Annotated in this window: 209 protein-coding genes, 1 other RNA gene and 4 pseudogenes (3 of these 214 running past the window's edge); 102 read left to right on the forward strand and 112 right to left on the reverse strand. The window is 59.9% G+C overall.

Going from position 1 to position 229,507, the window contains the following annotated elements; genetic code table 11:
- Positions 1-7 carry the 5' end (the start) of a chemotaxis protein CheW gene (locus ASE98_RS16440; RefSeq protein ID WP_060542396.1) on the reverse strand. Its footprint begins 452 nt before the window's first position, so only the first 7 of its 459 coding nucleotides appear in the window; the start codon lies at positions 5-7; its stop codon lies beyond the left edge, outside the window.
- Positions 1-5,906 carry the 5' portion of an Hpt domain-containing protein gene (locus ASE98_RS16445; RefSeq protein ID WP_060542397.1) on the reverse strand. It extends 1 nt beyond the left edge of the window, so the window shows 5,906 of its 5,907 coding nt (coding positions 1-5,906); its start codon is at positions 5,904-5,906; only part of the stop codon is in view: it crosses the left edge, with 2 bases visible at positions 1-2. The genes ASE98_RS16440 and ASE98_RS16445 overlap by 8 nt, the downstream gene beginning before the upstream one ends.
- A gap of 18 nt (positions 5,907-5,924) precedes the next feature.
- Positions 5,925-8,003 carry a methyl-accepting chemotaxis protein gene (locus tag ASE98_RS16450; protein ID WP_060542398.1) on the reverse strand — a complete coding sequence of 693 codons (2,079 nt, stop codon included), beginning with the start codon at positions 8,001-8,003 and terminating at the stop codon, positions 5,925-5,927.
- Positions 8,004-8,161: 158 nt separating this feature from the next.
- On the reverse strand, positions 8,162-8,701 hold the full coding sequence (locus tag ASE98_RS16455) for a chemotaxis protein CheW (RefSeq protein WP_060542399.1): 540 nt from the start codon (positions 8,699-8,701) through the stop codon (positions 8,162-8,164).
- A gap of 10 nt (positions 8,702-8,711) precedes the next feature.
- Positions 8,712-9,077 carry a twitching motility response regulator PilH gene (gene pilH, locus ASE98_RS16460; protein WP_060542929.1) on the reverse strand — a complete coding sequence of 122 codons (366 nt, stop codon included), beginning with the start codon at positions 9,075-9,077 and terminating at the stop codon, positions 8,712-8,714.
- Between the two features lie 57 nt (positions 9,078-9,134).
- Entirely contained in the window at positions 9,135-9,539 is a 405-nt protein-coding gene (pilG, locus tag ASE98_RS16465) for a twitching motility response regulator PilG (RefSeq protein ID WP_060542400.1), read from the reverse strand.
- A gap of 359 nt (positions 9,540-9,898) precedes the next feature.
- On the opposite strand from pilG, the gene gshB reads away from it, so the two are divergent.
- The 7 genes from gshB (at position 9,899) to ASE98_RS16500 (ending at position 15,920) form a co-directional block, all read left to right on the forward strand.
- Positions 9,899-10,870 carry a glutathione synthase gene (gshB, locus tag ASE98_RS16470; RefSeq protein WP_060542401.1) on the forward strand — a complete coding sequence of 324 codons (972 nt, stop codon included), beginning with the start codon at positions 9,899-9,901 and terminating at the stop codon, positions 10,868-10,870.
- Between the two features lie 64 nt (positions 10,871-10,934).
- Entirely contained in the window at positions 10,935-11,834 is a 900-nt protein-coding gene (locus ASE98_RS16475) for an energy transducer TonB (RefSeq protein WP_060542402.1), read from the forward strand.
- Between the two features lie 192 nt (positions 11,835-12,026).
- The gene (locus ASE98_RS16480) at positions 12,027-12,599 is read left to right on the forward strand and encodes a YqgE/AlgH family protein (RefSeq protein WP_060542403.1); all 573 of its coding nucleotides are present in this window, start codon (positions 12,027-12,029) and stop codon (positions 12,597-12,599) included.
- Positions 12,599-13,036 carry a Holliday junction resolvase RuvX gene (ruvX, locus tag ASE98_RS16485; protein WP_060542404.1) on the forward strand — a complete coding sequence of 146 codons (438 nt, stop codon included), beginning with the start codon at positions 12,599-12,601 and terminating at the stop codon, positions 13,034-13,036. The genes ASE98_RS16480 and ruvX overlap by 1 nt, the downstream gene beginning before the upstream one ends.
- 80 nt (positions 13,037-13,116) lie before the next feature.
- On the forward strand, positions 13,117-13,620 hold the full coding sequence (pyrR, locus tag ASE98_RS16490; protein WP_060542405.1) for a bifunctional pyr operon transcriptional regulator/uracil phosphoribosyltransferase PyrR: 504 nt from the start codon (positions 13,117-13,119) through the stop codon (positions 13,618-13,620).
- Between the two features lie 27 nt (positions 13,621-13,647).
- Positions 13,648-14,652 (forward strand): aspartate carbamoyltransferase catalytic subunit, encoded by a 1,005-nt coding sequence (locus tag ASE98_RS16495; protein ID WP_017341269.1) that lies wholly within the window; start codon positions 13,648-13,650, stop codon positions 14,650-14,652.
- Positions 14,649-15,920, forward strand: coding sequence for a dihydroorotase (locus ASE98_RS16500; protein ID WP_060542406.1), 1,272 nt, complete (start codon positions 14,649-14,651; stop codon positions 15,918-15,920). The genes ASE98_RS16495 and ASE98_RS16500 overlap by 4 nt, the downstream gene beginning before the upstream one ends.
- Positions 15,921-16,014: 94 nt before the next feature.
- Here the strand turns inward: ASE98_RS16500 and ASE98_RS16505 are convergent, their stop codons facing one another.
- A complete protein-coding gene (locus ASE98_RS16505) occupies positions 16,015-16,446 on the reverse strand; it encodes an NINE protein (RefSeq protein WP_060542407.1) in 432 nt (143 codons plus the stop codon).
- A 250-nt stretch (positions 16,447-16,696) separates the two neighbouring features.
- Here ASE98_RS16505 and ASE98_RS16510 point away from each other — a divergent pair, with 250 nt between their 5' ends.
- Positions 16,697-17,317: a C40 family peptidase gene (locus ASE98_RS16510; protein ID WP_060542408.1), complete on the forward strand. Its 621-nt coding sequence runs from the start codon at positions 16,697-16,699 to the stop codon at positions 17,315-17,317.
- Between the two features lie 144 nt (positions 17,318-17,461).
- Here ASE98_RS16510 and ASE98_RS16515 read toward each other — a convergent pair whose 3' ends face one another.
- The gene (locus ASE98_RS16515; RefSeq protein WP_060542409.1) at positions 17,462-18,496 is read right to left on the reverse strand and encodes a type IV pilus twitching motility protein PilT; all 1,035 of its coding nucleotides are present in this window, start codon (positions 18,494-18,496) and stop codon (positions 17,462-17,464) included.
- A gap of 56 nt (positions 18,497-18,552) precedes the next feature.
- Between ASE98_RS16515 and ASE98_RS16520 the strand changes: the two genes are divergently transcribed.
- The 10 genes from ASE98_RS16520 to ASE98_RS16565 all read left to right on the forward strand — a co-directional run bounded on the left by ASE98_RS16520 (position 18,553) and on the right by ASE98_RS16565 (position 25,625).
- Positions 18,553-19,239 carry a YggS family pyridoxal phosphate-dependent enzyme gene (locus ASE98_RS16520; protein WP_060542410.1) on the forward strand — a complete coding sequence of 229 codons (687 nt, stop codon included), beginning with the start codon at positions 18,553-18,555 and terminating at the stop codon, positions 19,237-19,239.
- A 33-nt stretch (positions 19,240-19,272) separates the two neighbouring features.
- A complete protein-coding gene (proC, locus tag ASE98_RS16525) occupies positions 19,273-20,091 on the forward strand; it encodes a pyrroline-5-carboxylate reductase (RefSeq protein ID WP_060542411.1) in 819 nt (272 codons plus the stop codon).
- A gap of 24 nt (positions 20,092-20,115) precedes the next feature.
- Complete coding sequence (locus ASE98_RS16530) at positions 20,116-20,703, forward strand: YggT family protein (RefSeq protein WP_060542412.1); 588 nt, start codon at positions 20,116-20,118, stop codon at positions 20,701-20,703.
- Positions 20,703-20,999 (forward strand): DUF167 domain-containing protein, encoded by a 297-nt coding sequence (locus ASE98_RS16535; RefSeq protein WP_060542413.1) that lies wholly within the window; start codon positions 20,703-20,705, stop codon positions 20,997-20,999. Before ASE98_RS16530 ends, ASE98_RS16535 begins: the two co-directional genes overlap by 1 nt.
- A 270-nt stretch (positions 21,000-21,269) precedes the next feature.
- Positions 21,270-22,409, forward strand: coding sequence for a homoserine O-succinyltransferase MetX (gene metX / locus ASE98_RS16540; protein ID WP_060542414.1), 1,140 nt, complete (start codon positions 21,270-21,272; stop codon positions 22,407-22,409).
- A 7-nt stretch (positions 22,410-22,416) separates the two neighbouring features.
- A complete protein-coding gene (gene metW, locus ASE98_RS16545; protein ID WP_060542415.1) occupies positions 22,417-23,037 on the forward strand; it encodes a methionine biosynthesis protein MetW in 621 nt (206 codons plus the stop codon).
- A gap of 25 nt (positions 23,038-23,062) precedes the next feature.
- A complete protein-coding gene (locus ASE98_RS16550) occupies positions 23,063-23,497 on the forward strand; it encodes a DUF4426 domain-containing protein (RefSeq protein WP_060542416.1) in 435 nt (144 codons plus the stop codon).
- Entirely contained in the window at positions 23,494-24,090 is a 597-nt protein-coding gene (rdgB, locus tag ASE98_RS16555; RefSeq protein WP_060542417.1) for an RdgB/HAM1 family non-canonical purine NTP pyrophosphatase, read from the forward strand. Before ASE98_RS16550 ends, rdgB begins: the two co-directional genes overlap by 4 nt.
- On the forward strand, positions 24,087-25,292 hold the full coding sequence (gene hemW / locus ASE98_RS16560; RefSeq protein ID WP_060542418.1) for a radical SAM family heme chaperone HemW: 1,206 nt from the start codon (positions 24,087-24,089) through the stop codon (positions 25,290-25,292). The genes rdgB and hemW overlap by 4 nt, the downstream gene beginning before the upstream one ends.
- Positions 25,293-25,301: 9 nt before the next feature.
- Positions 25,302-25,625, forward strand: coding sequence for a DUF3392 domain-containing protein (locus ASE98_RS16565; protein ID WP_060542419.1), 324 nt, complete (start codon positions 25,302-25,304; stop codon positions 25,623-25,625).
- 131 nt (positions 25,626-25,756) lie between these two features.
- Here the strand turns inward: ASE98_RS16565 and trmB are convergent, their stop codons facing one another.
- From trmB to ASE98_RS16585, 4 genes are all read right to left on the reverse strand, one after another.
- Positions 25,757-26,482, reverse strand: a complete 726-nt coding sequence (trmB, locus tag ASE98_RS16570; RefSeq protein WP_060542420.1) for a tRNA (guanosine(46)-N7)-methyltransferase TrmB — start codon at positions 26,480-26,482, stop codon at positions 25,757-25,759.
- Between the two features lie 9 nt (positions 26,483-26,491).
- Complete coding sequence (locus ASE98_RS16575; protein WP_060542421.1) at positions 26,492-27,286, reverse strand: thiazole synthase; 795 nt, start codon at positions 27,284-27,286, stop codon at positions 26,492-26,494.
- 60 nt (positions 27,287-27,346) lie between these two features.
- A complete protein-coding gene (gene thiS, locus ASE98_RS16580) occupies positions 27,347-27,547 on the reverse strand; it encodes a sulfur carrier protein ThiS (RefSeq protein ID WP_162237401.1) in 201 nt (66 codons plus the stop codon).
- Positions 27,548-27,727: 180 nt separating this feature from the next.
- Positions 27,728-28,099, reverse strand: a complete 372-nt coding sequence (locus tag ASE98_RS16585; protein ID WP_060542422.1) for a DUF423 domain-containing protein — start codon at positions 28,097-28,099, stop codon at positions 27,728-27,730.
- A gap of 74 nt (positions 28,100-28,173) precedes the next feature.
- Between ASE98_RS16585 and mtgA the strand changes: the two genes are divergently transcribed.
- A complete protein-coding gene (gene mtgA, locus ASE98_RS16590) occupies positions 28,174-28,896 on the forward strand; it encodes a monofunctional biosynthetic peptidoglycan transglycosylase (RefSeq protein ID WP_060542423.1) in 723 nt (240 codons plus the stop codon).
- 172 nt (positions 28,897-29,068) lie between these two features.
- On the opposite strand, the gene rpoH is transcribed toward mtgA, so the two are convergent.
- The 4 genes from rpoH to ftsY all read right to left on the reverse strand — a co-directional run bounded on the left by rpoH (position 29,069) and on the right by ftsY (position 33,375).
- Complete coding sequence (gene rpoH, locus ASE98_RS16595; protein ID WP_007897890.1) at positions 29,069-29,923, reverse strand: RNA polymerase sigma factor RpoH; 855 nt, start codon at positions 29,921-29,923, stop codon at positions 29,069-29,071.
- A gap of 112 nt (positions 29,924-30,035) precedes the next feature.
- Positions 30,036-31,058 carry a permease-like cell division protein FtsX gene (gene ftsX / locus ASE98_RS16600; protein ID WP_060542424.1) on the reverse strand — a complete coding sequence of 341 codons (1,023 nt, stop codon included), beginning with the start codon at positions 31,056-31,058 and terminating at the stop codon, positions 30,036-30,038.
- Entirely contained in the window at positions 31,055-31,726 is a 672-nt protein-coding gene (gene ftsE, locus ASE98_RS16605) for a cell division ATP-binding protein FtsE (protein ID WP_060542425.1), read from the reverse strand. Before ftsE ends, ftsX begins: the two co-directional genes overlap by 4 nt.
- Positions 31,723-33,375, reverse strand: coding sequence for a signal recognition particle-docking protein FtsY (gene ftsY / locus ASE98_RS16610; RefSeq protein ID WP_060542426.1), 1,653 nt, complete (start codon positions 33,373-33,375; stop codon positions 31,723-31,725). Before ftsY ends, ftsE begins: the two co-directional genes overlap by 4 nt.
- 342 nt (positions 33,376-33,717) lie before the next feature.
- On the opposite strand from ftsY, the gene ASE98_RS16615 reads away from it, so the two are divergent.
- From ASE98_RS16615 to ASE98_RS16630, 4 genes are read left to right on the forward strand one after another with little or no spacing between them, the layout of a single operon-like run.
- A complete protein-coding gene (locus ASE98_RS16615; RefSeq protein ID WP_060542427.1) occupies positions 33,718-35,073 on the forward strand; it encodes a M16 family metallopeptidase in 1,356 nt (451 codons plus the stop codon).
- Positions 35,066-36,556, forward strand: a complete 1,491-nt coding sequence (locus ASE98_RS16620) for a M16 family metallopeptidase (protein ID WP_060542428.1) — start codon at positions 35,066-35,068, stop codon at positions 36,554-36,556. The genes ASE98_RS16615 and ASE98_RS16620 overlap by 8 nt, the downstream gene beginning before the upstream one ends.
- Entirely contained in the window at positions 36,556-37,164 is a 609-nt protein-coding gene (rsmD, locus tag ASE98_RS16625) for a 16S rRNA (guanine(966)-N(2))-methyltransferase RsmD (RefSeq protein ID WP_060542429.1), read from the forward strand. The genes ASE98_RS16620 and rsmD overlap by 1 nt, the downstream gene beginning before the upstream one ends.
- A gap of 50 nt (positions 37,165-37,214) precedes the next feature.
- Positions 37,215-38,222 carry a hydrolase gene (locus ASE98_RS16630; RefSeq protein WP_060542430.1) on the forward strand — a complete coding sequence of 336 codons (1,008 nt, stop codon included), beginning with the start codon at positions 37,215-37,217 and terminating at the stop codon, positions 38,220-38,222.
- Positions 38,223-38,359: 137 nt separating this feature from the next.
- On the opposite strand, the gene ASE98_RS16635 is transcribed toward ASE98_RS16630, so the two are convergent.
- Positions 38,360-39,214, reverse strand: a complete 855-nt coding sequence (locus ASE98_RS16635; RefSeq protein ID WP_060542431.1) for a sulfurtransferase — start codon at positions 39,212-39,214, stop codon at positions 38,360-38,362.
- Between the two features lie 79 nt (positions 39,215-39,293).
- Positions 39,294-39,962: a TetR/AcrR family transcriptional regulator gene (locus ASE98_RS16640; protein WP_060542432.1), complete on the reverse strand. Its 669-nt coding sequence runs from the start codon at positions 39,960-39,962 to the stop codon at positions 39,294-39,296.
- Between the two features lie 145 nt (positions 39,963-40,107).
- On the opposite strand from ASE98_RS16640, the gene ASE98_RS16645 reads away from it, so the two are divergent.
- The 5 genes from ASE98_RS16645 (at position 40,108) to ASE98_RS16665 (ending at position 44,814) form a co-directional block, all read left to right on the forward strand.
- Positions 40,108-41,538: a coniferyl aldehyde dehydrogenase gene (locus ASE98_RS16645; RefSeq protein ID WP_060542433.1), complete on the forward strand. Its 1,431-nt coding sequence runs from the start codon at positions 40,108-40,110 to the stop codon at positions 41,536-41,538.
- 28 nt (positions 41,539-41,566) lie between these two features.
- Positions 41,567-42,112, forward strand: coding sequence for a hypothetical protein (locus ASE98_RS16650; protein WP_060542434.1), 546 nt, complete (start codon positions 41,567-41,569; stop codon positions 42,110-42,112).
- Between the two features lie 77 nt (positions 42,113-42,189).
- Entirely contained in the window at positions 42,190-43,785 is a 1,596-nt protein-coding gene (locus ASE98_RS16655; protein WP_060542435.1) for a GMC family oxidoreductase, read from the forward strand.
- A gap of 115 nt (positions 43,786-43,900) precedes the next feature.
- Positions 43,901-44,380, forward strand: coding sequence for a pantetheine-phosphate adenylyltransferase (gene coaD / locus ASE98_RS16660; RefSeq protein ID WP_060542436.1), 480 nt, complete (start codon positions 43,901-43,903; stop codon positions 44,378-44,380).
- A 182-nt stretch (positions 44,381-44,562) separates the two neighbouring features.
- Positions 44,563-44,814 (forward strand): YfhL family 4Fe-4S dicluster ferredoxin, encoded by a 252-nt coding sequence (locus tag ASE98_RS16665; RefSeq protein ID WP_003195146.1) that lies wholly within the window; start codon positions 44,563-44,565, stop codon positions 44,812-44,814.
- Positions 44,815-44,865: 51 nt separating this feature from the next.
- Here ASE98_RS16665 and mutM read toward each other — a convergent pair whose 3' ends face one another.
- Together mutM and ASE98_RS16675 are read right to left on the reverse strand one after the other, a co-directional pair.
- Positions 44,866-45,678: a bifunctional DNA-formamidopyrimidine glycosylase/DNA-(apurinic or apyrimidinic site) lyase gene (mutM, locus tag ASE98_RS16670; RefSeq protein WP_060542437.1), complete on the reverse strand. Its 813-nt coding sequence runs from the start codon at positions 45,676-45,678 to the stop codon at positions 44,866-44,868.
- A gap of 34 nt (positions 45,679-45,712) precedes the next feature.
- Positions 45,713-46,528 carry an HDOD domain-containing protein gene (locus ASE98_RS16675; RefSeq protein WP_162237405.1) on the reverse strand — a complete coding sequence of 272 codons (816 nt, stop codon included), beginning with the start codon at positions 46,526-46,528 and terminating at the stop codon, positions 45,713-45,715.
- A gap of 293 nt (positions 46,529-46,821) precedes the next feature.
- Between ASE98_RS16675 and ASE98_RS16680 the strand changes: the two genes are divergently transcribed.
- From ASE98_RS16680 to ilvD, 4 genes are all read left to right on the forward strand, one after another.
- A complete protein-coding gene (locus tag ASE98_RS16680) occupies positions 46,822-48,018 on the forward strand; it encodes a class I SAM-dependent rRNA methyltransferase (protein WP_060542439.1) in 1,197 nt (398 codons plus the stop codon).
- Positions 48,019-48,262: 244 nt separating this feature from the next.
- Positions 48,263-49,483 carry a multidrug effflux MFS transporter gene (locus tag ASE98_RS16685; protein WP_060542440.1) on the forward strand — a complete coding sequence of 407 codons (1,221 nt, stop codon included), beginning with the start codon at positions 48,263-48,265 and terminating at the stop codon, positions 49,481-49,483.
- Between the two features lie 160 nt (positions 49,484-49,643).
- Positions 49,644-50,102, forward strand: a complete 459-nt coding sequence (locus ASE98_RS16690; protein WP_060542441.1) for an REP-associated tyrosine transposase — start codon at positions 49,644-49,646, stop codon at positions 50,100-50,102.
- Between the two features lie 361 nt (positions 50,103-50,463).
- Entirely contained in the window at positions 50,464-52,305 is a 1,842-nt protein-coding gene (gene ilvD, locus ASE98_RS16695; RefSeq protein ID WP_060542442.1) for a dihydroxy-acid dehydratase, read from the forward strand.
- A 623-nt stretch (positions 52,306-52,928) separates the two neighbouring features.
- Here the strand turns inward: ilvD and ASE98_RS16700 are convergent.
- From ASE98_RS16700 to ASE98_RS16715, 4 genes are all read right to left on the reverse strand, one after another.
- The gene (locus tag ASE98_RS16700) at positions 52,929-53,303 is read right to left on the reverse strand and encodes a hypothetical protein (RefSeq protein ID WP_156465519.1); all 375 of its coding nucleotides are present in this window, start codon (positions 53,301-53,303) and stop codon (positions 52,929-52,931) included.
- Positions 53,300-54,775, reverse strand: coding sequence for a PAAR domain-containing protein (locus ASE98_RS27285; protein WP_082457570.1), 1,476 nt, complete (start codon positions 54,773-54,775; stop codon positions 53,300-53,302). The genes ASE98_RS16700 and ASE98_RS27285 overlap by 4 nt, the downstream gene beginning before the upstream one ends.
- A gap of 326 nt (positions 54,776-55,101) precedes the next feature.
- Positions 55,102-55,389, reverse strand: coding sequence for a DUF6124 family protein (locus ASE98_RS16710; protein ID WP_060542444.1), 288 nt, complete (start codon positions 55,387-55,389; stop codon positions 55,102-55,104).
- 445 nt (positions 55,390-55,834) lie between these two features.
- Positions 55,835-56,890, reverse strand: a complete 1,056-nt coding sequence (locus ASE98_RS16715; RefSeq protein WP_060542445.1) for a phosphorylcholine phosphatase — start codon at positions 56,888-56,890, stop codon at positions 55,835-55,837.
- A gap of 241 nt (positions 56,891-57,131) precedes the next feature.
- On the opposite strand from ASE98_RS16715, the gene ASE98_RS16720 reads away from it, so the two are divergent.
- Positions 57,132-58,523 (forward strand): L-cystine transporter, encoded by a 1,392-nt coding sequence (locus tag ASE98_RS16720; RefSeq protein WP_060542446.1) that lies wholly within the window; start codon positions 57,132-57,134, stop codon positions 58,521-58,523.
- A 104-nt stretch (positions 58,524-58,627) separates the two neighbouring features.
- On the opposite strand, the gene ASE98_RS16725 is transcribed toward ASE98_RS16720, so the two are convergent.
- Positions 58,628-59,140 (reverse strand): dihydrofolate reductase, encoded by a 513-nt coding sequence (locus tag ASE98_RS16725; RefSeq protein WP_060542447.1) that lies wholly within the window; start codon positions 59,138-59,140, stop codon positions 58,628-58,630.
- An 85-nt stretch (positions 59,141-59,225) separates the two neighbouring features.
- Between ASE98_RS16725 and ASE98_RS16730 the strand changes: the two genes are divergently transcribed.
- On the forward strand, positions 59,226-60,596 hold the full coding sequence (locus ASE98_RS16730) for a DUF2868 domain-containing protein (protein WP_060542448.1): 1,371 nt from the start codon (positions 59,226-59,228) through the stop codon (positions 60,594-60,596).
- Positions 60,589-61,971 (forward strand): GTPase/DUF3482 domain-containing protein, encoded by a 1,383-nt coding sequence (locus ASE98_RS16735; RefSeq protein ID WP_060542449.1) that lies wholly within the window; start codon positions 60,589-60,591, stop codon positions 61,969-61,971. Before ASE98_RS16730 ends, ASE98_RS16735 begins: the two co-directional genes overlap by 8 nt.
- Before the next feature lie 5 nt (positions 61,972-61,976).
- Here ASE98_RS16735 and ASE98_RS16740 read toward each other — a convergent pair whose 3' ends face one another.
- Positions 61,977-62,462 (reverse strand): DUF523 domain-containing protein, encoded by a 486-nt coding sequence (locus ASE98_RS16740; RefSeq protein ID WP_060542450.1) that lies wholly within the window; start codon positions 62,460-62,462, stop codon positions 61,977-61,979.
- Between the two features lies 1 nt (position 62,463).
- Positions 62,464-63,096: a 2OG-Fe(II) oxygenase gene (locus ASE98_RS16745; RefSeq protein WP_060542451.1), complete on the reverse strand. Its 633-nt coding sequence runs from the start codon at positions 63,094-63,096 to the stop codon at positions 62,464-62,466.
- Positions 63,097-63,204: 108 nt separating this feature from the next.
- Between ASE98_RS16745 and ASE98_RS16750 the strand changes: the two genes are divergently transcribed.
- Positions 63,205-63,957 carry a DUF2059 domain-containing protein gene (locus tag ASE98_RS16750; protein ID WP_060542452.1) on the forward strand — a complete coding sequence of 251 codons (753 nt, stop codon included), beginning with the start codon at positions 63,205-63,207 and terminating at the stop codon, positions 63,955-63,957.
- 114 nt (positions 63,958-64,071) lie between these two features.
- On the opposite strand, the gene ASE98_RS16755 is transcribed toward ASE98_RS16750, so the two are convergent.
- Positions 64,072-65,019, reverse strand: a complete 948-nt coding sequence (locus tag ASE98_RS16755; protein ID WP_060542453.1) for an alpha/beta hydrolase — start codon at positions 65,017-65,019, stop codon at positions 64,072-64,074.
- 97 nt (positions 65,020-65,116) lie between these two features.
- Here ASE98_RS16755 and ASE98_RS16760 point away from each other — a divergent pair, with 97 nt between their 5' ends.
- Both ASE98_RS16760 and ASE98_RS16765 read left to right on the forward strand, forming a co-directional pair.
- Positions 65,117-65,698 (forward strand): DUF6436 domain-containing protein, encoded by a 582-nt coding sequence (locus ASE98_RS16760; protein ID WP_060542454.1) that lies wholly within the window; start codon positions 65,117-65,119, stop codon positions 65,696-65,698.
- Positions 65,699-65,801: 103 nt separating this feature from the next.
- Positions 65,802-68,213: a penicillin acylase family protein gene (locus tag ASE98_RS16765; protein ID WP_060542455.1), complete on the forward strand. Its 2,412-nt coding sequence runs from the start codon at positions 65,802-65,804 to the stop codon at positions 68,211-68,213.
- A 301-nt stretch (positions 68,214-68,514) separates the two neighbouring features.
- On the opposite strand, the gene ASE98_RS16770 is transcribed toward ASE98_RS16765, so the two are convergent.
- The 8 genes from ASE98_RS16770 to ASE98_RS27790 all read right to left on the reverse strand — a co-directional run bounded on the left by ASE98_RS16770 (position 68,515) and on the right by ASE98_RS27790 (position 77,347).
- A complete protein-coding gene (locus ASE98_RS16770; RefSeq protein ID WP_060542456.1) occupies positions 68,515-69,405 on the reverse strand; it encodes an ABC transporter permease subunit in 891 nt (296 codons plus the stop codon).
- Positions 69,402-70,283 (reverse strand): ABC transporter permease subunit, encoded by an 882-nt coding sequence (locus ASE98_RS16775; protein ID WP_236707815.1) that lies wholly within the window; start codon positions 70,281-70,283, stop codon positions 69,402-69,404. The genes ASE98_RS16770 and ASE98_RS16775 overlap by 4 nt, the downstream gene beginning before the upstream one ends.
- A 35-nt stretch (positions 70,284-70,318) precedes the next feature.
- Positions 70,319-71,461 carry an ABC transporter ATP-binding protein gene (locus ASE98_RS16780; protein WP_060542458.1) on the reverse strand — a complete coding sequence of 381 codons (1,143 nt, stop codon included), beginning with the start codon at positions 71,459-71,461 and terminating at the stop codon, positions 70,319-70,321.
- Between the two features lie 73 nt (positions 71,462-71,534).
- Positions 71,535-72,632 (reverse strand): polyamine ABC transporter substrate-binding protein, encoded by a 1,098-nt coding sequence (locus tag ASE98_RS16785; RefSeq protein WP_060542459.1) that lies wholly within the window; start codon positions 72,630-72,632, stop codon positions 71,535-71,537.
- A gap of 242 nt (positions 72,633-72,874) precedes the next feature.
- On the reverse strand, positions 72,875-73,987 hold the full coding sequence (locus ASE98_RS16790; RefSeq protein WP_060542460.1) for a polyamine ABC transporter substrate-binding protein: 1,113 nt from the start codon (positions 73,985-73,987) through the stop codon (positions 72,875-72,877).
- A 188-nt stretch (positions 73,988-74,175) separates the two neighbouring features.
- Complete coding sequence (locus tag ASE98_RS16795) at positions 74,176-75,540, reverse strand: aspartate aminotransferase family protein (RefSeq protein ID WP_060542461.1); 1,365 nt, start codon at positions 75,538-75,540, stop codon at positions 74,176-74,178.
- A gap of 59 nt (positions 75,541-75,599) precedes the next feature.
- Entirely contained in the window at positions 75,600-76,958 is a 1,359-nt protein-coding gene (locus tag ASE98_RS16800) for a glutamine synthetase family protein (protein ID WP_060542462.1), read from the reverse strand.
- A gap of 8 nt (positions 76,959-76,966) precedes the next feature.
- A complete protein-coding gene (locus ASE98_RS27790; RefSeq protein ID WP_177336981.1) occupies positions 76,967-77,347 on the reverse strand; it encodes a hypothetical protein in 381 nt (126 codons plus the stop codon).
- Positions 77,348-77,625: 278 nt separating this feature from the next.
- On the opposite strand from ASE98_RS27790, the gene ASE98_RS16805 reads away from it, so the two are divergent.
- Positions 77,626-79,002 carry a glutamine synthetase family protein gene (locus tag ASE98_RS16805; RefSeq protein WP_060542463.1) on the forward strand — a complete coding sequence of 459 codons (1,377 nt, stop codon included), beginning with the start codon at positions 77,626-77,628 and terminating at the stop codon, positions 79,000-79,002.
- A gap of 306 nt (positions 79,003-79,308) precedes the next feature.
- Positions 79,309-79,944, forward strand: a complete 636-nt coding sequence (locus ASE98_RS16810) for a TetR/AcrR family transcriptional regulator (protein WP_060542464.1) — start codon at positions 79,309-79,311, stop codon at positions 79,942-79,944.
- Between the two features lie 190 nt (positions 79,945-80,134).
- Here ASE98_RS16810 and ASE98_RS16815 read toward each other — a convergent pair whose 3' ends face one another.
- The 9 genes from ASE98_RS16815 to ASE98_RS16855 all read right to left on the reverse strand — a co-directional run bounded on the left by ASE98_RS16815 (position 80,135) and on the right by ASE98_RS16855 (position 89,124).
- On the reverse strand, positions 80,135-80,350 hold the full coding sequence (locus ASE98_RS16815) for a TOBE domain-containing protein (RefSeq protein ID WP_007967989.1): 216 nt from the start codon (positions 80,348-80,350) through the stop codon (positions 80,135-80,137).
- Between the two features lie 33 nt (positions 80,351-80,383).
- Positions 80,384-81,190: an aliphatic sulfonates ABC transporter ATP-binding protein gene (gene ssuB / locus ASE98_RS16820; protein WP_060542465.1), complete on the reverse strand. Its 807-nt coding sequence runs from the start codon at positions 81,188-81,190 to the stop codon at positions 80,384-80,386.
- On the reverse strand, positions 81,187-81,969 hold the full coding sequence (ssuC, locus tag ASE98_RS16825; protein ID WP_060542466.1) for an aliphatic sulfonate ABC transporter permease SsuC: 783 nt from the start codon (positions 81,967-81,969) through the stop codon (positions 81,187-81,189). The genes ssuB and ssuC overlap by 4 nt, the downstream gene beginning before the upstream one ends.
- A gap of 8 nt (positions 81,970-81,977) precedes the next feature.
- Positions 81,978-83,126, reverse strand: a complete 1,149-nt coding sequence (gene ssuD / locus ASE98_RS16830) for an FMNH2-dependent alkanesulfonate monooxygenase (RefSeq protein ID WP_060542467.1) — start codon at positions 83,124-83,126, stop codon at positions 81,978-81,980.
- 26 nt (positions 83,127-83,152) lie between these two features.
- Positions 83,153-84,133, reverse strand: coding sequence for a sulfonate ABC transporter substrate-binding protein (locus ASE98_RS16835; protein ID WP_060542468.1), 981 nt, complete (start codon positions 84,131-84,133; stop codon positions 83,153-83,155).
- Between the two features lie 91 nt (positions 84,134-84,224).
- Positions 84,225-84,818, reverse strand: a complete 594-nt coding sequence (gene ssuE / locus ASE98_RS16840; protein ID WP_060542469.1) for an NADPH-dependent FMN reductase — start codon at positions 84,816-84,818, stop codon at positions 84,225-84,227.
- A gap of 276 nt (positions 84,819-85,094) precedes the next feature.
- The gene (locus ASE98_RS16845) at positions 85,095-85,739 is read right to left on the reverse strand and encodes a peroxiredoxin (RefSeq protein ID WP_060542470.1); all 645 of its coding nucleotides are present in this window, start codon (positions 85,737-85,739) and stop codon (positions 85,095-85,097) included.
- 292 nt (positions 85,740-86,031) lie between these two features.
- Positions 86,032-87,378 (reverse strand): OprD family porin, encoded by a 1,347-nt coding sequence (locus ASE98_RS16850; RefSeq protein ID WP_060542471.1) that lies wholly within the window; start codon positions 87,376-87,378, stop codon positions 86,032-86,034.
- Positions 87,379-87,792: 414 nt separating this feature from the next.
- Positions 87,793-89,124: an OprD family porin gene (locus ASE98_RS16855; protein ID WP_060542472.1), complete on the reverse strand. Its 1,332-nt coding sequence runs from the start codon at positions 89,122-89,124 to the stop codon at positions 87,793-87,795.
- Positions 89,125-89,604: 480 nt separating this feature from the next.
- Between ASE98_RS16855 and tauA the strand changes: the two are divergent.
- Positions 89,605-89,765 (forward strand): annotated as a pseudogene (gene tauA / locus ASE98_RS27295) (taurine ABC transporter substrate-binding protein); the annotation flags it as partial.
- Between the two features lie 43 nt (positions 89,766-89,808).
- Here the strand turns inward: tauA and argA are convergent.
- Positions 89,809-91,107, reverse strand: coding sequence for an amino-acid N-acetyltransferase (gene argA, locus ASE98_RS16860; RefSeq protein ID WP_060542473.1), 1,299 nt, complete (start codon positions 91,105-91,107; stop codon positions 89,809-89,811).
- A gap of 165 nt (positions 91,108-91,272) precedes the next feature.
- Positions 91,273-92,433, reverse strand: a complete 1,161-nt coding sequence (gene argE / locus ASE98_RS16865) for an acetylornithine deacetylase (RefSeq protein WP_060542474.1) — start codon at positions 92,431-92,433, stop codon at positions 91,273-91,275.
- Positions 92,434-92,590: 157 nt separating this feature from the next.
- Between argE and ASE98_RS16870 the strand changes: the two genes are divergently transcribed.
- Positions 92,591-93,958, forward strand: coding sequence for a CYTH domain-containing protein (locus tag ASE98_RS16870; protein WP_060542475.1), 1,368 nt, complete (start codon positions 92,591-92,593; stop codon positions 93,956-93,958).
- A 108-nt stretch (positions 93,959-94,066) separates the two neighbouring features.
- Here the strand turns inward: ASE98_RS16870 and ASE98_RS16875 are convergent, their stop codons facing one another.
- A complete protein-coding gene (locus tag ASE98_RS16875; protein ID WP_060542476.1) occupies positions 94,067-94,531 on the reverse strand; it encodes an Lrp/AsnC family transcriptional regulator in 465 nt (154 codons plus the stop codon).
- A 127-nt stretch (positions 94,532-94,658) separates the two neighbouring features.
- Between ASE98_RS16875 and ASE98_RS16880 the strand changes: the two genes are divergently transcribed.
- From ASE98_RS16880 to ASE98_RS16900, 5 genes are all read left to right on the forward strand, one after another.
- Complete coding sequence (locus tag ASE98_RS16880) at positions 94,659-94,997, forward strand: hypothetical protein (protein ID WP_060542477.1); 339 nt, start codon at positions 94,659-94,661, stop codon at positions 94,995-94,997.
- 90 nt (positions 94,998-95,087) lie between these two features.
- On the forward strand, positions 95,088-96,872 hold the full coding sequence (locus ASE98_RS16885; protein ID WP_060542478.1) for a GspE/PulE family protein: 1,785 nt from the start codon (positions 95,088-95,090) through the stop codon (positions 96,870-96,872).
- 92 nt (positions 96,873-96,964) lie between these two features.
- Positions 96,965-97,885, forward strand: coding sequence for an SPFH domain-containing protein (locus tag ASE98_RS16890; protein WP_060542479.1), 921 nt, complete (start codon positions 96,965-96,967; stop codon positions 97,883-97,885).
- An 8-nt stretch (positions 97,886-97,893) separates the two neighbouring features.
- Complete coding sequence (locus tag ASE98_RS16895) at positions 97,894-98,343, forward strand: NfeD family protein (protein ID WP_060542480.1); 450 nt, start codon at positions 97,894-97,896, stop codon at positions 98,341-98,343.
- A 65-nt stretch (positions 98,344-98,408) separates the two neighbouring features.
- Positions 98,409-98,726 carry a DUF2388 domain-containing protein gene (locus tag ASE98_RS16900; protein WP_060542481.1) on the forward strand — a complete coding sequence of 106 codons (318 nt, stop codon included), beginning with the start codon at positions 98,409-98,411 and terminating at the stop codon, positions 98,724-98,726.
- Positions 98,727-98,962: 236 nt separating this feature from the next.
- Here the strand turns inward: ASE98_RS16900 and gcvP are convergent, their stop codons facing one another.
- The 10 genes from gcvP to ASE98_RS16950 form a co-directional block, all read right to left on the reverse strand.
- Positions 98,963-101,836, reverse strand: a complete 2,874-nt coding sequence (gene gcvP / locus ASE98_RS16905; RefSeq protein WP_060542482.1) for an aminomethyl-transferring glycine dehydrogenase — start codon at positions 101,834-101,836, stop codon at positions 98,963-98,965.
- A 243-nt stretch (positions 101,837-102,079) separates the two neighbouring features.
- On the reverse strand, positions 102,080-102,463 hold the full coding sequence (gcvH, locus tag ASE98_RS16910) for a glycine cleavage system protein GcvH (protein ID WP_060542483.1): 384 nt from the start codon (positions 102,461-102,463) through the stop codon (positions 102,080-102,082).
- Between the two features lie 50 nt (positions 102,464-102,513).
- Positions 102,514-103,596, reverse strand: a complete 1,083-nt coding sequence (gcvT, locus tag ASE98_RS16915; RefSeq protein WP_060542484.1) for a glycine cleavage system aminomethyltransferase GcvT — start codon at positions 103,594-103,596, stop codon at positions 102,514-102,516.
- A gap of 156 nt (positions 103,597-103,752) precedes the next feature.
- Complete coding sequence (locus ASE98_RS16920; protein ID WP_060542485.1) at positions 103,753-105,369, reverse strand: ABC transporter permease; 1,617 nt, start codon at positions 105,367-105,369, stop codon at positions 103,753-103,755.
- 243 nt (positions 105,370-105,612) lie between these two features.
- Complete coding sequence (locus ASE98_RS16925) at positions 105,613-106,617, reverse strand: extracellular solute-binding protein (protein ID WP_060542486.1); 1,005 nt, start codon at positions 106,615-106,617, stop codon at positions 105,613-105,615.
- 234 nt (positions 106,618-106,851) lie between these two features.
- Entirely contained in the window at positions 106,852-108,069 is a 1,218-nt protein-coding gene (locus ASE98_RS16930; RefSeq protein WP_177336983.1) for a 2-octaprenyl-3-methyl-6-methoxy-1,4-benzoquinol hydroxylase, read from the reverse strand.
- A 9-nt stretch (positions 108,070-108,078) separates the two neighbouring features.
- Entirely contained in the window at positions 108,079-108,564 is a 486-nt protein-coding gene (locus ASE98_RS16935; protein ID WP_060542488.1) for a DUF4442 domain-containing protein, read from the reverse strand.
- Positions 108,557-109,744 (reverse strand): 2-octaprenyl-6-methoxyphenyl hydroxylase, encoded by a 1,188-nt coding sequence (ubiH, locus tag ASE98_RS16940; RefSeq protein WP_060542489.1) that lies wholly within the window; start codon positions 109,742-109,744, stop codon positions 108,557-108,559. Before ubiH ends, ASE98_RS16935 begins: the two co-directional genes overlap by 8 nt.
- Positions 109,741-111,075 (reverse strand): Xaa-Pro aminopeptidase, encoded by a 1,335-nt coding sequence (gene pepP, locus ASE98_RS16945; RefSeq protein WP_060542490.1) that lies wholly within the window; start codon positions 111,073-111,075, stop codon positions 109,741-109,743. Before pepP ends, ubiH begins: the two co-directional genes overlap by 4 nt.
- Positions 111,076-111,101: 26 nt before the next feature.
- Positions 111,102-111,659 carry a YecA/YgfB family protein gene (locus ASE98_RS16950; protein ID WP_060542491.1) on the reverse strand — a complete coding sequence of 186 codons (558 nt, stop codon included), beginning with the start codon at positions 111,657-111,659 and terminating at the stop codon, positions 111,102-111,104.
- A 195-nt stretch (positions 111,660-111,854) separates the two neighbouring features.
- Here ASE98_RS16950 and ASE98_RS16955 point away from each other — a divergent pair, with 195 nt between their 5' ends.
- The 4 genes from ASE98_RS16955 (at position 111,855) to ASE98_RS16970 (ending at position 113,279) form a co-directional block, all read left to right on the forward strand.
- Entirely contained in the window at positions 111,855-112,064 is a 210-nt protein-coding gene (locus ASE98_RS16955) for a TIGR02449 family protein (RefSeq protein WP_007940359.1), read from the forward strand.
- Entirely contained in the window at positions 112,061-112,378 is a 318-nt protein-coding gene (locus ASE98_RS16960; RefSeq protein ID WP_008055229.1) for a cell division protein ZapA, read from the forward strand. The genes ASE98_RS16955 and ASE98_RS16960 overlap by 4 nt, the downstream gene beginning before the upstream one ends.
- Positions 112,379-112,408: 30 nt before the next feature.
- Positions 112,409-112,587, forward strand: a non-coding RNA gene (gene ssrS, locus ASE98_RS16965) — 6S RNA.
- An 86-nt stretch (positions 112,588-112,673) separates the two neighbouring features.
- A complete protein-coding gene (locus tag ASE98_RS16970; protein ID WP_060542492.1) occupies positions 112,674-113,279 on the forward strand; it encodes a 5-formyltetrahydrofolate cyclo-ligase in 606 nt (201 codons plus the stop codon).
- 35 nt (positions 113,280-113,314) lie between these two features.
- On the opposite strand, the gene ASE98_RS26965 is transcribed toward ASE98_RS16970, so the two are convergent.
- Positions 113,315-113,470 (reverse strand): hypothetical protein, encoded by a 156-nt coding sequence (locus tag ASE98_RS26965; RefSeq protein ID WP_007982896.1) that lies wholly within the window; start codon positions 113,468-113,470, stop codon positions 113,315-113,317.
- A 196-nt stretch (positions 113,471-113,666) separates the two neighbouring features.
- Between ASE98_RS26965 and ASE98_RS16975 the strand changes: the two genes are divergently transcribed.
- Positions 113,667-114,119: an EVE domain-containing protein gene (locus tag ASE98_RS16975; protein WP_060542493.1), complete on the forward strand. Its 453-nt coding sequence runs from the start codon at positions 113,667-113,669 to the stop codon at positions 114,117-114,119.
- A 141-nt stretch (positions 114,120-114,260) separates the two neighbouring features.
- Here the strand turns inward: ASE98_RS16975 and ASE98_RS16980 are convergent, their stop codons facing one another.
- Complete coding sequence (locus tag ASE98_RS16980; RefSeq protein WP_060542494.1) at positions 114,261-114,668, reverse strand: flagellar basal body-associated protein FliL; 408 nt, start codon at positions 114,666-114,668, stop codon at positions 114,261-114,263.
- A 150-nt stretch (positions 114,669-114,818) separates the two neighbouring features.
- On the opposite strand from ASE98_RS16980, the gene ASE98_RS16985 reads away from it, so the two are divergent.
- From ASE98_RS16985 to ASE98_RS26850, 4 genes are all read left to right on the forward strand, one after another.
- Positions 114,819-115,796, forward strand: coding sequence for an NADPH:quinone oxidoreductase family protein (locus ASE98_RS16985; RefSeq protein ID WP_060542495.1), 978 nt, complete (start codon positions 114,819-114,821; stop codon positions 115,794-115,796).
- Positions 115,797-115,994: 198 nt separating this feature from the next.
- The gene (locus ASE98_RS16995) at positions 115,995-118,571 is read left to right on the forward strand and encodes an S-type pyocin domain-containing protein (protein ID WP_082457571.1); all 2,577 of its coding nucleotides are present in this window, start codon (positions 115,995-115,997) and stop codon (positions 118,569-118,571) included.
- Positions 118,571-119,047, forward strand: a complete 477-nt coding sequence (locus tag ASE98_RS17000; RefSeq protein WP_060542498.1) for a DUF6392 family protein — start codon at positions 118,571-118,573, stop codon at positions 119,045-119,047. Before ASE98_RS16995 ends, ASE98_RS17000 begins: the two co-directional genes overlap by 1 nt.
- Before the next feature lie 77 nt (positions 119,048-119,124).
- Positions 119,125-120,123 (forward strand): bacteriocin immunity protein, encoded by a 999-nt coding sequence (locus tag ASE98_RS26850; protein ID WP_162237402.1) that lies wholly within the window; start codon positions 119,125-119,127, stop codon positions 120,121-120,123.
- A 108-nt stretch (positions 120,124-120,231) separates the two neighbouring features.
- Here ASE98_RS26850 and ASE98_RS17010 read toward each other — a convergent pair whose 3' ends face one another.
- The 7 genes from ASE98_RS17010 to trxA form a co-directional block, all read right to left on the reverse strand.
- Complete coding sequence (locus tag ASE98_RS17010; RefSeq protein WP_060542499.1) at positions 120,232-120,846, reverse strand: energy transducer TonB; 615 nt, start codon at positions 120,844-120,846, stop codon at positions 120,232-120,234.
- A gap of 181 nt (positions 120,847-121,027) precedes the next feature.
- Positions 121,028-121,735 carry a gamma-glutamylcyclotransferase gene (locus ASE98_RS17015; RefSeq protein WP_060542500.1) on the reverse strand — a complete coding sequence of 236 codons (708 nt, stop codon included), beginning with the start codon at positions 121,733-121,735 and terminating at the stop codon, positions 121,028-121,030.
- A gap of 336 nt (positions 121,736-122,071) precedes the next feature.
- Complete coding sequence (locus ASE98_RS17020; RefSeq protein ID WP_060542501.1) at positions 122,072-123,040, reverse strand: CDP-6-deoxy-delta-3,4-glucoseen reductase; 969 nt, start codon at positions 123,038-123,040, stop codon at positions 122,072-122,074.
- Complete coding sequence (gene ubiD / locus ASE98_RS17025) at positions 123,040-124,506, reverse strand: 4-hydroxy-3-polyprenylbenzoate decarboxylase (protein WP_060542502.1); 1,467 nt, start codon at positions 124,504-124,506, stop codon at positions 123,040-123,042. Before ubiD ends, ASE98_RS17020 begins: the two co-directional genes overlap by 1 nt.
- A 69-nt stretch (positions 124,507-124,575) precedes the next feature.
- Positions 124,576-126,573, reverse strand: coding sequence for an acyltransferase family protein (locus tag ASE98_RS17030; protein WP_060542503.1), 1,998 nt, complete (start codon positions 126,571-126,573; stop codon positions 124,576-124,578).
- Positions 126,574-126,767: 194 nt separating this feature from the next.
- Positions 126,768-128,027, reverse strand: a complete 1,260-nt coding sequence (gene rho, locus ASE98_RS17035; protein WP_057712815.1) for a transcription termination factor Rho — start codon at positions 128,025-128,027, stop codon at positions 126,768-126,770.
- Positions 128,028-128,272: 245 nt separating this feature from the next.
- The gene (gene trxA / locus ASE98_RS17040; RefSeq protein ID WP_003206727.1) at positions 128,273-128,602 is read right to left on the reverse strand and encodes a thioredoxin TrxA; all 330 of its coding nucleotides are present in this window, start codon (positions 128,600-128,602) and stop codon (positions 128,273-128,275) included.
- A 242-nt stretch (positions 128,603-128,844) separates the two neighbouring features.
- On the opposite strand from trxA, the gene ppx reads away from it, so the two are divergent.
- Positions 128,845-130,347 (forward strand): exopolyphosphatase, encoded by a 1,503-nt coding sequence (gene ppx, locus ASE98_RS17045; protein ID WP_060542504.1) that lies wholly within the window; start codon positions 128,845-128,847, stop codon positions 130,345-130,347.
- Between the two features lie 177 nt (positions 130,348-130,524).
- Here the strand turns inward: ppx and ppk1 are convergent, their stop codons facing one another.
- Both ppk1 and hemB read right to left on the reverse strand, forming a co-directional pair.
- Positions 130,525-132,747, reverse strand: a complete 2,223-nt coding sequence (ppk1, locus tag ASE98_RS17050; RefSeq protein ID WP_060542505.1) for a polyphosphate kinase 1 — start codon at positions 132,745-132,747, stop codon at positions 130,525-130,527.
- Positions 132,748-132,765: 18 nt separating this feature from the next.
- Positions 132,766-133,779, reverse strand: a complete 1,014-nt coding sequence (hemB, locus tag ASE98_RS17055) for a porphobilinogen synthase (protein ID WP_060542506.1) — start codon at positions 133,777-133,779, stop codon at positions 132,766-132,768.
- 208 nt (positions 133,780-133,987) lie between these two features.
- Between hemB and ASE98_RS17060 the strand changes: the two genes are divergently transcribed.
- Positions 133,988-134,620, forward strand: coding sequence for a DedA family protein (locus tag ASE98_RS17060; protein WP_060542507.1), 633 nt, complete (start codon positions 133,988-133,990; stop codon positions 134,618-134,620).
- Here the strand turns inward: ASE98_RS17060 and ASE98_RS17065 are convergent.
- Complete coding sequence (locus ASE98_RS17065; RefSeq protein ID WP_060542508.1) at positions 134,601-135,836, reverse strand: sterol desaturase family protein; 1,236 nt, start codon at positions 135,834-135,836, stop codon at positions 134,601-134,603. The genes ASE98_RS17060 and ASE98_RS17065 overlap by 20 nt on opposite strands.
- A gap of 115 nt (positions 135,837-135,951) precedes the next feature.
- On the opposite strand from ASE98_RS17065, the gene elbB reads away from it, so the two are divergent.
- The gene (gene elbB, locus ASE98_RS17070) at positions 135,952-136,620 is read left to right on the forward strand and encodes an isoprenoid biosynthesis glyoxalase ElbB (protein ID WP_060542509.1); all 669 of its coding nucleotides are present in this window, start codon (positions 135,952-135,954) and stop codon (positions 136,618-136,620) included.
- Between the two features lie 118 nt (positions 136,621-136,738).
- On the opposite strand, the gene ASE98_RS17075 is transcribed toward elbB, so the two are convergent.
- From ASE98_RS17075 to ASE98_RS17095, 5 genes are all read right to left on the reverse strand, one after another.
- A complete protein-coding gene (locus tag ASE98_RS17075) occupies positions 136,739-137,194 on the reverse strand; it encodes a YaiI/YqxD family protein (protein ID WP_060542510.1) in 456 nt (151 codons plus the stop codon).
- A gap of 109 nt (positions 137,195-137,303) precedes the next feature.
- The gene (locus ASE98_RS17080) at positions 137,304-139,202 is read right to left on the reverse strand and encodes an FTR1 family protein (RefSeq protein WP_060542511.1); all 1,899 of its coding nucleotides are present in this window, start codon (positions 139,200-139,202) and stop codon (positions 137,304-137,306) included.
- Between the two features lie 161 nt (positions 139,203-139,363).
- Positions 139,364-139,996 carry a homoserine/homoserine lactone efflux protein gene (gene rhtB, locus ASE98_RS17085; protein ID WP_060542512.1) on the reverse strand — a complete coding sequence of 211 codons (633 nt, stop codon included), beginning with the start codon at positions 139,994-139,996 and terminating at the stop codon, positions 139,364-139,366.
- A 96-nt stretch (positions 139,997-140,092) separates the two neighbouring features.
- The gene (locus ASE98_RS17090) at positions 140,093-140,674 is read right to left on the reverse strand and encodes a mechanosensitive ion channel family protein (RefSeq protein ID WP_060542513.1); all 582 of its coding nucleotides are present in this window, start codon (positions 140,672-140,674) and stop codon (positions 140,093-140,095) included.
- The gene (locus tag ASE98_RS17095) at positions 140,674-142,584 is read right to left on the reverse strand and encodes an ATP-binding cassette domain-containing protein (protein WP_060542514.1); all 1,911 of its coding nucleotides are present in this window, start codon (positions 142,582-142,584) and stop codon (positions 140,674-140,676) included. Before ASE98_RS17095 ends, ASE98_RS17090 begins: the two co-directional genes overlap by 1 nt.
- A 50-nt stretch (positions 142,585-142,634) precedes the next feature.
- Here ASE98_RS17095 and ASE98_RS17100 point away from each other — a divergent pair, with 50 nt between their 5' ends.
- Complete coding sequence (locus ASE98_RS17100) at positions 142,635-143,099, forward strand: TIGR02444 family protein (RefSeq protein ID WP_060542515.1); 465 nt, start codon at positions 142,635-142,637, stop codon at positions 143,097-143,099.
- On the opposite strand, the gene ASE98_RS17105 is transcribed toward ASE98_RS17100, so the two are convergent.
- Entirely contained in the window at positions 143,096-144,199 is a 1,104-nt protein-coding gene (locus tag ASE98_RS17105) for an AlgP family protein (RefSeq protein ID WP_060542516.1), read from the reverse strand. The two genes, ASE98_RS17100 and ASE98_RS17105, sit on opposite strands and share 4 nt — an antisense overlap.
- Positions 144,200-144,391: 192 nt before the next feature.
- Here ASE98_RS17105 and ASE98_RS17110 point away from each other — a divergent pair, with 192 nt between their 5' ends.
- Positions 144,392-145,057 (forward strand): FKBP-type peptidyl-prolyl cis-trans isomerase, encoded by a 666-nt coding sequence (locus ASE98_RS17110; RefSeq protein WP_060542517.1) that lies wholly within the window; start codon positions 144,392-144,394, stop codon positions 145,055-145,057.
- 59 nt (positions 145,058-145,116) lie between these two features.
- On the opposite strand, the gene ASE98_RS17115 is transcribed toward ASE98_RS17110, so the two are convergent.
- The 8 genes and pseudogenes from ASE98_RS17115 to ASE98_RS27795 all read right to left on the reverse strand — a co-directional run.
- Entirely contained in the window at positions 145,117-145,575 is a 459-nt protein-coding gene (locus ASE98_RS17115; protein WP_060542518.1) for an Rsd/AlgQ family anti-sigma factor, read from the reverse strand.
- 177 nt (positions 145,576-145,752) lie between these two features.
- A complete protein-coding gene (locus tag ASE98_RS17120) occupies positions 145,753-146,304 on the reverse strand; it encodes a disulfide bond formation protein B (RefSeq protein WP_060542519.1) in 552 nt (183 codons plus the stop codon).
- 240 nt (positions 146,305-146,544) lie between these two features.
- Positions 146,545-147,783 (reverse strand): heme biosynthesis protein HemY, encoded by a 1,239-nt coding sequence (locus ASE98_RS17125; protein ID WP_060542520.1) that lies wholly within the window; start codon positions 147,781-147,783, stop codon positions 146,545-146,547.
- Positions 147,780-148,925, reverse strand: a complete 1,146-nt coding sequence (locus ASE98_RS17130; RefSeq protein ID WP_060542521.1) for a uroporphyrinogen-III C-methyltransferase — start codon at positions 148,923-148,925, stop codon at positions 147,780-147,782. The genes ASE98_RS17125 and ASE98_RS17130 overlap by 4 nt, the downstream gene beginning before the upstream one ends.
- Positions 148,926-148,941: 16 nt before the next feature.
- On the reverse strand, positions 148,942-149,709 hold the full coding sequence (locus ASE98_RS17135) for a uroporphyrinogen-III synthase (protein WP_060542522.1): 768 nt from the start codon (positions 149,707-149,709) through the stop codon (positions 148,942-148,944).
- Positions 149,706-150,647, reverse strand: coding sequence for a hydroxymethylbilane synthase (gene hemC, locus ASE98_RS17140; protein ID WP_060542523.1), 942 nt, complete (start codon positions 150,645-150,647; stop codon positions 149,706-149,708). Before hemC ends, ASE98_RS17135 begins: the two co-directional genes overlap by 4 nt.
- A gap of 138 nt (positions 150,648-150,785) precedes the next feature.
- Positions 150,786-151,532, reverse strand: coding sequence for a LytR/AlgR family response regulator transcription factor (locus ASE98_RS17145; protein ID WP_060542524.1), 747 nt, complete (start codon positions 151,530-151,532; stop codon positions 150,786-150,788).
- Positions 151,529-151,651 (reverse strand): annotated as a pseudogene (locus tag ASE98_RS27795) (sensor histidine kinase); the annotation flags it as partial. The gene ASE98_RS17145 and the pseudogene ASE98_RS27795, both read right to left, overlap by 4 nt.
- Before the next feature lie 342 nt (positions 151,652-151,993).
- Here ASE98_RS27795 and argH point away from each other — a divergent pair.
- Entirely contained in the window at positions 151,994-153,388 is a 1,395-nt protein-coding gene (gene argH / locus ASE98_RS17150) for an argininosuccinate lyase (RefSeq protein ID WP_060542525.1), read from the forward strand.
- Between the two features lie 103 nt (positions 153,389-153,491).
- Here the strand turns inward: argH and ASE98_RS17155 are convergent, their stop codons facing one another.
- Positions 153,492-154,151: a glutathione S-transferase family protein gene (locus ASE98_RS17155; RefSeq protein ID WP_060542526.1), complete on the reverse strand. Its 660-nt coding sequence runs from the start codon at positions 154,149-154,151 to the stop codon at positions 153,492-153,494.
- A 125-nt stretch (positions 154,152-154,276) separates the two neighbouring features.
- On the opposite strand from ASE98_RS17155, the gene ASE98_RS17160 reads away from it, so the two are divergent.
- From ASE98_RS17160 to ASE98_RS17170, 3 genes are all read left to right on the forward strand, one after another.
- A complete protein-coding gene (locus ASE98_RS17160) occupies positions 154,277-154,561 on the forward strand; it encodes a hypothetical protein (protein WP_046039010.1) in 285 nt (94 codons plus the stop codon).
- Positions 154,562-154,897: 336 nt separating this feature from the next.
- Positions 154,898-155,143, forward strand: coding sequence for a TIGR02647 family protein (locus tag ASE98_RS17165; RefSeq protein ID WP_060542527.1), 246 nt, complete (start codon positions 154,898-154,900; stop codon positions 155,141-155,143).
- A 194-nt stretch (positions 155,144-155,337) separates the two neighbouring features.
- A complete protein-coding gene (locus ASE98_RS17170; protein ID WP_060542528.1) occupies positions 155,338-158,181 on the forward strand; it encodes a class I adenylate cyclase in 2,844 nt (947 codons plus the stop codon).
- Between the two features lie 4 nt (positions 158,182-158,185).
- Here ASE98_RS17170 and rnk read toward each other — a convergent pair whose 3' ends face one another.
- From rnk to cyaY, 3 genes are all read right to left on the reverse strand, one after another.
- On the reverse strand, positions 158,186-158,596 hold the full coding sequence (gene rnk / locus ASE98_RS17175; RefSeq protein ID WP_060542529.1) for a nucleoside diphosphate kinase regulator: 411 nt from the start codon (positions 158,594-158,596) through the stop codon (positions 158,186-158,188).
- Between the two features lie 205 nt (positions 158,597-158,801).
- The gene (locus ASE98_RS26065; protein WP_082457583.1) at positions 158,802-159,074 is read right to left on the reverse strand and encodes a DUF1289 domain-containing protein; all 273 of its coding nucleotides are present in this window, start codon (positions 159,072-159,074) and stop codon (positions 158,802-158,804) included.
- A gap of 4 nt (positions 159,075-159,078) precedes the next feature.
- Complete coding sequence (gene cyaY / locus ASE98_RS17180) at positions 159,079-159,411, reverse strand: iron donor protein CyaY (RefSeq protein WP_060542530.1); 333 nt, start codon at positions 159,409-159,411, stop codon at positions 159,079-159,081.
- A gap of 329 nt (positions 159,412-159,740) precedes the next feature.
- Here cyaY and lptM point away from each other — a divergent pair, with 329 nt between their 5' ends.
- Genes lptM through ASE98_RS17205 form a run of 6 tightly spaced genes read left to right on the forward strand, consistent with a single transcriptional unit; the run spans position 159,741 to position 164,357 of the window.
- The gene (lptM, locus tag ASE98_RS26075) at positions 159,741-159,914 is read left to right on the forward strand and encodes an LPS translocon maturation chaperone LptM (RefSeq protein ID WP_034147687.1); all 174 of its coding nucleotides are present in this window, start codon (positions 159,741-159,743) and stop codon (positions 159,912-159,914) included.
- 12 nt (positions 159,915-159,926) lie between these two features.
- Positions 159,927-161,174, forward strand: coding sequence for a diaminopimelate decarboxylase (gene lysA, locus ASE98_RS17185; protein WP_060542531.1), 1,248 nt, complete (start codon positions 159,927-159,929; stop codon positions 161,172-161,174).
- Positions 161,175-161,178: 4 nt separating this feature from the next.
- Positions 161,179-162,009: a diaminopimelate epimerase gene (gene dapF / locus ASE98_RS17190; protein ID WP_060542532.1), complete on the forward strand. Its 831-nt coding sequence runs from the start codon at positions 161,179-161,181 to the stop codon at positions 162,007-162,009.
- A gap of 13 nt (positions 162,010-162,022) precedes the next feature.
- Entirely contained in the window at positions 162,023-162,748 is a 726-nt protein-coding gene (locus ASE98_RS17195; protein WP_060542533.1) for a DUF484 family protein, read from the forward strand.
- 2 nt (positions 162,749-162,750) lie between these two features.
- Positions 162,751-163,650, forward strand: a complete 900-nt coding sequence (xerC, locus tag ASE98_RS17200; protein WP_060542534.1) for a tyrosine recombinase XerC — start codon at positions 162,751-162,753, stop codon at positions 163,648-163,650.
- Positions 163,647-164,357: an HAD family hydrolase gene (locus ASE98_RS17205; protein WP_060542535.1), complete on the forward strand. Its 711-nt coding sequence runs from the start codon at positions 163,647-163,649 to the stop codon at positions 164,355-164,357. Before xerC ends, ASE98_RS17205 begins: the two co-directional genes overlap by 4 nt.
- A 188-nt stretch (positions 164,358-164,545) precedes the next feature.
- On the opposite strand, the gene sutA is transcribed toward ASE98_RS17205, so the two are convergent.
- The 4 genes from sutA to glnK form a co-directional block, all read right to left on the reverse strand.
- Entirely contained in the window at positions 164,546-164,866 is a 321-nt protein-coding gene (gene sutA / locus ASE98_RS17210) for a transcriptional regulator SutA (protein WP_060542536.1), read from the reverse strand.
- Between the two features lie 101 nt (positions 164,867-164,967).
- Positions 164,968-165,393 (reverse strand): secondary thiamine-phosphate synthase enzyme YjbQ, encoded by a 426-nt coding sequence (locus ASE98_RS17215; RefSeq protein WP_060542537.1) that lies wholly within the window; start codon positions 165,391-165,393, stop codon positions 164,968-164,970.
- Positions 165,394-165,606: 213 nt separating this feature from the next.
- A complete protein-coding gene (locus ASE98_RS17220; RefSeq protein WP_060542538.1) occupies positions 165,607-166,944 on the reverse strand; it encodes an ammonium transporter in 1,338 nt (445 codons plus the stop codon).
- A 35-nt stretch (positions 166,945-166,979) separates the two neighbouring features.
- A complete protein-coding gene (gene glnK / locus ASE98_RS17225; RefSeq protein WP_002555808.1) occupies positions 166,980-167,318 on the reverse strand; it encodes a P-II family nitrogen regulator in 339 nt (112 codons plus the stop codon).
- A 410-nt stretch (positions 167,319-167,728) separates the two neighbouring features.
- Between glnK and ASE98_RS17230 the strand changes: the two genes are divergently transcribed.
- Both ASE98_RS17230 and ASE98_RS17235 read left to right on the forward strand, forming a co-directional pair.
- The gene (locus tag ASE98_RS17230; RefSeq protein ID WP_060542539.1) at positions 167,729-167,989 is read left to right on the forward strand and encodes an accessory factor UbiK family protein; all 261 of its coding nucleotides are present in this window, start codon (positions 167,729-167,731) and stop codon (positions 167,987-167,989) included.
- Between the two features lie 215 nt (positions 167,990-168,204).
- Entirely contained in the window at positions 168,205-169,698 is a 1,494-nt protein-coding gene (locus ASE98_RS17235) for a YifB family Mg chelatase-like AAA ATPase (RefSeq protein WP_060542540.1), read from the forward strand.
- Between the two features lie 22 nt (positions 169,699-169,720).
- On the opposite strand, the pseudogene ASE98_RS17240 reads toward ASE98_RS17235, so the two are convergent.
- Positions 169,721-169,903: pseudogene (locus tag ASE98_RS17240) on the reverse strand (DUF4432 domain-containing protein); the annotation flags it as partial.
- A 133-nt stretch (positions 169,904-170,036) separates the two neighbouring features.
- On the opposite strand from ASE98_RS17240, the gene ASE98_RS17245 reads away from it, so the two are divergent.
- Genes ASE98_RS17245 through ASE98_RS17295 form a run of 11 tightly spaced genes read left to right on the forward strand, consistent with a single transcriptional unit; the run spans position 170,037 to position 186,492 of the window.
- Complete coding sequence (locus tag ASE98_RS17245; protein ID WP_060542542.1) at positions 170,037-171,425, forward strand: SrfA family protein; 1,389 nt, start codon at positions 170,037-170,039, stop codon at positions 171,423-171,425.
- 6 nt (positions 171,426-171,431) lie between these two features.
- On the forward strand, positions 171,432-174,497 hold the full coding sequence (locus tag ASE98_RS17250; RefSeq protein ID WP_060542543.1) for a virulence factor SrfB: 3,066 nt from the start codon (positions 171,432-171,434) through the stop codon (positions 174,495-174,497).
- Positions 174,494-177,205, forward strand: a complete 2,712-nt coding sequence (locus ASE98_RS17255) for a putative virulence factor (RefSeq protein ID WP_060542544.1) — start codon at positions 174,494-174,496, stop codon at positions 177,203-177,205. The genes ASE98_RS17250 and ASE98_RS17255 overlap by 4 nt, the downstream gene beginning before the upstream one ends.
- Before the next feature lie 3 nt (positions 177,206-177,208).
- Positions 177,209-178,231, forward strand: coding sequence for a hypothetical protein (locus ASE98_RS17260; protein ID WP_060542545.1), 1,023 nt, complete (start codon positions 177,209-177,211; stop codon positions 178,229-178,231).
- Complete coding sequence (locus ASE98_RS17265; RefSeq protein WP_060542546.1) at positions 178,231-180,222, forward strand: vWA domain-containing protein; 1,992 nt, start codon at positions 178,231-178,233, stop codon at positions 180,220-180,222. The genes ASE98_RS17260 and ASE98_RS17265 overlap by 1 nt, the downstream gene beginning before the upstream one ends.
- 10 nt (positions 180,223-180,232) lie before the next feature.
- Positions 180,233-180,934: an ABC transporter ATP-binding protein gene (locus ASE98_RS17270; protein ID WP_060542547.1), complete on the forward strand. Its 702-nt coding sequence runs from the start codon at positions 180,233-180,235 to the stop codon at positions 180,932-180,934.
- The gene (locus ASE98_RS17275; RefSeq protein WP_060542548.1) at positions 180,918-182,141 is read left to right on the forward strand and encodes an ABC transporter permease; all 1,224 of its coding nucleotides are present in this window, start codon (positions 180,918-180,920) and stop codon (positions 182,139-182,141) included. Before ASE98_RS17270 ends, ASE98_RS17275 begins: the two co-directional genes overlap by 17 nt.
- Positions 182,131-183,675, forward strand: a complete 1,545-nt coding sequence (locus tag ASE98_RS17280; RefSeq protein WP_060542549.1) for an SUMF1/EgtB/PvdO family nonheme iron enzyme — start codon at positions 182,131-182,133, stop codon at positions 183,673-183,675. Before ASE98_RS17275 ends, ASE98_RS17280 begins: the two co-directional genes overlap by 11 nt.
- Positions 183,676-183,710: 35 nt before the next feature.
- A complete protein-coding gene (locus tag ASE98_RS17285) occupies positions 183,711-184,442 on the forward strand; it encodes a hypothetical protein (protein WP_060542550.1) in 732 nt (243 codons plus the stop codon).
- A gap of 4 nt (positions 184,443-184,446) precedes the next feature.
- Positions 184,447-184,953 (forward strand): hypothetical protein, encoded by a 507-nt coding sequence (locus ASE98_RS17290; RefSeq protein WP_060542551.1) that lies wholly within the window; start codon positions 184,447-184,449, stop codon positions 184,951-184,953.
- A gap of 57 nt (positions 184,954-185,010) precedes the next feature.
- Positions 185,011-186,492, forward strand: coding sequence for a vWA domain-containing protein (locus ASE98_RS17295; protein ID WP_060542552.1), 1,482 nt, complete (start codon positions 185,011-185,013; stop codon positions 186,490-186,492).
- Positions 186,493-186,619: 127 nt separating this feature from the next.
- On the opposite strand, the gene ASE98_RS17300 is transcribed toward ASE98_RS17295, so the two are convergent.
- Positions 186,620-187,540 (reverse strand): LysR substrate-binding domain-containing protein, encoded by a 921-nt coding sequence (locus ASE98_RS17300; RefSeq protein WP_060542553.1) that lies wholly within the window; start codon positions 187,538-187,540, stop codon positions 186,620-186,622.
- Between the two features lie 158 nt (positions 187,541-187,698).
- Here ASE98_RS17300 and ASE98_RS17305 point away from each other — a divergent pair, with 158 nt between their 5' ends.
- On the forward strand, positions 187,699-189,093 hold the full coding sequence (locus tag ASE98_RS17305; RefSeq protein WP_060542931.1) for a NorM family multidrug efflux MATE transporter: 1,395 nt from the start codon (positions 187,699-187,701) through the stop codon (positions 189,091-189,093).
- Positions 189,094-189,219: 126 nt separating this feature from the next.
- On the opposite strand, the gene ASE98_RS17310 is transcribed toward ASE98_RS17305, so the two are convergent.
- Positions 189,220-190,893, reverse strand: coding sequence for a putative bifunctional diguanylate cyclase/phosphodiesterase (locus tag ASE98_RS17310; RefSeq protein ID WP_060542554.1), 1,674 nt, complete (start codon positions 190,891-190,893; stop codon positions 189,220-189,222).
- A 267-nt stretch (positions 190,894-191,160) separates the two neighbouring features.
- Between ASE98_RS17310 and rep the strand changes: the two genes are divergently transcribed.
- Both rep and ASE98_RS17320 read left to right on the forward strand, forming a co-directional pair.
- Positions 191,161-193,170, forward strand: a complete 2,010-nt coding sequence (rep, locus tag ASE98_RS17315) for a DNA helicase Rep (RefSeq protein ID WP_060542555.1) — start codon at positions 191,161-191,163, stop codon at positions 193,168-193,170.
- Positions 193,171-193,228: 58 nt separating this feature from the next.
- Positions 193,229-193,801: a xanthine phosphoribosyltransferase gene (locus ASE98_RS17320; protein ID WP_060542556.1), complete on the forward strand. Its 573-nt coding sequence runs from the start codon at positions 193,229-193,231 to the stop codon at positions 193,799-193,801.
- Between the two features lie 126 nt (positions 193,802-193,927).
- On the opposite strand, the gene ASE98_RS17325 is transcribed toward ASE98_RS17320, so the two are convergent.
- The 6 genes from ASE98_RS17325 to dadA form a co-directional block, all read right to left on the reverse strand.
- Positions 193,928-195,850 carry an acetyl-CoA hydrolase/transferase C-terminal domain-containing protein gene (locus ASE98_RS17325; protein ID WP_060542557.1) on the reverse strand — a complete coding sequence of 641 codons (1,923 nt, stop codon included), beginning with the start codon at positions 195,848-195,850 and terminating at the stop codon, positions 193,928-193,930.
- A gap of 711 nt (positions 195,851-196,561) precedes the next feature.
- On the reverse strand, positions 196,562-196,975 hold the full coding sequence (locus tag ASE98_RS17330) for a c-type cytochrome (protein ID WP_060542558.1): 414 nt from the start codon (positions 196,973-196,975) through the stop codon (positions 196,562-196,564).
- Positions 196,976-197,158: 183 nt separating this feature from the next.
- Positions 197,159-197,707, reverse strand: coding sequence for a cupin domain-containing protein (locus tag ASE98_RS17335; RefSeq protein WP_008023455.1), 549 nt, complete (start codon positions 197,705-197,707; stop codon positions 197,159-197,161).
- A 127-nt stretch (positions 197,708-197,834) separates the two neighbouring features.
- Entirely contained in the window at positions 197,835-198,908 is a 1,074-nt protein-coding gene (alr, locus tag ASE98_RS17340; protein ID WP_060542559.1) for an alanine racemase, read from the reverse strand.
- A 96-nt stretch (positions 198,909-199,004) separates the two neighbouring features.
- Entirely contained in the window at positions 199,005-199,358 is a 354-nt protein-coding gene (locus ASE98_RS17345) for a RidA family protein (RefSeq protein WP_060542560.1), read from the reverse strand.
- Positions 199,330-200,634, reverse strand: a complete 1,305-nt coding sequence (gene dadA, locus ASE98_RS17350) for a D-amino acid dehydrogenase (protein ID WP_060542932.1) — start codon at positions 200,632-200,634, stop codon at positions 199,330-199,332. Before dadA ends, ASE98_RS17345 begins: the two co-directional genes overlap by 29 nt.
- Positions 200,635-200,791: 157 nt before the next feature.
- Here dadA and ASE98_RS17355 point away from each other — a divergent pair, with 157 nt between their 5' ends.
- A complete protein-coding gene (locus ASE98_RS17355; protein ID WP_003177284.1) occupies positions 200,792-201,280 on the forward strand; it encodes an Lrp/AsnC ligand binding domain-containing protein in 489 nt (162 codons plus the stop codon).
- Positions 201,281-201,405: 125 nt separating this feature from the next.
- On the opposite strand, the gene ASE98_RS17360 is transcribed toward ASE98_RS17355, so the two are convergent.
- Positions 201,406-201,759: a YkgJ family cysteine cluster protein gene (locus ASE98_RS17360; RefSeq protein ID WP_060542561.1), complete on the reverse strand. Its 354-nt coding sequence runs from the start codon at positions 201,757-201,759 to the stop codon at positions 201,406-201,408.
- 147 nt (positions 201,760-201,906) lie between these two features.
- Here ASE98_RS17360 and ASE98_RS17365 point away from each other — a divergent pair, with 147 nt between their 5' ends.
- The gene (locus ASE98_RS17365; protein ID WP_060542562.1) at positions 201,907-203,220 is read left to right on the forward strand and encodes an NAD(P)/FAD-dependent oxidoreductase; all 1,314 of its coding nucleotides are present in this window, start codon (positions 201,907-201,909) and stop codon (positions 203,218-203,220) included.
- 127 nt (positions 203,221-203,347) lie between these two features.
- Here ASE98_RS17365 and ASE98_RS17370 read toward each other — a convergent pair whose 3' ends face one another.
- Positions 203,348-203,590 carry a DUF1127 domain-containing protein gene (locus ASE98_RS17370; protein ID WP_060542563.1) on the reverse strand — a complete coding sequence of 81 codons (243 nt, stop codon included), beginning with the start codon at positions 203,588-203,590 and terminating at the stop codon, positions 203,348-203,350.
- Positions 203,591-203,769: 179 nt separating this feature from the next.
- Between ASE98_RS17370 and ASE98_RS17375 the strand changes: the two genes are divergently transcribed.
- Both ASE98_RS17375 and ASE98_RS17380 read left to right on the forward strand, forming a co-directional pair.
- Positions 203,770-205,203, forward strand: a complete 1,434-nt coding sequence (locus ASE98_RS17375; RefSeq protein ID WP_060542564.1) for an aminotransferase-like domain-containing protein — start codon at positions 203,770-203,772, stop codon at positions 205,201-205,203.
- 60 nt (positions 205,204-205,263) lie between these two features.
- Entirely contained in the window at positions 205,264-206,838 is a 1,575-nt protein-coding gene (locus ASE98_RS17380; RefSeq protein ID WP_060542565.1) for a phospholipase D family protein, read from the forward strand.
- Positions 206,839-206,852: 14 nt separating this feature from the next.
- Here the strand turns inward: ASE98_RS17380 and ASE98_RS17385 are convergent, their stop codons facing one another.
- Positions 206,853-207,995, reverse strand: coding sequence for an MFS transporter (locus ASE98_RS17385; RefSeq protein WP_060542566.1), 1,143 nt, complete (start codon positions 207,993-207,995; stop codon positions 206,853-206,855).
- A 190-nt stretch (positions 207,996-208,185) separates the two neighbouring features.
- Positions 208,186-209,679, reverse strand: coding sequence for an aldehyde dehydrogenase (locus ASE98_RS17390; protein WP_060542567.1), 1,494 nt, complete (start codon positions 209,677-209,679; stop codon positions 208,186-208,188).
- A gap of 226 nt (positions 209,680-209,905) precedes the next feature.
- Here ASE98_RS17390 and ASE98_RS17395 point away from each other — a divergent pair, with 226 nt between their 5' ends.
- Positions 209,906-210,268 carry a cupin domain-containing protein gene (locus ASE98_RS17395; RefSeq protein ID WP_060542568.1) on the forward strand — a complete coding sequence of 121 codons (363 nt, stop codon included), beginning with the start codon at positions 209,906-209,908 and terminating at the stop codon, positions 210,266-210,268.
- A 192-nt stretch (positions 210,269-210,460) separates the two neighbouring features.
- A complete protein-coding gene (locus ASE98_RS17400) occupies positions 210,461-210,673 on the forward strand; it encodes a hypothetical protein (protein WP_060542569.1) in 213 nt (70 codons plus the stop codon).
- A gap of 280 nt (positions 210,674-210,953) precedes the next feature.
- On the opposite strand, the gene ASE98_RS17405 is transcribed toward ASE98_RS17400, so the two are convergent.
- Positions 210,954-212,176 (reverse strand): IS3 family transposase gene (locus ASE98_RS17405; protein ID WP_177336982.1). Its coding sequence is split into 2 segments (ribosomal slippage): positions 210,954-211,825 and positions 211,825-212,176, totalling 1,224 coding nucleotides; the frame shifts between segments, so codons are not numbered across the junction.
- 322 nt (positions 212,177-212,498) lie between these two features.
- Positions 212,499-213,905, reverse strand: a complete 1,407-nt coding sequence (glnA, locus tag ASE98_RS17415; protein ID WP_060542571.1) for a type I glutamate--ammonia ligase — start codon at positions 213,903-213,905, stop codon at positions 212,499-212,501.
- A 328-nt stretch (positions 213,906-214,233) separates the two neighbouring features.
- Between glnA and thiI the strand changes: the two genes are divergently transcribed.
- Positions 214,234-215,688 (forward strand): tRNA uracil 4-sulfurtransferase ThiI, encoded by a 1,455-nt coding sequence (gene thiI, locus ASE98_RS17425; RefSeq protein ID WP_060542573.1) that lies wholly within the window; start codon positions 214,234-214,236, stop codon positions 215,686-215,688.
- A 139-nt stretch (positions 215,689-215,827) separates the two neighbouring features.
- Positions 215,828-217,648: a translational GTPase TypA gene (typA, locus tag ASE98_RS17430; RefSeq protein WP_060542574.1), complete on the forward strand. Its 1,821-nt coding sequence runs from the start codon at positions 215,828-215,830 to the stop codon at positions 217,646-217,648.
- A gap of 618 nt (positions 217,649-218,266) precedes the next feature.
- On the opposite strand, the gene ASE98_RS17435 is transcribed toward typA, so the two are convergent.
- Positions 218,267-218,704, reverse strand: coding sequence for a YkgJ family cysteine cluster protein (locus tag ASE98_RS17435; protein ID WP_060542575.1), 438 nt, complete (start codon positions 218,702-218,704; stop codon positions 218,267-218,269).
- Between the two features lie 249 nt (positions 218,705-218,953).
- On the opposite strand from ASE98_RS17435, the gene ASE98_RS17440 reads away from it, so the two are divergent.
- The 3 genes from ASE98_RS17440 (at position 218,954) to ASE98_RS17450 (ending at position 223,346) form a co-directional block, all read left to right on the forward strand.
- The gene (locus tag ASE98_RS17440) at positions 218,954-221,404 is read left to right on the forward strand and encodes a glycogen/starch/alpha-glucan phosphorylase (RefSeq protein WP_060542576.1); all 2,451 of its coding nucleotides are present in this window, start codon (positions 218,954-218,956) and stop codon (positions 221,402-221,404) included.
- A 325-nt stretch (positions 221,405-221,729) separates the two neighbouring features.
- A complete protein-coding gene (locus ASE98_RS17445; RefSeq protein ID WP_060542577.1) occupies positions 221,730-222,740 on the forward strand; it encodes a class 1 fructose-bisphosphatase in 1,011 nt (336 codons plus the stop codon).
- A gap of 3 nt (positions 222,741-222,743) precedes the next feature.
- Complete coding sequence (locus ASE98_RS17450) at positions 222,744-223,346, forward strand: DUF924 family protein (protein ID WP_060542578.1); 603 nt, start codon at positions 222,744-222,746, stop codon at positions 223,344-223,346.
- A 759-nt stretch (positions 223,347-224,105) separates the two neighbouring features.
- Here ASE98_RS17450 and ASE98_RS27800 read toward each other — a convergent pair.
- The 3 genes and pseudogenes from ASE98_RS27800 to ASE98_RS26660 form a co-directional block, all read right to left on the reverse strand.
- Positions 224,106-224,870 carry a methyl-accepting chemotaxis protein gene (locus tag ASE98_RS27800; protein WP_412071740.1) on the reverse strand — a complete coding sequence of 255 codons (765 nt, stop codon included), beginning with the start codon at positions 224,868-224,870 and terminating at the stop codon, positions 224,106-224,108.
- Positions 224,871-224,960: 90 nt separating this feature from the next.
- Positions 224,961-225,998 (reverse strand): annotated as a pseudogene (locus tag ASE98_RS27805) (HAMP domain-containing protein); the annotation flags it as partial.
- A 100-nt stretch (positions 225,999-226,098) separates the two neighbouring features.
- Positions 226,099-226,251, reverse strand: a complete 153-nt coding sequence (locus ASE98_RS26660) for a hypothetical protein (RefSeq protein ID WP_156465520.1) — start codon at positions 226,249-226,251, stop codon at positions 226,099-226,101.
- A gap of 29 nt (positions 226,252-226,280) precedes the next feature.
- Here ASE98_RS26660 and ASE98_RS17460 point away from each other — a divergent pair, with 29 nt between their 5' ends.
- Both ASE98_RS17460 and ASE98_RS17465 read left to right on the forward strand, forming a co-directional pair.
- On the forward strand, positions 226,281-226,535 hold the full coding sequence (locus ASE98_RS17460; RefSeq protein ID WP_060542580.1) for a hypothetical protein: 255 nt from the start codon (positions 226,281-226,283) through the stop codon (positions 226,533-226,535).
- Between the two features lie 31 nt (positions 226,536-226,566).
- A complete protein-coding gene (locus ASE98_RS17465; RefSeq protein ID WP_060542581.1) occupies positions 226,567-227,136 on the forward strand; it encodes a lipocalin family protein in 570 nt (189 codons plus the stop codon).
- A 123-nt stretch (positions 227,137-227,259) separates the two neighbouring features.
- Here the strand turns inward: ASE98_RS17465 and ASE98_RS17470 are convergent, their stop codons facing one another.
- A complete protein-coding gene (locus ASE98_RS17470) occupies positions 227,260-228,624 on the reverse strand; it encodes a formimidoylglutamate deiminase (protein WP_060542582.1) in 1,365 nt (454 codons plus the stop codon).
- Positions 228,625-228,770: 146 nt separating this feature from the next.
- Between ASE98_RS17470 and hutC the strand changes: the two genes are divergently transcribed.
- Positions 228,771-229,481 (forward strand): histidine utilization repressor, encoded by a 711-nt coding sequence (gene hutC / locus ASE98_RS17475; protein WP_177336984.1) that lies wholly within the window; start codon positions 228,771-228,773, stop codon positions 229,479-229,481.
- Positions 229,478-229,507: the beginning of a HutD/Ves family protein gene (locus ASE98_RS17480; RefSeq protein WP_060542584.1), read on the forward strand. 540 nt of this gene lie beyond the right edge of the window; only the first 30 of its 570 coding nucleotides appear in the window; it begins with the start codon at positions 229,478-229,480; its stop codon lies beyond the right edge, outside the window. The genes hutC and ASE98_RS17480 overlap by 4 nt, the downstream gene beginning before the upstream one ends.

Here is a 229,507-nt window from a genome sequence, read left to right on the forward strand (position 1 = left end):
CAAGCATTGGATCTGCTCCACAAGGCGATGCTTTCGAGCAACACCGATTCCTGGTATGGCTTGCCAAGGTAGTCGTTGACACCGATGGCCATGGCGCGGTCGCGATGTTTCTGCCCGGTACGTGAAGTGATCATGATGATCGGCAGGTGTTGCAGGCGTTCATCATTGCGCACCTGAGTCGCCACTTCGAAGCCGTCCATGCGCGGCATCTCTATATCCAGCAGCATCAGGTCGGGCGTGTGTTCTTCGAGCAGCAGCATGGCGTCGACGCCGTCCTTGGCGGTCAGCACGCTCATGCCATGGCGTTCGAGCAAACGGCTGGTGACCTTGCGCACGGTGACCGAATCGTCGACCACCATGACCAGCAACGGCCGCTGCGGCTCGGCCTCGACTTCATGCCCAACCGGTCGTTGCCGCACCCGGGCTTGCAGGGCGCGGATCGGCGCCAGCAGATCCAGAATCAGCACCACTCGGCCGTCTCCGAGAATCGTCGCACCGGACACTCCTTGCACGGCCGCAAACTGCGGCCCCAGGCTCTTGACCACGATCTCGCGGGTGCCCGCCATGGCATCCACCTGCACGGCGATGTGCCGCTCGTTGCACTGCACCAGCAGCACCGGTAACGGCAAGACCTGACCCAACAGTTTCGGTCGCACACCGGTTTTCAGCAGCTCGCCCAGATAGCACAGTTCATAGCACTGCCCCGCGTACTCGTACGTCGGTGGATCGAGCCGGTAATGCCCTTCCAGCTCATTGGGCAAGACGCGAACGATGCCATCAATGGTGTTGAGTGGAATCGCGTATTGATCCTCAGCGCACTGCACCATCAGCGCCCGGTTGACCGACACGGTAAACGGCAGCCGAATGCGGAAATGCACACCTTGGCCAGGCACAGAGTCGATGCTCATGGTGCCACCCAGCTGCCGTACCTCTTCGTGCACCACGTCCATGCCGACCCCACGCCCGGAAATCTGGGTAATTTTCTCGGCGGTGGAAAAACCGGGCTGGAGAATGAATTGCAGCACCTCGTGGTCGCTGATGCTGCTGTCCGGTTCGAGCAAGCCACGCTTGATCGCCTTGCGCCGCACCGCTTCGAGCGGCACACCGGCGCCGTCGTCGCGAAGATCGAAGATGATGTCGCCGCCCTCGCGCAGCAGATCGAGGGTGATCCTGCCCTTGGCCGGCTTGCCCGCCGCCAGACGCGTCTCGGCGGACTCCAGGCCATGGTCGACGGCGTTACGCAGCATATGTTCCAGCGGCGCAGCCATGCGTTCGAGGACGCTGCGATCCATCTCGCCTTCGGCGTTGTCGACGATGAAGTCCACGTCCTTGCCCAGTTCACTGGCCACTTGCCGGACGATGCGTTGCAAACGCGGCAACATCCGCTCGAACGGCACCATGCGCGTACGCATCAGACCTTCCTGCAACTCGGTGTTGATGCGCCCCTGCTGTTGCAACAGGTTTTGCGCGTCATGGTTGCGTCGGTCGAGGGTTTCCTTGAGGTCGAGCAAGTCGGAGGCGGATTCGAACAACGCCCGGGACAGTTGCTGCAATTGCGAATGACGGTCCATTTCCAGCGGGTCGAATTCCTCATAGCCGAGACGCTCGGCATCGACCTGCTGGCGGCTGAGCATTCGCCCCTGGGTTTCGGTATCGAGGCGGCGCAATTGGTCACGCATCCGCTCGATGGTGGTTTCCATTTCGTGCAGAGCGATCTGCGCGTCGCTGACCTGTTGCTCGATGCGACCACGGAAGATCGACGTTTCCCCGGCGAGGTTGACCAGATCGTCAAGCAGCTCCGCTGAAACCTTGACCATGTCCACGCCGGCCTCAGGTTGCGCCAGCAATGGCTCGGCCTTCGACACCGCAAGGGTTGCAGCCGGTACCTGGACATCCGCCGGGCTCGAGTGGGTGAAATTCCTGATTGCGTCGAGCAAGCGATCCGTCGGCGGCATCGACTCACCGGCGCGGGCCGCATCCAGCATTTGCGCCAGGCGATCCTGGCTGCGCTGCAACAAGGCGAACAACGGCGACGCGGGTTGCAGCACGCCAGTGGACAAGCCCTCGTAGAGGAACTCCAGCTCATGGGCCAGGTCGCCGATCGCGGCGATTTCCACCATGCGCGCACCACCCTTGAGGGTGTGCAGATCGCGCAGCAGGGTTTCCACTTCCTGGCGACTCGAAGGTTGGGCCTGCCAGCGCAACAGTGCCGCGCCGGAGCTTTCGATGATGTCGTAACCTTCCTCGAGGAAGATCTCCAACAGCTCGGGGTCGTGGGCAGCCGAGTTGTTAGTGGCTGCCGGCTCGCTCACATCGGCATTGCCCGTATGGCCCTGACGGTAGGCGCGAATGGCCTCGATCAACTCAGCGCAATTGTCCAGCGGCTGGCGGGCCTGCAAGTGTTCAAGGTATTGCGCCAGACGGTCGTGGCTACGCTGCAACAGCTGCGCCAATGCATCGCTGTGCAAATATCGGCGATCCATCAGGCCTTCATAAAGGCTTTCCAGCTCATGAGCCAGATCACCCACCTGAACGATCTCGGCCATCCGCGCGCCGCCCTTGAGCGTGTGCAAGTCACGTTGCAGGGACGACAGCGGTGCCGCATTGTCCGGATCGCGTAGCCATCGCTGCAACGCCTGGCCGGCGCTTTCGAGTATGTCCAGCGCCTCTTCAAGGAAGATTGCGACGATCTCGTCATCCAGCCCCGCCGCCTTCGTGCTCAGCTCCAGTTCGGCGGTGGCACTGCTCAGCTCGCGAATGCTCAGGGTACGGCTACCGTCGCTGCGAATCAGGCCCATGGCCGACGGGTCGAGGCTCTCGTCGAGCAATCCGCGCAGCGCCGTGATCCGATGCGGTTGCGGACTGACTTCCTGGCCGGCGGCCAACTCGTCGAGCATATTGATCAGCGCTTCGTGAGCACTCTGCGCCTCATGGAAAAACCGCTCGCTGACCGCCAGGCTGCTTTCTTCCACAGCGCCGTAGAGATCAAGCAAGGCTTCGCAAAGCTCATCCACAGGATGCAAATCGGCCAGGTGTGCGCCTTCGCCGAGGGTGGTCAGTTCGTCCAGCAGTGCGCTGAGCTCCTGACGCTCGCCAGGGTGCTGTTGCCAACGCTGCAACAGGCTTTCGGCGTCCAGCAGGATGTCCATGCCTTGGGCGAGGAAGTTGTTGATCAACTGCGAATCGCGCTTGACCCGGGTTGCGCTACTCGGCGCGCTCAGTAACGCCTCCAGGCGTTCGGCCAGCAACGCCCTGGCGCGCTCGATCAAGCGTTGGGCCCCGGGAATCTCGGCCAGGGGATCAACCTTGAGTTGACGCAATCCAAGGCGAAACAAGCCTTCGGCTTCCAGCAGCAGTTCGACTTCGTCCAGGTCGAGGGCAATCAGGTGTGCCTTGTACTCCCGGGCCAACCGATCCAGCGGCGCCGCCAGCTCGGCTATCGGCAGGACGCCGGCCATCGAAGCACTACCCTTGAGGGTGTGCAAGGCGCGCTGCAACTCGTCAGTGGCCTGCAAAGGGACGTGTTCGGCGGCCTGATCGAGGAAGCGGTTGAGACTGGCGAGATGGGTTTCGGCCTCTTTGCGAAAGATCTCCAGCAACAGTGGATCGAGCGCCGTGACGTCCTGCGTGTCCTCGTCGGACACCGACTCATCGCCCTTGGCCAAGGCATGAGCACGGGCGGCCAACTGGTCAACATCGTTGCGCTGGCGCTGGGCATTGGCGGCATATTCAGCTACCACTTCCGGCAGCAGATGCAGCACTTCGCCGACCAGTTTTTGCACAGTGACACCCGGTTCCACGCTGTTTTCCAGTACGCGGTTGAGCAGGTTTTCCACAGCCCAGGCCAGTTCGCCAAGAACCAGGGCGCGGACCATCCGGCCACTGCCCTTGAGGGTATGGAACGCCCGACGCAGCTCACTCAGGGCCGACCGGTCCTCGAGGTTGATCGACCAGCGTGGCAAGTACTCACGAAGGATATCCAGGACTTCGTCGGTTTCCTCGAGGAACACTTCTCGCAGCTCGTCATCCACAGGCGTTTCGCCAGCGGGCGGCGGCAACAGGCTGCCCGGAGTGCTCCGGGCCGGCGGATTGAGGGCCGATACCGGACTGGCCAGCACATCGGCCAGGGACTGGACGACGTCCGGATCGGCCAGTTCCTGCATCATCTGCATGACCTGCGCTTCACTGGGGCTCAGAACATCATCGAGCACCGGCACATAGTGTTCGCTGGGGTAAAAACCGAGGGCCGCCAGGCTTTTCTCTGCGACGTCGAGCAACGCTTCGCCCGGCGCTTCGGGGTCATCGCTGAGGCGTTCCAGGTAATACTCGATGCTGGTGATCACGTCGGCCAGGTTGTCCAGTTCCTCCCAGCCCGGCTGATCCGGTTCGAGTAGCAGGTGCTCGCGGATAAAGTGGTTACAGGTTTCGATCAGGCTCGCCGCACGGCCCAGCGCAATCATCGCCAGCGCGCCGCGCACCTGGGTCAGCAAAGCCGGCAATGCCTGCAAATGCTGACGGTCCCAATCGGCGTCGATGTAGTCGACGATCATGTCCTTGGCCTGCTGCAGGCAGATGCGCGCTTCCTTGATCACGATCTGGTGGATCTGCGTCAGGTCGGTGGTCGGCAAGCGACTGTCCTCCTGGCTTTCCGGCTCCACCGTGCCGACCATGCCGGCCAGGGTCGCTTCGACGTACAGCAAGGCCCCGGCGACATCCATGAGGATCGCGTCGTTGGGCTCGCGCTGACCCTGGGCCAGGCTCAGGACCACCGCCAATTGATCGATGATGACCTTGCGCGGCTGGCCGAAGCCCAGTACTGCCAGGGTATCGGCGATTTGCCGCAGGGGCGCCAACAGGCTGTCGAGGTCGGACGTGTGCTGCCGGTCGCTGCGCACGAACAGGTCCAGGCGTTCCTTGACCCGCACCAGTTCTTCGCACAGCGCCGCGAGCACCGAGCGCATCGCATCGCGGTCTGGCCCGGCCAGTCGTGCGCGTTCTTCGTCGACCATCGCACTGTCAGGCAGCGCGTCGTCCAGGGAGTAGCGATCTTTCATGGTCAGCATCTGCCCGGTGGGATGATCGGCCTTGGCAATGTAAAACAATAAACTTTTCAGCAATTGCGGCGGCGCCGGCTGATTGATGCCGGGCATGCCCACTTCGAGCAGGCGCTTGAGTTCTTTGTCGGCGTCCTTGAACAGGCTGCGCAACGCTGGACTGTTGGCAATCGCGCCGCCCTGCATGCCTTCGACCAGCGCCGAAGCGACTTGCCATAACGGGCTCAGCGGCGCATTGGCAGACAACCCTTCGAGACGGGCGAAGACCTTGGCCAGATAATCGAGATTGGTCTCGCTGTCCTGTTCACGCAGAAAACCCACCAGGGCCATCTGCAGCATTTGCCGCAACTTGCGCAGAACGCTGGGGAGCTCAACTGGCTCGAGCAACGCCAGCGCCTCTTCATCCAGGGGCGGCAGTTCGGGCAGTTGCGGGCTGAACAGGCTGGTTTCCGACAACAGGTTTTCACCACGGGCGCTGCGCAGATCGTTGATCAGCGGCAGCACCACCAGTGGCAAATCGCGGCGCGCGCCCTGCACCCGATCCAGATAGATCGGCAGTTGTCCGAGCGCTTGCATCAACAGGTGCAACGCCTCGTCGCGATGGCTGACGCGATTGTGCTGCAGGGCGATGGTCAATTGTTCCATCTCTTCGGCGAGCAGCGCCGCGCCGTAGAACTCGACCATCTGCAAACTGCCATGGACCTGATGGATGCACGCCAGGCAGTTGTCCAGCGCGTGCAGAGCCTGCGGATCATCAAGCAGGGTTTCGATCGCCTGGTGAGCGACCCTCAACGTTTCGGCAATCTCGCCCTTGACCCACTCCAGGGCCACATAGTCGTGCCGATCAGCCATAACCACTCCAGTTACCATTCATACACCAATGGGCGGTTCAGCTTTGTCCACAACCTGCGCCTTGGCCGCCGGCAAGGTGAAACCGGAAACCGAACGGCGCAACTGGCTGGCCATTTTTGCCAGGTTGCCGATGCTCTCGGCCGTGGCGGTGGAGCCTGACGAGGTCTGCGTGGTGATCTGCTGGATCACGTTCATCGTCAGGGAAATCTGACCGGCCGACGACGTCTGCTGCTGCGCGGCATTGGAAATACTCTGGATCAGGGCCGCCAGGGTCTTGGAGACGCCTTCGATTTCTTCCAGGGCCACCCCGGCATCGTGCGCCAGACGCGCACCGCGTACCACCTCTGTGGTGGTCTGCTCCATGGAGATGACCGCTTCATTGGTGTCGGTCTGGATCGCCCGCACCAGGGTTTCGATCTGCCGCGTGGCCGCGGAAGAGCGCTCGGCCAGGCGCTGGACTTCATCGGCGACCACGGCAAAACCGCGTCCGGCATCACCGGCCATGGAAGCCTGGATCGCCGCGTTGAGGGCCAGGATGTTGGTCTGATCGGCAATGTCATCGATCAGGCTGACAATGTCGCCGATTTCCTGGGAAGACTCACCCAAGCGCTTGATGCGCTTGGCGGTGTCCTGAATCTGCTCGCGAATATTGTCCATGCCGTGGATGGTGTTGTGCACCACCTCGTTGCCCTTGTTAGCGATCTCCACCGAGCGCTCGGCCACGGCCGAGGATTCTGCGGCGTTGGCAGACACCTGGTCGATGGACTCGGCCATGTCGTTGATCGCCGCGGAGGCTTCGCAAATTTGCTGGGCCTGATGCTCCGAAGCCTGAGCCAGGTGCATCGCCGTGGCCTGGGTTTCCTGCACGGCGGCAGCGACCTGGCCGGCGGTGAGGTTGATGGTCGCCACCAGGTCGCGCAGTTGGTCCACGGAATAATTGATCGAGTCGGCGATGGTCCCGGTGAAGTCTTCGGTTACCGATGCAGTCACTGTCAGGTCGCCATCGGCGAGGTCTTCGATTTCGTCGAGCAGACGCATGATCGCGTTCTGGTTACGCTCGTTTTTCTCGGCGGTTTCGCGCAACTGGCGATTGGTTTCGCGCACCATCACCAGGCCGATGAGAATGATCGAGGCCAATGCCAGCAGCCCCAGCACATAACCGCCAATGGTATCGGTGCTGCGCCCGCCGGCGAGGTTTTCGAAGCCGCTGGCCAGGTGCGAGGCTTCGTCGAGCAGGGTTTGCGACAAACTGAAAATATTGCTCGCCGACTCACGGACCTTGAACAGCTCCGGCGAGGTTTCGAGGATTTCATCCACCGAGCCCGAGACGAACTCGAACAGTTCGGATATTTCCGCAAGACGGACGCGGGCATCGCGGTCTTCGACCTGGCTGACCTTGAGCGCCGTGTCACCCTGCAACATGCCGTTGAGCACCTTGCCGAATTGTGTCGCGTCACGCCCGAAGGCGTCCGCGGCCTGCTGGGAGTTTTCGTCACCGGCCAACACCGTGTTCACCGCACCGAGAATCCGCTCGGCCAGCAATGACTGACGCTGAGCCATCGCGACCTGAGCGGCCGGGGCGCCGCGCTGCAGGAGGGTTTCGACAACCTTCTCGTACTCGATCTGCAACTGCGGCACGGTTTCGGCCAACGTCGCGGCGACCTGATGCAGCGACAGCACAGTCTGCTCGCTGGACAGAATCGCGTCGGTGTTTTTCAGCAGACGCTCCCAATCCTGCTGCACAGCGCGCATCTGCGGACGCATGCTGCTGGGTGCCGGTGGCAAGCCGGTGACCGGATCGCCTTTCTTCAGGTAACCCCAGCGCCGGGCAAAGTCATTGCGAGCATCACTGAGCAACTTGAACGCGGCAGCCTTGCCGGCGGCGGCTTCAGTGGCATTCTTGGCGATGCGTTGGGACAACACGCGCAGTTCACCGGCGTGGCCAATGTACTGTTTGTCGTAGGTGGCCTGGGTGTTGAGGTAGGCGAAGTTGGCGAACAGCAGCATGATGAAGACGATCAGCGCGATAAACAGCGCGATGATCTGCGACCGACTGCGCGACCCTTCCATTGGCATGCCTTCTTTTGCTTTTATCATCGGTCCTCGCCTGTTAACCAACACCTTCCAAGACTTACCGAGGGCCCCTGTGGGAGCGGGCTTGCTCGCGAATTCGGTCACTCCTTCAACAGTGAAGCTGACTGACGCACCGCTTTCGCGAGCAAGCCCGCCCCCACATTGGATCTGTGTTGCTGCTGTCACACCGCGACATTCATGAACCCCTGGGACCGCACCAACGCAAACGGGCTGAACACCCGCCAGCACTTCTCACGGGCAAACCGCCCCTGGATAAACGCCGCCATCGCTCCCCGCAACTCGTGGGCCGGCACTGGCTCCAGAGTGTCCCGGGCAAAGTGCTGCAGGCCGAAAACTTCATCGACTATCAAGCCGGCAAATACGTCTTCATGCTCAACCACCAACACCCGCCGCTGCCGACGCACCGCTGACAGCTCATAGCCCAAGAAACCGGACAGATCCATGATCGGCAGCAGCCGCCCGCGCAAGTTGGCCACACCTTTGACCCATGGTTTCACTCCCGGCAGCTGCGTGAAGCGTGGCTCGTGCAACACTTCACCGACTTCGCCCATGGGCGCCACGTACCAGTGTTCACCCAGGCGAAATCCAATGCCGCTCCAGCTGTCCCGGCGAGTCGGCTGGGACGGCAGGTCCGCCGCCAGCAGACGACAGCGCCGGTCGATTTGCAGCAACAGTTCGAAAGCCGTCAGCGACTCGCTCATGGGCAGTCGATCAACCGGCCAGCACGTTGTTCAGGGTTTTGATCAGGGTCTCTTCATCGACCGGTTTGGTCAGGTAGTCCCTGGCCCCCTGGCGCGTGCCCCAGACCTTGTCGGTTTCCTGATCCTTGGTGGTGATGATGATCACCGGGATGTGCCCGGTATCCGGGTCTTTGGTCAACTGACGAGTCGCCTGGAAGCCGTTGAGGCCTGGCATGACGATGTCCATCAGGACCGCATCGGGCTTTTCCTGGCGGGCCAGGGCCACGCCGTCGGCACCGTTTTCGGCTTTCAGGACTTCATGACCGTGCTTTTCCAGCATGCCGGTCAATTTGTACATTTCAGTCGGCGAATCATCAACGATCAGAATACGTGCCATTTTCTTCCCCATTCTTATAGACGCCAGGCCCGATGGCCGAACGTCACTGTGAGCGTCCTACTGCGGCAAAACGGCGGCGAAGCCAGGAACATGGGCCTGGATCGCATCAAGCAACTCTTCCTTGCTGAACGGCTTGGTCAAAAACTGATCGGAGCCGACGATGCGCCCCTTGGCCTTGTCGAACAGCCCGTCCTTGGACGACAGCATGATCACTGGCGTGGACTTGAATGCACTGTTGTTCTTGATCAGCGCGCAGGTCTGATAGCCATCAAGGCGCGGCATCATGATATCGACGAAGATGATGCCGGGATGATTGTCGGCGATCTTGGCCAGGGCATCGAAGCCGTCGATGGCCGTGATGACCTCGCAACCGACGTTCTTCAACAACGTTTCGGCGGTGCGGCGAATCGTCTTCGAATCGTCGATCACCATGACCTTCAAGGCGTTGGGGTGCTGTTCCATATCCGCTCTTCCGTCGCCTTTACGAATCAATTTGTCCGCTTTTGGGTAATCGGTGGCTCGAAACCCTTGATACTCAAGGGCCAGCACGACATGGCAGTCTTTTTAGCACAGTCTCCAAATCCAATCTATCAGGCGACCGGCGCAGTGGTTTTTCCTTGACCGGGAACAGACTCAGCGCCAATCTGACGCCACTTTTATACGGCCCTGCGCTGTTTTTCCTGTAGGAGCGAGCACGCTCGCGATGGACGTCAACGCTAACGCGCAAAACCTGGTGCCCCGCGGTGTACCTGGGTTCATCGCGAGCATGCTCGCCCCTACAGGAATTCGGTATCTGCCCCCAAATTTTCGAGGAAAACCCAATGAGCGTTCGCGTCGGGATTGTCATGGACCCTATCGCCAGCATCTCCTATAAAAAGGATAGCTCGCTGGCCATGCTGCTGGCCGCGCAGAAGCGCGGCTGGGAACTGTTCTATATGGAACAGCGCGACTTGTACCAGGCCGAAGGCCAGGCCCGGGCGCGGATGCGGCCGCTGCAGGTTTTCGCCAATCCGGAAAAATGGTTCGAACTGGGCGCTGAAAACGACGCGCTGCTGAGCGATCTGGACGTGATCCTGATGCGCAAGGATCCACCGTTCGACATGGAATTCGTCTATTCAACCTATTTGCTGGAACAGGCCGAGGCCGCCGGCGTACTGGTGGTCAACAAGCCGCAAAGCCTGCGCGATTGCAATGAAAAGCTGTTCGCCACGCTGTTCCCGCAGTGCACACCGCCGACCATCGTCAGCCGTCGCCCGGACGTGCTGCGCGAATTCGCCGACCATCATGGCGATGTGATTCTCAAGCCGCTGGACGGCATGGGCGGCTCTTCGATCTTTCGCCACACCGCCGGCCACCCGAACCTCTCGGTGATCCTTGAAACCCTGACCCTGCACGGTCAGCAGCAGATCATGATCCAGGGCTACCTGCCGGCCATCGTCGATGGTGACAAGCGCATCCTGATGATCGACGGCGAACCGGTGGATTACTGCCTGGCGCGGATTCCGGCCGCTGGCGAAACCCGAGGCAACCTGGCCGCCGGTGGCCGTGGCGAAGCCCGCCCGTTGACCGACAAGGATCGCTGGATTGCCGCCCAAGTGGGCCCGACCCTGCGTGAAAAAGGCCTGTTGTTCGTCGGTCTGGACGTCATCGGCGAGCATCTGACCGAAATCAACGTCACCAGCCCGACCTGCATACGCGAAATTGATAATGCGTTCGGCACAGACATTGGCGGCATGCTCATGGATGCCATTGAGAAGAAGCTGCAAGCTGCAAGCTCCAAGTCGCAAGCTTGAAGCTAAAAACCAACATTGCGCTATCATGCCGGGCTTGTAAAAGCGCGATGTTGGTTTTTTTGTCATGACCCTCCCGTCCGATCTGCCCGCAGAACTCGCCCATCATGGCGTGCGCCCGGCCGATCGCCTCGGTTTTACCCTGTTTCTCGCGGCACTGATCCACCTGGCCTTGCTTTTGGGCGTCGGGTTTGCAGTGGTCGAGCCCAAACAGATCAGCAAAACCCTGGAAATCACCCTCGCCACCTTCAAAAGCGAAAAGAAGCCGGAAAAAGCTGACTTTCTCGCCCAGGAGAATCAGCAAGGCAGCGGCACGCTGGATAAAAAGGCGATCCCCAAGACCACTGAGATAGCGCCGTTCCAGGACAACAAGGTGCAGAAGGTCACGCCACCGCCGGCCGCCAAGCCTGAAGTCCAGGACGCCCCGCCCAAGGCAGCGGTGACCACGGTCGCGCCAAAGCCGAAAAAAGCCCCCGCGAAAACCGAAGAACCCAAAGTTCAGGCCAAACCCCAGGTCCAGGCACCGACGTTCGACAGCGAACAGTTGTCCAGCGACATCGCCAGTCTGGAAGCGGAATTGGCCAACGAACAGCAGCTGTACGCCAAACGCCCGCGCATCCATCGCCTGAGCGCCGCCTCGACCATGCGCGACAAGGGTGCCTGGTACAAAGACGAATGGCGCAAGAAAGTCGAGCGCATCGGCAACCTCAACTACCCCGACGAAGCACGGCGCAAGCAGATCTACGGTAATTTGCGCCTGATGGTGTCGATCAACCGCGACGGCTCGCTGTACGAAGTGCTGGTACTGGAGTCTTCTGGGCAACCGCTGCTGGACCAGGCGGCGCAACGCATCGTCAGGCTTGCTGCGCCTTTTGCGCCGTTTACCGGAGATCTGTCGGACATCGACCGCCTGGAAATCATCCGCACCTGGAAGTTTGCCCGCGGCGACCGGCTTTCAAGCAACTGACACCCCACAAATCCCCTGTGGGAGCGGGCTTGCTCGCGAATGCGGAGTGTCATGCAGCATTGACGGCGACTGACACACCGTATTCGCGAGCAAGCCCGCTCCCACATTTGTGATCGATTGATAACTGAATCGGGGCATTTCCTGCGCATCCGCAGCTTGTCAGTTCGCCCCTCCAACGCCACACTAGCGCACATGAAAAACGTCAGCCCCAGCTACCTCAAGCATCAATTCCTGATCGCCATGCCGCACATGGCCGACCCGAACTTTGCGCACACCTTGACCTATATCGTCGAGCACACGGCCAATGGTGCCATGGGGCTGGTGGTCAACCGCCCGCAAGATCTGAATCTGGCCGACATTCTTGAGCAATTGCGCCCGGATATCGAACCGCCTGCGCTCTGCCAGCATGTGCCGATCTTCATCGGCGGCCCGGTGCAGACCGACCGCGGTTTCGTCCTGCACCCCAAGGGGCAGAGCTATCAGGCGACCGTTGATCTGCAAGACGAGTTGTCCCTGTCGACCTCCCAGGACGTGCTGTTTGCCATTGCCGATGGCGTCGGACCAGCGAAAAGCCTGATCGCCCTCGGCTACGCCGGCTGGGAAGCCGGGCAACTGGAAGCCGAACTGGCCCAGAACGCCTGGCTGAACTGCCCGTTCGAAGCCGACATCCTGTTCAACACCAGCAGCGAACTGCGCCTGGAAGCGGCCGCCAGGCACCTGGGCGTCAATCTCAGCCTGCTGACCAGCCAGGCGGGGCACGCCTGATGGCCCTGCGGCTGATTCTGGGATTCGACTACGGCACCAAACAGATCGGCGTTGCGGTCGGCCAGGTGATTACCGGGCAGGCCCGTGAACTGTGCACCTTGAAGGCGCAGAACGGCATTCCCGACTGGAACCAGATCGAGGCCCTCATCAAGGAGTGGAAACCCGATGCCGTGGTGGTCGGACTGCCCTTGAACATGGACGGCACGCCCAGCGACATGTGTGCCCGTGCGGAAAAATTCGCCCGGCGCTTGAACGGTCGCTTCAACCTGCCCTTTTATACCCATGATGAACGCCTGACCACCTACGAGGCCAAGGGCGAACGCCTGGCCCGGGGTGGGCAGAAAGGCAGTTACCGCGACAACCCGGTCGATGCCATTGCCGCCGCCCTGCTGCTGCAAGGCTGGCTCGACGAAAACAGCGAGCTGTTCGAATCCTGAAGAGCCGTCTTGACGCCTCTCTATAGTGACAACCCGAGCCCCCAAGCAACAACCCGGCTCGGGCCCAAGAAGGAGCAACCATGAGCCTGCCCAATCCCGCCGAACTGATCAGCCAGATGGCCACCGATCTCAAGGCACACCTGGAACTGCGCGGCATCAGCGAACCGCGCTTCATCGGTATCCGTAGCGGCGGCGTCTGGGTCGCTCAAGCCTTGCTCAAGGAACTGGGCAGCCATTCGCCCCTCGGCACCCTCGACGTTTCTTTTTATCGCGACGACTTCAGCCAGAACGGCCTGCACCCTCAGGTGCGCCCTTCGGCCCTGCCGTTCGAAATCGAAGGCCAGCATCTGGTGCTAATCGATGACGTGCTGATGAGCGGCCGTACCATCCGCGCCGCCATGAACGAACTCTTCGATTACGGACGCCCGGCCAGCATCACACTGGTGTGCCTGCTGGACCTGGACGCCGCCGAGCTGCCGATTCGCCCGAACGTGGTCGGAGCTACCCTGAGTCTGGCCGCCCACGAGCGGGTGAAGCTGTCCGGCCCCGAGCTTGCGCTCGAGCTGCAAGACCTCGCCCTTTAATTCGCCCTATTGAGAGTCCCCCTTGCGATGACGCCTCTAGAAACCAAGCGCCCGCTGCAGCTCAATGATCAGGGCCAACTGCGCCACTTCCTCTCGCTCGACGGTTTGCGCCGCGAGCTGCTGACGGAAATCCTCGATACCGCCGACTCGTTCCTCGAAGTCGGCGCCCGGGCGGTCAAGAAAGTCCCGTTGTTGCGCGGCAAGACCGTGTGCAACGTGTTCTTCGAGAACTCCACCCGCACCCGCACCACCTTTGAACTGGCGGCCCAGCGGCTGTCGGCGGACGTGATCACCCTGAACGTGTCGACCTCGTCGGCCAGCAAGGGCGAAACCCTGCTCGACACCCTGCGCAACCTGGAAGCCATGGCCGCCGACATGTTTGTCGTGCGTCACGGTGACTCCGGTGCCGCGCACTTCATCGCCGAACATGTGTGCCCGCAAGTGGCGATCATCAACGGTGGCGACGGTCGTCACGCCCACCCGACCCAGGGCATGCTCGACATGCTCACCATCCGTCGACACAAGGGCGGTTTCGAAAACCTCTCGGTAGCCATCGTCGGTGACATCCTGCACTCGCGGGTCGCACGCTCGAACATGCTCGCGCTGAAAACCCTCGGTTGCCCGGACATCCGCGTGATCGCGCCGAAAACCCTGCTGCCGATCGGCATCGAGCAATACGGCGTGAAGGTCTATACCGACATGGCCGAAGGCCTGAAAGACGTCGACGTGGTGATCATGTTGCGCCTGCAACGCGAACGCATGGCCGGCGGCCTGCTGCCGAGCGAAGGCGAGTTCTACCGCCTGTTCGGCCTGACCACCGCACGCCTGGCCGGCGCAAAGCCGGATTGCATCGTCATGCACCCGGGGCCGATCAACCGTGGAGTGGAGATTGAGTCGGCGGTAGCCGACGGCCCGCATTCGGTGATCCTCAACCAGGTCACCTACGGTATTGCCATTCGTATGGCCGTTTTGTCCATGGCCATGAGCGGACAGACTGCGCAGCGCCAATTCGAACAGGAGAACGCCCAGTGAAGCTCAGCATTCTCGGCGCACGCGTAATCGACCCGGCCAGCGGCCTGGATCAAGTCACCGATATCCACATCGAAGCCTGCAAGATCGTCGCCATTGGCGCGGCGCCGGCCGGTTTTGTCGCCATCGACACGCTCGACGCCAACGGCCTGGTCGCCGCCCCTGGCCTGGTCGACCTCAATGTCGCCCTGCGCGAGCCGGGCTACAGCCGCAAAGGTTCGATCATCAGCGAAACCCGTGCCGCGGCAACCGGCGGTGTCACCAGCCTGTGCTGCCCGCCAAAAACCAAACCGGTACTGGACACCTCGGCCGTGGCCGAACTGATCCTCGACCGCGCGCGCGAGGCCGGCAACACCAAAGTCTTCCCGATCGGCGCCCTGAGCAAAGGCCTGGACGGCGAACAGCTTGCAGAGCTCGTGGCACTGCGCGATGCCGGCTGCGTGGCCTTCGGCAACGGCCTGGAGAGCTTCCGCAACACCCGCACCCTGTGTCGGGCACTGGAATACGCGGCGACTTTCGACCTGACGGTGATTTTCAACTCTCAGGACCATGACCTGGCCGAAGGTGGCCTGGCCCATGAAGGCCCGACCGCAAGCTTCCTCGGCTTGCCGGGCATTCCGGAAACCGCCGAGACCGTGGCTCTTGCCCGGGACCTGCTGCTGGTCGAGCAAAGCGGTGTGCGCGCACACTTCAGCCAACTCACCAGCGCTCGCGGCGTAGCCCTGATTGCCCAGGCCCAGGCCCGCGGGCTGCCAGTGACTGCCGATGTGGCGTTGTATCAGCTGATCCTGACCGATGAAGCCCTGATCGACTTCAGCAGCCTCTATCACGTGCAACCACCGCTTCGCACCCGTGCCGACCGCGACGGACTGCGTGCCGCCGTGAAGTCCGGGGTGATCTCGGCCATCTCCAGCCATCACCAGCCCCACGAGCGCGACGCCAAGCTGGCCCCCTTCGGTGCTACCGAGCCGGGCATCAGCAGTGTCGAGTTGCTGCTGCCGCTGGCGATGACCCTGGTGGAAGACGGCTTGCTGGACTTGCCGACACTGCTGGCACGCTTGAGTGCCGGTCCTGCCGAGGCCTTGCGCCTGCCGGCGGGCAAATTGGCGGTGGGGGGCGCTGCAGACATCGTGTTGTTCGACCCTGCGGCTTCGACCGTTGCCGGTGAAACCTGGCTGTCCAAGGGCGAAAACTGCCCGTTCATTGGTCACAGCCTGCCGGGCGTAGTGCGCTACACCCTGGTGGATGGCCGGATCAGCCACCAGGCGTAAGACCGCGTCGCCTCAATCGCCAGCAGGGCTGGCTCCCACACAGGATCTGTGAACGACACAAATCCCCTGTGGGAGCTAGTCTGCTAGCGATGACTTACTGGAAGGCGCGTCTATTCTGCGCGTTGCGCAGCGACACTTGATCATTCAGCGTCCAGAAGTCATACAGGATCCCGATAAAGAACAAGCCGCCCGTCAGCAGGTACAGCAAGCCGCTGATCCACTTGCCCTGATACATACGATGCACCCCGAACACCCCGAGAAACGTCAGCAGAATCCACGCCACGTTGTATTCGATCGGCCCGGCGGTAAACCGCAGGTCTGCCTCACGGTCCATGGCGGGGATCAGAAACAGGTCGATCAGCCAGCCGATACCCAGCAAACCGAAGGTGAAGAACCAGATCGTCCCGGTCACCGGCTTGCCGTAATAAAAACGGTGAGCGCCGGTAAAACCCAAAATCCACAGCAGATAGCCAATGACTTTGCTGTGGGTATCTTGCTGAGCGACAGACTGTTGATAGGGGTTCATTGATGACCTCGAGGCAGACGATAGATAAATATTGTTTATTTCTTTGTGACTTTTTTACGGGTTGCCGACGTATGGCAATTACCGCTTTCACCACTGTCAAACCCTTGTAACACGCGACTTCTGTCCGACAATTGCGTCAATTTGCCGCTTCTTTGCCGCTGTTGACCCCCAGGTTGAATCGACCAACGGCCTCGGAAGGGACAAAAAAGCTGTTATAAAGTTGCGCGTTCACCTATTCGAGCCCTGCCTAATGCGTCCATTTTTCAAGACATGGCTAACCATTTGCCTTTTGATGCCACTGGCCGCCCACGCCACCAATCGTGAGCAACGTCTTCCAAACGTTAATGGTTACACCCCAAAATCCCATGCTTCTGCTCCTTCGAACAAAAGCACAAAACCGGTCAAGCAAGCGCCTCAGCTGAGCAGCAGCAAGAGCAGCCTTGTCCCGCCAATGGCGAGCAAGGAAAGCAGTAACGTGCTGAGCCGCGCTGTGAACGTCCTCGGTACTCCGTATCGTTGGGGCGGCAGCAGTCCAAGTAAAGGCTTCGATTGCAGCGGTCTGGTCAAATATGCGTTCGACGACGCCAGCTTTGATCTTCCTCGCACCTCCAATGCCATGGCCAGCGGTCATGGGGAGAAGGTAGATCGTGAAGACTTGAAGCCGGGCGACCTGATTTTCTTCAACATCAAGAGCCGCCGGGTCAATCATGTTGCCATCTACCTGGGCAACGACCGCTTTATCCACGCACCACGCCGTGGCAAGTCGGTATCCATCGACACCCTGAAGAAACCGTACTGGGAAAAACACTACGTGGTTGCCAAGCGGGTTCTGCCGAAAGAACAGAACCAGATGCGGGTTGTTCAGCGTTGATCTGACTGTCCGGGGTAACCCTTGGAATCGCTTTGAGCATGCCGGCCCATTCGCGAGCAAGCCCGCGCCCACAAGGATTGGTATAGTCCATGTGGGAGCGGGCTTGCTCGCGAAGGCGTCCTTGAAAAGCCCTGCAACTCCCCCTCAGAAGCTATCCGGCGAGCGCGCCTTCTCCCGCGCATGCTCACGACTGACCAGCCCCTTGGTCACCAAATCCTTCAAGCTCATATCCAGCGTCTGCATCCCCAGCGAGCCTCCCGCCTGAATCGCTGAGTACATCTGCGCCACTTTGTCCTCCCGGATGAGGTTACGGATCGCCGATGTCCCCAGCATGATCTCCCGGGCCGCAATGCGCCCGCCCCCGACTTTCTTGACGAGTGTCTGGGACACCACCGCCAGCAACGATTCAGAGAGCATCGAGCGCACCATCGACTTCTCGTCCCCCGCAAATACATCCACCACCCGGTCGATGGTCTTGGCCGCCGAAGTGGTGTGCAGCGTGCCGAATACCAGATGCCCGGTTTCCGCGGCAGTCAACGCCAGGCGAATGGTTTCCAGGTCACGCAATTCCCCCACCAGGATCACGTCCGGGTCTTCGCGCAACGCCGAGCGCAGGGCTGTGGCGAAACTGCGGGTATCGCGGTGGACCTCACGCTGATTGATCAGACATTTGCGCGGTTCATGAACGAATTCAATCGGATCTTCAATGGTAAGGATGTGGTGATGACGATGGCTGTTGAGGTAATCGATCATCGCCGCCAACGTGGTGGACTTGCCGGACCCCGTCGGACCGGTCACCAGCACCAGGCCGCGCGGAGCATCGGTCATTTTGCGGAACACTTCCCCCATGCCCAGTTCGTCCATGCTCCGCACTTTCGAGGGGATGGTGCGAAACACTGCGCCCGCGCCACGATTGTGGTTGAACGCATTAACCCGAAAGCGCGCGACACCGGGCACCTCAAAGGAAAAATCGATTTCCAGGCGCTTCTCGAAGTCCACCCGCTGACTCTCGCTCATGACGCCATGGATCAGCGCCTGGACCTGTTCGTGGTCCAAGGCGGGCAAATGGATACGCCGAACATCACCGTCGACCCGAATCATCGGCGGCAGACCCGCAGAAAGGTGCAGGTCGGATGCGCCTTGTTCTGCGCTGAACGCCAGCAGTTCAGTGATATCCATAGCGCTCCTCAATTCCAGTAGAATGCCGCGAACCTTCAGACCGCCGGCGCTTCTTGATGTCCAACATAGCAGACAACATTCTTCAGGTTAGTTCGCGCATACATGCCGCAACACTTGCCGCCCGGCGCGACGAAAACAGCGTCCAGTTGCTGGCCGTGAGCAAGACCAAACCTGCGGTCGCGCTGCGCGAAGCCTATGCGGCCGGTCTGCGCGACTTTGGCGAAAACTATCTGCAGGAAGCCCTTGGCAAGCAGCTCGAACTGGCTGACCTGCCCTTGATCTGGCACTTCATCGGCCCCATTCAGTCGAACAAGACTCGCGCTATCGCCGAGCATTTCGCCTGGGTGCATTCCGTGGACCGCCTGAAAATCGCACAACGCCTGTCCGAACAACGCCCTGCCGACTTGCCCCCCCTGAATATCTGCATCCAGGTCAACGTCAGTGGTGAAGCCAGCAAATCCGGTTGCAACCCGGCCGACCTGCCGGCCCTGGCCAATGCCATCAGCACCCTGCCGCGCCTGAAGTTACGCGGATTAATGGCGATTCCCGAGCCCACGGAAGATCGCGCGGCCCAGGATGCCGCGTTCGCTGCGGTACAAAACCTGCAAGCCAGCCTCGATCTGCCACTCGACACACTTTCCATGGGCATGAGCCACGACCTTGAGTCGGCCATTGCCCAAGGCGCCACCTGGGTTCGCATCGGTACAGCCCTGTTTGGTGCCCGCGATTATGGTCAGCCATGAAATGACGCACTCTTTCTTTTATAAGGACCTGACATGAGCAAGACACGCATTGCCTTTATCGGTGCCGGCAACATGGCCGCCAGCCTGATCGGCGGCCTGCGGGCCAAGGGTCTGGAAGCGGCACAGATCCGCGCCAGCGATCCATTTGAAGAAACCCGCGCCCGGGTAAATGCCGAACTCGGCATTGAAGTGTATGCCGACAACGTTCAAGCCATTGAAGGCGCTGACGTAATCGTCCTGGCGGTCAAACCCCAGGCCATGAAAGCCGTGTGCGAAGCCATTCGGCCAAGCCTTGCTCCCGAACAGTTAGTGGTGTCGATCGCTGCCGGTATCACTTGCGCCAGCATGAACAACTGGCTCGGCAACCAGCCGATCGTGCGCTGCATGCCCAACACCCCGGCGCTGCTGCGTCAGGGCGTGAGCGGCTTGTTTGCCACGGCCCAGGTCACTGCTGAACAACGTCAGCAAGCGCAAGAGCTGCTCTCGGCGGTCGGTATCGCCCTGTGGCTGGACCAGGAACAGCAACTGGACGCCGTCACTGCCGTTTCTGGCTCGGGGCCGGCGTACTTCTTCCTGCTGATCGAGGCCATGACCGCCGCCGGCGTGAAACTCGGCCTGCCAGCGGACATCGCCGCACAACTGACCCTGCAAACTGCCCTGGGTGCCGCTCACATGGCAGTTTCCAGCGACGTCGACGCCGCAGAACTGCGGCGCCGCGTCACCTCGCCTGCGGGGACCACGGAAGCCGCAATCAAATCGTTCCAGGCCAATGGCTTTGAAGCCCTGGTAGAAAAAGCACTGGGTGCCGCTGCGCACCGCTCGGCCGAGATGGCTGAGCAACTCGGTCGCTAATCAGCTCTTACAAAGGAATCAAAGATGCTCGGACTCAATGACGCTGCCATTTTCATCATTAAAACCCTTGGCAGCCTGTACCTGCTGATCGTGCTGATGCGCTTCATCCTGCAACTGGTGAGGGCCAATTTTTACAACCCGCTCTGCCAGTTCATCGTCAAGGCCACTCAACCGCTGCTCAAACCACTGCGTCGAGTCATCCCCAGCATGTTCGGTCTGGACATGTCGTCGCTGGTGCTGGCGCTGATCCTGCAGATGCTGTTGATTGCCGTCATCCTGGCGCTCAAAGGCATCATGGTCGACCTGGTGCTGTTGGTGCCGTGGGCACTGATCGCGCTCTTCTCACTGTTTTTGAACATTCTGTTCTACGCGATGATCATCAGCGTAATTCTGTCCTGGGTAGCCCCGGGGAGCCACAATCCCGGCGCAGAGCTGGTGGCGCAGATTACTGAGCCGGTGCTTGCGCCGTTCCGCCGGATCATCCCGAACCTGGGTGGTCTCGACATTTCGCCGATCTTCGCGTTCATCGTGATCCAGCTGCTGCAAAGCTGGCTGATCCCACGCCTGGCGTTTTTTGCCTACATGCCCCAAGGGATGCTCGGCTTGATCTGATGAGCTACTTTCGCTGGGACGGTGACGACCTGATTCTGGAGTGTCACCTGCAACCGGCCGCCCGCAGCGATGATTTCTGCGGGCGGCATGGCGATCGCCTGAAAATCCGCCTGACCGCTCCGCCGGTCGAGGGCAAGGCCAATGCGTACCTGATGGCGTTTCTGGCCAAGGCGTTCGGGGTTTCCAAGAGTCAGGTCAGCTTGATCAGTGGCGAGTTGAACCGGCAGAAACGGGTACGGATCTGTTCGCCGAAGAAGTTGCCCGATTTGCCGGGGCTTGATGCGCGCACAACTTGAATGCGCGTCGCCGCCGCCCCTCACCCCAGCCCTCTCCCGAGGGAGAGGGGGCCGATTTGTGTCGATTTCAGGACCTGAGTTCGACTCGATTGCCCAGGTCGATGCAGCTCGAATAATCGACTCGGTCAGTCCCCTCTCCCTCCGGGAGAGGGCTAGGGTGAGGGCAGCGCTTGCAAGCCATACACCCATTTACCAAACACCCCCGCCATTGCTTGCCGCTAACCCCACCGGTCTTTAGACTTACGCCTCATTTCAACGAGAGCAGGGTCGATGCCAGCTGCCTTTCCCCCCGATTCTGTTGGTCTGGTGACGCCGCAAGTGGCGCACTTCAGCGAAGCCCTGGCATTGGCCTGTGGTCGATCGCTCCCGGCCTATGACCTGATCTATGAAACCTACGGCACGCTGAACGCCACGGCGAGCAACGCCGTACTGATCTGTCACGCCTTGTCCGGTCACCACCATGCTGCTGGCTACCATAGCCCCGAAGACCGCAAACCGGGTTGGTGGGACAGCTGTATCGGACCCGGCAAGCCGATCGACACCAGCAAATTCTTCGTGGTCAGCCTGAACAACTTAGGCGGCTGCAACGGCTCCACTGGCCCGAGCAGTGTCAACCCCGAGACCGGCAAGCCATTCGGCGCCGACTTCCCGGTGCTGACCGTGGAAGACTGGGTGCACAGCCAGGCGCGCCTGGCCGACTTGCTCGGCATCGACCAATGGGCTGCGGTCATTGGTGGCAGCCTCGGCGGCATGCAAGCCCTGCAATGGACCATCACCTACCCGGACCGGGTACGCCACTGCCTGGCCATTGCCTCGGCACCCAAGCTGTCAGCGCAGAATATCGCCTTCAACGAAGTGGCGCGCCAGGCAATCCTCACCGACCCCGAGTTCCACGGCGGCTCGTTCCAGGAACACAGCGTGATCCCCAAGCGCGGGCTGATGCTGGCGCGGATGGTCGGGCACATCACCTACCTGTCCGACGACTCCATGGGCGAGAAATTCGGCCGCGGCCTCAAGAGTGAGAAGCTCAACTACGACTTCCACAGCGTCGAGTTCCAGGTCGAAAGCTATTTGCGCTATCAAGGTGAAGAGTTCTCCGGACGTTTCGACGCCAACACCTATCTGTTGATGACCAAGGCGCTGGACTATTTCGATCCGGCGGCGAACTTCGACGATAACCTGGCAAAAACCTTCGAAAACGCCAAGGCCAAGTTCTGCGTGATGTCGTTCACCACCGACTGGCGATTCTCCCCTGCCCGTTCCCGGGAACTGGTGGACGCGCTGATGGCGGCGCGCAAAGACGTCTGCTACCTGGAGATCGACGCACCGCAAGGCCACGACGCCTTCCTGATTCCGATTCCGCGCTACTTGCAGGCCTTCGGCAATTACATGAACCGCATTACGTTGTGAGAAAGCCATGAGAGCTGATCTGGAAATCATCCAGGAATGGATCCCCGCCGGCAGTCGCGTGCTCGACCTCGGCTGTGGCGATGGCGAATTGTTGACCTGGCTGCGCGACAATAAGCAGGTCACCGGTTACGGCCTGGAAAACGACGCGGACAACATCGCCGAGTGCGTGGCCAAGGGCATTAACGTCATCGAACAGGACCTGGACAAGGGCCTGGGCAACTTCGCCAGCAACAGTTTCGATATCGTGGTCATGACCCAGGCGCTGCAAGCGGTGCACTACCCGGACAAGATCCTCGATGAAATGCTGCGCGTGGGCCGGCAGTGCATCATCACCTTCCCCAACTTCGGTCACTGGCGCTGCCGCTGGTACCTGGCAAGCAAGGGCCGGATGCCGGTTTCCGAGTTCCTGCCATACACCTGGTATAACACGCCAAACATCCACTTTTGCACCTTCGCGGACTTTGAAGCCTTGTGTCGCGAACGTGAAGCCAAGGTCATTGATCGGCTGGCAGTGGATCAACAGCATCGACACGGGTGGGCCAGCAAGCTTTGGCCTAATCTGTTAGGTGAGATCGGTATCTACCGGGTCAGCAGCCCGGGGCTTGCAGACCACAAGGTAGCGGTCTGAATCACCCTATTTCGAGGAGAAGATCATGGGTCGTCTAGCACTGTTTTTACTCACTGCCTGCCTGAGCGCTACCGCCATGGCAGCTGACGTCATCAAGGGCGAGCGCCAGGAAACCTTCGGCGACGTGACGGTGCACTACAACACCTTCAATTCCACCTACCTGACGCCGGACATCGCCAAAGCGGCGGAGCTGGTGCGCAGCAAGAACCAGGGCGTGATCAACGTCTCGCTGATCAAGGAAGGCAAGCCGGTGATGGCGCAAGTCAGCGGCTCGGTCAAAGACCTGACCAGCCAGACCGTGCCACTGAAGTTCAAGCAGATCACCGAACAAGGCGCGATCTACTACATCGCGCAATTCCCGGTAAACCAGCAGGAAGTCCGCACCTTCGAGATCAAGGTGCAGAACGGTGACAAAATCAACACCATCAATTTCAACCAAGAGCTCTTCCCCGGCGAATGATCAACTTCACGCAACTCGTATTGGCCAGCCATAACGCCGGCAAACTCAAGGAACTCCAGGCCATGCTCGGCGACTCGGTGCAACTGCGCTCGATCGGCGAGTTCAGCAGCGTGGAACCGGAAGAAACCGGTCTGTCGTTCGTCGAGAACGCCATTCTCAAGGCCCGCAATGCCGCGCGCATCTCGGGCTTGCCGGCGCTGGCCGACGATTCCGGGCTGGCTGTGGATTTCCTCGGTGGTGCGCCGGGCATCTACTCGGCGCGTTATGCCGATGGCCAGGGCGATGCGGCGAACAACGCCAAACTGCTTGATGTCCTAAAAGACGTGCCTGAAGCCGAGCGCGGCGCACAGTTCGTCTGCGTGCTGGCGCTGGTGCGTCACGCCGATGACCCCCTGCCGATCCTCTGCGAAGGCTTGTGGCACGGGCGCATCCTGACCCAGGCCAGCGGCGAGCACGGTTTTGGCTACGACCCGCTGTTCTGGGTGCCGGAGCGCGATTGCTCCAGCGCCGAACTGAGCCCGGCCGACAAGAACCAGATCAGCCACCGCGCCCGCGCAATGGATCTGCTGCGCCAGCGTCTGGGCCTGAAATGACCGGCGAATCATCCGCGTCGTCGCTGATCTTCGGCGGCGCCGCGCAATCGCCTCGGGCGGCGCTGCCAGTGCTACCGCCCCTGGCGCTGTACATTCACATTCCGTGGTGTGTGCGCAAATGCCCGTATTGCGACTTCAACTCCCACACCGCAAGCAAGGTGCTGCCGGAAGAGGAGTATGTGGACGCCCTGCTGGCCGACCTCGATCAGGACCTGCATGCCGTTTACGGCCGCGAACTGAGCTCGATCTTCTTCGGCGGCGGTACTCCGAGCCTGTTCAGTGCTGCGGCATTGGGGCGACTGCTTAAAGGCGTGGAGCAGCGCATACCGTTTGCCCACGACATCGAAATCACCCTGGAAGCCAACCCCGGCACGTTCGAGCAGGAAAAGTTCGTCGCCTACCGGGCACTGGGTATCAATCGCCTGTCGATTGGCATCCAGAGCTTTCAGCAAGCGAAACTCGAGGCGCTGGGACGGATCCACAATGGTGACGAAGCCATCCGCGCCGCTGGCATGGCGCGTCAGGCAGGGTTCGATAACTTCAATCTGGACCTGATGCATGGCTTGCCCGATCAATCCCTGGACGATGCCTTGGGCGATCTGCGTCAAGCCATCGCCCTGAAACCGACGCACCTGTCGTGGTATCAGCTGACCCTGGAACCAAACACCGTGTTCTGGAACCAGCCGCCGACGCTGCCCGAAGACGACACGCTGTGGGACATCCAGGAAGCCGGGCAAGCGCTGCTGGCCGAACACGGTTACGCGCAATACGAAGTGTCGGCCTATGCCCTGCCCGGTCGTCCGGCGCGCCACAACCTCAATTACTGGAGTTTTGGCGACTTCATCGGCATTGGCGCGGGTGCCCATGGCAAGCTCAGCCATCCGGACGGGCGCATCATTCGCACCTGGAAGACCCGACTGCCGAAGGATTACCTGAATCCGGCGAAAAGCTTCCAGGCTGGCGAGAAAGCGCTGGGCAACGAAGAAATGCCGTTCGAGTTCCTGATGAACGCGCTGCGTCTGACTGAAGGCGTAGAATCGCGGCTGTACCCGGAACGTACCGGCATGAGCCTGCAAAGCCTTGCTGAAGGCCGCCTTGACGCCGAACAAAGCGGCTTGTTGCAGGTCGAACCGTCACGTCTGGTGGCCACCGAGCGCGGACAACTCTTTCTCAATGACTTGCTGCAGAATTTTCTGACATAAGGAAATCGAATGGACTTGGTACTCGACCTGCTCGCCACGGTATCGCGCTGGAGCCGCAGCAACCTCTCGGAAATCGCCCTGGCCCTGGTGGGCTGCCTGCTGGTGCTGTTTGGCGCGGACTTCAAAGGCTGGGTCGAGCAACGCCTGGGCAGCATCGCCGGCGCCTTGCGCGTCCCGCTGATGTCCCTGCTGTGCATGATCGGCAGCGGTGCGGCGCTGATCTATGCCACGCCGTGGATCGTCAAGGGCTTGAGCCAGTTCAACAACTACAGCCTGGCGCCGGTGTTGTTGGTGGTGTTGGTGTTGATAGGCGTAGTAGCTGACCGCCGCTGATCCTGCGGCACATACAAAACAACTGTGGGAGCGGGCTTGCTCGCGAAAGCGGTGTATCAGACAACATTAATGTCGACTGACACGACGCCTTCGCGAGCAAGCCCGCTCCCACATTGGGTATTGCGACTGGCTTAGGACTGTTTCTCGAACTTCAAATCCCAAACCCCATGCCCAAGCCGTTCGCCGCGGCGTTCGAACTTGGTGATCGGGCGCTCGGCCGGGCGCGGTACGCACTTGCCGTCTTCGGCCAGGTTGCGATAACCCGGCGCGACATTCATCACTTCCAGCATGTACTCGGCATACGGTTCCCAGTCGGTGGCCATGTGCAGAATACCGCCAACCTTCAGCTTGCTGCGCACCAGTTCGGCGAACGAAGCCTGAACGATACGACGCTTGTGGTGACGGCTCTTGTGCCATGGGTCCGGGAAAAACAGCATCAGGCGATCAAGGCTGTTGTCGGCCACACAGCGGTTGAGCACTTCGATCGCATCGCAATCGTAGACCCGCAGGTTGGTCAAACCCTGGGTGAGCACGCCGTTGAGCAGCGCGCCGACACCCGGACGGTGAACCTCGACGCCAATGAAATCCTGCTCCGGCGAGGCCGCTGCCATTTCCAGCAGCGAATGGCCCATGCCGAAACCGATTTCCAGCGAGCGCTTTGCTGCGCGACCGAACACCTGGTCGAAATCCACCGGGGCGTCAGCCAGCGGTAGCACGAACAGCGGCGTGCCCTGCTCCAGACCTTTTTGCTGGCCTTCGGTCATGCGCCCGGCGCGCATCACGAAACTCTTGATGCGGCGGTGTTGGCGCTCGTCGCCCTCTTCCGGCTGGATAGGCGTGTCGTTCGATTCAGTCATCAATGGCTCTTACTTGATCAGACCATCCAGCGGCGAAGAGGCGCTGGCATAGAGTTTTTTCGGCATGCGGCCGGCGAGGTAGGCCAGGCGGCCCGCAACGATGGCGTGTTTCATGGCTTCAGCCATCATGATCGGCTGTCCCGCGTGGGCGATGGCCGAATTCATCAGCACCGCGTCGCAGCCCAGCTCCATGGAGATGGTGGCGTCGGATGCGGTACCGACACCGGCATCCACCAGCACCGGAATTTTCGCTTCTTCGAGGATGATCTGCAGGTTGTACGGGTTGCAGATTCCCAGGCCGGAACCGATCAGACCGGCCAGCGGCATCACGGCGATACAGCCGATTTCCGCCAGTTGCCGGGCGATGATCGGGTCATCACTGGTGTAAACCATCACGTCAAAGCCTTCCTTGACCAGGGTTTCGGCGGCCTTGAGGGTTTCGATCACGTTGGGGAACAGGGTTTTCTGGTCGGCCAGCACTTCCAGCTTCACCAGATTGTGACCATCGAGCAGCTCACGGGCCAGGCGGCAGGTGCGCACGGCTTCGATCGCGTCGTAGCAACCGGCGGTGTTCGGCAGGAAGGTGTAGCGATCCGGCGACAGCACTTCGAGCAGGTTCGGCTCGCCCTCGATCTGACCAAGGTTGGTGCGGCGCACGGCGAAGGTGACGATCTCGGCACCCGAGGCTTCGATGGCCAGGCGGGTTTCTTCCATGTCACGGTACTTGCCGGTACCAACCAGCAAACGCGACTGGTAAGTACGACCGGCCAGAACAAAAGGCTTGTCGCTACGAACGATGCTCATGGGGAATCCTCTTTAAGGGTGAGGGTCTTGCAGAATTCTCGGCCCATGCGGGCCATTCGGCTAACCGCCGCCGATGGCGTGCACGACTTCGACATTGTCGCCGTCGTTGAGCGTGGTCTCGGCATGCTGGCTGCGCGGGACGATATCCAGATTGAGTTCGACCGCCACCCGGCGTCCGGTCAGATCCAGACGGGTCAGCAGGGCCGCAACGGTTTCACCGTCGGGCAGTTCAAGGGATTCGCCGTTCAACTGAATGCGCATGCCGGATGCCGCCATCATTTTTAGGGGCTGGCATTCTAGCCCGATCAGTCAGGCTGACCCAAGCCATTCGTCTTGAAATGGACGGACGCATTGTAGGAGCCGGCTTGCTGGCGATGCAGGCTACTCGGCCTGGCTGTTTCACCGCATCGCCTTCATCGCCTGCAAGCCGGCTCCTGCAGATCAGGACAATCGGTAGGCAGCCAGACCCAGAGATAGCCAGCCTATCAGAAACGCCAGGCCGCCAAAGGGCGTGATGATGCCGAACTTGCTCACTCCGGTCAGCGTCAACACATAGAGGCTACCGGAGAACAGCAGGATGCCGATGGCGAACGATGCGCCGGCCCACGTAACCAGGCGCCCCGGGATCTGCGTGGCCAGCAGCGCCACGCCCAGCAGCGCCAGGGTGTGCACCAACTGATAGGTCACGCCGGTATGGAAAATCGCCAGATACTCGGCACTCAGACGGTTTTTCAGGCCGTGAGCGGCAAAGGCACCCAGGCCGACACCGGTGAAGCCGAAAAAAGCGGCCAACATCAAAAAGCCACGCAGCATGAAGAACTCCAGTCAGTGTCGATCAACAGGGTCTGTATAATGGCCCGCTCAACGGGTTCGGCCAAGCCATCTCTATGCTGCGTATTTATTTCCGTCGTTTCACCAAGGCCGTGCTGTGGTTCATGGGCGGCAGCGTTTTGCTGGTGCTGATTTTTCGCTTCGTTCCGCCACCGGGAACCGCACTGATGGTTGAGCGCAAGATCGAATCCTGGTTCGATGGCGAACCCATTGACCTGCAACGCACCTGGAAGCCGTGGGATGAAATCTCCGACGACCTGAAGCTGGCTGTGATTGCCGGTGAAGATCAGAAATTCCCCGAGCACTGGGGCTTTGACTTCGGCGCCATCCAGAAAGCCCTCGCCCACAACGAGCTCGGCGGCACGATCCGTGGTGCCAGCACCCTGAGCCAGCAAGTCTCGAAGAACCTGTTCCTGTGGTCAGGCCGCAGCTGGCTGCGCAAAGGTCTGGAAGCCTGGTTTACCGCGTTGATCGAGGTGTTGTGGCCCAAGGAACGGATTCTGGAGGTGTACCTCAATAGCGTCGAATGGGATGACGGGGTGTTTGGGGCAGAGGCTGCAGCCAGGCATCACTTCGCCATCAGCGCAAAAAATCTCAGCCGCCAGCAATCGAGTCTGTTGGCCGCCGTACTGCCAAACCCACGCGTTTGGAGCGCAAGTCACCCGACCAACTACGTCGCACGTCGGGCCGGATGGATTCGGCAGCAGATGAGTCAGTTGGGTGGCGATAGTTATCTGGCGGGCTTGAACGCTTCGCGCCGTGCGCCCTGGTCCCAATAGCCGATCACGATTTTCGGACACAACTTGCGGTGTGTCAGCGACGGGTGTAGCGGTTGACATGACGCCTTCGCGGGCAAGCCCGCTCCCACAGGGACCAAGGTGAATCTGTGAATGAGTACAAAAAAAACGCCCCGATCAATGACCGGGGCGTTTTTTATTGCCAGTACGCAGCTTATGCGGCGATCGACAACTTGAGCTTGTTCATCGCGCTCTTCTCAAGCTGACGAATACGCTCGGCCGACACGTTGTACTTCTGTGCCAGGTCGTGCAGCGTGGCTTTTTCTTCTGCCAGCCAGCGCTGGTAGAGGATGTCACGACTGCGGTCGTCCAGCACTTCCAGCGCTTCGTGCAGGTTGTGATTGGAGTTGTCGCTCCAGTCGGCGTCTTCCAGTTGACGGGCCGGGTCGTACCGGTGGTCTTCCAGATAGTTGGCCGGCGACTGGAAAGCACTGTCGTCATCCGCTTCGGCAGCCGGATCGAAGGCCATGTCATGGCCGGTCAGGCGACTTTCCATCTCGCGCACTTCGCGAGGCTCTACACCGAGGCTTTCGGCCACACGATGGACTTCCTCGTTGTTCAACCAGGCGAGACGCTTCTTCTGGCTGCGCAGGTTGAAGAACAGCTTGCGCTGGGCCTTGGTGGTCGCGACCTTCACGATACGCCAGTTGCGCAGGATGAATTCGTGGATTTCCGCCTTGATCCAGTGCACGGCAAAGGACACCAGGCGCACGCCCATTTCCGGGTTGAAGCGCTTCACGGCCTTCATCAGGCCGACGTTACCTTCCTGGATCAGGTCCGCCTGAGCCAGACCATAGCCGGAATAGCTACGGGCGATATGTACGACAAAACGCAGGTGGGCGAGCACCATCTGCCGAGCCGCCCCCAAATCCTGCTCATAATAGAGACTCTCGGCCAGTTCACGCTCCTGCTCCGGCGTCAGCAATGGAATGCTGTTCACCGTGTGCACATAGGCCTCCAGGTTCGCACCCGGGACCAGAGCATATGCAGGTTGCAAAGAATTGGTCATACGAAAAAACCTCCCACTTACAAACTCGTGCAGTTCAGCACTGCGAAAATTGACCGGAAACCGAAAGACAAGTTCCCAAAAACGCTGAAAGGTCAATACGAGCAAAATGATACTACTTAGGCGCAAGCTCCCTCAGGTGGCGTGCGACTGCAATCCATGCACCGATATACCCCAACAGCACCGCGCCAAGCAAGAGAGACAGACCATCGGCAACGGGCACTCCGGCCAGCGCGAAATCACTGCCGTACAAACCGGCCAGCCCAACCACCGCGTCGTTCAGCCAGTCAAGGCCAAATGCCAGCACGCCCCAGGAGAGAATCCCCGCACCGAAGCCATACAGCGCGCCCATGTACAGAAAGGGCCTGCGCACATAGCTGTCAGTGCCTCCGACCAGTTTAATCACTTCTATCTCTGTGCGGCGGTTTTCAATATGAAGACGAATGGTATTGCCTATCACCAAAAGTAATGCAGAAACCAGAAGCACGGTCAGACCGAAGACAAAACGGTCACCCAGCTTGAGGATGGCTGCCAGACGCTCGACCCAGACTAAATCAAGTTGCGCCTGTTGTACCTTCGGCAGCTCGGAAAGTTGTTGTCGTAATGCTTCAAGCGCGGGCTTGTCGACCTCTTTCGGCGTCACCAGCACCACCCCCGGCAGCGGGTTTTCCGGTAGCTCCTTGAGCGCCTCGCCCAGACCGGACTGCTGCTGGAACTCTTCCAGCGCCTGTTCCCGGCCGACGTATTCCGCGTCGGCCACGCCAGGCATGCCCTTGATCTGTTCACGCAGCGATTCGCCCTCAGCGGAGCTCGCGTTAATTTCCAGATACAGGGAAATCTGCGCCGCACGCTGCCAGGACCCGCCCAGGCGCTCGACGTTACTTAGCAAAAGTGACAGCCCCATGGGTAAACTCAGGGCCACCGCCATCACCAGGCAGGTAAAGAAACTGCCGATCGGCTGCTTGCCCAGGCGGCGCAGGCTGTCCAGCAAGCTGGCACGATGGCTTTCGACCCACGCACGAAACAATGTGGAAAAGTCCGGCCCGTCGTCATCGTCGTGTTTTTTCTTCTGCGGCTGCGGATCGGCGGCTTTCGGAGCCACTCGCTCGGAAACCTTGGGGCTACGTGTAGCACTCATACGGCAGCCTCCCCGTCGCCGATCAATCGACCGCGCTGCAGCGTCAGCATGCGGTGGCGCATGCGGGCAATCAGGGCCAGGTCGTGGCTGGCGATCAGCACGCTGGTGCCCAGGCGGTTGATGTCTTCGAATACACCCATGATTTCCGCCGCCAGACGCGGGTCGAGGTTACCCGTTGGCTCGTCCGCCAGCAGCAAGGCCGGACGATGGACGATGGCGCGGGCGATGCCGACGCGCTGCTGCTGACCGGTGGACAGGTCGCCGGGGTACAAATCAGTTTTGTCCGACAGCGCCACGCGCTCCAGCGCCGAGTCCACGCGTTTGACGATCTCGGCCTTGGACAGGCCGAGAATCTGCAACGGCAGCGCAACGTTGTTGAAAACGGTGCGATCGAACAGCAACTGGTGATTCTGGAACACCACGCCGATCTGCCGGCGCAGGAAAGGAATCTGCGCGTTGCTGATGGTGCTCAGGTCTTGCCCGGCGAGCAGCAGTTTGCCGCTGGTCGGGCGTTCCATGGCCAGCAACAGCCGCAACAAGGTGCTTTTACCGGCGCCGGAATGGCCGGTAACAAACAAAAATTCGCCCCGACGGACTCGAAAGCTCAGCTCATGCAAGCCCACGTGACCGTTCGGGTAGCGTTTACCGACCTGTTCGAAACGAATCATGAACGCTCCCGCTCGGCAAACAGTGCCTGGACAAAGGGTTCTGCTTCAAAGGTACGCAAATCGTCGATGCCTTCACCGACGCCGATATAGCGAATCGGCAAGCCGAACTGCTTGGCCAGGGCGAAAATCACCCCACCCTTGGCCGTGCCGTCGAGCTTGGTCAGCGCCAGGCCAGTGAGTGCGACGGTCTGGTTGAATTGTTTGGCCTGGTTGATCGCATTCTGGCCGGTGCCCGCATCGAGGACCAGCAGCACTTCGTGCGGCGCGTCGGCGTCGAGCTTGCCGATGACCCGGCGAACCTTCTTCAGCTCTTCCATCAGGTTGTCTTTGGTGTGCAGGCGACCGGCAGTGTCAGCGATCAGCACATCGATGCCACGGGCCTTGGCCGCCTGTACGGCGTCGAAGATCACCGAGGCCGAATCGGCCCCCGTGTGCTGGGCGATCACCGGAATCTTGTTGCGCTCGCCCCAGACCTGCAACTGCTCAACCGCCGCCGCGCGGAAAGTGTCGCCCGCGGCGAGCATGACTTTCTTGCCTTCGAGCTGCAGCTTCTTCGCCAGTTTGCCGATGGTGGTGGTTTTGCCGGCCCCGTTGACGCCGACCACCAGGATCACGAACGGCTTGTTCTGTGAAGTGATTTTCAGCGGCTGCTCGACCGGCTTGAGCATGGCGGCCAGCTCGGCTTGCAGGGATTTGTACAGGGCATCGGCATCGGCCAGTTCCTTGCGTGCGACCTTCTGGGTCAGACGCTGAATGATCACCGATGTCGCTTCGACGCCAACGTCAGCGGTCAACAGACGGGTTTCGAGGTCCTCGAGCAGTTCGTCATCAATGGCCTTGCGGCCCAGAAACAAGCTGGCCATGCCTTCGCCGATGCTGGCGCTGGTCTTGGACAGACCCTGCTTGAGGCGGGCAAAGAAGCCGGCCTTGGTTTCTTCGCTACGAACAGGTTCGACGGGCGTCTCAGCAGTCGCGTCAGTGACCACTTCGACTGGAGCGATGACCGGCGCAGACGCTGGAGCAGGCACCGGTACAAAGGCTGGAGCGGATGCAACTGGAGCAACCGGCTCTGGCGCTGGCTCTGCGTATGAATTCGCTACAGCCTCGACCACTACCGGTGCGGGTGCAGATGTAGATGTAGATGCAGGCGCAGGCGCAGGCGCAGGCGCAGGCTCAGCCACGGTGGCAGGTGCAACGACCTGCTCAACATCCGGCTCAACGACAGGCTCAACAACTGCCTCAACAACCGCCTCAACGACAGGCTCCTGAACCGGCGCTGGTATGAATGCTGCCGGGGCTGGAATCGGTGGCGTCACGTGCGGCGCCTGATCATTTACAACCAGCGCCACCTGCTCTTCCGCCACCGGCAATGTCAGCCAGGGCTCGGCCGCTGGCGCTTGCGGCGATGGAGCGGCGACTTCAGCGACCGGTTCAGGCCGGGCTTCGAGCGTCGGCTGCAACACAGGTTCGGCAAGTGGCAGGACAACCGGTGCGGGCGCTTCTTCTATTACGGGTGCCGGCGCGGGCTCGGAAATGGGCTGTGGCTGTTCGACGACGGGTTCCTGCGGCTTTTTGCGCAGCCATCCGAACAGGCTTTTTTTCTCGCCAGCCGCAGCTGGGGTCTTCTTGTCGTCGTTGGAACCAAACATGGAGGACGGCTATCTCACGGTAGCGACGCGCCAATGGCGCCTCGGCAAATAAAAATTCGATGCAGAACAGACTGCGATTGATCCAGCTTGTTCACGCTCAACATTTTGTCGAGGTGCAAATGGCACCTTACAAAAAACGATTCACGAAGGACTGAAGCGGCAAAATCGGCGAAAAAGCACAGTTTAGCTGATAAACCATAGCCTTCCGCCGCAAACCCATACAACCTGATCAAGCTTCGAGGCCTGATAGGCGTGGCCGCCAGTAAAACGGATCAGTATCCTAGCACCCTCTCGCCCGCTGACGCTAAGACCAAGCGGGCAGCCCCAAAGGTTTAAAAACGAATGAATGCTCTAGCCCGCCGCGCCGCAGGCCTGCTGCTCAGCACAGTTTGCCTGCCCCTTTCGGCCCTGGCTGCCGACCCGCAACCCACCCACGAATTCACCTTGGACAACGGGCTGAAAGTTGTCGTGCGCGAAGACCATCGCGCACCGGTGGTGGTTTCCCAGGTCTGGTACAAGGTCGGCTCCAGCTACGAAACGCCTGGTAACACAGGCCTGTCCCACGCCCTGGAACACATGATGTTCAAGGGCAGCGACAAGGTAGGCCCGGGTGAGGCTTCGCTGATCCTGCGCGACCTGGGCGCCGAAGAGAACGCGTTCACCAGCGATGACTTCACCGCCTACTACCAGGTGCTGGCCAAGGATCGCCTGGGCGTCGCTTTCGAACTGGAAGCCGACCGCATGGCCAGCCTGCGCCTGCCCGCCGACGAGTTCAGCCGCGAGATCGAGGTCATCAAGGAAGAACGGCGCCTGCGCACCGACGACAAGCCGATGTCCAAGGCCTACGAACGCTTCAAGGCCATGGCCTACCCGGCCAGCGGCTATCACACCCCGACAATCGGCTGGATGGCTGACCTGGAACGGATGAAAGTCGAAGAGCTGCGCCACTGGTACCAGACCTGGTACGTGCCGAACAACGCCACGCTGGTAGTCGTCGGCGACGTCACTGCGGACGAAGTCAAAACCCTGGCCCTGCGTTATTTCGGCCCTATCGCCAAGCGCGATGTGCCGGCAGCGAAAAAACCGCTGGAACTGGCCGAGCCGGGGGAGCGCCAGATCACCCTGCATGTGCAGACCCAACTGCCCAGCCTGATGCTGGCCTTCAACGTGCCCAGCATTGCCACCGCCGAAGACAAGCGCCTGGTCAATGCCCTGCGCCTGATCTCGGCCCTGCTCGACGGCGGCTACAGCGGACGCATTCCGACCCAGCTTGAACGCGGCGAGGAGCTGGTGTCCGGCGGTTCGTCGAGTTACGACGCCTACACCCGTGGCGACAGCCTGTTTACCCTGTCGGCAACGCCAAACACCCAGAAACACAAAACCGTCGCCCAGGTGGAAGCCGGTTTGTGGAAACTGCTCGAACAGCTGAAAACCACGGCGCCATCAGCTGAAGAGCTGGAGCGCGTGCGTGCCCAGGTCATCGCGGGCCTGGTCTACGAGCGTGACTCGATCACCAGCCAGGCCACTGCCATCGGCCAACTGGAAACTGTCGGCCTGTCGTGGCAATTGATGGACACCGAACTGGCCGATCTGGAAAGCGTAACTCCGGAAGATATCCAGAAAGCCGCCAAGCTGTATTTCACCCGCGAACGTCTCAGCGTCGCCCATGTACTGCCACTGGAGACGACTCATGAGTGAGCATAAAAAAACCCGTCTGACCCTGATCGGCCTGATCGCCATCGCCCTGATCGGCTCCGCCGCGTTCTACTTGTTGCGTTCCGGCGACACCAACGCCAGCGAGGCGCTCGACAAGGCCAAGGCCAGCCAGAAACTGCAATCTTTGGCCGAGCTCAACGGCAAGGCGCCGGAGCATCGCAAGCTGGACGTGCAAACCTGGAACACCGCCGAAGGTGCCAAGGTGCTGTTTGTCGAAGCCCGTGAGCTGCCGATGTTCGACATGCGCCTGATCTTCGCCGCCGGCAGCAGCCAGGACGGTGACGCACCGGGTCTGGCGCTGCTGACCAACGCCATGCTCAACGAAGGCGTGGCCGGCAAGGACGTTGGTGCCATCGCACAGGGCTTCGAAGGCCTGGGTGCCGACTTCGGCAACGGCGCTTTCAAGGACATGGCCGTCGCGTCCCTGCGCAGCCTCAGCGCCACGGACAAACGCGAGCCGGCCCTGAAGCTGTTCGCCGAAGTCGTCGGCAAGCCGACCTTCCCCGCCGATTCGTTTGCGCGGATCAAGAACCAGATGCTCGCCGGTTTCGAGTACCAGAAGCAGAACCCCGGAAAACTGGCCAGCCTGGAACTGATGAGCCGCCTGTACGGCGACCACCCGTACGCCCACGCCAGCGATGGCACGGCGAAAACCGTACCGGCGATCACCGTGGCTCAGATGCAGGCATTCCACGCCAAAGCCTATGCCGCGGGCAACGTGGTGATCGCGCTGGTCGGCGACCTGTCCCGCGCAGAAGCCGAAGCGATTGCAGCCCAGGTTTCCACCGCACTGCCCAAAGGCGCGGCCCTGCCGAAGATTGCACAACCGAGCGAACCCAAGGCCAGCATTGGCCACATTGAGTTCCCGTCCAAGCAGACCACCCTGATGCTCTCGCAACTGGGCATCGACCGGGACGACCCGGACTACGCAGCGTTGTCCATGGGCAACCAGATCCTCGGTGGCGGCGGCTTCGGCACCCGCCTGATGAGCGAAGTACGTGAAAAACGTGGCCTCACCTACGGCGTGTACTCGGGTTTCACTCCGATGCAGGCGCGCGGCCCGTTCATGATCAACCTGCAAACCCGCGCCGAAATGAGCGAGGGCACCCTGAAACTGGTGCAGGATGTACTCGCCGAATACCTTAAAACCGGCCCGACCGAAAAAGAGCTCGACGACGCCAAGCGCGAACTGGCCGGCAGCTTCCCGCTGTCCACAGCCAGCAACGCCGATATCGTCGGCCAGCTCGGCGCCATCGGCTTCTACAATCTGCCGTTGAGCCATCTCGAGGACTTCATGCAGCAGTCCCAGAGCCTGACCGTCGAGCAAGTCAAAGCCGCACTGAACAAACACCTGAGCACGGATAAAATGGTCATCGTCAGCGCTGGCCCGACCGTGCCGCAAAAGCCGTTACCGGCCCCTACTGATAAACCTTCCGAGCAGCCGCTCGGGGTTCCGGAGCATTAATGGCCAGTCCAAAAAAACCCGCCAAAAACGTCCATAACGGCGTGAATCAACTGCGCATCATCGGCGGCGAATGGCGCAGCCGCAAACTGAGTTTTCCCGACGCTCCGGGCCTGCGCCCGACGCCGGACCGGGTGCGTGAAACCCTGTTCAACTGGCTCGCGCCTTATGTACCGGGGGCCAAGGTCCTTGACCCGTTTACCGGCAGCGGCGCGCTGTTCCTCGAAGCACTGTCCCGTGGCGCAGCCATGGGCCAGGCGCTGGACGCCAGTAATATCGCGGTATCCAGCCTGAAGGAGCACCTGGGCACCCTGCGCTGCACCAACGGCCAGGTGCAGACCGCCGATGCCCTGCGCTACCTGGAAACCCAGACAGCAACGGCTTACGACCTGGTGTTCCTCGACCCACCGTTCAACCAGAACCTGTTGCCCGCCGTTTGCGCCCTGCTCGAAGAGCGCCAGTGGCTGGCCGAGGAAGCGTGGGTGTACACCGAAAGCGAATCCGCACCGTCGACTCTGGGCCTGCCGGGCAACTGGCGCCTGCATCGCGAGCAGAAATCCGGGCGCGTGTACTACTCGTTGTGGCAACGTATGGCAGAGATCGCCGGTTAATTGACCGGCCTGAAAAAGGTGCGTACGCGTTGCGCACCGCTGCCTCGAGAATGATCGTGCCTCATCTGCCTGTACGCTTCACCCCTGCCCTCGGCCTCGGCAACCCGCACTTGCAAACCCTGTGGGGTCCGCTGTGGCGCAAAACCACGCACATCGAACGCGAGCGTGAACGTTTATGGCTTGAGGATGGCGACTTCCTCGACCTGGACTGGCATGGCCCGCATAGCGCCGACGCCCCCCTGGTGCTGGTGCTGCACGGCCTCACCGGCTCATCGAATTCACCTTATGTGGCGGGGCTGCAAAAAGCGCTGGGCGATCAGGGCTGGGCCAGTGTTGCGCTGAACTGGCGCGGCTGCTCTGGCGAACCCAACCTGTTGCCGCGCAGCTACCACTCCGGCGCCAGTGACGACCTGGGGGAAACCATCAGGCACCTGAAAGCCAAACGCCCCCTAGCGCCGTTGTACGCGGTCGGCTATTCGCTCGGTGGCAACGTCCTGCTCAAGCACCTGGGTGAGACCGGCAGTGACAGTGGCGTGATGGGTGCTGTCGCGGTGTCAGTACCTTTTCGCCTGGACCAGTGCGCCGACCGCATCGGCCAGGGTTTCTCCAGGGTCTACCAGGCGCACTTCATGCGCGAGATGGTCGCTTACATCAAGAACAAGCAGCGACAGTTCCAGCACGACGGACGCGAGGATGGCCTGGCAGCGCTGGCGGCCCTCGGCTCGCTGGAGAACATGCGCACCTTCTGGGATTTCGATGGCCGCGTCACCGCACCGCTGCATGGCTTCATCGATGCCGAGGATTATTATCGCCGCGCGTCTAGCCGCTACTTCCTGGGGGAAATTCGCACACCAACTTTGATCATTCAGGCCGCAGACGACCCCTTCGTCTTCCCCCACAGCCTGCCGCAGGCCGATGAACTGGCCGCCTGCACGCACCTCGAACTGCAGGCCAAGGGCGGGCATGTCGGATTCGTCGACGGTTCGATCAGGCAACCCGGTTACTACCTGGAGCGGCGCATCCCACAGTGGCTGGCCGCCGTCAGGGCAAGTGCCTGATGAAATCCCGCAGACACCCGTCCCCCTGCTCGCGATGGAGTGTCAATCCGCAGCCCAACGGGGGCAAGCCCCCTCGCCACAAGTGTGTGACCCAACTCAAGTGAACAGCATTACGCTCCTACAGGGGATTGTGGCGACTACTCGCCAGTGGCGATGCCGCGAGACGGTTCATTGATCCACTCACTCCACGACCCGGCATACAACGAGGCCAGCGGATAACCTGCCAGGCACAACGCAAACAGGTTATGACAAGCCGTCACGCCCGACCCGCAGTACGCCACCAGTTCGGTCGGCGAGCGATCGCCCAGTTTCGCGGCGAAGCGGTGCTTGAGTTGGTCGGCTGCCAGGAAACGCCCGTCAGTGCCCAGGTTGTCGGTAAACGCCGCACACTGCGCACCGGGTATGTGTCCGGCAATCGGGTCGATCGGTTCCACTTCGCCCTTGAAGCGCGGCAAGGCGCGGGCATCGAGCAAGGTCAGTTGTGGCTTGGCGAGGCGTTTTTGCAGTTGCTCTGCGCTGAGCAGCAACGAAGCATCGGGACTGCCGGTAAAGCTGCCGCGAGTGTGCGACGGCGCATCCAGGCTCAGCGGCAAACCCGCCGCATGCCAAGCCTTGAGCCCGCCATCGAGGATGAACACGCCATCACGCTTGCCCAGCCATGCCAATAACCACCAGGCCCGCGCCGCAAAGGCACCCGGACCGTCATCGTACAAGACCACTTCACTGTCGGCGTCGATCCCAAAGGTTTGCAGACGCTCGATCAATTGCGCCGGTTCAGGCAACGGATGACGCCCGGTCACGCCCTTGACCACTGCACCACTGAGATCGCGCTCAAGATCGGCAAAACTCGCCCCGGCGATGTGTCCTTCGGCATAGCTGCGCTGGCCATAATCCGGGTCTTCAAGGGCAAAACGACAATCCAGAATCACCAACCCCTGCTGGTCCTTTTTCAGGTCCAGTGCCTGCGGGCTGATCAGTTGCGCAATGGGCATGACTTGCTCCTGTGGTGTCTGTGGAATCTCGATCCTACTGCACTTTCCAGCTCAAACCGGTCAATTCACCCCAGCTCACTCACAATTCTTCAAGGGCCTGGGCCAGCGGCACGTAAAACTCTTCGAACAATGCGTTGACGTCAGCGCGCGACTGATCCGTGACAAACCCGGCTTCCAGCACCAGCACCTGATAGACCCCGCGCTTGATCGCCTGCTCACTCAAATGACTGGAGTTCTCCCGGGTCGTGCACAGAAATCGCACCCAGGAGGTGAGGATGATCCAGGCATTGAGCGTCAGGGATTCGATCTGCACACGATCCATCTTGAGAATGCCGGCGGCGACAAACCCTTCGTAGATGGCCGCGCCCTGGATCAGACAGCGCTGGGAGAAACGCCGGTAGCGATCCGCCAGGTCCTGGTCACTGTCGAGCAAGTGTTCGAGGTCGCGATGCAGGAATCGGTAGCGCCACATCGCCGACAGCAATTCCTTGAGATAGAAACGTTTGTCTTCCACCGTGGCGGCACGGCCCTGGGGCGGGCGCAGGAAACTGTCCACGAGGCTTTCGTACTCACTGAACAGTACGGCGATGATCGCCTGCTTGTTAGGGAAGTGGTAGTACAGGTTGCCCGGGGAAATTTCCATGTGGGCAGCAATGTGGTTGGTGCTGATGCTGCGCTCGCCCTGCTGATTGAACAGCTCCAGGCTGTTCTGCACGATGCGCTCGCTGGTTTTGATCCTTGGGGCCATGGCTTGAGCTTTAATTCAGAGTGCGTTGACGGGCATCTTACGACCTAACGGCGAATGGATAAAAGAAAGCTGAACCAGGATGCCATTTGACATTCTAGAGCATAGACTCTAAAAAGGCCTCATTACAATAAATCCGGAGCCGACGATGACCGCTGATATCTCCTACCTGCAAAACCTGCAGCAGCCGCTGATAGAGCTGCAGGCACTGTTCGATGCTCAGCGCGCCGCCTACGCCGCCAATCCGATGCCACCCGCCGCGCAGCGCCAGCAATGGCTCAAGGCGTTGAAGGATTTATTGAACGATGAACGCCAGGCCCTGATCGACGCGATCAGCCAGGACTTCAGCCATCGCAGCGCCGATGAAACCCTGCTCGCCGAACTGATGCCCAGCCTGCACGGCATCCATTACGCCAGCCGGAACCTCAAGGGCTGGATGCGCGCTTCACGGCGCAAGGTCGGTGCTGCCTTCCAGCCGGCGTCGGCGAAAGTGGTTTATCAACCCCTCGGCGTAGTCGGGGTGATCGTGCCATGGAACTACCCGCTGTACCTGGCCGTCGGGCCGTTGGTCGGTGCCCTGTCGGCAGGCAACCGGGTGATGCTCAAGCTCAGCGAATCGACGCCCGCCACTGGCCTGCTGATGAAGCAACTGCTGGCGCGGATCTTTCCGGAAGACCTGGTCTGTGTCGTCCTTGGCGAGGCGGATATGGGTGTGGCGTTCTCGCGACTGCCCTTCGATCACCTGCTATTCACCGGCGCCACCAGCATCGGCAAACACGTGATGCGCGCCGCCGCCGAGAACCTGACACCGGTGACCCTGGAACTCGGGGGCAAATCCCCGGCCATCGTCTCCCGCGATGTGCCACTCAAGGACGCCGCAGAGCGCATCGCCTTCGGCAAAACTCTGAATGCCGGACAGACCTGCGTAGCCCCGGACTACGTGCTGGTGCCGGAAGATCGTGTGGGTGCATTCGTTGAAGCCTATCGCTCGGCCGTTCGCGGGTTTTATCCGACACTGACTGACAACCCGGACTACACCGCGATCATCAATGACCGACAACTGACCCGCCTCAATGGCTATGTCAGCGACGCCACCAGCAAGGGCGCATTGCTGATCCCGCTGTTCGAACAAGGCCAGGGCCGGCGCATGAGCCATAGCGTATTGCTCAACGTCACTGATGACATGACGGTCATGCAGGACGAAATCTTCGGCCCGCTGCTGCCGATCGTGCCGTACAAGGATCTGGATCAGGCATTTGCCTACATCAACCAGCGCCCTCGCCCGCTGGCGCTCTATTACTTCGGCTACGACAAGCGCGAGCAGGATCGCGTGCTGCACGAAACCCATTCCGGCGGCGTATGCCTGAACGACACCCTGCTGCACGTCGCCCAGGACGACATGCCGTTCGGCGGCATCGGAGCCTCCGGCATGGGCCATTACCACGGTCACGAAGGGTTCCTGACGTTCAGCAAGGCCAAGGGTGTACTGATCAAGCAGCGCTTCAATGCGTCGAAGCTGATTTATCCACCGTACGGCAAGTCCATTCAGAAACTGATCCAGAAGCTGTTCATCCGCTAAAGATCACCACCCTCGGGTAATAACAATAATGAGCCCCAGCCTGTCCGATACACCCGCGCTGTCACGGCGCGGCCTGCTCAAATTCAGCCTCGGCGCCAGCGCCTTTCTCGCCACTGCCGGACTGGGCGCCAGCCTCAGCGGCTGCTCGTCCAGCGTCCCGGCCAACGGTTTTGCCTCCCTGCGCACCGGCGATTTAGCTTTCCTGCGCGCCTTGATCCCGGTAATGCTCACCGGCGCCGTAAGCAGCGAACGCATGCCCGACGCCGTCGAAGGCACCCTGAAAAGCCTGGATTACAACCTCGATCACCTGTCACCGGAAATGCTCAAGTTGACCCGGCAGCTCTTCGACGTGCTGGGCATGGCCGTGACCCGCGGTCCGCTGACCGGGATCTGGGGCAGTTGGGAAAACGCCAGTGCCAACGATATCCGCCAGTTTCTGGATCGCTGGGAAAACAGCTCGTTGAGCCTGCTGCGCATGGGCCACAGCTCATTGCTGCAACTGGTGATGATGGCCTGGTATGGGCGCAAGGAGTCATGGGCGCATTGCGGGTATCCCGGGCCTCCCACAGTTTGAAACCGGGTCGCCCCCTTCGCGAAGACGTCGGTCGTATCACCACAGCACTTGAACCATAATAAAAAGAGAACCAGAAGATGCCCGTACCCGATCCGTTCCGCGAAGGCATGGCCCGAGGCTGGAAAACCTACAATGGCTCGCAACTGACCCGGGACCTGACCCTCGAAGCGGATGTGGCGATCATCGGCAGCGGGGCCGGCGGCGGTACCACTGCGGAGATTCTCAGCGCGGCCGGCTACAAGGTGCTGCTGATCGAGGAAGGCCCGCTCAAGACCAGCAGCGACTTCAAGCTGCTCGAAGACCAGGCCTACGCCAGCCTCTATCAGGAAGGCATCGGCCGCATGAGCAAAGACGGCGCGATCACCATCCTGCAAGGCCGTGCGGTGGGCGGCACCACGCTGATCAACTGGACCTCCAGCTTCCGTACTCCAGAGGCAACCCTGGAACACTGGGCCAGGGAGCATAACGTCAAGGGCCACAGCCCGGCGGACATGGCCCCGTGGTTCGAGAAAATGGAGCAGCGCCTGGGCGTCGCCCCGTGGATGGTGCCGCCCAACCCCAACAACGACGTGATCCGCAAAGGTTGCGAGAGCCTGGGTTACAGCTGGCATGTGATCCCGCGCAACGTGCGCGGTTGCTGGAACCTCGGTTACTGCGGCATGGGCTGCCCGACCAATGCCAAGCAGTCGATGATGGTCACCACCATTCCGGCGACCCTGGAAAAAGGCGGCGAACTGCTTTACCTGGCCCGCGCGGAAAAACTCTCTCTCAGCGGCGACAAGGTCACCGGCCTGCAATGCTCGGCGATGGATGAACGTTGTGTCGCGCCAACCGGGCGCACCATTACGGTCAAGGCGCGGCATTACGTGCTGGCCGGCGGCGGCATCAACAGCCCTGCGCTACTGCTGCGCTCCGGCGCACCTGATCCGCATAAGCGCCTGGGCAAGCGCACGTTCCTGCATCCGGTGAACATGTCCGCCGCGCTGTTCGACGAGGTGATCAACCCTTTCTATGGCGCGCCGCAGTCAATCTACTCCGACCACTTCCAGTGGCTGGACGGCACCGCCGGCAAGATGTCCTACAAACTCGAAGTCCCGCCACTGCACCCGGCGCTGGCCACGACCTTGCTCGGAGGCTTCGGCGAGGAAAATTCGCAGCACATGGCGAACCTGCCGCACACCCACGCCATGCTGGCGCTGCTCCGGGACGGTTTTCACCCGGACAGCCCCGGTGGCAGCGTCGAATTGCGCAGCGATGACACCCCGGTGCTCGACTATCAGCTCTCGCCCTATACCTGGGATGGATTGCGCCGGGCGTTCCACAGCATGGCCGAGATCCAGTTCGCCGGTGGCGCCAAGGCGGTAATGCCAATGCACGCCGACGCCCGCTACGTGAAAACCCTGGCCGAAGCGCGCACGCTGATCGATGGCCTGAGCCTGGAGCTGTATCGAACCCGCTTGGGCAGCGCCCATGTGATGGGCGGTTGCGCCATGGGTGAAGACCCGGTCCATGCCGTGACCGACAGCCTCGGCCGCCATCATCAACTGGGCAATCTGTCGATCCACGACGGTTCATTATTCCCCACCAGCATTGGCGCCAACCCGCAGCTTTCGGTCTATGGACTGACGGCGCAACTGGCGACCGCCCTGGCCGAGCGCTTGAAAAATCCGTGAAAAATATGATTATCCCTGTCGTCTATAGTGCTTTCTTATCCCACAGGCGACTTGGCCGACCGGGAAGGCTGCGATACCATCCGACTCCCCAACGGATTCCCGCCAGGACGACGCGATGAACCGAGTGTTGTACCCAGGTACCTTCGACCCTATTACCAAGGGCCATGGCGATCTGGTCGAACGCGCCTCGCGCCTGTTCGACCACGTGATCATTGCCGTCGCCGCCAGCCCGAAGAAAAACCCGCTGTTTCCTCTGGAACAACGAGTGGAACTGGCGCGCGAGGTCACCCAGCATCTGCCCAACGTTGAAGTGGTCGGCTTCTCGACGCTGCTGGCGCATTTCGCCAAAGAGCAGAATGCCAACGTGTTCCTGCGTGGTTTGCGCGCGGTGTCGGACTTCGAATACGAGTTCCAGCTGGCCAACATGAACCGTCAGCTGGCGCCGGATGTGGAAAGCCTGTTTCTTACCCCATCCGAACGCTACTCGTTCATCTCCTCGACGCTGGTCCGTGAAATCGCAGCCCTGGGCGGCGACATCACCAAGTTCGTACACCCTGCGGTGGCGGATGCTCTTACACTTCGATTCAAGAAGTAATACACGACTGTAGGAGCCGGCTTGCTGGCGATGAATACAACGCGGTGCACCTGATACACCGCCATCGCCAGCAAGCCGGCTCCTACAGAACGTCGCGTGCGCGTGCATAGCGCCCACCAATACGGCACAATTACGCGCATTGATTTATTGCGCCCGGGCCTGCCGCCCCGGCTGGAGTTAGCATGTCCCTGATCATCACCGACGATTGCATCAACTGCGACGTCTGCGAACCCGAGTGCCCGAACGCCGCCATTTCCCAAGGCGAAGAGATCTACGTGATCGACCCGAACCTGTGCACCCAGTGCGTCGGCCACTACGACGAACCGCAGTGCCAGCAGGTCTGCCCGGTGGATTGCATTCCGCTGGACGAAGCCCATCCGGAAACTGAAGAACAGTTGATGGAGAAGTATCGGAAGATTACCGGCAAGGCTTGAGTCATCTGGCGCCTGTCAGGGCGCCAAATTCTTAAAGGTTTACCGCGCGTATCAACTCTGACAACGCGGACAAAAAACGCTCGCACGCTGCCCAAGCTTCACTTCGCGCAGCCCCGTGCCGCAAACCTTGCAGTGTTCGCCGCCACGGCCGTACACAAACAATTCCTGCTGGAAATAACCCGGCTGGCCATCCCCGCCGATGAAATCGCGCAAGGTAGTACCGCCGCGCTCGATGGCGGCGGCCAGGATGCGTTTGATCTCGATCGCCAGCTTCAGGTAACGCGCCCGGGAGATGCTCCCGGCTTCGCGACGCGGGTCAATGCCCGCGGCGAACAGCGCTTCGGTCGCGTAAATATTGCCGACGCCCACCACCACCGCGTTGTCCATGATGAACGGCTTGACCGCCATTGAGCGCCCACGGGACTGCTGGAACAACCGCTCGCCGTCGAACAGATCGGTCAACGGCTCCGGCCCCAGGCGAATCAGCAACTCGTGGTTGAGCGGGTCGAGGCTCCAGAGCATCGCACCAAAACGCCTTGGGTCGGTGTAGCGCAGGGCCAGGCCCGACTCCAGCTCGATGTCCACATGCTCATGCTTGAGTGCCGGCAACCCGGCCTCCACCAGGCGCAAATTGCCCGACATGCCCAAGTGACTGATCAAGGTGCCGACTTCGGCGTTGATCAACAGGTATTTGGCGCGCCGTTCCACCAGCACGATGCGCTGGCCCGACAAGCGCACATCGAGGTCCTCGGGAATCGGCCAGCGCAGACGCCGATCGCGCACGATCACCCGCGTGACACGCTGGCCTTCCAGGTGCGGCGCTATGCCGCGACGGGTGGTTTCGACTTCTGGCAGTTCAGGCATGGCGCTCTCGATCAGGCTCTCGAATTGAAAAGTCTCAGCGATGAGTACCGAGGTCGCGAATCGTTTGCTTCAGGGTCTCGAAGTCGTAGTCCGAGAGACCCACGTAATCGAGCACCAGAGGCGCAATGCTGTTCCACTCGTGATCTTCGGTCTGATTACCCAGGACCCGATAGGACGCACAGATGTGCTCGGCCATCTTCAGGATCGCCAGCAGGTTCTTCAACGAGCTGTTGCGTGACGACTCATCGCTGAAAATCGCCAGGGCGTTATGGTGATTGGCGATCGCCGTGCTCACATGCTCCGGCAGGCGCCAGGACTTGGCCGTGTAGTAACCGACCACCGCATGGTTGGTGTTGAATTCACGGTTCTCGGTATCCACCACCCGGCATTCGGCACTGGCGTTGGCATAGGCCTGCTCCAGAACACCCATGTAGCTGGGGAAGCGCTGCAGCATCAGCGGCACGCCGCAGTCGTGGAACAAGCCCAATGCGTAGGCTTCGTCACCGTTCTGAATGCCGATGCGCTTGGCCAATGTGAGGCAGGTCATCGCCACGTCCTGGGCGGTGTCCCAGAAACGGTTCAGGGTAACGATGGTCTCGTCGTTCATCTCGCCCTTGATCGACTGCGCGTTGATCAGGTTGATGATCGACCGGCTGCCCAGCAGATTCACGGCGCGCTGGATCGACGCAATCTTGTTGCTCAGGCCGTAATACGGCGAGTTGACGATTTTCAGCAAGGAACCGGAAAGGCCCGGGTCCTGGGAAATGAGCTTGGCGATGACTTCCAGATCCGGATCGGGCATGTACTGCTCCATCTGCAAATCCACCATGATTTGCGGCTGGGCCGGCACGCTGATGCCCTGCAGGGCTTGTTGGATCTGTTCGGAAGTCAGCTCTTGGGACATAAGTGCACACTCTGGGTCAGGAGGCGATTCTAACCTTTATGAAGTTGGATCCGACACACCAGAGGGCATTTCGGCTGAACTTTCATTGAAGCCCAGTTTGCGGGCTTGTAAACGCCAATTGCCGGGGCTGCAATCTTTTCGGCCTCCCCGCAAGCCCGAAACTCCCGCGTTCATCGCACACCAGACCCGCCGCCACCTTCAACACGCTATACTCCCGCTCTTTTTTCCGGAGCGACGTCATGTCCCTGCCTAGCCTGCGCCTCAAAGCCAACGCCGACCGTCGCCTGCGCAACGGCCACTTGTGGGTCTACAGCAACGAAATCGACGTGGCCGCCACCCCGTTGCACGGCTTCAAGGCCGGCGATCAGGCGATTCTCGAATCTGCCGGCGGCAAGTCGCTGGGCATCGTTGCCATGAGCCCGAACAACCTGATCTGCGCGCGCCTGCTGTCGCGTGACATCAAGCTGCCGCTGGACAAGTCGCTGCTGGTGCACCGCCTGAACGTCGCCTTGTCCCTGCGCGACCGCCTGTTCGACAAGCCTTTCTATCGCCTGGTGTACGGTGACTCCGACCTGCTGCCGGGTCTGGTGGTCGACCGTTTCGGCGACATCCTCGTGGTGCAGATCGCTTCGGCGACCATGGAAGCCCATAAAGACGACGTGATCGCAGCACTGACCCAAGTGCTCAAGCCAAGCGGCATCCTGTTCAAGAACGATTCCGCCGCTCGCGACGCCGAAGGCCTCAATCGCTACGTCGAAACCGTGTTCGGCCTGGTGCCGGAGTGGGTCGCGCTGGAAGAGAACGGCGTGAAATTCGAAGCCCCGGTCATCCAGGGCCAGAAAACCGGCTGGTTCTACGACCACCGCATGAACCGCGCCCGTCTGGCTCCGTATGCCAAGGGCAAACGCGTTCTGGACCTGTACAGCTACATCGGCGGCTGGGGCGTGCAGGCTGCCGCGTTCGGCGCCAGCGAAGTGTTCTGCGTCGACGCCTCCTCCTTCGCCCTTGATGGCGTGGAGCGCAACGCCGCGCTGAACGGCTTCGCCGAAAAAATGACTTGCATCGAAGGCGACGTCTTCGAAGCCCTGAAAGAGCTGAAAGCCAGCGAAGAGCGTTTCGACGTGATCGTCGCCGACCCGCCAGCCTTCATCAAACGCAAGAAAGACATGAAAAACGGCGAAGGCGCCTACCGCCGCCTGAACGAGCAAGCCATGCGCCTGCTCAGCAAGGACGGCATCCTGGTCAGCGCATCCTGCTCGATGCACCTGCCCGAAGACGACCTGCAAAACATCCTGCTGACCAGCGCCCGCCACCTGGACCGCAACATCCAGATGCTCGAACGCGGCGGCCAGGGCCCGGATCATCCGGTGCATCCGGCGATTGCTGAAACCCGTTACATCAAGAGCATTACTTGCCGGTTGCTGCCTAACAGCTAAGGCGCACGCCGCTCCCACATTGGAATGCAAATTTCCTGTGGGAGCGGCGGTGCAGCGATCCGACCTGGTCGCAAAAACGCCAGCCAACATGGATGTCGGCTGGATTGATGACTTCGCGAGTTTGTTCGCCACCAAAAGATCAGTCCCACAATGAATAGGGAATGATCCTACCCTCCCCGCATTGACTTCCCCCTCTCAACAAATCAATCCTCGGCCACCTCTCACGGAATGAGCAGACCGACTGATGGAGTACAGCAATAAATCCACGCAAAAGGTTTCAGCCATCCTGCTGCTGATGGCCATGACGTTGCTAAGCGTTTTCCCCCTTGATGTTTTGCTGCCCTCCTTCCCCGCACTGGCGGAACACTTCCGGACCTCTCCTGCCGACATTGCGTTATCCATCAGTTTTTTCGCTGTCGGTATCTCGCTTTCCCAACTGGTGATCGGCCCACTTTCGGACTCATTTGGACGTAAAAACCTGCTGCTGACGGGCATGATGGTTTCGATCATCGGCGCGCTGGGCTGTGTCCTGTCGACGGAATACACCTGGTTCCTGGTATTTCGGATGGTGCAGGCCATCGGCTGCGGTTGCTTCGTGCTTTCGCAGGCACTGATCCAGGATCTGTTCGAGGGCAAGGAGCGGGACCGACTGCGGATTCTGATGATCACTGCCAGCGGGGTTTTCATTTCCATCTCGCCACTGGTCGGTAGCGTGCTGCAACAAATTCTGGATTGGCCCGGCAGCTTTTTGCTGTTCATCGCCGTGGCCGCCGCCGTATTTGTGAAGGTTTGCTTTTTTCTGGATAACCCGCGCGCAATCAAAACCTCACGTCAGAGCATCCTCAGCTCTTACCGTCTGGTATGCGGCGATATAGGTTTCATCGGCTATTGGCTGATCGCGGCGATTGCATTCACCTGCCACTTTTCCTTCATCGTGGTCTCGCCGCTGATTTTCATGGAGCAGTTGCAGCTATCGACCTATGAGTTTTCGCTGACCCTGCTGCTCTACGGAGCGGCTTACATCCTCGGAGGGGTTCTCGCCCGGTTTCTCGCCGGCCGGATCGCCCCCAAGACGCAAATCATCGTGGGTCTCGGTCTGATCTTCTGTGGGGGACTGGTGATGCTGGTACTCTCAAGCTTGCTGGAGCTTTCGATCCTGACTGTGCTCGCGCCGATGATCATCTGCACTGCCGGCACCATCATCGCCCGCCCGATCGCAACTTCCAAAGCCATGGAGGTATTCCCGGAAAACGCCGGCACGTCGGCATCGGCCGGAAACACACTGGTTTTCATCTGCGGTGGTCTGACCAGCGCATTGATCAACCTGAGTGGAACAGATTTGCAAGTCACCCTGGCACTGTCTTTCCTGCTGCTCAGCTCGGCGGCACTTGCTCTCAATGCATTAATCAATCGTCAGACCAACACCTGTAGGAGCGAGCACGCTCGCGATGGACGTCAACGATAACGCGGGAAACCTGGTGCCCCGCGGTGCACTTGGGTTCATCGCGAGCATGCTCGCTCCTACAGATAAAGCGACTGGCGACACATTTTGACTCTCTGTCATTACGACAGCCTCACCTGTGGCGTCTAAGGTTTCTCTTCCAACCACAGAAGAGGACAACGGAATGTCCAGCACGCCACACGGCCACCGTTTGCGCTCCGGCCGGCACTCAGAGCAGGGCCGGGTCTATCTGCTCACTGCTGTTACCCACGAGCGAACCCCTGTCTTCAAGGACTGGCGCATGGGGCGCCTGCTCGTGCATGAATTCAGAAAGGCTCATGACTCGGGAAAGGCCACTTCTATTGCCTGGGTCGTCATGCCGGATCACTTTCACTGGCTGCTCGAGTTGCACAACGGCGATTTGCCGAAACTGATGCAAACCACCAAAGCCCGAAGTGCTCGCGCCATCAACCTCCAGCGAGGCCAGCCAGAGAGGCTGTGGCAGAAAGGTTATTTCGACCGGGCGCTGCGCCGGGAGGAAGACCTGAAGGCTGCTGCTCGGTACATCATCGCCAACCCGTTACGCGCAGGGCTTGTCGACCATATCGGCGATTACCCACTGTGGGACGCCACCTGGCTCTGACATCACCGCACCCCGTCTCCTGTAGGAGCGAGCACGCTCGCGATGGTCGTCAACGATAACGCGGGAAACCTGACAACCCACGGCGGCCTTGAGTCCATCGCGAGCATGCTCGCTCCTACAGGGTTGCGTTTGCCCACACGTCTCGTGAATGCTTGCAGCCATTCCCTCCCGCCGCCAGCCGTGTAGAATCGCCACATTCATCGCCAGTCATCCCCGGCGGGTTTATGAGCTCAAGCTGAAGCGCGCGGCGATCCCGCAAAGTTATCGGCAACTTCCGGACACACGGCCATTTCTGGGTGTTCCAGACGTCAATAGAAGCTCACTTCCCTTTTGATACCTGATTAGCCGCCCGGAGTGCTTCATGCCTGATTACCGCTCGAAAACATCCACCCACGGCCGCAACATGGCCGGCGCCCGCGCATTGTGGCGCGCCACGGGGATGAAAGATGACGACTTCAAAAAGCCGATCATCGCCATTGCCAACTCCTTCACCCAGTTCGTGCCTGGCCATGTCCACCTCAAGGACCTGGGCCAACTGGTCGCCCGCGAAATCGAACGCGCTGGCGGTGTGGCAAAGGAATTCAACACCATCGCTGTCGATGACGGCATCGCCATGGGCCACGACGGCATGCTCTATTCGCTGCCGAGCCGCGAGATCATCGCCGACTCCGTCGAGTACATGGTCAACGCCCACTGCGCCGACGCCATCGTTTGCATTTCCAACTGCGACAAGATCACCCCTGGCATGCTGATGGCGTCCCTGCGCCTGAACATCCCGGTGATCTTCGTTTCCGGCGGCCCGATGGAAGCCGGCAAGACCAAACTCGCCTCCCACGGCCTCGACCTGGTCGACGCCATGGTGATCGCCGCCGACTCCAGCGCTTCTGACGAGAAAGTCGCCGAGTACGAGCGCAGCGCCTGCCCGACCTGCGGTTCGTGCTCCGGCATGTTCACCGCCAACTCGATGAACTGCCTGGTAGAAGCCCTGGGCCTGGCCTTGCCGGGCAACGGTTCGACCCTGGCCACCCACAGCGACCGCGAGCAGCTGTTCCTGCAGGCCGGTCGCACCATCGTCGAGCTGTGCAAGCGTTACTACGGCGAGAACGACGAGTCGGTGTTGCCGCGCAACATCGCCAACTTCCAGGCGTTCGAAAACGCCATGACCCTGGACATCGCCATGGGCGGTTCCACCAACACCATCCTGCACCTGCTGGCCGCCGCCCAGGAAGCCGAGATCGATTTCGACCTGCGCGACATCGACCGCCTGTCCCGTCACGTGCCGCAACTGTGCAAGGTCGCGCCGAACATCCAGAAGTACCACATGGAAGACGTGCACCGTGCCGGCGGGATCTTCAGCATCCTCGGCTCGCTGGCCCGTGGCGGCCTGCTGCACACCCAGCTGCCGACCGTGCACAGCCGCAGCATGGAAGAAGCGATCGCCAAGTGGGACATCACCCAGACCAACGACGAAGCGGTGCATCACTTCTTCAAGGCCGGTCCTGCTGGCATCCCGACGCAAACCGCATTCAGCCAGTCGACCCGTTGGGACACCCTGGACGACGACCGTGAAAACGGCTGCATCCGCAGCGTCGAGCACGCCTACTCGCAAGAAGGCGGCCTGGCCGTGCTGTACGGCAACATCGCCCTGGACGGCTGCGTGGTGAAAACCGCCGGCGTCGACGAGTCGATCCACGTGTTCGAAGGCAACGCGAAAATTTTCGAAAGCCAGGACAGCGCCGTACGCGGCATCCTCGCTGACGAAGTGAAGGAAGGCGACATCGTCATCATCCGCTACGAAGGCCCGAAAGGCGGCCCGGGCATGCAGGAAATGCTCTACCCGACTTCGTACCTGAAATCCAAAGGCCTGGGCAAAGCCTGCGCCCTGCTCACCGACGGCCGTTTCTCCGGCGGCACCTCGGGCCTGTCCATCGGCCACGCTTCGCCAGAAGCGGCTGCCGGTGGCGCGATTGGCCTGGTGCAGGACGGCGACAAGGTACTGATCGACATCCCGAACCGCTCGATCAACCTGTTGGTCAGCGACGAAGAACTGGCTGTGCGCCGCGTTGAGCAAGACAAGAAAGGCTGGAAACCGGTGGAAGTGCGTCCGCGCAAAGTGACCACAGCGTTGAAAGCCTACGCTTTACTGGCGACCAGTGCTGACAAGGGTGCTGTGCGTAATAAGGCGATGCTTGATGGGCTGTAACGTTTAACGCGTTAAGTAAAGATGCCCCGCCAAGTGCGGGGTATTTTTTGCAGCGCCTATTGAGTACATCTTACTTGCCAGCGTATTCCGAAGGCATATTCAGAACCAGTCACAAGCCAAATTCGTCATTCGCAAGAACTAGATGTCCGCAACATCTCTCCCAGATAGAAAAGCGCCAGTAATGTTGGACTAATCATTGCCACGCTAAACCAAATTTTATTGCTGGGATGGGTTAGTGAGCCTACTAACGGAGGGGTGATAGCTACCAGCCCCATTATTAACATTAACGATATAAAGCGCCTACTGTAATATCCTGTAACACTAGGTCTATTCAGTGCCGCAAGAGCAAGCCCTACAGTCCCAGACCATGCGAATAGGCCGATCAAAATACCGAAGGCTTCACCAAACATCATAAAGACCGAGCTTAGCAGGGCCAATCCAAAAGCAGGTAAGACACCTCCGATTAGATACATAACTGGCCAAAATATGCGTAGCACCATGTATATCCACTCCATTAAAAAAGCTCGAGCCGCATAAATTCTCAGACTGATATGGGCTCCCGCCGCCCTCAGACTTTCGATGAGCGAGTCAAGGATTTACCCATGGTCTGGCAACTTGTAGTTTTATGAGATAGCGCTCCTCTGTGGAACGTCGAGTAACAGCGGCTCGATTTGCGGGGACATTCGCAGACTTCTGACTAACCCATTACGATCGAAACTAACCGTAAAAAAACGAGCCAGCGGGGTCAAAAATCCGAGTTGGTCGTCGATAAAATGTAGGCGTGCGTCGGACTTGGGAGTACTGAACCAGGAGTACCCAGGAAAATCCGGATCGATGGCCGCGCTGGAGCGCAGGCGCATGGCTTCCCATGGTTCGTCGATCACCAGCGCAATTTCCGGCTTATCCGATAGCGCTCGCATCACCGCCATTATCAGCAGAGCCGCGACTGCAATGGCTAAAACCTTCCGTCGCCACTTCATGCGTCGCAGCGGATTCATCGCACGCCCCGGCCTGCGGCTATATCGAGAATCCCCTGTTCGATCAGTGGGCGATCAGAGCGCCGTAGGAGCTCATCGAATTGCGTCGCCGCCTTGAGCACAAAGGTCATGCGTTGATGGATATCAGCCAGATTGGCAGAGTAATCGCTGCTGAAGTCAACGGTGCGACCATCTTCGCTGGGGTGGCACTGACTGGCCAGTGTCAGCTCGACCGCTGCCGCAGCACCGGAGGGGAAGTTCGTGACGTAGGAGAGATGGTTGCCACGTAGCAAGCGTACCAATTGCACATCGCTGTACATCGATGGCTGCAGGATGTTCTTCTGTTCGTGCCAAGCCAGATGCACAACACTTTCGGCAATGTTGCCGGCCTCGACGGCTTCGAAAGCTTGCAGGATTTCCTTGTGGTCATAGCCAAATTCCAATCTTTCCTGCTCAATCGGCCACAGGACCGGATATTGATCATGCCCATAAATTTTATGACGTGACTCCAGACATGTCTTGAACGCCCACAACCCACGTTCTTTATAAAAAGCATGTAGCGGAAACACATCCAGAAACAGCGTGGTATTGCCCAGCGCCAGCATGTCGTGCACGTACTTGAGTTGCTCCTGCACGAGCGACAACGGCTGGTTCGGGCTTCGCACGTCGAGCCACCACGTCGGATTGTTGTTGCGGGCCTGCTCGTAATCTCGTTCAGCCTGCTCAAGCTCGCGTGCTGTGGTCTGCCTTTCGCTCTTGCTGAACCAACCGAACAAGCCAGCGGGCTTTCTCCTATGCGCCTCCACCCGCCGTTGTTTTGCCTCCTTTTCTGCCTCTATCTTTTCGATCGAATCCGCCGCATGCAACAACCCGCAACCCACCTGCTTGGAAGCGAACGCCGCGAGACCCGCCCATTGGAAGCGCTGATCCTCCAGCCACAATCGGGCGTATGCCGCATTGATCGCACGATTACGCGCCTTTGGGTCGGAGATCAGGACGCCGCCCGGCGCCACGATGGCTTCGGCTCTTTGCTGGTAGCTGCGCCAAAGATTCTGGCAGACCTGCCCCGGCTGCTCGCTGTAGCTCGTTACAGGAGGGCTCGGCGGCGGTGCGTAGCCGGATGTGCGCGGTTCAACGGTTGGTTGAGGTACTTCGACCGGCTTGACGGATTGCGCGGCGACTCGGGCAGGCGGCGCAACGGTGCCGGCTTCAATCTGTTGGCATCTGATGGTCTGGTTGGCAATCAGCTTGGGCGATGGATCGCACTTGCACTTGCACAGGTCGCCATCCAGCGCGGGCTTGCGTCCTTCCCAATCTTCCGACAGGCGTGGGCCGACACAGATAATTGTCCCGGTGCTGTCGCATTCCGGGCATTTGACTTCATCGCCTTCACGCGCCATGGCCTGGCCATTGATGTCGCCGCGATGCCACCCGCTGAGGACCGTGCCGCCGACGGTGGTTTTAGCCCCGACTGTGATGTTGTAGCGCTTCATGCGAAATGTGCCCTTGTCGGATCGAAAGGACACACGCTAGAAGAGGCGATTCGGAGGAAAAATCAGATCATTCTTTGATTGATGTAGGTTGATTCTGAAATGGAGTGTGGAAGTCGGTGCGCTCGCGATACGCCGGGATTCGCCGCAATAAAAGTGCCCCGGCGAGTGCGGGACACATTTGTTTACGCCAATCCCCCTGTAGGAGCGAGCATGCTCGCGAAAAACCTGAGGGTGCCCCGTCGAATCAGGCTTCCAGCGTTATCGTTGACGTCCTTCGCGAGCATGCTCGCTCCTACAGGAAAGCATTCGTCCGGGCGATGCTTGCGCTAACCCTGCGGGTCGAGGTTATCCAGCGCCTGATTTACCGCCAGTTCGCCCAGCATGATGACCTGGGCAATGCCCAGCATCGTGCTGCGTTGCGTGCCTTCGAGCAGTGCGGCGAAATCGCTGGCCATGACATTGGCCGAGGCGAGGGATTCGCAGGCGTGGGCCAGGAGGGTTTCGGTGTCGAGGCCGGGGGCGATGATGAATGTTCGGCTGGGTTTGCGCGGGGTGGTGTTGATGTGGGCGGACAGGTTGTCGGTATTTGGGGGATCGGGGGTAATTTTGAGCATTGATGATTCTCCTGGAAACAGGGAGCTATCACCTTCGCTACCAAACGAAAGGTGGCAGCCATACGCAGGTTGGTAGACCGGTCCAGGGAGCCGGCGCGCTCGAGAGCGCCCTACGCATGACCACCATAAAAGCAGAGTCGAAAAACCTGCTGACGGTGTAGTCATGCGCCTGGAAAATCCGGGCTACCAAACCCGATCACTGATGGGCAGCGACGCGGAGAAGATAGAACCCGCCAAACAGGCGCACAAGTCGGCGGATTCTGAAGTAGTCGTAGTCCGTTACGCAAGAACGTGCAGGTTGTGACTGTAGGAAGAAGCCGATCAAACAGAGGCTTTCATTGCCCGGACGGGCCTCTTCGCGAGCAAGCCCGCTCCCACACTGGATTTGCGTCGTTCACAGATACAGTGTGGGAGCGGGCTTGCTCGCGAAGGCAGCGCCGCGGTCTTACTGAATCTCTTCCGGCTTGACGATCACCCAGTTCTTGTCAGCCGTCACCGGCAGCCCTTCTTTGGCCTGTGCCGCGGCGTGCTTGGCCATCATGCCGTTAATCTGGGTCATGTATTTGTCTTTGCGGTTGACCCACAGGTGGATGCCACCCTTGGCTACGTCCACATCGTGGAACAGCATGTAGCCGTCGCTGGTTGGGGTGTCTCCGCCGACCAGGACCGGTTTTTTCCACTCATCGATGTAGGTCAGGATCGCCGCATGCTTGCCGGCCATCCAGGTCGCCGGGGTCCACAGGTACGGGGTCAGTTCAAGGCCCAGGTTGGCCTTCTCGTCATATTTGCCGGCGGTGATTTGCTTGCGTGCGGTGGTCAGTTCGCCGGTCTTGGGGTCCTTGAGCAGCAACGTCACACCAATCACGTTCTGCGGTTTGACGTTGTAGCCGTACTTCGGATCGGACGCGACCATGCGCACCAATTCTTCGGAAGCGGCGGTCATTACGTAGACCTCGATGCCGTTCTCCATCAGCTTTTTGTACAGCTCTTGCTGGCCGGTGAAGATTTTCGGCGGGTTGACGTCGAGTTTCTTGACCACGTCGCCTTCGTAATAAGTGGCCGGTACCGGTTTGCCGGACGCCATCATTTCATCGACGTAGCCCTTGAGCTCCTGCAGGGTGAAGCCGGAAAACACCTGGGCGACCCATGGATAGCAAACCATGTCGTCGAGTTCGCAGAGGCGGTAGTAGTAGCTGAACAGGCTTTCCTTGTGGTCGGCGGTGTCCTTGAACGGAATCAGTTTCAGGGAGGGGTCGAGCTTGTCGCGGGTGATCAGGCCCTTGTTCTCCATGAACGGCAGCAACGACTCTTCAAGGTCGTAGCGGTAACTGGTGTTGTCCATGTCGAACACCGCGTAGTTACCTTTGTTGGCGTTGGCGGCAATCATTGCGTCCAGCGCCTTGGCCTGATCGGCAGGCCAGTGTTTCAGATCGGTCGCGAATGCCTGGCCGCCGAGGCCGATGCAAAGCGCCAAGGCTAAAAACTTCGGTGCGAACTTCATTGGAAAATCTCCCTGATTTAAAGACATCGACGCTAACAAATAAGTGTGACAGCTCCCGTCTGTCAGCGACCGCCTGCGTCCCTATCGCGCCAGTTGCTGTCCCGACAGCGACATCGGCTTATTCCAAAAACGACGGACACCCTACGCTTTTGATATTAAATCTTTAGTTTTCAAGCTGTTAGGCTTACCGGTTCGCAGCTGCCCCCCAAGGCAGCCAGCACAAGTCTCACTCGGAGTTTTCATGAATCTGCCGCTGATCCTAAATCTGCTGGTGTTCCTGGCCCTGCTCGTTGGCCTGGCGCAAACCCGCCACACTACATTCAGCCTGGCGAAAAAAGTCTTGCTCGCCCTCGTGCTGGGCGTGGTATTCGGTGTGGCCCTGCACACTGTCTACGGTGCCGGCAATCCGGTACTCAAAGCCTCGATCGGCTGGTTCGATCTGGTCGGCAACGGTTATGTGCAGTTGCTGCAAATGATCGTGATCCCGCTGGTCTTCGCCTCGATCCTCAGCGCCGTGGCCCGCCTGCATAACGCCTCGTCCCTGGGCAAGATCAGTTTCCTGACCATCGGCACCCTGCTGTTTACCACCGCCATCGCGGCGCTGATCGGTATCGGCTTGACCAATTTGTTCGGCCTGACCGCCGAGGGCCTGGTAGCCGGCACCCAGGAAATGGCTCGCCTGCAAACCATTCAGAGCGACTATGCGGGCAAGGTCGCTGACCTGAATGTGCCGCAGTTACTGCTGTCGTTCATTCCGCAGAATCCATTCGCCGACCTGGCGCGGGCCAAGCCGACGTCGATCATCAGTGTGGTGATTTTCGCCGCGTTCCTCGGCGTCGCGGCCCTGCAGTTGCTCAAGGATGACGTGGAAAAAGGTCAGAAAGTGATCAATGCCATCGACACCCTGCAAGCCTGGGTGATGCGTCTGGTGCGCCTGGTGATGAAGCTGACCCCGTATGGCGTGCTGGCGCTGATGACCAAAGTGGTCGCCGGTTCCAACCTGCAAGACATCATCAAGCTCGGCAGTTTCGTGGTGGTGTCCTACATTGGCCTGGGCCTGATGTTTGTCGTGCACGGGCTGTTGGTGTCAGCCGCCGGGATCAACCCGCTGCGTTTCTTCCGCAAGATCTGGCCGGTGCTGACGTTTGCTTTCACCAGCCGGTCAAGCGCGGCAACGATCCCGTTGAGCATCGAAGCGCAGACCAGTCGCCTGGGCATTCCACAGTCCGTCGCCAGTTTTTCTGCCTCATTCGGCGCGACCATCGGCCAGAATGGCTGCGCCGGCCTGTACCCGGCCATGTTGGCAGTGATGGTGGCGCCAGCCGTGGGCATCAACCCGCTGGACCCGCTGTGGATCGCGACGCTGGTGGCGATTGTGACCTTGAGCTCGGCTGGCGTGGCCGGTGTCGGTGGTGGCGCGACCTTCGCGGCATTGATCGTGCTGCCGGCGATGGGTTTGCCGGTGTCACTGGTGGCGTTGCTGATTTCGGTCGAGCCGTTGATTGATATGGGGCGTACGGCGTTGAACGTGAGTGGTTCGATCACGGCCGGGGCGATTACCAGCCAGGTGATGCAGCAGACGGACAAAGAACTACTGGATGCGGATGAGCATTCGGAGTTGGTTCACGCTTAAGCTTTGCAGCGACTGAGCAGGCCCCTTCGCGAGCAAGCCCGCTCCCACCTTGGATCTGTGAACGACACACATCCCCTGTGGGAGCGGGCTTGCTCGCGAAGCTCTTAAGCTTTTTCCCAGACTTCGAAGTTGTACGCCGGCTTGTCGCCCTCAGCCGGGTTCGGCACATTCGACACCAGTTTCCACTGGCCCAAATCAAACTCCGGAAACCACGCATCCCCTTCCGGACTCAGCGCCACGCGGGTCAAATACAGGCGATCGGCCTGAGCCAACCCTTGCGCATACAACTGCGCGCCGCCAATCAGCATCAGCTCATCGACGCCCTGTTCCTTCGCCCATTCTTCTGCGCGAATCACTGCCGCTTCCAGCGACGGATAAACCTCTGCGCCTTCCAGCACCAGATCCGCCTGGCGGCTGACCACGATGTTCAACCGGCCCGGTAGCGGCCGACCGAGGGAATCCCAGGTCTTGCGACCCATGATGATCGGCTTGCCCAGGGTGGTGGCCTTGAAGTATCTGAAGTCCCCCGGCAAGTGCCAGGGCATGCTGTTGTCGACGCCGATCACGCGGTTTTCACCGAGGGCTGCGATCAGGCTGAGGGGGAGTGATTTAGTCATGTCGGCGAGGATACCAGAGCCTTGCTTTCGCCGATAAGCGCCACAGCGGTTATGCTCACAGCTCGATTAAGCGACGGAATGCCGCGTGACTGAACTGAATAACCTCTGGCTGACAGAAACCATTCGCCTGCGCGAAGAGCACGCCGGCCCCCTGGAGGACCTTGAAGCCAACCGACTGGCCCGTAGCGCCGGCGGCGATTTGCCGTCGCGCATTTTGCGCCGGGCCCTATGGCTGGCCGAGCGCGATGGTCTGGCCGACGCCCTGAAACACTGGCTGCAAGGTGCGCGGCTGGCATTGTTGGTCTTGGCGGCGCTGGCCGTGATCAGCGGCGCCGGCCTGGCGTTTGCCGCACTGGGCGACGGCCAGACTCCGGTGAACGTGTTCTGGGCCTTGGGCAGCCTGCTCGGGCTGAACTTGATTCTGCTGCTGAGCTGGGCGCTCGGCCTGGTGTTTGCCGGCGAGCACGGTGCAACGCTGGGACGCTTGTGGCTGTGGCTCAGCGAAAAATTCGCTCGCGATGCCAAAGCCGCCCAATTGGCTCCGGCGTTGCTGCTGTTGCTGCAACGACAGAAACTCAATCGCTGGGCGATCGGCGTGCTGGTCAACAGTCTGTGGTTACTGGCGATGCTCAGCGCCTTGGTGATCCTGCTGACTCTGATGGCGACCCGGCGTTATGGCTTTGTCTGGGAAACGACCATCCTCGGTGCTGATACCTTTATTGCCGTGACCCAGGCCCTCGGCGCGCTGCCGGCCCTGCTCGGTTTCAGTGTGCCCACCGTAGAGATGATCCGCGCCAGTGGCGACGCTGCCCTGAATATCGAAAGCGCCCGCCAGGCCTGGGCCGCATGGCTGGTCGGCGTGCTGCTGGTCTACGGCGTTGTGCCGCGTCTTGTGCTCGCCGGGTTTTGCCTGTGGCGCTGGAGAGCCGGGCAGGCCGCCTTGCATCTGGACTTGAACCTGCCCGGTTACGCCCAATTGCGTGAACGGCTGATGCCCACCAGTGAGCGTCTGGGTGTCAGCGATGCGGCACCGACTCAACTGCACCGAGTGGAGAGCGGTGTCAGTGACCAGCAAAGCGATGGTGCGCTGCTCGTCGCCATCGAGCTGGACGATCAACGCCCATGGCCACCGCAACTGCCGAAAAACGTCAGCAATGCCGGCATCCTCGACAGCCGCGAATCGCGCAACCGACTCCTTGAACAATTAAGCCGCTTTCCCCCTGCCCGCCTGGCCATCGCTTGCGATCCGCGGCGCTCGCCGGATCGCGGCAGCCTGGCACTGATCGCCGAATTGGCGCGCAACGCCAGCGCTACCCGGGTCTGGTTGCTGCAGGCACCCCCTGGCGAAGCACTGGACGCCGAGCGTCTGGGCGACTGGCACGTGGCGCTGCAACAACTGCAATTGCCGTTCGCCGACAGTGCCCCTATGAACTGGCTGGAGACCGGTCATGACTAATGCCTGGAAACAGCCCCTGAAGCTCGCGGTGGTCGGCCACACCAATGTCGGCAAAACCTCGTTGCTGCGTACCCTGACCCGGGACGTCGGCTTCGGTGAAGTCTCTCACCGCCCCAGCACCACACGGCATGTCGAAGGCGCGCGCCTGTCGGTGGATGGCGAGCCGTTGCTCGACCTTTATGACACCCCCGGCCTGGAAGATGCCATCGCCCTGCTCGACTACCTTGAACGCCTGGAACGTCCCGGCGAACGCCTCGACGGTCCGGCGCGGCTGGCGCGCTTCCTCGATGGCAGCGAAGCCCGGCAACGTTTCGAACAGGAAGCCAAGGTGCTGCGGCAACTGCTGGCCTCTGACGCCGGTCTCTATGTGATCGACGCCCGGGAACCAGTGCTGGCCAAGTACCGCGATGAGCTGGAGGTGCTGGCCGGCTGTGGCAAACCGCTGCTGCCGGTGCTGAATTTCGTCAGCAGCGCCAACCACCGCGAGCCTGCGTGGCGTGAAGCCCTGGCACGACTGGGCTTGCATGCCCTGGTGCGCTTCGACAGCGTCGCCCCGCCGGAGGATGGTGAGCGCCGATTGTATGAAAGCCTCGCCCTGCTGCTGGAAAGCGCCCGGCCGCAACTGGAACGCCTGATCGCCGATCAACAGGCTCAACGCCTGGCTCGTCAGCAAAGCGCGGCGCGGTTGATTGCCGAATTGCTGATCGATTGTGCCGCCTGCCGGCGCAGCGTGGTCAGCGACGTCGAGCAGGAGCAGCAAGCCATCGGCGAACTGCGCAAAGCCGTGCGCCAACGGGAACAGCGCTGCGTCGAGGCCTTGCTCAAGCTCTACGCCTTCCGCCCGCAGGACGCCGCAGCCAGCGACTTGCCGCTGCTCGATGGCCGTTGGGGCGATGACCTGTTCAACCCGGAAACCCTCAAGCTACTGGGCGTGCGGGTCGGTGGCGGCATCGCTGCAGGGGCGGCTGCGGGAGCCGGAGTCGACCTGCTGGTCGGCGGCCTGACCCTCGGCGCCGCTGCACTGGCCGGGGCTATCGCCGGCGGCGCCCTGCAAACCGCGCGAAGCTACGGCAGCCGCTTGATGGGCAAGATCAAGGGCCAGCGCGAACTCACGGTCGATGACAACGTGCTGCGCCTGTTGGCGCTGCGCCAGCGACAACTGCTGCAGGCGTTGAATGTCCGAGGACACGCGGCGCTGGACAGCATCCAGGTGGCCACGCCTCAGGACAAGACCTGGCGCGAAGGCAAGCTGCCCGAAGCCCTGAACAAGGCCCGGGCGCACCCACAGTGGTCATCGCTCAATCCGCACGCGAAGCTCAATCAGGCCGAGCGACAGGAACAGGTTGAGGCGCTGGCCGCAAAGATCCTTGAGTAGCCAGGTCAGCCCAGGACAGCCAGTGCCCGGGCAGCCTCGGCCAGTTCCAGCTCGCTGAACACCTGCACGCCATGGCGCTTGAGCAACGCCGCCGTCACCCCTTCGCCGCTGACCTTGACCCCGCTGAACGTGCCGTCATAGGTCAGCAGATTGCCACAGGAGGGGCTGTTGGCCTTGAGTACGGCGATGCGGATGCCGTGCTGTTGCACCAGTTCCAGCGCCTGATGTGCTCCGGACAGAAACTGCGCACTGACATCCTCGCCCTCAGTGGTGATCACCAGCGCCTGGCCGTCGAGCACTTGCGCGCCCTGCCCACCCGGAATTTCCGCCGCCGCCCGTGGCGTTGGCAGCCCACCGGCCACCTCCGGGCACAACGGCACTACCCGGCCTTCGTCGAGCCACAGTTGCAGCAGATCGAACGGCCCGCTCGCCCCGCCGTCATAACGCACGCGGTGGCCCAACAGGCAGCGACTGACCAGAATCTTTTCCATCTCAGAACGGCTCGTTGCCACGGCGACGGAACCAGCCGGTCAACGACAGGCGATCACGGGTCGCGGGCAGGACTTCGTGGGGCACCTCACCCGACAGAAACACCACCAGACAACCACCTATAGGCTGCACGTCGTAGGCTCGGTCATTGTCCAGGTACATGCGCAACTGACCGCCGTGCTCCGGCAACCAGGCGTCATTGAGGTAAACCACCGCCGAGACCATGCGCCGGTCGTCATCGCGGAAGCGGTCGACATGCTTGAGGTAGAAGGCACCAGGTGGATACATCGCAAAATGGCTTTCGAAATCCTCCAGCCCCAGAAACAAGCCACGATTGATCGCCTCGCGCAGGCTGTCCATCAGGCTCAGGTAGCTGTCGCAGGCTTCGGCCTGACCGGGATCGATCCACTGGATATGATCACCACGGATTCCTTCGCGGATCTCCGACGTCGGCCCGCGGCCCACGGCGGCCGGGGCCAGTTCACCCTCGGCGGCACGTTTACGGCACTCGGCCGCCAGTGCCCGGGTCAGATCCAGGGGCAGGAAAATATTCTGCTGCGACCAGCCGTGCTCGGCCAGGTCGTCGACGATTCGTAACAGCAGCGGGTGATCAGAGGATATTTGCATGGCGCGCATAGTATTCCTGTGCCCGGAAATCCGACAGAGCCACGCAGCGGGTTGATACGAATTCTCGACAAGTAGGGATGCCACACGGAGAATAGTCGCCTGCTGACAGGAGTCCCTATGCGCCGTTTGCTTTTATCACTGTTGATGCTCTGCGTTTTGCCCGCCTGGGCAGACGGCCATGACCAGTTGTACAAGGTCGCCGGCTGGCCGGAACAACGCGCGCATTTCACCGACGCCCTTTCAGCCGCTCAGCAACGCTACCAGAGCAGCCTGCCACCGGCGGTATTTCAGGCGCTACTTACCAACAGCAATCAACGCTTTGCTGCCAATGCGGTGGACCAGCGTGCCGAAGCGCAGTTGCGCAAGAACCTCGCCAACCCGAAACCGGCGCTGACCTTCTTTCAGTCGCCCCTGGGCAAGAAGGTCGTCGCCGCCGAGTTGCTGGCGACCCGTCGCGACCAACTGGCAAAAAATGCCAAGGGTTTGCCGAAGATGCAGGCCAGCGACAGCCGTATGCTGATCATCGGTCACCTGGCCCAGGCCCTGCCTGCTCGTGAGGCCGGCGCAGAAGTCAGCCTGGCGATTGCCGGCGTGGCAGCGGACAGCTTGAGTTCGATGATCCCCGGTTTGCTTGGCACCGGTCAGGCCCAAAGCATGTTGAATGGCCAGCGCCAGCGCCTGATGGACCAGATCGGCAGCGATCTGAACAACACGCTGCTGTATGTGTATCGCGACCTGTCGGACAACGAACTGGAAGAATTCGCCACCTTTGCCGAGTCGGCTGAAGGCCAGGCGTATTACCAGGCGGCCCTGGCGGCGATTCGGGCGGGGTTGGCGGTGGGGCAGAGTTCGTCGAATCTCACCCAATGATCTTCGGCGCCTTGTAAATAGCTTTCGCGAGCAAGCCCGCTCCCACAGGGGATCTGAGTCGATCACAAATCCAATGCAGGAGCGGGCTTGCTCGCGAAGAGGCCCTGGCTGTCGCTAGGAATTGCGGCCCTTGATCCGCTTGCTCAAGAACCCGAAATACTCCTGGCGCATCACCAGCGTCTCATTCGCCAGATGATGCCGCCCCTCTGGCAACATCAACACCTGCGGCCGATCGAATTTGCCGCGCAGCACTTGCAGATTGTGCTGCCAGTCCACCGTCATATCCGCCTGCCCCTGCACAATCAGCGGGCGCCGAGTGCTCAGGGGCGCGGCTTCGATGCGTTTGATCCAGCGCGACAGCGCGCCCACCCAGGCTGTGGGCAGCCGCAGCGGCTGCAATGGATCGGCCTGCAGGAACGGTAAAAACGCCGGATCGTTGGAGTTCTCGCTGAAGCGCCGGGCAATGGCTTTGACGAAAGGCTTGAGCAGGTAATAACTCAGCTGCGACCAACCCCAGGCCCGTGGCCGCACCAGCGGTGACAACAGAATCACCTGGCCCTGGGCCGGGCTGCTCGCACCGGCATTGAGCACGTGATCGACCACAATCGCCCCGCCCGTGCTTTGCCCGCACAGGTGCCATGGCTGCGGCAGATCAAGGGACTGCGCCTCGCGAAACAGCCCTTGCAGCGTGTCCTGATACTCGGCGAAATCCTTGATGCTGGCGCGCTCGCCGCTGGATAGACCATGCCCCGGCAGGTCGCAGGCAATCACCGCAAAGTCCTGGTCCAGCGCCCACTCGATCACATGCCGGTAAAGCCCGGTGTGGTCGTAGAAACCGTGGAAGACAAACAGCGTCGCCTTCGCCCGTTCCGGCCACCAGAACTGGCTGACCAGTTCATAACCATCGACCTCGAAGCGCCCCAGGCCACTGCGAACCTGACGCTGCGGAAAATCCAGCCCGTAGAACCGCTGATAGGCCTGCGCCTGCGCCGATAACGGCTGCATGGCCGCCAGTGGCCGCAGGCTGGCACGCAAATCATCAGGGTCAAAAGTGGCAGACATGAACAATTCCAGAGCATGAAACGGACTTTATAGACCTGCGATATTCATCTGTAGCGGCAAGCATGGCAAGCTGGGCGGCCTTCGAGGATTGATACCCATGCGCTCGCCCTACCGCACCACTTTGTTTGCCAGCCTGCTCGCCCTGGTGTGCGCCGGGGTGCTGTGGGCGGCTTACGACTGGTTTCAAGGGCGTTACCTGCGTACCTTCAGCGAGCATACCGCAGTGTTTTCCGGCGACCCGTTGCGCCTTCCGGACAACCTCGCCGGCCCCGGCGCCATCCGTCTGGTGCATTTCTGGGACCCGGCCTGCCCGTGCAACGTCGGCAACCAACAACACCTGAGCGAACTGGTCGAGCGCTATGAGCCCCATGGCGTGGAGTTCTATGCGGTACAAAAGCCCGGCAGCCATGGCCAGTTACCCAACACCTTGAGCGACCTCAAATCCATCACCGTCCTGCCCGGCTCCGAACAGATTCCCGCCAGCCCGGCCGTGGCCATCTGGGATCGCAGCGGCAAACTGGCGTACTTCGGCCCCTACAGCGAAGGCCTGACCTGCAATTCGAGCAACAGCTTCATCGAACCGATCCTGCAAGCGCTGGATGAAGGCCGTGCGGTGAGTGCCACGCATACGCTGGCTGTGGGCTGTTACTGCCCGTGGCCGGTCGATCCGGCGAAATAGGGACAAGCACGGCAAAACGAATCCCTCCTATGGGCGATGCGCCAAAGAGTCGGGCCGTGATAAACAATGGCACCAGGGAACACAATAACAACAAGGAGTTTTCATGAAACGTAGCCTGATCGCGCTTGTTCTTCTGATCGTTGTCCTCGCCGCCGGTGCCGGCGGGTACCTCTACAGCAAGCAGCCGTCACGCCAGGGCACGATGCAGTTGCAACACCTGCAAGGCCCGGTCACCGTTCGCTACGACGAACGCGGCGTCCCGCATATTCGCGCCGAGAACGAAACCGACCTGTACCGCGCCCTCGGCTACGTGCATGCCCAGGACCGCTTGTTCCAGATGGAAGTCCTGCGTCGCCTTGCCCGCGGCGAGCTGGCCGAAGTGCTCGGGCCGAAACTGCTCGATACCGACAAATTGATGCGCAGCCTGCGCATTCGCGAGCGCGCCGAAACCTACCTGGCGAACCTGGACAAATCGACCCCGGCCTTTATCGCCATGCAGGCCTACCTGGACGGCATCAACCAGTATCAGGACAGCCACGCCCGCCCCGTCGAATTCGATGTGCTGGGCATTCCCAAGCGCCCATTCACTACCCAGGACACCATCAGCATCGCCGGCTACATGGCCTACAGCTTTGCCGCGGCGTTTCGCACCGAGCCATTGCTGACCTATGTTCGCGATCAGTTGGGGGCGAACTATCTGGATGTGTTCGATCTCGGCTGGCAGTCCAAGGGCGTGCTGGCGAACCATCACAACACCAGCGTGCCGCCACTGGCCAATGCCGACTGGAAAGACCTCAATGCCCTCGCCCGACTGAGCGAGCAGGCACTGGCCGACAATGGCCTGCCACAGTTCGAGGGCAGCAACGCCTGGGTCGTCGCAGGCGGCCGCACCAAAAGCGGCAAGCCGCTGCTGGCCGGTGATCCGCATATCCGCTTTTCCGCGCCGTCGGTGTGGTACGAAGCGCAGCTCTCGGCGCCGGGCTTCGACCTTTACGGCCACTATCAGGCCCTGATGCCGTTCGCTTCGCTGGGCATGAACCGCGACTTCGGCTGGAGCATCACCATGTTCCAGAACGATGACCTCGATCTGATCGCCGAGAAGGTCAACCCGAACAACTCCAACCAGGTCTGGTATCGCGGCGACTGGGTGGACATGACCACCAGCGAGCAGCAGATCGCGGTCAAGGGCCAGGCGCCGGTGACGCTGGTACTGCGCCAGTCGCCGCACGGCCCGATCGTGAACGACGCCCTGGGTGCCAGCGTCGGCAAAACGCCGATCGCCATGTGGTGGGGCTTCCTGGAAAGCCAGAACCCGATTCTTGAAGGCTTCTATCAGCTCAACCGCGCCGAGACCCTGAGCAAAGCCCGCAGCGCCGCCGCCAAGATCCATGCACCAGGCCTGAATGTGGTGTGGGCAAACGCCAAAGGCGACATCGCCTGGTGGGCAGCTGCGCAATTACCCAAGCGTCCCGCCGGCGTGCGCCCGGAGTTCATCCTGGACGGCAGCACGGCCGAGGCGGACAAGGACGGCTTCTACCCGTTCAGCGCCAACCCGCAGGAAGAGAACCCGGCTCGGGGCTACATTGTCTCGGCCAACTTCCAGCCGCTATCACCAACAGGCATGGAGATTCCCGGCTATTACAACCTTGCCGATCGTGGCCAGCAGCTCGATCGCCAACTGGGCGACAACGCCGTCAAGTGGGACCTGGAAAACAGTCAGAAGCTGCAACTGGGTACCACCACCGCCTACGGCCCTCGCCTAATGGCGCCGCTGCTGCCGGTATTGCGTGAAGTGGTGAGCGACGCCGCCGAACTCAAACTGGTGGAACAACTGGCCCTGTGGCAAGGCGACTACCCGCTCGATTCGACCAGCGCCACGCTGTTCAATCAGCTCCTGTTCAACCTGGCTGACGCCGCCATGCACGATGAACTGGGCAACGACTTCTTCGAAACCCTGCTTTCGACCCGGGTGATTGACGCCGCGCTGCCGCGCCTGGCCGCCACCGCAGATTCGCCATGGTGGGACAACCGCGACACTCCCGGCAAGGAAACCCGCGCCGACACCGTGAAGGCTGCGTGGCAGGCGAGCATCGCCCACCTCAAGACCACTCTGGGTGCGGACTTTGCCCAATGGCAATGGGGCAACGCCCACACACTGACCCACGGCCATCCCCTGGGGCAGCAAAAACCGCTGGACCGGTTCTTCAATGTCGGTCCATTCGCCGCCCCTGGCAGTCATGAAGTGCCGAACAACCTTTCGGCGAAGATCGGCCCGGCTCCGTGGCCCGTCACCTACGGCCCCTCGACCCGGCGCCTGATCGACTTCGCCGACCCGGCCCACAGCCTGACCATCAACCCGGTTGGTCAGAGTGGTGTGCTGTTCGACAGCCACTATGACGATCAGGCCGAAGCCTATGTCGACGGGATGTATTTCCAGGCGCATCTGAGTGATGAAGAGGTCACGGCCAATACACGCAGTACGTTGAAGCTGGTGCCGGCGCGGGCTGCGCAGTAGGTCTTTGCTGGCCGGGCTGACGCCATCGCGGGCAAGCCCGCTCCCACAGGGGTCTGCTGTGTAGCGCAGGCAGCAACCACACCAGAGATTCGCTTAGGGATCAGGAGTCGGGGTTCTGGCCGATGAGCTTCGTTAAGGCCGTCCGGACAACCCACTGGATGGCATGGAAACCTGTAGGCGCCGGCTTGCTGGCGATGGTGTGTCAGTCGACATCAATGCTGCTGAACCACCATCGCCAGCAAGCCGGCTCCTACAAAGTATCTGGGGTGGCCACAGGATAGCGGTCAACCCGACTTCAGGCTCATGCCGCTTGCGGAGCCTGAGCGCGACGCACGTCCGGTTGTTTCCAGGAGTCGGCTGCCGCTTCTTCGATCGCCAGCTGGATCGCCCGCTTGCGGTTCTCTTCCGCGCGACGGCTGAAGAACCAGACGAGGAAGGTCACCAGCGAAACCGCCAACAGAATCAGGCTGGCCACGGCGTTGATCTCAGGCTTCACGCCCAGGCGCACTGCCGAGAACACTTCCATCGGCAGGGTCGTGGAACCCGGGCCCGACACGAAGCTGGCCAGCACCAGGTCGTCCAGCGACAGGGCGAAGGACATCATGCCACCGGCCGCCAGCGACGGCGCGATCATCGGGATGGTGATCAGGAAGAATACCTTCCACGGCCGCGCGCCGAGGTCCATGGCCGCCTCTTCGATGGACAGGTCCAGTTCACGCAGGCGCGCCGACACCACCACCGCCACATACGCCGCACAGAAAGTCGTGTGCGCGATCCAGATGGTGACGATGCCCCGCTCCTGCGGCCAGCCGATCATCTGTGCCATGGCCACGAACAGCAGCAACAGCGACAGACCGGTGATCACTTCGGGCATCACCAGCGGCGCGGTGACCAGGCCGCCGAACAGCGTGCGGCCCTTGAAGTGGGTGATGCGGGTCAGGACGAACGCAGCCAATGTACCCAGTGCCACCGCAGCAATCGCCGTGTAGCAGGCGATTTCCAGCGAGCGCAGCACCGAGCCCATCAGTTGGGTGTTGTCGAGCAGGCCGACGTACCACTTGATCGACCAGCCACCCCATACCGTCACCAGTTTCGAGGCGTTGAACGAGTAGATCACCAGGATCAGCATCGGTGCGTAGATGAACAGCAAACCCACTACCAGCATCAGGCTGGAGAAACTGAAGCGCTTCATTCTTTGCCCTCCATTTCCTTGGCCTGACTACGGTTGAACAGGATGATCGGCACAATCAGGATCGCCAGCATCACCACCGCCAGGGCAGACGCCACCGGCCAGTCGCGGTTGTTGAAGAACTCTTGCCAGAGCACTTTACCGATCATCAGGGTTTCCGGACCGCCGAGCAGTTCCGGGATCACGAACTCACCCACGACCGGGATGAACACCAGCATGCAGCCGGCAATGATGCCGTTCTTCGACAGCGGCACGGTGATCTTCCAGAAGCTGTTGAAGGTGCTCGAACCCAGGTCGGAGGCGGCTTCCAGCAGGCTGTTGTCGTGTTTCACCAGGTTGGCGTAGAGCGGCAGGATCATGAACGGCAGGTACGAGTACACAACCCCGATGTAGACCGCCAGGTTGGTGTTGAGGATCTGCAGTGGCTCGTTGATCCAGCCCATGCTCATCAGGAAACCGTTAAGCAGACCGTTATTGCTGAGGATGCCCATCCACGCATACACACGGATCAGGATCGCGGTCCAGGTCGGCATCATGATCAGCAGCACCAGCACCGTTTGCATTTCCTTGCGGGCGGTGGCGATACCGTAGGCCATCGGGTAGCCGATCAGCAGGCAGAGGATGGTGCTGATCAGCGCCATCTTCAACGAGCCGAGGTAGGCGGCGATGTACAACTCGTCGTCGCCCAGCATCGCGTAGTTGCCCAGGTTCAGCAGCAACTGCAGTTTCTGTTCGGCGTAGCTGTAGATTTCGGTGTAGGGCGGAATGGCTACGTCGGCTTCGGCGAAGCTGATCTTCAGGACAATGAAGAACGGCAACATGAAGAACAGGAACAGCCAGATGAAGGGCACCCCGATGACCAACTGGCGGCCACCGGGAATTATTCGATTGAGGCGCCGTTTGAACTTGCGCATGTTCATGAGCGAAGTACCACGCCGCTGTCGTCTTCCCACCACACGTAAACCTGATCGCCCCAGGTCGGACGCGCGCCACGACGTTCGGCGTTGGCCACGAACGACTGGACGATCTTGCCGCTTGGCAGCTCGACGTAGAACACCGAGTGGCCGCCCAGGTAGGCAATGTCATGCACCTTGCCGCTGGACCAGTTGTACTCGCAGGTCGGCATATCGGCGGTAACCAGCAGTTTTTCCGGACGGATCGCGTAAGTGACCGACTTGTCCTGCACCGAAGTGCTGATGCCGTGGCCGACGTAGATGTTGCGGTCCACGTCCTTGCAGGTAATCAGGGCGTGGCCCTCGGCGTCGTCCACCACTTCGCCTTCGAAGATGTTGACGTTGCCGATGAATTCGCAGACCAGTCGACTGGTCGGGGTTTCGTAGATGTCGATCGGGCTGCCGATCTGGGCGATCCAGCCCAGGTGCATGATCGCGATGCGCTCGGCCATGGTCATGGCTTCTTCCTGGTCGTGGGTCACCATGACGCAGGTTACGCCGACGCGCTCGATGATCTCGACCAGCTCAAGCTGCATTTGCGAGCGCAGTTTTTTGTCCAGTGCGCCCATCGGTTCGTCGAGCAGCAACAGCTTCGGCCGCTTGGCCAGCGAACGGGCCAGTGCCACACGCTGGCGTTGACCACCGGACAACTGGTGCGGCTTGCGCTTGGCGTACTGGCTCATCTGCACCAGCTTGAGCATTTCGGCCACGCGAGCGTCGACTTCCGCCGCCGGGATCTTGTCCTGCTTGAGGCCGAAGGCGATGTTCTGCGCCACGGTCATGTGCGGGAACAAAGCGTAGGACTGGAACATCATGTTGATCGGCCGCTCGTACGGCGGCATGTCGGTGATGTCTACGCCGTCGAGGAAAATGCGACCCTCCGTGGGCCGTTCGAACCCTGCCAGCATGCGCAGCAAGGTGGATTTGCCCGATCCAGAACCGCCGAGCAGGGCGAAAATCTCGCCTTTCTTGATTTCCAGGGACACATCGTCCACCGCAATCGTCTCGTCGAACTTCTTCGTTACCCGGTCGATTTTGACCAGGACCTGTTTAGGTGTCTGGTCGCCCTCGAGGGCTTTCTTATAGGCGCCGGAGGCAACTGCCATTTACGAAACTCCCAGAAAAAAAGAGTGCAGTTCGCTCAAGGTGAGCCAACCTTGGATAGTTTGAGCCTTGTCGCTATTTACCCGACTTGACCTTGGTCCAGCTGCGGGTCATCAAACGTTGAATGTTTGGTGGTAATTCGACCGACACGTAGGTCTTGTCGAGCACCTCTTGCGGTGGATAAACCGCTTCGTCGGTGCGAATGGACTGTTCCATCAGTTTGTCCGACCCCGGGTTCGGGTTGGCGTAGCCGACGTAATCACTGACCTGGGCGATAACTTCAGGCTTGAGCAAATAGTTGATGAAGGCATGGGCCTCTTTGGCGTTGGCCGAGTCCTTCGGAATCGCCAGCATGTCGAACCAGAGCGCACCGCCCTCTTTCGGAATCGAGTAGGCGATGTTCACGCCCTTCTTGGCCTCTTCGGCGCGGTTTTTCGCCTGGAAGATATCGCCAGAGAAACCGATGGCTACGCAGATGTCGCCGTTGGCCAGATCCGCGATGTATTTGGAAGAGTGGAAGTAGGTCACGTAAGGCCGCACCGCGAGCAACTTGGCCTCGGCCTTTTTGTAGTCTTCTGCGTTGGTGCTGTTGGCGTTCAGGCCCATGTAATTGAGCACTGTCGGCATCATTTCATCGGCGGAATCGAGGAACGCGACGCCACAGCTTTGCAGCTTCTTGATGTTCTCCGGCTCGAACAGCACGCCCCACGAATCAATGGTATCGACGCCCAGCACAGCCTTGACCTTGTCGACGTTGTAACCGATGCCGTTGGTGCCCCACAGGTATGGCACGGCGTACAGGTTGCCCGGGTCGTTCTGCTCCAGGCGCTTGAGCAACACCGGGTCGAGGTTCGAATAGTTCGGCAGCTGCGACTTGTCGAGCTTCTGGAACGCCCCCGCCTTGATCTGCTTGCCGAGGAAGTGGTTCGACGGCACGACCACGTCGTAGCCGGTACGCCCGGCCAGCAGCTTGCCTTCCAGGGTTTCGTTGGAATCGAACACGTCATAGACCGGTTTGATCCCGGTCTCTTTCTGGAAGTCGGCCAGGGTGCTCTCACCGATGTAATCCGACCAGTTATAAATATGCACAGTACCGGCAGCCTGGGCACCGACAGCGATGGACAGGCCGGCGACGGCCAGCATGGTGTTGCGCAACAAAGAAAAAATAGGCAAGTGGAGGTCCTCTAAAATTAGTTGGGCCCAAGTTGCCCCGCGTTACATGACAACCGTGGTTGCCTGGCAACAAAACCGGCGCGCAACTTAACCTCGAAAAACCGTTCCAGCAAAACTTTTATGCACAGACACCTGTAGGAGCGAGCACGCTCGCGATGGTCTTCAACGATGACGCTGGGTGCCTGGCACCCCGCAGTGCTCTCTGGTTCATCGCGAGCGGGCTCGCTCCTACAGGTGTTTTTTTATTTACCGGATTTGATCTTGGTCCAGCTGCGGGTCAGGATCCGCTGGGTCGCGGCCGGCAAATCGGCAATCGCGTACAGCTTGGCCAGCACGTCCGCCGGCGGGTAGATGCCTGGATCTTCGGTGATTTCTTTTTCGACCAATGGGGTGGCGGCCGCGTTACCGTTCGGGAAACGCACGGCGTTGGTGATTTCAGCCATGATTTCCGGCTTCTGCAAGAAGGTCATGAACTTGTAGGCGCCTTCCACGTTTTCGGCATCTTTAGGGATGGCGACCATGTCGTAGAAGCTGCCTGCACCTTCTTTCGGAATGTTGTAGCTGACTTTTACCTTGTCACCAGCTTCAGCCGCACGGGACTTGGCCTGGTAGATGTCACCCGAATAACCAACGGCTACGCAGATGTTGCCGTTCGCCAGGTCGGAGATGTACTTGGACGAGTGGAAGTAGCCCACCGAAGGACGAATCTTCAGGAACAGTGCTTCGGCTTCGGCCAGTTGTTTTTTGTCCTGGCTGTCGGTTGGATAGCCCAGGTAATGCAATGCCACCGGAATCATCTCGGTTGGCGAATCCAGGAAACTGATACCGCACGATTTCAACTTCGCTGCGTTCTCAGGTTTGAAGAGCAGGTCCCAGGAATTGGTTGGCGCATCGGCACCCAGTGCAGCCTTGACCTTCTCGGCGTTGAAACCGATACCGATCGAGCCCCACATGTACGGGAAGGCATGTTCGTTGCCCGGGTCACTGACCGATACCGCCTTGAGCAGGTCGGTGTTCAGGTTTTTCCAGTTGGGCAGCTTGGACTTGTCCAGCTTCTGGTAGACACCGGCCTTGATCTGCTTGGCCAGGAAGTTGTTCGACGGTACAACGATGTCGTAACCGGACTTGCCTGCCAGCAACTTGGCTTCCAGGGTTTCGTTACTGTCGAAAACGTCGTAGACGACCTTGATGCCCGACTCGTCTTCAAACTTCTTGACGGTGTCCGGGGCAATGTAATCGGACCAGTTGTACACGTGCAGAACCTTGTCGTCGGCCTGAGCCGCACCTGCCATCACGCCCATCAGGGACATGGCGAGGAGTGTCTTGCCTGCGAGCTTTTTACCTAGTGCCTTCATGCGTGATGCTCCAAATTTTTCTTTTTTTGAACCACTTGTTCAGCAGCCGAACCAGGGCAACTGGAACTGCGGCTAGTCTGGCAAGATCCACATCGGTCTTTCAAGGAACTGCAATGTTTTATGACAGCTCTGAGCGAAAATTCCTGTTTCCGTAGAAGCACCCGGGATTCCCGCTCAAAGCCTAGCACTTAGGCCTGCAATGCACTCAGGGTCAGGTCAAGGCACTTGCGGGCCTTCGCCACCAGCTCATCGATCTCCGCCGGTGTAATCACCAGCGGCGGAGCGATGATCATGGTGTCGCCGACCGCGCGCATGATCAGGCCGTTGTCGAAGCAGAACTGCCGGCAGATCATGCCGACGCCTTTGCCTTCGTAGCGCTTGCGCGTGGCTTTGTCCTGCACCAGTTCGATGGCGCCCAACAGGCCAACCCCACGAACTTCACCCACCAGAGGATGATCGTTCAGTTCCCGCAGGCGTTTCTGCAAATACGGTGCCGTTTCTGCATGGACACGCTCGATGATTTTCTCTTCGCGCAGGATACGAATGTTTTCCAGGGCCACCGCAGCGGCCACCGGGTGCCCGGAGTAGGTGAAGCCGTGGTTGAAGTCGCCGCCCTCATTGAGCACTTCCACGACTTCATCACGCACGATCAGGCCACCCATTGGGATGTAGCCGGACGTCAGGCCTTTGGCAATGGTCATCATGTCGGGCTTGAGGCCGTAGAAATCGGTACCGAACCACTCACCGGTGCGCCCGAAACCACAGATTACTTCGTCCGCCACGAACAGGATGTCGTACTTGGCGAGGATTTCCTTGACCCGCGGCCAGTAGGTGTCTGGCGGAATGATCACGCCACCGGCGCCCTGGATCGGCTCGGCAATAAAGGCACCGACGTTGTCGACGCCGACTTCCAGAATCTTCTCTTCCAGCTGGTTGGCTGCCCAGATGCCGAACTCTTCAGGGGTCATGTCGCCGCCTTCGGCGAACCAGTACGGCTGGGCAATGTGGACGATGCCCGGAATCGGCAAGTCGCCCTGTTCGTGCATGTAGGTCATGCCACCCAGGCTCGCGCCGGCCACGGTGGAACCGTGATAACCGTTCTTGCGGCTGATGATGACTTTCTTGTTCGGTTGGCCCTTGATCGCCCAGTAGTGGCGAACCATGCGCAGCATGGTGTCGTTGCCTTCGGAGCCGGAACCGGTGAAGAACACATGGTTCATGCCTTCAGGTGCGATGTCGGCGATGGCCTTGGCCAGCTCCAGCACCGGTGGGTGAGCGGTCTGGAAGAACAGGTTGTAGTAAGGCAGTTCGCGCATCTGCTTGCTGGCGGCATCGGCCAGTTCATCGCGACCGTAACCGATCGCAACGCACCACAGGCCGGCCATGCCGTCGAGGATCTGATTACCCTCGCTGTCCCAGAGGTAAACACCCTTGGCGTTGGTGATGATCCGCGGGCCTTTCTCTTTCAGCTGCTTGAAGTCACTGAACGGGGCCAGGTGGTGATCGTTGCTCAGGGTTTGCCATTCACGGGTTTGCGGGTTGTTGCTGGTCATGTGAATCTCCTAAAAAAAATCAGTGAAAGCGCCACCCGACAACGGCGGCGCCCGGCGTGTCAGACGGCAAACAGCAGGAATTCCCGTTCCCACGAGCTGATCACGCGCTTGAAGTTTTCATGCTCGGCCCGCTTGACCGCGACGTAGCCAGTGATGAAATTTTTACCCAGGTATTTCTCGATCGTCGCGCTGTTTTCCATGCGCTCCAGCGCATCTTCAATCGTCAGCGGCAGGCGCAGATTGCGGCGCTCATAGCCACGACCCACCACCGGCGCGCTCGGGTTCAAGCCCTCGACCATGCCGATGTAACCGCACAACAGGCTCGCGGCAATCGCCAGGTACGGGTTGGCATCGGCACCCGGCAGGCGGTTTTCCACCCGACGGTTCTGCGGCCCGGCATCCGGAACCCGCAGGCCCACGGTGCGGTTTTCTTCGCCCCATTCCACGTTCACCGGTGCCGAGGTGTCCGGCAGGAAGCGGCGGAACGAGTTGACGTTGGGTGCAAACAACGGCAACAGCTCGGGAATCAGTTTCTGCAGGCCACCGATGTGGTGCAGGAACAACTGGCTCATGGTCCCGTCTTCATTGGAGAAGATGTTCTTGCCGGTCTCGATGTCGATGATGCTCTGGTGCAAGTGCATGGCACTGCCAGGCTCACCGGTCATCGGCTTGGCCATGAACGTCGCGGCCACGTCGTGCTTGAGTGCGGCCTCGCGCATGGTGCGCTTGAACACCAGAATCTGGTCAGCCAGGGACAAGGCATTACCGTGACGGAAGTTGATTTCCATCTGCGCCGTGCCGTCTTCGTGAATCAACGTGTCCAGATCCAGTTCCTGCAGCTCGCACCAGTCGTAAACGTCTTCGAACAGTGGATCGAATTCGTTCGCCGCTTCGATGGAGAACGACTGACGACCGGTTTCCGGGCGACCGGAGCGGCCGATGGGTGGCTGCAGCGGGTAATCCGGGTCATCACTGCGTTTGGTCAGGTAGAACTCCATTTCCGGCGCCACGATGGGCTGCCAGCCTTTGTCGGTATAGAGTTTCAGTACCTTTTTGAGCACGTTGCGCGGCGACAACTCGATCGGGTTGCCTTGCTTGTCGTAGGTGTCGTGGATCACCTGCGCGGTGGGTTCGATGGCCCACGGCACGAGAAATACCGCGTTCTGGTCGGGCCGGCAGATCATGTCGATGTCGGCCGGGTCAAGCAGCTCGTAATAGATGTCGTCTTCGACATAGTCGCCGGTTACGGTTTGCAACAGAACGCTTTCCGGCAGGCGCATGCCTTTTTCGGCGATGAACTTGTTGGTCGGCGAGATCTTGCCCCGGGTGATTCCGGTCAGGTCGCCAATCATGCATTCGACTTCTGTGATCTTGTGGTCTTTCAACCAATCGGTGAGCTGGTCGAGGTTGTTACTCATAAATGCCTCTAGGCTTGAGTTGTCTGACCCTTGAAAGTCAGGCGTTGTTTGACGCATCGGCGTCGCGTTGAAAGGCGTGTCTGCAGCAGGCTATCGTGTTGCCCGGCGGGGCTACAGAAATCAGGCGTGCACAATCGCAAGCGGCGCCTTTGCACGATGGCCAGGCCGCTATGGTGAATCGGTTCTATATTGAATGGAGTAACGGTAATGGGGGTGCCATTTCGGCCGTCCAGAATATCGGACGGGAATTGTCGAAACGCCAGCGACGGGATAATCAACACCGCCGCTTCAGCCACAGCGTTGGTATCGTTGTCGCCGCTGATGTGACAAGCATGCTGACCGAGCTGGCTTGAGCAGTCGGTGACGCCGATTAACGGCAGGCGAGACATGAAGCACCCCGGTATTATTGCTGTTATGGGTTTGATTCGAGCTTAGCCTTGTTCATTTTTTTACACAACACCCCCGTAAAAAATACAACACGGCCCGCTCAACCCTGCGGCCGCCATCGCGTCCAAGGTTATAAAAACGCCCCAAAGTGCCCCAATAAAGCCATACGAGCGCTTTTTTAGGGCAAAAGAGGCCTCGCTTGACTTCGGCAGGCCGTTCGGGTTGACTGAAACCAGAAAAGATCAATGATTGATATTTTTAACAACAAAGGTGTTGCATCATGTCGGTACCCCCGCGTGCCGTTCAGCTTAACGAAGCGAACGCGTTCCTTAAGGAACATCCTGAGGTTCTGTACGTTGACCTTCTGATTGCGGATATGAATGGTGTGGTGCGCGGCAAGCGCATTGAACGCACCAGCCTCCACAAGGTTTACGAGAAAGGCATCAACCTGCCGGCCTCTCTATTTGCCCTGGATATCAACGGCTCTACGGTGGAAAGCACCGGCCTGGGCCTGGACATCGGCGACGCCGATCGAATCTGCTATCCAATCCCCGACACCCTGTGCAACGAGCCATGGCAGAAGCGCCCGACCGCGCAACTGTTGATGACCATGCACGAACTCGAAGGCGATCCTTTCTTCGCCGACCCGCGGGAAGTTTTGCGACAAGTCGTGACCAAGTTCGATGAGCTGGGCCTGACTATCTGCGCCGCGTTTGAACTGGAGTTCTACCTGATCGACCAGGAGAACGTGAACGGCCGGCCACAACCACCGCGCTCGCCGATCTCCGGCAAACGCCCGCATTCGACTCAGGTCTACCTGATCGACGACCTCGATGAATACGTCGATTGCCTCCAGGACATTCTGGAAGGTGCCAAAGAGCAAGGCATCCCGGCCGACGCCATCGTCAAGGAAAGTGCCCCGGCGCAGTTCGAAGTGAACCTGCACCACGTGGCCGACCCTATAAAGGCCTGCGACTACGCGGTCCTGCTCAAGCGCCTGATCAAGAACATCGCATACGACCATGAAATGGACACCACCTTCATGGCCAAGCCGTACCCGGGCCAGGCAGGTAATGGTCTGCACGTACACATTTCGATTCTCGACAACGACGGCAAGAATATTTTTGCCAGTGAGGATCCCGAGCAGAACGCCGCACTGCGTCACGCGATCGGCGGTGTGCTCGAGACCCTACCAGCGCAGATGGCTTTCCTCTGCCCGAACGTCAACTCGTACCGTCGTTTCGGCGCCCAGTTCTACGTGCCGAACTCCCCGTGCTGGGGCCTGGATAACCGCACTGTGGCGATCCGCGTACCAACCGGCTCCTCGGATGCCGTGCGCATCGAACACCGGGTGGCTGGTGCCGATGCCAACCCGTACCTGCTGATGGCTTCGGTCCTGGCTGGCGTTCACCACGGTCTGGTCAACAAGATCGAGCCGGGTGCACCGGTGGAAGGCAACAGCTACGAGCAGAACGAGCAGAGCCTGCCGAACAACTTGCGCGATGCCCTGCGTGAGCTGGACGACAGCGAAGTCATGGCCAAGTACATCGATCCGAAATACATCGATATCTTTGTCGCCTGTAAAGAGAGTGAGCTGGAGGAGTTCGAACACTCCATCTCCGACCTCGAGTACAACTGGTACCTGCATACCGTGTAAGCGGTTGCAGTAAAAAAACAACGCCACGAGCCTCACAGCCCGCGGCGTTTTTTTATGGCCGCCTTCGGCGGATCGCCAGCAGGCTGGCTCCACAGGGATCGGCTGACATCAAACTTTGTGGCGAGGGGGCGTGCCCCCGTTGGGCCGCGAAGCAGACCTGAAACATGCGATTTCGTTGCATCAGAAACGCGGCAAGTGTCGGACTCGGGAGTGCTTCGCCCTCCAACGGGGGCAAGCCCCCTCGCCACAGGTATGGATCAATCCTGCGCTCTGCGTACAATGCCCGCTGCCCCGCAGGAGACTCCAATGACACGCGTAGCCACCGCCCGCAAACCCCGCGCACGCAGCCAGGCGCGGATCGACTCGATCCTCGATGCCGCCCGCACGCTGCTGGCCGCCGAGGGCGTGGCCAGTTTGTCGATCTATAGTGTTGCCGAGCGCGCGCAGATCCCGCCCTCCTCCGTCTACCATTTCTTCGCCAGCGTCCCCGCCCTGCTCGAAGCCCTGACGGCCGACGTCCACGCCGCCTTCCGCGCCTGCCTGCAAGCACCTATCGACCATGATTCATTGAGTGGTTGGCGTGACCTGTCGCGACTGGTCGAGCAACGCATGCTGGACATCTACGAAGAGGACGCCGCCGCCCGCCAGCTCATCCTTGCCCAGCACGGCCTGACCGAAGTCACCCAGGCCGACCGCCAGCACGACATCGAACTGGGCGACCTGATGCACAAGCTCTTCGACCAGCACTTCGAGTTGCCGAAGCTGCCGGGTGATGTCGACGTGTTTGCCCTGGCCATGGAGCTGGGTGATCGGGTTTACGCGCGCTCGGTGCAGCAGCACGGGCAGATTACGCCGCGCATGGCCGAGGAAGGGATGCGGGTGTTTGATGCGTACCTGGGGTTGTATTTGCCGCTCTATCTTCCCAAGCGAGATTTCCAGTAGCCTGACCGGCCTCATCGCGGGCAAGCCCGCCCCCACAGGTTTATTGGTCGAAAACAAAATCTGTGTCCGCTGGAGATCCTTGTGGGAGCGGGCTTGCCCGCGATGGCCGCACCACTTATCCCAAGACAAGCACACATGGAAAAACCCCGAAGGGCTCAAACCCTTCGGGGTTGTTGTTTACGCATGTGGCTCACAACTTGGCGATCGATACCTCGGTGGATTTAACAAACGCGATCACTTCGCTGCCGACCGCCAGTTCCAGCTCTTTCACCGAACGTGTAGTGATCACCGAAGTGACGATGCCGGACGCGGTCTGCACGTCGATTTCCGACAGCACATCACCGAGGACGATTTCCTTGATGGAGCCTTTGAACTGGTTGCGAACGTTGATGGCTTTGATAGTCATGGTGTTGATTCCTGTCGTTGGGGAAAACTTGAGTTATTGAGCCCAGCGCAACTGCGTGGGCAAGGGTGAAACAGGTTCCGGTTCCGGCGGCTGGCCCGGGAGCGCCAGCACGCGATTGAGCACTTCGGTTTCCAGCGCCGCCAGCCGATGAGAGCCTCGAACCCGAGGGCGCGGCAGTTCCACGTGCAGGTCCAGGCCGACTTCGCCGTCTTCGATCAGGATCACCCGATCGGCAATCGCCACCGCTTCGCTGACGTCATGGGTCACCAGCAATACGGTGAAGCCGTGTTGCTGCCACAGCCGTTCGATCAGTTGCTGCATTTCGATTCGGGTCAATGCATCCAGGGCACCCAAAGGCTCGTCGAGCAACAACAGGCGCGGCTGATGGATCAGCGCACGGGCCAGGGCCACGCGTTGCTTCTGCCCGCCGGACAACGCTGCCGGCCACTCGTTGGCACGATCGGCCAGGCCTACCGCGTCCAGTGCCGCCAGCGCTTGTGGCCGCCAGTTGCCCTTGAGGCCCAGCCCGACGTTGTCGATGATTTTTTTCCACGGCAGCAGACGGGCCTCCTGGAACATCAGTCGAGTGTCTTCCCGTGCATCGCTCAGTGGCGCGGCACCGGCGAGCAAATCACCGCCCGTGGGCTGGTCGAGACCGGCAAGCAAGCGCAGCAAGGTACTTTTGCCGCAGCCGCTGCGACCGACCACGGCGACGAATTGCCCCGCCGGAATATGCAGGTCAATATCGCGCAGCACCTGCCGCGCGCCGAAAGTCTTTTGCAGGTTGCGCACTGCCAGCGGAATCCCGCGCAGCAAGCGTGGAGGTTGTTGAGCCGTCATGCCGCACCTCCTTTGGCTACTTGATACGCCGGATGCCAGCGCAGCCATACGCGCTCAAGCCCTCGGGCCGCGAGGTCGGCGAGTTTGCCGAGCACCGCGTAGAGCAGAATCGCCAGCACCACCACGTCGGTCTGCAAAAACTCCCGGGCGTTCATCGCCAGATAGCCGATGCCGGAACTGGCCGAGATGGTTTCAGCAACGATCAGCGTCAGCCACATAAAGCCCAGGGCAAAGCGCACGCCGACCAGAATCGAAGGCAACGCGCCCGGTAGAATCACCTGCCAGAACAGGCTGAAACCGGACAGGCCATAACTGCGCGCCATCTCTACCAGCGCCGGATCGACGTTGCGGATGCCGTGGTAAGTGTTGAGATAGATCGGGAACAACGTGCCCAATGCCACCAGGAAAATCTTCGCCGACTCGTCGATGCCGAACCACAGGATCACCAGCGGAATCAGCGCCAGGTGCGGTACGTTGCGGATCATCTGCACCGAGCTGTCGAGCAGGCTTTCGCCCCACTTCGACAGACCGGTGATGAAGCCCAATACCAGACCGATGCTGCCACCGATGGTGAAACCCAGCGCCGCGCGCCAGCCACTGATCGCCAGGTGCGTCCAGATCTCGCCGCTGCGCACCAGACTGACCCCCGCCTCAATCACCGCGATTGGCGCCGGCAGAATTCGTGTCGACAACCAGCCAGCCGACACCGACAACTGCCACACCGCCAGCAACAACACCGGCAACGCCCAGGGCGCAAGGCTGTGGATGATTTTCTTCATGGCGCGCCTCAGCTCTGGGACGCAGCTTTAGGAAGAATATCGTTGGCGACCATCTCGCCAAACGGGCTGACGTAGCCAGCACTTTTCGGCAATTCAGGGCGTTCGATATCGAGGTGCGGGAACAGCAGTTCAGCCACTCGGTACGACTCTTCCAGGTGTGGATAACCGGAGAAGATAAAGGTGTCGATGCCCAGGTCCGCGTATTCCTTCACCCGTGCGGCCACGGTCGGTCCATCGCCCACCAGTGCCGTGCCAGCACCACCACGCACCAGGCCGACACCGGCCCACAAATTGGGGCTGACTTCCAGATTGTCGCGGTTGCCACCGTGCAGCGCAGCCATGCGTTGTTGGCCGACCGAGTCGAACCGCGCCAGCGAAGCCTGGGCACGCGAGATGGTTTCGTCGTCCAGGTGGGAGATCAGGCGATCCGCCGCTTTCCAGGCTTCATCGTTGGTTTCACGCACAATGACATGCAGGCGAATGCCGAAGCGCACGGTACGGCCAAGCTTGGCGGCCTTGGCGCGGACCTGTTCGATTTTTTCCGCCACGGCGGCCGGCGGCTCGCCCCAGGTCAGGACCATTTCCACCTGCTCGGCGGCCAGGTCCTGCGCGGCTTCCGACGACCCGCCAAAGTACAACGGCGGACGCGGCTGCTGGATCGGCGGGTAAAGCAATTTCGCGCCTTTGACGCTGATGTGCTGGCCATCGTAGTCGACGGTTTCGCCTTCGAGCACACGGCGCCAGATGCGGGTGAATTCTACCGAAGCCTGATAACGCTCTTCATGGCTGAGAAACAGTCCATCACCCGCCAGCTCTTCCGGATCACCGCCCGTGACCAGGTTGAACAGCGCACGGCCACCGGACAGACGATCCAGGGTCGCCGCCTGACGCGCGGCCACCGTCGGGGAAATGATCCCGGGGCGCAGGGCGACAAGAAATTTCAAACGCTGGGTTACCGGAATCAGCGACGCCGCCACCAGCCACGAGTCTTCGCAAGAACGTCCGGTGGGAATCAGCACGCCGCCAAAACCCAGACGATCCGCCGCTTGCGCGACTTGTTGCAGGTAGCCGTGGTCGACGGCGCGTGCGCCTTCAGCGGTGCCAAGGTAATGGCCGTCGCCGTGGGTAGGCAGGAACCAGAAGATATTGAGGCTCATTGGAGTGGTCTCCTTGGGGAATCGGTTTACTGGGCTTTGGTTGCAGAGTTTTGGGCAACGGCTGCAGGTGGCGTCCAGATCACATCCTTGATGCTCAAAGGCTTGGGAATCAGCTTGAGCTGGAAGAAGGTGTCGGCGATTTTCTGCTGGGCAGCGACCACTTCCGGAGTCAGGAACAGCGCACCGTAGCCCTGGCGTTTAACCGAGGTCAGGGTGATGTCGGCCGGCAGGCCGAGCAGCGGCGAAACCTGTTGGGTCACGTCTTCAGGATTGGCTTTGGACCATTCGCCGACGGCGCGCACTTCTTCGACGAGGGTCTTGATCACCTCGGGATTTTTCTGCGCGTAGGGTTTGGTCGCCAGATAGAACTGGTGGTTGTCGACGATGCCTTTGCCGTCGCGCAGGGTGTGCGCTTGCAGCTGTTTCTCGGCGGCCGCCTGATACGGATCCCAGATCACCCACGCATCGACACTGCCTCGTTCGAAGGCAGCGCGGGCATCGGCTGGCGGCAGGAATACGGTTTGAATGTCGGTGTATTTGAGGCCGGCGTCTTCCAGTGCACGCACCAGCAGGTAGTGAACGTTGGAGCCTTTGTTCAAGGCAACTTTCTTGCCCTTGAGGTCCGCGACCGATTTGATCGGTGAGTCTTTCGGTACGAGGATCGCTTCGCTGTTCGGCGCAGGTGGTTCATAGGCAACATAGAGCAGATCGGCACCGGCGGCTTGAGCGAATACCGGAGGAGTCTCGCCAGTGACGCCGAAGTCGATGGAGCCGACGTTCAGGCCTTCGAGCAGTTGAGGGCCGCCGGGGAATTCAGTCCATTGCACGTCCACGCCTTGGGCGGCGAGGCGTTTTTCCAGAGTGCCCTTGGCTTTGAGCAGCACCAGGGTGCCGTACTTTTGATAGCCGATTCGCAGAGTCTCGGCCTGAGCTTGTGTAATGGCGCCGAAGGTTACAGCCGCAGCAAACAGAGCGACCAGACCACGACGCAAAATGACAGTGCGCATAGCGCTCTCCTTTTTGCAGTTGGGTTTTGGCTGCACCTGCTTGCCCGTTAGCGGGCGAGTAAGGCCAGTACATCAATGGTTTTGGTAAGGCTTAAATGCTCCAGCGAGCACTCAATAAACGTTCATTCAACAGGTTCGGATCGAGCGGCTTGGGCCGTCGTGCCATGGCGCCTAAAAACAGTTCCAGCGACTCTTCCAGGCGTTGCTCAAGCTCCGGGGCCAACTGCGCCAGGGCACTGCCTTCGCCGTAAGCGATCTGACTGTCCACCGCGAAAATACCGTGGAGCATTTCCTGCGCTTTCAGCGCCGAGAGCACCGGTTTGAGCGCGTAATCCACCGCGAGCATGTGAGCGATGCTGCCCCCGGTCGCCATCGGCAACACCACCTTGTGGCTCAAGGCCCGTTCAGGCAGTAAATCCAGCACGGTCTTCAATGCACCGGAAAACGAAGCCTTGTACACAGGCGTGGCGATCAGCAGGCCATCGGCATTTTCAATCTGTTGCAGCAGGTCGATCACCTTGGGGCTGTCGAAGCGTGCGTGCAGTAAATCTTCAGCGGGGAAGTCCCGTACCTGATAACTCACCACTTCCACGCCCTGCTCTTGTAACCAACGCCGGGAGCGATCCAGCAGCATCCCGGAACGGGAGCGTTGACTGGGACTGCCACCAAGTGAGACGACCAACATTCAGACGATTCCTTGAATGGTGCTGGCGATTCGCGGTTTGCGATCTCGCTTCGATGGAGTGACATTAACAGTTGATTTATATATCCATAAATCATATTTATTCATTTGGTTATTCCTTTAAGAGATATAAGGGCCGATTTTCTCCAGGCAAAAAAAAGGCCGTCGAAACGGCCTGAAAGTCGCCTACCTTCTTGAATAAATCGCAGCCTGCGCCAGCTCCTGCAGGACGATGCGCCTCTGTAAAGATCGCCAGCAAGCCGGCTCCTACAGCAGCCGTTAGCGATTCGGCTGCGGCGTCAGACGCAAGTATGGCTTCACCGCCCGATAGCCCTTGGGAAACCGCTGTTTGATTTCATCCTCATCCTCATCCTTGAGCGATGGCACGATCACCACTTCGTCACCGTCTTGCCAGTTGGCCGGGGTGGCCACCTTGTAGTTGTCGGTGAGTTGCAGCGAGTCGATCACCCGCAGGATTTCGTTGAAATTACGACCAGTGCTCGCCGGGTAGGTGATGGTCAGCCGAACCTTCTTGTTCGGATCGATCACAAACAGCGAGCGCACGGTCAGGGTGTCATTGGCGTTGGGATGGATCAGGTCGTAGAGATCCGAGACCTTGCGGTCCGCGTCATCGAGGATCGGGAAGTTGACCTGGGTGTTCTGGGTCTCGTTAATGTCCTCGATCCATCTGTGATGGGATTCCACCGGGTCCACTGACAAGGCGATGGCCTTGACTCCACGCTGGGCAAATTCATCCTTGAGCCTGGCCGTGAAGCCGAGTTCGGTGGTGCACACTGGCGTGAAGTCCGCCGGATGGGAAAACAGCACGCCCCAGCTATCGCCCAGCCATTGATGGAAGCGGATGATACCGGCGCTGGAATTCTGTTCGAAGTCGGGGGCGATATCGCCAAGTCTGAGGCTCATGGTGCGGCTCCTTGTGAGTGCTTGATGAACTCAACTGTGCCTGTGTTTGTTATCTATTAAAAAGAATAAATATCGATTTATTTAGATCGTAATTGAATATTAAATATCTGTTCACTGGACGCACGCACGCATCACGACGAACATCGCCCCCAAGGTTCGAGAAGGCCTTGAGTTGCTGTAAAGAAGGGAATTTCAAGGCGGATTTACGGGGGTGAACCCGCTTTGGAGACGCAAAAGCCCCGCCCGGCGTGATGCCGGGCGGGGCTTTTTTTATCGCTGTTACCGAACGCTATTACAGCAGCGGGAGCGAGTAACTGAGGATCACGCGGTTTTCGTCCTGGGAGCGTGTGTTCGGCAGGTCGGTGCGCCAGGTGGCATTTTTCCAGGCCACGCCAAGGTTCTTCAACGGGCCTTCCTGTACGACGTAAGCAACGCTCAGGTCGCGTTCCCACTCGGAAGCTCCGCTGGCCGCCTCACCACCGCGAGCGTTGACCGTATCGATGTCGTCACCGTGCAGGTAAATCAGACCCGCCGTCAGGCCTGGCACCCCGACTTTGGCAAAGTCGTAGGAGTAGCGTGCTTGCCAGGTACGTTCGCCGGCACGGCCGAACTTCTGGATTTGCATGTCGGTGATGGTGTAGTTCGACGAACCGTCACCCTGGTTCAACCACGGGAAGTCGCTGCTACCGTTGCTGACCTGGTAACCACCACCGAAGGTGTGACCGGCAACCGTGTACAGGAACAGGCCGCTGTACAGGTTGTTGTCGACCTTGCCTTTGCCGTTGGCTGCGCCTTTGTAGTTACCCGTGGTGTAGTACAACGGGTTGCTGCCGTTGGCACCGTCGTCGGAGCTGTTGAAGTAGCGCAAGTCAGACTTCAGGATGCCCGGACCGATAGCCCAGTTGTGCACCAGACCGAGGAAGTGCTGCTTGTAGAAGTCTTCCAGATTGCCATAGTAGTACTGGGCGGTCAGGTCTTTGGTGATTTTGTAGTCACCGCCGCCATAGATGAATTTGTTGCTGTCGCGAGCCGCTGCGCTACGGCCGTTGGCGCCGGAAATGGATAACTGTTGGTTGTTGCTCGAGTTACGCCCTTTGACCTGCTCGATCTGGCCACCGATCAGCGTCAGATCCTTGAACACGTCGTTGGAGGTGAGTTGACCACCCTGCCAGGTTTGCGGCAGCAGTCGACCGTCGTTGGTCACGATAACCGGCAGTTTTGGCTGCAGGGTGCCCAGTTTCAGCTCAGTCTGGGAAATCTTGGCTTTGGCAGTCAGGCCCAGGCTGGAGAAGTCATCAACCGCTTCGCCGTTGGACTTGCTCGGGAACACGGTGCCGCCGTACGAGTTACCGCTGGCGCCGTTGGTGCCGCCACCCGAATCCAGCTTGACGCCCAACAGGCCGATCGCATCGACACCGAAGCCGACGGTACCTTGGGTGTAGCCGGAGATGAAACGCAGGTCGAAGCCCTGGCCCCACTCTTCGTTTTTGTTCGGACCGGTACCGTCACGGTAATCGGTGTTGATGTAGAAGTTGCGCAACCCCAATGTTGCCTTGCTGTCTTCGATAAAACCCGCGGCGCCTGCCTGTTGGGCCACAACCCCAACGGCCACAGCCATGGCCAAGGTGGATTTGTTCATGTTTCGCTCCTCTGATTTCTAATTCTGTGTTTCTGGTCCTGGATCTGTCGCCCGGGATCCTCAAACGCATATTTCGCGGCAACCGTCTAAACCGGTCTTTTGGCCGCGGCAGGATACAGCTTCATAATTCCAAAAAGAATTGATTGAACAATCCTTCATACCAGTTAGGAATATGCCCATTCAGGGCAAGTTCGAGTATCGGCCGTCTGGCCAATGCCTGAACCGATCAATGTGTTGGGAGATGTAAAGTAGACACAATCCAGGACTCATCCGTGACTCCGGGACGGCGTTACTTTAGGCCGAAAGATAAAAAAGCTAAAAAGAATAAAAAACAACAATGATATTCTTTTTGGAAATATAAGAAAAACCGCGTAAAAAAGCCCCGCCAGCAGGCGAGGCTCTTTTACGCAGTGATTACAGGAAGCTGTAGGTGTAGTTGAAGATCAAACGAGTCTGATCTATATCGGGGCTGTTGGTGACTTCACTGCCACGGTAAACGGCATTACGCAGCGTTACGCCCAAACCTTTGAGGGCACCCTGCTGGATGGTGTAATCGATGCGCATATCGCGTTCCCACTCGGATGAATCAGGGCCACGGCCGTTCGTTGCCTTGATGTTGTCACCGTGCAGATAAGCAATCGCGGTTTTAAGGCCCGGTACACCCAGTGCCGCAAAGTCGTAGGAGTACTGACCGAACGTCGTGTTTTCACCGGCACGGATAAAGCTGTTAACCATGGCGTCGGTGAACGAGTAGAAGCTGGCGCCACCGTTGCCTTCCGGGCGACCTCTACCATCGACTACGCTGCCCTGGTTCAGGAAGACGAAACCACCGTCATCGCTTACACGCTGGTGGCCCAACAGGAACGCGTTGCCACCCAGGGTGTAGGTGAACATGGCGCTCCAGGTCTTGTTGTCGACCTCACCCAGGTTCTTGGCGTAACCGCCGTTGTTGTTGAAGCGGTAGCCTGGATCGCCGTTCTTGCCGTCAGAGCCGCTGTCGAAATAGCGGATATCCGTCTTGAAGGATTGTTTGGCATCGATCGTGAACACATGGACCAGACCAAGGAAGTCCTGCTTGTAGTAGTCCTTCAGATTCGAATGGTAGTACTGCAGGGTCAGGTCTTTGGTGACCTTCCAGTCGGCACCGGCGTAGCGGAACTGGTTGCTGTCCTGGGTACCACCATTGACGGCCAGGCCGGTGGAGTTGGACGAGGCACGACCCGCCGAGTGTTCCAGCTGACCTGCGTTGAAGGTTACGTTGTCGATTTCCTTCGACGTGATGGTGCCACCGTCAAAGGTCTGTGGCAGCAGGCGACTGTCGTTCGCTACCAGAATCGGCAGGCTTGGCTGCAGAGCGCCACCCAGGTGAGCTTCGGTTTTCGAGAAGCGAGCCTTGACGTTAGCGGCCGCACGGCTCCACTCGTCTACGGCCGAACCATCGGTATCGCTTGGGAAAAACGTATTGGCGTCCGGATGATGGCCCTTGCCACCGTCCAGATGGATCCCCACCAGCGCCTGGGCGTCGATACCGAAACCAACAGAACCCTGAGTGAAGCCCGACAGATAATCAAACTTCAGGCCTTCGGCAGACTCTTTCTGATCCGCACCGCCTTCGCGGTTATCGTTGTTGAAATACATCGTGCGGGAACTGACGGAAGCCTTGCTGTCTTCGATGAAACCTGCGGCGCCTGCCTGCTGCGCCAAAACCCCTACGGCTACGGCAAGAGCCAAGGTGGACTTGTTCATTGTGAAGCTCCTCTGGATTCTAATTGTTGTGTTCCTGGTTTCGAGTCGACGCCCGAAAATCCTAAGATGAGCGATTAGCGCCAGACCGTGACTCACAAGTCAATCGTAACCATGTGTGTCTACGACCATCGTCTAATGCCCGGCTTTTGGGTCACTGCAAGGTGTTGCGTATGTCATAAACCTGAAAAGAATTAGCTGGCTCTTTTCTAAGACCATTTAGGCATTTAGCTCTGCGCCGCAACCGCTGCGGCCTAGAGCCAGAGCCGCTCGCAAGCTAATTACTAAATGGTATTTATTGGTGGTTTTTTAGTTCGTTTAGCGCTCACGCAATTCGGAAACAATGCTTTTACCGAAAGGCGGCCCATGCCAATCAGACGCGCACTATCCGGATCAATTGTTACAGTTTGTGTATCGACGGCGGTTTCTTCGGCGCCCAAACGGGGAGTCTCACGGTTGGTTATCAAATCAGCATCGACCCTAGCGTTTCCGGATGCCAAGGCACAGCAAAGCACTGCGCTGCTGGACGGCGGCATGGCCAAGGCGATTGGTAGACGGCGAAGTTCCTGAAGGAACAAGGGAAGGTTGAAACGGTGCTGGCGGACTATTCGCCCTATGTCAGTGCGAAGTTTGTGGCTGAGTAGTGATCGTTCCCACGCGCGGGAACGATCAGGTGGGGCAACTCGGTTACAGGGCTTTTTCGAAGATCTTCGAATTACGCTGGTAGTTGTACAGCGATGCCCTCGCCGACGGCAGGCGCTCGACGCTGCTCGGCACGAAACCACGTTCGCGGAACCAGTGCGCAGTACGGGTGGTGAGGACGAACAGGGTTTTCAAACCCTGAGCCCGGGCACGGGTCTCGATGCGCTCCAGCAACTCATCACCACGACCGCCATGGCGATACTCCGGGTTCACCGCCAGGCACGCCAGCTCCCCGGCATCCGAATCGGCAATCTGATACAACGCCGCACAGGCGATGATCATGCCCTCTCGCTCAACCACGCTGAACTGCTCGATTTCGCGCTCCAGTACTTCACGGGAGCGACGCACCAGGATGCCCTGCTCTTCCAGCGGGCTGATCAGATCCAGCAAACCGCCGACGTCCTCGATGGCCGCTTCGCGCACCACCTCGAATTGCTCCTGGGCCACCAGCGTACCGCCACCGTCGCGGGTGAACAGTTCGGTCAGCAGCGCGCCGTCTTCGGCGTAGCTGACAATATGGCTGCGAGCCACACCACCGCGGCAAGCCTCGGCCGCCGCATCCAGCAGTTCCGCCTGATAGTTGCTGCCCAGACGCTGCAGATGCGCCGGCACTTGCTGCGGACGCAACTCGCGAACCAGACGCCCGTTCTCATCGATCAGGCCCGGCTCGGAGCCGAACAGCAGCAGCTTGTCCGCGCCCAATTCGATAGCCGCGCGGGTCGCGACGTCTTCACAGGCGAGGTTGAAGATCTCGCCGGTCGGCGAATAACCCAAGGGCGACAGCAGCACGATGGAGCGTTCGTCGAGCAGGCGGTTGATACCCTTGCGGTCGACCCGGCGCACTTCGCCGGTGTGGTGATAATCGACGCCTTCAAGCACGCCGATCGGTCGGGCCGTGACCAGGTTGCCGCTGGTCACCCGCAGGCGCGAGCCCTGCATCGGCGATGAAGCCATGTCCATGGACAGCCGCGCTTCGATGGCAATGCGCAACTGGCCGACGGCATCGATTACGCATTCCAGGGTCGCGGCGTCGGTGATGCGCATGCCGTGGTGGTAGTGCGGGGTCAGGCCGCGAGCAGCCAGGCGCGCTTCAATTTGCGGACGCGAGCCGTGAACCAGTACCAGCCGCACGCCCAGGCTGTGCAGCAGCACCAGGTCGTGGACGATATTGCCGAAATTCGGATGCTCGACACCGTCGCCGGGCAGCATGACGATAAAGGTGCAATCGCGGTGGGCGTTGATGTAAGGCGAAGCGTGACGAAGCCAATTAACGTATTCGGGCATGAACCTGGGCCTGTAACAAATAGCAGCCAAAAAATGGGCGAAGCGGAAAACGCACAGCGGGCTGATGGTTATCGTCGGAACAGGCTTGGCGACACGCGCGGTCTCCTCATGAATACGGGTAGAAACATTGGCAATTTATACCTGCTGGAGCCGGCTTGCCGGCTCCTACAGCTTATGTGGGGCCGCTGTCAGGCAGTAATGTTCAATCAACTGACGTAATAGATGCACCGTAGGCTGCAAACGTGACATTTCCAGGTATTCCCCCGGCTGGTGGGCGCAAGCGATATCACCCGGACCAAGCACCAGCGTTTCGCAGCCAAGGCGCTGAAGATAAGGTGCTTCGGTGCCGAATGCCACTGCTTCGGCAGCATGGCCAGTGAGCTTTTCAGCAATTCGCACCACTTGCGCATCCTCGGCCTGCTCGAAGGGCGGCACTTCGGGGAATAAGGGTGCGTAATCGATCTTCACCTGATGGCGCTCGGCAATCGGGTTGAGCTTGTGCAAGATCTCGGCGCGCAGGGCTTGCGGGTCCATGCCCGGCAACGGCCGCAAATCGAACTCCAGCGAACATTGGCCGCAGATGCGGTTGGGGTTGTCGCCGCCATGGATGCAACCGAAGTTCATTGTCGGGGTCGGCACACTGAACTGCGGATTGCGGAATTCGCGCTGCCACAACAGGCGCAGACCACGCAGTTCACCGATGGCATCGTGCATGGCTTCCAGAGCGCTGTGGCCCAGACGCGGATCGGAGGAGTGACCGCTCTGCCCGAGAATGTCGATGCGCTCCATCATGATGCCTTTGTGCATGCGAATCGGCTTGAGCCCGGTCGGCTCGCCGATCACCGCCGCGCGCCCCAGGGGACGACCCGCGGCTGCCAGCGCCCGGGCGCCAGACATTGAGCTTTCCTCGTCGCAGGTGACGAGAATCAGCAACGGCTGCTTGAACGGTTGGTCGAGCAACGGTATGACCGCTTCGATAGCCAAGGCAAAAAAACCCTTCATGTCGCAACTGCCCAAGCCCACCCAACGGCCGTCGACTTCGGTCAGTTTCAACGGATCGGTCTGCCATAGCGCGCCATCGAACGGCACGGTGTCGCTATGCCCGGCCAGCACCAGGCCCCCAGGACCGCTGCCGAAAGTGGCGAGCAGGTTGAATTTGCCGGGATTGACCTGCTGGATGTCGCAGGCAAAACCCAGCTCACCCAACCATGTCGCCAACAGATCGATAACCGGGCGGTTGGATTGATCGAGCCCGGGCTGGGTACAACTGACTGACGGTGCAGCGATCAGCGCAGCGAACTGATCTTTCATGGACGGCAATGGCATCGCTGACTCCCGGCTCCCGAATTGAGGTCCATCATAGAACCATCCGATGGCAGGAATAAACCGTTGCGGCGCGCAGGTTTTGCCAGTGCTGTACACTGCATGACCTTGGCAGCCACACATTCCCCCGGCTGCGCTCCCGATCCTGGATTTTCCGGCCATGCAGAAAGAAACCGAAATCAAACTCCGCGTCAGCCGCGAAACCCTCGCCGCCTTGCGCGAGCACCCACTCCTGAAAAAACGCAACAAAAGTGGCTGGGAACGCCGTGAGTTGATGAATCAGTACTTCGACACGCCTGAACGCGACCTGGCCCGCGCCAAGGTTGCCCTGCGCCTGCGCCGCGATGGCGAAGAAGTGATTCAGACGCTCAAGACCCGTGGCCAGAGCATCGCCGGTCTGTCCGAGCGTAACGAGTACGACTGGAACCTGCCCAAAGCCAAGCTCGACGTTAAGAAACTCGACGGCGAATGCTGGCCCGAAGCGTTGGCCGACCTGGACAAGAAAACCCTCAAGCCGATCTTCACCACTGATTTCGTCCGCGAGCGCGCCGAAATCGCCTGGGGTCGTGGCAAGGCCAAAGTGGTGATCGAAGCCGCGCTGGACCTGGGGCATGTAGTCGTCGGCAAGCAGAAGGAAGAAATCTGCGAGCTCGAGCTGGAACTGCGCGAAGGCGAACCGGCGGCCCTGCTGGAACTGGCCGCCGAACTGGCCGAGACCCTGGCCTTGATGCCGTGCGACATCAGCAAGGCCGAGCGCGGTTATCGTTTGTACGACGCCCACAGCTATTCCCTGAGCCTCCCGGCGCCGCAGATCACTGCCGAAACTCCGCTGGACGACGCCTTCGCCGCGCTGAGCTGGCACTTTCTGGGCAGCAGCCAGCGCCTGGCCGAACAGTATCGTTTCAACGGTCACTGGCGTTTGTTGCAGGATTGGGTCGAAAGCCTCGCGGAAATGCGCGCCCTGATCAGCAGCCTCGGCCAAGCCGCTCCACGTCAGTCGACCCACGACCTGCGTGTCGCGCTCGATGCCCTGCTCGAAGACTGGCGCCCGCTGGTACAAGCCGGTGTCGACGACGAAGACGTGCGCAAAGCCGCGCCGGAGCAGTTCCTCGAAGAGCTGCAAGACCCGCGCTGGGGCCTGTTCTCCCTGACCACTTCGCGCTGGCTGCTGGCCCGCACCTGGACCGCCGAGCGCAACACCCGTGGCAATCGCCAAGGCGCTGCGCAACTGGGCAGCTGGCTGCCGCGCCTGCTGGGCGAAGAAGCCAACTCGCTGCAATTGCAGCGTTATCAGCAACAACCGGAAGACCTCGCCGAGCAACTGCCGCGCATCGAACGCATTCAGGTTTGGCTGCACCATGCGCGCACCGTGCTGGAAATCCCGGAGATGGACCGCTTGTTTGGCGAGCTGAAACAGTTGGCGCAACTGGCTAACGAGCCGATCACCGATGAATCGCTGGATGCACGCAAGCAGCAGGCGATTGCTGTTTATCAAAATCGCGCCTGGAAAATGCTGCTGCGCCTGTAATACCGCCATCGCCAGCAGGCTGGCTCCCACAGGGGATTTGTGGCGTACACAAAACCAATGTGGGAGCCAGCCTGCTGGCGATGGGGCCCACACAATTGCCGCAGAGTCTCAGACCGGCAAACTGGTGGTCGACTTGATCTCCGATAACGCCACGATCGAATTCACCTCCTGAATCCCCGGTACCAGCGACAGCTTCTCGAAAAAGAACCGCTCGTACGCCTCGATGTCAGCCGCAACGATGCGCAGCATGAAATCCACTGCCCCCATCAGCACGTAACATTCCAGCACTTCGGGAAAACCGCGAATCGCCTCGGTAAACTCGGTGAAGTTCGAACGCCCGTGGGCGTTGAGTTTGACTTGCGCGAAAATCTGCGTGTTCAGGCCGATTTTCTTGCGGTCGAGCAAGGTTACCTGGCCACGGATTATGCCCTCCTCTTTCATCCGCTGAATCCGCCGCCAGCACGGCGACTGCGAGAGCCCCACCTGCTCGGCGATCTGTGCGCTGGAAAGTGATGCGTCTTCCTGCAGCAACGCGAGGATCTTGCGGTCGTAGCTGTCCAACTCGCTCTGCATAAAAAAACCCTGAATTGATTAACAAGCGAATTCAACAATTCTTGAAATGCGCCTTTTAGACCATCATAGAGAAGAAATACCCGGCGGCGGATGTAAAAATTTCTCCATGGAATCTGGAGCCCTGAACATGCCGCATCTCGAAGCCGTGAACACCCCACACACCCGCGCCGATGTCTGGAATGCCGGCAATGCCCATTGCCGGGCCCACTATCAATTGCTGGCCGAAGCCGAGCCGGACCTGCTGTGTCGCGCCCTTAACCTGTTCGCCTTGCAGTTGCTCACACCGCAACAAGTGAATGTGCAGCGTCAGGGCGATTTGCTGAACATCGGGATCGTCGTCGACGGTTTGAGCTGGCACCGGGCCCAAGTCATTGCGGAAAAACTTCGTAACCTGATCAGCGTCTGCTCGGTCGATCTGCAAGAGGCTGATTGCACATGGGTTGAAATGGCTCAGGCTGCGGGCTGAAAAACCCCGAAACGGCTTCATCGGGTAGTGGCCCAACGGTCTGCCGGGCCACGGCTATCCTTGGCGAACTGTTGTTCAAAAGGAGCCCGCATGTCCGTTCAACTCGTCTCTCAGGACCGCTGGCTGGATCTCAATGATGTACTGCGCGAGCTGGTCGCCCAGGGTTTTATCAGCCAGGATTCAGCCGAACACGCGCTCAACGCCCGGCGCCGCCATGCCGCCAATGGCCAGATGCATCCGCTGGAATTCATCGCCAATCAACATCTGGCCGATCTCAGTCGACCCGACAAATACCTGGACCTCGAAAGCCTGACCCAGTGGTTATCCCGGCAAGCCGGCCAGCCGTATTTGCGCATCGACCCGCTGAAAATCAATGTCGCGGCCGTCACCCCGTTGATGTCCTACGCCTTCGCCCAGCGCCACAAGATCCTCGCGGTCTCCATCGACCGTGACGCGGTAACGGTAGCCAGCGCCCAACCCTATGTCAGCGAATGGGAGGCCGACCTGACCCACGTGCTCAAGTTGCCGATCAAGCGCGTGGTGGCCAACCCGGTAGACATCCAGCGCTTCAGTGTGGAGTTCTTTCGCCTGGCCAAATCGGTCACCGGGGCGAACAATACCGATCAGCAGTTGAACAGCCTGGGCAATTTCGAACAGTTGCTCAACCTCGGCGCCAGCGACCAGGAGCCGGATGCCAACGACGCGCACATCGTCAACATCGTCGACTGGCTGTTCCAGTACGCCTTCCAGCAACGCGCCAGCGATATCCACATCGAGCCCCGACGTGAACAGGGCACGGTACGCTTTCGCATCGACGGCGTGCTGCACAATGTCTACCAGTTCCCGCCGCAGGTGACAGTGGCCATTGTCAGCCGCCTGAAAAGCCTTGGGCGCATGAACGTCGCGGAAAAACGCAAACCCCAGGATGGCCGCGTAAAGACCAGGACGCCCCACGGCGGCGAAGTCGAGTTGCGCCTGTCGACGCTGCCTACGGCCTTCGGCGAAAAAATGGTCATGCGGATCTTCGATCCTGAAGTGCTGCTCAAGGATTTCGACCAGTTGGGTTTTTCTGCTGATGACCTGCGTCGCTGGCAGGACATGACCCGGCAGCCCCACGGGATTATTCTGGTTACCGGGCCTACCGGCTCGGGCAAGACGACTACCCTCTACACCACGCTGAAAAAACTGGCGACGCCAGAGGTCAACCTCTGCACCATCGAAGACCCGATCGAAATGGTCGAGTCGGCGTTCAACCAGATGCAGGTCCAGCACAACATCGACCTGACTTTCGCCGCCGGCGTACGCGCGCTGATGCGGCAAGACCCGGACATCATCATGATCGGCGAGATCCGTGATCTCGAAACCGCGGAAATGGCCATTCAGGCGGCGCTGACCGGGCACCTGGTGCTGTCGACCCTGCACACCAACGACGCGCCAAGCGCCATCAGCCGCCTGCTGGAGCTCGGCGTACCGCATTATCTGATCAAGGCCACGGTACTCGGCGTCATGGCCCAGCGCCTGGTACGAACGCTGTGCCCGCACTGCAAGGCCCCCCTGGCGTTGGGTGAAGAGGACTGGCAGACCCTGACCCGTCCCTGGCAGGCTCCACTGCCGGGCAGTGCCCACCGCGCCATCGGCTGCGTTGAATGCCGCGATACCGGTTATCGCGGTCGCGCCGGTGTCTACGAAATCATGCAGTTCAGCGATAGCATCAAAGCACTGATCAATCCCGACACCGATTTGCTGTCGGTGCGGCGCCAGGCCTTCAAGGAGGGCATGCGCAGCTTGCGCTTGTCGGGGGCGCAAAAGGTTGCGGCTGGTTTGACCACCGTAGAGGAGGTGCTGCGAGTGACACCGCAAAGCGAGCAGAACTGAATTCTGCGCAGGGACGGTTCTTATCCGTGACCGGCGCCGATACACTCGAGCAATTGCAACTCCACGGATTCATACATCAACAAGGAATCGTTATGCAGATCGGTAGTGTTCTTTTACTTTTTGTCGGCCTGGTGGTCGCCATTCTGTTCATGGGTTTCAAAGTCGTGCCCCAGGGCTTTGAATGGACCGTCGAGCGTTTCGGGCGCTACACCAATACGCTCAAACCGGGACTCAACATCATCATTCCGGTCATGGACCGCATCGGGCGCAAGATGAATGTGATGGAAAGTGTGCTGGATATTCCGCCACAGGAAGTCATCACCGCCGATAACGCCACGGTACAAATCGACGCGGTGTGCTTCTTCCAGGTGGTCAACACCGCCCAGGCCGCCTACGAGGTCAACAACCTCGAACACGCCATTCGCAACCTGCTGCAGACCAATATCCGTACGGTGCTCGGCTCCATGGAACTCGACGCCATGCTCAGCCAGCGAGACGGCATCAACGAAAAGCTGCTGCGCACCGTCGACGAGGCGACTGCGCCGTGGGGCATCAAGATCACCCGGATCGAAATCAAGGACATCAGCCCGCCTGCGGACCTGATGGCGGCAATGTCGGGACAAATGAAGGCCGAACGTATCAAACGTGCGCAGATCCTTGAAGCCGAAGGCCTGCGTGCCGCTGCGATCCTGACCGCCGAAGGCAAGAAGCAGGCACAGATCCTCGAAGCCGAGGGTAGTCGCCAGGCCGCGTTCCTCGAGTCCGAAGCCCGGGAGCGACAAGCAGAGGCAGAAGCCCAGGCAACCAAAGTGGTGTCAGAAGCCATCGCCAGCGGCAACGTCCAGGCGGTCAATTACTTCGTGGCGCAGAAGTACATCGATGCCTTGGGCAAGCTGTCCTCGGCCAACAACAGCAAGGTGATCCTGATGCCACTGGAGGCCAGTTCGATGATTGGTGCAATCGGCGGCATCGGCGAAATCGTCAAGGCCACCTTCGACAACAAGAAAGCCTGAGGCTCGTCATGTGGTCATTACTGCAGCATTTGTCGTACTGGGACTGGCTGGCGCTGGGCACGGTGCTGTTGATTCTTGAAGTATTCGGTGCTGGTGGCTACCTGCTGTGGATCGGCATGTCCGCCGCAGCCGTGGGGGTGTTGACCTTTATCGTGCCGGACCTGTCCTGGGAACTGCAGTTTCTGCTGTTTGGCCTGCTCTCGATTGCCACCGCCTTGTACTGGTGGCGGCGCCAGCGCACGGCGGTGCGCGTCAGCGATCAGCCCAACCTCAACCTGCGTGGTCAGGAACTGATCGGCAAAACCTTTGTGGTGCACGAAGCGATTGTCGACGGTCGCGGCAAAATCAAGGTTGCCGACGGTGTGTGGATGGCCCGCGGACCGGATGCTGCTACTGGCAGCCGCGTGCGGGTGGTCGGCCAGCAAGGGGCGATCCTGCTGGTCGAGGTGGCTGAGTAGGCGGCAACGGAACTGGATTGCGCATTGGCAATCCAACGCCGCAGTTAATCACTGGAGTCACCTTTATGCGTTTCAAACTTGCTATCGCTACCATTGCGCTGCTGTCCTTGCCTGTCGGCTCGGCGATGGCCGATAGCTTTTGGCAGAACGTCATCTCATCCGGTGCAACGACCGGCTCGACCTACCTGACCTTCAAGGATCACAAGCTGATCGTCGCTGCCCAGGACGATGCCGGCAGTTTCGTCGCCAGCGACGGCGGCATCCGTGGCCCGTACCTGGAAGCGGCGATGCAGAAAGTCCGCGCCGACAATCCGGGGCTGCAGGCCACGGACATGGAGCTGGCGAATGCGATCCTTGCGAAGAATGCCGTAGCGTCCCAATAGATCGCCCGAGACACACACTAAGGGTGCGAGCATTTGTGGCGAGGGGGCTTGTGTGGCGAGGGGGCTTGCCCCCGTTGGGTCGCGCAGCGGCCCCAAAAAAACAGGGCCTGCTTCGCAGTCCAACGGGGCAAGCCCCCTCGCCACACAAGCCCCCTCGCCACAAAAAGCCCCCCCCTCTTAGCAAAAAGCCTCCCCTCTCCACACAGCCTCCCACGCTGGCTGTGTGCTGCCGGATATCAGCGATATTCATCCACCGGCACACACGCACAAAACAGATTGCGGTCGCCGTACACGTTGTCCACCCGGTTCACCACCGGCCAGTACTTGTGAGCCTTGGTGTGGGCGTCCGGCGTGACCGCCTGCTCGATGCTGTACGGCCGCTCCCAGATCCCGGTGATATCGGCCAAAGTATGAGGCGCGCCTTTGAGCGGGTTGTCTTCGGCAGGCCAGTTACCGTTTTGCACCTCGTTGATTTCTGCGCGGATGCTCAGCATCGCGCCGATGAAGCGGTCCAGCTCGGCCTTGGATTCACTTTCGGTCGGCTCGACCATCAATGTCCCCGGCACCGGAAACGACATGGTCGGCGCATGGAAGCCGTAATCCATCAGCCGCTTGGCGACGTCTTCTTCGCTGATGCCGGTCAGCGCCTTGAGTGGACGCAGGTCGAGGATGCATTCGTGAGCCACCCGCTCGTTACGCCCGGTGTAAAGCACTGGAAACGCGCCCGACAAATGCCGGGCCAGGTAGTTGGCAGCAAGGATCGCCACTTCGCTGGCGTCCGCCAGTTGTGGCCCCATCATGGCGATGTACATCCAGCTGATCGGTAGAATGCTTGCGCTGCCCCAGGGCGCGGCGCTGACGGCACCGTTCTGCGGCTGCGGCCCATCGATCGGCACGACAGGATGATTGGCCACGAACGGTGCCAGATGCGCCCGCACCCCGATCGGCCCCATGCCCGGCCCACCGCCGCCATGGGGGATGCAGAAAGTTTTGTGCAGATTCATGTGCGAAACGTCGGCGCCGATGTCCGCCGGGCGCGCCAACCCGACCTGGGCATTGAGGTTGGCACCATCCATGTAGACCTGGCCGCCATGCTGGTGGATCACTTGGCAGATTTCGCTGATGCCTTCCTCATACACGCCGTGAGTCGAAGGATACGTTGCCATCAGGCAGGCAAGCTTGTCTGAAGCGGCCGCGGCTTTTTCTTTCAGATCGTCCAGGTCGACATTGCCCGCCTCGTCACACTCGACGATCACCACCCGCATCCCGGCCATTTGCGCCGATGCCGGGTTGGTGCCGTGGGCGGACGAAGGAATCAGGCAGACATCCCGCCCGCCCTGGTCGCGGCTCTCGTGATATTTGCGGATCGCCAGCAACCCGGCGTATTCGCCCTGGGCCCCGGAGTTGGGCTGCATGCAAATCGCGTCGAAACCGGTAATCGCGCAGAGCCAGCGCTCCAGCTCTTCGATCATCAGTGCATAACCCGCAGCCTGCTCCTTGGGTACGAACGGATGCAGATTGGCGAACTGCGGCCAGGTAATGGGGATCATCTCGCTCGTAGCGTTGAGCTTCATGGTGCAGGAGCCGAGCGGGATCATCGATTGATTAAGCGCCAGGTCCTTGTTTTCCAGCTGTTTGAGGTAGCGCAGCATTTCGGTTTCGCTGTGATGGGCGCTGAACACTGGATGGCGCAGATAGGGTGAAGTACGTGTCAGCCCTTCGGGAATACCTCCGGTCAAGGTTTGCGCATCCAGTTCCTCGACCTTCAGTCCATGGTCGGCTCCGAGAAACACATCGAAGAGTTTCGCCACAGTGGACTCATCGCAGGTTTCGTCCAGGCTCAAGCCCAATTGCCCGCGCCCCAGAATGCGCAGGTTGATCTGCGCAGCCCGGGCACTGTCGATGATCGCGGTCTGGGTGCCGCCGACCTCCAGCGTCAGGGTGTCGAAAAAGTGTTTATTAAGGCGACTGACACCCTTGCGTTCCAGGCCGGCGGCGAGGATGCAGGTCAGCCGATGAACACGCTGGGCAATCCGCTTGAGTCCTTCCGGACCGTGGTAGACCGCATAAAAACTGGCGATATTGGCCAGCAGCACTTGGGCGGTACAAATGTTCGAGTTGGCCTTTTCCCGACGAATATGTTGCTCGCGGGTTTGCAGGGCCATGCGCAGGGCGGTGTTGCCCCGGGCATCCTTCGACACGCCGATGATCCGCCCGGGGATCGCCCGCTTGTATTCATCGCGGCTGGCAAAAAATGCTGCGTGGGGCCCGCCGTAGCCCATGGGCACGCCGAAACGCTGGGATGAACCGAACACCACATCGGCGCCCAACTCGCCCGGGGGGGTCAGCAACAGCAGGCTGAGCAAGTCCGTGGCCACGCAGGCCAGCGCTTGCTGGGCATGCAGGTGATCGATCAACGGCCGCAGGTCATGGATTTCGCCATGGGTATCGGGGTATTGCAGCAGCGCGCCGAACACTTGGTGCTGCTTCAAGTTATCCACAGCGTCGACGATCAGCTCGAAGCCGAACCCGTCGGCGCGGGTCTGCACCACGGAAATGGTCTGCGGATGGCAGTTTTCGTCGACAAAGAACAGGTTGCTTCTGGACTTGGCGACCCGCTTGGCCAGGGCCATGGCTTCCGCAGCGGCCGTGGCTTCGTCCAGCAGCGAGGCGTTGGCCAGTTCCAGCCCGGTCAAGTCGATGGTCAACTGCTGAAAATTCAACAGTGCTTCGAGGCGCCCTTGGGCGATCTCCGGCTGATACGGGGTGTACGCGGTGTACCAACCAGGATTTTCCAGCACATTGCGCAGAATGACGGCCGGCGTCAGCGTGCCGTGATAGCCCATGCCAATCAGGCTGGTCCACACCTGATTCTGCTCGGCATAGCCGCGCAGCTTTGCCAGCGCCGCTACTTCATCGAGTGCCGGAGGCAAGTCCAGCGCACGATTCAGGCGAATGCCGGGCGGTACCGTTTGTTCGATCAGTTCGACCCGGCTGCCCAGACCGAGACTGTCGAGCATCGCCTGTTGCTCGGCGGCATCGGGCCCGAGGTGGCGGCGAAGAAAGGCATTGGGGTCGCGTAACTGGCTCAGGGACGGCAACTGGGACATGACGGGCTCTCTTTTGACTGGCGCTCAACGTCGATGCAACACGGTCAAAACAGCATAGCAGCCACTACCAACAGTGAACCCTGTAGGAGCGAGCATGCTCGTGATGGACTTGAGAGCGCCGCGGGGTGTGAGGCCCCCCGCGTTATCGTTAACGACCATCGCGAGCATGCTCGCTCCTACAAAGGGAATCCGCACAACAAAAAAAGCCCCGACAAGTCGGGGCTTTGGGATGACGCTGAACACTTACTCGCCGATGGCAGCCTTGTAGCCGGCAGCATCGAGCAGCTTTTCCAGGTCAGCGGCATTGCTTGGTTTGATCTTGAAGATCCACGCGCCGTACGGGTCGGAGTTGAGCAACTCAGGCTCAGCGCTCAGCGCGTCGTTGACCGCGATCACTTCACCGGCAACCGGGGAGTAAATGTCGGAAGCAGCCTTGACCGACTCAACGACGCCGGACTGATCTCCAGCGGCAAACACGTTACCCACTTCCGTCAGTTCGACGAACACTACATCGCCCAGCGCTTCCTGCGCGTGATCGCTGATGCCCACGGTGACGGTGCCATCGGCTTCCAGACGTGCCCATTCGTGACTTTCGGCAAAACGCAGGTCGGCAGGGATATCGCTCATGTTGTGTGTCCTCAGGAAAATTATCAGCGGTCGTTGCCCGCCGGAAAAGGTTAGATCAAGGTTTTACCGTGGCGTACGAAGGTCGGTTTGACCACCCGGACCGGGTACCACTTGCCACGGATTTCCACTTCAGCGCGGTCGGCAGTTGCCATCGGCACGCGCGCCAGTGCAATCGACTTGCTAAGCGTAGGAGAGAAACTACCACTGGTGATCTCCCCTTCGCCAACATCGGCGATGCGGACCACCTGATGAGCGCGCAAAACTCCACGCTCCTCAAGGACCAGACCGACCAGTTTGTGCTGTATACCCGCCGCCTTCTCAGCTTCCAGGGCCGCACGGCCGATGAACTGGCGGTTGGCCGGTTCCCAGGCGATGCTCCATGCCATGTTCGAGGCCAGCGGTGAAATGTCCTGCTGGATATCCTGACCGTACAGGTTCATGCCCGCTTCGACGCGCAAGGTGTCCCGGGCACCGAGGCCAATCGGGGAAATCCCGGCACCGACCAGATCGTTGAAGAAGCCGGGGGCCTGATCGGCGGGCAGAATGATCTCCAGCCCGTCTTCGCCGGTATAGCCGGTGCGCGCGATGAACCAGTCACCGTCGGGCTGACCTTCGAAGGGTTTGAGGAGCTGGATCAGGTTGCTGCGGGACTGGTTCACCAGTTCGGCAATCTTGTGACGGGCGTGAGGGCCCTGAATGGCCAGCATCGCCATCTCCGAACGCTCACTGAGCTGCACGTCGAAGCCGTCCAGATGAGCGCTCATCCAGGCCATGTCCTGATCGCGGGTGGAGGCGTTGACCACCAGGCGATAGCCGTCATCGAGTCGATAGACAATCATGTCGTCGACGATACCGCCGTGCTCGTTGAGCATGGTGCTATATTGCGCACGGCCGGGGCTGTGCAGGCGTTCGACATCATTGGCCAGCAAATGCTGGAGCCAGGCTTTGGCCTGGGAGCCGCTGACATCGATCACGGTCATGTGGGAAACATCGAAGACACCGCAATCGCGGCGCACCTGATGGTGTTCCTCGACCTGCGATCCATAATGCAAAGGCATGTCCCAACCGCCAAAATCGACCATCTTCGCGCCAAGAGCGAGGTGAAGGTCATACAGAGGCGTACGCTGTCCCATGGGTTTCTCCTTCCGGGCGTGGCGAAGGTGCGGACAGGTGCTGAACGGAGTGCAGGCCTTGAATTACAAAGCCTTTAGCCGATTTCAGCTACCTGGTCTGTAGGACAGACCGCACCGAATGCCGCGCATTGTAGCTGCAAGGTGTAGGACTGGCACCTAGGTGTTTCGATGCGCCGAACGTCGGATCAATCCGATGACCGGTAACAGCCCGACCAAAACCAGGGTCAATGCCGGTAACGACGCCCTCGCCCACTCGCCTTCGCTGGTCATTTCAAAGATCCGCACCGCCAGTGTGTCCCAACCAAACGGGCGCATCAGCAGGGTCGCGGGCATTTCCTTGAGCACGTCGACGAACACCAGCAAAGCAGCACTCAACGTGCCGGGCAGCAACAGCGGCAGATACACCTTGAAAAACAGTCGCGGCCCACTGACGCCAAGGCTACGTGCCGCTTCGGGCAAAGATGGCCGTATACGCGCCAGACTGTTTTCCAGTGGCCCGTAGGCCACAGCGATGAAACGCACCAGATAGGCCAGCAGCAGCGCCGACAGACTGCCCAGCAAAAGCGGCTTGCCAGCGCCCCCGAGCCATCCGGAGAGCGGGATGACCAGCTCCCGGTCCAGATAGCTGAACGCCAGCATGATCGAAACCGCCAGCACCGAACCGGGCAAGGCATAGCCCAGGTTGGCCAGGCTGACGCCGGAACGGACCGCGGGCGTGGGCGCCAATCGTCGGGCAAATGCCAGCATCAGGGCGACGCAGACGGTGATCAGCGCTGCCATGCCGCCCAGGTACAGGGTATGAACGATCAGCCCGGCGTAGCGCTCATCGAGATCGAAGCGCCCGCGCTGCCAGAACCACGCGATCAGTTGCAGCATCGGAATGACGAAGGCACAGGCGAATACAAGACCGCACCAACCCATGGCTGCCAGCGCCTTGAGTCCCCGCAGGTGGTACAACGCCTTGACGCGCGGTCGCTCGTTGCTCGCCCGGTTGGCCCCGCGAGCGCGACGTTCGCCGTACAGCACGAGCATCACCACCAGCAGCAAAAGGCTGGCCAGTTGCGCCGCTGTGGACAGGCTGAAGAATCCGTACCAGGTCTTGTAGATCGCGGTGGTGAAGGTGTCGAAATTGAACACCGAAACCGCGCCGAAATCCGCCAGCGTCTCCATCAGCGCCAAGGCCACACCCGCGCCGATGGCCGGTCGTGCCATGGGCAACGCCACCCGCCAGAACGCCTGCCAGGGTGACTGCCCAAGTACCCGCGCCGCCTCCATCAGGCCTTTGCCCTGGGCGAGGAACGCGGTGCGCGCCAACAGGTAAACATAGGGGTAGAACACCAGCACCAGCACCACAATCACCCCGCCGGTGGAGCGCACCCGGGGCAGTCGCAACCCGCTGCCAAACCACTCGCGCAACAACGTCTGCACAGGTCCGGCGAAATCCAGCAGGCCGACGAAGACAAACGCCAGCACGTAGGCCGGAATCGCGAAGGGCAGCATCAATGCCCAATCCAGCCAGCGCCGGCCGGGGAACTCACAGAGGCTGGTCAGCCAGGCGAGGCTGACGCCCAGCAGAGTGACTCCCACGCCAACGCCGAACACCAGGGTCAGAGTGTTGCCCAGTAAGCGTGGCATCTGCGTGTCCCAGAGGTGGGACCATATTTGCTGGTCGATGCTTTGCCAGGACAGAAGCAGGACGCTCAGGGGAAGCAAGACCAGCGCAGCGATGGCGAAGACGATGGGGTACCAGCGGCGTTGGGCGGGGTGGGCCACGTTTGGGTCTCTGAAGATTTGGGTAGTTTTTGGACGATGTGGATGGCTTTGGTTCCGCCCCTCACCCTAGCCCTCTCCCGGAGGGAGAGGGGACTGACCGCGTAGTCTATTTGAATTTTTGCGACCTGATATTCCGAGTCGAACTCAGGATTCGAAAACTACGCAAATCGGCTCCCCCAGAGGCCATCCGAATGGCCGGGGCGAGGCAGCGATGTTAAAGCATGACGCCCAATACCAAACGACTCAGTTCCAGCCCGCCCGATCCATCATGCGAATCGCTTCAGCCTGACGTTTACCAGCGACCTCAACAGGCAAGGTATCCGCCACAAACTTGCCCCATGCCGCCACTTCTTCCGAAGGTGCCACAGCCGGGTTGGCCGGGAACTCCTGGTTCACGTCAGCGAAGATTTTCTGTGCCTCAGGTGTGGTCATCCATTCCACCAGGGCCTTGGCGGCTTCCGGATGCGGCGCATGTTTGGTCAGGCCAATGCCCGAAAGGTTGACGTGCACACCACGGTCAGCCTGGTTCGGCCAGAACAGCTTCACCGGCAGTTCCGGCTTCTGCTTGTGCAGGCGCCCGTAATAGTAGGTGTTGACGATGCCGACGTCGCACTGACCGGCGTTGATCGCCTCGAGCACCGCGACGTCGTCGGAGAAGACATCGGTGGACAGGTTGTTGACCCAACCCTTGAGGATTTCCTCGGTTTTGGCAGCACCGTGCACTTCGATCATGGTGGCGGTCAGGGACTGGTTATAGACCTTCTTCGCCGTACGCAGGCACAGGCGGCCTTCCCAGTTCTTGTCGGCCAGGGCTTCGTAGGTGGTCAGTTCACCGGGTTTTACCCGCTCGGTGGAGTAAGCGATGGTCCGCGCCCGCAGGCTCAGGCCGGTCCAGGCGTGAGAGGACGCGCGGTATTGCAGGGGAATGTTGCTGTCGATCACTTTGGAGGTGAACGGCTGCAGGATGCCCATTTGTTCAGCCTGCCAGAGGTTGCCGGCGTCGACGGTGAGCAGCAGGTCGGCGGTGGCGTTCTCGCCCTCGGCCTTGATCCGCTGCATCAGCGGCGCTTCCTTGTCGGTGATGAACTTCACTTTCACACCGGTTTTTGCGGTGTAGGCATCGAAGACCGGCTTGATCAGCTCGTCGATACGCGAGGAGTAAACCACCACCTCGTCAGCGGCCTGGGCGGCGGTGCTGCCGATCAGGGTCAGGGCGATTGCGGTCAGTAGACGCTTCGGTGCCAACATGGGAGCGGTCTCTCGATTGAAAAATGAGGCCAAATGATAAGGACTCACATTTGCCTTCTCAATCGAACAGTGCGTCGAGGAGTTACCAGATGTTGCACAGCCTAAGTTTTCCACCTGTGGCGAGGGGGCTTGCCCCCGTTGGGCTGCGAAGCAGGCCTGCATTTACTCAGAAATCCTGGGCAACCCGTCTGCGACCGCTACGCGCTCGAACGGGGGCAAGCCCCTCGCCACACGTCAGGGTTTGGCGAGGGCGGGCAAATCCCCGGTCAGCCCGAGCGCTTCTCGCACGAACAGCGCTTTCGCCTCGGGCATCTGCTCGACCATCTTCAAACCGGTATTGCGCAACCAGCGCACCGGCAGCGGATCGGCCTGGAACAAGCGCTCGAAGCCTTCCATCGCTGCCATCAACGCCAGGTTGTGGGGCATGCGTCGGCGCTCGTAACGGCTAAGAACCTTCACGTCCGCCAGGCGTTCGCCGCGGGCATTGGCTTGCAGCAGCACCTCGGCCAGCACTGCAGCATCAAGGAAACCGAGGTTCACACCCTGCCCGGCCAAGGGGTGAATGGTGTGGGCCGCGTCGCCGATCAAAGCCAGACCGTCAGCAACATAGCGCTTGGCATGACGCTGGCGCAGCGGTACGCACAGGCGCGGGTCAGCGCTGAGCACTTCACCGAGCCGGCCTTCGAAGGCGCGTTCCAGGTTCTTGCAGAAGCGTTCGTCGTCGAGAGCCATCAGGCGCTCTGCTTCGGCTGGCGTAGTCGACCAGACGATCGAGCACCAGTCTTGCTGCCCGTCCCGCTCCAGCGGCAGGAACGCCAGAGGTCCGTCATCGGTAAACCGTTGCCAGGCGGTCATTTGGTGCGGCTTGGCACAGCGCACGCTGGTGACGATGGCATGATGCAGATAATCCCATTCACGAGTGGCGACACCCGCCAGACGCCGGACCGCCGAGTTGGCACCGTCTGCCGCGATCACCAGCGGTGCGCGCAGGGTGCGGCCATCGGCCAGGGTCAGCAGCCAGTCGTCGCCGGAGCGGCGCATCTGTTCCACGCGTGCATTGGCCAACATGCCCAGATCACAATCGTGCAGGCGGTCGAGCAAGGCGTCTTGAACCACGCGGTTTTCGACGATATGCCCCAGCACATCGGCGTGTACGCTGGCCGCTGCAAAATGAATCTGCCCGGTGCCGCTACCGTCCCAGACATGCATGTCGGTGTAGGGGCTGCTGCGCCGTCTGGCGATGCCGTCCCACACACCCAGGCGTTCGAGAATCCTCTGGCTGGCGACCGACAGGGCACTGACGCGCGGTTCGAACGGTGCCTGCCCGTCGAAAGGTTTGACGCTCAGGGGGCTGCCGTCCAGCAGCAGGACTTCCAGCCCGCTGTCCTGTAGCGCCAGCGCCAGGGCGCTGCCGACCATTCCGGCCCCGACAATCAGCAGATCTGCGCGCATTTCCATGCTTTAAGCCTGTCTCTCTTGCGGCTTGAGCCGCACATATAGGGTTTTTCCGACCCGCGCCACCAGGTGGCCGGCGCCGTCGTGAATGTCGACCTGCAATTGCGGCAGGTATTTTTCGCCATTGGCGGTCTGGCGGCGGATCTCATCGAGCAAGGTATCGTCGATGGTGAAACGGGCGAACACCGGGCCTTTGCCCGGCGCGATGAAGTCGATGTCGGCCGCCTTGTCCCAGACGATGTACTGGCGCCCGAGATTTTCCATCAGCATCAACATGAAGAACGGGTCGACCATCGAATACAGGCTGCCACCGAACTGGGTGCCGACGTAGTTGCGGTTATACCAGCCCAAGCCCATCGACACCCTGACGTCACGAAAATCATCGCTGATGTGCTGCACCCGCACACCCGCGCCGAGGTACGGCGGGTAAAGCGCCATGAACCTGCGCAGCAACCGCGCCTTGCCGAATCGGCGGATCAACCAGCTACGCATCCGGACGTGTACCCAGACCCATGGCCTGACGGGCGAACCAGCGTTTCGCCGGCGGCAGCAGATCAAGACCGAGCAAACCGATGTTGCGCCCCAGGGACACCAGCGGCTGCTGACTGCCGAACAGGCGGGTGACCTGGTCGGAGAAGCCCACGGTGAGGCTCTGATCGAGGCGCTGGCGCTCGCGATAAGCCTGCAACGTGGCGAAATCGCCCAGTGACTTGTCACTGGCGAGCAAGGCGTCAGCCAGGGCCTGGGCATCGCGCAGGGACAGGTTGAACCCCTGGCCGGCAATCGGATGCAGGCTGTGGGCCGCGTTGCCGAGCACGGCCAGGTGCGGTCGCACCTGTTCTTCCGCTTCCACCAGGGTCAGCGGATACAAATACCGCGCACCCACCTGCTTCAGGGTGCCGAGGCGATAGCCGAACACACTCTGCAATTCGCTGAGGAAGCTACGCTCGTCGAGAGCCGCCAGGCGTTGCGCATCCATACCCAGGCGGGTCCAGACCAGCGCACAGCGATTGTCCGGCAGTGGCAGCAGCGCCATCGGGCCTTCGTCGGTGAATCGCTCGAACGCCATGCCGTTGTGCGCTTCGCTCGGTGTGATGTTGGCGATCAACGCACTCTGGTTATACGGGCGCTTCCTGATGCCGATCCCCAACTGCTCACGCAACCCGGAACGGCCGCCATCGGCGAGCACGGCGAGATCGCATTCCAGGGTGGTTTCATCGTTGAGGGTCAGGCGATAACCATCGGTCAGTGGCTCCATGCGCGTGACTTCGGCCGGACAACGCCAACTGATCACGTCCTTGTCCAGGCCTTGCCACAGGCATTGGCCGAGCCAGGCGTTTTCCACCACGTAGCCCAGCGCCGGAACGCCCTCTTCCATCGCAGACAGCCGCGCGGTGGAGAAGCGCCCTCGGTCGGAAACGTGTATCTGCTTGATCGGCTCGGCGCGGCGGGAGATCTCCTGCCATACGCCCAGCCGTTGATAAATCTGCCGGGAACCGAAGGACAATGCCGAAGACCGGGCGTCGTAGCTCGGCTGGTAGGTATCGCCGGGGGCGAACGGCTCGATCAGCACGATCTTCCAGCCCCGGGCACGGGCCCCGGCCTGCAGGGCCAACGCCAGGCTGGCACCGACCAGGCCGCCACCGATGATTGCCAGGTTGACTCGACTCATGCCGCTTGCGTCCGCGCAGCAGCCATCAAGGCTTCGATCTCGGCGACCGTTTTCGGAACGCCGCCCGTCAATATTTCACAGCCGGTTCTGGTGACCACTACATCGTCCTCGATACGCACGCCAATGCCGCGCCATTTCTTCGCCACGCGCAGGTTGTCCGGGGCAATATAGATCCCCGGTTCCACGGTCAGCGCCATGCCGACCTCCAGCACGCGCCACTCGCCGCCGACCTTGTATTCGCCGACATCATGCACGTCCATGCCCAGCCAGTGGCCGGCGCGGTGCATGTAAAACGCCTTGTAGGCTTCGCTGGCGATCAACTCGTCGACATCGCCCTGGAGCAGCCCCAGTTTGACCAGGCCAGAAGTAATGACCCGCACCGTCGCCTCATGCGCCTGGTTCCAGTGTTTGTTCGGGGCAATTTCGGCGAATGCCGCTTCCTGGGAAGCCAGCACCAATTCGTAGATCGCCTTCTGCTCCGCTGAATATTTGCCGCTGACCGGAAAGGTGCGGGTGATGTCGCTGGCATAGCAATCGATTTCACAACCGGCATCGATCAGGACCAGATCGCCATCCTTGAGCGCTGCGTCATTCTGCTGGTAATGCAGGATGCAACTGTTGCGCCCCGCCGCGACGATCGAACCGTAGGCCGGCATCTTCGCCCCGCCCTTGCGGAATTCGTAGTCGAGTTCGGCTTCCAGGCTGAATTCGTGCAAACCGGCGCGACAGGCCTGCATCGCGCGCACGTGTGCCCGGGCGGAGATCCTGGCGGCTTCGCGCATCACCTTCACTTCTGCTGCCGACTTATACAGGCGCATGTCGTGCAACAGGTGATCCAGGGCAACGAATTCGTTCGGCGGCTGCGCACCGAGGCTGGCCTTGGAACGGATCACGTTGATCCAGTCCATCAAGTGCCGGTCGAATTCCGGGTTGCTGCCCATTGCCGAATACACCCGGTCGCGCCCCTCGATCAGGCCCGGCAGGATGTCGTCGATATCCGTGATGGGGAAGGCATCATCGGCGCCAAAGTCGCGAATCGCACCTTCCTGCCCCGCCCGCAGCCCATCCCACAATTCGCGCTCGGCGTTGCGTTCGCGGCAGAAGAGGATGTACTCGCCATGCACTCGCCCCGGCATCAACACCAGGACGGCCTGAGGCTCGGGGAAACCACTGAGGTACTGGAAGTCACTGTCCTGACGGTAGACGTGCTCGACGTCGCGGTTACGAATCGCCACCGCCGCGGCGGGCAGGATGGCGATGCTGTTGGGTTCCATCTGCGCCATCAAGGCCTTGCGGCGACGACTGTATTCCGTTTTCGGGATATGAATCATGGGCAGATGGCGTTCCCTGGCATTGATCAGTGCAGCGATGGTTTGGCGGCAGCCGCCGCGTCTTTTCTGGTTTCGGAAAACAGCAACAGCGGTGCGATGCGCACGTATTCCATGACTTCCATGTAATCGCTTTCGCCGTCATCCGACTCTTCCAGGGCGTCTTGCACCTGGGAAATAGCGGCCAGATCCTGCAACACTTCGTTAGCCTCGGTGCTCAGGGTGCTGCTGTCACGGCAATTGAGGCCGAAACCGCTGAGGAAACCCTGGCACCACAGGCCCAGTGCAGCGGCACGCTCGGTGAGCGGGGCATCGTCGGTCGGCAGCAGTAGAACCACGGTCACGTCGTCACCGGTGAGCTCACCCTTGACCATCTGTTGCAGGCCGATCAGGGCGTTGCGGACGTTGTCCTGAGGCTCGTTTTCGAGCAGCTCGGCGGCATCGACCAGCCAGCCATCGGCTTCGAAACCGGCACCGGCACAGCTACGGCCGAGCAACAGGCCGTGCAATTCGGCGGGCGAGACGGGGTGACCGCTGCTGTTGAGCAGAGTGGCGAAGGCTTGGTACGGGGAATTCTGAATGGTCATGGGCAGCTAGGCGCCAGACGGCGCTATGTCTAGAATGAAGGCCTTGTATCCTACATCGACTACCCCTGTAGGAGCGAGCATGCTCGCGATGGTCGCCAACGATAACGCTGGGTAGCTGATACCCTGCGGCGCTCTCGGGCTCATCGCGAGCAGGCTCGCTTCTACACAGTCCAACCCCATCAGACAGTGAAGACAATGGAAGACACCGACCTGCAAGCGCTGATGGCCAGACTCGAACTGCTGATTACCCGAGTCGAGCAACTTAAGAGTCAAAACGCACTCTTACTAGCTCAGGAAAAGACCTGGCGCGAGGAACGCGCGCACCTCATTGAAAAAAACGAAATCGCCCGGCGTAAGGTCGAATCGATGATTTCGCGCCTCAAGGCCCTGGAGCAAGACTCATGAGTTCAAGCAATAGCGTCACCGTGCAGATCCTCGACAAAGAGTATTCGATCATCTGCCCCCAGGAAGAACGCAGCAACCTGGTCAGCGCCGCCCGTTACCTGGACGGCAAGATGCGTGAAATCCGCAGCAGCGGCAAAGTCATCGGCGCCGACCGCATCGCCGTGATGGCCGCGCTGAACATCACCCATGACCTGCTGCACAAGGAAGAACGCCCGGACATCCAGGCCAGCGGCTCGACCCGCGAGCAGGTTCGCGACCTGCTCGATCGCGTCGATCTGGTGCTCGCTACCGATCCGGACGTCACCAAAGGCTGATTCACGTTGCCGCTTGAGGTATACTCGCATCACTCCCTGGGGTGCTTGCCAGTTGACCACGTCCCTGAGCCGATTCGCACTACCCTGGAGGCTGCACGTTGGGCTGGTGTGCATGTCCGCTAGACGGAAAGCCTTAAAGCCTACTGCATCTTCCACCTTGAACTTTCGGGTTCAAGGGCTAAGTCAGCAGCGGTTCATCCGGGGAGCCTGATTCCAGTCCGATGCCGGTTTAAATACCGGCATCGGCTTTTCTACGGATACGCTTTATGTATTCGTCCTGTCGAAGCCTGAATCCATGACCGAACCTGCGCTGCTGCCCCGCCCGCAACTTCGACGCATGCTGCGCAAGGCCCGCCGCGCACTGACGCCCAATCAGCAGCGCCAGGCCGCCCGCGGGCTGTACAAACAACTGGCCCAGCAGCCATTGTTCCGCCGCGCAAGACACATCTCGCTTTACCTGCCCACCGATGGTGAGATCGATCCGCAGCTGCTGTTGCGTGCCGCGCAGCGCAGGGGCAAGGCGACCTATCTGCCGGTACTGAGTGCCTGGCCGCGCACCAAAATGGTGTTCCAGCGCGTCCGACCGGGGGAAAAGCTCAAGCCCAACCGCTTCCGCATTCTCGAACCGCGGGCCAACATTGGCCGGCAGCGCAAGGTCTGGGCGCTGGATCTGGTATTGCTGCCGCTTGTAGGGTTTGACGATGTCGGCGGACGCCTGGGGATGGGCGGCGGGTTCTACGATCGAAGCCTGGCCTACCTGGCGCGTCGCAATGATTGGCGCAAGCCGACGTTGTTGGGGCTGGCCCATGAATGCCAGAAAGTGGAGCGATTGGCTCAGGCGAGCTGGGATGTGCCGTTGCAAGGAACGGTGACAGACAAGGCGTGGTATTACGCAGGCTAGGCACCACTTCGATCAGTGGCGCCGTGGCAACAGGATCAGCGCTTGAAAGCTGTCGACTGTTGTTGCAGCTGTGCAAGCTCGACCGGTGCGTCGGTCTTGTTGGCCCACAGACTTTGGGCATAGCCGGTGGTCACGACACCCAGGCCAAACAAAATGACCAAAATCCATAGTAAATCCGGTTTGCGTTTCATCGATTGCCCCCCAAAGGCATATCAACACGATGACAGCAGCGGTTTCCGTTTGTAGGCCGTGCAGCAGCGTCAAGCTTTAAAGGCCGGCATTTTGCGACAACGTGATCCAGCACGCAAATGCTGGCGTCAACCGACCGTCGGTTTGTCATAAAATTGCCGGACAACCTGCCCAATCACCCCGCAAGGAGCAAAAGACATGGCCTATTGGCTGATGAAATCCGAGCCTGACGAACTCTCGATCAAAGGTCTGGAGACGCTCGGGAAGGCGCGCTGGGACGGCGTCCGCAACTACCAGGCGCGTAATTTCCTGCGGGCCATGGCGGTGGGAGATGAGTTTTTCTTTTACCACTCCAGCTGCCCGGAACCGGGCATTGCCGGGATCGGCAAGATTATTGAAGCCGCGTATCCGGACCCAACGGCGCTGGAGCCGCAGAGCCATTACTACGACCCGAAGGCCACACCTGAGAAGAACGCCTGGAGCGCGATAGATGTTGCGCATGTGGAGACTTTCCCCCGGGTGCTGAAACTCGACTATCTGAAACAACAGACGGCACTGGCTGAGATGCCGCTGGTGCAGAAAGGCACGCGGCTGTCGGTGATGCCGGTGACTGCGGAACAATGGGCTGCGGTGATTGCGCTCAAACCGTAGGACTTTCGCCTGTCTGTACCGGCCTCTTCGCGAGCAAGCCCGCTCCCACAGGTTTCTGCGCCGAAAACTCGGTTGTGCCCGACACAAAACACTGTGGGAGCGGGCTTGCTCGCGAAGAGGCCCGACTGGACAGCAAAAGACTTATTGGATGATCAGGTTGTTGAACAACAAATCCTCAACCACCGGCTTGCCGGTTTCGTCGCTCATCACCTGCTGAGTCTGCTTCAAGGCTTCCTGACGCAGCTTCTCCTTGGCTTCAACGTTGTTCATGGTCTCGCTGGTCTGCTGGGCAAACAGCGCCACCAGTTGGTTACGGATCAAGGGTTCGTTGGCCTTCACTGCTTTGGTGGCCTCGTCGCCGGTCACCCGCAACGCCACATCGGCCTTGTAGACCTTGAGCTTCGGCGTGCCGTCCAGCCCGTAGTTACCCACGAACGGTGGGCTCAGGGTGATGTAATTGACCTTCGGAGCTTCACCCTCTTTGGCTTCTTCGGCCAACGCTGCCAGAGGCAACAACAGGGCAGCCAACAACATGATCCACGCTTTCACAATTCGCTCCTTATCCGGTTTGCGGCCTAGCATAACGACCCGCCACGCCAGCACAAGCTTATGGCTGACTATCAGGGGCGGGCATGCTCGTTGACCCGTTGACTCACACACCTACACTTATCGGCCATCACTCCAAAAGGAATAGCCCTGATGAAAGCCGTGCTGTGCAAAGCCTTCGGTCCTGCCGAATCGCTGGTGCTGGAAGACGTCGCCAGTCCTGTCGCAAAGAAGAACGAAATCCTGCTGGACGTGCACGCCGCCGGGGTGAATTTCCCCGACACGCTGATCATCGAGGGTAAGTACCAGTTCAAACCGCCCTTCCCGTTTTCCCCGGGCGGCGAAGCGGCCGGGGTAGTCAGCGCCGTGGGCGAAAAAGTCAGCCATCTGAAAGTCGGCGACCGGGTCATGGCCCTGACCGGCTGGGGCAGCTTTGCCGAGCAGGTCGCAGTACCAGGTTACAACGTGCTGCCGATCCCGCCGTCCATGGACTTCAACACCGCCGCCGCGTTCAGCATGACCTATGGCACCTCGATGCACGCCCTTAAACAGCGTGGCAACCTGCAACCGGGCGAAACCCTGTTGGTGCTCGGCGCTTCCGGCGGAGTCGGCCTGGCGGCCGTGGAAATCGGCAAAGCCATGGGCGCCCGGGTGATCGCCGCCGCCAGTAGTGCTGAAAAACTCGCTGTGGCCAAGGCTGCAGGTGCCGACGAACTGATCAACTACAGCGAAACCAGCCTCAAGGACGAAATCAAACGCCTGACCGATGGCCAGGGCGCCGATGTGATCTACGACCCGGTCGGCGGCGACCTGTTCGACCAGGCCATCCGCGCCATCGCCTGGAACGGCCGCCTGCTGGTGGTCGGCTTCGCCAGCGGACGCATCCCCGAATTGCCGGTGAACCTGGCCCTGCTCAAAGGCGCCGCGGTGCTCGGCGTATTCTGGGGCTCGTTTGCCCAACGCCAGCCGCAGGACAATGCAGCGAATTTCCAGCAACTGTTTGGATGGTTCGCTGAAGGTAAATTGAAACCGCTGGTGTCGCAGGTTTACCCGCTGAGCAATGCGGCGCAAGCCATTAACGATCTTGGGCAGCGCAAGGCGGTTGGCAAGGTTGTGGTGCAAATAAGATAACTCAGGAAGTCTGAGCCGAACTGGTGCGGCTCAGACACCTTCGCTAAAACTGAGGCTGACGATCTACTGACCAGCAGCTTGTTGCGCAAATAAAACCTGTAACATAATTAAGTTTACTTCCTTAAAAACGATAAATATGTAACACAGTAGACGACACCCTAGAGATCACTCTGTCCCATACAGACAAGGAGTGACTGTATGGATAACGGATCAGTAAACATAGTTCATGGAAACATTGCACACACCACCCAAAGTAATGGCTTCTTCACCATAGGCGGAGGCGGAGGTTTTTTGGGTAGTGGAAGTGCCGGGCGCCGCAGACGAGCAAAGCGAATTAGGGCCTTGGAGCAGCAGCGGCGTGAAGCTGCCGTCGCCGTTCACCAACAAACAATTGCAACACAAACCCTTCAATATGAATCCTTTCGCAACGCACTTGATGCTGAACACTTATCTCGTCGCACCGTTCTGGACCAAGTGATTCAAGCCGAGTTAAACAATATACATCCCTTAGTCAGGGTTGATCGCGAGGCACCCGGCAGTTTTGCCATACTTAAAGACAAAGCAAGTGTTGATCACTTGTTGACCGTGAAAAAAAACGAACTTCAAGCACAAACTGCCAGAGCCAATGAATTCTTTGGTGACTCAGCGCTGAACAAAACGACCCAGGATTACCTGAATAGACTTCAAGAACTTGGTAGCACAGCAAATGCTCACCAGTCCTGGGCTTCCTCATACGACGCCGCACAAGCAGCACAGACGCTCACTGAAGTAATCCGCAGATTGTCCGACCAATCGTATGCACTTTCTGTTAAGAACAGCCAATTCGTAGACGAATGGCGTGCGCGCCAGGAACAGTGGGAGCGAGAAAACCGAAAACAAAGAGAGTTAATAAAGGCTCAAAAAGCCGACGTAAAAGCGTTTCGAAAGCACAACGAACAGCGACGCCTGCAAGCTATAAGAACAACCAATACCGTAAGTGCCCCCGCAGCGCTTGCGGCATCACGACCTCTATTAATGACTACCTCGGCTCTTTTGAGCCCAACGTTTCTCGAAGCGGCGCTGGACGTTGCCCTCGGCGATGCCATGGCAGAGTTGCTCAGGATTGCGAGGCTCAGAACAGGGCAAATAGCGGGCACCTTCATTACTGCAATGACTTACTCCCCTGTACTGGGCGACGCTCAGTTGACCGCGGCTCAGCGGGATCTTGCGATCAAAGCCCTGAGCGTTCCAGCAGAAATGATGGAATTGCCGGCTCACCTGGACTTGCGCAAAGTCGCCGATGAAAGCGGTACAGTGGATCTCGATTATCGAATCCGCGTCGAAACCCAAGCAGCGGAAACGAAAGTTCTCGTTGCGAAAACCGATGGAAACATTGTGCCCAATGCGGTCAAGGTCGTTGCCGGCCTACTCGACCCGCTGACAAACAGTATTCAGATCATCGGCGAAGGTTTTTCCCCGATCACTTTGCGGCTCACTGGAACTGCACAAGAAACACCAGTCAGCGCACCACCCGCGGGCTATTCAGGACTGGTCATGGCTTCTGGTCAGCCACCTGTGGAGACCATTCCGACTGGAGCAGACACGCGCTTCAATGACCGCCTGATAGTGTTTCCCCAACATTTGGGGCTGCCCCCCCTCTACGTTGCCTTCAATACACCATGGGGCCATCCCGAAGTGGCGAGCGGTAGTGGTCAGCCGACGACAGATGATCTGCGCGGATTGACTCAACAAAGCACTGCAGCCGCCATTCCAGCGCAATTGGCAGACCAGTTACGAGGGCTGCAATTCTCATCTGCTGACGAATTTAAAAAAGATTTCTGGAAAACGACGGCGAAAGATACCGACCTGAGCCGAACGCTCTACGACCTCAATGCTAACAGAATGGAAAAAGGGTATGCCCCGATCGCCAAAAAGAGCGATTGGGTGGCCGATTCCAGAAAATTTGATCTGCGCTATCTCGAACTACCAACAGCGGCTAGAGACACATATAACTTCGATGAAATGGGGATAGTTACCCCAAAAGGGCTGCCTGGTACAACCGACGTCGCTTCTTTTGATTCGACCTGGTCGCTTCCTGGGAGCCCGGTAACCAAAGCGTTTGATGCAGCACGACAGGTGTTCAGTGCAAACGCAGCAGGCACGGTTTCAAATCCACCAAACTGGACGCCACTCACCCCCCCTGGCACCGAGCTCCTCGGCCCGACGTCTCTGCCGGGGGCGCCTGCACGCATTCCAGCTTATCCCGGAGAAACGGCCACACCCCTGCCCCCACAGAATGAAACATTTCCCGCTATTGACGTAGCTGAAGCCGCCACCGGTATTCTCTGGTTGCCGACGGATCCTGGGTTGCCGCCGCAGTACGTCCTGTACATCGAGATACCGGTAAGACCGCTGGAGGTGGGTACCTATGATGATTTGAGTAGGCGTAGCATCAAAGATGGATTGGATATAGACCATATTTCTTCCAGGAAAGCCCTTGAGAGATACATTTTGAGCTCATTCCCGGACACAGACCCCCGCGAATTGAGAGACTATCTCCACAGGGCACCAAGTATTGCAATTCCTTCCCATATCCATCAAAAATTTAGCGAAACATATGGGGGGCGAAATAGTAGTTCCAAGCAAGCGGAAGACGCAGCCAATCTTCGCATCGCTGTAGATAAAAATGTTGACGCGATCAAGCAGGGACTGCTCGAACACGAATTTAGCGAGATCGACATCGAGTCGGCCCGCGCGCAATTGCATGAGCTCCATATGGAACAAGGGTGGTATTAATGAGCAATTCAAAAATTGAAATCTGGATAGAAAACCTTGGCCAACGCCATGATGCATTAATCGCTCGCGAGATAATTCAAAACCAGCCGTTGATAGAGTTGTATCCCGGAAGGGATCTACTCTACCTAGAGCCGGAGACAGGTATAAGCTTGAGTTTTCTGGGGAAGACAAAGCGTTTCGAAGCACTATTCGTTACACTATTGAAATCCACGCCATCAACTACTGAATACAAAGGTGAACTGCCAGAACCGTATTCAGCAGGAATGAATCAATCCGATGTGCACACTATCCTTGGCATGCCATTTGAAGCCAAAGGACCAATTAAAATGCCACAACCCATGGGCCAAACAGGGGGTTGGGAAGCGTACCGCCTCGATCCTGAAAAACACCCAAATGTGAAGGTCGTTTTTCAGTACACCGCCACCATGCAGGTAAAAACGCTGGTCTTTACCCTAATCGACAAAGATCACGACTAACAAAATAACCTTGCCCATTCCAGCGTGGGCAAGGCAGTGATCTACGACGTCGAAGTATCAATATGGAAGTCAAATAAATGGAACTTAAACAAGCAATCCAAGACTACACTGAACATGAATTCCTGAATTTCATAAAAAAAATATGGTCCGTGGATGTTTCGGAACATGAACACGACAAACTTGTTTCGCACTTCGATACCATCTGTCAACATCCGATGGGAGCGGACCTGCTTTTCTACATGGACGACTTTGACGAAGAGTCATCACCTGAAAACGTATTGGCAACACTAAAGGGGTTTCGCGCTTACAAGAAGCTGCCCGGCTTCAAGGAGCAACAACCGGGTGAGATTCCCCCGGAGACCGAAAACAGTAAAGCGTTCGTCGATACCCCTGGCGTCTATTACGTACCCTTCTCCCGCGCTGCTGAAGGGCCAGTTGTTATGACGGTCGCCGCAGGAGCAATGGCCTCCTTCGAGAGCATCTTGCAGGCTTTACAAGAGGCAACGCTCAACGCGGTTGCGCGCTTCAGCCGGCTGGCCACTACTCAGGGAAGTCACGTCATAGGCAAGTATGTGGACATTCTCAGTTTCCATATGAAGCTGGGCTATTCCGAGCGCTACGCATTGAGTGTTCCGCTTTCCGAATTAGGATTCAATGAACCCGTGGACTGGCAAAGCGTCGCTGAGGCTAAGGGTGAAGTAAGCCTTCCATTCAGACTTGGATCTGGAAAAGCCTTTGAGCTTGGCGATATGATGTCGGCCGTCCATCTTGCAACAACGGATGGCAAGCTTATCGAGTCAAGTGTCAAGGTCAGAAGAGCTGTGAGCGCATCTCATACAGGCACTTACAAATTCACTAGCGAAGACGATGCGGCAATCACCTTGATCTGGATTTCTGAACGCCGTCCGCTCGATACCTCGAAGAGATATCGCAGCACCATCATTTCACGCAGCATTCCAGCGATTCAGACATTCGCCAATCCCTCTGACGTAAAATTCGACGACTACGTAGTTGTCTTCCCTCCCAACTCAGGCTCAGCCCCTCTCTACGTCATGTTCCAAAACAACCCGGGTTAATCACGAAACAAAATCAATGCCCCATGCTCACACAGAGCACTCGACAATGATGTTGCCCCACTCTACCCGCGCCGCCCTTGCACCGAGGGCGACGTGAGTCGATTCAAGTTAAAGCAACACCCGGATCTCCTCCGGAAGAAACCGCACATAGCGGCTCGCCGGATAGGACTTGCAGCGCCTGACAATCGAAGGGACGCTCGCGTTGAGCGTGTTGATCAGCTCCAGACGCTCTTCGTCTGGCAACTGCGCTGGTGATAGCGAGTAGGTCAGGTAACTGCGGGTCCAATCGAACACTGGCAGGTCCACCCAGGTGGCAACTGGAGTGCCCGATGCTGCACGGGCGATACTTGCGCACTTCAACTTCGCCAGCTGCTTGTTGGCGTGAAACGGCAGCTGGCTATCCAAACGGAAATCTATTGGCGCGATTACGGCGATTTCTGCGGGATGGTCGCTGGTGATTTCCCAGGGCTTGAATCGCCATTGGCTAACCGCTGTCACGGATGCTTCGCTGAGGTCTGGATGAGCGTCTTCCATAACAGCAACCTTACTGACAGAGCCATCGGCATGCACCGTCAGGCTGACTTGCAGCTTGCCCGTTATGCCAGCCCGATGAAGCTCCACAGGATATAACGGCTTGGGATTGTACTCGGGGATCAGAAACACCTCCCCGGCCCGGACATCCAGCGCCATCACCCATAAAAACACGCCCACAAGCCACCGCATTTCTCCTCTCCTTTAGTCACTGCACACCAGGCCTGGCGGCAGGACAAAAGGTTAAAGAGCGATGGCATCGAGCTGAAGACCACAACTTCCTGTAAAAACGCAGGACATTTCCCAAAGAACTGACCTACATCCCTTGGCTAGGGGTCGTCTTAACGAAATGGGTAACGCTTCCTACAACCGGTTACCTGGACGGTAGGGTCGCAGACAGTCCAGAGCCAGTATCAAGGTGGCGAGCACTCGCCTGATCAGCCTTTGATTTACAACGCTTGAGCCGCGCCTCCAAATTCCGGTCTGGCATGGCGTGGCTGCGCAGGGCGTGGGCGGTCTGCTCGACATAATCGCGAGTGGTGCCGTAACGTCCGCAAGCGTTTTCGAACACGTGGCTGAGCACATGGTCCGGCAGGTTGCCGGCATAGCTGGGCAGGTGCCGCTCCAGCACAAAGCCCAGGGCCTGAACCTGACTTCCGTCTTCAAGCCGGCAGTTGAGCCAGTGCGGACGATAGGACGGGAACGGCATCTCGCGCTGCCACAACGCGTAGAGCGAGGCTTCGAGCTGCTCTTCGGGCAGGCGATAGGCGAAACCGCTGCAAGAACCGCCACGATCCAGGCCAAACACCAGGCCGGGCATTTCCGGGGTGCCGCGATGTTCGTGGGACCACAGGTACAGGCCGCGATGATAACCATGCACCCGTCCGCGAACCCGCTCCACCGCCGTGCATTCAGGGCGCCAGATCAGGGATCCGTAAGCGAACAGCCAGACCGGACCGCCCTTGTGGCGCGCCATGGTCGAATGCATCGAACCGAGCAATTGTTCGTGAGTCAGCTGCGGCCCCAGATCGAGCCGCGGAGGATAAGCCATATTCAGAAAAGCAGATTCAATGGCGCTCATGGCGAATAGCGTTCAGCTCCCCGCGGGTGAAGAATTACTTAATAGAACGCACCGCTGTAACAATAAGGCACATATGTTTTAAGGCAATTTGAGTGCCATGGCACAAATTTTTCTAATTGCCTGCAAGATATATAACCTACCGGTATTTATATGATTTTATAAATACCGATAAGCTATATATGGAGTTATAACCCTGTAGGAGCGAGCATGCTCGCGATGGTCGTCAACGATTATGCGGGGCGGCTGGTTCCCCGCGGTGTTCTTGAGTCCATCGCGAGCATGCTCGCTCCTACAGGGTGGAGTGGCAGCATCAGGAGCGCGGATCAAGATCGCGGATCAAGATCGCGGCGCATACGCAAATACGTCGGCGCGCATCTGGTGGGCGTCCATCCCCGCTTCGACCAGCGCATCCAGCGTGCCGTAGACCATGGCCGGTGACCCGCTGGCGTACACATGCAGGGGCTTGAGATCAGGGAAGTCTTCGCAGACCGCTTCATGCAACATGCCGCAACGCCCTTCCCAGCCGCATTGATCGCTGACGACTTTATGCAGGAACAGGTTGGGTAGCTTCAGCCATTCATTCCAGTGTTCGATCTGATAAAAATCTTCGGGACGACGCACACCCCAATACAGATGCACCGGATGCTTGAAACCGGAGGCCCGGCAGTGTTCGATCAGGCTATGGATCTGGCCCATGCCGGTACCTGCGGCGATCAGCACCAGCGGACCGTCCGGCAGTTCTGCCAGATGGGTATCGCCGAACGGCAACTCGACCCGCACCGTGGTGTTGCGCCTGAGCTGCTCGATCAGGTTCAACGCACTGGTTTCGCGCGCCAGCACATGGATTTCCAGGTCGCGCCCGGCGTGTGGTGCAGAGGCCAGGGAAAATGCCGACTTCTCGCCGCTCTCGCGCTGGATCATCAGATACTGACCGGCGTGATAGCGCGGCGGTTTGCCAGCAGGCGTCCGCAAACGCACGCGCCAGGTATCGCCCCCCACGTCCTTGCACTCAATGACCTGACACGACAGGGTGCGCACCGGCAGTTCTCCCAGCGCGAGCACGCCATCCCACAGCACGATGCAGTCTTCCAGCGGCTCTGCTATGCAAGTGTAGAACTCGCCATGGTCACGCACATTGCCGGCTTGTTCGACACGGCCTTCCACCAGCAACGCAGCGCACACGTGGCAATTGCCGTTGCGGCAGCTTTGCGGGCATTCATAGCCCAGGCGCCGCGCACCATCGAGAATCCGCTCGCCGGGCAGAATCTCTAGCACCGCTCCGGAGGGCTGCAAGGTTACACGCATCAATCTATTCCTAACTGATTCCAGATGGCATCGATCCGTTGGGTCACGGCGTCGTCCTTGACGATCACCCGACCCCACTCGCGAGTGGTTTCGCCCGGCCATTTATGCGTGGCATCGAGCCCCATCTTCGAACCCAGGCCGGAAACCGGCGAGGCGAAGTCGAGGTAATCGATCGGCGTATTGTCGATCATCACCGTGTCGCGCTTGGGGTCCATGCGCGTGGTGATGGCCCAGATCACATCGTTCCAGTCCCGGGCATTGATATCGTCGTCGGTGACGATAACGAACTTGGTGTACATGAACTGTCGCAAAAACGACCAGACACCCAGCATTACCCGCTTGGCGTGGCCGGGATACGACTTCTTCATGGTCACGATGGCCATGCGGTACGAGCAGCCCTCGGGCGGCAGGTAGAAATCGGTGATTTCCGGAAACTGCTTCTGCAGGATCGGCACGAACACTTCGTTCAGCGCCACCCCGAGAATCGCCGGCTCATCTGGCGGCCGGCCGGTGTAGGTGCTGTGGTAGATCGGCTTGATCCGGTGGGTGATACGTTCGACCGTGAACACCGGGAAGCTGTCGACTTCGTTGTAATAGCCGGTGTGGTCGCCGTATGGACCTTCATCAGCCATTTCGCCCGGATGGATCACGCCCTCAAGGATAATTTCGGCAGTGGCCGGCACTTGCAGGTCGTTGCCACGGCACTTCACCAGCTCGGTACGGTTGCCACGCAGCAGACCGGCGAAGGCGTACTCGGAAAGGCTGTCGGGAACCGGGGTGACCGCGCCGAGAATAGTCGCAGGATCCGCGCCCAATGCCACGGACACCGGGAACGGCTGGCCTGGATGCTTTTCGCACCACTCACGGAAATCCAGCGCGCCACCACGATGGCTCAGCCAGCGCATGATGACCTTGTTACGGCCAATCACTTGCTGACGATAGATGCCGAGGTTCTGCCGGTCCTTGTTCGGGCCTTTGGTGACGGTCAGGCCCCAGGTGATCAGCGGGCCGACATCGCCAGGCCAGCAGGTCTGCACCGGCAGCATGGCCAGATCGACGTCGTCGCCTTCGATCACGACTTCCTGGCACACCGCGTCCTTGACGACTTTCGGCGCCATCGAAATGATCTTGCGGAAGATCGGTAGCTTCGACCAGGCATCCTTCAGGCCTTTGGGCGGCTCCGGCTCCTTGAGGAATGCCAGCAGCTTGCCGATTTCGCGAAGCTCGCTGACAGATTCGGCGCCCATGCCCATGGCCACCCGCTCGGGGGTGCCGAACAGGTTGCCGAGCACCGGGATGTCGTAACCGGTCGGTTTCTCGAACAGCAGCGCCGGGCCCTTGGCCCGCAGCGTGCGGTCACAGACCTCGGTCATCTCCAGCACCGGCGAAACGGGAATCTGGATGCGTTTCAACTCTCCGCGCTGCTCAAGCTGCTGCACGAAATCCCGAAGATCCTTGAATTTCATTGACGATGGCACCCTCAAAATAGGCGTACATCCTACCTGCTATGCCGCCCGCTGGCAGCCCGTCACGCTTCACTTGGCTGCATTCACCGGGCCTTTTTTCAGCTTTTGCGTGGCTTGCAGATCGACAAACAGCGGCTCGAGGATCGGCGCCACCAACCGCGCACCGACTTCCGAGAGGTGATTATCGTCGGTGTACAGCGAATAACCGCCGAGTTCGGCGCGGCACAGCCCGCTTTCACCACACAGTCGTGGCGCCGGATCGACCACCCGTACCGCCGGGTCTTGCGCCAGTTGTGCGAACAACTGACTGATGAACGCCTGACGCTTTTGGTGTTCGCCAACCGCCAGCCCGACGTCATCCACCGGGCGATCGAGCATTGCCAGGCGCGTGAGTCGATAAGGCGGGCTGAAAGCCTGCAACGGCGCCTCTTTCACCAACCACACGCGGTGACCGCCGGCGCGCAATTGCATCACCCGCGCCCGCAAACCTTCGGCCAGACGCTGTTCGGCAACAGCACGGTCGTAATGACCGTCGGACTTTTTCAGCGCGTGGCCCAGATCACCTCTGACGTCGCCATAGAGGTACAGGCTCCAGCGCGCGACAAGCACTACATCACTAACGGTCTGCGACTTCAGGGCCTGCTCGATGCGCTGGTTGAACCGCGCGCAACGTGCATCGTGCTCCAATCCCTCCACTGGCACGCAGCCGGGAGAGCTGGCAAGGATCACACTGACGTCATGGGCGGTGGCACCGTCATCGAACACCGGGATCAGCGCCGTGGCATGACTGTCACCCCAGACCAGCGCCCGGGTCTGAGTATTTTCCGCGCCGTAGTGACAAAAGAGTTTGTCATCAGGCGTTTTGTCGTCCGCCAGGCACGCCATCAGCTCCGGCCGCCATTCGCGGCCCTTGGCATACTGCAGGGCCTGATCGGACAAGCGCCACGGCAAGCCATCGGTCCAGCGCAGGGTTTGCCCGGCCAGCCCCAGCACCACCACGCCAAAAGCTCCGGCAAGCAGAATTTGCCGGCGCCCGGCGAGCAGGCGACGTTCGCGAAACGGGGTCTCGATGAGCTTCCAGGACAGATAACCGAGCACCAGCGTCAACAAAATCAATCCGGCGCTGTCGATCGCACTCGGCTGATCGACACTGGCGTAGCTGGAGAACACGAACACCGGCCAGTGCCACAGATACCAGGAGTAGGAGATCAGGCCGAAGCCGACCATCACCCGAGTGCTCAACAATTGTCCCACCCAGGTCTGGCGATGACCGTTGGCCAGAATCAGCGCGATGACACCGAGGGTCGGCAGCAGCGCGGCAGCACCCGGAAACGGCGTGGTCTTGTCGTAGCCGAACACTGCCAACAGGATCAGTGCCATGCCGAGCAGGCTAAGCGCCTGCGCCGCCATCGGCTTAAGCCGCCAACCATGTTTTGGCGCGACAGCCAGCATCGCACCGGCCAGCAACTCCCAGGCGCGCATCGGCAGCAGAAAGAACGCTTTCTCCGGATGGTGATTGACCGCCCACACACTCAGGCCGAAAGAAACCAGCAGCACACCGAACAGCGCCATGCGCCAGTGTTTCAAGCGACTGGACAGCAGCGTCAGCAATAATGGAAAGATGATGTAGAACTGCTCTTCCACTGCCAGCGACCAGGTGTGCAGCAGCGGCTTGAGGTCAGAGGCAACGTCGAAATAACCATCCTGGCGCATGAACAGGATGTTCGATACGAACATTACCTGATAGCGCACCGAGCGCCCCAGCTCTTCGTAATCCTTGGGGGCGAGCAGGAACCAGCCCAGCGCCAGCACCGCGATGATCATGGCAAACAGTGCAGGCAGGATCCGTCGCGCGCGCCGCGCCCAGAAATCGACAAAGCTGAAACGCCCGGCCTGGCGCTGGTTCCAGATGATCGAAGTGATGAGGTAGCCGGAGATTACGAAGAATACGTCTACGCCGACAAAACCACCGGTAAAACCCGGGACGCCAAAATGGAACAGCACCACGGCAATTACCGCGACTGCCCGCAAGCCGTCGATATCCCTTCGATAAGCAAGTGTGCTCATAAATCTTTAATGCCAATACGTTGGTTGTTTTTTGTACAGCGGCACGCCCGACTCAGAGACGGTCACCTGCGCTGCTTGATGTTTTACCAGGTCACAGACCTTACCAGATCCGGAACCTCCCATGGCCCGGACAAAAAACAGACAAAAAAAATGGCGCCCCAAAAGGACGCCATTTTCGGATTCAACCCGCGATGTTACTTGCGCTTCATCGACAGGAAGAACTCATCGTTGGTCTTGGTCGTTTTCAACTTGTCGACCAGGAACTCGATGGCAGCGATTTCGTCCATCGGATGCAGCAGCTTGCGCAGGATCCACATGCGCTGCAACTCGTCGTCGGCGGTCAGCAACTCTTCGCGGCGGGTGCCGGAACGGTTGATGTTGATGGCCGGGAACACGCGCTTTTCAGCAATGCGGCGATCCAGAGGCAGCTCCATGTTGCCGGTGCCTTTGAATTCCTCGTAGATCACTTCGTCCATCTTCGAGCCGGTTTCAACCAGCGCGGTGGCGATGATGGTCAGCGAGCCGCCTTCTTCGATGTTCCGCGCGGCGCCGAAGAAACGTTTCGGTTTCTCCAGGGCGTGGGCATCGACACCACCGGTCAGCACCTTGCCGGAGCTCGGGATCACGGTGTTGTAGGCACGGGCCAGACGGGTGATGGAGTCGAGCAGGATCACCACGTCTTTTTTGTGTTCGACCAGGCGCTTGGCCTTCTCGATCACCATTTCGGCAACCTGCACGTGGCGGGTTGGCGGCTCGTCGAACGTCGAGGCAACCACTTCGCCGCGCACGGTGCGCTGCATTTCGGTCACTTCTTCCGGACGTTCGTCGATCAGCAGCACGATCAGGTGAACTTCAGGGTTGTTACGCGCAATGTTGGCCGCGATGTTCTGCAGCATGATCGTTTTACCGGCTTTCGGCGGTGCAACGATCAGACCGCGCTGGCCTTTACCGATCGGGGCGCACAGGTCGATGACACGACCGGTCAAGTCTTCGGTGGAACCGTTACCGGCTTCCATCTTCATGCGCACGGTCGGGAACAGCGGGGTCAGGTTCTCGAAGAGAATCTTGTTTTTCGCATTTTCCGGACGATCGAAGTTGATCGTGTCGACCTTGAGCAGGGCGAAATACCGCTCGCCTTCCTTCGGAGGGCGGATCTTGCCAACGATGGTGTCACCGGTGCGCAAGTTGAAACGGCGGATCTGGCTTGGCGAGACGTAGATATCGTCCGGGCCGGCCAGGTAGGAAGCGTCAGCGGAGCGCAGGAAGCCGAAGCCGTCCTGGAGAATCTCCAGCACGCCATCACCGGAGATTTCCTCACCGCTTTTCGCGTGCTTTTTGAGCAGGGAGAAAATCACGTCCTGCTTGCGCGAACGGGCCATATTTTCTATGCCCATCTGTTCGGCCAATTCGAGCAGTTCGGTAATCGGCTTTTGCTTGAGTTCAGTCAGATTCATATAGGAATGACGTAATCATTTATGGAGGGGGGAAATTAAGCTTTTGGCTTAATGAGGCCGCGCCGCGGAGAAGGCGACAGGATCGCGTACTTATTCGAAAAGGAGTGCGTCGGCGACGGCTAGCAGGGGGCAATGGAGAAACCAGTGCGGGGCCGAATGTACCACCTGAGTTTAGGAGCGTCTAGCCCTCAATAACGAAAAAGCCCCGCTATTTGCGGGGCCTTTGACTGACGCCTTGTTGACGCTTAGATGTTGGCGTCGAGGAAAGCAGCCAGTTGCGACTTCGAAAGAGCACCAACCTTGGTCGCTTCAACGTTGCCGTTCTTGAACAGCATCAACGTAGGAATACCACGAACGCCATGCTTGGCAGGGGTTTCCTGGTTTTCGTCGATGTTCAGCTTGGCGACGGTCAGCTTGCCTTTGTAAGTCTCGGCAATTTCGTCCAGAACCGGAGCGATCATTTTGCAAGGGCCGCACCATTCAGCCCAGTAGTCGACCAGTACAGCGCCCTCGGCCTTGAGTACGTCAGCCTCGAAGCTGGCATCGCTAACGTGTTTGATAAGATCGCTGCTCATGGAATTCTCCAGGTTGTAAGCAAAAAAACGTGGCCCATCATAGCTGCCCTTCCCGTGTTCAGGAAGGTGCAGATGATTGACTCTTGCTATGGTGTTCCATGAGTTTTGGTATAGCTCATGTCCCTGCATGCCGGGATTTTGCAGGGAGGGGGTGTGCTGAATCAAAGCTTTGAACACTTCGCGTTGGCGCCAGCCTTTGATCGTGGCACGATGGCGAGGTAATCGACCGAGACCCCCTGACCATGCCGCAATCCAAAGCCAAGAATCTGTCCCTGATCGCCGCAATCGACTTGGGCTCCAACAGCTTTCACATGGTCGTGGCCAAGGCCCAGAATGGTGAAATCCGTATTCTCGAGCGTCTCGGGGAGAAGGTGCAGCTGGCTGCCGGTATCGACGAAGAACGTCACCTCAACGAAGAATCCATGCAGCGCGGGCTCGACTGCCTCAAGCGCTTCGCCCAACTGATCAACGGTATGCCCACTGGTTCCGTGCGGATCGTTGGCACCAATGCCCTTCGCGAAGCCCGCAACCGCAGCGAATTCATCCGCCGCGCCGAAGAAATTCTCGGCCACCCGGTGGAAGTCATCTCCGGTCGTGAAGAAGCGCGCCTGATCTACCTTGGCGTGTCCCACACCCTTGCGGACACTCCGGGCAAGCGCCTGGTGGCCGACATCGGCGGCGGCAGTACCGAGTTCATCATCGGCCAGCGCTTCGAACCGCTGCTGCGCGAAAGCCTGCAAATGGGCTGCGTGAGCTTCACCCAGCGTTACTTCAAGGACGGCAAGATCACCCCGGCCCGTTACGCCCAGGCGTACACCGCGGCGCGACTGGAGATCATGAGCATCGAGCACGCGCTGCACCGCCTGACCTGGGACGAAGCCATCGGTTCCTCGGGTACCATTCGCGCCATCGGCCTGGCCCTGAAGGCCGGCGGCCAGGGGTCCGGCGAGGTCAATGCCGAAGGCCTGGCCTGGCTCAAGCGCAAGCTGATGAAGCTTGGCGATGTCGAAAAGATCGACTTCGAAGGCATCAAGCCGGATCGCCGGACGATTTTCCCCGCAGGCCTGGCCATTCTCGAAGCGATTTTCGACTCCCTCGAGCTGCAACGCATGGACCACTGCGAAGGCGCCCTGCGCGAAGGCGTGCTCTATGACCTGCTCGGTCGCCACCATCACGAAGACGTGCGCGAACGTACCCTCACTTCGCTGATGGAGCGCTACCACGTTGATCTGGAACAGGCAGCACGGGTCGAGCGCAAGGCCCTGCATGCCTTCGACCAGGTGGCCGAGGACTGGGATCTGGAAGACGGCGTCTGGCGCGAGCTGCTCGGCTGGGCGGCCAAGGTCCATGAGGTGGGCCTGGACATCGCTCACTATCAGTACCATAAGCATGGTGCCTACCTGATCGAACACTCCGATCTGGCCGGTTTCTCCCGGGAAGACCAACTGATGCTCGCGCTACTGGTGCGCGGCCATCGACGCAACATTCCCAAGGACAAGTTTGCCGACTTCGGCCATGACGGCATCAAGCTGATCCGTCTGTGCGTGTTGCTGCGCTTTGCGATCCTGTTCCACCACATCCGTGGTACCCAGCAAATGCCCCAAGTGGCTCTGAAGGCCAAGGGTAACCAACTGGAAGTCGTGTTTCCGGAAAATTGGCTGAACGAAAACCAGTTGACCCAGGCCGACTTCGAAATCGAAGCGCAATGGCTGACTCGGGTCGACATCGTCCTGACCGCTCGCTGATTCGCCCCCCGTAGGAGCGAGCAGGCTCGCGATGAACCTGAGAGCACCGCGGGGCGTCAGGTTGCCAGCGTCATCGTTGACGATCATCGCGAACAGGCTCGCTCCTACAGAGAGCGGCGCTGAAACAAAAAAAGGGCGATCCACATGGATCGCCCTTTTTTCACCCGCCGACTGCCGTTACCGCACCGTCAGAATCGGGCTGCCCAACCGCTCCAGCAACGTCGCCTGGGCGCTGCGTGGATTCTGATTGCCTGTCGGTGTGTTGCGGATGTACCGGCCGTCCGACTGCAGGCTCCAGCTGTGGGTGTTATCGGTGAGATACAGCTCCAACTCTTTCTTGACCCGCATGATCAGCTTCTTGCCTTCCACCGGGAAGCAAGTCTCGACACGCTTGTCGAGGTTGCGCTCCATCCAGTCGGCACTGGACAGGAACATCTGTTCATCGCCACCGTTGAGGAAGTAGAAGACCCGCGTGTGCTCCAGGAAGCGACCGATGATCGAGCGCACGTGGATGTTGTGCGAAACCCCGGCAATGCCCGGCCGCAGGCAGCACATGCCGCGTACCACAAGATCGATGCGCACACCTGACTGACTGGCCTTGTACAAGGCGCGGATGATCTTCGGATCGGTCAGCGAGTTGAACTTGGCAATGATGTGCGCCGGCTTGCCATCGACGGCGAACTGGGTTTCCCGGGCAATCATGTCGAGCATGCCCTTCTTCAGGGTGAACGGCGCATGCAGGAGCTTCTTCATGCGCAGGGTTTTACCCATGCCGATCAATTGACTGAAAAGTTTTCCGACGTCTTCGCACAGCGCGTCGTCGGAGGTCAACAGGCTGTAGTCGGTATACAGGCGAGCATTGCCGGCATGGTAGTTACCGGTGCCCAGGTGCGCATAACGCACGATTTCGCCGGCCTCGCGCCGCAGGATCAGCATCATCTTGGCGTGGGTCTTGAAGCCGACCACGCCATAGATCACCACCGCACCGGCCGCTTGCAGACGGCTGGCCAGCTGCAGGTTGGACTCTTCGTCGAACCGCGCGCGCAGCTCGATCACCGCCGTGACTTCCTTGCCGTTACGCGCCGCATCCACCAGGGCATCGACGATTTCCGAGTTGGCGCCAGAGCGGTACAGCGTCTGGCGCACGGCCAGAACGTGCGGATCCTTGGCCGCCTGGCGCAGCAGGTCGACCACCGGGGTGAACGACTCGAACGGGTGCAGCAGCAGGATGTCCTGCTTGCTGATCACGCTGAAAATGTTCTCGCTGTTTTGCAGCAGTTTCGGGATCTGCGGGGTGAACGGCAGGTATTGCAGCTCACGCTGGCTGTCCAGACCGGTGATGCTGAACAGGCGCGTCAGGTTCACCGGACCGTTGACCTGATACAGCTCGGTCTCGCTCAGGTTGAACTGCTTGAGCAGGTAGTCGGACAGGTGTTTCGGGCACGTATCGGCGACTTCAAGACGCACCGCGTCGCCGTATCGACGGGAGAAAAGCTCACCACGCAGGGCGCGGGCCAGGTCCTCTACGTCTTCCGAATCCAGCGCCAGGTCGGCGTTACGGGTCAGACGGAACTGGTAGCAGCCCTTGACCTTCATGCCCTGGAACAGGTCATCGGCATGGGCATGGATCATCGACGACAGGAACACGTAGTTATCGCCGGCGCCGCCGACTTCTTCCGGCACCTTGATGATCCGCGGCAGCAAGCGCGGCGCTGGAATGATCGCCAGACCGGAGTCGCGACCGAAGGCGTCGATGCCTTCGAGCTCGACGATGAAGTTGAGACTCTTGTTCACCAGCAACGGGAACGGGTGCGTCGGGTCGAGACCGATCGGGGTGATGATCGGCGCGATCTCGTCGCGGAAGTAACGACGGACCCAGGTCTTGAGCTTGGCGTTCCAATGGCGGCGACGAATGAAGCGGACCTGATGTTTTTCCAGTTCCGGCAACAGAATGTCGTTGAGGATCGCGTACTGGCGGTCAACGTGACCGTGCACCAGTTCGCTGATGCGGGCCAGGGCTTGGTGCGGTTGCAGGCCATCAGCGCCCGCCTGTTCCCGGGCGAAGGTGATCTGTTTCTTCAGGCCGGCGACGCGAATCTCGAAGAACTCGTCGAGGTTGCTGGAGAAGATCAGCAGAAACTTCAGCCGTTCCAGCAACGGGTAGGACTCATCCAGCGCCTGTTCCAGCACGCGGATATTGAACTGCAGTTGCGACAGCTCGCGATGGATGTACAAGCTGCTGTCATCCAGGCCGGGAATGGCAATGGCCGGCGCCGCCGGGGCGGCCTCGACCACTACCGCGGGTGGAGCAGGCTCCAGTTCCGGCGGGGTTTCGGCAATTTGCTCGACCACGGGTTGAGCGTCTTTTACGGCAACTTCAGTGAGTCCTTCGGTATTCATTGAATGTTCCTGGGAGGGCTATTTCTGCTCTCGTAACAATTGAGCTGCGCGAACGGCAAAGTACGTCAGGATGCCATCAGCGCCTGCACGTTTAAAAGCGGTCAGGGATTCGAGGATAACCCCTTCGCTCAACCAGCCATTCTGGATCGCCGCCATGTGCATGGCGTACTCGCCGCTGACCTGGTAAACAAAAGTCGGCACTTTGAATTCTTCTTTGACCCGGCAGAGGATGTCCAGATACGGCATGCCTGGCTTGACCATGACCATGTCTGCGCCTTCTGACAAGTCCGCCGCCACTTCGTGCAGGGCTTCGTTGCTGTTGGCCGGGTCCATCTGATAGGAGGCCTTGTTGGCCTTGCCCAGGTTCAGCGCAGAGCCGACGGCGTCACGGAACGGCCCATAATAGGCACTGGCGTACTTCGCCGAGTAGGCCATGATGCGCACGTTTACATGACCGGCCACTTCAAGCGCCTCGCGGATAGCCTGGATGCGGCCGTCCATCATGTCCGACGGCGCCACTACCTGCGCGCCTGCCTCAGCGTGGGACAGGGCTTGCCTGACCAGCGCGTCGACGGTGATGTCGTTCTGCACGTAGCCTTCTTCGTCGAGGATGCCGTCCTGACCGTGGGTGGTAAATGGGTCCAGGGCGACGTCGGTGATCACTCCCAGCTCGGGGAAGCGGGCACGCAGGGCACGGGTGGCGCGCTGGGCAATACCTTCAGGGTTCCAGGCCTCTGCGGCGTCCAGCGACTTGAGCTCTGTCGGCGTGACCGGGAACAGCGCCAGCGCAGGAATCCCCAGCTCGACCCACTTCGCGGCTTCTTCGAGCAGCAGATCGATGGTCAGACGTTCGACGCCCGGCATCGAGGCCACGGCTTCGCGACGATTTTCACCGTCCAGCACAAACACCGGCAGGATCAGGTCATCGACAGTCAGAACGTTTTCACGGACCAGACGACGCGAAAAATCATCACGACGATTGCGGCGCAGGCGGGTTGCAGGGAACAAGCGGTTGGCGGGGGTAAAGCTCACGGCAGACTCCTGAGCCCGCGCTTACGGGCGAGCGTGACAGTTATAAGCGACCATTATGACTAACGTATTACAGTTATGTGCACCCATGTGACAGGTAGTCGCATTCCATTGTCGTTGTAGGAAATGTTCACGTCGAGACACATTTGGACACTTTCATGAATGTGTCCGAAGGGTTAGGCTGCGCGTTCATTTCGCCAGCACCCAGACAATGCTCCAACAATTCCTGCAGGACTTCGGCTATTTTGCCTTGTTTCTCGGCACGTTCTTCGAAGGCGAAACCATCCTGGTACTCGCGGGCTTCCTCGCGTTCCGTGGATACATGGACATCAACCTGGTGGTGGTCGTGGCCTTCTTCGGCAGCTATGCCGGCGATCAGCTGTGGTACTTCCTGGGACGCAAGCACGGGCGCAAATTGCTGGCACGCAAACCCCGCTGGCAAATGATGGGCGACCGGGCGCTGGAGCACATCCGCCGGCACCCGGACATTTGGGTGCTGAGTTTCCGCTTCGTTTATGGCTTGCGCACGGTCATGCCGGTAGCAATTGGCTTGTCGGGCTATCCACCGGGACGCTATCTGCTGCTCAACGGCATTGGTGCGGCGATCTGGGCGTCGGCGCTGGCCGCTGCCGCCTATCACTTCGGCGCGGTGCTCGAGGGCATGCTGGGCAGCGTCAAGAAGTACGAGCTGTGGGTGCTCGGCGCGCTGCTGGTACTGGGTCTGGTGCTGTGGCTGCGTCGTCGCTTCAAAAATGCCCGTCTGGCCAGAAAGATCTACGCCGACGAACAAGCCCTCAAGGCCAAACAAACCAAAGTCGACGGCCCTACGACGCCCACCGAGTGATGCGGTTTCTGCAGCAGTAGAGACCGATACCGCTCACCAGGCTGTAACTGAGCAGGCCGACCCAGCCCACCACGCTGGCCGGCCACAGCCCGACCAGCGGCGCCAGCCACATCAGCGGCACGTTCGACGCCAGCCGCAGCAGTTCCAGCTTCAACGCCCAGGGGCGATTCTCCAGCGCCACACCCAGCACGAACAATCCCCATGCCACAGCTCCCCAGCCCAGCACCAGGGCGGCCGTCGGCAAGTGCGCCTGCAGATTCATAACATAGCTGCCAAGAGCGATGTAGACGCAGAACTGCAGCAAGACATAAAGCTGCTGCCTGGGGTCCAGCGCCACCTCGAATTTGCGGAACTGACTCAGGTCCGGCTTGCTCATCGGGTATTTGGCAGCGACGTCCGCCGGCCGCCAGCCGGTGCGCATGAACCAGATTCGCAGCTTGTCCCACAAGCGCTCGGCACGTCGTGCGTCCGCCCCTAACTGCACGTAGAACTGTACGTTCGCCCACAGCGGGTTCCAGCTCGCCAGTGGCGTGGTCACGCCAAAAACAACCGGCTCGTTGTCGTCTTCTTCCTGGAATGACCCAAACAGACGGTCCCAAATAATGAACACACCGCCGTAGTTGCGATCCATGTAGAGAGCGTTCTGTGCATGGTGGGCCCGATGATTGGAAGGTGTGACGAAAAACCACTCGAACCAGCCGAGCTTGGGAATGTGCCGGGTGTGCACCCAGAACTGGTACAGCAGGTTCAGCGCCGCGACACTGACGAACACCAGCAAAGGCACACCGAACACCGCCATCGGCAGATAGAAAATCCAGCTCAGCAGAAAACCGCTGCTGGTCTGGCGCAACGCCGTGGAGAGGTTGTAGTCCTCGCTCTGGTGGTGCACCGAATGGGCGGCCCAGAGGATGTTGCGCTCATGCCCCATGCGGTGCAGCCAGTAATAACAGAAGTCGTAAAACACGAAGGCGAACAGCCAGACCCAGACACTGTCGACCGACAGCTCGAACAGTGCCAGGTGCTTGAGCGCAAACCCGTAGGTCAGCAGTCCCACACCCTTGGTCAGCAGGCCAGTGGTGGTCGACAGCACGCCGGCACTGATGCTGTTGATCGAGTCCGCGAGCCGATAGTTGCGCACTCCGCGCCAACGGTCAGCCAGCAATTCGATGGCGATCAGCACGAAGAAAAACGGCACCGCATACAGAATGAAGTCCATGATGCGTCCCGATCGGATTCCAGAGGGCTGATCGTATGTGTAGCCGCGAATTTACCCTATGGCAACGAGTGACAAATTAGTGGACATTTAGCGCCATGAATCTGGAGAAAAGCCCATGAGCAAAAAAGTTGCAGTGATCCTTTCCGGTTGTGGCGTGTACGACGGCGCCGAGCTCCACGAGAGCGTCATCACCTTGCTGCGTCTGGACCAACGCGGTGCTCAGGTGCAGTGTTTTGCACCGGACATCGCACAGATGCATGTGATCAATCACCTGACCGGCGAGCAGATGCCCGAGTCGCGCAACGTGCTGGTGGAATCGGCGCGCATCGCCCGGGGCAACGTCAAGGATATCCGTGACGCGAACGTCGAAGACTTCGACGCCCTGATCGTGCCCGGAGGTTTCGGTTCGGCCAAGAATCTTTCCAACTTCGCCAGCGAAGGCGCCGCCTGTAGCGTACAACCCGATGTCCTGGCTTTGACCGAAGCCTTTGCCGAGGCCGGCAAACCGGTCGGGCTGATGTGCATCTCGCCGGCCCTGGCGGCAAAAATCTACGGCCCCGGCGTGACCTGCACCATCGGCAACGACACTGACACGGCCGCCGCAATGAACAAAATGGGCGCGACTCACACCGACTGCGCGGTCAGTGACATTGTCGAAGACAAGGCACGCAAGCTGGTCAGCACTCCGGCGTACATGCTGGCGCAAAGCATCAGCGAGGCCGCAACCGGGATCAACAAACTGGTCGACCGCGTGCTAGAACTGACCCACGAAAATGATGCCTGACACACATACACTGTAGGAGCTGGCTTGCCAGCGATGGCGCCCGCCGATTCAACATAGATGCTGGGCGTTAGATCGCTATCGCTGGAAAGCCAGCTCCCACAGGGGTTCAATGCAGTTCTCAAGGCTTGCGTGATAGCCGGGTAAGAATTCGGTCCAGCGCATTGGCAAACGCCTGTTTTTCCCGCTCGCCAAACGGCGCCGGCCCCCCGCTCATTTGCCCCTGTTCGCGCAAATCGGTGAACAGGTTGCGCACCGCGAGCCGGTCTCCCATGTTCTGCGCATCGAATTCCTTGCCCCGCGGATCCAGCGCAGCCACACCTTTCTTGACCAGACGGTCGGCCAGCGGCACATCGCTGCAGATCACCAGCTCACCGGGAACCGCGTGCTCCACCAGGTAATCATCGGCCGCATCCGGACCACTGGGCACCACGATCAATTTGACCAGCGCCAGGCTCGGCTTGATCTGCGGCTGCCCGGCCACCAGCACCACTTCGAACTGACGCTTGAGGGCGAACTTCACCACCAGGTCCTTGGCTGCCCGGGGGCAGGCGTCGGCATCGATCCAGACACGCATGTGTTTTTTCCTCATCTGAAAGCACCACGGGCAAGCCACGCCCCTACAGGTTAACGCTAAACCTGTGGGAGCGTGGCTTGCCCGCGAATGTGAGCGCAGCGAATGCTGTTTAAGAAACCTGCACCCGCCGCTTCTCAGCTACCCAACTACGACCATACAGCACGATGATCGCAATGATCGCCACGGCCTGGGCACTCAACGAATACGCATCCGCGTGGATCCCCAGCCAGTCGAACTCAAAGAACGGCACCGGCCGCGTTCCAAAGATCCCCGCTTCCTGCAATGCCTTCACGCCGTGCCCGGCGAACACCACCGACAACGCGCACAGCAGGCCGGCGTTGATGCTGAAGAACAACGACAACGGCAGCTTCGCCGAACCACGCAAAATCACCCAGGCCAGCACAACCAGCAGCACCAGCGCCGTCGCACCACCGGCCAGTACCGCGTTGTGTCCCGCCGGACCTGCCTGCAGCCACAGGGTTTCGTAGAACAGAATCACCTCGAACAGCTCGCGATACACCGAGAAGAAGGCCAGGGTCGCAAAACCGAAACGTCCACCGCCGCCCACCAGACTGCTCTTGATGTAATCCTGCCAGGCTGCCGCGTGACGACGGTCGTGCATCCACACGCCGAGCCAGAGCACCATGACGGCGGCAAACAAGGCTGTCGCACCTTCAAGCAACTCGCGTTGCGAACCGCTGACATCGATCACATACGCTGCCAGCGCCCAGGTCCCCAGGCCGGCCAGCAATGCCAGGCCCCAACCGCAGTTGACGCTGCGCACTGCCGACTGCTGCCCGGTGTTGCGCAGGAAGGCAAGGATGGCTGCCAGCACGAGAATCGCTTCCAGGCCTTCGCGCAGCAGAATCAGCAGGCCGGAAATGTAGCTCAGGGACCAGCTCAAACCGTCGCTGCCCAGCAACCCGGCAGACACTTTCAACTTGGCCTTGGCCACCTCCAGACGCTGCTCGACCTCGGAAACCGGCAGGCCGTCCTGCAATGACTGGCGGTACGCCATAAGCGATTTTTCGGTGTCTTTGCGCACGGTGGCATCGACGTTATCCAGCGAGCTTTCAACCAGTTCGAAACCTTCGAGGTATGCCGCCACCGACAGGTCATAGGCTTGATCGTGGTCACCGGCGCGGTACGCCGCAATGCTCTTGTCCAGGGTCGCAGCGGTGTAATCGAGCAACTGCCCCGGGCCACGCTTGACCTGCGGCGGTTGCGAACGCTGTGCACGGAACGTCGCCGCCGCCTGCGGACCTTCGGCGCCCTGCACTTCTGCCGGAGTCTGACGGGCAAGGTCGGCGATGTTGTAGGTTTTGTCGCTGCTGGCGTTGGCCAGGTCGACGCTGAAGCTGGCGATGTAGGTGGCCAGGTCCCAACGCTGACGCTCATCCAGTTGATCGGCGAAGGCCGGCATGTCAGTACCTTCGACCCCCAGGCCAACGGCGCTGTAAATGGCGTAAAGGCTCAGACGATCCAGACGTGAGGTATCACGCAGATTGGAGGGTGGGGGCGTCAGGCCGACTCCCGCCGGGCCGTCGCCGGCACCTGCCGCGCCATGGCAAACCGAGCAATGCTGAGCGTACAGCGGAGCGCCGCGGGTTGGGTCCGGCGTAATGATAGGCGCCTGGCTGACTTCATAGGCGACCGCCAGTTTCGCACCCAGTTGCCGCGCCTGGCGAGCCACATCGGTGCCGTCCTGACGGGCACTGACTGCACTCAGCAAGCCGGCCACCCCCTGCTCCAGCGCGGCTTTTTCCGGTTTGTCCGGCATGCCTGCGACCAGGTCTTCCAGGGTTTTGATCGACTCTTGCTGCGCGCGGTACCCGGTCTGGTTGGTGATGCTGCCAGCTTGCACAGTGTCCGGGTAATCCGCGCTGATGTAATCGAGCAAATGCAACGCCTGCGGCGCGCCATCGACGGTGTCGGCCAGCAGTTGAAAGCTGCACGACGCGAACAGCGGCAGCAGCAACCAGGCCAGGAAACGGGATGGGGCAATCATGAATGAATCTCAATTGGAAATACGAAGTAACATATTGTTCACTTCCAACGGCTTTCACTCAAGCTTTGTCGGTCTTTCTTGTTTCGACGGTCACGACCGCGCGCTGATGCCGGCATCGAAAAAGGCGACCACAAGGGTCGCCTTATTTATACCTGACAGTTTTACACCGTGGCTTTGCGCAGCGTGGCCATGAAAGCCGCCGCACCGATGAACAGACCGGCAAAGGTACGGTTCATGCGTTTCTGCTGCTGGGGTGTGCGCAGCAGACGCAGCACTCTGGATGCAAGCCCTGTGTAACCGGCCATGACGATCAGGTCCACGGTCACCATGGTCGCGCCGATGATCAGGTACTGAGCCAGCAGCGGCGCATGCGGGTCGATGAACTGCGGCAACACCGCCAGCATGAACACCAGAGCCTTGGGGTTGCTCATGTTCACCAGGAAGCCCCGGAACACCAGGACCAGCGGCTTGCCCATTGGGCGCACGGCCGAATCATCGCTCATGTCACTTGGCAGCGCGCGCCATTGCTTGACCCCGAGGTAAACCAGGTACGCCACACCAAACCACTTGATCGCATAGAAGGCCGTAGCCGAAGCAGCGAGGATCGCGCCCACGCCGGCACCGACAATCGCGATCTGCAACGCCAGACCCAGTTGCAGGCCCAGCGCATTCCAGTACCCGCGCCAGAAGCCGTATTGAAGACCGCTGGACATCGATGCGATAGCACCGGCACCGGGAGTAAAACTGATCAACCAACAGGCGGCAAAAAACGCCAGCCACGTTTCAAGCTCCATCGCACACCTCGGCTCTTACACGTCACAGACGTCTAAGCTAATGCGGCTTTGGAAAGTTGACTACGACTTTTTTGTAGGAATTGGTCGAATATGCGGCTACTTCTCGAAACCGCTCGCAGGGAACACGTCACTGCCGCGCCAGCGCCGTACCGAGCGCTGGAAGAACAGGCTATTGGGCACCTGGACCATGGCACTGCCAGTGCCAAGCTCTTCAGCTTCTATCAGCGTGGTGTAAAGCAGATTGATCGCCACCACTCGCCCCTTCACGCCGGGTTTGTCGGTGGTGTCCACCAGTTCGACCACATCTCCGAGGCGAAACGGGCCAACGGTGAAGATCAGGATCGCGCAGAGCAGGTTGGAGAGCACGCTCCACATGGCGAAAAACGCTACCGCGGCCACCGCCACGAAACCGGACAAGGCAGTCCAGAGCACCGTCGCCGACACCCCGAGGCGTTCCAGCACGAAGATCAACGCGCTGCCCATGATCAGCCAGCGCAGGCCGCCACGCAGCGGCATCAGCAACTGCGGCGGAAACGGATAGCGCTCGCCCAGTCGAGTCAGGCCCTTGGCAACGAACCGCTGGGCGAGGTAGCCGGCCAGCAGGATCATCAGGATCTGCACGCCGAGCCAGATCGGCTCGACCCAAACCTGCGGCAGAGGCAACCTGAAGGCATCCATCAGGACAACGCCTCCAGCTCCGCCTGCATGCTCTCAAGCAGCTCCAAGGCTTCCATCCAGGCTTCTTCCAGCTCTGCTTCACGCACTTTCAGTTTGGCCTGTTCGGCCAGCAGATCGCGCAATTCGTTCTTGCGCGCAGGCTCGTAGATATCACTGTCGCCAAGGCTGGTGTCGATCTTCGCGAGCTTCTCGTGCAGCTTGCCCAGTTCGGCTTCGAGCTTTTCCGCTTCACGCTTGTGCGGAGCCAGTTGCTGGCGCAAGGCAGCCGCAGCCTGACGCTGGGCCTTCTTGTCGGTCTTGTCCGGATTGACCGGCGTGGTGCTGACCGGCGCATTGCGCTGACGATAATCCACCAGCCAACGGGTGTAGTCTTCGAGGTCGCCATCGAACTCTTCGACCTTGCCGTCGGCCACCAGGAAGAAGTTATCGGTGGTGCTTTTGAGCAAGTGACGATCGTGGGAAACCACCAGCACCGCACCACTGAATTCCTGCAAGGCCATGGTCAGGGCCAGGCGCATCTCCAGGTCCAGGTGGTTGGTCGGTTCGTCGAGCAGCAGCAGGTTCGGCCGGTCCCAGGCGATCAGTGCCAACGCCAGACGGGCCTTCTCGCCACCGGAAAAGTTCAGAACCGGTTCATCGATGCGCGCGCCGCGGAAGTCGAAGCCACCCAGGAAGTCGCGCAGGGTCTGTTCGCGCTCGGTCGGTGCCAGGCGCTGCAGGTGCAGCAACGGGCTGGCCTTGGCGTCCAGCGAGTCGAGCTGGTGCTGGGCAAAGTAGCCCACGACGGTGTTCTCGCCACGGGTCAAGCGGCCGGCCAGCGGTTCAAGCTCTCCGGCGAGGTTCTTGATCAGGGTCGACTTACCGGCGCCGTTAGGGCCGAGCAGGCCAATTCGCGCGCCGGGGGTCAGTTGCAGCTTGACCTTCTCCAGCACGGTTTTGTCGCCGTAGCCCAAGCGCGCATCGGACAGGTCGATCAGCGGGCTGGAAATCTTCTGCGACTCGCGGAAAACGAAGTCGAACGGCGAATCGACGTGGGCCGCGGTCAGCTCCTCCATCCGCTCCAGGGCCTTGATCCGGCTCTGGGCCTGACGGGCCTTGGTTGCCTGGGCCTTGAAACGGGCGATGTAGCTTTCCATGTGCGCACGTTGCACCTGTTGCTTCTCGTAGGCCTGCTGTTGCTGGGCCAGACGTTCGGCGCGGGCGCGTTCAAAGGCGCTGTAGCCACCGCGATAGAGGGTGATCTTGCGCTGATCGACGTGGGCCACGTGATCGACCACGGCATCGAGGAAATCCCGGTCGTGGGAAATCAGCATCAGAGTGCCGGGATAGCTCTTGAGCCACTCTTCGAGCCAGATGATGGCGTCGAGGTCCAGGTGGTTGGTCGGTTCGTCGAGCAGCAGCAGGTCCGAAGGACACATCAAGGCCTGCGCCAGGTTCAGGCGCATCCGCCAGCCACCGGAGAAATCTCCGACCTGACGATCCATCTGCTCGTTGGTGAAGCCCAGGCCGGCTAGCAGCTTGCGAGCCCTTGCGTCGGCGGTGTAACCGTCGGCGCTATCGAGCTCGGAGTGGTAGCGGGCCTGTGCGGCACCGTCATGGGCCGCTTCGGCTGCTGCCAGGTCGCGTTGCACCTGACGCAGGCGCAGGTCGCCATCGAGCACGTAGTCGACCGCCAGGCGCTCGAGAGTGTCTACCTCCTGGCGCATGTGGGCGATACGCCAGTCGGCCGGCAGGAAGCAATCACCCGAGTCAGGGTGCAGTTCGCCCCTGAGCAAGGCGAACAGGCTCGATTTGCCGGCGCCGTTGGCACCGATAAGGCCGGCTTTCTGGCCGGCGTGCAGGGTCAGCTCGGCGTCTTCTAGCAGACGTTGCGGGCCACGCTGTAAAGTCAGGTTCTGAAGTCGAATCATAATGGCGGCGGAGTCTACCAGCTTCGCTCGCAACTGGCGCGAGTAGCACTATGTCCTCTGACCTGTGGAGCTTTTCCCTGACCACTTATGCCCATCCGGGTGTTGAGCAGGCATGCCTGCAATTGCAATCGGCGGGGGCCAATGTGTGCCTGCTGCTGTGTAGTGCGTGGTTGGGACAACGAGGCGTGGCCTGCGAAGAGCAGCGCTTGCAGCAACTGCGCAGTGTAGCTGTCTCGTGGGACACCGATGTCGTGCGCCCGTTACGCGCCTTGCGCACACAGTGGAAGGCCGCGGCCACGCAAGACGCCGATTTGCAAAGCCTGCGTGAACAAGTGAAGGCGTTGGAGCTGGAAGCCGAACGGCATCTGTTGTTGCGGCTGGAGAGAGCGGCGCAGAGTTGGCCGCAAAATGCCGGGGCCGATCTATCGGCCTGGCTGGAAGGTGCGGCGGCCGAGGCCGCCCACCTGCACCGCGACGCGCTGCATCAGCTGCGAGTCGCGGTAACCGGCACTTAGGAAGCGCTGGTTGGGGTCGTTGCTGCGATCGATGCGGCGGCCGGCGTTGGCGCTGGCGTGGCTGTCGAGGTGGCTGCTGCCAGAGCAGACGTTGCTGCCGGAGCCGGGTTGGCTGGCTTGGCAACTGGCGCGCTGGCTGGCTTGGCGGCAACCGGTTTCTTCACTGCAGGTTTCGCTGCAGGTTTCGCTGCGGGTTTTGCAGCAGCCGGTTTGGCGGCTGGCTTGGCAGCGGCAGGCTTGGCGGCAACAGCTGGTTTCGCGGCAGCTGGTTTAGCGGCGGGTTTTGCAGCAGGTTTGGCAGCCGCTTTTGCCGCAGGTTTAGCTGCTGGTTTTACAGCGACCGGTTTTGCAGCCGGCTTGGCAGCAGGTTTCGCCGCAGCGGTGCGGGCAGCTGGTTTAGCGGCTGGTTTTGCAGCCGGTTTAGCGGCGGCGGTTTTAGCCACGGGTGGCTTGGCAGCAGTGGCTCTTGCTGCGGCAGGTCGTGCGGCGGCTGGTTTGGCAGCCGTGGTTTTAGCCGCAGGTTTTGCAGCGCTGGCAGCAGCCGGTTTTCTCGCAGCCGGTTTGGCAGCAGGTTTGGCTGCGGCAGTTTTAGCTACCGGCTTGGCAGCGGCAGGTTTTGCAGCAGCAGGCTTGGCCGGTGCTTTCGCAGCAGCGGGCTTGGCAGCGGCTTTCTTCGCAGGTGCCGCAGCAGGTTTGGCCGCACGCAGGGACAACACCTTGCCGACAGCCTCTTGTACACGACCGACGCCCTGGGCCAGTTTCAGGCTTTCTTGAGCATCGCGTTTGAGTTGCAGGATGTAGCCACGAGTTTCCGACTGACGATCTTTGAGAGCATCAAGCAACTCCTCGAGATCGGTCACCGCCCCTTTGGCTTTGGCTTGTGCCTTGGCTTTGCCGGCTGCCGCAGCGTCCTGCAATTTGGTGCGGGACTTATGCAGTTTTTCTTGCGCTTTTCCACGCTGCTTTTCCAGCTTGGCGAGCAATTTTTCAGCATCAGCCAAGGCTTCGGAACAAGCGGTTTCCAGATGCTCGAGCAAGCTGCTCGAGAGTTGTTGGAGCAAGTGCAACGGAGTGTTTACTGGCTTCTTGGTGGCCGACATGGTTTACCTCCTGGCTGAAGTGAGTGCGGCTCATACTAGACCTCTGCTGCAACCGCCGCTAGGGCATGTTGACACTATCGAAAGCGTTGTGTTGCAACGGACCGGAAAACTTCTTCGCCAACGCAAAAGCAGTTCACCGTAGCGCTCCTTCACACTGGCATAATCGCTCGCATTTCAGATCGGAGATTGCCCATGTCGCGCTACCTGTTTTTATCGCTGTGCGTGTTTTTTTCGGTAGCCCAGGCAGTCGAAAACACCCCGGAAAAAGAAGCTCACGATCTCGCTTACAGCCTGGGCGCCAGCCTCGGTGAGCGCTTGCGCCTGGAGGCACCGGACCTGCAACTTCAGGCTCTGATCGAAGGCCTGCAACAAGCCTATCAGGGCAAGCCACTGGCCCTGAAAGACGAGCAGATCGAACAGATCCTGACGGAGCATGAAGCCCGGGTATCCATGCCGTCAGCTGAACCGCAGAGCGAAGCGGCGCTGGAAAAAGAGCACCGTTTTCTTGCCGAAGAAAAAGCCAGGCCAGGCGTGCGTGAGTTGGCAGATGGTGTGCTGTTGACCGAGCTGTCGCCAGGCAATGGTCCCAAGGCAGGCCCCAATGGCAAGGTACAAGTTCTGTACATTGGTCGCTTGCCTGACGGCACGGTTTTCGACCAGAACAATCAACCCCAATGGTTCAGTCTCGACAGTGTGATTGCAGGATGGCGAAGCGCACTGCAAAACATGCCGACAGGGGCGAAATGGCGACTGGTCATTCCTTCGGCTCAAGCCTACGGCGCCGACGGTGCCGGCGACGTCATTGCCCCCTTCACTCCGCTGATATTCGAAGTCGAATTGCGCGGCGCAACCAGCTGACTGCAGATATGAAAACGGCGTGCCGTGGCACGCCGTTCCCGGAGCTTGCGGGAAACGATTCAGGCCTGAACCGAATCGACTTCCTTGTGAGCGGTGTGCAGCACTTCGATCAGACAGTCTTCCAGTTCGAAGCGTTCGTGCAACAGCCCGCCCAGTTCCTTGAATTTTTCGACGACGCATTTGCCTTCATCGCAAAGGTCGTTGAATGCGAGCAGCTTTTCGGTGATGACATCGATGCGCGGGTAGAGAGTCTCGGCGAGCTCCAGACCACGCTTGTCATTGAAGGCCTTGGCCTCCCCTGTCAGCTGTTCGTAGATCTCGAAATGCCCCGCCGACACGTAATCGACCAGCACGCCGCAGAACTCCTGCAAGTGCTTTCGATTCGTGGACAGTGCCTGCGGATCGGCTCCGAGCTTGTCGTATGCATCGATCAGCTCCTTGCGCTCCTGCAACCAGCGGTCGATAAGCAGGTGCACTCCACCCCAGCGTTCCTGAGCATTCTGACAACTTTCGAGCATGGTGATCTCTCTTCCCTTGTGGGTCAGCTGCTCTGTGCCCGTTCGCCTCTTGTCACATCGGTGGGCGGTCAGGCAGAGCGTCATCGAGCAACATAATTCCAATGACACGTGCGGGCCAGATTATGCCCGCGCGACACTGGCTTCAAGGTACGCAGGCGACAAAGTTCATACAAGTGTTTAATCACTTCGCAACGATCGGTGCGACGACTCGCCGCCGAGCGGTCGCTGATAGCTGATCCAGACGAGGCGCACCAACTGATAGACACTCAGAATCATCATCGGGACGAAGAACAATAAACTCCACTCCGCGATGCTCAGATCGAACAAGGTCCAGGAAATTTCCACACAATCGACCGTGCCCTCAAACATTTGTCGTATCGCAGACAGCCACGATGAGGAAGCGAAAGCATCGGCCTGACCAGGCAAGCAGGTCGACAGGTGAGCTGCCGGATCACTTTGCAGCAATACTTGCCGCCCTGCCGTGACCGTCCCGGCGAGGCTGGAGAACAGTCCGAGCAGCCAGTACAGAAAACTCCCGACGCGGGACGGCCCGTGGACCGAAGCCATCAGGCAGACACCCGTAAAGAATGCCAGGCAAATCCGCTGCAGCACACACAAGCCACAGGGCCGCAGACCGACCACGTACTCAAGATAATAGGAAACACCCAGCGCCAGGGCACCCGCAATGAAAGCCATGAAGAACAAGGAGCGTGAGCAGGCCAAAGACATGGCTTTTCCAGTAACAGTTGAGACCGGTAGTTACGGTAGAGGAAAGCGCTCCGGCCTTTCAAGGCAGGTTGTCAGGGACACTTCAGCAGGGGTGTACGGATTTCTCGACACAGCGAGGGGATTAATGGAGTTCTGTCGTAGGACTTTTCTGATAAGGCCCGGGAAGGTCCAAATCCTACGCGTTCATCAATTTTGCAGCAGCTGGCGCCGGTCTCGCCAGTTGCTACAACAATGCGTACTTCAAGCGCGTGCGGGCACCGGCAAGGGAGCCGCGAGCAAGCGTTCATCCAGCAAGCCCAGGCCCTCCTGAAACAGCTGGTTGCTGCGCTCGGTATCACCCATTTGCGCAAGCAGCCGCGCCAGCTCGGCACAGGCTTCCGGATTACGCTGCACACGCAGGCTGCTCTCCAGATAGTCCCGGGCCTTGCCCCACAAACTGCTTTGCAGACAAAGCCGCCCCAGGGTCAACAGAAGGCTCGGATCAGCCGGATGATCCTTCAGCCAGCCTTCGGCAGTCTGCAACTGGCGGGCTGGATCAGCGCCGCGAGTCAAACCGTAAAGACGCGCCAGATGGCTGCTGTATTGACGCTTGAGCGCCGTGCGCAGAACCTCCTCGACCTCGACCTGAGCCCCCAGTTGACGCAACTGCTCAGCATAAGCGAGCACCAGCTGTGGTTCCTGACGCTGGGCCGAAGTCAGTTGCTGCCAAGCGCGCTCGAGCGACTGCAAACCGACCGTTCCATCTTCTTCGCGCTGCGCCGCCAACGACAGATTCGCGCCCCAGGCTCGACGTTCCAGATCGGCGAGTTCGGACGCTGGCAAGACTTTGTCTTTGCGCAGCTCCGGCAGCAGACGGATCACTGCCGACCAGTCCCCCCGCTGCTGATGCAATCGTTGCAACTGGCGCAGGGCTTGCGCATTACGGGGATGACGTTCGTGCATGGCTTGCAGGGTCGTCAGCGCGCCTTCCGTATCACCACGGTCCGCCTGTAACTGGGCATGAGTCAGGGCAATGGCCAACTCGGCCTGGGGTTGACGCTCGAGTGCGCGCTCCAGCAAGTTGTCGCTTTCCTCATAGTGCCCTTGTTCGTTGGCGGCACGGGCAGCACCAAGATAGTAAAGCAGTGGCTGGCGCTCGGCTTCGGCGGCCCGAGACAAATGGCGTTGCGCGCTGGCCCAGCGCCCCTCGGCCAAATCCAGCTGACCGTGCTCGATCGCCACTTGCACCCGGCGACTTCGATTACGCCGCGACCACGGATTGACCACGCCACTGGAGGTCATCACCAGTTCGATCAATGCCTTGATGCTCCAGACCACCAGCCACAACACCGCCACCAGCGCCAAAGTTGCCCACAGGCTCGACTCATAGCGGAAAGACTTGTAGGCCACCAGCACATAACCGGAATGTTCGGCAATCGCCAACCCGAGCGCAGCTGTAGCGGCGATAACGAGAAACACGATCACATAAAGACGTTTCATGGCGTCGCCTCCTGCGCAGGATTAGCGGCAGGTTTGGCCATTGGCTTGATCGAGTCCTCGGCGTTGACGTTACGGCGCTCCAGATAGCCCTGCACCGCGCTCAGCGTGCCGGTCAGGTCTGGTGTGATCACGGAGACGGGCTGCTTGCTCAGCTCAACAACCTGCTCAAGCATCACTTTGCTTTGCGGGTTGTCCGGGTTGAAGTTGCCCTGGAGTACGTCCCGCGCTTCATCCAGCGCCTGGGTGTAAACCGCTGCCTGACCGTTGAGCGCAGCCCATTGCGCCTGCTCCAGCGCCAGGCTCAGGGCCAGGCGCACCTGGCTCAGGCTTTGACCGGCCAGCAGGGGGCGAACATTTTTGTCGGCATTGAAATCGATACGGATATAGCGTGAGATCTGATCCCACCACTGTGCCCAACGACTGGCACCGTCGCCATCGGCAGTCAGGCCCAGCAGGGAATCACCACGATCCTTGTACTCGGGTGCCAGCTCAGTGAGGCTGATCACCTGGTCACGCAGCGCGCCCAGACGCAGGAACAGCCCGGTGCGATCCGGCTGATCGGTGCTGCGCAAGGCCACCAGGGTTTTGGCCACTTGCTCGCGGGCAGCGAAGGAGCCGGGATCATTTTGCTCGCGCAGAATTTCATCGGCGCCCTGCACCAACGCCTGGGCGCTGCTGATGTCCTGCAATGCAGACAGGCGCAGGCTGGCCAGTCTCAGCAAGTGCTCGGCCTCGGCCAGGCGCCAGTCTTTGCGGCTGGCGCCAAGGACAGTTTCCAGGCGCTGATTCAAGCGCTGCTGATCACCCTGCAGCTGCGTCACCAGACGGCGACGCTCTTCCAGCTCATCTACGCCGGGCAATTGCTCAAGGCGTGCACTCAGGCGCTGCTCGCTGAGCTTGAGGCTTTGCGCCTCGTCGCTCAAAGCTTGCACCCGACTCAGTTGCTGCTGAGTGGTCGCCTGCAGGTGCCGTACCTGCCAGACACCCCAGCCGCCCACCGCGACACCGACAGCACCAATCAACAGCGCGACTATTGCCAGCCCGTTGCCCTGGCGCTGTACCGCAGCAGGTGGCGGAGTTTCATCAACCGGTGCATCAAGCACTGGCCGGACGTCATCTTTAGGCAAGGCAGTTTCGCTCACGTATCCATCCTTTGCGTTAGAAAACGGGCACGGGGTGCTCCCGTAACGCCGTCAGCAAGGCCGCGGCATTGGCGCCACGACAATCCACAACAGTTTCAGCCCCGGCGGCACGGGCCATCTCGGCGACCCTGGGGCTTGGTACAAACACCGGCAACCGCGCCAACTGCGGCCAGGCAGTGCCAGCCAGTCGATGCAGATGCTCAAAACCTTGTCCACTGCTGACCACCAGCCCGTTAAGGCGTTCCGCTTCGATCTGCCGGGGCAGAGCGGCTGGCGGGTATTGCGGCAGGTCGCGGCGGTATAACTCCAGATACTCGACACTAGCACCAAGCGCACGCAAACGCTCAGCCAGCAACTCGCGCCCACCCTCCCCGCGCAGGATCAGCACGCGCGCATCGGGCTGCGCGATAGCCTCGCGCAATACGCAAAGTTCGAGCAAGGCTTCGCTGTCATCACCCTCAGCGGGAAAGCTGACGTCCAGGCCGTGCTGCTGAAGTATCTGCGCGGTGGCCGCACCGACGCTGAACCACTTGATGCGCGGTGGTTGTGGCCAATATTGGTTGAGCAGTTCAAGACCGATCCGGGCGGCCGGCTTGCTGACGACGATCACGGCACAGTAACGATCCAGCGTCTGAATCACCTGGCGCATTGTGTCAGTGGCCGCAATCGGCACGATGTCCAAAAGCGGCAGGCAGCTACTGAAAATATCGTTTTGCGCCAAAAAACGGCTCAGCGCTGCCGACTCATCCGCCGGACGCGTCAGCAACAGGCGCCAACCGGTCACTCGTGGCCTGCCTCGCCATAGACCGCCTTGAGTATATCGTCGGCACCCTGGCTCAGAAGATCTTCAGCAACTTGCACGCCCAGCGCCTCGGCATCGCTACGCGGTGCACGGGCTTGCGCACTGAGCAGCAGACCACCGCTCGGATCGCCTACCAGTCCACGCAACCAGACCTGATCGCCCTCAAGCACGGCGTAACAGGCAATCGGCACCTGGCAACCGCCATTCAAATGTTTATTGAGGGCGCGCTCGGCAGTCACGCGGGTGGCCGTATCCTGGTGATGCAGCGGTGCCAGCAAGGCATGGATCTCGCTGTCGGCACTGCGACATTCGATGCCCACCGCACCCTGCCCGCCGGCCGGCAGGCTGTCGTCGACACCGATGGCCGAGGTGATGCGGTCTTCAAAGCCCAGGCGAATCAGCCCCGCTGACGCAAGGATGATGGCGTCGTATTCACCGGCATCGAGTTTCGCCAGGCGGGTATTGACGTTGCCGCGCAGGAAGCGGATTTCCAGATCCGGACGCCGGGTCAGTAACTGGGCCTGACGGCGCAGACTGGAGGTGCCGACGATGCTGCCATCGGGCAAGTCATCGAGGCTCGCGTAGGTGTTGGAAACGAAAGCATCGCGCGGGTCTTCACGCTCGCAAATGCAGAACAGTCCCAGACCTTCGGGGAAGTCCATCGGTACGTCTTTCATGGAATGCACCGCGATGTCGGCTTCGTTTTCCAACAGCGCGGTTTCCAGTTCCTTGACGAACAGTCCCTTGCCACCGATTTTCGACAGCGGGGAGTCGAGCAGCTTGTCGCCACGGCTGACCATGGGCACCAGGGTCACGAGCAGACCCCGGTGGGCGGCTTCAAGACGGGCTTTGACGTATTCGGCCTGCCACAGGGCAAGCGCGCTTTTGCGGGTGGCGATGCGGATTTCGCGAGTGGACATGGATCAATCCGTACTGAATAGATACGGCGGATAATAACAGCTCAGCCAAATCCACTTTGACTTGTATCAGATACTGCCCGGCCTCCCTGGCCCCGGATGTCCGGCAATCGGGTGTGCAATCCGCCTGTAAATGGCGAATTAAAGCTGTTGCATCATTTTTCGCACGCCAGCTACATGGCGCCGGCTGACGATCAGGGCATCACCATTGAGGCCTTTGAGAAACAGCTGGAAATGCCCCAGGGGTGTGCGCTGCAATCGTTCGATGCGCTCACGGGCGACCAGGGCGTTGCGATGGATGCGCACAAAACGGTCGCCGAACTCGTCTTCAAGAGCCTTGAGCGGCTCATCGAGCAGCACTTCGCCGCCTTCGTGGCGCAAGGTCACGTATTTGTGGTCGGCAATGAAATAGACCACCTGATCCAGCGGAATCAGCTCGATACCCTTACGGGTCCGGGCGCTGATATGGCTGCGCGGGCCGCTGCCGCTGTCGGCAGCAGGGCGGGTCAGTGCGGCGAGCTGAGCGCGGTTGGGGCGTTCGGCTCTCTTTAATGCGTCATGTAACTGTTCAGTTCTCACAGGTTTCACCAGATAGCCTACGGCGCTGGCCTGTAAGGCTTCCACGGCAAATTCATCGGGCCCGGCGCAAAATACTACGGCGGGCGGTGTTTCGCGTTCGCATAAACGCGCGGCCACTTGCAGGCCATCGAGACCCGGCATGCGAATATCGAGCAACACGATATCCGGTCTATGGCTGTCAATCAGTGCCAAGGCCTCTTCGCCATTCGTGGCGCTGGGCTCCAGGACACTGTATCCCTCGAGTTCGCCAACCATTCGGCTCAGGCGCTCGCGGGCCAGGGTTTCGTCATCAACGATCAGGACATTCATATTGCGCTGGATTCCTGCGTGAGTCTCGCACAAGGATAGCGTAGACAGGTGAAGTGACGTCTGTCACCGCGATCCACGCTAAGACTAGCGCGAGCGTCAAAAAGTGCCGCGAATCCGGCGGCTAAATTTTCATCCGCCGGGCGATTGGCGGTCCATGCCCGCACTGGCGATACATCGCCAAAGGGTTTGTTGATACGCAATCTGAACACCCCCCCTCTTCTTATAGCCTGCAGCCGCACAAAGGAGTGCGCCGATCCTACTTTCCAACTGTAGACGGTTGGCGGGACGTTATTGCTCAATTGGTAAATATCGTGTTGCAAAATTGCACAGGACCTGGCCCGAGCGGGCTCGCATTGCGAAAAAAAACCGGTCGACCAGCGTCAACGCCAGCAATGACAACCCTGCTATTATCCGCGCCAGCGTTCCACGCCTTCTTACTTCAAGCCGATACGAGCGAATTCATGAGCACTGACAAGACCAATCAGTCCTGGGGCGGCCGCTTCAGTGAACCCGTCGACGCCTTCGTCGCCCGCTTCACCGCCTCCGTCACTTTCGACCAGCGCCTGTATCGCCACGACATCATGGGCTCGATCGCCCACGCCACCATGCTGGCCAAGGTCGGCGTACTGACCGATGCCGAGCGCGACAGCATTATCGATGGCCTGAAGACCATCCAGGGCGAAATCGAGGCCGGGCAGTTCGACTGGCGCATCGACCTCGAAGATGTACACATGAACATCGAAGCGCGCCTGACCGACCGCATCGGCGTCACCGGTAAAAAGCTGCACACCGGTCGCAGCCGTAACGACCAGGTCGCGACCGACATCCGCCTGTGGCTGCGTGACGAGATCGACCTGATCCTGGCCGAGATCACCCGCCTGCAAAAAGGCCTGCTGGAACAGGCCGAGCGCGAAGCCGCCAGTATCATGCCCGGCTTCACCCACTTGCAGACTGCACAGCCGGTGACCTTCGGCCACCACATGCTGGCCTGGTTCGAAATGCTCAGCCGCGACTACGAACGCCTGGTCGACTGCCGCAAACGCACCAATCGCATGCCTTTGGGCAGCGCCGCTCTTGCCGGCACTACTTACCCTATCGACCGTGAATACACCGCTCAACTGCTGGGTTTCGACGCGGTGGGCGGCAACTCGCTGGACAACGTTTCCGATCGCGACTTCGCCATCGAGTTCTGCTCGGCCGCCAGCATCGCGATGATGCACCTGTCGCGCTTCTCCGAAGAACTGGTGCTATGGACCAGCGCGCAATTCCAGTTCATCGATCTGCCGGACCGTTTCTGCACCGGCAGCTCGATCATGCCGCAAAAGAAAAACCCGGACGTGCCAGAACTGGTGCGTGGCAAGACCGGCCGGGTGTTCGGCGCACTGATGGGCCTGCTGACCCTGATGAAAGGCCAGCCACTGGCCTATAACAAGGATAACCAGGAAGACAAGGAACCGCTGTTCGACGCCGCCGATACCCTGCGCGACTCCCTGCGGGCCTTTGCCGACATGGTTCCGGCGATCAAGCCCAAGCACGCCATCATGCGCGAAGCGGCCCTGCGTGGTTTCTCCACCGCCACCGACCTGGCCGACTACCTGGTACGTCGTGGCCTGCCTTTCCGTGACTGCCATGAAATCGTCGGCCATGCCGTGAAGTACGGTGTGGACAGCGGCAAGGACCTGGCGGAGATGAGCCTGGAAGAACTGCGCAAGTTCAGCGACCAGATCGATCAGGACGTGTTCGCCGTACTGACCCTGGAAGGCTCGGTGAATGCCCGCAACCATATCGGCGGCACTGCACCGGCGCAGGTGAAGGCTGCCGTGGTTCGCGGCCAGGCGTTGCTCGCCAGCCGCTAAAGCTTCGCGGGCAAGCCCGCTCCCACAGGGTCAGGTGTATTCAACACTTTCCACTGTGGGGGCGGGCCTGCCTGCGACGACTGACTTCAGCACACTACAAACTTCACTTCCTGGACGCGATCATCGCCATAAATGCTGGCATCGCCGCTTCCTTGTCCGCTGCGATTTTCTGCACATTCGGGTTCTGCTCCAGCTTCTCCAGCAGCGCCTTGGCTGCCGGCAGTTCTGCCAACAGATCAATTCCAAACAACTTTTTGGCAACCGCACAGGCCAGCGGCACGCTGTAAAGGAAGTACAGATCCGCCACGCTCAGGCTTTCGCCGGCCACGTAAGGACTGAATTTTCCGTGGCGGCCCAGGGCCGCGATTCCCTGTAGCAGTTCGGCCCTGGTCTTTTCCTTGATCGCCTCTGGCACTGGCGTACCAAAAAACGCCTCGCCGTAGCAGGCACGGCCCGGCAGTTCGAGGTACAGCTCGATTTCCTTGGCCAACGCCAACACCTGCGCACGTTCGAATGGATCTGTCGGCAACAGCGGTGTGCCCTTCTGGCTCTGTTCGATGTACTCGAGAATCACGCTGGTCTCATTGATGAAACCCTGCTCTACCTTCAACACCGGGACCTTTCCACGCGGGCTGATAGCCAGTGCCTCGGGGCTGGTGCCTGCGTAAAAAGGCACTTCTTCAAATGGCAGGCCTTTTTCCAGCAGCGCCAGTTTGACCATGTTGTAGTAGTTACTGACGGAGAATCCATAAAGCTTGATCATCACAAAGCCTCCAGGCCGTGCGGGGGTTGGCGGTGCCTGTTTATAGAACGCCTGTGCGTTTCTTGCCAGCAGCATCACGCACCTGAATGCGGGTAAACTGGCCGCCTTTCCCTGAGGAGCCTGCCATGAGCGAGCCAACCGATATCGACAACGACGAAGAAGAGTTCGCCGAAAGCACCCTGATCCAGGCCATCGAAAACCAGATCGAAAGCGACAACCCTCCGGCGGCCAAAGCCACCTTCAACAAGCTGACGCTGGTGGGCTACGAGCGCGAAGAAATCCTTAATTTGATGGCCCACGTATTAGCGGTGGAAATCGACGCGATCCTCGAAGAAGACCGCGCGTTCAACACCGAATGGTACGAGGCGGCGCTGCGTGCGCTGCCAGAGTTGCCCCCGGAAAAGCAGTAGGCATCGACACCGATTCCTGTGGCGAGGGGGCTCGCCCCCCGTTGGGTCGCCAAGCGACCCTCCAACAATTTCGCGACTGCTGCGCAGCAACAACAGGGCGATTCGGCGTTCCTGCAGGCCCCCTCGCCACAGCGAAGCGAGCCTCACACAATTTGTTGCCAATCATGCCTGCCACCTTTCAGCCCCTGACTACACTGGGTAAACCCCGCTGCCTCGCAGCCGGCCGGGGAATGCATCCCAAGACAAAAAATCCCTGTCGCAAGCACTGGACATGCCGCGCAAGTGAGCTCACCTTAGTGGCGCTGTCGTCCAATTCCTAGAAAGTCTGGAGTCCTTATGTCGCTTACCCCTGAGTTGGTTGCCGAACTGGAAATCCTCGCACTCTTCAACCTGGACAGTTCCCAGGAAGGTTTGAAAATTCATCAGACCGCTGCTCCAAAAGCTATTGCCGCTGCCCAACGCCTGTTCGAAAAAGAATTGATCGATCAACCTGATGGCGGCTACCTGACCAGTCTGGGTCGTGACGCCGCGCAGAATGTGCAAACGCTCCTGACCATACTGAGCGTCCAGGAAACCGCCTGAATTTCACCGTATAGCCCACGGAAAACCACATCAGAGGATTTCCGCGGGCTTGCTCTTTGACCTGCCATCTGCAAGCGATGGAAATCTGACGTCAAAATCACAAAATCAGCTTAAAAATCCCGGAGCCGAGGCGCTACACTGCGACTCATCCCGAGATTCCTTCCTCCGAGCCCTGCGAGCCGGTTTGAGCTGACATGACGAGCAACCATGAAATCCGCCCCGATCTGGACGAGGGAATCGACCGCAAGGTACTCGGCCAGCTGCGAGCACGCTTTCTGAAGCTCAACGAAGGTCGTCTGGCACGGGCCATGGAAGGGCTGTCGACACGCCAGCAAGGGGTTTTGACCCTGCTGCCGCTGTTTTTTCACGTCAATCATCCGTTGTTGCCAGGCTACGTTTCAGGCAGTACGCCGGCCGGGCTGTCGAAATTCGAGCCCGATGCCAATGTCCTCGCCGAAGCCCAGCGCCTGACCCGGTCCTTTTCCTACAAGCCACGCCATGGCAGCAATCCGCCGCGACCGATTCACGGCCTGTTCCTGATGGGCAGCCTCGGCACCCTGGCACAGGCCGACCAGAGCGATATGGATGTATGGGTCTGCCACGCTCCGGATCTGAGCGAAAGCGAACTCAACGAACTGCGCAAGAAATGCCAGTTGCTCGAAACCTGGGCGGCCAGCCAGGGAGCCGAGGCGCACTTCTTCCTGATTGACCCGACCCGATTCGTGCGCGGCGAACGCGATACCCAACTGAGCTCGGAGGATTGCGGAACCACCCAGCACTATCTGTTGCTGGACGAATTTTATCGAACCGCCATATGGCTGGCCGGACGCACACCGATCTGGTGGCTGGTACCGGTCTACGAAGAATCGAGCTACGACCGTTACACGCACACGCTGCTTTCCAAGCGCTTCATCCGTGCCGATGAAACCCTTGACCTGGGCAATCTGGCCTTGATCCCGCCAGGGGAGTTTATCGGCGCCGGGCTTTGGCAACTGTTCAAGGGCATCGAGTCACCCTACAAATCAGTGCTGAAGTTACTGCTGACCGAGGTTTACGCCAGCGAACACCCCAGGGTCCACTGCCTGAGCCTGCGCTTCAAACAAGCGGTGTTCGCCAATCAGCTCGACCTCGACGAGTTGGACCCCTACATCGTGGTATACCGGCGCATCGAGGAATACCTCATCGCCCGTAACGAACCGGAACGCCTGGAACTGGTGCGCCGCGCGCTGTACCTGAAGGTCAACCGCAAACTGACCGGCACCAGTCGAGCCCAGAGCTGGCAACGCGCATTGCTCGAGCGCCTGGCCCGGGAATGGCACTGGGATCAACGTCAGCTGGCACTGCTCGATAGCCGCAGCCAGTGGAAGGTTCGCCAGGTCAGCTCCGAGCGCACGGCCCTGGTCAACGAACTCAATTACAGCTACCGCTTCCTCACCCGGTTCGCCCGCCATGAACAGACCGCCAGCCGCATCAACAAGCGCGACCTCAGTGTGCTGGGCCGGCGCTTGTACGCAGCCTTCGAGCGCAAGACAGGCAAGGTCGAATTCATCAATCCCGGTATTGCTCCGGACCTGGCCGAAGACACCTTGACCCTGGTGTATGCGCCAAACCGCAAAGAGCCCGGGCAAGGCCAGTGGGGTTTGTACAACGGCAGCCTGACGGCACTGGAGTGGGAACATTTTGCGCCGATCAAACGCAGCCGCCATTTGCTGGAACTGCTCACCTGGTGCCATCGCAACGGCGTGATCGACAGCAGTACCCGCCTGGCCTTGCACCCCGGCAGCAGCGATTTGAGTGAGTTTGAACTGTTCAACCTGCTCGGCAGCCTGCAACAGAGCATTGCCCTGCCCCTTGCCACTGTCGCCGAAGAGCCTTTGCTACGCGCCAGCGTGCCAAGCGAGGTGCTGATTCTGGTGAACGTCGGCGTCGACCCGCTCAAGCACCATCGTGATCTGAACATCCTGATGACCACCGAGCGCACCGACTCCCTGAGCTACGCAGGCGTGCGCGAGAATCTGGTCCTGACCCTGGATCAGGTCACGATCAACAGCTGGAACGAAGTGCTGGTCAGCCACCATGATGGCCCCAACGCCTTGCTCGACTGCATACGCGACTACCTCAACAATCTGCCGGTCGGTGCGCAACAGCCGAGGCTGCGAGTGCGGTGCTTTTGTCATAACCGCGCGCCATTCATCGCGCAGCGGGTGGAAGAAACCCTCGATACCGCACAGAACCTTCTACTGAGCCGACTCAACTACCGCTACCTGATTCAGGTCCAGCAGCACTACCACGTGCTGGAACTGATACCCGGCCAGGTCAATCACGTCGCCCTCGCCACGCTGTCAGCGCTGATCGACTATCTGGGTAAGGAGTTGACCCGCTACAGCCCGCTACACCTGGATGCCATGGCGCTGGAAGATCATGACCTCGCACTGTTGCTGCCGATGGGCCAGCCGGACTGCGTTCAAGTGTTCTATCGGGTCAATGAAGACCTGGTCGATCTTTACGTGCTCGATGAGTTCAATGCCCTGTGGCAGCAACGCCTGCCCTGGCACGATGAGCAAAGCCTGCTGGTGCCGTTGCAGCGGTTCCTGCAATCGATCCAATACCGGCGCGATGCCTTGTTGCCGATGGCCGCCGCCCAACCCCTGAATCTGGATACGTTGTATTGCCAATTATTGCCGTCTGGCCAAGGCAGGGCGCGCCGGATCGAACCCCGACCAGCACCGCAAACCCCTGCCAACAAAGCGTTTTACGATGTCCAGGCGATCATCGGCAAAGCCGCACCTGGCCAGGTGCGGGTGACGTTGTACTGCAATCAACGGGAATTTTCGGAGTTGGAGCATGGCAACCAACTGTTCAGCGCGGTCGCCCGGGAAATCATCGGGCAGCGCCGGGAAACCGAACGCTACCGCTGCTATATCACCGACCTGGACCTCTCAGGCCTGCTCCGTGACGGGTCGGGATCCACTCATTTGTATCTGCGCTATAAAGCCGACCTGGAGCGCGCACTGAACGAGGCGCTCGATCAGGTCTGAGGGATCATTCCGGGAATGCGCCGCCATTGGCCGGCTGCGATTCGACTTCAAGCAGGGTCAGTTTCAGGGTCTTGCCGCCTGGAGCCGGCCAGTCGATATGCTGACCCACCTTCAGGCCCAGCAACGCGCTGCCCACTGGCGCCAGGATCGAGATCTTGCCTTCATCGGCGTTCGCGTCCTTCGGGTACACCAGCGTCAGGTGATAGTCCTTGCCACTGCCTTCTTCGCGACAGTGCACACGGGAGTTCATGGTCACGACATCGGCGGGCACTTCATCGTGACCAACCAGAGTATCGGCGCGATCCAGTTCGGTTTGCAGCGCGATAACGCCCGGCAGCGTGTCATCCAGGCTTTCGATCAGGCGCTCCAGACGTTGCACGTCCAGACGGGTAAGAGTGATGGAAGGTGCGGTCATGATCAGGGCAGACTCCTTTCTTCTGCACGAAAAAAGCAAAACCCCGCCAGAAGAAGACGGGGTTTTCACAAGCCTCGATGGGTTGAGGCGTATCCGGACACTATCACAGCTCAATAAATATACAAGCTGGGCGATCCAGCGGTCGCCAGGTCTTTCGTGGCGAGGTGGCTTGCCCCCGCTGGGTTGCGTAGCGCCCCCAGAATCTTTACGACTGCTTCGCAGCCGAACGGGGCGATGCGGCGTTCCGACAAGCCCCCTCGCCACAAAAGGCTTTACGATGGGCTGCCTGCTCACAAATCACCCGCCGGCGCTGATCATCGGCCGAGCGCCACTCGCGAATATCTTCGACATGGCGAAAACAGCCCAGGCAGACTTTCTGCTCGTCCAGGCGGCACACACCGCTGCATGGTGAAGGCACCGCCGGGCTGACATTGCTGTAAAGCGGTTTGGGTGCACGGACGGGGGTTGTTTCAGTCACGAAATTACAGGCCTTCGAAGTCGAGTTCGACGTCGGCCTGTTGCTTGACGATGCGCTCAAGCATTTCGCCCAACTGCTCTTCGCTCTTGTCACACATCCAGCGCTCGCTTTCTTCGTCGTAATCGAAGTGGAAGCCACCGGACACTGCCGCCAGCCACAGCTGACGCAGCGGCTCCTGACGACTGAAGATCAGTTGGCTGCCGTTTTCAAACTTTACGGTCAGTACACCCGCCGAACTCTCCAGGTCGATATCCAGGCCACTGTCATCAAAGATGTCCTCCAGCGTCTGCTGTGTGGCATCGACCAGGTCATGGAAACGCGCTTCGGACAAACTCATTACGGCAACCTCAAAAAGTGTCTGATCAGGCTCAAGCGCCGCAAGATACGACCGAGCCCCGTCGATTGCAAAGAATAACGAATAAGCGCCATACCAGCACATCCAACACTGATCCCTGTGGGAGCGGGCTTGCTCGCGAATGCGGCGTATCAGGCAGCATCAATGTCGACTGACACTACGCCTTCGCGAGCAAGCCCGCTCCCACAGGGGATCGCAACTGGCCTGCCGACATCAGCCAGACCCCGCCGGACGGGCGGTCCGTTGCATAGGCAAGCTGACGGGTGGCCGGTATACTCCGGCGCAATTAACGCATTTTCAAGGATTTCGCCATGAAGCGCCTGATCTCTTCCCTTGCTGCGCTCCTCGCGGTTGCCTGCCTTGTGTCGGCCTGCGGTCAAAAAGGCCCGCTGTACCTGCCCGATGAAGACCAGGACCCTGCCGAGCAGGCTCAGTCCTCGCAAAAGCAGCCGTCCAAAGCACACAAGCACGACGTCTACCAATAATAAGGGAACCTCATGGACGCTTTTAACTACCGTGACGGTGAACTGTTCGCCGAAGGTGTCGCCCTGTCTGCCATCGCCGAGCGCTTTGGCACACCGACCTACGTTTACTCGCGCGCGCACATCGAAGCCCAGTACCTGGCCTACGCCGATGCGCTGGCCGGCATGTCGAGCCTGGTTTGCTTTGCCGTCAAAGCCAACTCCAACCTGGGCGTACTGAATGTCCTGGCGCGCCTTGGCGCCGGTTTCGACATCGTTTCCCGTGGCGAGCTCGAACGTGTTCTGGCTGCCGGCGGCAGCGCCGACAAGATCGTCTTCTCCGGCGTCGGCAAGACCCGTGACGACATGCGTCGCGCACTGGAAGTCGGCGTGCACTGCTTCAACGTCGAATCCACCGACGAGCTGGAACGCCTGCAAGTGGTCGCCGCCGAGCTGGGCGTTCGCGCGCCGATATCGCTGCGCGTCAACCCGGACGTCGATGCCGGCACTCACCCGTACATCTCCACCGGCCTCAAAGAGAACAAGTTCGGCATCGCCATCGCTGACGCCGAAGACGTGTACGTGCGTGCCGCGCAGCTGCCGAACCTGGAAGTGGTTGGCGTCGATTGCCATATCGGCTCGCAACTGACCACCCTGCCACCGTTCATCGATGCCCTCGACCGCCTGCTGGGCCTGGTCGACCGCCTCGGCGACTGCGGTATCTACCTGCGCCACATCGACCTCGGTGGTGGCCTGGGCGTACGTTATCGCGACGAAGAACCGCCACTGGCTGCCGACTACATCAAGGCCGTGCGCGAGCGCCTCGACGGTCGTGACCTGGCACTGGTATTCGAGCCGGGCCGCTTCATCGTGGCAAACGCCGGCGTGCTGCTGACCCAGGTCGAGTACCTAAAGCACACCGAGCACAAGGACTTCGCCATCGTCGACGCGGCCATGAACGACCTGATCCGCCCGGCACTGTATCAAGCCTGGATGGACGTCACCGCCGTACGCCCGCGTGACACTGCTGCCCGCGCCTACGACGTCGTCGGCCCGATCTGCGAGACCGGCGATTTCCTGGCCAAGGATCGTCAGCTGGCCCTGGAAGAAGGCGACCTGCTGGCTGTGCATTCGGCCGGCGCCTATGGGTTTGTCATGAGTTCCAACTACAACACCCGTGGCCGCGCCGCCGAAGTGTTGGTGGACGGTGATCAGGCATTTGAAGTGCGTCGCCGTGAAACGGTAGCCGAGTTGTTTGCTGGCGAAAGCCTGCTGCCGGAGTAAAACCATGCTGCTGCGTTTTACCAAGATGCACGGCCTGGGCAACGACTTCATGGTCCTTGACCTGGTCAGCCAGCACGCGCATATCCTGCCCAAGCACGCCAAGCAATGGGGCGACCGGCATACCGGCATCGGCTTCGACCAGTTGCTGATCGTCGAGGCGCCGAGCAATCCGGACGTGGATTTCCGTTATCGGATCTTCAATTCCGACGGCTCGGAAGTGGAACAGTGCGGCAACGGTGCGCGCTGCTTCGCCCGCTTCGTCCTCGACAAGCGCCTGACCGCAAAACGGCAGATCCGCGTCGAAACCAAAAGCGGCATCATCGAGCTGGATGTGCGCAACGACGGGCAGATCAGCGTCAACATGGGCGCCCCGCGCCTGGTACCGGCCGAGATTCCATTCCAGGCTGCGGATCAGGCCTTGAGTTACCAGGTCGACGTCGATGGCAACCCGGTCGATCTGGCCGCCGTATCGATGGGCAACCCCCATGCCGTACTGCGCGTCAGCGACATCAACAATGCACCGGTGCATGATCTGGGTCCGAAAATCGAGCATCACCCGCGCTTCCCGGCGCGGGTCAATGTCGGTTTTCTCCAGGTGATTGACCGCAGCCGCGCGCAGTTGCGCGTCTGGGAGCGCGGGGCCGGGGAAACCCAGGCCTGCGGTACCGGCGCCTGTGCCGCCGCAGTGGCCGCGATCAGCCAGGGGTGGATGGATTCGCCGCTATTGATCGACCTGCCTGGCGGGCGCCTGTCCATTGAGTGGGCAGGCCCTGGCCAACCGGTGAAGATGACCGGCCCGGCAGTCCGCGTATACGAAGGACAAGTGCGTCTTTGAGCGAGCGAAATCCATGACCGACAAGCCTCAGGTACCCGCACGAAAAGCCGACGAATCTGCGCCCGAAAGCCTGGAGGCGGCGGCTGTTGCCGCGTACCTGGAGGCTCATCCGGACTTTTTCATCGAGCACGAAGAACTGCTCCCGGCCTTGCGTATTCCCCATCAGCGCGGTGACACCATTTCTCTGGTGGAACGGCAGATGACCATCCTGCGCGACCGCAACATCGAGTTGCGTCATCGCCTCTCGCATTTGATGGATGTGGCCCGCGACAACGACCGGCTGTTCGAAAAGACCCGCCGCCTGATCCTTGCGCTGATGGACGCCACCAGCCTCGAAGACGTAGTGATCTGCGTCGAAGACAGTCTGCGCCAGGATTTCCAGGTGCCCTTCGTCAGCCTCATCCTGCTGGGCGACAACGCCATGCCAGTCGGCCGCTGGGTCACCCACGCCGAAGCGCAGGTGGCCATAGGCGGTTTGCTCTCGGAAGACAAAAGCGTCAGCGGCAGTCTGCGTGAGCATGAACTGGACTTCCTGTTCGGTGAGGATCAGCGCAAGCAGATCGGCTCCACCGCCGTCGTCGCCATCAGCCATCAGGGCATCCACGGTATCCTGGCCATCGCCAGCCGAGATCCACAGCAATACAAAAGCTCAGTAGGCACCTTGTTCCTGAGCTACATCGCCGAAGTCATGGGCCGCGTGCTGCCACGGGTCAACAGCAACCTGCGCTCGGTACGCTGACCATGGAACGGCAACTGGACGCTTACTGCGAACACCTGCGCAGTGAGCGGCAGATGTCGCCGCACACTTTGTCGGCTTACCGCCGCGACCTCGATAAAGTGCTCGGCTGGTGCGTCAAGCAAAACATCGACAGTTGGGCGGCGCTGGATATCCAGCGCCTGCGCAGCCTGATCGCCCGCCTGCATGCCCAAGGCCAGTCGTCCCGCAGTCTGGCGCGTTTGCTGTCGGCGGTCCGCGGGCTCTATCACTACCTCAACCGCGAAGGCCTGTGCGATCACGACCCGGCCAATGGTCTCGCGCCACCTAAAGGCGAGCGCCGCCTGCCGAAGACCCTCGACACCGACCGCGCCTTGCAACTGCTTGAGGGTGCAGTGGAAGATGACTTTCTGGCCCGTCGTGATCAGGCGATCCTGGAACTGTTCTACTCTTCCGGGCTGCGACTTTCGGAGCTGACCGGGCTGAATCTCGACCAGCTCGATCTGGCCGACGGGATGGTCCAGGTGCTCGGCAAAGGCAGCAAGACCCGGTTGCTACCCGTGGGGAAAAAAGCTCGTGAGGCGCTGGAACAGTGGCTGCCATTACGAGCCCTGGCCCACCCGGCGGACGATGCAGTGTTTGTCAGCCAGCAAGGCCAGCGCCTGGGCCCACGGACGATCCAGCGTCGGGTCAAGGCAGCCGGCGAACGCGAACTGGGGCAGAACCTGCACCCACACATGTTGCGACACTCTTTCGCCAGCCACATGCTGGAGTCTTCCCAGGACCTGCGGGCCGTACAGGAATTGCTCGGTCACTCGGACATCAAGACCACGCAAATCTATACCCACCTGGATTTCCAGCACCTGGCAACGGTCTATGACAGCGCCCACCCACGAGCCAAACGCATGAAAGGCGATGATTCATGAGCATTCAGTTGATCACCTTCGATCTCGACGACACCCTGTGGCACACCGCTCCGGTGATCGTCAGCGCCGAAGCCGTTTTGCGTGAATGGCTGAGCGAACATGCTCCCGCCCTGGGGGCGGTGCCGGTGGAGCATCTGTGGGCCATTCGCGAACGCATCCTGAGCATCGAGCCGAACCTCAAGCATCGCATCAGCGCCCTGCGTCGACGGGTGTTGTTCCAGGCGCTGGAAGAGGCCGGTTACGCTCACGCAGTGGCGTCCGACCTGGCCGACCAGAGTTTCGAAGTGTTTTTGCATGCCCGCCACCAGCTGGAAATTTTCCCGGAGGTGCAACCGACGCTGCAAGTACTGGCCAACCATTACACCTTGGGCGTGGTCACCAACGGCAACGCTGATATCCGGCGCCTGGGGCTGGCGGATTATTTCAGGTTTGCGCTGTGCGCCGAAGACATCGGCATCGGCAAACCGGATGCGCGATTGTTCCATGAGGCGTTGCAGCGTGGAGACGCCACTGCCGAGACGGCAGTACATATTGGCGACCATCCGGGCGACGACATTGCCGGTGCCCAGCAAGCAGGGCTGCGGGCGATCTGGTTCAACCCGGCGGGCAAGGCCTGGGAAGCCGAGCATCTGCCGGATGCAGAAATCCGCAGCCTGACCGAGTTGCCGGCGTTGTTGGCGCGGTGGAACCCCAGACACCCGGCCTGAAATCACACACACCCCCTATGGTAGCGAGCCTGCTCGCGATGAGGCCGTCACATTCAAAATTGATCCTGCCTGACCCACCGTTATCGCGAGCAAGCTCGCTCCCACAAGGAGATTGTCGGCGTATCCTCGATTTTCAGGCATGAAAAAGCCCGCAGCGACGGCGGGCCTTTTCAGTAAGCAAGACAGCCTCAAATAGGCCGGCTGCCGTACTTGTTGTCAGGCTTCTTGGGAGGATCGGCGACCACATTGGCCTCCACTTCCTGCACCTTGCCGCCGCGAGCCAGGAACTCTTCCATGGCCTTGGCCAGGGCGTCTCGTTCCTTGTTCTTGGCTTCGACACTCGGCAGCTCATCGACCGATACCGCTGCCTTGGCTTTGCCTTTGGCGGTCGGAACGGGCGCATCACCGCCGTCGTCTTCAGCGACGTCTTCCGCCGCTGCTTCCAGACCTTCTTCGGTTTCGTCGTCGCCTACTTCGAGGTCGTCGTTTTCCAGATCATCGTCGCTCATGTTCTACCTCATGACTTGCGAAAAGCAGATTAGTTATAGCCCAGCTTTGCCCTATGTCGAAGGCTGCCGGAAAAAATTCAACAACCGCTGCTGACCAGCGGTTATGCCCCTTCACCGTGCACGGTGGCGAGGACTTTACGAGCACCGCCATGATCACGGTGCTCGCCCAGATAAACGCCTTGCCAGGTACCCAACGCCAGCCTGCCTGCCGCAATCGGCAAACTGAGCTGACAGCCAAGCACGCTGGACTTGAAGTGCGCCGGGAGGTCGTCCAGGCCTTCGTCGTTATGCTCATAGCCGTCTGTTCCTTGTGGGATCAGACGATTGAAAAATCGTTCGAAGTCGCGACGTACCGCCGGATCGGCGTTCTCGTTGATGGTCAACGACGCCGAGGTATGCTGCAGCCACAAGTGCAACAGACCGACCCGACACGCCTTGAGTTCAGGCAGGCCGGCGAGTAACTCGTCCGTTACCAGATGAAAGCCCCGGGGCCTCGCCCGCAGGGTAATCAGAGTCTGTTGCCACATACAGTTCTCCGCACGTTCGGGGCGCATTCTAGCGTGCTCTGGGAAAAAACAAAGGCCCTAATATTCCTTCAATCATGTAAGCCTTCGACCGCACAAAAACACCGGACATCGACGACATACAACTTGCAGGTAAAAACCCTTCAGCCGCTAGTTGAATGACTAATTCCAGACAAAAAAATGCCCGGCAAGCCGGGCAAGTTTTCATACGCTTGCTTACAAGTTGTAGCCGCGCTCGTTATGAAGCGCCAGATCGATGCCGACCGCCTCTTCTTCTTCGTTGATGCGCAGGCCCATGACCGCGTCCAGCACCTTGAGAATGATGTAGGTAGCGACTGCGGTGTAGATCACCGTGAAGCCCACGCCTTTGCACTGAATCCAGACTTGTGCAGCGATGTCGGTCACGGTGCCGAAGCCACCCAGGGACGGTGCAGCGAACACACCGGTCAGGATTGCGCCGAGAATGCCGCCGATACCGTGGACGCCAAACGCATCCAGGGAGTCGTCATAGCCGAGCTTGCGTTTCATCGTGGTAGCGCAGAAGAAGCACACCACGCCAGCCGCCAGACCGATCACCAGTGCGCCCATCGGGCCAACGGTGCCAGCTGCCGGAGTGATGGCTACCAGACCGGCGACCACACCCGAAGCAATGCCCAGCGCGCTTGGTTTGCCGTGGGTGACCCACTCGGCGAACATCCAGCCCAGTGCCGCAGCAGCGGTTGCGATCTGGGTCACCAGCATCGCCATACCGGCAGTGCCGTTGGCCGCAGCGGCGGAACCGGCGTTGAAACCGAACCAGCCGACCCACAGCATGGCCGCGCCCATCAGGGTGTAACCGAGGTTGTGCGGAGCCATCGGGGTGGTCGGGAAGCCTTTACGCTTGCCCAGCACCAGGCAGGCGACCAGACCGGCCACACCGGCATTGATGTGCACCACGGTGCCGCCGGCGAAGTCCAGCACGCCCCAGTCCCACATCAGGCCGCCGTTGCCGGACCAGACCATGTGCGCGATCGGTGCATACACCAGGGTGAACCACACACCCATGAAGATCAGCATCGCGGAGAACTTCATCCGCTCGGCGAAGGCACCGACAATCAGTGCCGGGGTGATGATGGCGAAAGTCATCTGGAAGGTGATGAACACCGCTTCAGGGAACAGCGCCGCAGGGCCGGTCAGGCTCGAAGGCGTAACACCGGCCAGGAAGGCCTTGCCCATGCCACCGAAGAACGAGTTGAAGTTGACGACGCCCTGCTCCATGCCCGTGGTGTCGAACGCGATGCTGTAGCCATAAATGACCCACAGGACGCTGATCAGACCGGTAATGGCGAAGCACTGCATCATCACGGAAAGAATGTTTTTGGAACGAACCATGCCGCCGTAGAACAGCGCGAGGCCAGGAATGGTCATGAACAGCACGAGGGCTGTCGAGGTCAGCATCCAGGCGGTGTCGCCGGAGTTGAGGACTGGGGCCGCCACTTCGTCTGCCGCCAAAGCAAGGCTGGGCATTACGATGGACAACAGGGCTCCTAGCCCTGCGAATTTACGCAGAGTCATATTGTTTTCTCCTGGGGCGTTGGGTTTGTAGCGGCTTAGATCGCGTCGGTATCGGTTTCGCCGGTACGGATGCGAATCGCCTGTTCCAGATTGACCACGAAGATCTTGCCGTCACCGATCTTGCCGGTGTTGGCGGCCTTGGTGATGGCCTCGATGACCCGGTCCAGATCCTTGTCGTCGATGGCGACGTCGATCTTCACCTTTGGCAGGAAATCGACCACGTACTCCGCGCCGCGATACAGCTCGGTGTGACCCTTCTGCCGACCGAAGCCTTTGACCTCAGTGACGGTAATGCCCTGCACGCCGATCTCGGACAGCGACTCGCGTACGTCGTCCAGCTTGAACGGCTTGATGATGGCAGTGACTAGCTTCATGAAAACTCTCTCCCGAATTTGGTGGACTTGCCCCAGGAAAACAAACCCGTCTCAAGTCTAAGCGCAGTGCCTGGCTTTGTAACGCATCGTCGGCCCTGACCTGCCCGTCCGACGCCCCTCACGAAACACTCCCCCGCTTCGCTTGGCGCACTGCGTTCGTCACAGTGACTGCATCAGTGCATGGGTCATCAGGGTCTAAGCAGAAAGCTTGCCATCTCCACAAAAACTACTGTTTTCAAGCCTTTACCCGCAGATGACTGCTTCTTCGCCACAACACGCGACGCGATACGCACAACAACGGTGCGACACCGTCCGTCCATATGCGCGAAAAGCGTGCATCCCTTGCCCGCGCAAATGACTATAGATGCTGCGTGATACACTGCCCGCCATTGCTATCAGGACATTTCCCCATGCTCGCGCCCAAAGACTTCCTCGACGCCCTGAGCGGCACCGCCTCCCGCCTCTTCAGCGGTGACACCCCGCTGCCGAAAAGTGAAATCGAAAGCCAGTTCAAAATGTTGCTGCAGAGCGCCTTCAGCAAACTGGATCTGGTCAGCCGGGAAGAATTTGATAGCCAGATGGTTGTATTGGCGCGGACCAGGGCACGGCTGGAGGCACTCGAAACGAAAGTGGCGGAGATGGAAGCGAAGCTCACTCCACCCACCGAGTAAACACCGCGATCCCTGTGGGAGCTGGCTTGCCAGCGATAGCGCCCTCAAGATCGCCATCGCCAGCAAGCCGGCTCCTACAGCTTGTGCGATGGAGCGGTGGTATCAGCAACATCCTGAGAAAGTTTGTCTTCCCTGCCGCGACGCGAAAACCTCACCCCGCAACTACCCTTGAAAAACCCGCAGGAAGCGGCTCCCCGTCACCTCAAGGAACGACCATGTCCCTCTCCATCGTCCACAGCCGCGCCCAGATTGGCGTGGATGCGCCCGCTGTCACCGTTGAAGTCCACCTGGCCAATGGTTTGCCGTCACTGACCATGGTCGGTCTGCCAGAGGCAGCGGTGAAGGAAAGCAAGGATCGGGTGCGCAGTGCGATCATCAACTCAGGACTGCAATTTCCGGCGCGACGGATCACGCTGAATCTGGCGCCCGCAGATTTGCCCAAGGATGGCGGGCGGTTCGATCTGGCGATTGCCTTGGGGATTCTGTCAGCCAGCGTGCAGGTGCCGACGCTGACTCTGGATGACGTGGAGTGCCTGGGGGAGTTGGCGCTTTCGGGCGCGATACGTGCCGTGAAGGGCGTATTGCCGGCTGCGCTGGCGGCGCGCAAGGCCGGGCGGGTGCTGATGGTGCCACGGGCGAATGCCGAGGAAGCCTGCCTCGCGTCCGGGCTAAAGGTGATCGCTGTGGATCACTTGCTGCAGGCCGTGGCGCACTTCAACGGGCATACGCCTGTTGAGCCCTTCGTCTCCGATGGGTTGATGCACGCCAGCAAGCCCTACCCCGATTTGAATGAAGTACAAGGTCAGCAAGCCGCCAAACGGGCCTTGCTGATTGCTGCGGCGGGGGCGCATAACCTGTTGTTCAGCGGGCCGCCCGGCACGGGCAAGACGCTGCTGGCGAGTCGTTTGCCGGGCCTGTTGCCGCCCTTGGCCGAAAGCGAGGCACTGGAAGTCGCGGCGATTCAATCGGTCACCAGTTGTGTGCCGCTCAGCCATTGGCCACAGCGCCCCTTTCGACAACCACACCATTCCGCCTCAGGACCGGCACTGGTGGGCGGTGGCTCGAAACCACAACCCGGCGAAATCACCCTGGCCCATCATGGCGTGCTGTTCCTCGATGAACTCCCGGAGTTTGATCGCAAGGTATTGGAGGTGTTGAGAGAGCCACTGGAGTCCGGCCACATCGTGATTTCCCGCGCCAAGGACCGCGTACGCTTCCCGGCGCGCTTTCAACTGGTCGCCGCGATGAATCCCTGCCCCTGTGGATATCTTGGCGAACCGAGTGGCCGTTGTTCCTGTACGCCGGACATGGTTCAGCGCTATCGCAACAAACTGTCGGGGCCACTGCTGGATCGTATTGATCTGCACCTGACGGTTGCTCGCGAAGCCACGGCATTGAATCCTGCGTTAAAACCCGGCGACGACACTGCCACCGCCGCCGAGTCGGTTGCCGATGCACGGGAACGGCAACAAAAGCGCCAAGGCTGTGCCAATGCCTTTCTCGACTTGCCGGGCCTGCGCAGACACTGCAAGTTATCCACAACAGACGAAACCTGGCTGGAGACGGCGTGTGAACGACTGACCTTGTCACTGCGAGCGGCCCATCGACTGCTCAAAGTAGCGCGCACCCTTGCGGACCTTGAACAAGTCGATGAGATCAGACGCGAGCACTTGGCCGAAGCGCTGCAATACCGGCCAACAAGCCAGTAGCTCAAATTTGCAAGTGCTTTGTGACCGGCGAATCCCAGCCCATGCGCATATTGCCGATCCGGTCCTGCAAGACGTTCATGCCGCGAGTTGGCACCACCGAGAGTTTCATCGTGCCGTTATCGTTGTCGACGATGCTGGCGCCCTCCGCTCGAGCCTTCCCAAGCCAATTAAATTTGACCTTATGCAACCTCCGCACGCTTACGTTAGTCTCATACGGATTGAACCTCCGGCAGATTGTCTGCGATATCATAATGACATCAATGTCGCACGCTAAATGCAGGAGCAAGTACAGACACATTTGTCTGTCATTTTTGCGCAACGGATCGTATGGAGTTTGAATGCGCGGGGCACTATTACGCAGCGGTAAGAGCGGGTCATTCACTGCCCTCGGCGAAACAGGTCAACCGGTCTACCGGGCAGCCCTGCAATTGCGCGAAGCCATTCGCCGCAAGAACCCCGATTTGGTCGATCATCTGGCCATCCCTCAAAGCGATGAACTCGGCAACCAGATCGATTGGTACAGCGCCCTCGAAGGCGATGTGATTCCCTGGAGCAGCGCGACCGAAGAAGAACGCGCCCCTGCCCGTCGCCAGCTTGAATCGCTGAAAACTGCGCTCGAGGAATTGAGCCAGCGTTTCCTGGTCACTGATTCCGGCGAACCGCAGCAAGGCGACAAAGCCGTGTTCGGCAAGCTGCTCAAGCGCGTCATTCATTTCCCCGACGAAAACTTCGTCTACCTGGTGCAAGGCAAACCCGTGCTCACCTTTTGGGGTTTCGAGCATGCCGGCACCGGCATTGGCGATCCATTGCACTGCCTCTATCAGATTCCGCCCGCGTTCACGCCGCCACCCGCGGTCGAAGCGCCTGTTGTGGCGCCCGTCGTGCCGGTGGTTGCTCGTCCATGGTGGCGCCGCTGGTGGTGGCTGTTGCTGCTGCCGCTCCTGCTGCTGCTTTTGTGGTTGTTGCTCGGCCTGCGCGGTTGCGTGCCGATTCCGTCGGTGGCAGTAGACCTGCTGCCTGAGGGCATCGTGCCGGTGGAAAAACAACTGGAAGATCCGAAACTGCCTGGCAATGTCACGACGTTGAATGGCGTTCCGGTGAACGGCACTGTCGTGGGCTCCACCACAGGAACTGGCACCGCTGTGACCGGAACTCATGGCGTGGAAGCGCCGGCGGTCGAAGGTAGCGAGGCTGACGCAGCACCCACCGGCGTGACCCAAGACCCGGCCAAAGACCCGGCAGCGGACCCTGCCGCCGAATCGCCAACCACACCACCCGAAAACAAAACCGCGCCGCCGGATATCACATCACCCGAGGCCGAAAAACCTGCGGCCCCAAAAGCCGGCCCTCCCCTGAGCATCCCGCCAGACGCCGCCGACGGTGCCGCCAAGTTCCTCGACGGTCAGTACAACGCAGGCGCCGGGATACAAGACCGCCGGACCGGCAAACCGCTGCGTCTGGAATACCAGCTCAAGGACGGTAAGGGCCAAGTCACCGTACACCAGGCCGACGGTTCCAAATGCAGCGGGCCGGTAAGCGCTACCATGAAGGGTGGCAGCCTGGCCATCGACAGCCAGGGCCAGGCCGTTTGCGGCGATGGCAGCACTTACGACATGCCCAAGGTCAACTGCCGCCCAGGGGCCACCACGGTCGCGGACTGCACTGGCGGTTACGGAAAAGAACAATTCCCCATGTCCATGCGGCAAGCGGCCGAAAAAACGGAATAACCCGACATGTTGCCTGAAGTCACTCAATTCGAAGACACCGTCACGCTGGTCAGCGACACCGGCATCCAGTTCATGGATTTCGCCCTGCGCCTGGATCCCCGCAAGGAGCCGGCGGGCGAGTTCGCACCGATGATCAGCGGGCTGATCTGCCGCTTGGCATACAACGAAGAGAAAGACTTCTTTTTCTACGAGCCCGAACCGGAAAAGGTCGAAAAAGCCAAACCTGCGTTCAGCCTCGACATGAAAAGCAGCCTCGAATTGCTCGACGGTATCTGGCTACCGACCCCGTTTTTCCGCTTCATGCCGCCCCATCGCTTCGATGAAGGTCCGACCAACTGGTCGCGCATGCGTCTGGTGAAACTGGCGACACCCGACATCGACGGTAACACCCACCGCCTGACGATGGCCTTCGACAGCCGTGTGATGCCCAAGCGTGACGGCACCGCTTACCTGGCGCCAAATGAAGAAGACATCAGCTCCGGTGTGTCTTTCAAACTGGCGACAAAAGCCAGCGAAACCCGCTGGTTCCTGGCACAGCCGTGGGTCAACGAGTGGCTGCTGGAAGTGTTCAACGAGGGCAATGCCCACCGTTCGCGCGCGGAGTTGGACACCGATATCCGCGCCAGCTATCACCTGGCGCACTACCTTAACTTGCTCAGCCTGTTGAGCACGCCGTCAGCCGCGCAGCAGTCGACGGCCCGGGCGAAAGTTGAAATCCCCGAACTGAAGGTGGTCGCCAACGACAGCAATGGTCTGGTCAACCCGATTCCGGTGGACCTGGTGCTGGACGTCGGCAACTCGCGCACCTGCGGCATCCTGATCGAAAACCACGGTCAGGCCGGCTCCGGGCTGAAGCAGAACTACGTGCTGGAACTGCGCGACCTGATCACCCCCGAGCACACCTACAATCTGCCCTTCGAAAGCCGCGTGGAGTTCGCCCAGGCGTACTTCGGCAAGGACCACTGCTCGGTCAAGAGCGGCCGTCACGACGCGTTCCAATGGGCAACGATTGCCCGTGTCGGCAATGAGGCCAGCCGTCTGGCCAGCCGTCGTCGCGGTACCGAAGGCTCCACCGGCCTGTCCAGCCCGAAACGCTATCTGTGGGACGAAAACGCCTATGGCCACGGCTGGCGTTTCAACTGCTCGTACATCAAGACCGACAGCGAGCCGTACGCCACCGCCGCGCCGTTCTCGCACCTGATCAACGAAACCGGCGAGGCGCTTTACAGCCTCGAAGAGGACGATCGTCTGCCGGTGTTCATGCCGCGTTATTCGCGCAGTTCGCTGATGACCTTCATGCTCGCCGAAGTGTTGGCCCAGGCGCTGTCGCAAATCAACAGCCCGGCCCAGCGCTCGCGCCAGGGGCACACCCGCGTGCCGCGCCAGCTCAACAGCATCACCTTGACCGTGCCGCCGGGCATGCCACAGGCCGAGCGCAGCATCCTCAACGAACGCATGCTGCAAGCCATCGGCCTGGTGTGGAAAAGCCTCGGCTGGCATGCCGGTGAGGAAGATCCACACCAGGATCAGGCCGTCAGCCCGCGCACGCCGATCCCGAGCATTCGCGTGGAATGGGACGAAGCCTCCTGCGGCCAGTTGGTGTACCTGTACACCGAGGTCAACGAGAATTTCGCCGGTCACCCGGAAGAGTTTTTTGACACCATCGCCCGACCAGACAAGACCGACCGCCAACGCATCACCCTCGCGACCATCGACATCGGCGGCGGCACCACGGACCTTGTGATCACCGACTATCGCCTCGACCGCGCGGGTAATACCGGCAGCGGCAGCAATGTGCACATCGTGCCCGAGCAGCGCTTTCGCGATGGCTTCAAAGTGGCCGGCGACGACATCCTGCTGGATGTGATTCAGGACTTCGTCCTGCCGAGTTTCGAAAAGGCCTTGCAGAACGCTGGCGTAAAAGCCCCGGATTCGCTGATGTCACGGCTGTGCGGCGACGAATCGGTCAGCGCCCAGGACATGATCCTGCGCCAACAATTGAATCTCCAGGTGTTCGCCCCGCTGGGTCTGGCGCTGCTCAAGGCGTACGAGCATTACGATCCGCAGGTGCCGCAAGAAGTCACCCCGCAAAGCTACCGCCAATTGCTCGGTGACAACGCGATCAGCAAGAGCGTGCTCGACTACGTCAATGCCGCTGTGCGCCGCGATGTCGGCGGTCAGAGTGGTTTTGACCTGTATGCCGCACCGATCAGCTTCGACCTGCAAAAACTCCACGCCGCCTTCCTCAACGACCAGATCAACATCACCAAGATCCTTGGTGCGCTGTGTGAGGTGGCCGCGCAGTACCCCTGCGATGTCTTGCTGCTGACCGGCCGCCCTTCGCGCCTGCCCGGCATCCAGGCGTTCATTCGCAAGGTGTTGCCGCTGCCACCGGGGCGCATTCTGGCGCTGCAAAACTACCGCACCGGCGGCTGGTATCCGTTTCACAAGAACGGCCGGATCGACGACCCGAAAAGCACCGCCTCGGTCGGCGCCATGCTCTGCCTGTTGTGCGCCAACCACAGCGTGCCGAACTTCTACTTCCGTGCTTCGGCACTCAAGCCGTATTCGACGGTCAAGCACATCGGCGTCATCGACCTGAACAACGTGATCAAGGATGCGGACGTGCTGTACCGCGACATCCAGTCCGAAGACTACAAAATCAAGCTGCCGGAAATTGGCGTGGGCGACGCCGCCGACACGCCACAGCTGGAAATGCGCGGCGATCTGCGCCTCGGATTCCGCCAGTTGGCCACCGACCGCTGGGCCGCCTCGCCGCTGTACACCTTGCGGTTCACCAAGGCCGGTCGGGAGAAGTTTTCCCGCGCCATCGGTGAAAACGGCAGCGCGCCGCTGCTCAAGGTGCGGTTCGAGGTCAAACCGGCGGACAAGTACACGCGCAAGCAGGATCTGGTCAGCGACCGCCTCTCGGTTCGCGACATCGAATCCAACAGCAACAACGTCAACTTCAACCCGCGCAGCGACCTCGAGCTGGAACTCAATACCATGCTCGACGCCGGCCTGAGCGAGACCAAGTACTGGCTCGACAGTGGAAGTGTGAAACGCAAATGAACGACCTGACCCCCGATCAAACTCAGCTCTCTGCCAGTTGGGCCGCTGTTTATGAAGGCGCCGGTCAGGCGCTGGACTGGATTGGCCAGACGCGCGGCAATGCGCCGCGCCTGGACAGCGAAGCCGACAACCTGAACATCCGCCTGCACCGCGCCCGCAACCTGGCTCAAAGCCTCGGTCGCGTGGCCTGCACGCCGATGACAATTGGCTTTTTCGGCTTGTCCCAGGCCGGCAAGTCCTACCTGATATCGGCCCTCGCCGCCGGTCAGAACGGCAAACTGGAAACCGAGTTCGGCGACCATCGTCTGGACTTCATCAAACACATCAACCCGGTGGGTGGTGGCAAGGAAGCCACCGGCCTGGTGACGCGATTCAGCCGTCGGGCGAGGGAAAGTCAGGACAAGGACTTCCCGGTAGAACTCACGCTGTTCAAGGAAATCGAGCTGGCGAAGATTCTCGCCAACGCATGGTTCAAGGATTTCGACCTTGAACGGATTTCCTACGAGATCGACGAAGAGCGCATCCAGCGCGCACTCAAACCGTTCGAAGGCCGCGAAACCGGGCCGCTGCAAACGGGCGTCAACGCCGACGATCTGGTGTCGCTGTGGGATTACCTGCGCGACAACTTCCGCAACTCGGTGAAAAAGCTGGAGCACCTGTACTGGCCCAAAGCGTTGCAACTGGCGCCACGCCTGAATTTCCAGGAGCGGGCCGAGCTGTTTTCGATTCTCTGGGGTGAGCAACGCGAGTTGACCGGCGTGTACCAGCAACTGGCCGGCGCGCTGCACAAGCTGGGCCTGCCCGAGACGGTGTTCGCACCGCTGAAGGCATTGGTGAGCTTCGACAACGACACCTACAGCCAGCGCGACAGCATCATGAACGTCGACATCCTCGAACGTTTCGGCAGCCCGCTGGACTTGCCGATCGATGTTCGACCGCTGGTAGGCGAACGACTGCAAAACAGTCAGGCGATTCCCGTCGCGCAGCTGGCGGCACTGACCGCCGAAATGACCTTCCCCCTGATCGAAGCGCCGGTGGATGACATCGTCAATCAGGTCGACTTGCTGGACTTCCCCGGTTATCGCGGACGCCAGAAACTGCATGAGATCGCCGATTCCAGCGACCCGCAGTCCACCGCCAAGGACAACTCGGTTTCCCAACTGATCCTGCGCGGCAAGGTCGCCTATCTGTTCGAACGCTACACCGACAACCAGGAAATGAACGCACTGGTGGTTTGCACAGGCACGACCAAGCAAAGCGACGTCAACGACGTGGGCCCGGTGCTGACCCGCTGGATCGAAAAAACCCAGGGCGCCGACTCGGCCGCGCGCAGCAAGCGCGACACCGGTCTGATCTGGGCGTTGACCATGCTCGACCTGCGCATTACCAACTCCCTGAGCCTGACACCCGATCAGTACGACGAGAGCTGGAACGGCATGGTCAAGCTGACCATGCTGGAGCGTTTCGGCAGCCTGAGCTGGATGAACGACTGGGCCGGCACACCGTTCCAGAACACCTATCTGGTGCGCAAACCGCGTATGGATGCGGCGTTCATCGGGCAAGACGCGTCCGGTGCGGAAACCGGCCTCAATGCCATCTATCAGGAACGTGTCGACGCGCTGGGTTCCAGCTTTGCCAGCAACTCCCTGGTGTGCAAACACATCAAGAACCCGGCCAACGCCTGGGCAGAAATGCTGCGCAACGATGACGGTGGCATTAGCCACTTCAGCGGCAGTTTCAAAGGCGTGGCCAATATCGAATTCAAACTGCAGCGCATCCGCGAGCAATTGAGCGAATGCCTCGAAGGCCTGACCACTCACGGCCTGAGCACCTGGTACCACGCTGACGACGACAGCGCCGCAGCCGCCAAGAAAGCCAAGGCGCAAATGATTCTGACAGGCCTGGGTCGTCGTCCGGCGGTGCTCGGTGAGTTGATCGATCAACTCGACATTCCGAGTGAAGAGGTGCGCGACCTGTACCTCAGCGGCGTGTACGAAACCGATGACGGGCCGGCCGCGAAAGACGAGCCGATCGCCCCGACACCGAGCCAGAGCCTGTATGGCAACGACGCCGGTTTCGATTTCGATTTCAGTGACGACCTCAGCCACGAAGCACCGGTCAGCAGCAAAACCGGTGCCCCGGCACCCGAGTTACAAAGCAACGAGCACCGTTTTGCCAAAGCGGCCTTCAAGGCCTGGATCGCACACCTGCGTGAACTGACCACCCGGCAAAGCCTGCTCAACCTGCTGGGGCTGGAAAAAGCCTTGCTGGAGGCGGTGGTCGATGAGTTGATCACCGCCGGCTATCGCCAGGACTTGCCGGGGCAACTGAGCCGCGCCGTCCTCAAGCGCGCACAAAGTGGCGCGCGACGCGATCAACTGGTTGAGCGCCAGGTACTGGAAGTGCAACGTGTGCTGCGCGATTTCGTGTCTTGGTTCGGCTACCTCCAGAAGCCGGTGAGCGAGCGTCCAAACAGCCGCGCCGGAGCCAAGGCGCCGTTGTTTTCGTTCTACACCGACATTGGCCCGGGACAAGTCCCCGTGCTGCCGGCGCAACCGGCGAATCAGGCACAGCGGTATCTGGGCGACTGGCTCTCGGGCCTGGCCTACATCACGCAGGACAATGCCGGCCATGGTGCCGGACGTGAAATCACCCCTGAACAGAACGAACGGCTGGGCCAAGTGCTCACAGCCTTCGCAGCGAGATAAGCAATGCCCATTCGTGTCGACCTGCTCGCGTTAGAGCCCAATCTGCCTGGCCAGGCCCGCCTTACTGTGAAGAAATGGCAGGGTGGCGAGGAACAGCTGGAATTTTCCCTTCAGCGTAACCAGGACGGTTTTTACCTCCAGGACCATAAGGCCTGGAGCAACAATCCATTCTGGTTCAAGGTCTCGCGTTTCAACTTCACGGCCAACGGCGAAGCCCTGGAAACGCAGATCGGCCCGAATGTGGTCGACCCGCTGCTGGAAGGCGGCGCCAACGCGCAATTCCAGATCGAACTGCGTGAACAGAACCATGGTCATGCCGACAAAGGCGTGGTTCGCCCAGGCATTGGCGTGCTGCCGTCCATGGCCGGCGGCCAGACGCGCTCGACCTATGGCGGGGCTGAACTGACAGCGCCGAGCGTACCGGCGCAGGACATCCCGGAAATCCCGGACATGCCTGAACTGGTCTTGTCCACCGCCGAGCCTGACGTGGAGTTGGAGTCGGTGCTCACCGAGACCGACTACACACCGCCTCCCCCACCGGCGAAGAAAAGCAACAAAGGCCTGATCGGCCTGTTGATTGTGGTGCTGCTGCTGGCAGCGGGCGCCGGATTCTGGTTCTACAAACGCACCCCGGCCCCTGCTGTTGCAGCCACTGCCGCCGCACCCGCCGGCGCCGATGCCCAGGCGTGCACCCTCGACAGCATGAACAGCCTGCCCGAACTGACCTTCGTCCAAACCTGCATCAAGGCAGCACCCGACAGCGCCAAGTTGCTGGAGATCATCAACCAGGCCAAGGCTGGCAAGCACTGCGGCGTCGCCCAGCGCCTGTACGCCAACCGTGCCCAGGCCGGTGACACGTTGATCGCCAACGCCTATGCCCGCGAATACGACCCAAAATACCTGAAGGCCAGCGAGTGCTTCCCGGCTGCGGACAACGCCACCGCCGCCTACTGGTATGAAACCATCCTCACCCAGGACCCGAACAACGCCGAAGCCAAGCAGCGCTTCGAGGAGTTGCAGAAGTGATGCGTTCACCCCTGAGTCGATTCCTGTTGAGCGGTGCCGCCTTGCTCGCGCTGTGCATCAGCCCGCTGTCCCAGGCCGAAGACAAACCGCTGATCCAGGCCGGTAAAAAGACCCTGTTCCAACGCGTGCTGACCACTCCGGGCTGCAAAATCGGCCCGACGGCGGGCGGGGCGGCAGGCGACCCACAACCAGTCTTCAGCCGCTTTTATGTGTACGAGCGCGCCCAGGCGAACAACGCCGAGTGGCTGAAAGTCGGCCCTGACAGCTACGGCAAAACCATTGGCTGGCTGCCCGCCAGCTGTACCACCGACTGGAAGATGCAACTGACGCTGGCCTTCACCAACCCGGCCAACCGCGACCGGCTGCTGTTCTTCAAGGACCGCGCCACCGTCGAAGGCATTCTTGATGCACCGGACCCGGTCAGCAAAGTCGCGCCGTTGCGGGCCGCGTTGAAAAAGGGCCAACAGGCACCAGGCGTACTGGCTGAAGAACCGGAATACTTCGTCGACCTGCAAAAGCAGTTCTACCTGCTGCCGGTGCTCAGTGGCGAAGAAGTCATGACCGAAAGCGGTTTCCGCACGCGCCTGCTCAACGTCGCCTCCGTCAGCAAGCTGGATGACAAGAACGCCAAGGGCGGTGCTGCAACCAGCGCGGCCGGTGGCAAGGAAGCCGAAGACAAAAAGGCCAACCAGTTGAAGGAATTCAGTGCGGCCGTGGTATTTGTCATCGACTCGACGATTTCGATGGATCCCTACATCGACCGCACCCGCGAGGCGATCCGCAAGGTTTACCAGAAGATCGAAGCGCAGAATCTCGGCAAGCAGGTCAAGTTCGGCATGGTAGCTTTCCGCTCCAACACCCAGGCGGTGCCGGGGCTGGAATACACCACCAAGATGTACGCCGACCCTACCAAGGTGAAAGACAGCGCCGACTTTTTCGCCAAGATCGCCGACCTCAAACAGGCTACCGTGTCGAGCAGCAGCTTCGATGAAGACTCGTTTGCCGGCGTCATGGAAAGCATCGAAAAGGTCGAATGGAGCCAATTCGGCGCGCGCTACGTGGTGCTGATCACCGACGCTGGAGCCATCGAAGGCGACGACAAACTGTCGAAGACCGGCTTGAGCGCCGCGCAGGTGCGTATCGAAGCTTCCAACCCGGGTGTGGCGATTTACACCCTGCACCTGAAAACCCCGGCCGGAGCCAAGGACCACGCCAAGGCTGAAGCGCAATACAGGAACCTGTCGACTTACCCGGGCACCAATACCTCGCTGTACTACCCGGTGAATGCGGGCGATGTGCAGGAATTCGGGCGCAAGGTTGACGCTCTGGCCGGGGCGATCACGACACAAGTGAAAGCCGCCTACATGGGCGAAGACGCCATCGGCAGCGCGGCGAACGCCAAGCAGGACCCGGCCGAGAAGAAAATGCTCGAAGACGCGGCGCTGATCGGCCACGCCATGCAGCTCGCCTATCTCGGCGAGAAGACCAACAGCAAAGCCCCGCCAGTGTTCAAGGCTTGGATCACAGACCGCGACCTGATCAAGCAGAACATCCCGACCACCGATGTGCGGGTGCTGCTGACCAAGTCGCAGCTCAGCGATTTGAGCGACGTGATGAAAAAAATCCTCGATGCCGCCAACGAAGGCCTGATTTCACCCACGGAAATGTTCGATCGCCTGCGCACAGTGGCGGCGACCATGGGCGCCGATCCCAATCAGCTCAAACAGAACAGCAACGCCAAACTGGCGGACATGGGCGTGCTCGGTGAATACCTCGAAGACCTGCCCTATCAGAGTGAAGTGCTGAACCTGGATGAAGAGACCTGGAAGAGCTGGGACGGTCTGGCGCAAGAGAAATTCATCCGCACGCTGAACACCAAACTGCGGCATTACCAGCGTTACAACGCCGATGTCGACCGTTGGGTGGCTTTAGCCAAGGACAGCGATGCGCGGGACAACGTGTACCCCGTGCCACTCGAAATGATGCCTTAACGAGACGCTGATGCTCGATATCAAGAACCTGCTGGTGCGCCGTGGTGAAGGCGCGCTGGCCCATCACGTACGCCTGCCGCATTTGCAGGTCGGTGCCGGAGAAATCCTCGCCATCACCGGCGAGAGCGGCAGCGGCAAAAGCACATTGCTCGAAGCCATCGGCCTGTTGCTCGCGCCAGTGGAACTCGAGCGCTTTCGGCTGGGCCCGACGCCCGCTCAGGATATCGCGCACCTGCTGGCGACTGACGACCAACCGGCGCTCGCAGCGGTACGTTCACGGCACTTGGGCTTCATTTTGCAGAGCGGCGGCTTGCTGCCGTTCCTGAGTGTGCGCGACAACATCAGCCTGCCGCGACGTTTGCTCGGGATGTCGGCGAAGAGCGAACACATCGACCACGCCGTTGACGTGTTGCGCCTGCAAGGGTTGCTGGATAAACAACCTCAGGCCTTGTCGATCGGCGAACGCCAGCGCGTGGCCTGCGTTCGCGCGATTGCCCATGAACCACTGCTGCTGTTGGCCGACGAGCCGACCGCCGCGCTCGACCCTCACAGCGCCCGGCGTTTGTTCGAGTTGCTCCTGAGCCTGGTGTCGAGCATGGGTTTGAGCGCACTCGTTGTGTCCCATGACTGGGCCTTGCTGAAGGCTTTCGGCTTGCCGCGACTCGGCGCTATCAGCCGCCAGGGAGAGACTCTGTTTGAACCGATGGACTGATCGCTTGCACCTGCTGGGCTCACTGGCGCTGCAAGACCTCTGGCACGACCGCAAGGTCTCGCTGTGCATCGCCGCCTCCCTGGTGGCGGTGATTGCGCCTTTGTTGCTGCTGTTCGGGCTCAAACACGGGGTGGTCAGCCAGTTGCAGGACGAACTCCTGCGCGACCCGCGCAACCTTGAAGTGAAGATGCTCAGCAATGGCAACTACGACACGGCCTGGATCGAGCGTTTGCGCCAGCGACCCGAGACCGGTTTTGCCCTTGGCCAGACCCGCTCGCTCAATACCCAGGCTGACCTGCTGATCGGCATGCAGCGGTTTGTCGAAGGTGCGGAAATCATCGCCACCGAGCCGGGCGACCCACTACTGAACCTGGCGTCACTTAACCCCGTCGGCAATCAAGTGATCCTCAGCGCCAGTGCAGCACAACGCTTGCAGGCCAAGGCCGGCGACAGCGTGCAGCTGCGCGCCTTGCGTCGCCTGGATGGGGTCAATGAACGCGGCGAGATGACGCTGACGGTACTGGCCGTGCTCGACGCTGCCCGCTTCGGTCGCGCGGCCGGGTTTGTCGCCCCGCCGCTGCTGCTGGATCTGGAACGCTTTCGCGACGGTTATCAGGTCATCGGGTTCGGTGTGACCACCGGCAAGCCTCAGGGTAATCTACAACCACTGTATGCCCGCGCCCGCGTCTATGCGCGCGACATCGATCAGGTCGCACCGCTGGAACACTGGCTCAACGAACAACACATCGAAACGTCCAGCCGGCTGGCTGACATCGATAACGTCAAAGCCATCAACCATGTGCTGGGGCTGATTTTCGGCGTGATCGCCATGGCAGCGCTGATCGGTTGCGTGGCGTCGATGGTCGGTGCGTTCCTGGCCAACATCGACCGTAAACGCAAAAGCCTGGCGGTCCTGCGCCTGCTGGGTTTCAAGCGCAGCGCCGTCGGCGGTTTCGTGGTCCTGCAAGCGCTGGTGCTGAGCTTTGCCGGCTACGTTGGCGGACTGGGGTTTTATGCCGTGGGCAGTCATTTGTTCGACTACTTGCTCGGCAGCAGTCGCGCCACCGGTACCTTCGTTTGCCACATTACTGTTTGGCATGGCCTGGCCGCCCTGCTCCTGACCTTTTTGGTCGCTGCATTGGTGGCCATGATTGGCGCCCTGCGAGCGATCAACATCCAACCTGCGGAGAGTCTGCGTGAGCTATAAACGTTTTGGCTTGCTGTTACCCCTGACCCTCGGCTACGTGCTCGACGCCTCGGCGGCAGGCTGGGAAGAGAAGTATTACAACCCCATGCCCGAGGCTGGCGACGTCGTGCTGCCGATGCCTTGCGAAGGCTCGATGGTGTTTCGCAAGGTGTTCATTCCGGTCGCCGGACCGCTCGACGACTATCCGATCAATATCGGTCAGGACGGCGCGGAATACGGCTACGTCGAACAGACCCGTCCGACCTTTATCGCCGGCAGTTTTACCGGGGCCAAAAGCGACAAATCCCGCTACTACCTGATGGCCAAGTACGAGATGAGTCAGTTGCAATACGCCGCGCTGACCGAAGCCACCTGCCCCACCGCCGCCACCAAGATGCGCTTGCCGCAAACGGCGGTGAGCTGGGTGCAAGCCATCGACGTCGCCGACAAATACAACCTGTGGCTGCGCAAAAACGCCGCCGGCAAGCTGCCCAAAGAAGACGGCACGCAAGGCTTCCTGCGCCTGCCGACCGAGGTCGAATGGGAGTTCGCCGCGCGCGGCGGGCTTGAAGTCAGTGCCGCTGAATTCCGCGACACGCACTACCCGATGCCGGAAGGCATCAACGCCTACGAGTGGTTCGCCGGGGCGCAATCGTCCAACGGCAAAGTACAATTGAGCGGACTGCAAAAGCCCAATCCGCTGGGCCTGCATGACATTCTCGGTAACGTCGACGAAATGATGTTCGAGCCGTTTCGCCTCAATAAACTCGACCGCCAGCACGGTCAGGCCGGCGGCTACGTCGTTCGTGGCGGCAACTACCTGACCGCCCAGGCCGACCTGCGTACGGCATTGCGTCAGGAAGAGCCGTATTACAACGCCGAAGGTCAGGTGAAAAACAAGACCACCGGCTTGCGACTGGTGCTGGTCTCCCCGACCCTCACCTCTCGCGAACGGGTCGCCAGCATCGAAAGCAGCTGGAAGAAACTCGGTACAGGCAGCAAAGAAGCTGAATCCGCCGACAAAGGCACCGTGCAATCCCTGAACAGCCTCGCCTCGGGCGTCGAAGACAAAGCGCTCAAAGAAAAGCTCCAGGCCCTGGAAAACCAGCTGCGCGCCAGCAACCAGCAGCAGGAAGAAACCCGCGACCAGGCGATTCGCGCCAGCCTCAACCTGGGCGCGTTCCTGTGCACCAAGATGCTCGACGATGGTCAATATGTGGACTTCCTGCAAAAGAACTACAAGCTCAATTGCGAAGGCACGGACAAGGACGCCAGTTGCGACATGCGCAAAACCAAGCTCGACGAGCAAAAGGATCGCCTGCACAAACTCAGCCGTTACTACGCCAGCAGCCTGGTGGAATCAGCTACCTTGTACGGCCAGCCACTGCTTGAAACGCAAGTCCCGGTAATGGAAGAAATCATCAGCCGCAACAAACAGCTGCAGGACCTCAAACCTTACTTGCGCACCCACTGGGCCAATCAGAAGGCGTTCCTGCAAAAGCAGAAAATCGATACTCAAGCCTGGCTGAACAGCTGCAAAACCGTCACTCAATAACAATGCGTCAACACCGTTACCCAGGAGTTTTCACCATGTCGCGCAGCCTTTTGACTCGCTTCAAGCTACAGATCGCTTTCGTGGTCGCCGGCAGCCTGTTAATGACCGGTTGTGCCAACACCGGCAGCTCCATGCTCGGCGAAGGCGACGGTGCCGATCCGCGCCTGACCCAGGGTAATGACGCAGAATTCTTCAGCAAGTCCGGATACCAGGCCTGCGCCGTCGGCGCCGGTGTCGCCATCCTCGCTTGCGCACTGTCCAACAGCAACAACAAAACCGTGTGCGTCGTCGCCGCCGGTATTACCGCGTGCGGCGTGGCCATGGGCGCGAACTATTACCTGGATCAACGTCGTGCCGAATACGCCGACACCACCACTCGTTTGGCGAAGATGAACCGCGACGTCGAACAAGACACGCAAAAGGTGATCGCCCGTACCGCGACCGCTCAGCAAGTGATCAATGACGACCAGGCGCAAATCGCCCAGATCAAAAAGGACATCGCCAGAAAGAGAGTCGACCATTCCAAGGCTCAGGCGCAAATCGCCGGGATCGATTCGGACATCGCGCGCCTGCGTAAAGACCTGGCCAACATGCGTACCAAAGTCACCGAGTACAGCAAAGTGGCAGACGCCGAGCGCTCACAAGCCACCAGCGCCGAGATCAGGCAGGTGGACATGAACATTCAGAAAATGAACCAGAAAGTCGTCACCCTCCAGAAGGAAGTCGACGCTCTGTACAGCCAACGCTCCGCAATCACTCTGGGTTAAAGACATGACGCTACAACAACTGGTGATCATCACTGCCGTTCTGGTCCTGAGCGGTTGCGCGACCACGCCTGGCGAGTGCGATGCGACCAATCGCGACAGCAGCATGCTGACCAAGATGAACTGCGACTACTCCGGCGGTTACAGCGAACAGGTCAAACAGAAGGAACTGGCCCTGAGCGAGTCCCGCCAGCAAAACGCAATGTTCCATCAGGTGTACCAGAACATTCAGGCCCAGCAACTCAGCACCAAGACCGATCTGGCCAGCCAGCAGAAATCCCAGAACGCGCTGAATCAGTCACTGACGCAACTGCTGGCCTCGCTCAAGGCCCGGCGTGGCAATGAAGCCCACGTGCAGAAGCAGATTGCCGACCTCGAGAAGCAGCTCAAGGCTTCGCAAGCAGCGCCAATGACCCAATCAACGCCAGCAACTCTGGCGGCCAAGCAGCAAGAGCTCAAGACGCTGCAGAAGAAGGTCAATCAGCTGCAATTCAGCCTTGGCTACGAAGAGTAACTTTTTACCCCGCAGGGCATCCCGACGGATGCCTGCACTTTTTCAGGAATCGTCGTCATGCAGCGGGTCATCAGGGATGCGCAAGCCACATCGGAGGGGATGAGTGCGCTGCAAGCCAAAGTCGCCCTTATCCAGAAACACTTTCCGCCGACCGTCGCCAGTCTGTTTGCTATCCCGAGGATGGGCAGCGGTGACGTACTGGAATGGTGGACCGAACTGGGTGGCCAACCCACGCCCTATGCCGACCTCAACGAGGACGCGCAACGACGTTTGCTGGAAACCTATGAAGTGCGCCAGACGTCCCTTGGACAGCTGGCGGACGAACTGCAAAAACGCGGTCAACCGACGGAAGCGGATGACCTGCGCAGCCTGCTCGGCGCGCCTGAGCTGGACAAACTCTACAGCCTCAACGGTGAGCCTTTGGTGGTGCGCTGGAACCTGCGCCCGCCCAAACCGATCGTGCCGCCGGTGATTCCGGTGGCGCCGATCGTGCCGCCATCGCGTCGTGGCTGGTGGATCGCAGCGGCCTTGCTCGCGCTGCTGTTGTTGCTTCTGGCGCTCTGGCTCTGGTGGTTCCTGCATCGTGAGCCGGTTGTCGTGGTTCCGCCGGTTGCGCCTGCGGCGCCGGTGGTGACGCCGGCTGAGAAACCAGTTGAGAAACCGGTTGAGCCGGTCCCCGAGCCTGTCGTGGAACCTGAACCGAAACCTGCTCCGGTACCTGAACCCGCGCCAGAACCGGTACCGGAACCCAAGCCGGTACCGCCACCCAAACCGGCACCGGAACCCAAGCCGGTTCCACCACCAAAACCGGTAGTGGCTGCCCCGCCACCTCCACCTCCACCGCCACCGGTCCCGACGCTGGACAACTTCGCCTGCCGTAAAAATGCGCCGCCCGCAGAGGTCCCGCAATTCGTGGTGGTGCTCGACACCTCAGGTTCGATGAACTTGAACATCAAGTCAGTGAAAGCCGACGAGGACTGGTACTTCGGTGGTAATGACCTCAACAAGCTCCTGGATCCGGACCGCACCATGCGGCTCACCGCCAAACCCAGCCGCATGGACGTCGCCAAGGACTCGCTGGCCGGCATGATCAACGGGCTGGACCCGAAAATCGATACACGCCTGATCACCTTCGCCGGCTGTGAAAGAACACCGGACCGGGGTGTGTTCAGGTTCGGCGACCGCCCGCGGCTGATCAACGGGATTCGAGGTCTGGCTCCCGACGACGGCACACCTCTGGCCGACAGCCTGGCTCACGCGGCGAGTACCGTCGACGGGCGCAATAACGATGCGGTTATCGTGATGTTTGTCGACGGAGAAGACGGTTGCGGGCAGGACGTTTGCGCAGTATCCCGTCGAATCGCCAGGGAACAACCGCGCCTGCGGGTCAACGTAGTGAAAATCGGTGCTGGCGGCCCTTCACGCTGCATCGCTGAAAACACCGGTGGCCGGGTTTACAACAGCACCAATGCGGCTGAACTGGCTAACCAATTGAAACAGGCGAGCAAGGAAGTCTCCAGCAATACCAAGTGCAATTAGCGTGGCGACTGCTCCGCAATTGAGGTGAGCCCATCGCGGGCAAGCCACGCTCCCACAGGGTTTGTGTCATTCACAAAAAGGGCGGAACGACACTTAACCTGTGGGAGCGTGGCTTGCCAACGATGATTCAGCTCAGGTGCTCGACCGCCGGTAACTCCATCGCCCGTACCTCTCCCAAGAGGAAATCGCTGAGCCGGCGCAAACGTTCACCTCCGGGACGGGTTTTCGGCCAGACCAGGTAATAATTCTCACCGCTGGCGACGGCTGTCGGCCACGGCAAACTCAGACGTCCCTGCGCGACATCCTCTGCCACCATCAGCAAATCGCCCATGGACACCCCGTAGCCACGGGCGGCTGCAATCATGCCCAGCTCCAGCGTGTCGAACACCTGCCCTCCCTTGAGCGAGACCTGATCGGTCAGGCCCATGCGCTCTAGCCAGTTGCGCCAGTCACGGCGGTCCGGCGTCGGGTGCAGCAACTCGGTACTGGCCAGGCGCGCGACGCCCCATGGTTGGTCCTTCAGAAGATTCGGCGCACCCACCGGGATCAGCTCTTCGGGGAACAGGAAAGTTGCCTCCCAATCCGGTGGAAAATGCCCATTGCTGAGGATGACGGCACAGTCGAAGGGTTCGTGGTTGAAGTCCACGGTATCAATGTCCATCCAGGCGCTGGTCAATTGCACCTCGTTCCCCGGTCGCAAGTGCCGAAACCGACTGAGCCGCGCCAACAACCAGCGCATAGTCAGGGTCGACGGAGCTTTCATGCGCAGGATGTCGTCTTCGGCGCGCAAGCTATTGCAGGCCCGCTCCAGGGCGGTGAAGCCTTCGCGAATGCCCGGCAGGATCAGCCGCGCCGATTCGGTTAATTGCAAGTTGCGTCCGCTGCGATGAAACAGCCGACAGGCAAAATGCTCCTCGAGCGTACGAATATGCCGACTGACCGCACTTTGGGTAATCGACAGTTCTTCGCCCGCACGGGTAAACGAACTGTGCCGAGCCGCGGCTTCGAATGCGCGCAGGGCATACAAGGGAGGAAGACGACGGGACATCGGGAAAGCTCCTGCAGCGGGGTTCGGCGCACTGGCAGAAACTTTACCAGCATGAGTTTGACTCATGCCATCCATCCTTTTTATCCCTTTGTGCAAACCCCGCAGAGCGCCGAGAATCGACGTTTTCCTGTTCACTTCGAGAATCGGGCGTGATGACCATGCAGCATCCGGCACGTATAGAACTCCGGGCCATCCTGCGGCTGGCGGGGCCGTTGATTGCCTCGCAGTTGGCGCACATGCTGATGGTCCTCACCGATACGTTGATGATGGCGCGCCTGAGCCCGGAAGCGCTCGCGGGCGGCAGCCTGGGTGCAGCGAGTTACTCGTTCGTGGCGTTTTTCTGTATCGGCGTCATCGCTGCGGTCGGCACGCTTGTGTCCATCCGTCAGGGTGCGGGTGATACCGCCGGCGCCGCACGGCTGACCCAGGCCGGCTTGTGGCTGGCCTGGCTGATGGCGCTCGTAGCGGGCGTGCTGTTATGGAACCTGAAACCGGTGCTGCTGTTGTTCGGCCAGACCGAAAGCAACGTCCAGTCGGCCGGCCAGTTTCTGATTTTTCTGCCGTTCGCCCTGCCCGGCTACCTGAGCTTCATGGCCCTGCGCGGGTTCACCAGCGCCATCGGCCGGGCAACGCCGGTGATGGTCATCAGCCTGGCCGGTACGGTGGCCAACTTCCTGCTCAACTATGCATTGATCACCGGGATGTTCGGTTTGCCGAAACTGGGGCTGATGGGTATTGGCCTGGTCACGGCAATTGTCGCCAACCTGATGGCCGTGGCGCTGGCACTGCACATTGGCCGGCATCCGGCTTACGACGCCTACCCGCTGCGTCAAGGCCTGTCGCGACTCAACCGCCAGTATCTGAAAGAACTGTGGCGCCTGGGGCTGCCGATTGGGGGTACCTATGCCGTGGAGGTCGGCTTGTTTGCCTTCGCCGCGCTGTGCATGGGCACCATGGGCAGTACGCAATTGGGCGCGCACCAGATAGCCCTGCAAATCGTTTCGGTGGCGTTCATGGTACCGGCGGGGCTTTCCTACGCGATCACCATGCGCATCGGCCAGCATTACGGCGCCGGGCAATTGCTCGACGCACGCTTGGCCGGCCGGGTCGGTCTCGCCTTTGGTGCAGCGGCGATGTTGTGTTTCGCCATGGTTTTCTGGCTGCTGCCGAACCAGCTGGTAGGTCTGTTTCTCGATCAGAACGATCCGGCGTTCCGCGACGTCATCAACCTCGCTGTGAGCCTGCTGGCAGTGGCTGCATGGTTCGAACTGTTCGACGGTACGCAAACCATCGCCATGGGCTGCATCCGCGGCCTCAAGGACGCCCGGACCACTTTCCTGGTCGGACTGGGTTGCTACTGGCTGATTGGCGCGCCGGCGGCGTGGTGGATGGCGTTCCACCTGCATTGGGGGCCAACAGGTGTCTGGTGGGGATTGGCGCTGGGTCTTGCGTTCGCGGCGGTGAGCCTGACGCTGGCGTTTGAGTGGAAGATGAAGCGGATGATTCGCCGGGAGTCGGTACATCCGCACTTCGAGGCCATTCGAAGCGAATAAGATGCCCTTGTGGGAGCAAATACTGTGGCGAGCTCGGCTGCGCAGCAGTCGTAAAATTGGGGCGCTGTGCAGCCCAACGGGGGCAAGCCCCCTCGCCACAAAGCTCATCCCCACATTTGATGGCGACTAAATCACGAACTCCAAAGCCGGCTGCTGATTGCTGCCGAATGTCAGATACTCCACCAATTCCGCCAACGGCAACGGCTTGCTGATCAGATAACCCTGCACCTGATCACAGTCAAAGCCGCGTAACAATTCCAGCTGCTCCGGCGTCTCTACACCTTCGGCGACCACCTCGAGGTTGAGGTTGTGCGCCAGATTGATCATCGCGTGCACCAGTTTGCGGTTCTCTTCTCGCTGCTCCATGCCGCCGACAAAGCTCTTGTCGATCTTCAGCAAAGTGATCGGCAGGCTGTTGAGGTGCACGAATGACGAGAATCCGGTACCAAAGTCGTCGAGGGAGAAGCGCACACCCAGGCGCCCGAGGGCGTCCATCGTCTGCTTGACCAGATCGCTGCGGCGCATGACCGCGGTTTCGGTCAGTTCGAACTCCAGCCACTGCGCCTCCACACCGCGCTCGGCAATAAGGCGGCTGAGGGTCGATAGCAACTGGCTGTCCTGAAATTGCCGGAACGACAGATTGATCGCCATGTGCAAAGCCGGCAAACCGCGCTCGCGCAAGGCCTGCATATCGCGCAGGGCACGGGAAATAACCCAGTAACCCAGCGGTACGATCAAGCCGCTCTGCTCGGCCAGCGGCACGAATTCGCTCGGTGGCAGCAAGCCCCGCTCGGCATGGCGCCAGCGCACCAGGGCTTCGAGGCCGACGATCTGCCCGTCCTCGAGGTTCAACCGTGGCTGGTAATGCAATTCCAGCTCGTCGCGGCGCAACGCCCGGCGCAGTTCGGTTTCGAGGTCGGCGATGCTGCGGGCATTGCGGTTGATGCGTTCGTTGAAAATATGAAAGGTGCAGCCCTGAGTGCTCTTGGCCTGTTGCATGGCAATGTGCGCATGCCACATCAACGGGTCCGCGCCAGCCTGGGCCCGGGCATAGGCAATGCCCAGGCTGGAGCCGATCAACAGGCTTTCGCCGTCGACCCAATACGGCTCGGCCAACGCTTCGCTGATGCGTTCGGCCATCCATTCGGCGCGCTGGGGAGCACGGCGAGTGTCGATCAGCAGGGCGAATTCGTCACTGCCCAACCGCGCCAGCTGATCGCCAGCCTCCAGCTGACTTTTAAGCCGCGCGACCACTTGCAGGATCAGGCGATCACCGGCCTGGTGGCCGAGGGCATCGTTGGCGTGACGGAAATTGTCGAGGTCAAGGTGACCGAGGGCCAGGCCACGACCGTCGCTTTCCGCCAGTCGCGCCGTGAGCAAAGTCTGGAATCCCTGACGGTTGGCGATACCGGTCAACGGGTCTTGTTCGGCCAGGCGTTGCAGGGTGGTTTCCAGCACGCCCCGCTCACGCACATGGCGCAGGCAACGGCGCAACATGCCAGGATCCAGATGGTCGCGTACCAGCCAGTCACTTACACCATCAGGCGGGTTCGGCGGCTCGTGATCGAGCAGCAATACCACTGGCAGACTGCAACGGCCTGGTGCCGGTTGAAGTTGCGGGATGGTCAATAACACCGCGTTGCGGTTGTCATCGAACAGACTGCTGACCGATTCCCAGCTCGGCGCGCTGATGAGCACCGCCGAGCTCCCCATCGGAGCCAGACACTCGCGCAACAACGCTGCCCACGCTGGCTCTTCGGCCAGTAACAGCAAACGCAAGGGTTCGACAGGCGTAGACAAGCTAGCTCCCTAGACTCTGCAATGATGTAGGCGGCAGGCATTATGCCGCGCCCATAACCAATGACCAATGGCATCAGTTATCAAAAGTCAGGTCTTTTTATTTTGAGTCACGAGACACTCGCCGTGATTTCGTTGCGCATCCTGCGTGAAAGTATCAAAACCGGCAAATATAGATCGCGTTCTACGTCACAAGTCGGACAGAGCAGCACAATTCGCTGAGCCTGTTAAAATGCCGGCCCATTTCGTGACTGACTCCTGAATTTAGCTATGTCCCGACTCAATCCCCGGCAGCAAGAAGCCGTGAACTACGTCGGCGGCCCTCTATTGGTGCTCGCCGGTGCAGGCTCCGGCAAGACCAGCGTGATCACGCGCAAGATTGCGCACCTGATCCAGAACTGCGGCATTCGCGCCCAGTACATCGTCGCCATGACCTTCACCAACAAGGCCGCCCGCGAGATGAAGGAACGGGTCGGCACCTTGTTGCGCGCCGGCGAAGGACGCGGGCTGACGGTGTGCACCTTCCACAATCTGGGCCTGAACATCATCCGCAAGGAACACGTGCGGCTGGGCTACAAACCCGGTTTCTCGATCTTCGACGAGACCGACGTCAAGGCCCTGATGACCGACATCATGCAGAAGGAATACTCGGGCGACGACGGCGTCGACGAGATCAAGAACATGATCGGCGCCTGGAAAAACGACCTGATCCTGCCGCCCCAGGCCCTGGAAAACGCGCGCAACCCCAAGGAACAGACCGCCGCCATCGTCTACACCCACTACCAGCGCACACTCAAGGCGTTCAACGCGGTGGACTTCGACGACCTGATCCTGCTGCCGGTAAAGCTGTTCGAAGAGCACGCCGACATTCTGGAGAAGTGGCAAAACAAGGTGCGCTATCTGCTGGTGGACGAATACCAGGACACCAACGCCAGCCAGTATTTGCTGGTGAAAATGCTCATCGGCAAACGCAACCAGTTCACCGTGGTGGGTGACGACGACCAGTCGATCTACGCCTGGCGCGGTGCCCGTCCGGAAAACCTGATGCTGCTCAAGGACGACTACCCGTCCCTGAAAGTGGTGATGCTGGAGCAGAACTACCGCTCCACCAGCCGCATCCTGCGCTGCGCCAACGTGCTGATCTCGAACAACCCCCACGAATTCGAAAAGCAGCTGTGGAGTGAAATGGGCCACGGTGACGAGATCCGCGTGATCCGCTGCCGCAACGAAGATGCCGAAGCCGAGCGCGTGGCCGTGGAAATCCTCAGCCTGCATTTGCGTACCGACCGCCCTTACAGCGATTTCGCGATCCTCTATCGCGGCAACTACCAGGCCAAGTTGATCGAACTGAAGCTGCAGCATCACCAGGTGCCGTATCGCCTGTCCGGCGGCAACAGCTTCTTCGGTCGCCAGGAAGTGAAAGACCTGATGGCCTACTTCCGCCTGATCGTGAACCCTGACGATGACAACGCTTTCCTGCGGGTGATCAACGTGCCGCGCCGCGAGATCGGTTCGACGACGCTGGAAAAACTGGGCAACTACGCCACCGAGCGCAAAATCTCGATGTACGCCGCCACCGACGAAATCGGCCTGGGCGAGCATCTGGACAGCCGCTTCACCGATCGCCTGTCACGCTTCAAGCGCTTCATGGACAAGGTCCGCGAGCAGTGCGCCGGCGAAGACCCGATCTCGGCGCTGCGCAGCATGGTCATGGACATCGACTATGAGAACTGGCTGCGCACCAACAGCTCCAGTGACAAGGCTGCCGATTACCGCATGGGTAACGTCTGGTTCCTGATCGAGGCGTTGAAGAACACTCTGGAGAAAGACGAAGACGGCGAAATGACCGTCGAAGACGCCATCGGCAAGCTTGTATTGCGCGACATGCTGGAGCGTCAGCAGGAAGAGGAAGACGGCGCCGAAGGCGTGCAAATGATGACCTTGCACGCCTCCAAGGGCCTGGAATTCCCCTACGTGTTCATCATGGGCATGGAAGAGGAAATTCTCCCGCACCGCTCCAGCATCGAAGCCGACACCATCGAAGAGGAACGCCGCCTGGCCTACGTGGGCATTACCCGCGCGCGCCAGACCCTGGCCTTCACCTTTGCCGCCAAGCGCAAGCAGTACGGCGAGATCATTGATTGCGCACCCAGCCGCTTCCTTGATGAGCTGCCACCGGACGATCTGGCCTGGGAAGGCAACGACGACACCCCGACCGAAGTCAAAGCCGTACGTGGCAATAGCGCATTGGCGGATATACGCGCGATGTTAAAGCGTTAGAATTGACCACTTTTAATTAGACCTTCGGCGTAAAACACGCCAAATGAGGACAAGCTTCATGGAAGCACTGCACAAGAAAATTCGCGAAGAGGGCATCGTGCTTTCCGACCAGGTCCTGAAGGTCGACGCCTTTTTGAACCACCAGATCGACCCGGCCCTGATGAAGCTGATCGGCGACGAATTCGCCACGCTGTTCAAGGATTCGGGTATCACCAAAATCGTCACCATCGAGGCCTCGGGCATCGCACCAGCGATCATGACCGGCCTGAACCTTGGCGTACCGGTGATCTTCGCGCGCAAGCAACAGTCCCTGACCCTGACCGAAAATCTGCTGTCGGCGACCGTTTACTCGTTCACCAAGAAGACTGAAAGCACTGTGGCCATCTCCCCGCGTCACCTGACCAGCAGCGACCGCGTGCTGATCATTGATGACTTTTTGGCCAACGGCAAGGCGTCCCAGGCGCTGATTTCGATCATCAAGCAAGCCGGTGCGACAGTGGCAGGCCTGGGGATCGTAATCGAAAAATCGTTCCAGGGCGGCCGTGCCGAGCTGGATTCGCAGGGTTATCGCGTTGAGTCATTGGCGCGTGTGCAATCGCTGGCCGGTGGTGTCGTGACCTTTATCGACTAAGTCACACCGTCTACCTCCTGTGGGAGCGGGCTTGCTCGCGAATGCGGTGTGTCAGTCGATAGATTTATTGACAGGTACACCGCATTCGCGAGCAAGCCCGCTCCCACAGTTGTTTTGGGTTGTCTGTTATTGCTCGGTTGCTTTCAGGCCGGCCAGCAGCAACCGCTGATACAAATCTTCCTTCAACCCCTCCGGACTGCTCAGTTGCATCCGCGCCAAATGCTCTGGATACAACGATGCCTGCGGCGCATCCAGCGCTGCCTTGCCCAGCTCCAGCACTTCGCTCAGTTTGAACTTGCTCTTCAACCAGTTCAGCGCCCGCAACAAATCCCGCTCTACCCCGGTGAAATCGCACCCCAATGGATATTCCGCAAACAGATGCGGATGCCGCGCCTGAATCGCCTGCAAACGCTGTGGGTTGTTCTCGGTGAACCGTGGATCAAGAAGGAAATTCTTCGGCAACTTGCCGACCTTCTGCGCCTGCTCGATCAACCCGGGCTGAAACCGCGAATCGCTGATATTGAGCAACGCTTCGATCACCGCCGCATCGGTCTTGCCGCGCAGATCGGCGATGCCGTACTCGGTGACCACGATGTCGCGCAGGTGCCGGGGTATCGTGCAGTGACCGTATTCCCAGACGATGTTCGAACTGACCTCCCCGCCTGATTCGCGCCAGCTACGCAGCAGCAACACTGACCGTGCACCTTCCAGCGCATGGCCCTGAACCACGAAGTTGTACTGTCCGCCAACACCACTGAGTACACGCCCGTCCTCCAGCTGATCCGCTACGCCAGCACCGAGGAGGGTCACGGTGAACGCGGTGTTGATGAACCGCGCATCGAGACGTTGCAAGCGCTTGAGTTCTTCCTGGCCGTGAAGCTCGTTGATGTAGCTGATGCGGGTCATGTTGAATTCCAGGCGCTTGCTCTGCGGCATCTCGCGCAAGCGCTCATAGAAAGTGCGCGGGCCGAGGAAGAAACCGCCATGCACCGAAATACCGTCAGCCTGCGCGGCTTCGTCCAGCGTACCGGCATTCGCCTGCTGCTGGGTCGCGACGTCCGGGTAAACCTTGCGCCTCACGATACCGGCCTCAGCCAGCACCAGCAGGCCGTTGACGAACATTTCGCTGCAACCGTACAAGCCCCTGACAAAGGGATCGACACCGCCTTCACGGGCAATGAGCTGCGCCCACAGGCCGAGGTCTACATCCTCCAGCAAAGCCTTGTAACCACCGTTGTCGGCCTGTCTCGCCAACAGCGCTGCCGTCAGGGCATCGCCCATGGAGCCGATGCCGATCTGCAGCGTGCCGCCGTCGCGCACCAGTGCACTGGCGTGCAGGCCGATGAAATGGTCCTGGAAACCCACCGGCATGTTCGGCGTGGAGAAAAGTGTGCTGTTGTCCTTCTCGTCGATCAGCAGGTCGAAGGTGTCGATACCGACTTGCGCATCCCCATGCATGTAGGGCAAATCGTTGTGCACCTGGCCCACCATCAGAATGGTTTCGCCGCCAGCGCGGCGCCTGGCGATCATCGGCAACAGGTCGAGGGTGATGTCCGGGTTGCAGCTCAGGCTCAAGCGATCAGGATGCTCGTCGTGGCTGGCCACCAGTTGCGCCACCAGATTCAAGCCGGCGGCGTTGATATCCCGGGCGGCATGGCTGTAGTTGCTGCTGACGTAATCCTGCTGCGCCGTTGCGCTATTGAGCAGGCTGCCGGGCTGCATGAAAAACTGCTGGATGTGAACGTTGTGCGGCAACTTGTCCTGCTGCAGATCGGCGAGAAAATCCAGTTCCGGATAATCGCCGAAAACCTCTTCTACGAAGGGTTCCAGGAAGCGCTTCTGTAAGCCATCGCCCAAGGCAGGCCGGCCCAGGCACAGCGCGGTGTAGACCGTCAGCCGCCGCTCGGGCAACTGCGCAATACGCCGGTACAGCGCGTTGACGAAGTGGTTGGGTTTGCCCAGCCCTAGCGGCAGGCCCATGTGAATATGCGCCGGCAAGCGTGCCAAAACGTCATCCACTGCCTGTTCGATCGAACACAACTGCACCATCTGAAGCCTCCCAACCGTTCCGTGAATAGGGTACGACCGAGCTTGCCGGGAGTTTGCTGCAAAGAACAGCCCCTCACCCTAACCCTCTCCCGAGGGAGAGGGGACCGACTGAGGGTTGTTCAAGAGCCACATCGACCTGAAAGTACCGTACCGAATCCATAATCGACCCGATCTTTTCAGGTCGATGTATTACACAAGACACCACGGGCGGCCGGACGTTTCGGGAGGGCTGGCACCAGGCCTGGGGGGCTGCCAAAGAATCGCAAGTACCGCTCTGAATCCATAATCAACCCGATGTTTCAGGTCGATGTATTACACAAGCCACCTCGGTCGGCCGGACGTTTCGGGAGGGCTGGGACCAGGCCTGGGGGGGCTGCCAAAGAATCGCAAGTACCGCTCTGAATCCATAATCAACCCGATGTTTCAGGTCGATGTATTACACAAGCCACCACGGGCGGCCGGACGTTTCGGCAGGGCTGGGACCAGGCCTGGGGGGGGCTGCCAAAGAATCGCAAGTACCGCTCTGAATCCATAATCAACCCGATGTTTCAGGTCGATGTATCACGCAAGACACCTCGGTCGGCCCCCTCTCCCTTTGGGAGAGGGCTGGGGTGAGGGGACGGCTCTCTATCACCCCACACTATCCAACCCTGAACGACACGCACAAAAAAACCGCTCGAAAGCGGTTTTTTTGGCGAAAGGTTCGGCGAATTACAGGCCGGACATCTCTTTGATAGCGCCCTTCAGCTCATCATCAGAGCAGTCAGCGCAGGTGCCTTTTGGCGGCATTGCGTTAATACCGGTGATGGCTTTGGCCAGGATGCCGTCGAGGCCGCCCTGGTGATCAGCACGCTCTTTCCAGGCAGCCTTGTCACCGATTTTCGGTGCGCCCAGCAGGCCGGTGCCGTGGCAAGCATTGCAATGCTTTGCAATGACATCTTTAGGCGCTTTTGCACCTCCGCCACCACCGGTAGAGGCAGCGACTTCCATGCCCTTGCACTCTTGACCCTGAACACAGACTTGACCGACCGGTTCAAGGCGTTTGGCGATATCGTCGTTGGTCGCAGCTTGAGCGCTGACAGCCCATAGGGCCAATACGGTTGCTGGTGCAGCCAGCATTTTCATAATTAGATTCACGCGTTCACCCTCAATGGTGGCTAGTCACGCCTACGGCCACGGTTCGCAGGCGGGCGCAAGTATAGCGGTAAGCCCGCGTCACTGAAACAACCCCAAAGTCGAAGGGGTCTTAGGCGCTGGCGAAAAAACACCCCGGACGCCTCTGCGATACTGGCAGGACGCCTCTTCCCCTTAGAAATTCGCCGGCGTGGCTGCGCTGATTAGTCGCGCAGGCACATCGAACGGATTACGGAAACGGTGAGGCTTGGTACTTTCAAAGTAGTAGCTATCGCCAGCTTCGAGCACAAAAGTTTCCAGCCCGACCACCAGCTCCAGCTTTCCTTCGACCAGAATGCCGGTTTCCTCGCCCTCATGGGTGAGCATCTCGTCCCCGGTGTCGGCGCCTGGCGGATAGATTTCATTGAGAAACGCGATAGCCCGGCTGGGATGCGCCCGACCGACCAGCTTCATGGTCACCGCACCATCGGAGATATCGATCAGCTCGTTGGCCTTGTAGACGATCTGAGTCGGTTTTTCCTGCAGGATTTCTTCGGAAAAGAACTCGACCATGGACATGGGAATCCCGCCCAGTACTTTCCTCAGCGAACTGATCGAGGGGCTGACGCTGTTCTTCTCGATCATCGAAATGGTGCTGTTGGTGACCCCCGCCCGTTTGGCGAGTTCACGCTGGGAAAGGCCCTTGAGCCTACGGATGGATTGCAGTCGTTCACCGACGTCCAAGCTTGCGCCTCCAGGAATCAGGTTTGTTGGAATAATGAGCGTTATCATGGCGACAGCGTTCAGTATTTACAACACTTTGGCCCGAATCCTGTCCGGCGAGGCGACTTCCGGTCTGGCGTTCCTGGCACTAAGCCCCGGAATAGAGCATTGGCACCCGGCGCAGGTTGCAGAAGATCTGATAAGGAATCGTCCCGGCAGCCATGGCCACTTCGCTGGCGAGGATGTTTTTACCCCACAATTCGACGGTCGAACCCAGGCCGGCTTGCGGCACATCGGTCAGGTCGATGCACAGCATGTCCATCGATACCCGGCCGATCAATTGGCTGCGCTGCCCGGCGACCAGCACCGGGGTACCGGTCGGTGCCTGGCGCGGATAGCCGTCGGCGTACCCCATGGCTACTACGCCCACGCGCATCGGTTTGGACGTAATAAACCTGGCGCCGTAACCAATCGGTTCGCCGGCCGGCAGTTCACGCACGCAGATCACTTTCGATTCGAGGGTCATCACCGGCTGCAGGCGCGAGGCGACCTCATTAGCTTCTTCGAACGGCGTGGCGCCGTAGAGCATGATGCCCGGACGTACCCAATCGCTCGGAATCTGTGGCCAACCGAGTACCGCCGGGGAGTTGCGCAGGCTGACCTCGGCGGACAAGCCCTGACGCGCCGCCTCGAACACAGCCACCTGCTCGGCGCTGGTTTGTTCGTGCAGCTCATCGGCACGGGCGAAGTGGCTCATCAGCACGATCTTCGCGACCTTGCCGCTGGCCAGCAGGCGTTGATAGGCCGCCTGGTAATCCGCCGGATGCAAGCCCACCCGGTGCATACCCGAATCAAGCTTGAGCCATACGGTAATCGGCTTGCTCAATACGGCTTTCTCGATGGCTTCGAGTTGCCACAATGAATGCACCACGCACCAGAAATCATGCTCGATGATCAGCGACAACTCTGAGGCTTCGAAAAAACCTTCCAGCAACAACACCGGCGCGTGAATGCCCGCCGCCCGCAACTCCAGAGCCTCTTCGATGCACGCCACGGCAAACCCGTCCGCCTCGGCTTCCAGCGCCTGGGCGCAACGCACCGCGCCATGGCCATAGGCATCGGCCTTGATCACTGCGAGGGCGCGAGCCCCCGTCAGTTCACGGGCGATCTGGTAGTTGTGACGCAGGGCTTGAAGGTCGATCAGGGCACGGGCAGGACGCATGGCGGCAGACTTCTGGTCGGGTTTTGTAAAAAAAACCGGCGCTGGCTGTCGGCGTAAACCGCCAGCAGCACCGGAAGAGGGATCTTTGTGACAGGCTTATGGCAGAGCCGCTACAACCGACAGCTCAACCAGAATTTCCGGCTCGCACAGTTTCGATTCAACGGTGGCACGGGCAGGGGCGACGCCTTTTGGCAGCCACTTGTCCCACACCGCGTTCATGCCTTCGAAATGCGCGTCGATGTCTTTCAGGTAAATAGTTACCGACAGCAGATGATTCTTGTCGGTACCGGCCAGGTCGAGCAAACGCTCGATATTGGCCAGGGTTTCACGGGTCTGTTGTTCAATCCCGGCGTTCATGTCGTCGCCGACCTGCCCGGCCAGGTACACCGTGCCGTTATGGGTGACGACCTGACTCATGCGCTCATTGGTGAGCTGGCGCTGGACTGACATGCTTTGCAGACTCCTGGATTTTGCTGCCATAACGGGAAATATCGAGGCCTTCGGCGCTGATCTGCGGCTTTTTCTTCGCCATCAGGTCAGCCAGCAAGCGGCCGGAGCCACACGCCATGGTCCAGCCGAGCGTGCCGTGACCGGTGTTCAGGAACAGGTTCTTGAATGGGGTAGCGCCGACAATCGGCGTGCCGTCCGGGGTGGTCGGACGCAAGCCGGTCCAGAAGCTGGCCTGGGCCAGATCGCCGCCCTGAGGATAAAGATCGTTGACGATCATCTCCAGGGTTTCGCGTCGACGCGGGTTCAGCGACAGGTCAAAACCGGCAATTTCCGCCATGCCACCAACGCGGATGCGGTTGTCAAAACGGGTGATCGCGACCTTGTAGGTCTCGTCGAGAATGGTCGAGGTCGGAGCCATCGCCGCATTGGTGATCGGCACGGTCAGGGAGTAGCCCTTGAGCGGATACACCGGTGCCTTGATGCCCAGCGGCTTGAGCAGTTGCGGCGAGTAGCTGCCCAGAGCCAGCACGTAGCGGTCAGCGGTTTCCAGCTTGCCGTCGATCCACACGCCATTGATACGGTCACCGGCGAAGTCGAGGCGCTGGATGTCCTGGCCGAAACGGAACTGCACACCAAGTTTCGTGGCCATTTCAGCCAGGTGAGTGGTGAACATCTGACAGTCGCCGGTCTGGTCGTTCGGCAGGCGCAGGGCACCGGCGAGGATGTCGGTCACCTGGGCCAGGGCTGGTTCGACGCGGGCAATGCCCTCGCGGTCGAGCAACTCAAACGGTACGCCGGACTCCTTCAACACGGCGATGTCTTTCGCTGCGCCGTCAAGCTGGGCCTGGGTACGGAACAATTGGGTAGTACCGAGGCTGCGGCCTTCATAGGCAATGCCGGTTTCAGCGCGCAGTTCGTCGAGGCAGTCACGGCTGTACTCGGACAGGCGGACCATGCGCTCCTTGTTCACTGCATAGCGGCTGGCCGTGCAGTTACGCAGCATCTGGGCCATCCACAGGTATTGATCGATGTCGGCAGTGGCCTTGATCGCCAGTGGCGCATGGCGCTGCAACAGCCACTTGATGGCTTTGAGCGGCACACCCGGCGCAGCCCACGGCGAGGCATAACCGGGCGAGACTTGCCCGGCGTTGGCGAAACTGGTCTCCATGGCAGCAGCCGGCTGCCGGTCCACGACAACCACTTCAAATCCGGCACGGGCCAGATAATAAGCACTGGTGGTACCGATGACGCCGCTACCCAAGACCATGACGCGCATTTTCATATACCTCATCGCGGCGAACCGCTGACGTTTGTTGATCAGAGCTACAGATGTGCGCAGTGTAAAAAAGATCTGCCAGTGTATTTCACTATATAAACGCCTATATTTGGCGACAATTCTCGGCAAAAACCCTTTTCACGGAGGCGCATCCCCTATGCGGACCAACACTCAGACCAAACGGGAGCTGGACAAGATCGACCGCAACATCTTGCGAATCCTGCAGGCGGACGGGCGCATCTCCTTTACCGAGCTGGGGGAAAAGGTCGGGCTCTCGACCACGCCCTGTACCGAGCGGGTCCGGCGCCTGGAGCGCGAAGGGATCATCATGGGCTACAACGCCCGGCTCAACCCGCAGCACTTGAAGGGTAGTCTCCTGGTGTTCGTGGAGATCAGCCTGGACTACAAATCCGGTGATACCTTCGAAGAGTTCCGACGCGCGGTGCTGAAATTGCCCCATGTGCTGGAATGTCATCTGGTGTCAGGGGATTTCGATTACCTGGTGAAGGCGCGGATTTCCGAGATGGCTTCGTACCGCAAGCTGCTCGGCGACATCCTGCTCAAGCTGCCCCATGTGCGGGAGTCCAAGAGCTATATCGTGATGGAAGAAGTGAAAGAGAGCCTGAGCTTGCCGATTCCGGATTGAAGCTTGCGGCGTCTGTTCGGCAGCCTTCGCGAGCAAGCCCGCTCCCACATTTGATCGCGTTCATCTGGGACAACCCGGTCAAATGTGGGAGCGGGCTTGCTCGCGAAAGTAGCGACTCGGTCTACCTAGACCAGCACCTGCCGGGTGCTGGCCATGTACTCGAACACCTGCTTTTCCACCCGCGGATGTATCAACTCCACCGGCCCCCGCCCATTTGGGCATGGCAATGTCCTGGTGGTACCGAACAGCCGGCAGATCAGCGGCCGCTCGTCATACACCGTGCATCCGTTCGGCCCCAGATGCACACAATTGAGCTCGTCCATCGCAGCATCCTGCTCGGCGCCGGTCTTGCGCGGCAGGCGCGACATTTCTTCCGGCGAGGTGGTCACCGGTCCACAGCAGTCGTGGCAACCAGGCACGCACTCGAAAGAGGGAATCTGCTGGCGCAGCGTACGGATTTTCTGACTGTTGCAGTCCATTGAAGCGGTGGCCAATAGCGGATTGGAGCGCGATTCTGACGCAAAAGCCCGGATCCAGACAGCAGCAACCGACCAGTGTTGCCCGCTCGGGAAAGTCCGGCTTATGCTCCGTCAAATTTTCTAAACACATGAATCGGGAATACGCACATGAATGCCCGTGCTCAACAGCCTGCTGCACACCACCAGCACACCGCCTCGTATTACGCCGCCAGCAGCCTTGCGCAGCCTGAGCACCCGGTGCTTCAGGGCGAAGTGGTGGCCGATGTGTGCGTGGTTGGCGGCGGATTTTCCGGGTTGAACACGGCGATCGAGCTCGCCGGGCGCGGGCTCAGTGTGGTGCTGCTCGAAGCCCACAAGATCGGTTGGGGCGCCAGCGGTCGCAATGGCGGGCAGCTGATTCGCGGCGTCGGCCACGGCCTTGAGCAATTCACCAATGTGATCGGCGTGGACGGTGTACGCCAGATGAAACTCATGGGCCTGGAAGCCGTGGAAATCGTCCGCCAGCGGGTCGAACACTTTCAGATCCCCTGCGACCTGACCTGGGGCTACTGCGACCTGGCCAACAAGCCCCGCGACCTTGAAGGTTTCGCCGAGGATGCCGAAGAGCTGCGCAGCCTCGGCTATCGCTATGAAACCCGCCTGCTGCAAGCCAACGAAATGCACACCGTAGTCGGCTCCGGGCGTTACGTCGGCGGACTGATCGACATGGGTTCCGGGCACTTGCATCCACTGAACCTGGCTTTGGGCGAAGCCGCTGCGGCGCAGCAGTTGGGAGTCAGGCTGTTCGAGCACTCAGCTGTCACTCGCATCGATTACGGCCCGCAGGTCAAGGTTCATACCGCCCAAGGTGCGGTACGCGCCAATACTCTCGTGCTGGGTTGCAATGCCTACTTGAGCGGACTTAATCCCGAACTCAGCGGCAAAGTCTTGCCCGCTGGCAGCTACATCATCGCCACCGAGCCACTGAGCGAAGAACAGGCCCAGGAACTGCTACCGCAGAACATGGCAGTCTGTGACCAACGGGTGGCGCTGGATTACTACCGGCTCTCGGCGGACCGACGCCTGCTGTTCGGCGGCGCCTGCCATTATTCGGGGCGCGATCCGAAAGACATCGCCGCTTACATGCGCCCGAAAATGCTGGAGGTCTTCCCGCAGCTGGACGCAGTGAAGATCGACTATCAATGGGGTGGCATGATTGGCATCGGCGCCAACCGTCTGCCGCAGATTGGACGTCTCAAGGACCAGCCGAACGTGTATTTCGCCCAGGCCTATTCCGGGCATGGTGTGAATGCCACGCATCTGGCGGGCAAACTGCTGGCCGAAGCCATCAGCGGTCAACAGAGCGGTGGGTTCGATCTGTTTGCAAAGGTGCCGCACATTACCTTCCCAGGTGGAAAGCATTTGCGTTCGCCGTTGTTGGCGTTGGGGATGCTTTGGCATCGGCTTAAAGAGTTGGTCTGAAAGAATGGCAGCGACACGTCTGGCGCCTTCGCGAGCAAGCCCGCTCCCACAGGGGATATGCGTCGATCACAGATCCATTGTGGGAGTGGGCTTGCCCGCGAAGAGGCCCTGAAGAACACTGCCTGTTTCAGCTCCGCCAGAAGGGTTTCAGCCCCTCCTCCAGCGCCTGCTCACGGGTCAGGCCGATGTCCTTCAACTGATCCGGCGTCAGCGCCAGCAACGCCTGGCGCGTGTGCAGACGATGCCAGAACAGGCCCCAGCGATTCAGACAGGACGGCGCGTTGCGCATTGTTGCGCGCATGCCGTTTTTCTGCCCTGTTGCCAGTTCCTGACTGTGTAACGTCAGCCGCACATCGCTCAAGCCGTTCATTTTGGTCGCTCCTGTTTACTTGGGTAGCCAGAGATTCCATGATGCGCGGGCGGGCAAAAGCATTACAGATTCAATCTATCCGTATTAACTCCATACAGATTTGCTGTTGTTGCGTCTGAATCCTCGATTTTTGCCGTATCTGTACTGGTTTATCGGATCACCACCCACGAGGCTGCGCCATGACCCTTTACGTCAATCTCGCCGAATTGCTCGGCACGCGTATTGAACAGGGCTTCTATCGCCCCGGTGACCGGTTGCCCTCAGTGCGGGCGCTGAGCGTCGAGCACGGGGTCAGCCTGAGCACGGTGCAGCAGGCTTATCGAGTGCTGGAAGACAGCGGGCTGGCCACGCCAAGGCCAAAATCCGGGTATTTCGTTCCAGCCAGCCGCGAACTGCCGGACCTGCCGGCGGTAGGCCGCCCGGCGCAACGTCCGGTAGACATCTCCCAATGGGATCAGGTGTTGGAGCTTATTCGCGCAGTGCCGCGCAAGGATGTGGTGCAACTGGGGCGCGGCATGCCGGACATCACCAGCCCGACCATGAAACCACTGCTACGCGATCTGGCCCGGATCAGCCGGCGCCAGGACATGCCTGGCCTGTATTACGACAACATTCATGGCAACCTCGAACTGCGCGAACAAATCGCCCGCCTGATGCTCGACTCCGGCTGCCAGCTGGGCTGCGGCGAACTGGTAGTCACCACCGGTTGCCACGAAGCGCTCTCCACCAGCATCCGGGCGATTTGCGAGCCCGGCGACATTGTGGCGGTGGACTCGCCGAGCTTTCACGGCGCCATGCAGACCCTCAAGGGCCTGGGCATGAAAGCCCTGGAAATTCCCACCGATCCGCTGACCGGAATCAGCCTCGACGCGCTCGAACTGGCCCTGGAGCAGTGGCCGATCAAAGTCATACAGCTGACGCCCAACTGCAACAACCCCTTGGGCTACATCATGCCCGAGTCGCGCAAACGCGCGTTGTTGACACTCGCACAGCGATTTGACGTGGCGATCATCGAGGACGATGTGTATGGCGAGCTGGCCTACACCTATCCTCGCCCGCGCACGATCAAATCCTTCGACGAAGACGGGCGCGTGCTGTTGTGCAGCTCGTTTTCCAAGACCCTGGCCCCCGGCTTGCGTATCGGCTGGGTTGCGCCCGGCCGTTATCTGGAACGGGTGCTGCACATGAAATACATCAGCACCGGCTCAACCGCTCCGCAACCGCAGATCGCCATCGCCGAATTTCTCAAGGGCGGCCACTTCGAGCCGCATTTACGCCGGATGCGCACCCAATACCAGCGCAATCGCGACATGATGATTGACTGGGTGACCCGTTACTTCCCCGCCGGAACCCGCGCCAGTCGTCCGCAAGGCAGCTTCATGCTATGGGTCGAACTGCCGGAAGGCTTTGATACCCTGAAACTCAATCGTGCCCTGGATGATCAGGGCGTACAGATCGCCGTCGGCAGCATTTTTTCCGCCTCGGGCAAATACCGCAATTGCCTGCGCATGAACTACGCTGCCAAACCAACACCGCAGATCGAAGAAGCGGTGCGCAAGGTCGGCGCAATGGCGATCAAATTGCTGGCGGAAAACGACCCATTCAGTGACTGACTTTTATCCGGAATCCAGCATCCATATGTCATTACTCCTCGCCAACTGGAACGACCTAACGTGAGAGTCAGTCAGCCCCTGCTTGTTCTCCTGCTAATCGCTTCGTTCCTGTGTGGATGCGCCAGCTTCGACATTCGGCGAGAGTCCAGCCAGGCGCTGCCAGCCTCGGATTCGGCGTTTGGTCGTTCGGTCCAGGCGCAGGCCGCGCCTTATAAGGGGCAATCCGGCTTCCGCCTGCTGTCCGACAGCACCGAAGCCTTCACCGCCCGGGCCGAACTGATCCGCAACGCGCAAAGCAGTCTCGACTTGCAGTACTACATCGTGCACGACGGTATCAGCACACGGATGCTGATCGATGAACTGCTCAAGGCCGCCGACCGTGGTGTACGTGTTCGGGTGCTGCTCGACGATACCGCCAGCGATGGCCTGGACCAGTTCATCGGCACCCTCGCCGCTCACCCGAAAATCCATATCCGCGTGTTCAACCCGTTGAATCTGGGGCGCAGTACCGGAGTGACGCGGACCGTGGGGCGGCTGCTGAACCTGTCGCAGCAACATCGGCGCATGCATAACAAGTTGTGGCTGGCGGACAACAGCATGGCCATAGTCGGCGGGCGCAATCTGGGGGACGAGTATTTCGACGCCGAACCCAATATGAACTTCACCGACATCGACATCCTCGGCGTTGGCCCTGTCGCCGACGAGCTCGGACACGGTTTCGACCAGTACTGGAACAGCGCGTTGAGCAAGCCGATCGACGAATTCCTGTCGAGCAAACCGACCGCCCAGGACTTGAAGGAGACCCGTGCCGGCCTGGAAAAATCGCTGGAAGAAAACCGCAGACAGAATCACGCGCTTTACCAGCGCCTGATGACCTATACCACTCACCCGCGCCTCGATACTTGGCGTCAGGAGCTAATCTGGGCCTGGAGCCAGGCGCTCTGGGATGCGCCCAGCAAGGTGCTGGCCAAGGGCGAACCCGATCCGCATTTGCTGCTGACCACGCAACTGACGCCCGAGCTCGATGGCGTCAGCAAAGAGCTGATCATGGTTTCGGCTTACTTTGTGCCCGGCGAACCCGGACTTGTTTACCTGACCGGACGCGCCGACGCCGGGGTCTCGGTGAGTTTGCTGACCAATTCACTACAGGCCACGGATGTACCGGCGGTACACGGTGGATACGCACCCTATCGCAAGGCACTGCTGGAACACGGCGTGCGACTGTTCGAATTGCGCCGCCAACCCGGTGAAGACAGCCCCGGTGGTAGTGGACCGCGCCTGTTCTCCAGCGCCGCCTATAGTGGCTCCGATTCCAGCCTGCACAGCAAGGCGATCATTTTCGACCAGCAAAAATCCTTCATCGGCTCTTTCAATTTCGATCCACGCTCGGTGTTGTGGAACACCGAAGTCGGCGTGTTGGTAGACAGCCCGGAACTCGCGGCCCGAGTCCGTGAGCTGGCGCTCCAGGGCATGGCACCCGCCTTGAGTTATGAGGTGAAACTGGAAAAAGACCAAGTCGTCTGGACCACCGAAGACGACGGCAAAATGCACACGCTGACCAAGGAGCCAGCGAGCTGGTGGCGACGGGTCAATGCATGGCTCAGCACAACCGTTGGCCTGGAGCGGATGTTGTAGAAACCCCAAAAGATCTATGCAGCTTGCGCCGTACCAAACGCCCCTTGCCGCAACACCACAATCAGCACACCCAAGGCCCCCGCTGCCATCAGCAACGGCAGCGCGTGCCCGCTGACCCACTGACTGCCAGCACCGGCCAGCAGCGGCCCGACCAGACAGCCAATCCCCCACAGCTGTGCCACGTGCGCATTGGCTCGCACCAGCGCATCGTCGCGGTAGCGCTCGCCGATCAGAATCAGTGACAAGGTGAACAACCCACCGGCACTGGCGCCGAACAGAACCCACAGCGGCCAGATCAGCAACGTGTCGATCAACATCGGGATCGCCAGACTCGATACCAGCAATATCAACGCGCAACCGGTAAACAGCGCACGCCGCGACAGGCGATCGGCCAAAGCGCCAATGGGCAACTGCAGCAGGGCATCACCCACCACCACGGTGCTGACCATCGCCAGCGCAATTTCCGTGGTAAAGCCCTGACGCAGGCAGTAGACCGGCAACAGCGTCAGGATCATGGCTTCGAATGCGGCAAACAGCGAGACCGCCCAGGCAATCGCCGGGAGGCCACGACAGAAACTCAGCAAGTCACCGAAAGTCACGCTGCTGGCTTCGCTGGAAGGCGCACCGCTTCGCCCGAGCAACAGGAACGGCGCGGCCAGCAACAGACCGACACCCACCCAAAAGCCGTAATCGTGCTCCGTGCCCAGGAAGCCAAGCAGCACCGGCCCGGCCAGTTGGCTCAGCGCGTAGCTGCTGCCATACAACGCCACCAGGCGCCCCCGCCATTGCTCGACCACCAGTTGATTGATCCAGCTTTCACCGAGGATGAACACCAGGGTCAGGATCACCCCGATCATCAGCCGTAGCAGCAACCAGACGGGGTAACTCGGTAATAGCGCCAGCAGACCTATGGAAACTGCCCCGGCCCACAGGCATAGGCGCATCAGGTTGGCCGTGCCAAGGCGTGCCGCCAGATGGCTGGAAATCTTCGCCCCCAGCAATACGCCGATCGCCGGCATCGCTGCCATCACGCCAATTGCAAACGAGCCATAACCCCAGCTTTCCAGGCGAAAAGAAACCAACGGCATGCTGACGCCCAAGGCCAGGCCGACACTCAAGACAGACGCCAACACGGCGAAATAAGTCGCCCAACGCATGTTCCACGCTCCTGTGGATTGTTATTTTTTCAACCACCACAAAACAATGTGGGAGCGGGCTTGCTCGCGAAGTGGCCAGCACATTCAACGTCTATGTTGACTGTTACGGCGCCTTCGCGAGCAAGCCCGCTCCCACAGGGGATCTTTGTCGTTTGAGAGACCTGATCCAAATCAGGCCTCCCCTACTGACTTACAACTTGATCCAGGTCGCCTTCAGCTCGGTGTACTTGTCGAATGCGTGCAGCGACTTGTCGCGACCGTTACCAGACTGTTTGAAGCCGCCGAACGGCGCGGTCATGTCGCCGCCATCGTATTGGTTGACCCACACGCTACCGGCACGCAGTGCCCGGGCGGTGAGGTGAGCCTTGGAAATGTCCTTGGTCCACACTGCAGCGGCCAGACCATAAGGCGTGTCGTTGGCAATCGCGACAGCCTCTTCGGCGGTGTCGAACGCAATGACCGACAGCACCGGCCCGAAGATTTCTTCCTGGGCAATTTTCATCGCGTTGCTCACGCCGTCGAAAATTGTCGGTTCGACGTAAGTGCCGCCGGTTTCCTCAAGGGTGCGCTTGCCGCCGGCCACCAGTTTGGCGCCATCGGCATGACCCGACTCGATATAGGACAGCACGGTGTTCATCTGCTGCGTATCCACCAGCGCACCGACATTGGTTGACGGGTCCAGCGGGTTGCCCGGCTTCCAGGTTTTCAGTGCCTCGATCACCAGCGGCAGGAATTTGTCCTTGATCGAACGCTCCACCAGCAGACGCGAACCGGCGGTGCAGACTTCGCCCTGGTTGAAGGCGATAGCGCCGGCAGCGGCTTCGGCGGCTTCCTGCAAGTTCGGCGCATCGGCGAACACGATATTCGGGCTCTTGCCGCCGGCTTCGAGCCAGACGCGCTTCATGTTCGATTCGCCAGAGTAGATCAGCAATTGCTTGGCGATCTTGGTCGAACCGGTGAACACCAGGGTGTCGACGTCGTTATGCAAGGCCAGGGCTTTGCCGACAGTGTGGCCGTAACCCGGCAGTACGTTCAGCACGCCTTTCGGAATGCCGGCTTCTACAGCCAGCGCCGCGATGCGGATGGCGGTCAGCGGAGATTTTTCCGACGGTTTGAGGATCACCGAGTTGCCGGTGGACAGCGCCGGGCCGAGTTTCCAGCAGGCCATCATCAGCGGAAAGTTCCACGGCACGATGGCGCCCACGACACCGACCGGCTCACGAGTCACCAGACCCAACTGATCGTGCGGGGTCGCGGCCACTTCGTCGTAGATCTTGTCGATGGCTTCGCCGCTCCAGCTCAGGGCTTGTGCCGCGCCGGGAACGTCGATGTACAGGGAGTCGCTGATTGGTTTGCCCATGTCCAGGGTTTCAAGCAGTGCCAATTCTTCGGCATGCTGCTTCAGCAGGCCGGCGAAACGGATCATGGTGGCTTTGCGCTTGGTCGGCGCCAGGCGCGACCAGACACCGGAGTTGAAGGTGGCGCGGGCGTTTTCCACGGCGCGCTGGGCGTCGGCGGCGTCACAGCTGGCAATCTTGCCCAGCAGACGGCCATCGACCGGGCTGATGCACTCGAAAGTCTCGGAGGAGACAGCATCGGTGTATTCGCCATTGATGTAGGCGCGGCCTTCGATTTTCAGGTCGCGGGCACGTTGTTCCCAGTCGGCACGGGTCAGGGTGGTCATGCGAGTGTCCTCCTCTTATTGAATACGACACCCGCGTTCTTCGCGGGCGCTGTCAGGAATTCTGCCCGGCCAGCCTGTTTTTCGGCCCAAGGCATCCCGCCACCCTAAACCAGCGACAGGTGAAGTTTCAATATATTTGACATAACACCGGCAAACGGCCTTGCGATGTTCATTTTAATAAACATAGACTTGGGCTTTTCCAACGCAATCTCTGGGGATTACAACAATGAGCATCCAGGACGTCGTCGACTTCAGCCAGGCCAACACTCAACCCGAACGCTACCGGCCAGACCCGGCCAAAGTCCTCAAGGGCGACCCGGAGCAAGCGGTGTACAACCACTACAACAGTCCGTGCGGGCAGTTGAATGCGGGCGTGTGGGAAGGCGCAGTCGGCCAGTGGCTGGTGAATTTTACCGAACATGAATACTGCGAAATCGTTCAAGGCGTGTCAGTGCTGCGCGACAGCGATGGCAATAGCAAAACCGTGCGCGCGGGCGATCGTTTCGTGATCCCGGCCGGGTTCAAAGGTACCTGGGAGGTACTTGAGCCTTGCCGCAAGATCTACGTGGCATTTGAGCAGAAGGCTTGAAGCCGGCCGATTGAACCACCCCAAAGCCCGCCCTCATGGCGGGCTTTTTGTTGCTCGAGGCGCTGGAAAAACATCGCGTCACAGTGCGGAGGATGAAAAACACCGGGGATTAATCCAGACTTTTTCCACGCCACCCATGACGGATGGCGAGAGCAAATTCGCTCAAATCAACTTTTAGCAAGGAAGCAATTCATGACTCTGGATTTGAACCAACATCTGATCACCGCCCAGCAGTACATCGGCAAACATTACTCCGAAGAGCTGCGTGCAGAACTCGCCAACAAGACCGGCCTGGCAGTACGCCCGACAGGCATCGGGTTCATCATGACCAAGGACTACAACCCTGCACGCATCAACCTGCGGGTTGAAAACGAAATCATCACCCATGTCACCATGGGAAATTGATTTCATTGCAGCCCTGTCGCGGGGCTGAAGCGACCAGAAGCACCTCGTAATACAAAACGCCCGATGCGCTGCTTCGGGCGTTTTTTTGCATTTACCGATCCACTTTTTTCAGCCCTGTCTAGTCCTGAAATAGGTTTACACCTGTTTCAGTCTCAAAACGCCCGATGCACCGCATCGGGCGTTTTGTATTTCAAGGCCAGATGTGGCCGCTCCGCGTTGTACCAATGGGCTCATTCGAAGATGTGTCTAGTCCTGAAATAGGTTTACACCTGTTTCAGTCTCAAAACGCCCGATGCACCGCATCGGGCGTTTTGTATTTCAAGGCCAGATGTGGCCGCTCCGCGTTGTAGATCAGCACTGATTCATCAACCATTCTCACCGCGTCGGCCAGGTTCTTGGGGCGATGCAGCAAAAACTCCGTCTTCARAATCCCGTTTATTCGCTCCGCCATCGCGTTCTGATAGCAGTCATAGCCATCGGTCATCGAACAAATGACCCCGTGTTTGGTGTGAAAACGCTGATAAAGGTCGGAGCAATACTGGGCCCCACGGTCTGAGTGATGAACCAGCGGCTGCTTGGTTTTCCTTCCTCCTACAGCCTTCTTCAGCGCTTTGAGCACCGACTCTGTATGCAAGCTCTCATGCACATGATGTCCCACTATTTTACGCGAGTATGCGTCGGTGATCAGGCTCAGATAAGCAACGCTCTCCTGGGTAGGCAGATAGGTTATATCCGCAACCCAAACTTGCTCAGGAGCACAGGCAATGATTTGCTGCGGGCCTGCCTTGAGTAGGTTTGGATGGCGGCGAAATCGATGATGGCTGTRGGTAGTCTTGTGGTATGCCCGCTTGCGAGGGACCAATTCTCGCGCTTCTCGCAGGATGCTGAACAGGCGATCGCGCCCCACCCGCAGCCTCGYTTCTGCTTCGGCATGCAGCATATAATGCAGCTTGCGTGTTCCCAGCCTTGGCTGGCGCCGCCGCTTTTCCAAGACGAAATCCACGACCTTTTGATCGTCGCTAGCCTTCGCATCAAACGCTCGGTTGCGCTTGTAGTAAGCCTGACGTGAAATGCCCATGAACAGGCAAGCCCTGCTGATACTCAGGTCTTTGACTTGCCCTTGCGCGAGGACTTGCCGGGTCGCTTTTTTACGATGGATACACCGTAGTCGTTCTTCAAGACGTTTACGACAGCCTCGAAAAACTGAGCCTTTTGATTGCTCAGTTCAAGCTGCTCTTCAAGCTCTTTGATCCGCTGCTCGGGTGACAGCGGTACCGTGGACTCGGCCATGGAACTCTTCCTCAGCACTCGAATAGACGCGCCTTGGCTCCAATCCTGCCGACCATGCTTGCGTAACCACACCAACACCGTTGACCGACCCTGGATGCCATAGCGCCGTTGAGCCTCTTTATAACTCAACTCGCCCTTTTCGACCTGGTCGACCACCGACAATTTAAAAGCCAGCGTGTAATCGCGCTGACTGCGCCTTTTCCCCGAATCCATTGCTCCCTCCTGAAAATAGGTCAGAAGGTGTAAACCTTATTCAGGACGGGACAGTGCAATAAAAAAGGCCTCCCGAAGGAGGCCTCTTTTGTCACGCCGCGTGTCGCGGCGCTACCGGATCAGCAGCTGTAGTACAGCTCGTATTCCAGTGGGTGTANAGCCAGCGTGTAATCGCGCTGACTGCGCCTTTTCCCCGAATCCATTGCTCCCTCCTGAAAATAGGTCAGAAGGTGTAAACCTTATTCAGGACGGGACAGTGCAATAAAAAAGGCCTCCCGAAGGAGGCCTCTTTTGTCACGCCGCGTGTCGCGGCGCTACCGGATCAGCAGCTGTAGTACAGCTCGTATTCCAGTGGGTGTACGAAGGTACGTACCTTGATTTCTTCTTCGCTTTTCAGAGCGATGTAAGCGTCGATGAAGTCGTCGCTGAAAACGCCGCCTTTGGTCAGGAACGCACGACCTTTGTCCAGCTCTTCCAGGGCTTCTTTCAGGCTGCCGCAAACTTGTGGGATCTCTTTGGCCTCTTCAGGCGGCAGGTCGTACAGGTTTTTGTCAGCTGCATCGCCAGGGTGGATCTTGTTCTGGATGCCGTCCAGGCCAGCCATCAACAGTGCGGCGAAGCACAGGTACGGGTTGGCAGCCGGATCCGGGAAGCGTGCTTCGATACGGCGGGCTTTCGGGCTCGACACGTAAGGAATACGGATCGAAGCGGAGCGGTTGCGAGCCGAGTAGGCCAGCATTACCGGTGCTTCGAAGCCTGGAACCAGACGCTTGTAGGAGTTGGTCGCCGGGTTGGTGAAGCCGTTCAGGGCCTTACCGTGCTTGATGATGCCGCCGATGAAGTACAGGGCGGTATCGGACAGGCCGGCATAGCCTTCGCCTGCGAAGGTGTTCTTGCCGTCTTTCCAGATCGACATGTGTACGTGCATGCCCGAACCGTTGTCGCCGTACAGAGGCTTAGGCATGAAGGTCGCGGTGCGGCCGTAAGCGTCAGCAACGTTGTGTACAACGTACTTCAGGGTTTGGGTTTCGTCGGCTTTCTTCACCAGGGTGTTGAACTTGACGCCGATTTCGTTCTGGCCGGCAGTTGCCACTTCGTGGTGGTGAACTTCGACGGTCAGGCCCATTTCTTCCAGTGCGTTGCACATGGAGGTACGGATTTCGTGGTCGTGGTCGAACGGTGGAACCGGGAAGTAGCCGCCTTTGACGCCTGGGCGGTGGCCCTTGTTGCCGCCTTCGATGTCCTGGTCGGACATCCAGGAACCTTGTTCGGAGTAGATCTTGAACATGGAACCGGAAATGTCGGACTTGAACTTCACCTGGTCGAAGATGAAGAACTCTGGCTCTGGGCCGGCGAATACGGTGTCACCGATACCGGTGGATTTCAGGTGCTCTTCGGCACGCTTGGCGATCGCACGTGGGTCGCGATCGTAGCCTTGCATGCTCGAAGGTTCGATGATGTCGCAGACCAGGATCAGGGTCGGCTCTTCAGTGAACGGATCCAGCACAGCGGTGGAGTCGTCCGGCAGCAGGATCATGTCGGAAGCTTCGATACCTTTCCAGCCAGCGATGGAGGAACCGTCGAACATTTTGCCGACTTCGAAGAAGTCGTCTTCCAGCGCATCGCGAGCCGGCATGGTCACGTGGTGCTGAGTGCCTTTGGTGTCTGTGAAGCGCAGATCAATCCACTTGACGTCATGATCTTTGATGAGTTGAACCGACTTCGACATAGTGTCCTCCGGGTGGATTAGGGCTGGTAGTGGATGCCCTTTAATGTTTGTGATGCCGGCGCGAATACTCTGCCAAGGCAACCTGCCTCACAAGGGAGCAAATTGCATGCCAGTGCCCCAGCATGGGTTTTTTGCCCCAAAATCTCGCTTATCAGGGCATATTGGCCTTTAAGGAAGAAAATCCCGCCCTGTAATGTTGCGTCGAAGGCGATAAATGACCTGTTTTGGTGCATGCAAAACCTTCTGCACATTAACTGGTTAAACCTTGAGCAATTTCCGCTATAATCCGCGCCCCCCTTTTTCGGCAGGCCCTGCGCGCGCTGTTTCCATGAAATTAATCGTAAAAGTCTTCCCCGAGATCACCATCAAGAGCCGCCCGGTACGGATGCGTTTCATCCGTCAGTTGGCCAAGAACATCCGTGCTGTGCTCCGCGATCTGGACCCGGCTGTGGTGGTGAACGGTGTGTGGGACAACCTCGAGCTGGAAACCCGCGTCAGCGATCCCAAGGCCCTGAAAGAGATGGGCGAACGCCTGAGCTGCATGCCGGGCATCGCGCATTTCCTGCAGATCGACGAGTACCCGCTGGGTGACTTCGATGACATCGTCGAGAAGTGCAAGCAGCACTACGGCGATGCACTGGCCGGGAAGATTTTCTCGGTGCGTTGCAAACGCGCCGGCAAGCACCCATTTAGCTCCATAGACATCGAGAAATACGTCGGCAGCCAGTTGCGCCGCCAGTGCGGTGCCGCCGGAATCGACCTGAAAAAGCCCGAAATCGAAGTCCGCATTGAAGTTCGCGACCAACGGTTGTTCGTGATCCACAGCCAGCACACCGGCATCGGCGGTTATCCGCTGGGAGCCCTGGAACAGACGCTCGTTCTGATGTCCGGCGGCTTCGACTCCACTGTGGCGGCCTACCAGATCATGCGTCGCGGCCTGATGGCGCATTTCTGCTTCTTCAATCTGGGCGGACGTGCCCACGAACTGGGCGTCATGGAAGTCGCGCATTTCATCTGGAAGAAGTACGGCAGCTCCCAACGCGTGCTATTTGTCAGTGTGCCGTTCGAGGAAGTGCTGGGCGAAATTCTCGGCAAAGTCGATAACAGTCATATGGGCGTAGTATTGAAGCGTATGATGTTGCGCGCTTCCTCCCAAATTGCCGATCGACTGCACATTGAGGCGTTGGTGACCGGTGAGGCGATCTCCCAGGTTTCGAGCCAGACATTGCCGAACCTGAACGTGATCGACTGCGTGACCGAGAAACTGGTCTTGCGTCCGCTCATCGCCAGCCACAAGCAGGACATCATCGACCTGGCCAACGAGATCGGCACTGCTGATTTCGCCCGGCACATGCCGGAATACTGCGGCGTCATCTCGGTCAATCCGAAGACCGCAGCCAAGCGCCATCGCGTCGAGCATGAAGAGAAAGAATTCGATATGGCGGTACTCGAGCGTGCGCTCGAAAACGCCAAACTGGTACCGATCGATCGGGTGATCGACGAATTGGGCCAGGATGTTCAAATTGAAGAAGTCAGCGAAGCGCTGGCCGGTCAGATCGTCATCGATATCCGTCACCCGGATGCCGCTGAAGACGACCCGCTGGACCTTGCTGGCATCGAGGTACAAACGATGCCGTTTTATGCACTGAACGCTCGTTTCAAGGAACTGGACCCTACTCGCCAGTACCTGCTTTATTGCGACAAAGGCGTGATGAGTCGCCTGCATGCCCACCATTTGCTCAGTGAGGGGCATGCCAATGTGCGCGTTTATCGACCGAGCTAAGTGCCCGGGGCTGTTTGCCTGTGGCTTGCGTCACCGGCCCCCCGACGCCGCCGTCAAGCTGTAACGGCAAGGCCTGACTCTACTGTAAATCGCTGCCAAGACTTGTCAGCACACCGAATCCTCTGATCGAGATACACAAGTGATCGAAAATCTACGCAACATCGCCATCATTGCTCACGTTGACCATGGTAAAACCACCCTGGTAGACAAACTCCTGCGTCAATCCGGCACTCTGGAGCGCAACGAGCTCAACGACGAGCGCGTGATGGACTCCAACGACCAGGAAAAAGAGCGCGGTATTACCATTCTGGCGAAAAACACCGCCATCAACTGGAACGGCTACCACATCAACATCGTGGACACCCCGGGCCACGCCGACTTCGGCGGCGAAGTTGAACGCGTTATGTCGATGGTTGACTCCGTTCTGCTGCTGGTTGACGCTCAAGACGGCCCTATGCCGCAAACCCGTTTCGTGACCAAGAAGGCTTTCGAAGCCGGCCTGCGTCCGATCGTGTGCATCAACAAGGTTGACCGTCCAGGCGCGCGTCCGGACTGGGTTCTGGACCAGATCTTCGACCTGTTCGACAACCTGGGTGCCACCGAAGAACAGCTGGACTTCAAAGTCGTCTACGCCTCGGCCCTGAACGGTATTGCCGGTCTGGACCACACCGAAATGGCTGAAGACATGACCCCGCTGTACCAGTCGATCGTCGACAACGTACCGGCGCCGGCTGTTGACCGTGACGGTCCGTTCCAGATGCAGATCTCCGCACTGGACTACAACAGCTTCCTGGGTGTTATCGGTGTTGGCCGTATCGCTCGTGGTCGCGTCAAGCCGAACACCCCGGTTGTCGCTATCGGCGCCGACGGCAAGAAGCGTAACGGTCGTATCCTGAAGCTGATGGGTCACCACGGTCTGCACCGTGTAGACGTTGAAGAGGCTGCTGCAGGCGACATCGTGTGCATCAGCGGTATGGACTCGCTGTTCATCTCCGACACCCTGTGCCACCCGGACACCGTTGAAGCGATGAAGCCGTTGACCGTCGACGAGCCAACCGTTTCCATGACCTTCCAGGTAAACGACTCGCCATTCTGCGGTAAAGAAGGCAAGTTCGTGACTTCCCGTAACATCAAGGAACGTCTGGACAAAGAGCTGCTGTACAACGTTGCACTGCGCGTTGAAGAAGGCGACTCGGCTGACAAGTTCAAGGTTTCCGGCCGTGGCGAACTGCACCTCTCGGTACTGATCGAAACCATGCGTCGCGAAGGCTTCGAAATGGCTGTAGGCCGTCCGGAAGTGATCATCCGTCTGGTAGACGGCGTGAAGCACGAACCGTTCGAAAACGTCACCATCGACCTGCCGGAAGAATCCCAGGGCAAGGTGATGGAAGAGATGGGCCTGCGTAAAGGCGACCTGACCAACATGGTGCCGGATGGCAAAGGCCGTGTACGTCTGGAATACAACATCCCTGCTCGTGGTCTGATCGGTTTCCGTAACCAGTTCCTGACCCTGACCAACGGTGCTGGCATCCTGACTTCGATCTTCGATCGTTACGACACCATGAAGTCCGGCGACATGTCCGGCCGTCAGAACGGCGTTCTGGTTTCGGTTGAAACCGGCAAGGCACTGACCTACTCCCTGGAAACCCTGCAGGCGCGTGGCAAGCTGTTCGTAGAACACGGTCAGGAAATCTACAACGGTCAGATCGTTGGTCTGAACAGCCGTGACAACGACCTGGGCGTTAACCCTACCAAGGGCAAGAAGCTCGACAACATGCGTGCTTCGGGTAAAGACGAAACCATCGCTCTGGTTCCACCTGTTCGCTTCACCCTGGAACAGGCTCTGGAATTCATCCAGGACGACGAGCTGTGTGAAGTAACTCCTAAGTCCATCCGTCTTCGCAAGAAGATCCTGGACGAAAGCGAGCGTACCCGCGCAGCCAAGAAAGCCAAGGCTTGATGTTTTAGCCTGAGCTGAAATGAAAACGCCCCCGGTCGAGAGACCGGGGGCGTTTTTGTTTGTCTGGGGGAAATGTTGTGAGGCGTTTTCCCCTCACCCTGGCCCTCTCCCCCTGGGAGAGGGGACTGATCGCGGGATGCTGCAGAAATTTATCGACCTGAAAGAGCTCTGCCGAATCCATAACCGAATCGCGTTATCAGGTCGATGGGTAGCGCAGGCATCTCAAAAGGGCTTCTGAATCCACAATCGGCTCGTATTGTCAGGTCGATGGGTAGCGCAGGCATCTCAAAAGGGCTTCTGAATCCACAATCGACTCGTATTGTCAGGTCGATAGGTAGCGCAGGCATTTCAAAAGGGCTTCAGAATCCACAATCGACTCGTATTGTCAGGTCGATGGATAGCGCAGGCATCTCAAAAGGGCTTCTGAATCCACAATCGGCTCGTATTCTCAGGTCGATGGATAGCGCAGGCATCTCAAAAGGGCTTCTGAATCCACAATCGGCTCGTATTGTCAGGTCGATGGATAGCTCAAGACACCTAGGTCGGCTCCCTCTCCCTCTGGGAGAGGGCTGGGGTGAGGGTGCAGGTCTGAAGCCCGCCGCTCATATCCGGCCTTACTCAGAACCGCTCGATACTCCGCGAATTCCGCTCACGCTCCACTTCCTTGGGCTTGTACGCGCAATACCCCGGCCGCGGGCCGATTTTCGGATGGTTGCGGCAGGTGTCGGGACGCTTGTCATAAATGGTGCACAGGCGGCTCTTACGATCCAGGTAGTAGCAATCGTTGTTGCTCATGCGCTGGAGGGTGAAAATTCCGGATTTCTGGTTGAATCGCTCAACCAGCCCTTCCTTTTGCAGGCGCTTGGCAATGTTCTTCGGCGGGTCGCCCAGTTCGAACTCGTCGACCACGCCGATGCGCACCAGATCCTTGATCTTGACCTCGACCGGCAGCGTGCAGCAGCTGGACACACAAGAGCCGCACATCGGGGCCGAATATTTGGCCCACGTATCGAGACGGTCGATCTCGGCGGCGGCAATCAGGTTGGGCTTCATCATCGGGAATTACCAGGCGTGTGTGCATCAGGGCGCGCGATGATACCGGGACTGGTGGATTTTTGAACAACCTTTCGCCAGATTTTTTCACATTCAGGTTCAGCGACTGAAAAAACGGCACGAGCCCTGCATTCTTTCAGGCTCACGCCAAGCCTGAAATCGCACACACGGGAAATACTGCCGAACCGGAGCCTCTACCGCCTGTCAGACCGTCTAGGCTCAGACAACCCAAGCTCGCTCGAGGTCTTATCGATGACTCAAGAACCACTTGTTCGCGAAGCAGAGGTGGCCGCATTCCGCGACGCCGTCTTGACCAAACTGACCTACGCGGTAGGCAAAGACCCGGATCACGCCTTCGATCACGACTGGTTCGAGGCCATTGCCCTGGCTGCGCGCGACCACATGGTCGAGCACTGGATGGACCACACGCGGCAAATCTACCGTAAAGGTCAGAAGCGCGTTTATTACCTTTCCCTGGAATTTCTCATCGGCCGGCTGCTCTACGACAGCCTGAGCAACCTCGGCCTGCTCGATGTTGCCCGTGAGGCCCTGACCGAGCTTGGCGTCGACCTGGAGCGCATCCGCCTGCTGGAGCCTGATGCAGCCCTGGGCAACGGTGGCCTCGGCCGGCTGGCGGCGTGTTTCATGGAAAGCATGTCGACCCTCGGCATCGCCGGCCATGGCTATGGCATCCGTTATGAACATGGCTTGTTCCGGCAAGCCATCGTCGACGGCTGGCAGCAGGAGCAGACCGAGCACTGGCTGGATTTCGGCAACCCCTGGGAGTTCGAGCGGGCGGAAGTGGTTTACCCCATCGGTTTTGGCGGCAGCGTACAAACCCTGACCGACGACGCTGGCAAAGCCCGACAAATCTGGTCCCCGGCGGAAACCGTGCGGGCGATTGCCTACGACACCCCGGTGGTCGGCTGGCGCGGAGCGAGCGTCAACACCCTGCGCCTGTGGCGGGCCCGGGCCATGGAAGATCTGCACCTGGAACGCTTCAACGCCGGCGACCACCTGGGCGCCGTGGCCGAGGTGGCCCGGGCGGAAAGTATTTCCAGGGTGCTTTACCCGGCGGACAGTACCGAGGCCGGGCAGGAGCTGCGGCTGCGCCAGGAATACTTCTTCGTGGCCGCGTCTCTGCAGGACCTGCTGCGTCGCCATCGCAACATGCACACCTCGGTGTTGACCCTGGGCGACCATGCGGCGATCCAGCTCAACGACACGCACCCCTCGATTGCCGTGGCCGAATTGATGCGGCAACTGGTCGACGTCTACGACGTGGCCTGGGACGCAGCGTGGCAGATCACCGTCGATACGCTGTCCTACACCAACCACACACTGTTGCCCGAGGCGCTGGAAACCTGGCCGGTCGGCCTGATGGAGCGCATGCTGCCGCGGCACATGCAGATCATTTATCTGATCAACGCCCAGCACATCGACTCGCTGCGGGCCAAGGGCATCCATGACTTCGACGTACTGCGCGCGGTCTCGCTGATCGAGGAAGACAATGGCCGTCGAGTGCGCATGGGCAACCTCGCGTTTCTCGGCTCTCACAGTGTCAACGGCGTATCGGGGCTGCACACGCAGTTGATGCGCAAAACGGTGTTCTCCGAGCTGCACAAGCTCTATCCGGAGCGGATCAACAACAAGACCAACGGCATCACTTTCCGTCGCTGGCTGTATCAGGCCAACCCCGAGCTGACCTCGATGCTGGTTTACGCTCTTGGTCCGGACTTGCTGGATAACCCTGAGGAGCGCTTGCTCGCCCTTGAGCCATTCGCCGAGAAAAGTGCGTTCCGCAAGTCGTTCGCCGAACAACGGCTGCACAGTAAAAAAGCCCTGGCGTATCTGATTCATGAGCGGCTGGGTGTTGCGGTCAACCCGGCAGCGATGTTCGACGTACAGGTCAAACGGATCCACGAATACAAACGTCAACTACTCAACCTGATGCACACCGTGGCGCTCTACCAGGCGATTCGTGCCGAGCCGGAAATCGACTGGGTGCCCCGGGTGAAAATCTTCGCCGGCAAGGCGGCGGCCAGTTATCACCAGGCCAAGCTGATCATCAAGCTGACCAATGACATTGCCCGGGTGGTCAACAACGATCCAACCGTGCGCGGTTTGCTCAAGGTGGTATTTCTGCCCAATTACAACGTCAGCCTGGCGGAGAGCATCATTCCGGCGGCGGATTTGTCCGAGCAGATTTCCACCGCCGGTTTCGAAGCCTCGGGCACCAGTAACATGAAATTCGGCCTGAACGGCGCGCTGACCATCGGTACCCTGGACGGTGCCAACGTGGAAATGTGCGATCGCATCGGTGACGAGCACATGTTCATCTTCGGTCTCAGCGCCCAGCAGGTGGAAGCGCGCAAACAGAACCATGAGTTCAGTGCAGTGCCGGACATCGCCGCGTCCCATCGTCTCAACGATGTGCTGCAAGCAATACGCGGCGGGGTGTTCTCGCCGGATGATCCGTCCCGTTACGCCGGGCTGATCGATTCGCTGGTGGATTATGACCGCTTCCTGGTTTGCGCCGATTTTGACTCCTACTGGAATGCACAAATGCGCGTCGAGGCCCATTGGCACGACTCGAAAGAGTGGTGGCGCTCTGCTGTATTGAACACGGCGCGGATGGGCTGGTTCTCCTCCGACCGGACCATTCGTGAGTACGCGACGGATATCTGGAAGGCGCTGGAATAAATTCCCTCAGCACTGATCCTTGTATCTGTAGGAGCGAGCATGCTCGCGATGGTCGTTAACGATAACGCGTGTTGCCTGATGGCCCGCGTTGCCTTGGCGTCCATCGCGAGCATGCTCGCTCCTGCAGGGGGTAGGGGCAGGGCATTCTGTCGCCAGATTTGCCGAAATGGCTGCTGCTTGGCCCCTCACATTCGGGCCATTTCCAACTACGCTCACCCCGGCGCATGAACTCTCTTTAGCGGATTACGTCTGATGGGAGGAAATGCGCCCCGACTCGCGTTAAACTGCGCGGGTTTTTAGCCCCCCCATTCCTCCGGAGCCTTCCATGTCCCGCGTTACCTTGAGTCGCTATTTGATTGAGCAGACCCGTAGCAACAACACTCCTGCCGATCTGCGCTTCCTGATCGAAGTGGTGGCGCGTGCCTGCAAGGAGATCAACCACGCCGTGTCCAAAGGCGCCCTCGGCGGCGTTCTGGGCAGCATGGGCACTGAAAACGTCCAGGGCGAAGTGCAGAAGAAGCTCGACGTGATCTCCAACGAGATCCTGCTCGAAGCCAACGAATGGGGCGGTCACCTGGCCGGCATGGCGTCCGAAGAAATGGACAACGCCTACCAGATCCCGGGCAAGTACCCGAAAGGTGCGTACCTGCTGGTATTCGACCCGCTGGACGGCTCGTCGAACATCGACATCAACGCCCCGGTCGGCACGATCTTCTCGGTGCTGCGTTGCCCGAACGAATACCTGAGCCAGAACGAACCTTTGAATGAAAAGGCCTTCCTTCAGCCTGGTACCCAGCAAGTGGCCGCCGGTTACGCGATCTACGGTCCACAGACCATGCTGATCCTGACCTTGGGCGACGGCGTGAAAGGCTTCACCCTGGATCGTGAAATGGGCAGTTTCGTACTGACCCACGAAAACATCACCATTCCTGAATCGACCCAGGAATTCGCCATCAACATGTCCAACCAGCGCCACTGGGAAGCCCCGGTACAACGCTACGTCAGCGAACTGCTGGCAGGCGAAGAAGGCCCGCTGAAAAAGAACTACAACATGCGTTGGGTTGCTGCGATGGTCGCCGATGTGCACCGCATCCTGACCCGTGGCGGTCTGTTCATGTACCCACGTGACAGCCGCGAGCCGTCCAAGCCGGGCAAACTGCGCCTGATGTACGAAGCCAACCCGATGTCGTTCCTGGTTGAGCAAGCGGGTGGCGCGTCCACCGACGGTCACCAGCGCATCCTCGACATCCAGCCTGACGGCCTGCACCAGCGTGTAGCGGTGTTCCTCGGCTCGAAGGAAGAAGTTGCACGCGCCACGGCTTACCATAAGGAATAATCCATGAACGCCCCTTGGCAGCCGTTGCTTGATTGGTGGTTCGGGAGTTCCGGGTCAGCGAGCGAAGTGGCGGCGCAGAAGGGCAAGTTGTGGTTTGGCAAGCGCGACAGCCAGGACCTCGAAGCGCGAGAGCGTTTCGGGGGCCAGGTCGAGCAGGCACTGGCCGGCGGATTGACCGAGTGGATGCAACGTCCCGAAGGTTGGCTGGCTCTGGTGCTGTTGCTCGATCAAATCCCGCGCATGATCTTCCGTGATACTCCCAAAGCCTTTGCAGGTGATCTGCGGGCGCAAAAGCTGGTGGCCCAGGGCATTGCTGCGGATTTCGACCGACAGTTGCAGCCAATTGAGCGGGTGTTCATCTACCTGGTGTTCGAGCACAGCGAGAACCTCGCGGTGCAGAACGAAGGTGTCTCCCGGTACATCGATCTGGTCGCGCAGCAGCCCGGGGCTGATCAGGCCCTGTTTGCCGATTACCTGGACTTTGCCGAGCGGCATCAGAAAGTGATCGCGCAGTTTGGACGGTTTCCCCATCGCAATGCGGTGTTGGGGCGCGAATCTACGGCTGAGGAATTGGCGTTTCTTTCGCAGCCTGGGTCGCGCTTCTAAAGCTACCCCTCACCCTAGCCCTCTCCCAGGGGGAGAGGGGACTGACCGAGGTGTTTAGTCTGAATACATCGACCTGAAACTCTTCAGTCGAACTCAGGATTCGAAAGCATCGAAGATCGGCTCCCTTTTCCCTCTCTCCATTGGGGGACAGGGGACTGACCGAGGTGTTTAGTCTGGAAACATCGACCTGAAACTCGTCAGTCGAACTCAGGATTTGAAAGCAAGATCGGAAGAGCGTCGNCGGCTCCCTTTTCCCTCTCTCCATTGGGGGACAGGGGACTGACCGAGGTGTTTAGTCTGGAAACATCGACCTGAAACTCGTCAGTCGAACTCAGGATTCGAAAGCATCGAAGATCGGCTCCCTTTTCCCTCTCTCCATTGGGGGACAGGGGACTGACCGAGGTGTTTAGTCTGGAAACATCGACCTGAAACTCGTCAGTCGAACTCAGGATTNCGGCTCCCTTTTCCCTCTCTCCATTGGGGGACAGGGGACTGACCGAGGTGTTTAGTCTGGAAACATCGACCTGAAACTCGTCAGTCGAACTCAGGATTTGAAAGCATCGAAGATCGGCTCCCTTTCCCTTCTCCCCATTGGGGGACAGGAGGCTGACCTAGGTGTTTAGTCTGGATACATCGACGCGAAACTCGTCAGTCGAACTCAGGATTCGAAAGCATCGAAGATCGGCTCCCTTTCACCCTCTCCCCCTTGGGGGAGAGGGTTGGGGTGAGGGGGTAGCTCTTGATCCTGGCTCTTGATCTTCAGATCCGGAAACTACCCACCAACTGCTTCAATCGCGCCGCCTGCTGCTCAAGATCGGCGCACGCTCGCAGGGTAGCCTGCAGGTTCTCCACGCCTTCCTGATTCAGCGTATTGATCTCGGTAATGTCGACATTGATCGACTCCACCACAGCCGTCTGCTCCTCAGTGGCGGTCGCCACCGACTGGTTCATGCCGTCGATCTCACCGATGCGCTGGGTCACGCTGCCCAGTCGTTCTCCAGCCTGGTTGGCGATACCTACGCTGCTTTCGCTCTGCCGTTGGCTGTCGGTCATGATGCCCACCGCCGCCCGGGCACCGACCTGCAGCTCTTCGATCATTGTCTGTACTTGTTGCGCTGAATCCTGGGTGCGATGGGCGAGATTGCGCACTTCATCGGCCACTACCGCAAAACCACGTCCAGCTTCACCGGCGCGGGCCGCTTCGATCGCCGCGTTCAGTGCCAGCAGGTTGGTCTGCTGGGAGATGCTGGTGATCACTTCCAGAATCTGCCCGATGTTGACCGTGTTGCTGTTGAGCGTCTCGATGTTGCCGCACGAGTCGCTGATCTTCGCCGAGAGCTGCTGCATCGCCGCGATGGTTTTATCCACAACCTGCTGGCCATCTTCGGCCAGGGAGCGGGCGTCGCTCGAATGCTGGGAGGCGAGGGCGGCGTTCTGGGCGATTTCCTGCGCGGCGGCGCCAAGCTGATTGATCGCAGCGGCGACACTGCTGGTGCGCGAGGCTTGCTGGTCAGAGTTGAACATCGACGAGTTCGAAGCCGCCACCACGCGCAACGCCACTTCGTTGACCTGGCCGGTGGCGGACGAAACTTCGATGATCGAGGCGTGGATGCGTTCGACGAAACGGTTGAACGACAGCCCCAGCGCGCCAAACTCGTCATGACCGTGAATGGTCAGGCGTTTGGTCAGGTCACCATCGCCTTCGGCGATGTCATGCATGGCTCGGCCCATGGTCAGCAGCGGCTGCATCAGCAGGCTGATCAAGATACCCAGCAGGACGATGATGATCACCACGGCGATGACCATGGCGATGATCGCCGAGGTACGGAATTCGCTGAGCATCGAGAAGGCGGTGTCCTGGTCGAGCACCAGGCCGACGAACCAGTCCGCCGACGGCACGCCGTTGACGTGTGTAAAGGTGATGAGCTGGCGCTTGCCGTCGATCTCCACTTCTTGCATGCCCGGGCGGACTTTTGGTGTGTCGCCCGGGTAGGCCTCGCTCAGGCTTTTGAGCACCAGTTTGCTGTCCGGGTGGATCAGGATCTTTCCGTCGGCACTGACGATGAACGCATGGCCGTGCCCACCGAAGTTCAGCGAGTTGATGGTCGCGCTGACGCTGGACAGGTCGATGTCGGCACCGGCGACGCCGATCATCTGGCCCTGGTGTTGCACCGGGGTTGCCACGGTGATGACCAGTTTGCCGGAAGAGGCAGCGATGTAAGGCTCGGTGACGATGGTTTGTCGGGCGCCATTGGCGGCCTTGTACCAGCCGCGGGCGCGCGGGTCGTAATCCGCCGCGCGGTTGCCCGCCGGGACCGAGAACATCACGCCGTCGGCACCACCGAAATAACTGAGCTGGAAATTGGCGGTGTAGGCGGGCAGGTCGATGATGCGTTTCAGGCTGGCAGCGGCATTGCCGTCGGCGCTGACCTGTTGCGCCATCGATTGCAGCAACTGCATGCGGCTTTCCAGCCAGGTCTGGATGTTGCTGGTGGTCAGGCTGCCGAGTTCCTGCATCGAAGCTTCGGTACTGCTGCGCAGGGTCTGGCGCTGGCGATAGTCGTTGAACAGGATGAAACAAGCGAATGCGACGGCCACCACGAGGGCGGCAGCCAGCAAGATCTTGTGGCTGAATTTCATGTTTCGGGTCATTGGGTGCGCTACCGCAGAAGGGCTGGTCAACAAAAAAGGGGGGCAAGGGCCACGGGCGTGGTTTTGCGTTGCATTTATGTCGACTGGGCAGCGCCAAAGATTAGGCCGTTTCAATTAAAACCGGCGAAATATCCCAAAGGGCGGGAAAGTCGCTGATATTTCGGCAAAAGGCAGACGAGTGGACCAATAAATAGCCTGCCGGGCAGGGAACCAGATGGGGGTTTTCACTTCTAAGCTTCAGCTTGGCAGCCATGCCAATATCCTCGTACCCGGAGTTACACCATGTCGCTGCGATCCATCGCCCTGCTTTCGTTCTGCGTGCTGCTGGCTGCATGCAGCAAGGTCAATCAGGAAAATTACTCGAAGCTCTCGGCCGGTATGGCCAAGACAGAAGTCGAGACCCTGCTGGGCAAACCCACCGATTGTTCAGGCGCGCTCGGCATGTCCAGCTGTACCTGGGGCGACCAGAAAAGCTTTATCAGTGTGCAGTTCGCCGGTGACAAAGTGCTGATGTTTTCCGGCCAAGGCCTGAAGTAAACCGGGGCTACGTGCCCACGGGAGAAGAATAATGAAGCGGTTATTGATCATCCTTTTTGCCAGCCTGGTGTTGGCTGGCTGTGCCACGTCTGGCCAGGATCCGTTGGCGCCCAAGACTGCCAACAGCGTCAACCTCAAGCGCTATCAGGGCACCTGGTACGAATTGGCCCGTCTGCCGATGTTCTTCCAGAACGAGTGCGCACAATCGGAGGCCCATTACACGCTCTTGCCTGACGGCAAAGTAGCGGTGCTGAACCGTTGCCTGACAGCGCAGTGGCAATGGAAAGAGGTCAAGGGCACGGCTTATCCACAGGTGCCAGGCAAGACCGACAAATTGTGGGTCGAGTTCGATACCTGGTTCTCCAGGCTGATACCGGGCGTGGCGAAAGGTGAGTACTGGGTGTTGTACGTCAGCGACGACTACAAGACGGCCATTGTCGGTGACCCGAGTCGCAAGTATCTGTGGCTGTTGTCACGCACACCGAAGGTCAATGGCGTTGTTCGCGAGGAGCTGCTGAGCAAGGCGCGTCAGCAAGGGTACGACACGACCCGGTTGATCTGGCGTACGTCTGACACGCAGATGGCCGAGACCTCAAACTGATAAACCTCGCCACATAACCAATGTGGGAGCGGGCTTGCTCGCGAAGGCGGTTTAACATTCAACGAAGATGTTGAGTGTTACGACCCCTTCGCGAGCAAGCCCGCTCCCACTTTTTGTTTCTTGTCAGCCCAGTAGTTCGCGCAGGACCTGGGTGAAAGCGCGATTGCTTTCTTCCTCAGCCGCATGGCGCCCGTCTCGCACCACCCACTGGCCGTTGACCAGCACATCGCGCACCTGACGATCGCCTCCGGCAAACAGCCAGCGATTGAGAATCCCGTCACCATCTGCCGTCGCCAGGTACGGGTCGTTACCGTCGAGCACCAGCCAGTCGGCGCGTTTACCAACCTCCAAAGCACCAATCGGCTGGCCCAGTGCCTGCGCTCCGCCATCCAGCGCGGCGTCGAACAAGGTACGGCCGACCATCGGCTGATCCGCGCCATACAAACGGTTACGACGCTGGTCACGCAGACGCTGGCCATATTCCAGCCAGCGCAACTCTTCCACCACGCTCAACGACACATGGCTGTCGGAACCGATGCCCATGCGCCCGCCTTGGGCCAGGAAATCCACCGCCGGGAAAATTCCGTCGCCGAGATTGGCTTCGGTGGTCAGGCACAGGCCGGCGATGGCGCGACTCCTGGCCATCAGCGTGACTTCTTCCGGGTTGGCGTGGGTGGCGTGGACCAGGCACCAGCGCTGGTCGACTTCGGTATTTTCGTACAGCCACTGCAGCGGGCGACGACCGCTCCAGGTCAGGCAATCGTCGACTTCTTTCTGCTGTTCGGCGATATGAATATGCACCGGGCACTGCTTGTCGCTGGCCGCCAGTACTTCGCTGATCTGCTGCGGAGTCACCGCGCGCAACGAGTGGAAACACAAACCCAGGGACTGCGCCGGTTGCTGCGCCAGCAGCGGCTGCAATCGCGATTGCAGTTTGAGATAGTTTTCGGTGCTGTTGATGAAGCGGCGCTGGCCTTCGTTCGGCGTCTGGCCACCGAACCCGGAATGGCTGTAGAGCACCGGCAACAGGGTCAGGCCGATCCCGGCGGAGCTGGCTGCCTGGCTGATGCGCAGGGCCAGCTCGGCCGGATCGGCATAAGGCTGGCCATTGGTGTCGTGGTGTACGTAATGAAATTCCGCGACCGAGGTGTAACCGGCCTTGAGCATTTCGATATACAGCTGACGGGCGATCACACCGAGTTGCTCCGGGCTGATCTTTCCGACGAGGCGATACATCAAGTCGCGCCAGGTCCAGAAACTGTCGTTCGGATTACCCGCCACTTCCGCCAGCCCGGCCATGGCGCGCTGGAAGGCGTGAGAGTGCAGATTCGGCATGCCCGGCAGCAGCGGACCGCTCAGCCGTTCGGCGCCATCTGCATGTGAATCGGCCTGGATATGGGTCAGGACGCCATCGGCGCTGACCTCAAGACGTACATTGTTGGCCCATCCACTAGGCAGCAGCGCGCGTTCGGCAAAGAAGGCGGACATGGTTCGGCACCCCATCGTGTGTTATTTGTATATACATATACAGACGTTTGCCTGCCCGGTAAACTCCGGCAAGCTAGCAATCTTCCAACAAATAACAGGGATCAACCGTGCCGACTCCGCCTCCAGTCTCTCCGTTGGCCGCGAACATGGGCGACAGTCCGGCGCCCTTGTACGCCCGCGTCAAACAAATGATCACCCAGCAAATCGACAGTGGAAACTGGCCGCCGCATTACCGCGTGCCGTCGGAAAGCGAGCTGGTCAGCCAGTTGGGTTTCAGCCGCATGACCATCAACCGTGCCCTGCGCGAGATGACCGCCGATGGTCTGTTAGTGCGCATGCAGGGCGTCGGTACGTTCGTCGCCGAGCCCAAAAGCCAGTCAGCGCTGTTTGAAGTACACAACATCGCCGACGAAATCGCTTCCCGTGGGCATCGCCACACCTGTCAGGTCATCACGCTTGAAGAAGAGGCCGCCGGTTCCGAACGTGCGCTGGCCCTGGACATGCGTGAAGGCCAGAAGGTGTTTCACTCGCTGATCGTGCATTTCGAAAACGATATTCCGGTGCAAATCGAAGATCGCTTCGTCAATGCGCTCGTAGCGCCGGACTACCTCAAGCAGGACTTCACCCTGCAAACGCCATATGCCTATCTGAACCAGGTCGCGCCGCTGACCGAAGGCGAGCACGTGGTCGAGGCGATCCTGGCCGAGTCGTCCGAATGCAAATTGCTGCAGATTGAAAAAGGCGAGCCGTGCCTGCTGATCCGTCGTCGCACATGGTCCGGCCGACAGCCGGTGACCGCCGCTCGTCTTATCCACCCTGGTTCCCGTCATCGTCTTGAAGGTCGGTTCCACAAATGAGCGAATTGAAAGTTTTACGCGCCAAG

It is taken from the genome of Pseudomonas sp. Leaf48 (assembly GCF_001421885.1).
Taxonomy (GTDB): domain Bacteria; phylum Pseudomonadota; class Gammaproteobacteria; order Pseudomonadales; family Pseudomonadaceae; genus Aquipseudomonas.

Coding starts and splice junctions, on each gene's coding strand:
- ASE98_RS16450 (WP_060542398.1), bottom strand. CDS start 8,003: ATGATAAAAGCAAAAGAAGGCATGCCAATGGAAGGGTCGCGCAGTCGG.
- ASE98_RS16455 (WP_060542399.1), bottom strand. CDS start 8,701: ATGAGCGAGTCGCTGACGGCTTTCGAACTGTTGCTGCAAATCGACCGG.
- pilH (WP_060542929.1), bottom strand. CDS start 9,077: ATGGCACGTATTCTGATCGTTGATGATTCGCCGACTGAAATGTACAAA.
- pilG (WP_060542400.1), bottom strand. CDS start 9,539: ATGGAACAGCACCCCAACGCCTTGAAGGTCATGGTGATCGACGATTCG.
- gshB (WP_060542401.1), top strand. CDS start 9,899: ATGAGCGTTCGCGTCGGGATTGTCATGGACCCTATCGCCAGCATCTCC.
- ASE98_RS16475 (WP_060542402.1), top strand. CDS start 10,935: ATGACCCTCCCGTCCGATCTGCCCGCAGAACTCGCCCATCATGGCGTG.
- ASE98_RS16480 (WP_060542403.1), top strand. CDS start 12,027: ATGAAAAACGTCAGCCCCAGCTACCTCAAGCATCAATTCCTGATCGCC.
- ruvX (WP_060542404.1), top strand. CDS start 12,599: ATGGCCCTGCGGCTGATTCTGGGATTCGACTACGGCACCAAACAGATC.
- pyrR (WP_060542405.1), top strand. CDS start 13,117: ATGAGCCTGCCCAATCCCGCCGAACTGATCAGCCAGATGGCCACCGAT.
- ASE98_RS16495 (WP_017341269.1), top strand. CDS start 13,648: ATGACGCCTCTAGAAACCAAGCGCCCGCTGCAGCTCAATGATCAGGGC.
- ASE98_RS16505 (WP_060542407.1), bottom strand. CDS start 16,446: ATGAACCCCTATCAACAGTCTGTCGCTCAGCAAGATACCCACAGCAAA.
- ASE98_RS16510 (WP_060542408.1), top strand. CDS start 16,697: ATGCGTCCATTTTTCAAGACATGGCTAACCATTTGCCTTTTGATGCCA.
- ASE98_RS16515 (WP_060542409.1), bottom strand. CDS start 18,496: ATGGATATCACTGAACTGCTGGCGTTCAGCGCAGAACAAGGCGCATCC.
- ASE98_RS16520 (WP_060542410.1), top strand. CDS start 18,553: ATGTCCAACATAGCAGACAACATTCTTCAGGTTAGTTCGCGCATACAT.
- proC (WP_060542411.1), top strand. CDS start 19,273: ATGAGCAAGACACGCATTGCCTTTATCGGTGCCGGCAACATGGCCGCC.
- ASE98_RS16530 (WP_060542412.1), top strand. CDS start 20,116: ATGCTCGGACTCAATGACGCTGCCATTTTCATCATTAAAACCCTTGGC.
- ASE98_RS16535 (WP_060542413.1), top strand. CDS start 20,703: ATGAGCTACTTTCGCTGGGACGGTGACGACCTGATTCTGGAGTGTCAC.
- metX (WP_060542414.1), top strand. CDS start 21,270: ATGCCAGCTGCCTTTCCCCCCGATTCTGTTGGTCTGGTGACGCCGCAA.
- metW (WP_060542415.1), top strand. CDS start 22,417: ATGAGAGCTGATCTGGAAATCATCCAGGAATGGATCCCCGCCGGCAGT.
- ASE98_RS16550 (WP_060542416.1), top strand. CDS start 23,063: ATGGGTCGTCTAGCACTGTTTTTACTCACTGCCTGCCTGAGCGCTACC.
- rdgB (WP_060542417.1), top strand. CDS start 23,494: ATGATCAACTTCACGCAACTCGTATTGGCCAGCCATAACGCCGGCAAA.
- hemW (WP_060542418.1), top strand. CDS start 24,087: ATGACCGGCGAATCATCCGCGTCGTCGCTGATCTTCGGCGGCGCCGCG.
- ASE98_RS16565 (WP_060542419.1), top strand. CDS start 25,302: ATGGACTTGGTACTCGACCTGCTCGCCACGGTATCGCGCTGGAGCCGC.
- trmB (WP_060542420.1), bottom strand. CDS start 26,482: ATGACTGAATCGAACGACACGCCTATCCAGCCGGAAGAGGGCGACGAG.
- ASE98_RS16575 (WP_060542421.1), bottom strand. CDS start 27,286: ATGAGCATCGTTCGTAGCGACAAGCCTTTTGTTCTGGCCGGTCGTACT.
- thiS (WP_162237401.1), bottom strand. CDS start 27,547: ATGCGCATTCAGTTGAACGGCGAATCCCTTGAACTGCCCGACGGTGAA.
- ASE98_RS16585 (WP_060542422.1), bottom strand. CDS start 28,099: ATGCTGCGTGGCTTTTTGATGTTGGCCGCTTTTTTCGGCTTCACCGGT.
- mtgA (WP_060542423.1), top strand. CDS start 28,174: ATGCTGCGTATTTATTTCCGTCGTTTCACCAAGGCCGTGCTGTGGTTC.
- rpoH (WP_007897890.1), bottom strand. CDS start 29,923: ATGACCAATTCTTTGCAACCTGCATATGCTCTGGTCCCGGGTGCGAAC.
- ftsX (WP_060542424.1), bottom strand. CDS start 31,058: ATGAGTGCTACACGTAGCCCCAAGGTTTCCGAGCGAGTGGCTCCGAAA.
- ftsE (WP_060542425.1), bottom strand. CDS start 31,726: ATGATTCGTTTCGAACAGGTCGGTAAACGCTACCCGAACGGTCACGTG.
- ftsY (WP_060542426.1), bottom strand. CDS start 33,375: ATGTTTGGTTCCAACGACGACAAGAAGACCCCAGCTGCGGCTGGCGAG.
- ASE98_RS16615 (WP_060542427.1), top strand. CDS start 33,718: ATGAATGCTCTAGCCCGCCGCGCCGCAGGCCTGCTGCTCAGCACAGTT.
- ASE98_RS16620 (WP_060542428.1), top strand. CDS start 35,066: ATGAGTGAGCATAAAAAAACCCGTCTGACCCTGATCGGCCTGATCGCC.
- rsmD (WP_060542429.1), top strand. CDS start 36,556: ATGGCCAGTCCAAAAAAACCCGCCAAAAACGTCCATAACGGCGTGAAT.
- ASE98_RS16630 (WP_060542430.1), top strand. CDS start 37,215: ATGATCGTGCCTCATCTGCCTGTACGCTTCACCCCTGCCCTCGGCCTC.
- ASE98_RS16635 (WP_060542431.1), bottom strand. CDS start 39,214: ATGCCCATTGCGCAACTGATCAGCCCGCAGGCACTGGACCTGAAAAAG.
- ASE98_RS16640 (WP_060542432.1), bottom strand. CDS start 39,962: ATGGCCCCAAGGATCAAAACCAGCGAGCGCATCGTGCAGAACAGCCTG.
- ASE98_RS16645 (WP_060542433.1), top strand. CDS start 40,108: ATGACCGCTGATATCTCCTACCTGCAAAACCTGCAGCAGCCGCTGATA.
- ASE98_RS16650 (WP_060542434.1), top strand. CDS start 41,567: ATGAGCCCCAGCCTGTCCGATACACCCGCGCTGTCACGGCGCGGCCTG.
- ASE98_RS16655 (WP_060542435.1), top strand. CDS start 42,190: ATGCCCGTACCCGATCCGTTCCGCGAAGGCATGGCCCGAGGCTGGAAA.
- coaD (WP_060542436.1), top strand. CDS start 43,901: ATGAACCGAGTGTTGTACCCAGGTACCTTCGACCCTATTACCAAGGGC.
- ASE98_RS16665 (WP_003195146.1), top strand. CDS start 44,563: ATGTCCCTGATCATCACCGACGATTGCATCAACTGCGACGTCTGCGAA.
- mutM (WP_060542437.1), bottom strand. CDS start 45,678: ATGCCTGAACTGCCAGAAGTCGAAACCACCCGTCGCGGCATAGCGCCG.
- ASE98_RS16680 (WP_060542439.1), top strand. CDS start 46,822: ATGTCCCTGCCTAGCCTGCGCCTCAAAGCCAACGCCGACCGTCGCCTG.
- ASE98_RS16685 (WP_060542440.1), top strand. CDS start 48,263: ATGGAGTACAGCAATAAATCCACGCAAAAGGTTTCAGCCATCCTGCTG.
- ASE98_RS16690 (WP_060542441.1), top strand. CDS start 49,644: ATGTCCAGCACGCCACACGGCCACCGTTTGCGCTCCGGCCGGCACTCA.
- ilvD (WP_060542442.1), top strand. CDS start 50,464: ATGCCTGATTACCGCTCGAAAACATCCACCCACGGCCGCAACATGGCC.
- ASE98_RS16700 (WP_156465519.1), bottom strand. CDS start 53,303: ATGAATCCGCTGCGACGCATGAAGTGGCGACGGAAGGTTTTAGCCATT.
- ASE98_RS27285 (WP_082457570.1), bottom strand. CDS start 54,775: ATGAAGCGCTACAACATCACAGTCGGGGCTAAAACCACCGTCGGCGGC.
- ASE98_RS16710 (WP_060542444.1), bottom strand. CDS start 55,389: ATGCTCAAAATTACCCCCGATCCCCCAAATACCGACAACCTGTCCGCC.
- ASE98_RS16715 (WP_060542445.1), bottom strand. CDS start 56,890: ATGAAGTTCGCACCGAAGTTTTTAGCCTTGGCGCTTTGCATCGGCCTC.
- ASE98_RS16720 (WP_060542446.1), top strand. CDS start 57,132: ATGAATCTGCCGCTGATCCTAAATCTGCTGGTGTTCCTGGCCCTGCTC.
- ASE98_RS16725 (WP_060542447.1), bottom strand. CDS start 59,140: ATGACTAAATCACTCCCCCTCAGCCTGATCGCAGCCCTCGGTGAAAAC.
- ASE98_RS16735 (WP_060542449.1), top strand. CDS start 60,589: ATGACTAATGCCTGGAAACAGCCCCTGAAGCTCGCGGTGGTCGGCCAC.
- ASE98_RS16740 (WP_060542450.1), bottom strand. CDS start 62,462: ATGGAAAAGATTCTGGTCAGTCGCTGCCTGTTGGGCCACCGCGTGCGT.
- ASE98_RS16745 (WP_060542451.1), bottom strand. CDS start 63,096: ATGCGCGCCATGCAAATATCCTCTGATCACCCGCTGCTGTTACGAATC.
- ASE98_RS16750 (WP_060542452.1), top strand. CDS start 63,205: ATGCGCCGTTTGCTTTTATCACTGTTGATGCTCTGCGTTTTGCCCGCC.
- ASE98_RS16755 (WP_060542453.1), bottom strand. CDS start 65,019: ATGTCTGCCACTTTTGACCCTGATGATTTGCGTGCCAGCCTGCGGCCA.
- ASE98_RS16760 (WP_060542454.1), top strand. CDS start 65,117: ATGCGCTCGCCCTACCGCACCACTTTGTTTGCCAGCCTGCTCGCCCTG.
- ASE98_RS16765 (WP_060542455.1), top strand. CDS start 65,802: ATGAAACGTAGCCTGATCGCGCTTGTTCTTCTGATCGTTGTCCTCGCC.
- ASE98_RS16770 (WP_060542456.1), bottom strand. CDS start 69,405: ATGAAGCGCTTCAGTTTCTCCAGCCTGATGCTGGTAGTGGGTTTGCTG.
- ASE98_RS16780 (WP_060542458.1), bottom strand. CDS start 71,461: ATGGCAGTTGCCTCCGGCGCCTATAAGAAAGCCCTCGAGGGCGACCAG.
- ASE98_RS16790 (WP_060542460.1), bottom strand. CDS start 73,987: ATGAAGGCACTAGGTAAAAAGCTCGCAGGCAAGACACTCCTCGCCATG.
- ASE98_RS16795 (WP_060542461.1), bottom strand. CDS start 75,540: ATGACCAGCAACAACCCGCAAACCCGTGAATGGCAAACCCTGAGCAAC.
- ASE98_RS16800 (WP_060542462.1), bottom strand. CDS start 76,958: ATGAGTAACAACCTCGACCAGCTCACCGATTGGTTGAAAGACCACAAG.
- ASE98_RS27790 (WP_177336981.1), bottom strand. CDS start 77,347: ATGTCTCGCCTGCCGTTAATCGGCGTCACCGACTGCTCAAGCCAGCTC.
- ASE98_RS16805 (WP_060542463.1), top strand. CDS start 77,626: ATGTCGGTACCCCCGCGTGCCGTTCAGCTTAACGAAGCGAACGCGTTC.
- ASE98_RS16810 (WP_060542464.1), top strand. CDS start 79,309: ATGACACGCGTAGCCACCGCCCGCAAACCCCGCGCACGCAGCCAGGCG.
- ASE98_RS16815 (WP_007967989.1), bottom strand. CDS start 80,350: ATGACTATCAAAGCCATCAACGTTCGCAACCAGTTCAAAGGCTCCATC.
- ssuB (WP_060542465.1), bottom strand. CDS start 81,190: ATGACGGCTCAACAACCTCCACGCTTGCTGCGCGGGATTCCGCTGGCA.
- ssuC (WP_060542466.1), bottom strand. CDS start 81,969: ATGAAGAAAATCATCCACAGCCTTGCGCCCTGGGCGTTGCCGGTGTTG.
- ssuD (WP_060542467.1), bottom strand. CDS start 83,126: ATGAGCCTCAATATCTTCTGGTTCCTGCCTACCCACGGCGACGGCCAT.
- ASE98_RS16835 (WP_060542468.1), bottom strand. CDS start 84,133: ATGCGCACTGTCATTTTGCGTCGTGGTCTGGTCGCTCTGTTTGCTGCG.
- ssuE (WP_060542469.1), bottom strand. CDS start 84,818: ATGTTGGTCGTCTCACTTGGTGGCAGTCCCAGTCAACGCTCCCGTTCC.
- ASE98_RS16845 (WP_060542470.1), bottom strand. CDS start 85,739: ATGAGCCTCAGACTTGGCGATATCGCCCCCGACTTCGAACAGAATTCC.
- ASE98_RS16850 (WP_060542471.1), bottom strand. CDS start 87,378: ATGAACAAATCCACCTTGGCCATGGCTGTGGCCGTTGGGGTTGTGGCC.
- ASE98_RS16855 (WP_060542472.1), bottom strand. CDS start 89,124: ATGAACAAGTCCACCTTGGCTCTTGCCGTAGCCGTAGGGGTTTTGGCG.
- argA (WP_060542473.1), bottom strand. CDS start 91,107: ATGCCCGAATACGTTAATTGGCTTCGTCACGCTTCGCCTTACATCAAC.
- argE (WP_060542474.1), bottom strand. CDS start 92,433: ATGCCATTGCCGTCCATGAAAGATCAGTTCGCTGCGCTGATCGCTGCA.
- ASE98_RS16870 (WP_060542475.1), top strand. CDS start 92,591: ATGCAGAAAGAAACCGAAATCAAACTCCGCGTCAGCCGCGAAACCCTC.
- ASE98_RS16875 (WP_060542476.1), bottom strand. CDS start 94,531: ATGCAGAGCGAGTTGGACAGCTACGACCGCAAGATCCTCGCGTTGCTG.
- ASE98_RS16880 (WP_060542477.1), top strand. CDS start 94,659: ATGCCGCATCTCGAAGCCGTGAACACCCCACACACCCGCGCCGATGTC.
- ASE98_RS16885 (WP_060542478.1), top strand. CDS start 95,088: ATGTCCGTTCAACTCGTCTCTCAGGACCGCTGGCTGGATCTCAATGAT.
- ASE98_RS16890 (WP_060542479.1), top strand. CDS start 96,965: ATGCAGATCGGTAGTGTTCTTTTACTTTTTGTCGGCCTGGTGGTCGCC.
- ASE98_RS16895 (WP_060542480.1), top strand. CDS start 97,894: ATGTGGTCATTACTGCAGCATTTGTCGTACTGGGACTGGCTGGCGCTG.
- ASE98_RS16900 (WP_060542481.1), top strand. CDS start 98,409: ATGCGTTTCAAACTTGCTATCGCTACCATTGCGCTGCTGTCCTTGCCT.
- gcvP (WP_060542482.1), bottom strand. CDS start 101,836: ATGTCCCAGTTGCCGTCCCTGAGCCAGTTACGCGACCCCAATGCCTTT.
- gcvH (WP_060542483.1), bottom strand. CDS start 102,463: ATGAGCGATATCCCTGCCGACCTGCGTTTTGCCGAAAGTCACGAATGG.
- gcvT (WP_060542484.1), bottom strand. CDS start 103,596: ATGGGACAGCGTACGCCTCTGTATGACCTTCACCTCGCTCTTGGCGCG.
- ASE98_RS16925 (WP_060542486.1), bottom strand. CDS start 106,617: ATGTTGGCACCGAAGCGTCTACTGACCGCAATCGCCCTGACCCTGATC.
- ASE98_RS16930 (WP_177336983.1), bottom strand. CDS start 108,069: ATGCGCGCAGATCTGCTGATTGTCGGGGCCGGAATGGTCGGCAGCGCC.
- ASE98_RS16935 (WP_060542488.1), bottom strand. CDS start 108,564: ATGCGTAGCTGGTTGATCCGCCGATTCGGCAAGGCGCGGTTGCTGCGC.
- ubiH (WP_060542489.1), bottom strand. CDS start 109,744: ATGAGTCGAGTCAACCTGGCAATCATCGGTGGCGGCCTGGTCGGTGCC.
- pepP (WP_060542490.1), bottom strand. CDS start 111,075: ATGATTCATATCCCGAAAACGGAATACAGTCGTCGCCGCAAGGCCTTG.
- ASE98_RS16950 (WP_060542491.1), bottom strand. CDS start 111,659: ATGACCATTCAGAATTCCCCGTACCAAGCCTTCGCCACTCTGCTCAAC.
- ASE98_RS16955 (WP_007940359.1), top strand. CDS start 111,855: ATGGAAGACACCGACCTGCAAGCGCTGATGGCCAGACTCGAACTGCTG.
- ASE98_RS16960 (WP_008055229.1), top strand. CDS start 112,061: ATGAGTTCAAGCAATAGCGTCACCGTGCAGATCCTCGACAAAGAGTAT.
- ASE98_RS16970 (WP_060542492.1), top strand. CDS start 112,674: ATGACCGAACCTGCGCTGCTGCCCCGCCCGCAACTTCGACGCATGCTG.
- ASE98_RS26965 (WP_007982896.1), bottom strand. CDS start 113,470: ATGAAACGCAAACCGGATTTACTATGGATTTTGGTCATTTTGTTTGGC.
- ASE98_RS16975 (WP_060542493.1), top strand. CDS start 113,667: ATGGCCTATTGGCTGATGAAATCCGAGCCTGACGAACTCTCGATCAAA.
- ASE98_RS16985 (WP_060542495.1), top strand. CDS start 114,819: ATGAAAGCCGTGCTGTGCAAAGCCTTCGGTCCTGCCGAATCGCTGGTG.
- ASE98_RS16995 (WP_082457571.1), top strand. CDS start 115,995: ATGGATAACGGATCAGTAAACATAGTTCATGGAAACATTGCACACACC.
- ASE98_RS17000 (WP_060542498.1), top strand. CDS start 118,571: ATGAGCAATTCAAAAATTGAAATCTGGATAGAAAACCTTGGCCAACGC.
- ASE98_RS26850 (WP_162237402.1), top strand. CDS start 119,125: ATGGAACTTAAACAAGCAATCCAAGACTACACTGAACATGAATTCCTG.
- ASE98_RS17010 (WP_060542499.1), bottom strand. CDS start 120,846: ATGCGGTGGCTTGTGGGCGTGTTTTTATGGGTGATGGCGCTGGATGTC.
- ASE98_RS17015 (WP_060542500.1), bottom strand. CDS start 121,735: ATGAGCGCCATTGAATCTGCTTTTCTGAATATGGCTTATCCTCCGCGG.
- ASE98_RS17020 (WP_060542501.1), bottom strand. CDS start 123,040: ATGCGTGTAACCTTGCAGCCCTCCGGAGCGGTGCTAGAGATTCTGCCC.
- ubiD (WP_060542502.1), bottom strand. CDS start 124,506: ATGAAATTCAAGGATCTTCGGGATTTCGTGCAGCAGCTTGAGCAGCGC.
- ASE98_RS17030 (WP_060542503.1), bottom strand. CDS start 126,573: ATGAGCACACTTGCTTATCGAAGGGATATCGACGGCTTGCGGGCAGTC.
- rho (WP_057712815.1), bottom strand. CDS start 128,027: ATGAATCTGACTGAACTCAAGCAAAAGCCGATTACCGAACTGCTCGAA.
- trxA (WP_003206727.1), bottom strand. CDS start 128,602: ATGAGCAGCGATCTTATCAAACACGTTAGCGATGCCAGCTTCGAGGCT.
- ppx (WP_060542504.1), top strand. CDS start 128,845: ATGCCGCAATCCAAAGCCAAGAATCTGTCCCTGATCGCCGCAATCGAC.
- ppk1 (WP_060542505.1), bottom strand. CDS start 132,747: ATGAATACCGAAGGACTCACTGAAGTTGCCGTAAAAGACGCTCAACCC.
- ASE98_RS17060 (WP_060542507.1), top strand. CDS start 133,988: ATGCTCCAACAATTCCTGCAGGACTTCGGCTATTTTGCCTTGTTTCTC.
- ASE98_RS17065 (WP_060542508.1), bottom strand. CDS start 135,836: ATGGACTTCATTCTGTATGCGGTGCCGTTTTTCTTCGTGCTGATCGCC.
- elbB (WP_060542509.1), top strand. CDS start 135,952: ATGAGCAAAAAAGTTGCAGTGATCCTTTCCGGTTGTGGCGTGTACGAC.
- ASE98_RS17075 (WP_060542510.1), bottom strand. CDS start 137,194: ATGCGTGTCTGGATCGATGCCGACGCCTGCCCCCGGGCAGCCAAGGAC.
- ASE98_RS17080 (WP_060542511.1), bottom strand. CDS start 139,202: ATGATTGCCCCATCCCGTTTCCTGGCCTGGTTGCTGCTGCCGCTGTTC.
- rhtB (WP_060542512.1), bottom strand. CDS start 139,996: ATGGAGCTTGAAACGTGGCTGGCGTTTTTTGCCGCCTGTTGGTTGATC.
- ASE98_RS17090 (WP_060542513.1), bottom strand. CDS start 140,674: ATGGATGCCTTCAGGTTGCCTCTGCCGCAGGTTTGGGTCGAGCCGATC.
- ASE98_RS17095 (WP_060542514.1), bottom strand. CDS start 142,584: ATGATTCGACTTCAGAACCTGACTTTACAGCGTGGCCCGCAACGTCTG.
- ASE98_RS17100 (WP_060542515.1), top strand. CDS start 142,635: ATGTCCTCTGACCTGTGGAGCTTTTCCCTGACCACTTATGCCCATCCG.
- ASE98_RS17105 (WP_060542516.1), bottom strand. CDS start 144,199: ATGTCGGCCACCAAGAAGCCAGTAAACACTCCGTTGCACTTGCTCCAA.
- ASE98_RS17110 (WP_060542517.1), top strand. CDS start 144,392: ATGTCGCGCTACCTGTTTTTATCGCTGTGCGTGTTTTTTTCGGTAGCC.
- ASE98_RS17115 (WP_060542518.1), bottom strand. CDS start 145,575: ATGCTCGAAAGTTGTCAGAATGCTCAGGAACGCTGGGGTGGAGTGCAC.
- ASE98_RS17120 (WP_060542519.1), bottom strand. CDS start 146,304: ATGTCTTTGGCCTGCTCACGCTCCTTGTTCTTCATGGCTTTCATTGCG.
- ASE98_RS17125 (WP_060542520.1), bottom strand. CDS start 147,783: ATGAAACGTCTTTATGTGATCGTGTTTCTCGTTATCGCCGCTACAGCT.
- hemC (WP_060542523.1), bottom strand. CDS start 150,647: ATGTCCACTCGCGAAATCCGCATCGCCACCCGCAAAAGCGCGCTTGCC.
- ASE98_RS17145 (WP_060542524.1), bottom strand. CDS start 151,532: ATGAATGTCCTGATCGTTGATGACGAAACCCTGGCCCGCGAGCGCCTG.
- argH (WP_060542525.1), top strand. CDS start 151,994: ATGAGCACTGACAAGACCAATCAGTCCTGGGGCGGCCGCTTCAGTGAA.
- ASE98_RS17155 (WP_060542526.1), bottom strand. CDS start 154,151: ATGATCAAGCTTTATGGATTCTCCGTCAGTAACTACTACAACATGGTC.
- ASE98_RS17160 (WP_046039010.1), top strand. CDS start 154,277: ATGAGCGAGCCAACCGATATCGACAACGACGAAGAAGAGTTCGCCGAA.
- ASE98_RS17165 (WP_060542527.1), top strand. CDS start 154,898: ATGTCGCTTACCCCTGAGTTGGTTGCCGAACTGGAAATCCTCGCACTC.
- ASE98_RS17170 (WP_060542528.1), top strand. CDS start 155,338: ATGACGAGCAACCATGAAATCCGCCCCGATCTGGACGAGGGAATCGAC.
- rnk (WP_060542529.1), bottom strand. CDS start 158,596: ATGACCGCACCTTCCATCACTCTTACCCGTCTGGACGTGCAACGTCTG.
- cyaY (WP_060542530.1), bottom strand. CDS start 159,411: ATGAGTTTGTCCGAAGCGCGTTTCCATGACCTGGTCGATGCCACACAG.
- lptM (WP_034147687.1), top strand. CDS start 159,741: ATGAAGCGCCTGATCTCTTCCCTTGCTGCGCTCCTCGCGGTTGCCTGC.
- lysA (WP_060542531.1), top strand. CDS start 159,927: ATGGACGCTTTTAACTACCGTGACGGTGAACTGTTCGCCGAAGGTGTC.
- dapF (WP_060542532.1), top strand. CDS start 161,179: ATGCTGCTGCGTTTTACCAAGATGCACGGCCTGGGCAACGACTTCATG.
- ASE98_RS17195 (WP_060542533.1), top strand. CDS start 162,023: ATGACCGACAAGCCTCAGGTACCCGCACGAAAAGCCGACGAATCTGCG.
- xerC (WP_060542534.1), top strand. CDS start 162,751: ATGGAACGGCAACTGGACGCTTACTGCGAACACCTGCGCAGTGAGCGG.
- ASE98_RS17205 (WP_060542535.1), top strand. CDS start 163,647: ATGAGCATTCAGTTGATCACCTTCGATCTCGACGACACCCTGTGGCAC.
- sutA (WP_060542536.1), bottom strand. CDS start 164,866: ATGAGCGACGATGATCTGGAAAACGACGACCTCGAAGTAGGCGACGAC.
- ASE98_RS17215 (WP_060542537.1), bottom strand. CDS start 165,393: ATGTGGCAACAGACTCTGATTACCCTGCGGGCGAGGCCCCGGGGCTTT.
- ASE98_RS17220 (WP_060542538.1), bottom strand. CDS start 166,944: ATGACTCTGCGTAAATTCGCAGGGCTAGGAGCCCTGTTGTCCATCGTA.
- glnK (WP_002555808.1), bottom strand. CDS start 167,318: ATGAAGCTAGTCACTGCCATCATCAAGCCGTTCAAGCTGGACGACGTA.
- ASE98_RS17230 (WP_060542539.1), top strand. CDS start 167,729: ATGCTCGCGCCCAAAGACTTCCTCGACGCCCTGAGCGGCACCGCCTCC.
- ASE98_RS17235 (WP_060542540.1), top strand. CDS start 168,205: ATGTCCCTCTCCATCGTCCACAGCCGCGCCCAGATTGGCGTGGATGCG.
- ASE98_RS17245 (WP_060542542.1), top strand. CDS start 170,037: ATGCGCGGGGCACTATTACGCAGCGGTAAGAGCGGGTCATTCACTGCC.
- ASE98_RS17250 (WP_060542543.1), top strand. CDS start 171,432: ATGTTGCCTGAAGTCACTCAATTCGAAGACACCGTCACGCTGGTCAGC.
- ASE98_RS17255 (WP_060542544.1), top strand. CDS start 174,494: ATGAACGACCTGACCCCCGATCAAACTCAGCTCTCTGCCAGTTGGGCC.
- ASE98_RS17260 (WP_060542545.1), top strand. CDS start 177,209: ATGCCCATTCGTGTCGACCTGCTCGCGTTAGAGCCCAATCTGCCTGGC.
- ASE98_RS17265 (WP_060542546.1), top strand. CDS start 178,231: ATGCGTTCACCCCTGAGTCGATTCCTGTTGAGCGGTGCCGCCTTGCTC.
- ASE98_RS17270 (WP_060542547.1), top strand. CDS start 180,233: ATGCTCGATATCAAGAACCTGCTGGTGCGCCGTGGTGAAGGCGCGCTG.
- ASE98_RS17285 (WP_060542550.1), top strand. CDS start 183,711: ATGTCGCGCAGCCTTTTGACTCGCTTCAAGCTACAGATCGCTTTCGTG.
- ASE98_RS17290 (WP_060542551.1), top strand. CDS start 184,447: ATGACGCTACAACAACTGGTGATCATCACTGCCGTTCTGGTCCTGAGC.
- ASE98_RS17295 (WP_060542552.1), top strand. CDS start 185,011: ATGCAGCGGGTCATCAGGGATGCGCAAGCCACATCGGAGGGGATGAGT.
- ASE98_RS17300 (WP_060542553.1), bottom strand. CDS start 187,540: ATGTCCCGTCGTCTTCCTCCCTTGTATGCCCTGCGCGCATTCGAAGCC.
- ASE98_RS17305 (WP_060542931.1), top strand. CDS start 187,699: ATGCAGCATCCGGCACGTATAGAACTCCGGGCCATCCTGCGGCTGGCG.
- rep (WP_060542555.1), top strand. CDS start 191,161: ATGTCCCGACTCAATCCCCGGCAGCAAGAAGCCGTGAACTACGTCGGC.
- ASE98_RS17320 (WP_060542556.1), top strand. CDS start 193,229: ATGGAAGCACTGCACAAGAAAATTCGCGAAGAGGGCATCGTGCTTTCC.
- ASE98_RS17325 (WP_060542557.1), bottom strand. CDS start 195,850: ATGGTGCAGTTGTGTTCGATCGAACAGGCAGTGGATGACGTTTTGGCA.
- ASE98_RS17330 (WP_060542558.1), bottom strand. CDS start 196,975: ATGAAAATGCTGGCTGCACCAGCAACCGTATTGGCCCTATGGGCTGTC.
- alr (WP_060542559.1), bottom strand. CDS start 198,908: ATGCGTCCTGCCCGTGCCCTGATCGACCTTCAAGCCCTGCGTCACAAC.
- ASE98_RS17345 (WP_060542560.1), bottom strand. CDS start 199,358: ATGTCAGTCCAGCGCCAGCTCACCAATGAGCGCATGAGTCAGGTCGTC.
- dadA (WP_060542932.1), bottom strand. CDS start 200,634: ATGCGCGTCATGGTCTTGGGTAGCGGCGTCATCGGTACCACCAGTGCT.
- ASE98_RS17355 (WP_003177284.1), top strand. CDS start 200,792: ATGCGGACCAACACTCAGACCAAACGGGAGCTGGACAAGATCGACCGC.
- ASE98_RS17360 (WP_060542561.1), bottom strand. CDS start 201,759: ATGGACTGCAACAGTCAGAAAATCCGTACGCTGCGCCAGCAGATTCCC.
- ASE98_RS17365 (WP_060542562.1), top strand. CDS start 201,907: ATGAATGCCCGTGCTCAACAGCCTGCTGCACACCACCAGCACACCGCC.
- ASE98_RS17370 (WP_060542563.1), bottom strand. CDS start 203,590: ATGAACGGCTTGAGCGATGTGCGGCTGACGTTACACAGTCAGGAACTG.
- ASE98_RS17375 (WP_060542564.1), top strand. CDS start 203,770: ATGACCCTTTACGTCAATCTCGCCGAATTGCTCGGCACGCGTATTGAA.
- ASE98_RS17385 (WP_060542566.1), bottom strand. CDS start 207,995: ATGCGTTGGGCGACTTATTTCGCCGTGTTGGCGTCTGTCTTGAGTGTC.
- ASE98_RS17390 (WP_060542567.1), bottom strand. CDS start 209,679: ATGACCACCCTGACCCGTGCCGACTGGGAACAACGTGCCCGCGACCTG.
- ASE98_RS17395 (WP_060542568.1), top strand. CDS start 209,906: ATGAGCATCCAGGACGTCGTCGACTTCAGCCAGGCCAACACTCAACCC.
- ASE98_RS17400 (WP_060542569.1), top strand. CDS start 210,461: ATGACTCTGGATTTGAACCAACATCTGATCACCGCCCAGCAGTACATC.
- glnA (WP_060542571.1), bottom strand. CDS start 213,905: ATGTCGAAGTCGGTTCAACTCATCAAAGATCATGACGTCAAGTGGATT.
- thiI (WP_060542573.1), top strand. CDS start 214,234: ATGAAATTAATCGTAAAAGTCTTCCCCGAGATCACCATCAAGAGCCGC.
- ASE98_RS17435 (WP_060542575.1), bottom strand. CDS start 218,704: ATGATGAAGCCCAACCTGATTGCCGCCGCCGAGATCGACCGTCTCGAT.
- ASE98_RS17440 (WP_060542576.1), top strand. CDS start 218,954: ATGACTCAAGAACCACTTGTTCGCGAAGCAGAGGTGGCCGCATTCCGC.
- ASE98_RS17445 (WP_060542577.1), top strand. CDS start 221,730: ATGTCCCGCGTTACCTTGAGTCGCTATTTGATTGAGCAGACCCGTAGC.
- ASE98_RS17450 (WP_060542578.1), top strand. CDS start 222,744: ATGAACGCCCCTTGGCAGCCGTTGCTTGATTGGTGGTTCGGGAGTTCC.
- ASE98_RS27800 (WP_412071740.1), bottom strand. CDS start 224,870: ATGTTCAACTCTGACCAGCAAGCCTCGCGCACCAGCAGTGTCGCCGCT.
- ASE98_RS26660 (WP_156465520.1), bottom strand. CDS start 226,251: ATGGCTGCCAAGCTGAAGCTTAGAAGTGAAAACCCCCATCTGGTTCCC.
- ASE98_RS17460 (WP_060542580.1), top strand. CDS start 226,281: ATGTCGCTGCGATCCATCGCCCTGCTTTCGTTCTGCGTGCTGCTGGCT.
- ASE98_RS17465 (WP_060542581.1), top strand. CDS start 226,567: ATGAAGCGGTTATTGATCATCCTTTTTGCCAGCCTGGTGTTGGCTGGC.
- ASE98_RS17470 (WP_060542582.1), bottom strand. CDS start 228,624: ATGTCCGCCTTCTTTGCCGAACGCGCGCTGCTGCCTAGTGGATGGGCC.
- hutC (WP_177336984.1), top strand. CDS start 228,771: ATGGGCGACAGTCCGGCGCCCTTGTACGCCCGCGTCAAACAAATGATC.